We start from the raw sequence: 230,686 nt of genomic DNA, 5'->3' as shown, positions 1-230,686 counted from the left end.
CCACTGCTCAGCAAAGGCCGCTTCGTGCTCGCCAGGGATTTCGGGCTGCTCTGGCTGCTGGAAACACCGCTGAAACAGGATTACCGCATCAATGCCAGCGGCATTTCCCGCCGCGAAAGCGTAGGCGACATCAGCACCTGGAAGCCCGTACCAAACAAGAATGCCGGGGCCGAGCAGAACCGCTTGTTCCTTGCTGTATTGCAGGGCGACAGCAGCGGCCTGCAACGGGATTTCGACTTGCAGCTCAAAGGCGACGCGAACGCCTGGCAACTCACGCTCACGCCGCGCTCGATGCTGCTGCAACAAGTGTTCAAACAGATCAACATCGATGGCGGCGAACTGGTCCAGCGTATCGAGTTGCTGGAAACCCAGGGCGACAGTACCGTCCTGAAAATGATCGACAGCAGCAGTGCTTCCTCCCTGACCGATGCGCAGCGCAATGACTTCAACGACTGAGCGGCTATTGCCGCGACTGTTCCTGCTGATTCTGGCAAGCGTGCTGGCGCTGGCCGGCTGGCAGTGGCACGACCGCTCGCCGCTGTCGGCCAACCTCATGGAACTGGTGCCAGGCACTGACAACGACGAACTGGTGGTGAGCGCCGAAAAGCGCATGCAGGAACCGCTCAATCGCGAAATGCTTGTGCTGGTGGGTCACACCGACCGCCAGCAGGCTGTGGAACTGGCTCGCACGCTGGCGGAGCAATGGCAAGCGAGCGGCCTGTTCGAGAAGGTTCAGTGGTCGCTGCAAGCTGATCTGCCCGGGTTGCGCACCCAGTTGCTGCAAGGGCGAATCGCGATGTTGCCGGCAGCGGATCGCGCTCTGTTGATCGATGAGCCGAAGACTTTCATCGAGCAGCGCGTACAAACTCTCTTCGACCCGTTTGCCGGGTTCAGCCTGGTGCCGGGTCAGGATGACTGGCTGGGGCTGACCGGACGTATCCAGAACGGCTTGCCGAAACAGGGCTCGGTCGAGGCGGATCTGGCCAGCGGCGCGCTGATCGCCAGCGCCGAGGGCAAAAGCTGGGTACTGCTGCGTTCGCGAACCCGAACCGATGCTTTCGATCTGCACCTGCCCGGTCAGGTCGCCGACCTGCTGGCGAAAGCGCGGGGGCAGGCGCAGCAGGCCGGTGGGCAATTGCTCGCCGCCAGCGGCCTGCTGTACGCCGCCGACGGGCAGAAGCAGGCCAGCCGGGAAATCACTTGGGTCGGCGGGGGCGCCACGTTCGGTATTCTGTTGCTGCTGTTGCTGGCATTCCGACGCTGGAGCGTGCTGCTGGCGTTTGTACCGGTGGTAGTCGGCATGCTCTTCGGTGCAGTGGCTTGCGTGGCGCTGTTTGGCAGCATGCACGTCATGACGCTGGTGCTGGGTTCCAGCCTGATTGGTGTGGCGGTGGATTACCCACTGCATTACCTGTCCAAGAGCTGGAGCCTGAAACCCTGGCGCAGTTGGCCCGCCTTGCGCCTGACCCTGCCGGGCCTGACGCTGAGCCTGATCACCAGTTGTATCGGCTATCTCGCCCTGGCCTGGACGCCGTTCCCGGCACTGACACAAATTGCCGTGTTCTCCGCCGCGGGCCTGATCGGCGCTTACCTGACTGCGGTGTGTCTGCTGCCCGCGCTGCTTGCAAAGGTCGAGATCAACCCCGCGCAATGGCCGCTGAAACTGGCGCAACTGATGCTCGATTGCCGCGCTGCGCTGTTGCAGCGCATCAGCACGCCGATTCTGCTGGCGCTGCTGCTGGCCTTCTGCGGCGGCGGGATCTGGCACCTGACCACCAAGAACGATATTCGCCAATGGGTCTCGGCACCTCAGGCATTGACCGACGAAGCCCAGGCTATCGCGCGGATCACCGGTTATCAGCCCACCAGCCAGTTCTTCCTGGTGCGCGGCAAGGATCAACAGCAGTTGCTGGATCGGCAGTCGGCGCTGACTCAGCGGCTCGATCAACTGATCAGCATGGACAAGCTGCAGGGTTACATGGCCCTCAACCAGTTGCTGGATTCGCCTGCCGAGCAGCAACTGACCCGTGATGCGCTGGGCAAATTGTCGCAACACTGGGCACCACTGGTGCAGCTTGGCGTCCCGGCCAACGCGCTGAAGACCGAACTCTCTCAATTGCAGGCACTGCCAACGCAAGACATTGATCAGGCGCTTCAAGGCCCGCTCAGCGAACCGTGGCGCACGCTCTGGCTGGGTGCCAGCGAAGATGCCGAAGGCGACGCTCAGGTAGCCAGCATCGTCAGCCTGCGTGGCATGAACAGCATGGCGTTGCTGCGCGTGCAGGCCATCGGCCTGGAGGGCGTGCAACTGGTCGACCGCTTGGGGGAACTCAATGAGGTGTTCGCCCACACGCAGATCAGCGCAGCGGAATTGAAGCTGGCATCGTGCGTACTGATCGTCCTGCTGCTGATCGCTCCGTTTGGCTTCGGCGGTGCGTTGCGCATTGTCGCCCTGCCCCTGCTGGCGGCCCTGTGCAGCCTCGCCAGCCTGGGCTGGCTCGGTCAGCCGCTGACTCTGTTCAGCCTGTTCGGCCTGTTGCTGGTCACGGCGATCAGCGTCGATTACGCCATCCTGATGCGCGAGCAGATAGGCGGCGCGGCGGTCAGCCTGCTGGGCACACTGCTGGCAGCGGTCACCACTTGGCTGTCGTTCGGCCTGCTGGCCGTTTCCAGCACCCCGGCGATCAGCAACTTCGGCCTGTCGGTCAGCCTGGGGCTGGCCTTCAGCTTTCTTCTGGCACCGTGGGCCAGCCCGCGTAAAGGGCTTCATTCGCCAGCCAATGCTGAAGGGCCACACGCATGAGTCTTGCAGCGTTGTCGTCACTCCCTGCCATCGCCCAACCGGAAAGGAATACCTGTGCCCATCACTGATAGGGAAATTCGTCAGGTCGTCGTCATCGGTGCCGGCCCGGCCGGTTCCATTGCGGCAGCCCTGCTCAAACGCCAGGGCCACGACGTGCTGATTATCGAGCGTCAGCTGTTCCCGCGCTTCTCCATCGGCGAAAGTCTGCTGTGCCATTGCCTGGACTTCGTCGAAGAAGCCGGGATGCTCGATGCCGTGCAGGCCGCCGGTTTCCAGCTCAAGAACGGTGCTGCCTTTGCGCGCGGCGAGCAGTACAGCGATTTCGACTTCGGCGATACCTTCAGCAACGGCAAGCCGACCACCTTTCAGGTGCAACGCAGCGAGTTCGATAAATTGCTCGCTGATCAGGCCGAGCTGCAAGGCGTGGAAATCCGCTATCAGCAGGAAATCATCAGCGCCGACTTCGACAGCCTGCAGCCGGTATTGCGGGTAAAACGCGAGGATGGCAGCGAATACAGCGTACAGGCGACCTTCGTACTCGACGCCAGCGGCTATGGCCGCGTGTTGCCGCGCCTGCTGGATCTGGAAGCGCCGTCGGGCTTTCCGGTGCGTCAGGCGGTGTTTACCCATATCGAAGACCATATCGAAAGCCCGCCCTTCGACCGTCAGAAGATCCTGGTCAGCATCCATCCGCAGCACAGCGATGTGTGGTTCTGGTCGATCCCGTTCAGCGAAGGCCGCTGTTCGATAGGCGTCGTGGCCTCGGCCGAGCGCTTCAAAGACAAGCCCGATGACCTGGACGCCTGCCTGCGCGCCTTTATCGATGAAACACCGCAACTGGCCAGCGTGCTGAAAAATGCGGTCTGGGATACACCGGCAAGGACCATCGGCGGCTACTCGGCGAACGTCACAACCCTGCATGGAAAGGGCTTTGCGCTGCTGGGCAATGCGGCGGAATTCCTCGATCCGGTGTTTTCGTCAGGCGTGACCATCGCCATGCGTTCGGCGAGCATGGCCGCTGGCGTGCTGAATCGACAATTGCAGGGTGAGAGCGTGGACTGGGAAACCGAGTTCGCGGTGCCATTGAAACGTGGCGTCGACACCTTTCGTGCCTATGTCGAGGGCTGGTATGACGGTACGTTCCAGAGCGTGATTTTCTACCCCGGCAGCGCTCCGGACATCCGCCGCATGATCAGCTCGATTCTGGCCGGTTATGCCTGGGACGAACGCAATCCGTTTGTCAGCGAGCCCAAGCGCCGCCTGCGCACGCTCTCGGAAATCTGCGCGGACGGTGACTCATGAATCGACCGTTCCTGAGTGACAGCTATGTCGAGGAAACCCGCTTCGGCCTGTGGTTTCTGCGCGGCCACACCTGGCAGTACCGCGTATTGCGTGTGGCGATAGACGATTTGCGCAGCCTGTTCGATAGCGCGCTTCCGGCCGCACCGGTTTTGCTCGACGCCGGTTGCGGGCAGGGCAAGTCGTTTCAGCACCTGAGCAGGGTTTTTCAGCCTTCAAGGCTGATTGGTGTCGATGCCGACCTGCACAGCCTGGAGATGAGCCGTCAGGAGGCACGCGCCAGAGGCATAGAGGTCGAGCTGATCGGCAGCGACTGCGCAGCCCTGCCAGTACCCGACGCCAGCGTCGATCTGCTGTTCTGTCACCAGACCTTTCATCATCTGGTCGAGCAGGAACAGGCGCTTGCCGAGTTTTATCGCGTACTCAAGCCAGGCGGTTACCTGCTGTTCGCCGAGTCCACCGAGGCGTACATCGACACCTGGGTGATTCGCTGGCTGTTCCGCCACCCCATGCACGTTCAGAAAAGCGCGGCTCAGTATCTGCAGATGATCCGCGACCAGGGTTTCGAGTTCGGCGCACAGCATGTTTCGTACCCTTACCTGTGGTGGAGCCGCGCCAGGGATTTCGGCCTGCTCGAAGCCTTGAAACTGCAAAAACCCAGGCCGTTCGGGCAACGGGAAGAAACGCTGGTCAATGTCGTGGCCCGCAAACCGCTACAAGGTGGCGCATCATGATCCGGGTATTATTTCTGGCCTTTCTGCTGCTGGGCGGCTGCGCTGCACAGGCACCGCTGCCGACTACCGCACCGACGATGCAATTGCCGGTGCAGCTGCACATCGAACGCCGACAGGCTGATCAGCGGCAAGACTGGATGCTGGTCATCCAGCGCGAAAACGCCGGGTTGCGCTGGTCGATGATGGACCCGCTGGGTATCCCCCAGGCTCGCCAGTTGCTGATCAACGGACAATGGCAAGCCGACGGTCTGCTTCCCCCCAACCCCGAAGCACGCGAGCTGTTTGCGGCAATAATGTTCGCCATGACCTCGGATCTGGAAATGCATGGCCGCTACCCCACGGCGTACCGCCAGGGCATGCAGCGGCGTCTGGATGATCGCTGGCTGGTCGAATATCAGTCAGCCAACGCCTACACCATTCGTCTCAAGGACGGGTTGAGCTACAGGGTTACACCGCTGAACGACGAGAGCATGCCATGACTGCCTATCTCAATGCGCTGGGCCTGATCTGCTCGCTGGGCGACAGCCGTGAAGAGGTGTCGCGCAGACTGTTCGCAGGCGACAGCTCGGGCATGGTGTTCGAAAGCGGCTGGGTGCCGGAACGCGAATTGCCGGTCGGCGCGGTAAAATCCGCATTGCCGCCCATTCCGCCCGCCATGCAATCGCAGCGCAGCCGCAACAACCAGTTGCTGCTGGCCGCGGCCTTGCAGATCGAAGATGACATTCGTCAGGCTATCGCGCGCTACGGAGCCGGGCGGATTGGCGTGATCGTCGGCACCAGCACCTCGGGTATCGATGAAGCAAGCGAGAGCATGGCAAGCTGGCTGCGTGATAAGACCTTCCCCGACGATTACGATTATCGCCAACAGGAACTGGGCGCACCGGCGAACTTCCTGGCCAGCTGGCTGCAATTGAGCGGCCCGGCCTATGTGATTTCCACAGCCTGCACGTCCAGCGCGCGGGCGCTGCTCAGCGCACGACGGGCGCTGGACATAGGCCTGTGCGATGCGGTGCTGTGCGGCGGCGTCGACAGCCTGTGCAGGTTGACCCTCAATGGGTTCTCGGCGCTTGAAGCCATGTCGCCACAACTGTGCAATCCGTTTTCAAGTCACCGCAACGGGATAAACATCGGCGAGGCGGCAGCGCTGTTTCTGATGACCCGCGAAGCTGGCAACAGCCACTCGATTGCCCTGCTGGGCGCGGGTGCCAGTTGCGACGCCCACCACATCTCGGCCCCCGAACCTACCGGCCGGGGTGCTCAGGATGCCATGCTGCAAGCGTTAGGCAGTGCCCGACTCGATGCCGCACAGATCGGTTACCTGAACCTGCATGGCACCGCTACGCCGCATAACGATGCGATGGAAAGCCTGGCCGTGCAGGCGGTATTCCCGAACGGTGTGCCTTGCTCGTCGACAAAGCCGCTCAGCGGCCACACGCTGGGTGCCGCGGGAGCGCTGGAAGTCGCGTTTTGCTGGTTGAGCCTGGCACCGGACAACAGCGAACAGGCCCTGCCCCCGCACCTGTGGGACGGCGAAGCTGACCCGCTATTGCCTGCACTGCAATGGACACTGCCAGGTTCGCGCCTGGCACCTGCAAATGCTCGTTACATGATGAGCAATTCGTTTGCCTTCGGTGGCAACAACATCAGCCTGATTATCGGAGATGCCCCATGACCGAGTGGTCGCTCGCCGAACTCATACCCCATGCTGGCGACATGATTCTCATCGATCAGGTGCTGAGTTTTGACCAAGAGCAGATTCAAACCCGCCTGACCGTGCGCGCCGATGGTCTGTTCAACCAGCCGGACGGCAGCCTGCCCGCCTGGCTTGGCATAGAGCTGATGGCCCAGAGCGTCGCGGCCTATGCCGGTTGCCAGGCGCGCACCAAGGGTGAAGCGGTCAAGCTGGGGTTTCTGCTCGGCAGCCGCAAGTTCGAATGCAACGTAGCGCGCTTCCCGCTGGGCAGCGAACTGCATATCCATGCCGTGCGCTCCTTGCAGGACGACAGCGGCATGGGCGTGTTCGAATGCACCCTGACCGGACCGGATATCAAGGCTTTTGCCCGACTCAATGTATATTGCCCGCCCAACACTGCTGACTATCTGGCTGAAGGAGCCCCGGCATGACTGAATCGATACTGGTCACCGGCTCCAGCCGTGGCATCGGCCGCGCCATCGCTCTGCGTCTGGCCCAGGCCGGATACGACCTGATCCTGCATTGCCGCACCGGCCGCAGCGAAGCCGAAGCCGTGCAGGCCGAAGTCGTTGCGCTGGGCCGTCAGGCACGCGTTCTGCAATTCGATGTCTCGGACCGTGCCGCCTGCAAGGCAATTCTGGAAGCTGATGTGGAAACCCACGGCGCCTATTACGGCGTGGTACTCAACGCCGGGCTGACCCGCGACGGCGCGTTTCCGGCACTTAGCGATGATGACTGGGATCAGGTGCTGCGCACCAATCTGGACGGTTTTTATAACGTTCTGCACCCGCTGACCATGCCGATGATTCGTCGTCGTGCGGCGGGCCGTATTGTCTGCATCACCTCGGTTTCCGGCCTTATCGGCAACCGTGGCCAGGTCAATTACAGCGCCTCCAAGGCAGGCCTGATCGGTGCCGCCAAGGCCTTGGCCATCGAACTGGGCAAACGCAAAATCACTGTCAACTGCGTCGCGCCAGGTTTGATCGACACCGCAATGCTCGACGAGAACGTGCCAGTCGACGAACTGCTGAAAATGATCCCGGCGCAACGCATGGGCACGCCCGAGGAAGTGGCGGGTGCCGTGAATTTCCTGATGTCGGCCGAAGCAAGCTACATCACTCGTCAGGTGCTGGCCGTCAACGGAGGGCTGTGTTGATGAAGCGTGTGGTCGTCACCGGGATGTCCGGCATTACCTCGGTGGGCAGCGACTGGCCGACTATCGATGCGAGCTTCACCGCCAATCGCAGCGGCATTCGCCGAATGGACGAGTGGAACCGTTTCGCCGAACTGAATACCCGACTGGCTGGCCCCATCGACGATTTCGCCGTGCCCGCACACTGGACACGCAAGCAACTGCGCAGCATGGGCCGCGTATCGAGACTGGCAGTGGCTGCTGCGGAACAGGCGCTGATCGACGCCGGGCTGCTGAATGATCCGCTCATTCGCGATGGGCGCATGGGCACCGCCTGCGGCTCGTCAACCGGCAGCACCGACGAGATCAAGGCCTTCGGCAACATGCTGATCAACTCGGTGGCAGTAGGCCTGAACGCCAACTCCTACGTACGAATGATGCCGCACACCACCGCCGCCAACATCAGCATTTTCTTCGGCCTGACCGGACGCCTGATTCCGACTTCCAGCGCCTGTACCAGTGGCAGCCAAGGCATTGGCTACGCCTACGAGGCGATCAAGTTTGGCCGTCTGCCGCTGATGCTGGCGGGCGGGGCCGAAGAGCTGTGCCCGACCGAGGCGATGGTGTTCGACGCGCTGTACGCCACCAGCCTCAAGAATGACGCGCCACACACCACGCCACGCCCCTACGACAGCGGGCGAGACGGACTGGTGATCGGTGAAGGCGGCGGCATGCTGGTGCTCGAAGAACTTGAGCACGCTCAGGCACGTGGCGCACACATCTACGCCGAAATCGTCGGCTTCGGCAGCAATGCCGACGGCGCCCACAGCACTCGTCCCGAGCAGGCCACCATGCGTCGCGCCATGGAACTGGCCCTGGAAGATGCCAACCTGCCTCCCGAAGCCATCGGCTACGTCAATGGCCATGGCACCGCCACCGAACAGGGCGACATCGCCGAGACCCTGGCCACCAGCAGCCTGTTCGGCCCGCGCATGCCGCTCAGCTCGCAGAAAAGCTTCCTCGGCCACACGCTGGGAGCCTGCGGCGCACTGGAGTCCTGGTTCAGCATCGAAATGCTCAACAGCGACCGCTACATTCATACGCTGAATCTGGTCGACATCGACACCCAATGCGGCGAACTGGACTACATCGTCGGCGAACCCCGGCGTATGAGTAACGAATATGTGATGAACAACAACTTTGCCTTTGGCGGTGTCAATACGTCATTGATATTCAAGCGCTGGGGGTAAGGCCACGCACGTCTCAACTCTCGTACGTCGCTCCACGTCGCATGCCGTTCTGGACGTTCTGCGTCCGGTCTTGAGTCTGCGGCGCGGCGCAGATTTGTGACGCAGAGCGTCACGACAGGCATTCCCACGCGGAGCGTGCGGAACGATAACCTCAACTATCGTGCGACATTGCGCGTTAAAAGCTCGGTAAACGCCCTGGCCATCGGTGACTGTTCGTCCTTGCGCTGTACCAGCCACACCGCGCTTGTCGCGCCGGGGTCGAGGACATTGCGATAGACCACGCCGTCGATGCGCATTCGGCGGTAGGACGCTGGCAGCACGGTGACGCCCAGTCCAGCCGCCACCAAGCCAATGATGGTCATCACTTCACCCGCTTCCTGAGTGATCAGCGGGCTGAACCCCGCGGCGCGCGCCAGACTCAGAACCTGCGCATAAATGCCGCTGCCATAAGTGCGCGGGAAGAACACGAACGGCTCGGCGGCCAGTGCCGACATATAAATCCCGTCCTCGCTTTCTGCCGCCAGGGGATGGTCGGCACGCATGATCGCCACCAGTGGCTCGTTCAGCAGCTCAAACACCACCAACGAATCGGGTAACGCCAACGGGCGCATGATGCCGACCTGAATGGTCTTGTCCTCAAGCCCTGCTGCCACTTCCTGGCTGGTGATTTCGGTGAGGGTCAGGTGCACATCCGGATAAGCCTGACGGAAGGCAAAAATCGCCTGAGGAATGCTGGAAGTGAACGGTGCCGACGAAGTAAAGCCAATCTTCAGCTCGCCGATTTCACCCAGTTGCGCGCGCCGGGCAACATCAGTGGCTTTATCGACCTGCGCCAGCACCAGACGCGCCTCATCGAGAAACAACCTGCCGGATTCACTCAGCTCGACACGCCGGTTGGTGCGATCAAACAGACGCGTGCCCAGCTCCTGCTCCAGCGTCTGGATCTGCTGACTCAGCGGCGGTTGGGAGATACCCAGCGCCTGGGCTGCACGACCGAAATGCAACTCTTCGGCAACCGCGATGAAGTAACGCAGATGACGCAATTCCATGCGGCCTCCATTAAGTCGTTTTACCTATCAAACAGGTCGAACAATATATTGGATGGAATGTTTGTCGGGCTATATGATTTTTTCATTGCCTGCCCAATCGTGCTCCGAGGTCTCCCTTGAATCCTGCCGTCGCCCCGCCCACCACAGACTTGAATGCCTCCGCTAAACCGTCTGGCGACACTTACATCGAGAAAAACACGCCGCTTTTCAAACGCACCGCACTGGCGCTGTTCGCTGGCGGGTTCTCGACATTCACCCTGCTGTATTGCGTCCAGCCGATGATGCCAACGCTGTCCGGCGAGTTCTCCCTTTCGGCAGCCCAGAGCAGCCTGATTCTGTCCGTCGCCACGGCGATGCTCGCCATCGGCCTACTGATCACCGGACCGATATCCGACCGGCTGGGGCGCAAATCGGTGATGGTCATGGCGCTATTCTGTGCATCGCTGTTCACCATCGCCAGCGCGCTGATGCCCAGCTGGGAAGGCGTACTTATCACACGGGCAATGGTGGGCCTGTCGCTGAGCGGTCTGGCGGCAGTGGCGATGACTTACCTGAGCGAGGAAATCCACCCCACGCATCTGGGCCTGGCAATGGGGCTGTATATCGGCGGCAGCGCGGTTGGCGGGATGAGCGGGCGGCTGATCGTCGGGGTCATGATCGATTACGTAAGCTGGCACGCGGCGATGCTGGTGGTCGGCGGACTGGCCCTGATCGCAGCTGTGGTGTTCTGGAAGATCCTCCCGGAATCGCGCAACTTCCGCCCTCGCTCACTGCACCCTCGCAGCCTGCTGGACGGCTTTGTGGTGCAGTTCAAAGACGCCGGGTTGCCGCTGCTGTTTCTGGTCGGGTTTCTGCTGATGGGCGCATTCGTCACGCTGTTCAACTACATCGCCTACCGCTTTTTGAGCGCCCCCTACAACCTGAGCCAGGCCGTGGTCGGGGTGTTTTCCGTGGTGTATCTGTCGGGTATTTACAGCTCGGCAAAGATCGGCTCATTGGCCGACCGTCTTGGCCGCCGACGGGTGCTATGGGCCGTGATCGTGATGATGCTGGCCGGCCTGCTGCTGACCCTGTTCACACCGCTGCCACTGGTTATCGCAGGCGTGCTGATATTCACCTTCGGCTTCTTCGGTGCGCATTCGGTAGCCAGCAGCTGGGTGGGACGCAGAGCGACAACGGCCAGAGGTCAGGCTGCTTCGCTTTACCTGTTCTGCTATTACGCGGGCTCAAGCGTAGCCGGAACCGGTGGCGGAGTGTTCTGGCATTACGCGGGCTGGAACGGCATCGGGCTGTTTATCGGGGTGTTGCTGTTGATTGCCCTCGGGGTAGCGTTGCGGCTGGCGAGGTTGCAGCCGCTGGGGGCGAAGGTTTAGTCACAAGTCTCCACTCCAAAGAAATTTATTTTCATATATTTTTTTATATTTCATTTTCGTGTAATTTATTTTCATCACGAAAACAGAGATAAAAATAATGAATACCTGTTATCGCCTCGAAACCTGCTTCACTCCTTTTCCTGCGTCATCCCTGCCGAGTACTCCCGAGTCGCCTTCCGGCTGACGGCTTCAGCCGTCGGTATTGCGCCCTCGCCTACCCATTCTGCAAGGAACCGCCGCTATGTCGCCGTCACCCGGTATTTCGCTGTTGGTCTACGCCGCTGTCGCCATCATTGCCTTGATCGTGCTGATTGCGCGCTATCGCCTCAATCCGTTTATCGTCATTACGCTGGTGTCGGTCGGTATGGCGCTGGTTGCCGGGATGCCGGCCAGTGGCGTGGTCGCCTCTTACGAAGCGGGAGTGGGCAAAACGCTGGGGCATATCGCACTGGTCGTCGCGCTGGGCACCATGCTCGGCAAAATGATGGCCGAGTCCGGTGGTGCCGAGCAGGTGGCGCGCACGTTGATTGACCGCTTTGGCGAACGTAACGCGCACTGGGCCATGGTCTGCATTGCGTTTCTGGTGGGTTTGCCGCTGTTTTTCGAAGTGGGTTTCGTTCTGCTGGTGCCGATTGCCTTTACTGTCGCGCGGCGTGTCGGGGTGTCAATTCTGATGGTCGGCCTGCCGATGGTCGCCGGTCTGTCGGTGGTGCACGCGCTGGTGCCGCCACACCCTGCGGCAATGCTCGCCGTTCAGGCTTATCAGGCGTCTGTAGGGCAAACCCTGTTCTATGCCATTCTGATCGGCATACCCACGGCCATCATCGCCGGTCCGGTATATGCCAAATTCATCGTGCCGCGTATCCATCTACCGGCTGAAAACCCGTTGGCGAAACAGTTTCTCGACCGCGAACCAAGAGCAAAACTGCCCAGTTTCGGCCTGACCATGGCGACCATTCTGCTGCCGGTGGTGCTGATGTTGCTGGGTGGCTGGGCCAACCTGATCAGCACACCGGGCAGTGCGTTCAATGGCTTTTTGCTGTTCATCGGCAACTCGGTGATTGCCCTGCTGCTGGCCACCCTGCTGAGTTTCTGGACGCTGGGCATCGCTCAGGGTTTCAATCGCGACTCGATCCTGAAATTCACCAATGAGTGCCTGGCACCGACCGCCAGCATCACGTTGCTGGTCGGTGCCGGTGGCGGTTTGAACCGTATTCTGGTCGACAGCGGCGTCACCAACCAGATCGTTGGTCTGGCGCAGGACTTCCATCTCTCGCCTTTGCTGATGGGCTGGCTGTTCGCGGCGCTGATGCGTGTTGCGACAGGCTCGGCAACGGTGGCTATGACCACCGCATCGGGGATCGTTGCACCAGTGGCGATGGGCCTGGGTTACCCGCACCCCGAGTTGCTGGTGCTGGCGACAGGCGCAGGCTCGGTGATCTTTTCCCACGTCAACGACGGCGGTTTCTGGCTTATCAAGGAATATTTCAACATGACTGTAACGCAAACCTTCAAGACCTGGACGGTACTGGAGACACTGATTTCCATCGTCGCTTTCGCCTTGACGCTGGGCCTGGCGCAGGTGCTCTGAGTGGACATTCTGTACCAGATACGTGCCCGTCAGGATTCACTCAGCGCGGGAGAAGGCCGGATCGCTAGGCTGGTGCTCAGCGATATCGCCTTTGCCGCAAGTGCCAGTCTGGACGAGCTGGCCAGCCGCGCCGGGGTCAGCAGCGCGACGCTGTCACGCTTCGCTCGCAGCATCGGTTGTCGGAACCTGCGCGACTTGCGCCTGCAACTGGCTCAGGCGAGCGGCGTGGGCAGTCGTTTTCTCAACCCTGAGCCGGCCCCGGAGCAGTCGGCCTTTTTCACCCGGATTGTCGGTGACATAGAGGCCACTCTGCATCAGCACCTGGCCGGGTTTGATGAGTCGCGCTTTGCCGCAGCCGTAGCGTGCCTCAGCGATGCACGCATGATTCATGCGTTCGGCATGGGCGGTTGCTCCAGCCTGTGCAGCGAGGAGCTGCAAACCCGGTTGGTGCGTCTGGGCTACCCGGTGGCGGCCTGCCGCGACCCGGTGATGATGCGCATGATTGCGGCCACGCTTGGTCCGCAACACAGCCTGATTGTCTGCTCGCTCAGCGGGCGCACGCCGGAGCTGCTCGACGCAGTAACCCTGGCGCGTAGCTATGGCACGCGCGTGCTGGCCATTACCTTGCCTGACTCCCCTCTGGCGCAACTGGCCGAGGTGGTGTTGCCGTTGCAAATTGCTGAGACCAATTTCATTTATAAACCCACCGCCGCGCGCTACGGCATGCTGCTGACCATTGATGTTCTGGCCACTGAACTGGCACTGCTGAGCCCTGAAGACAATCAGGAACGGCTGCGTCGAATCAAGCTTGCACTGGATGAATACCGTGGTGGCGAAGACGGCCTGCCGTTGGGAGACTGAAGCATGATTTACGACCTGATCATCCGCGATGCGCTGGTCATCGATGGCAGCGATACGCCCGGAGTGCGCGCCGATGTAGCGATTAGCGACGGGCGCATCCAGCGCATCGGCAACCTGATCGATGCCACTGCGCAGGAAGAGGTCAACGCTGCCGGTCGTGTGCTGGCCCCCGGCTTTATCGACGTCCACACCCATGACGACACGGTAGTGATTCGCAAGCCCGACATGCTGCCCAAGATCAGCCAGGGCGTAACCACGGTTATCGTCGGCAATTGCGGGATCAGCGCATCACCGGTCTCGCTGCGCGGCAATCCGCCAGACCCCATGAACCTGCTGGGCGACGCGGCAGCGTTTGTCTATCCGCGCTTCGCCGACTACCGCGCAGCCGTGGATAACGCCCGGCCCGCCGTGAATGTGGCCGCTTTGATTGGCCATACGGCCCTGCGCAGCAACCACATGGACGACTTGTTTCGCAGCGCCAGCCCGGAAGAGATTGACGCGATGCGCGAGCAGTTGCGCGACAGCCTCGAAGCCGGCGCGCTGGGTTTGTCGACCGGCCTTGCTTACGCTTCGGCCTTCTCGGCCGAGACCAGCGAAGTCAAGCAGCTGGCTGAAGAGCTCAGCGCTTTTGGCGCGATCTACACCACCCACTTGCGCAGCGAATTCGAGCCGGTGCTGGAGGCGATGGCGGAGGCCTTCGACATAGGCCGCCATGCGCGCTCGCCAGTGGTGATTTCCCACATGAAATGCGCTGGCGCGGGTAACTGGGGCCGCAGCCCGCAACTGCTGGCGGCCCTGGAAAAAGCTGCGCAGGACCATCCGGTCGGTTGCGATTGTTACCCTTATGCAGCCAGTTCTTCGACGCTGGACCTGAAGCAGGTCACCGATGCATTCCGTATCACCATCACCTGGTCAACGCCGCACCCGGATCAGGGCGGCCGGGATCTACAGGACATTGCCGCCGACTGGGGGTTGTCATTGCTGGACGCCGCACGCAAGTTGCAGCCTGCGGGTGCGGTGTACTACGGCATGGATGAGGGCGACGTCGAGCGCATCATGTCTCACCCGCTGTCGATGATCGGCTCCGATGGCCTTCCGGAAGATCCGTTTCCGCATCCGCGCTTATGGGGCGCATTCCCCAGAGTGCTCGGCCATTTCAGCCGCGACAAAGGGCTGTTTGCATTGCACACCGCCGTACACAAAATGACCGGGCTGTCGGCAGCGCGCTTTGCCTTGCACGAGCGCGGCTTTATTCGCGAGGGCTATTGGGCAGACCTGGTGCTGTTCAATCCGCAAACCGTGCGCGATGTGGCGGATTTTAAAGACCCTCAGCGAGCGGCGCAGGGCATTGATGGTGTCTGGGTAAACGGCCGATTGAGCTATGCCGAAGGCAAGCCGCAAGGCGAGCGCCAGGGCAGGTTCCTGCCGCGCAGAGGTTCGCTGCTGGAGGGTTTTACAGATGGAAAAGCGCCGACGTAAGCGTCGGCGCTGAAAAGAGCCGATGCGCCCTGATGTATCGACGCATCGTCAGCCGGACAATTACTGGTGATACTGCGCCGACAACTCATGTACTGCGTTGATGAACGCACCAGCATTGGCCGGGTCGACTTCAGGGGTGATGCCGTGGCCGAGGTTGAAGACGTGGCCGGTGCCGCTGCCGTAGCTGGCGAGGATGCGTGCGACTTCCTGGCGGATGGCTTCCGGGCGGGCGTAAAGTACGGTCGGGTCCATGTTGCCCTGCAACGAAACCTTGCTGCCGACGCGCTGACGCGCTTCGCCGATGTCGCAGGTCCAGTCCAGGCCCAGAGTATCGGCGCCGATGTCGGCGATGCTTTCCAGCCAAAGCCCGCCGCCTTTGGTGAACACGATGACCGGCACCTTGCGCCCATCGTGCTCGCGAATCAGGCCGTTGACGATCTTGCGCATGTAAGCCAGCGAGAATTCCTGATACGCCGCCGAAGACAGGCTACCGCCCCAGCTGTCGAAGATCTGCACCGCCTGGGCGCCCGCGAGAATCTGGCCATTCAGGTAGGACGTGACTGACTGCGCCAGCTTGTCGAGCAGCAGGTGCATGGCTTGCGGGTTGTCGTAGAGCATGGCCTTGGATTTGCGGAAGTCCTTCGAGGAGCCGCCTTCGACCATATAGGTCGCCAGGGTCCAAGGGCTGCCGGCAAAGCCGATCAGCGGCACACGGCCGTTGAGTTCGCGACGGATGGTGCTGACCGCGTCCATCACATAGCTCAGGTCCTTCTGTGCATCCGGGATGGGCAGTGCTTCGATATCAGCCAGCGTGCTGACGGTTTTCTTGAAACGCGGACCTTCGCCGGTCTCGAAGTACAGGCCCAGACCCATCGCGTCGGGAATGGTCAGGATGTCGGAGAACAGAATCGCCGCATCCAGCGGGTAGCGATCCAGCGGCTGCAGCGTGACTTCACAGGCGAACTGCGGGTTCTTGCACAAGCTCATGAAGTCCCCGGCACTGGCGCGGCTGGCGCGGTATTCAGGCAGGTAACGGCCTGCCTGGCGCATCATCCATACCGGCGTGACGTCTACGGGTTGCTTAAGCAAAGCGCGAAGGAAACGGTCGTTCTTCAGGGCAGTCATGTCGGCATCCGCAATAAAAGTGCCGGCATTTTCTCAGAGCGCGACGCAAAAGGCACGGCAAGAGCCGTGCCTTTTGTCTATCGTGCCGATTTGCCGTGCTAATACAGCTCCGCGCCCGGCGTAAGACTGGGGCGGACCTGCGCTATTTGTGGGGATCTATGACGTCAAACGCCTTGATAACGCTTTTTTCAGCCCGGGCAAGTATCAGGCGCCAGGCACCTCTGCCGGTGCTCCTGCCAATACCGGGAAGGTCCAGCGAGAACTGGCTTTTACCATACTTGTGCAGACTGCCATTGCCATCCAGCACATATCTATCAACTGCTTTTTTGACAGCAGCTTCAAGGTCATCGTTAGGGAGGTCATTTTCCGCATGCCTGAAACGCCGACTTTCAAAAAAGCCATCGATGTCCACTTTGTATCTTTTTATCCGATTGCTATCCGAGGAATCGCCATCACTCCCCGAGCCGTTCGATGGTCTGCCTTTTAATCGTTTGTTGCCGCCGCGCAACCCCGCCGACGCATGTACCCAGACGCCTTGCCTATCAAGTTGAATCGGCAATTGATAATGCGCATCTGGCCGCCGGGGATCGATCACCCTCCATGCTGCGAAATCGGCATCGTATCTGACGGCATAGGTCTTACCTTGTTGCACAGCATAAAAGCGGCTTGGCGCACCTTCCTGGGTCTTTTCATAAACGCCGTTGTCGAGCTGTTTCAATCCACCGAGTGTTTTTGCCACTGCTGTTTTCGGATCAAGGACAGAACGGCCGATTGATGTGATCGACGATGTCTGAACCCTCCGTGCTCTGGGCAGCGTCAAACCATCAGCCAGCAGCAACGCCGCCTGGACAAAATACAAGGGGGCACCTTGCTCTTCACCGCCAGCTTTTGCGACGCCCTGCCAGATGGCATAAAAGCTGCGCAATGCTGCAATCGGCAGCCTTACCTTGAAAGGCGCGAAGGTGAGCACGATGTCGCCAACGACTTTGGTGATTTCCCAGGCACTTTCCCAATAGATTTCCCAGTTGTTTTTGGTCTGTTCATCGACAACAGAAATCACCCTCCCGACTTCAGAGTCATAGACTGCCTCAAGAAAACTTCCAGTGCAGGGCTGCAGTTCCATGAACAGCGTTTCACGGCGAACGGTCAGAATATGCCTGACATCGTCCTGGGAGGCCAAAGGCGCCCTGCCCACCAGATAGTCCAGTAAATCCGGTTCAAGCAGTATCCGCTGCTGAAACTCCTGCGGATCGCTCATTTCCCGGAAGCATATTCCGTCAGGAGCCTGCGGGGTAAAAACCACAAAAGCGGCGACGCTGGAGCGCGACTCTGCGCCGATCACCAGTACGCCGCTCAATGACACGTCATTGATGGATAACTGGCTGACCTGAATGCGATGCCCCTCCACCGTTGCACGGTCATCACTGTCAATTGGGTGATCAAGCACGGCAGCAACCCATTTGTAGCCCCTGCTCGCCAGCTCGGGAGGAAGTCCGCCATCGCCCAGAAAGTCACCCGCCATCTTCGCCTCTATCACATCGAGGCGCATTTGCGCGCGCATGACACGTGCATAACGTTCACGGTGCCATTGCCCTGCCGCCGACGTGGACAGTACTGTGCGGAGGTATCTTGAATAATCTTCGCCAATATTCAGATCACGAATCAGGCCGAACAGATAACCGGCGTTGAGGAAACTGACCAGTTGCCCCTGATCGTCAAACGCGCGGCTGGTGAGCAGAAAGTTGATATTGGTGAGTGCAATGTTTTCCAGCGACAGATCTGTAAGGCCGCGCTTATGCGTTTCATAATGCGGCTCCAGTTCCGAAGGGCCGATATATTCGTAATCGGTATCAATAATAATGCCTGGATCAATCTCGATGCTTACGGTATGCACGCTGATATGGTCAGGATCCACTGCAATACCGTGGTCGAGCAAAATCCGTTCCTGCAGCTTTTGCCGCGCATATTTGCGCAATTGGTCGGGCTGTCCGTAGCCGGAAGGATCCAGCAGGTCAGGTGCCTGAGCTTCGAGCAAGGCTTGGCTGTAGTCCTGCACCGCCATTTTCCAGCTTTGTTTTTCGGCAGCCGTCGCGTTCGCGAACCAATCAGGCAGAAACCCGCTTTCGATTTCGGTTGGTTTGCCGGGGTCGAACCAGCCGCGATTTTCCTCGATCGCGTGCTGGGTCAGAACATCGCGAAAGCCCTGTACGTCCTGCTCGAATTGCATACCCAGCGATGACCGCTCGTCAGCCTTCAATTGCGAACTGATTGCCAGATAGAAGCTGTCGGTGCCCTGTTTGAATGAAGTTATCTCACCGTTGCCGGTGTCCTTTGCGCTGTAATTTCCGTAGTTGTCATGCAGCAGAATAATACGGTTATCGTCAGTATCTGCCGGGGCGTAATTGCTCGCGCCAGCGTCGAAGATCAACACGTCCCGGCCCGATTCGGCCGCCAGTAATTTGCGGACGATACGATTCGCCCGGCATCACTGCTACTGCCCGGAAAGTTACCCCCCATTCCAACGCTGGAACCTGCCGGCAACTGACTGAACACCCAGCGCAGTAACGGCTCGTCATCGGCGACCTGAACATTGTCCGGGACGATGTAAGCGTCGACATTTTGCGTCAGGACAATGCTGTCCTGAACGACGCTTTCATCACTGCCTTTCAGAAAGACCGCGAGTACTTCATCGTTTTCGTTGTGAATCCTGATGGACAGGTCTGCTGGCCAGTCTGGCAACTGAACCAGCAAGGAGAACAGCGCGTCTTCACCGTCTTCAGGAAAAAAATCCTTTTCTGTAAAGCGCTCGACGAACTGGTCGATTATCCGGTCCGCGCGTTCTCGGGTCCGGTGTTCGCGCACGGCAACCGTGCTGGGCGTGAACCTGTCCGGCCCGAGAGATTTCTGCTCATTGGATCGAGCAAGTTTGCCCATGGGTGCTGCTTTCAACATGGCTATTTCCTTATAGCGACATGGATGGCGGGAGTATCTAAAGCGATGAACTCCCCAAAAGGATCAGGAGCCTAAACCTTTTTAAGGGCAGGTACTGAGCGTGGAAAACAGCTGTAAACAATCGCTTGTCGCAGACGCCGGAACAGGCCTTGATCGGGACCTGGACAAGAGGGTTGAAACCTTGATGCGCCGCCTCTGGCGGGGCGACGCAACTTAATGAAAGGCGGTTGTAATTCCGGGACCGGATTATTTCAAAACGTCACAAAACCGTTTTCCGACGCCCGTCCCTGACATCCAGGCCTGGCCTGCACCAGACAGGGATAGGGAATCAATCAGCCTGGCTGATACACGAATGAACCGAAGCTGCCGATGTTGCAAGCGCCTGTTCGAGTGCGTAGGCATAGCTCAGCAAAGCACCTTCATCCCAGGCAGTGGAAAGAAAATACAATCCTCTTGGCAGGCCATTCTCTTCGAGCCCGACAGGCACGGTTATTCCCGGATAACCTGCGATAGCGCCAACCGCTTTGAAAGAAACCTCTGACCAGTCAATGAGCACGTCGAGCGAGTGTTGCTGCAAGAGCCCATCGATCAATTGTCGATGAGCAGCACGCAAGCTGGTTGCAATCGACAGGTAATCCTCCTGATCTACAGACACGCTGGAGGAGTCAATCAATAAATCCTGATCATAAGCTTGCGCCCCAGGAAACGCGGTGTTGAATGCAATGATCTCATCCAGCGTGCTGACACCCAGCCCGGTGCGTGTGCTCAAGTAAGCGTTAAGCTCGCGCTTGAAATCATGCAGCAGCATTAAATACTCTGAAGTGCTATCAATCGACGGAACATCGACGGGAACCAGTATCGCCCCGGCAGCACTCAGACGACTCTTCACCTTTTGGAATTCAGGATCGTCGTCCATTGGCATGCCGTCATGGGTGTGGTTTGGATAGCCTAGGCGCTTGCCGCTCAAGGCGTCCGTTCTGAGGTGGTCGACATAGTTCACTACATCGGTGGAGGCTCGGGCGGTGGCTTCGTCGAGAGGGTCGTTGCCGCTCATCGCCGTCAGCAGGATCGCGGTATCCGTGACCGTTCGCGCCATTGGGCCGGGGGTGTCCTGACGACTGGAGAGCGGAATCATACCGGTACGACTAAGCAGACCCAGCGTAGGCCTAAGCCCTATGACACCACTCGTGGCGGCAGGTTGAATGATCGAACCATTGGTCTCGGTGCCTACCGCCAAAGGTGAAAATCCAGCTGCAAGACCCACTGCCGAACCTGAGCTGGAGCCAAGCGGATCAGCGCTCAAGTCATAGGGATGACGCGTCTGTCCGCCTCGGCTGCTCCAGCCGCTAGGTACCTCGTACCCACGGAAATGCGCCCATTCGCTGAGATTGGCCTTGCCGATAATGATCGCGCCGGCATCGCGAAGCCGCTGCACCACAAAAGCATCGCGTGGAGCAGGCAATCCGACCATTGAGAGAGCGCCCGCAGTGGTCTGCATCTGATCGCCCGTATCAAGATTGTCTTTTACCAGTATGGGAATGCCATGCAGCGGCCCACGTTTCTCCCCGCGAGAACGCTCCCCGTCCATTTGCGCGGCTATCTGCAGAGCGTCGGGGTTGATTTCAATGACAGCGTTGAGCGCCGGGCCATTTTTGTTCAGCACTTCGATGCGCTGAAGCAAGTCTGTCACCAGCCCGACAGAGGTCAGGCTGCCCGCGCTCATGCGTCGCTGAAGCTCGACACTGGATTCAAAATAAACGGCTTTGTTTTCGATGATCGAACCGAAAACGGGTCCATCGAAGTTGGCGGGTGTCTGGCTGGCAAATGCAAAGGGCGCTATCGAGAGCGCGAGGCAGAAACCAAACTGATTTTTCATGATGTCCTTCCCTGGTTGATAAAACGCTCGTCTTGAGCGAGTTACACCCAGCTTAGGAAGGAGGTGGCAGAGGGGATGTCAGAAAAGTCGGTAAATCACCCGTGATGGGTAGACGCCTGTTGTCAGAGCGCGCCTCAGTAACGGCACGCTCTGGCAACACAAGGCTCAGACGCCCAGATAATCCAGAATCCCTTCAGCCGCATTACGGCCTTCGAAGATAGCGGTCACCACCAGGTCAGAGCCGCGCACCATGTCGCCACCGGCGAAGATCTTCGGGTTGCTGGTCTGGTGCTTGTACTGTGCTTGTTCCGGGGCCACGACACGGCCCTGGCTGTCAGTACTGATCGTGAACTGCTCGAACCATGGCGCAGGGCTTGGGCGGAAGCCGAATGCGATGACCACGGCTTCTGCCGGGATGATCTCTTCGGAACCCGGAATCGGCTCCGGGCTGCGACGACCACGAGTATCGGGCTCGCCGAGACGCGTCTCGACCACCTTCACGCCTTCGACCTTGCCATCGCCCACGATGGCGATAGGCTGACGGTTGTAGAGAAACTTCACGCCTTCTTCCTTGGCGTTCTTCACTTCCTTGCGCGAGCCTGGCATGTTCTCTTCGTCGCGACGATAAGCGCACGTCACCGACTTGGCACCCTGACGGATCGAGGTGCGGTTGCAGTCCATCGCGGTGTCGCCACCGCCCAGAACCACAACACGCTTGCCTTTCATGTCGACAAAATCTTCCGGGGCCTTTTCAAAGCCCAGGTTGCGGTTGACGTTGGCGATCAGGAAGTCGAGCGCATCGTGCACGCCCGGCAGATCCTCACCGGGGAAGCCGCCTTTCATGTAGGTGTAGGTGCCCATGCCCATGAACACAGCATCGTATTCTTCGAGCAGTTGATCGATGGTGACGTCTTTGCCGACTTCGGTGTTGAGCCGAAACTCGATGCCCATGCCGGTGAACACTTCACGGCGATGGCTGAGTACGGATTTTTCCAGCTTGAACTCGGGGATGCCGAAGGTCAGCAAACCACCGATTTCCGGATTCTTGTCGAACACCACCGGCGTCACGCCGCCACGCACCAGCACGTCGGCACAGCCCAGGCCCGCAGGCCCTGCACCAATGATGGCGACGCGTTTTCCGGTTGGCACGACTCTGGACATGTCCGGACGCCAGCCCATGGCAAACGCGGTGTCGGTGATGTACTTCTCGACCGAGCCGATGGTGACCGCGCCGAAACCGTCGTTCAGCGTGCAGGCACCTTCACACAGGCGATCCTGCGGGCACACGCGGCCGCAGACTTCCGGCAGAGTGTTGGTCTGATGAGACAACTCCGCCGCCGCGAGAATATTGCCCTCGGCGACCAGCTTGAGCCAGTTGGGAATGAAGTTGTGCACCGGGCACTTCCACTCGCAATACGGGTTGCCGCAACCCAGGCAGCGATGCGCCTGATCGGCGGACTGCTGGGGCTTGAACGGTTCGTAGATTTCCACGAACTCCTTCTTGCGTTGACGCAGCAGTTTCTTCTTCGGGTCTTTACGTCCGACGTCGATGAACTGGAAGTCGTTACTGAGACGTTCAGCCATTCTCTGGAGCCTCTTTACGGCAGCTTCAGGTTACAAGCCTGAAGCTGCAAAAAATCGTGATCGCAGGCAATTAGCGCACTGCCGTTGGCTTGCGGTTTGAAGCTCACCGCTAGCAGCTGCTTTTATTGCGGATTCGCCCGAGTGCTGGAGAGCAGCGATTTCAGGTTGGCAGCCTTGGGCTTGACCAGCCAGAAACGACGCAGGTAGTCGTCCAGGTTTTCCGCAAGATTGCGGCCCCATTCGCTGTCGGTTTCAGCCACGTACTCGTTGAGAACGCTCTGCAAGTGTGTGCGATAGGCTTCCATCGACTCGCCGCTGATGCGCTGGATCTCGACCAGCTCATGGTTGACGAGGTCAACGAAGGTGTTGTCCTGGTCGAGCACGTAGGCGAAACCGCCAGTCATACCGGAACCGAAGTTGTAGCCGGTCTTGCCCAGTACGCAGACGAAACCACCGGTCATGTATTCGCAGCAGTGATCACCAGTGCCTTCCACAACGGTGTGGGCACCCGAGTTACGCACCGCGAAACGCTCGCCCGCCGTGCCCGCCGCAAACAGCTTGCCGCCGGTTGCGCCGTACAGGCAGGTGTTGCCGATGATCGCGCTCTCGTTGGTCTTGAACGGGCTGCCCTTGGGCGGCACGATCACCAGCTTGCCAGCGGTCATGCCCTTGCCGACGTAGTCGTTGGCATCGCCTTCCAGATACATGTTCAGGCCACCGGCGTTCCACACTCCGAAGCTCTGACCGGCAGTGCCTTTGAAGCGGAAAGTGATCGGTGCCTTGTTCATGCCCTGGTTGCCGTGCAATCGGGCGATTTCGCCGGAAATCCGTGCGCCAATGGAACGGTCGCAGTTGCAGATGTCCAGTTCATACTCGCCACCGCTGAGCGATTCAATGGCCGGCTTGGCCATCTCCACCATCTGCTCGGCCAACAGACCCTTGTCGAACGGCGGGTTGCGATCCACCAGGCTGAACTGAGGCTTGTCAGCCGGAATGTGGTCGCTGCCCAGCAACGGTGTCAGGTCCAGGTGCTGCTGCTTCTCGGTTTCGCCCGGCAGGATATCCAGCAGGTCGGTACGACCGATCAGCTCTTGCAGCGTGCGAACGCCAAGCTTGGCCAACCACTCACGGGTTTCTTCAGCCACGTAGGTGAAGAAGTTGATCACCATATCGACGGTGCCGATGTAGTGGTCCTTGCGCAGCTTTTCGTTCTGCGTCGCAACGCCGGTAGCGCAGTTGTTCAGGTGGCAGATACGCAGGTATTTGCAGCCCAGCGCGATCATCGGCGCGGTGCCGAAACCGAAGCTTTCAGCACCGAGAATGGCCGCCTTGATCACGTCCAGTCCGGTTTTCAGGCCACCGTCGGTCTGCACCCGGACCTTGCCGCGCAGGTCGTTGCCGCGCAGGGTCTGGTGAGTTTCGGCCAGACCCAGCTCCCACGGCGCGCCAGCGTACTTGATCGAGGTCAGCGGCGATGCACCGGTGCCGCCGTCGTAACCAGAAATGGTGATCAGGTCGGCATAGGCCTTGGCCACGCCAGCGGCAATGGTGCCAACGCCTGCTTCTGCAACCAGCTTGACCGAAACCAGCGCCGCCGGGTTGACCTGTTTCAGGTCAAAAATCAGCTGCGACAAGTCTTCGATGGAATAGATGTCGTGGTGCGGCGGCGGCGAAATCAGCGTCACGCCCGGTACGGCATAGCGCAGCTTGGCGATCAGGCCATTGACCTTGCCACCCGGCAGCTGCCCGCCCTCGCCTGGCTTGGCACCCTGCGCAACCTTGATTTGCAGCACATCGGCATTGACCAGGTATTCGGGCGTTACACCAAAGCGGCCCGTGGCGATCTGCTTGATCTTGGAGCTGCGGATGGTGCCGTAACGCGCCGGATCTTCGCCGCCTTCACCGGAGTTGGAACGCGCGCCCAGGCGGTTCATTGCCTCAGCCAGCGCTTCGTGAGCCTCCGGCGACAAGGCACCCAGAGAAATACCGGCCGAATCGAAGCGCTTGAGGATTTCGCTCAGCGGCTCGATTTCGTCGATGTTCAGCGGCTGCTCAAGCGTTTTGACCTGTAGCAGGTCGCGAATCATCGACACCGGACGCTGGTCTACCAGCGAGGTGTATTCCTTGAACTTGCTGTAGTCGCCCTGCTGCACGGCGGCTTGCAGGGTGCTGACCACGTCCGGGTTATAGGCATGGTATTCGCCACCAAACACGAACTTGAGCAGGCCGCCTTGCTGGATCGGCTTGCGCGTGCTCCAGGCTTCGGCTGCCAGCGCTTTCTGTTCGGCTTCGATATCGACGAAGCGCGCACCTTTCAGGCGGCTTGGCACACCGCGGAAACTGGTGTCGCAAACTTCCTCGGACAGACCGATGGCTTCAAACAACTGCGCGCCACGGTAGGACGCAACGGTCGAGATACCCATCTTCGACAGGATCTTGAGCAGGCCCTTGGTGATGCCTTTGCGGTAGTTCTTGAAGACTTCGTACAGATCGCCCAGCACTTCACCGGTACGGATCAGGTCGCCCAGCACTTCATAGGCCAGGAACGGATAGACCGCCGACGCGCCGAAGCCGATCAATACGGCGAAATGGTGCGGGTCACGCGCGGTTGCGGTTTCGACCAGGATGTTGCTGTCGCAGCGCAGGCCCTGTTCGGTCAGACGATGGTGAACCGCGCCGACCGCCAGCGAAGCATGCACCGGCAGTTTGCCCGGTGCGATGTGTCGGTCGCTCAGCACGATCAGGGTACGACCGGCACGCACGGCCTCTTCGGCCTGATCGGCAACGCTGCGCACAGCGGCTTCAAGACCCAGGCTTTCATCGTAGTTCAGGTCAATGATGTGGCGTTCGAAGCCCGGACGCTCCAGGTTCATCAGCGAACGCCATTTGGCTGGCGAAATGACTGGCGAACTGAGGATTACGCGTGAGGCGTGCTCTGGCGATTCCTGGAAGATATTGCGCTCGGCACCGAGGCAGATTTCCAGCGACATGACGATGGCTTCACGCAGCGGGTCGATCGGCGGGTTGGTGACCTGCGCGAACTGCTGGCGGAAGTAATCGTAGGGCGAACGCACACGACGCGACAACACCGCCATCGGTGTGTCGTCACCCATCGAGCCCACAGCTTCCTGGCCCTGTTCACCCAGCGGGCGCAGCACCTGATCGCGTTCTTCGAACGTGACCTGATACATCTTCATGTACTGCTTGAGCTGCTCGCTGTCGTAAAAAGCCGAGCCGTGGTCGTTGTCTTCCATAGTGGCCTGAATGCGCAGGGCATTCTTGCGCAGCCATTGCTTGTACGGATGACGCGACTTGAGACGGTTGTCGATGGCGTCGGTGTCGAGGATCTGACCGGTTTCAGTGTCCACGGCAAAGATCTGCCCAGGACCGACGCGGCCCTTGGCGATAACGTCTTCAGGCTTGTAGTCCCACACGCCGATTTCCGACGCCAGGGTGATGTAGCCGTTCTTGGTCGTGACCCAGCGCGCCGGGCGCAGGCCATTGCGGTCGAGCAGGCAGACGGCATGACGACCTTCGGTCATCACGATGCCGGCCGGGCCGTCCCACGGCTCCATGTGCATGGAGTTGTATTCATAGAAGGCGCGTAGATCCGGGTCCATGGTCTCGACGTTCTGCCACGCAGGCGGAATGATCATGCGCACGCCACGGAAAAGGTCGATGCCGCCGGTCACCATCAGCTCAAGCATGTTGTCCATGCTCGATGAGTCCGAACCCACGCGGTTGACCAGCGGGCCCAGCTCGTCCAGATCCATCAGGTCGTTGGTGAACTTGGTGCGACGCGCCTGTGCCCAGTTGCGGTTGCCGGTGATGGTGTTGATCTCGCCGTTGTGGGCAAGAAAGCGGAACGGCTGCGCCAGCGGCCATTTCGGCAGGGTATTGGTGGAAAAGCGCTGGTGGAACACGCAAATGGCAGTCTGCAGACGCTCGTCGCTCAGGTCCGGGAAAAAGGCCGTGAGATCGGCCGGCATCATCAGGCCTTTATAAATGATGGTCTTGTGCGAAAAGCTGCAGATGTAATGATCGGTATCTGCGGCGTTGGACACTGACGAACGGCGGCGCGCGCTGAACAGCTTGATGGCGAATTCCTGATCGCTCAGGCCTTCACCACCAATGTACACCTGCTCGATTTTCGGCAGGCGCTCCAGTGCCAGACTGCCCAGGACGCTGGTATCGATCGGCACCTGACGCCAGCCGACCAGTTCCAGGCCCTCGGCGAGGATCTCGCGGTTCATGTTTTCGCGTGCGGCGTCCGCCTTGGCGTCGTCCTGATTGAGGAACACCATGCCCACAGCATATTGGCGGGGCAGATCGGCACCGAAGTGCTCTTTAGCCATCGCACGCAAGAAGCCATCGGGCTTCTGAATCAACAGACCGCAACCGTCACCGGTCTTGCCGTCGGCGTTGATACCGCCACGGTGGGTCATGCAGGTCAGGGCCTGAACGGCCGTCTGCAACAGGTGATGACTGGGCTCGCCCTGCATATGAGCGATCAGGCCGAAGCCGCAGTTATCCTTGAATTCATCTGGTTGGTACAGACCTGCTTTCATAGACACTTTCTCACCAGGCTGCCTCTATGCGAGGCAAATTTCCTTTTAATTCAACCAATTACCTGTCACGCCGAACGTACGCCAGCTTCGGACAGGCAAAACGGAGGTCATTGTACACAGCGACACAAGGGCTAACAAATTTAACGACGACTGGTTGATAATCAATGTCGCAATTATGAAAGTTTTAAAACGGGTCGCTGTGCTAGTCAAAGTATTTCTTCAAGTATCTGACTGACGCGACGGGAGACTGTAAAGCGCTTGTAACGCAGACGCCGCAAGGCGCGCACCAATCAGGTGGCGCGCTTTGCGGGTTAAGTCAGGCTGGCTGGGTGAAGCGGCCCGGATAAGGCCGCTGCGACTTCAGCGACTGGCACCAAGCTCTTGTTGGACGCTGGCGACAGTACGGGGCCAAGGTTTACCAGCCTGAACCTTGGCTGGCAATACTTTGATGGCTGCCAGGGCGGCAGCACGGTCAGGAAAGTTGCCATACGTGATGACGTACAGCGGCTTGCCCTGCAGGGTTTTCTTGAAATAACGGTACTCGCCACCTTGCTCTGCGATGTAGGCCTGAGCGGTCGCTTCGGAGCTGGTGCCCAGAATCTGTACCACATAATGGCCTGGCGCCTGACTGCTGTACCAATTGCTACCGGCAGCCGGTTTGGCGGCTGCTGGCGCAGGTTTTTCCGCAGGCTTGGCAGCCGGGGCCGGAGCGGGCTTGGCTGTGGCGACCTGAGCAGGTGCAGGTGCTGGCGCTGGCTTGGCGGCTGGGGCAGGAATAGACGAGCGTGGCGTCTGGGCGGCAGCCTGACCGGCAGGCACGCCCGCAGGCGGCGCAGTGGTGGTCACGGTCGGCGGCTGGGCAGGCGAACCTGTCGGCACCGCGTCTTCGTCGGAATCACTCGACCCGGCTGCTTCAGCCAGCGGGCCGCGCATCACCGGTTGCGAGTTACCATTCATCGGCAGCGGCATCGGCTGGGAATTGCCCGCGAACTCGATGGCCGGGCTACCGTTGTTCGATTGCTGAGCAGTTGGCTTGCCCTCGCCCAGCGGCAATTGCGCCTGAGCAGAAGCAGGGGCATTGGCTGGCGTGCCCGTTTTGTCACCGCGACCCGGGATCAGCACTGCTGCTGCCACGGCCACTATGACGACGGCACCCAAGGCCAATACGTGTTTTTTCGGCATGTTGAACCCCACACTTGGACGCTTGACCGCGGAACGACTCGCGACCATCGCCTCGATCATTGAATCGCGGGCTACCTGGTTGATTGCCCCAGGCCAGCCATCGGACTGTTCATGAATATCGGTGATCTGGTCGGCAGTGAACAACGCGATTCCTTGCCCTGCACCCTCCAGACGCTGAGCCAGATACTCTCGGGTTTCCTCTTCCGTATAGGGTTGCAGCTCGATGACATGAAAGCGTTCGCCTTCGACATCGCCCTGCAGGTCGGCACACATCTGATCGAGACGATCGAGCAGCGATGGCTCTCCGAACAGGAATACATGCGGACGCCCTTCAGGCGTTCCCGCAGCAAGACCCAGCAACGCTTCGAGCGCCGAATCGCCCAGTTGTTCCGCGTCGTCAACCAGCAAGTAGACTTCCTGGCCGGTCAGCCCGAGCTGCACGACCTGCGACAGGATCGCCTGCATTTCAGCCTGGGCAACGCTCAGCGCCTGGGCAACCTGCTGCAGCACACCTGCCGCATCGCCAGCGCCGCGTGCAGAAACCACAACGCTTTGTACCGACTGCTTGTTGGTGCTTGCTACCAGCGCCTGACGCAGCAGGGTCTTGCCGCTGCCCTGCGGCCCGGTCACTGCCAGCAACAACTGGCTGTAACGCGCCAGATGATGAAGCTGACCCAGTACAGGCTTGCGCTGGGCAGGAAAGAATTTGAAGCCAGGTACCCGCGCTGCAAAGGGGTCATGACTCAACTGATAATGGCCGAGGAAGGCCTCGTCGGCATGCAAACTAGTCATGGGTTTTCCGTTAACCTCTAAGCTGATCCACCAGGGCGCGATAGTCCGCAACCAGAGTGGCCTGTAATACTTCTTTTGGATAATCGTCCGTGATAACCGCTTCACCCATCTGGCGCAACAGCACCAGACGCAAGCGACCGTCGATGACTTTCTTGTCGATCGCCATGTGTTCGAGGAAATTGTCTTCCGTCATGTCCTGTGGTGGCACCACAGGCAGCCCGGCGCGCTGAAACAGGCGAATACCGCGATCCCGATCCTGCGTGCTGATCCAGCCCAGACGCGAGGACATTTCCAGCGCCATGACCGTACCGGCAGCTACTGCCTCGCCATGCAGCCAGACACCATAGCCCATATGCGTCTCGATGGCGTGACCGAATGTGTGACCCAGGTTCAATGTGGCGCGGACACCGGACTCACGCTCGTCGGCGCCGACCACCAGCGCCTTGGCTGCACAGGAGCGTTCGATGGCCACGGTCAGCGCCGCCTGATCCAGCCCGCGCAGCGCATCGACGTGCTCTTCAAGCCAGGTCAGAAACGGCTCGTCGCAGATCAGGCCGTACTTGATGACCTCTGCCAGCCCGGCGGACAGCTCACGCTCGGGCAGGGTATTGAGCGAGGTGGTATCGATCAGCACGACGCTTGGCTGATAGAAGGCCCCCACCATGTTCTTGCCCAGCGGATGATTGATGCCGGTCTTGCCGCCCACCGAGGAGTCCACCTGGGACAGAAACGTGGTGGGGATCTGGATGAAATTCACGCCGCGCTGATAACAGGCGGCAGCAAACCCGGCCATGTCGCCAATCACACCGCCACCCAGAGCGATGACCGTGGTGCGGCGATCATGACGAGCGGTCAGCAGGCCATCGAAAATGGTCTGCAGGGTTTCCCAGTTCTTGAACGCCTCGCCATCGGGCAGAACAATCGGAAGAACGTTGTAACCGGCCAGGGTCTGCGTCAGACGCTCCAGATACAGCGGTGCCACTGTCGTGTTGGAAACGATAGCCACCTGACGCCCGACGATATGCGGGGTCAGGAGCTCTGGCTGATCCAGCAGGCCTTCGCCAATATGGATCGGGTAGCTACGCTCACCAAGCTCGACCTTAAGTGTCTGCATGTGTCCCCACATTGATTACCGGTTGGACGGTTTGTGCTTCAGCAGGTCATGACGCAAGGCCATGCACCGTCGCTGTTTTGCTGGTCGACGAGAATAGCGCATTTTCGCCTGCGCTTTAACGGGGAGGAAGCTCTGCAAGGCGCGCCAATATCTCGAGAACCACCATTCGGGGTGGCCGCTCATCGGTTTCAATCACCACGTCGGCGATTTCCCGATACAGCGGGTCGCGGATAGCCAGCAATTCACTGAGCACCCGGGCCGGATCAGCGGTACGCAACAAAGGGCGATTTCGGTCACGCGCGGTGCGCCCGACCTGCTGTTCTATGGAAGCATGCAGATACACCACGCGCCCACCGGCACGCAACGCCTGACGGTTTTCACCGCGCATGACCGCACCGCCACCGGTGGCCAGAACCAGGCCATCGGCTTCGCACAGCTCGGCAATCATGGCCTGCTCGCGCTCACGGAAACCCGGCTCGCCTTCCTTGTCGAAGATCCACGGGATATTGGCGCCCGTGCGCAACTCGATTTCCTTGTCGGAATCCTTGAACGGCAGTCGCAACTCTTTGGCAAGCAAACGGCCGATGGTGCTTTTGCCAGCACCCATCGGCCCCACAAGTATTAAATTTCGCACAAAATCAACGACTCACAGAAATCGCCTGGTTGTTCATGATACGCGGAGTCAAAAATACCAACAGCTCGGATTTGGACTCGGATACCACATCGCGCCTGAAAAGCCGGCCAAGATACGGTACATCGCCAAGAAATGGCACTTTATCGACAACTTTACTTTGCGTATTTGAGAACACACCACCAATGACGATGGTTTCGCCATCGGAAATCAGCACTTTGGCGTTGACCTCGTTTTTCTTGATCGGTGGTACACCAAGCACCGCATTCAGGTAGTCCGGCTCATCCTTGGTGACCTTGACCTCCATGATGATGCGGTTATCCGGCGTGATCTGTGGCGTTACCTCAAGCGACAGCGAGGCCTCCTTGAAGCTCACCGTGGTTGCACCGCTGGAGCTGGATTCCTGATACGGAATCTCGGTGCCCTTGAGGATCTTGGCGGTTTCCTTGTCGGAAGTGACTACCTTGGGCTGGGAGACGATTTCACCGTTACCGGTCTTCTCCATCGCGCTCAGCTCAAGGTCCAGTAACGTATTGTTGGTGACGAAGCCCAGGCCAATGCCGGAGGTTGCGCCAGATGCGCCCATATCGACAAACGGCACGTTGGAGGTCACGTTACTGCCAGTGTTACCTGCCTCATCGCCATTATTATCAAGGCCATAGGTTGTCCATTTTCCATTGCCGCTGGTGTTGGTCGAGCCGCCCCAGCGCACACCCAGTTGCTTGTTGTAATCGACGTTGGCCTCGACGATGCGCGCCTCGATCATCACCTGACGCACCGGAATGTCCAGTTGCGAGACGATGCGACGCAGTTCGTCGAGCCGGTCCTGGGTTTGGTAGGCAATGATGTTGTTGGTCCGGTCGTCCACAGTGATCGAGCCACGCTCGTCGGTCTTGGACTCGGCGCTGGTCACCGACTGGAACAGCTTGGCGATATCGGCAGCCTTGGCGTAATTGACCTGCAACAATTCACGACGCAGGGGCGCCAGCTCGGCGATCTGCTTGAGCGATTCAAGCTCCTGACGCTCGCGGGCAGCAATTTCATCGGCGGGCGCGACCAGCAGGACGCTGCCGACCTTGCGCTTGTCCAGGCCTTTGGTTTTCAGCACCAGGTCCAGCGCCTGATCCCATGGCACGTTCTGCAGACGCAGGGTAATACCGCCCTGAACCGTGTCGCTGGCCACCAGATTGAGGTTGGTGAAGTCGGCAATCAGTTGCAGCACCGAGCGTACGTCGATGTCCTGGAAGTTCAGCGACAGCTTTTCACCGGTGTACACCGGTTTGTCAGCGGCGCGGCGGTCCAGATCCTCATTGGTCAACGGCCGCACACTGATGGTCAGCTTGTTTTCGGTCTGAAACGCCGAGTAGTCGAAGGCACCCGACGGCTCGATCAGGATACTGGCCTTGTCACCCGTAGCCGACGCACTGACAAACTGCACCGGCGTGGCGAAGTCCTTGACGTCCAGCCGCACGCGCAGCGGTTCGGGCAGTTGGGTCTTGGCGAAGTCGACACGGATCTTGCCGCCCTGCTCCTGAATATCCGGGGCAATGCCGGGGTTGCTCAAGTCTATGATCACATTGCCTTCACCCAGCTCGCCGCGCTGGAAATCGACATTCCTGATGGCCTTGACGCCCGCAGGGATAAACGGTTTGGCAGATGCCGGAGTGGGTGGCGGCACCGCTACCCGTTGCGCGCCCATCGCGGTGGTTGGCTGGGAAGCCTGCGCAGCGGCTGCGCCCTGACCGATAACCACGTACAGGTTGTTGCCGTCGACGCGGGAGCTGTAGGGTGAAAGCGTGGTCAGGTTAATGATTACCCGCGTGCGGTCCTGAGCCTGTACAACGACCACGCTGCGTGCGTTACCGTTACCCAGTTCACGGCTTTTGGTCGCCAACTGACTGGTCACGCCCGGCAGGTCCAGCGCAATACGCGCAGGTTGCGCCGTGGTGTAACCGCGCGGCGCAGGCACCGGCGAGTCGAATGCCAGCTTGAGCTCGATGCGATCACCCGGCAGGGCGGCGACATCCAGGGTCTTGAGGTTGGCAGCCTGGAGAACCGGCGAAAGCATCGCGATGCATAACGACACGCCGATAATCGAGAGAATCCGGGTCATGATCAATTTCCGTTGAGCGCTACTGTGCATACTTGGCCTTGCCCACTTCATGAGCGTTCTTTGAGGGCGATAGTGCGCGGCCTTTCCAGCCAGGCCCCCTCTCCATCAGGAACAATTTCAATGACATCTACCTGCGCATCACCGATTGACACTACCCGGCCGTTGTTACGGCCCAGGTAATCTCCCACCTTGACGCGATGAACGCCTCCCGCACCGCGCAGCAGGGCAAATATCCCTGACTCGTTGCCAATCGTGCCGACCATCTCGAACGACTCGATATTGAACCCTTCCAGGAACTGCCTGACCCGGTGCTCGTCCGGTGCTACCAGCCGCGAGCCCTTCTGGCGGTTGAGCAGGTCGATCTTGACCGGAGGCTGAAAAGGACTGCGCAGCGTAGAGGCGTTGTAGGTGAACGCTTCATACGGACGAAACTTCGGCAGGGCCTCGATAGTGCCGCTCGGGCGCGCTCTGGCCTGATCCATGAACGCCGACAGGTCGGCAAAATCATTGTCATTACCGCAACCGGCCAACCCTGTCATAACCACACTGACGCACAGCAATCGCGCCGCCCTCATTTCTTCAGCCCTTCATCGTTGTAGCGGTAGGTCTTGGCCAGAATGCTCATGCGCAACTTGGTCGGCACCTTCGGGTCGACCGGTTTGATCTCGAAATCATGCAGCGTGACGATGCGCGGCAGGCTGGCGACACCGCTGACGAAGGTTGCCAGGTCGTGATAACCACCGACTACCGTGATCTGTATCGGCAGCTCGATGTAGAACTGCTGGACCGCCTCGGGCAGCAGTTTGATTTCCTCGAACTCAAGCCCGCTTCCCAGTCCGGTCCGGGTTATATCCTCAAGCAAGCCAGGCACTTCGGTGTCGCTGGGCAATTGCCGCAGCAGAGCGCCGAAGGTGTTTTCCATTTCTTCCATCTGCTTCTTGTAAGGCTCAAGGTTGGCAGCCTGGAAGGCCTTGTTGGAAAACTGCTCCTTGAGCGTCACTTCACTGCTCTGTGCGCTTTCCAGCTGGGTTTTCAGGTCCTGAATAAAGAAGAAGTAGCCCAGTGCGAAAATCAGTACCGCGATTAGCACGCCGGCAATGGCCTTGACCGCGGCTGGCCAGGAACCCAGGTTGTTCAGGTCCAGCTCGCTCAGGTCAACCCTGCGAAGCCCTTCCAGCCATTCAGACATATTCATGGCTTGGCTCCTGTAGCGGGCGTGGTTGCAGCGGGTGCAGCCGCGGCAACCGGCGGCTGGGTCTGACGCACTGTCAACTGAAAGACGTTGGCCTGATCCACAGCCCCTGCAGTCGTAGCCTTCACTTCAGTCAGGCTCGGCGCTTCCAGCCAGTCAGAGGCTTCAAGGTTGCGCATCAGGTCGGAAACCCGGTTATTCGATTCGGCAGCGCCACTGATGGCAATCAGCTTGTCGGTCATTTTGACCTGCGAGAAATAAACGCCATCCGGAAGAGTGCGCGCCAGTTGATCGAATACACGCCCCGTGATCGGGCGGTTGCCTTGCAGGTCCTGAATGATCTTCATGCGCTCAAGTAACTGTTTGCGACGCGCCTTCAGGTCGCTGATCTCCTTGATGCGTATATCGAGCTGAGCGATCTGCGTCTGCACAAACGCGTTGCGCGCCATCTGATGCTCAATGGCGTTGCTGACGTAACGATCAATCAGAAACAGAATACCGACTGACACCACCAACACGCCGACCAGTGCGGTCAGGAAGCGTTTTTTACGTTCTTCGCGAAGCTCTTCGCGCCACGGTAATAAGTTGATCCGCGCCATCAGTCGAAGCTCCTCAACGCCAGACCGCACGCGATCATCAACGCGGGAGCGTCACTGGCCAGCGCCCCGGCATTGACCTTGGAGCTCAGGGCCATGTCGGCAAACGGGTTAGCGACCATCGTCGGGGTGCCAATGCGTCGTTGAATCAAATGCTCCAGCCCTGAAATCGAAGCCGTGCCGCCTGCCAGCATGATGTGATCCACGGAGTTGTATTGACCGGCTGCAAAGAAGAACTGCAAAGAACGAGAGACCTGCTGCACCAACGCATCCTTGAAGGGGTCCAGCACCTCGCTGACATAGTCGTCGGGCAACCCGCCCTGCTTCTTGGCAAGCCCGGCCTCCTCCATGGAAAGCCCATAGCGGCGCTGGATTTCGTCAGTCAGCTGGCGGCCACCAAACAGCTGCTCGCGGGTATAGATGATCCGGCCATGATGCAGCACGCTGAGGGTGGTCATGGTGGCACCGATATCGACCACCGCCACGGTAAGCTCGTCATGACCGTTACCCAGTTGCGCAGCCAGCAGGCCGAACGAGCGCTCCAGGGCATAGGCCTCGACGTCCACCACCCGCGCGGTCAGCCCGGCCAGCGCCAGCGCCGCCTCACGCACTTCGACGTTCTCTTTGCGGCAGGCAGCCAGCAATACTTCGACGCGTTCGGGATTGCGCACCGAGTAGCCCTGCACTTCGAAATCGATGGCGACTTCTTCCAGCGGATAAGGGATGTACTGGTCAGCCTCAAGCTTGAGCTGGTTTTCCATGTCGTCGTCGGAAAGACCGGCGTCCATTTCAATCGTCTTGGTGATCACGGCGGAACCGGCTACGGCGACCGCCACGATCTTGACGCTGGTCTTGGCCTTGGCGAGCACGCGAGACAGCGCCTGACCAACCCCTTCGAGCTCGGCAATATTCTTTTCGACGACAGCGTTGGCCGGCAACGGCTCGACTGCGTAAGACTCGACCTTGTAACGAGTGCCGGAACGACTCAATTCCAGGAGTTTTACCGAGGTGGAGCTAATATCGATCCCTAGAAGGGTGTTGGCCTTCTTACTGAAGAGTTCGAACACAACCTGATTCCTATGAGTTTCCGCCACTTACGGAGTTATTTCGGGCCAACGTCACTGTCGACAGCCTTGACAGTAGCGCAAATCACGCTCGTGGACGAAAAATGCTTATAATGCCCAGCGATTTTTTCATTTAAGAAAGCTTCAAGGCGTGTTCATTTGTAAATGCCTGCGCTTAACCCATTATTTTTTCTGGAAATCCAAAAGCCTTGATACGCCTGCTGAAGTTTTTCTGGTGGTCCCTCGTCGCGGTATTCTGCTCGCTGTTGCTTGGCCTGAGTGGCGCGTTTCTCTACCTGAGCCCGACCCTGCCATCGGTTGAAGCGCTGCGAAGCATTCAACTGCAAATCCCCCTGCGCGTATTCAGCAGCGACGGCAAGCTGATTGCCGAGTTTGGCGAGATGCGCCGCACGCCGATTCGCTTCGCGGAAATTCCACCCAACTTCATCAACGCCCTGCTATCGGCCGAAGACGACAACTTCGCCAACCACTATGGCGTCGACCCGAGCAGCCTGATGCGCGCTGCCACACAACTGGTAAAAAGCGGCCATATTCAGTCAGGCGGCAGTACCATCACCATGCAGGTCGCGAAAAACTTCTTCCTGACCAGCGAAAGAAGCTTTTCACGCAAAACCACCGAGATTCTGTTGGCCTTGCAAATCGAGCGCCAACTTACCAAAGACGAGATTCTCGAGCTGTACGTCAACAAGATTTATCTGGGTAACCGCGCCTACGGAATCGAAGCCGCGGCGCAAGTCTACTATGGCAAATCGATTCGCGATGTAAGCCTTGCGCAAATGGCCATGATTGCCGGTCTGCCCAAGGCGCCGTCACGCTTCAACCCGCTGGCCAACCCGACCCGCGCCAAGGAACGCCGCGATTGGATCCTCGGCCGCATGTATCGCCTGGGCAAGATTGACCAGACCGCTTACCAGACTGCCTTGAACGAACCGCTCAACGCCAGCTATCACGTGCCGACGCCGGAAGTGAACGCGCCGTACATTGCTGAAATGGCACGCGCCGAAATGGTCGGCCGTTACGGCAGCGAGGCCTATACAGAGGGCTTCCGCGTCACTACCACGGTGCCGAGCGACCTTCAGGAACACGCCAACAAGTCCATCCAGCAGGGCCTGATCGATTACGACCAGCGCCACGGCTATCGCGGCCCGGAAAGCCGCTTCCCGGGCATGACGCGCGCCAACTGGGTACAGGAACTGACCAAACAACGCATGATCAATGGCCTCGAGCCCGGCATCGTGACGCAGGTCGACAAGACCGGTCTACGCGTTCTGACCCGCAACGGCGAGAAGGAAGAAACCGTCGACTGGGCCACCATGAAGTGGGCGCGTCCTTACCTGAATACCAACAGCCTGGGCGCGAATCCGAAGCAGCCAGGCGATGTTGCGAAGGTGGGCGACCTTGTTCGGCTGTTGCGCCAGGACGACGGTTCGCTGAAATTCAGTCAAATTCCCGTCGCGCAGAGCGCCCTGGTCTCGCTTGACCCGCAAAACGGCGCCATTCGTGCACTGGTCGGCGGCTTCGCTTTCGAGCAGAGCAACTACAACCGCGCCATGCAGGCCAAGCGTCAGCCGGGCTCCAGCTTCAAACCGTTCATCTACAGCGCTGCACTGGATAATGGCTACACCGCCTCCAGTCTGGTGAACGACGCACCTATCGTGTTTGTCGACGAGTATCTGGACAAGGTATGGCGTCCGAAAAATGACACCAACACCTTCCTTGGGCCGATCCGCCTGCGCGAGGCGCTGTACAAGTCTCGCAACCTGGTCTCGATCCGCCTGCTCCAGGCCCTCGGTATCGACAGCACCATCGACTACATCACCCGCTTTGGCTTCTCCAAGCAAGACTTGCCGCGCAACCTGTCGCTGGCACTGGGTACGGCTACATTGACCCCGATGGAAATCGCCACCGGCTGGGCCACCTTTGCCAATGGCGGTTACAAGGTCAGTCCTTATCTGATCCAGACCATCGAGAACCGTGACGGGCAGACCCTGTTTGTGGCCAATCCGCCAAGCGTTCCGGCCAACGACGTCAATACTGCGCCCAACACATCGACCTTTGCCGTGCATGACAGCCCGAGCGTGATCGCAGGCCCACCAGGGACACCGGCCCAGCCGCAAGCGCCCGCCGTTGCAGAGCGCGTTGTGGATGGCCGCACGACCTACATTCTGAACAGCATGCTGCAGGACGTAATCAAGCGCGGCACCGGGCGGCGCGCTCTGTCGATGAACAGGCCGGATATCGCCGGCAAGACCGGTACCACCAACGATTCCAAGGATGCGTGGTTCTCCGGTTACAACGCGGACTATGTGACAACTGTCTGGAGCGGCTTCGATCAGCCTGAAAGCCTTGGTCGTCATGAATTTGGCGGTACGGTCTCCCTGCCGATCTGGATGGACTACATGAGCGCTGCACTCAAGGACAAGCCGCCGCATCAGCAGGCAGAACCGCCGGGCATCCTCAGCCTGCGCGTAGACCCACTGAGCGGCCGCGCTGCCACACCTAGCACGCCGAACGAGTTCTTTGAGCTGTTCAAAAGCGAAGACACGCCGCCAAGCGTCAACGAACTGGGCGGCAGCAGCGCACCGGGCAGCCCGTTGCCAGCGGATGAGTCAGCACCGATCGATTTGTTCTGATAGCACTGCGCAGGTAGGTGACGCAGAGCGTCACATGGACCGTGAGGAACGATCATTTCAACTATGTGCGACGCTCTGCGTCGCATGCCGTTCTGGACGCTCCGCGTCCTCTTTTAATTCAGCGGTGCAGCGCAGATTTGTGACGCAGAGCGTCACCCAAGGCATTCCCACGCTGGAGCGTGAGTAACGATGATCCCAACTATCCCGTTAATCCCAACTATCGTGCGACGCTCTGCGTCGCATGCCGTTCTGGACGCTCAGCGTCCTCTTTTGATTCAGCGGCGCTGCGCAGATTTGTGACGCGGAGCGTCACCCAAGGCATTCCCACGCTGGAGCGTGAGGAACGATGATCCCAACTATCCCGTTAATCCCAACTATCGTGCGACGCTCCGCGTCGCATGCCGTTCTGGACGCTCCGCGTCCTCTTTTGATTCAGCGGTGCCGCGCAGATTTGTGACGCAGAGCGTCACCCAAGGCATTCCCACGCTGGAGCGTGAGGAACGATAATCCCAACTATCCTGTTAATCCCAACTATCGTGCGACGCTCCGCGTCGCATGCCGCTCTGGACGCTCCGCGTACTCTTTTGATTCAGCGGTGCCGCGCAGATTTGTGACGCAGAGCGTCACCCAAGGCATTCCCACGCGGGAGCGTGAGGAACGATGATCCCAACTATCCTGTTAATCCCAACTATCGTGCGACGCTCTGCGTCGCATGCCGCTCTGGACGCTCCGCGTACTCTTTTGATTCAGCGGTGCCGCGCAGATTTGTGACGCAGAGCGTCACCCAAGGCATTCCCACGCTGGAGCGTGAGGAACGATAATCCCAACTATCCTGTTAATCCCAACTATCGTGCGACGCTCCGCGTCGCATGCCGCTCTGGACGCTCCGCGTACTCTTTTGATTCAGCGGTGCCGCGAAGATTTGTGACGCAGAGCGTCACCCAAGGCATTCCCACGCGGGAGCGTGAGGAACGATGATCCCAACTATCCTGTTAATCCCAACTATCGTGCGACGCTCTGGACGCTCCGCGTACTCTTTTGATTCAGCGGTGCCGCGCAGATTTGTGACGCGGAGCGTCACCCAAGGCATTCCCACGCCGGCGCGTGAGGAACGATGATCCCAACTATCCTGTTAATCCCAACTATCGTGCGACGCTCTGCGTCGCATGCCGTTCTGGACGCTCCGCGTCCTCTTTTGATTCAGCGTCGCTGCGCAGATTTGTGACGCAGAGCGTCACCCAAGGCATTCCCACGCGGGAGCGTGAGGAACGATAATCCCAACTGCCCCGTTAATCACAACTATCGTGCGACGCTCTGCGTCGCATGCCGTTCTGGACGCTCCGCGTCCTCTTTTGATTCAGCGGCGCTGCGCAGATTTGTGACGCGGAGCGTCACCCAAGGCATTCCCACGCGGGAGCGTGAGGAACGATAATCTCAATTCCAGGCATAAAAAACCCCCTGCATCGCTGCAGGGGTTTTTTTATTGCATCAAGGATCAGCCCTTGAACACATCGTCCACGCTGGTCAGCGGGTAGTGCTTCGGATACGGCAGGGTGGCAACACCGCTCTCGATGGCTGCCTTGGCAACTGCATCGGCGATCAAGCCCAGCAGGCGGGTGTCCATTGGTTTCGGGATGATGTACTCACGACCGAATTCCAGTTTGATGCCGCCGTAGGCATCGCTGACTTCCTGAGGAACAGGCAGTTTGGCCAGTTCGCGCAGGGCGTTGGCTGCAGCGATCTTCATTTCTTCGTTGATACGCTTGGCGCGAACGTCCAGAGCACCGCGGAAGATGAACGGGAAGCCCAGAACGTTGTTGACCTGGTTCGGGTAATCCGAACGGCCGGTCGCCATGATCACATCGCTACGGGTGGCGTGAGCCAGCTCCGGGGAGATCTCCGGGTCCGGGTTCGAGCAGGCGAACACGATCGGGTCCTTGGCCATCAGCTTGAGGTTTTCAGCGCTCAGCAGATTAGGACCTGACAGGCCCACGAATACGTCAGCGCCATCCAGCGCATCGGTCAGCGAGCGTTTCTCGGTCGCGTGAGCGAACACAGCCTTGTACTGGTTCAGGTCGGTACGGCCGGAGTGAATGACGCCGGTACGGTCGACCATGAAGATGTTTTCGATCTTCGCGCCCATGCTCACCAGCAGCTTCATGCAGGAGATGGCTGCAGCGCCAGCGCCCAGGCAGACGATCTTCGCGGAATCGAGGGTTTTACCGACAATTTCCAGTGCGTTGATCATGCCGGCAGCAGTCACGATAGCGGTGCCGTGCTGGTCATCGTGGAAAACCGGGATGTCGCACTGTTCGATCAGTGCCTTCTCGATTTCAAAGCACTCAGGTGCCTTGATGTCTTCCAGATTGATACCACCGAAGGTGATGGAGATACGCTTTACGGTGTCGATGAATGCCTGCGGGCTTTCGGAATCGACTTCGATATCGAAAACGTCGATACCGGCGAAACGTTTGAACAGAACCCCTTTACCTTCCATGACCGGCTTGGAGGCCAATGGGCCCAGATCGCCGAGGCCGAGAATAGCGGTGCCATCGGAAATAACTGCTACCAGGTTGCCTTTGCCGGTGTACTTGTAAGCCAGCTCGGGGTCACGGGCAATTTCACGCACGGGTTCAGCAACGCCAGGGCTGTAGGCCAGAGCCAGGTCACGAGCGGTTGCAGTCGGCTTGGTGAGTTCGACGCTCAGCTTCCCCGGACGAGGATTGGCATGGTATTCGAGCGCGGCAGTTTTCAAATCTGACATGTATTGGATTCCGCTTTTTTTACTGTGGGACAGACGGACCGCCGAGGATACGCAAGATGCATAGTCCTAACAAGACTGACCAGTCACTGCTGTCAATAGGCACAGGATTAGACTTTACGCTTAGATGCCTGAAACGTGAACAACCGGCCACCCATCGCCAGACAACTGGCCAAAAAGCAGTATCTATCGACCTGACGGGCTCAGCATCGCGGGGTGGGTCAGTGGCAGCAGCCAGCGTGCCTGCCCTGATTTCAGAGCACCGCGCCGGGATCGATCGACCACCCAGCCGCGCGCCTCGACCTGCCGGCCCTTGAGGCGCGCCAGCATTGCCGTGTCGAATGAGTTCACGTTAGCCGGGGCAACACGCAGGACCAGCGAGCCTTGCAACTCGATCCAGATACCGCCGCGATTGCGCTGCACGCTCTTGACCTGACCGGACACAATCGCAAAGCCGCTTTTGCTCAGCCTGGTCGAGGGCTGAACCGGCGAGTCGCGCCACACACCCAATTGCGCCTGCCGCGCCGCACGTTCGGCAACTTGCTGGCAATCGACCAGCGCAACGTTGGGCGCAACGGCCACCAGATACCCCAGCCCTTCGCTGAGCAACTGCGCCTCAAGGTTTGCACCCTTGCGATCATAGACGTTGGCCAGAGTACGACCGTAATGGTCCTTGCCCTGCTGGCCGACACGCAAACCGACTTGACCGCCGCTTTCATCCACCAGTGCCTGCAAACGTCTTTTCGCAGCCTCGGCAAACGGCTCGGCAGACTGGCCTTTCTTGCCGGTCTCAGGCGTGTTGAGCCCAATCATCCGCACGCTGCGACCATCACTCAGACGCAGCGTGTCGCCATCGACCACGCGCTGCACCTGTGCAACCGGCAACGAAGCAGGCGCAGGACAGAAGGCCTGCGCGCCGGACACCCAAATCGCGGGCATAAAAAAGACGCCCACAAGGAGCGCCTTTTCAAGCAGTCTGGAGATGCCCATGGGGCAGCCAGTCTTACTTCGCTTTGGTAGCGCCGAACGCACCGAAACGGGATTTGAACTTGTCGACACGGCCGCCAACGTCAAGCGTCTTCTGCTTGCCGGTGTAGAACGGGTGGCACTCGTTGCACACGTCCAGGCTCAGCGGAGCGGCCAGGGTGGAACGGGTCTTAATGACATTGCCGCAGCTGCAGGTAGCGTCAATGGCTTCGTAAACTGGATGGATATCAGCTTTCATCGGTACTTCCTCGGTCTAACGCGCCGCCATCCAACACTATTGTTGAATACCGCACGGAAATAGGCTGCGGATAGTACCAGACAATTGCAACGACGCAAGCGAACCTTCACACCGGTCGTCTGCTAAGATCGCGCCTCCGTCATCACTCATCATCACAGGGAAACACCGCGTGCCCGACGCCATCCTGCGCCTTGCCCTGCCCTCGCCGCTTCGCCGACTGTTCGACTACCGCGCTCCTGCGGGCGTGTCGCGTAGCGCCTTGCAGCCTGGCATGCGTCTGCGGGTGCCATTCGGGCGACGGGAAATGATCGGCATTCTGGTGGAAGTGGTCGATCACAGCGAAGTGCCTGCCGACAAGCTCAAACCGGCCATCGCCCTGCTCGACAGCGAAGCGCCATTGCCGCCCGCGCTGTTCAAGCTGTGCCTGTGGACCTCGCAGTATTATCAGCACAGCCTAGGCGACACGCTGAGCTGGGCCTTGCCGGTGCTGTTGCGTCAGGGCGAACTGGCCGAAAGTCGCCAGGAACGCTTCTGGCACGTTGCACCGGGCGCCAGCGTCGGCGACCCGCGCATCGCGCGAGCGCCCAAGCAACGCGAAGCGCTGACCACCCTCGCCCAGCACCCGCATGGCGTGGCGCATCAGTTGCTGAGCAAGCTGATGCTTAATAAAGACAGCCTCAACCTGCTGCTGGCCAAGGAGCTGGTGTATGTCGAGGTTCGCAGCCACGCACCCAGCGCACGCCATGAACACTGGCTGGCCCAGCCTGAATTGCCGCTCAACACCGAGCAACGCGCTGCCTACGAAGCCATCCGTGCCGGGTTCGACAGCTTTCATGCGTTTTTGCTGGCTGGCGTCACTGGCAGTGGCAAGACTGAAGTCTATCTGCAACTGATCCGCGAAACGCTTGAGGCCGGCAAACAGGCGCTGGTGCTGATTCCGGAAATCAACCTGGGGCCACAAACCCTAGCGCGTTTCGAACAGCGCTTCAATGCCCGCATCGCGCTGCTGCATTCGGCAGTCAACGACCGCGAACGACTGGATGCCTGGCTGGCAGCCCGCGATGGCGAAGCCGACATTATTATCGGCACGCGCTCGGCGCTGTTCACGCCGATGAAGAACCCCGGCCTGATCATCATCGACGAAGAACACGATGGTTCCTATAAACAGCAGGAAGGTCTGCGCTATCACGCCCGTGATCTGGCCCTGGTGCGGGCGCGTCAGGAAAACATTCCAATTGTCCTGGGCTCGGCCACCCCGTCCCTGGAAAGCCTGCACAACGCCTACACCGGCCGCTACGGCCTGTTACGCCTGAACCAGCGTGCAGGCGGTGCGCAACAGCCGCGCTTCATGCGCCTGGACGTCAAGAGCAGGCCACTGGACAGCGGCATTTCCGGGCCGATGCAGCAAGCCATCGGCCAGACGCTTGCGGCAGGTCAGCAGGTGCTGGTCTTCCTCAACCGTCGCGGCTTCGCACCCACCTTGTTGTGCCACGACTGCGGCTGGATGTCTGGCTGCCAGCGCTGTGATGCGCGCATGACCGTGCACCAGCGCTCGGGCGAGCTGCGCTGCCATCACTGCGGGTATGTCGAACGTGTACCGCGCCAGTGCCCGTCCTGCGGCAAAGTGGATTTGCGCCCGGTAGGCGCGGGCACCGAGCGCGCCGAAGAGCGCCTGGCGATCCTGTTTCCGGACTTTCCCGTGCTGCGCGTGGATCGCGACAGCACGTCGCGCAAGGACGCTATGAATCAGTTATTCGCGACTATCCAGCGCGGCCAGCCCTGCATTCTGGTGGGTACGCAAATGCTCGCCAAAGGGCATCACTTCCCACGGGTAACGCTGGTGTCGATTCTGGATGCCGACGGCGGGCTGTTTTCCGGTGACTTCCGGGCCAGCGAGCGCATGGCGCAGTTGATCGTGCAGGTTGCAGGTCGTGCCGGCCGCGCGGAAGAGCCGGGCAAGGTGATCATCCAGACTCATCTGGCCGATCACCCACTGCTGATCCAACTGACCGAGCAGGGTTATTTCGCCTTCGCCGAGCAGGCCTTGAGCGAGCGTCGTTCGGCTGGCTTGCCACCGTTTTCACACCTCGCCCTGCTGCGCGCCGAAGCGCACAAGCCGGGGCAGGCCGAAGCCTTTCTCGATCAGGCTTGCAGTGACGCCGAGCAACTGGTTGCGCAAATGGGCCTGGGCGGCATCGAGCTGCTGGGGCCGGTTCCGGCACCTATGGAACGCCGCGCCGGGCGTTACCGGGCACAGCTGCTGATACAGTCCAGCGCACGCGCGCCACTGCACAAATTGCTTGCCACCTGGTTGCTCGCGCTGGAGCAAATGCCCAGCGGACGACAGGTCAGATGGTCGCTGGATGTGGACCCGGTGGATCTTTATTAAGTCACGCCGTTGGCAAGCAGGCTTGAGCAACGGATAATGCGGAGTTTTTCCACCCGCGCATCGAAGCGCCACCGCGCTTGCGGTCGAAGAGAGCACAATGAAAGACACCATTCGCCAGCTGATTCAACAAGCCCTGACCCGTCTCGTCACCGAGGGCGTCTTGCCAGAAGGGCTGACGCCGGCGATTCAGGTGGAAAACGCCCGCGACAAGACGCACGGCGACTTCGCCAGCAATATCGCGATGATGCTCGCCAAGCCTGCCGGCATGAAACCGCGCGATCTGGCTGAAAAGCTGATCGCCGCCCTGCCTGCCGACGAGCAGGTCAGCAAGGTCGAAATTGCCGGTCCGGGCTTTCTAAACTTCTTCCAGAACACTGCGGCGCTGGCCGCACGCCTCGACGCTGCACTGGCCGACGCGCACCTGTCAGTCCGCAAGGCGGGCGCTGTACAGCGCGTGGTCGTCGATCTGTCGGCACCGAATCTGGCCAAGGAAATGCACGTTGGCCATTTGCGCTCGACCATTATTGGCGACGGCGTGGCGAACGTTCTGACGTTTTTGGGCGACACAGTCACTCGCCAGAACCATGTGGGCGACTGGGGCACCCAGTTCGGCATGCTGCTGGCCTATCTGCAGGAAAAGCCAGCGACCAGCGACGAGCTGTCCGACCTGGAAAACTTCTACCGCGCCGCCAAGCAGCGCTTTGACGAATCCGAAGAGTTCGCCGAGCGGGCGCGAGGCCTGGTGGTCAAGTTGCAGGCAGGCGATGCCGAGTGTCTGGCCCTGTGGACACGCTTCAAGGACATCTCGCTGTCGCACTGCCAGGAAACCTACGAGCGCCTCAACGTCAAGCTGACCCCGGCAGACGTGATGGGTGAAAGTGCCTACAACGATGACCTGGCCAACGTGGTCAACGATCTGAAAGCCACTGGCCTGCTGGTCGAGAGCAACGGTGCGCAATGTGTGTTCCTCGAAGAATTCCGCACCGCCGATGACACGCCTCTGCCGGTGATCGTGCAGAAGGCCGGTGGCGGCTACCTGTACGCCACCACCGATCTGGCCGCCATCCGCTACCGCAGTAAGGTGCTCAAGGCCGACCGCGTGCTGTATTTCGTCGACCAGCGTCAGGCCCTGCACTTCCAGCAGGTGTTCGAAGTCGCTCGCCGCGCCGGTTTCGTCCACGACGGCATGCAGCTGGAACACATGGGTTTTGGCACCATGAACGGCGCCGATGGCCGCCCGTTCAAGACCCGCGACGGCGGCACGGTCAAACTCATCGACCTGCTCGATGAAGCCGAAGAACGTGCCTACACGCTGGTGAAGGAAAAGAACCCGGAAGTCGCCGAGGCCGAGCTGCGCAGCATTGCCAAAGCCGTGGGCATCAGCGCGGTGAAATACGCTGACCTGTCCAAGCACCGCGCCAGTGATTACAGCTTCAACTTCGATCAGATGCTGAGCTTCGAAGGCAATACCGCGCCTTATCTGCTGTACGCCTACACCCGTGTGGCCGGTGTATTCCGCAAGCTGGGCACGCCGTTCGACGCCAGCAAGGGGCAGATTGTCCTAGCAGCGCCGCAAGAGCAGGAACTGGCTGCACGTCTGGCGCAGTTCACTGAAACACTGAATAACGTCGCAGAAAAAGGCACACCACACGTACTTTGTGCTTACCTGTATGACCTTGCGGGTCTGTTTTCGAGCTTTTACGAAAACTGCCCGATCCTTGGTGCGGAAAATCCCGATCAGCAGCAAAGCCGTCTGCGTCTGGCTGCCCTGACCGGCCGCACCCTCAAGCAAGGCCTGGACCTGTTGGGTCTGGAAACTCTGGAGCGTATGTAAGTTGGCAGTTGCGAAGAAGAAACCGGCACCCAAGCGGGGCGCCAGCCGTTATCAGGCACCCGCGAAGAAGCCGATTCCAGGATGGTTGTGGCTGGCGATTGGCTTGACCGTGGGCGCGTTCGTGGTCTTTCTGATGAAGCTTGAACCGGGCGGCGAAGACGTCAAGCGGGTCAAGGCGGACGCCAAGGCCGCGAAGATCGCCGAGGCGAATAAAACACCACCGAGCCCGACGGCTCCGGTCAAGCCGAAGTACGACTTCTACACATTGCTGCCGGAATCGGAAGTGATCGTGCCGAACGAAGCCGTGCCGGAGAAGACCCCGCCGCCTGTGGCACCGACAGCACCGGTCTCGCCGGAGCAGGCAGCCAAGATCGACACGGCACGTGCCCAGGCAGCCCTCAGCGGCCTGACGCCTCCGCCAGCGCCACCGGTTGCCACGACCAAGCCGGCAGCAGTCACGACGTTCTTCCTGCAGGCGGGCTCGTTCCGCAAACAGGCTGACGCCGAGAAAGTCCGCGCGCAGATCATCCTGCTGGGCCAGACGTCTACCGTCGAGTCAGGCACTGTGAAAGATGAAACCTGGTACCGCGTACTGGTCGGCCCCTTCAGCAACCGCGAACAACTGACCACCGCCCAGAAACAACTGGCAAGCGGTGGATTTAGTAACCTGTTGTTGCAACAGCGTCAGAGCCGTTAGTCAAAGCACCTCTGTTTCCGTGCTCATCGCGATGTTTCGATGAGTACGAAGAACGGAGCTTCTGCCCGGTCGTCGTAGGAGCGGACTTATCCGCGATCTGCCGGGAACCGGCAGCAAAACCAGCCGCATCGGTTTATCAGGCCAGCCGAGGCAGCCTATTCTGGGGCCGCTTCGCAGCCCGTCGCGGGCAAGTCCGCTCCCATAAAAGCAGGGAGATCGCGGACAAACGAAGCGTCGTCCGGTCCGCTTAAAGGGTTGGGACAAGAATCGTACGATCATTTCCCCCCGATTTACCCCCAAGGTTGAAATACTCACCCACACCCCCATATGAGTTTGCATCAGGGCATTTTCGCCCCGCAGTGTGGAGACTCTCCCTTGACCACCATCGTTTCAGTGCGCCGCCACGGTAAAGTCGTCATGGCTGGCGACGGCCAGGTTTCTCTGGGCAACACCGTCATGAAAGGCAACGCCAAGAAGGTGCGCCGTCTTTATCACGGTGAAGTAATCGCCGGGTTCGCTGGCGCAACCGCCGATGCATTCACGCTGTTCGAACGCTTTGAAGCCCAGCTGGAAAAACACCAGGGGCATCTGGTTCGTGCAGCTGTCGAGCTGGCCAAGGACTGGCGTACCGATCGCTCGCTGAGCCGTCTTGAAGCAATGCTGGCCGTCGCCAACAAGGACGCCTCGCTGATCATCACCGGCAACGGCGATGTGGTCGAGCCCGAGGACGGCCTGATCGCCATGGGCTCCGGCGGCGCATTTGCTCAGGCCGCCGCACGCGCCCTGCTGCTCAAGACCGACCTGTCGGCACGCGAAATCGCCGAGACCTCGTTGCATATCGCTGGCGACATTTGCGTGTTCACCAACCACAACATCACCATTGAGGAGCAGGACCTCGTCGGCTAAGCCCTTGCCGGGCCGCACAGTCTGCGGCCCCTTCGGCTTGACCGTACCAGAGGACCGTGAATTACCATGTCCATGACTCCCCGCGAAATCGTCCACGAACTTAACCGCCATATCATCGGCCAGGACGATGCCAAGCGCGCCGTCGCCATTGCCCTGCGCAATCGCTGGCGCCGCATGCAGCTGCCTGAAGAGCTGCGCGTTGAAGTGACGCCCAAGAACATTCTGATGATCGGCCCGACCGGTGTCGGCAAGACCGAAATCGCCCGTCGCCTGGCCAAGCTTGCCAATGCGCCGTTCATCAAGGTTGAAGCGACCAAGTTCACCGAAGTGGGCTATGTAGGTCGTGATGTCGAGTCGATCATCCGCGACCTGGCCGATGCGGCTATCAAGCTTCTGCGTGAACAGGAGATCATCAAGGTTCGTCATCGCGCCGAAGACGCGGCCGAAGACCGTATTCTCGATGCCCTGTTGCCGCCTGCGCGTGTCGGTTTCAATGAAGACCCTGCGCAAAGCAATGATTCCAACACCCGTCAGCTGTTCCGCAAGCGTTTGCGCGAAGGCCAGCTGGACGACAAGGAAATCGAGATCGAGATCAACGAAGCCGTAGGTGTGGATATCTCCGCGCCACCCGGCATGGAAGAAATGACCAATCAGCTGCAGAGCCTGTTTGCCAACATGGGCAAAGGCAAGACCAAGAGCCGCAAACTCAAGGTCAAGGACGCGCTCAAGCTGGTACGCGAAGAAGAAGCGGGCCGTCTGGTCAATGACGAAGAGTTGAAGGCCAAGGCGCTGGAAGCGGTCGAGCAACACGGCATCGTGTTCATCGACGAGATCGACAAGGTTGCCAAGCGCGGTAATTCGGGCGGTGTCGATGTGTCCCGCGAAGGCGTACAGCGCGACCTGCTGCCACTGATCGAAGGCTGCACCGTGAATACCAAACTGGGCATGGTCAAGACTGACCACATCCTGTTCATTGCATCTGGCGCGTTCCATTTGAGCAAGCCAAGTGATCTGGTCCCCGAGCTGCAAGGTCGTCTGCCGATCCGCGTTGAACTCAAGGCTCTGTCGCCGCAGGACTTCGAACGCATTCTCAGCGAGCCACATGCGTCGTTGACCGAACAGTATCGCGAGCTGCTCAAGACCGAAGGCCTGAAGATCGAGTTCAAGCCTGAAGGCATCAAACGTCTTGCCGAGATTGCCTGGCAGGTCAACGAGAAAACCGAGAACATCGGTGCCCGTCGCCTGCACACGCTGCTTGAGCGTCTGCTTGAGGAAGTCTCGTTCAGCGCTGGCGATCTGGCTATCAGCCCTGACGCAGCACCGATTGAAATCGATGCAGAATACGTCAACAGCCACTTGGGCGATCTGGCCGAAAACGAAGACCTCTCGCGGTATATCCTTTAAAGCTGCAAGCGGTTGGCTACAAGCTGCAAGAGGTTCTCCTCTTGCAGCTTTTTTGCTTCTGCCTGTAGCTTGTAGCTGCTCTTCCTTGAGGCTGCTTTCAATGCTCCCCACCGCCATCCAGCTGCACAAAGCTTCCAAAACCCTGACGCTGAAGTACGCGCCGGATGAGGAATATCATCTGCCCGCCGAATTTCTGCGGGTGCATTCCCCTTCTGCCGAGGTCCAGGGCCATGGCAGGCCGATCCTGCAATTCGGCAAACTGGGCGTCGGTCTGAGCAAGGTCGAGCCGGCTGGGCAATATGCACTGAAATTGACCTTTGATGATGGCCACGACTCAGGACTGTTCACCTGGGAGTACCTGTACGAGCTGGCAAGACGCCAGGAGTCCCTGTGGGAGGACTACCTGCAAGAGCTGAAAAAAGCCGGCAAATCCCGCGATCCCTCCGAGCAAGTCATCAAGCTGATGCTCTGATCCCGCCCGCCCGCGCGATCCTCACAGAACATTCAAACCCGTGCAGCCTCACCGCTCGCCGTTTTAGGACGCGCTTTCTAATCGTTTTTGTTTCAATGTTCCGCGCAGCGGCCAATGAGTGGCTGACGCTGCTTGCGATTTTTTGAAATCTCGCGTAACCAATAACCTTGGCAAGTTCCCTGCATCGAAGTCGATGCGAGAAACAGCCTGCAAGGCATGAGTTACACGAGCAGTAGTGCTGGCTAACCGCCTGTGTCACTGGTTCACGGGCAAGGAATGTCAGTGTTCGCATCAAGACAATGGAGCGTCGTAGATGAGTAACGCGAAAGACGATGACCTGCAGCGCCAGGCTTCCGAGCACACCTTGGGCCTCAACCCGGTCGTTGGCCTGCGGCGCAAGGATTTACTGAGTACTGCCCGGATGGTTTTGCGTCAGGCTTTCAAACAACCGATCCACAGCATCAAGCACGTCGCACACCTGAGCGTCGAACTCGGCAACGTGATCTTCGGCAAATCTGCCTTGCAGCCAACACCGGATGACCGCCGCTTCGCTGATCCGGCCTGGAGCCAGAACCCGCTGTATCGCCGTTACTTGCAGACTTACCTCGCCTGGCGCAAGGAACTGCATGACTGGATCGGTGGCAGCGATCTCACCCCGCAAGACATCAGTCGCGCGCACTTTGTGATCAACCTCATGACCGAGGCCATGTCACCGACCAACTCTGCCGCTAACCCGGCCGCCGTGAAACGGTTCTTTGAAACCGGCGGTAAAAGCCTGCTCGATGGTCTGTCGCACTTGGCCAAGGACCTGGTGAACAACGGCGGAATGCCGAGCCAGGTCAACATGGACGCGTTTGAGGTTGGCAAAAACCTGGGCACCACCGAGGGGCCGTGGTGTTTCGCAATGACGTACTGGAACTGATCCAGTACAAGCCGATTACCGAGCAGGTTCACGAGCGACCGCTGCTGGTGATCCCGCCGCAGATCAACAAATTCTATGTCTTCGACCTGAGCCCGGAAAAAAGCCTGGCGCGCTTCTGCCTGCGCAGTAACGTGCAGACCTTCATCATCAGTTGGCGCAACCCGACCAAGGCGCAACGCGAATGGGGGCTGTCGACCTATATCGAGGCGCTCAAGGAAGCGGTCGATGTGGTGCTGGCGATCACCGGCAGCAAAGACCTCAACATGCTGGGTGCCTGCTCCGGCGGCATTACCTGCACGGCGCTGCTGGGCCACTACGCAGCCTTGGGCGAAAAGAAAGTCAACGCCATGACCCTGCTGGTCAGCGTGCTCGATACAACGCTGGATACCGAGGTCGCGCTGTTCGTCGACGAGCAGACTTTGGAAACCGCCAAGCGCCATTCCTATCAGGCGGGCGTGCTGGAAGGTCGTGACATGGCCAAGGTGTTTGCCTGGATGCGCCCTAACGACCTGATCTGGAATTACTGGGTCAACAATTACCTGCTGGGCAACGAGCCGCCCGTCTTCGACATTCTGTTCTGGAACAACGACACCACACGCCTGCCCGCCGCCTTTCACGGCGACCTGATCGAAATGTTCAAGAACAACCCGCTGACCCGCGCCAACGCGCTGGAAGTCTGCGGCACGCCGATCGACCTCAAGCAGGTAACGGCCGACGTGTTCTGCCTGGCTGGCACCAATGACCACATCACGCCGTGGGCCTCATGCTACAAATCAGCACGGCTGTTTGGTGGCAAGACCGAGTTTGTACTGTCCAGCAGCGGCCATATCCAGAGCATCCTCAACCCGCCGGGCAACCCGAAAGCCAACTATGTCGAGAACAGCAAGCTGAGCAGCGACCCGCGCGCCTGGTACTACGACGCGCAGCATCATGACGGCAGCTGGTGGCCGAACTGGCTGAAGTGGGTTCAGGAGCATTCCGGGGCCGAGCACGACACCAGGATGGAGTTGGGCAACGCTACTTATCCACCAATGGAGGCTGCGCCCGGGACTTATGTGCATGTGCGCTGAAACGCTGGATTGCGCCCTGCCCGATCAGACAAAGCCGGCCCTTTGACTCTTGAACAAGAAGACTGGATGAAAACCCGCGACCGTATCCTTGAATGTGCCTTGACGTTGTTCAACCAGCAGGGCGAGCCCAATGTTTCCACGCTGGAAATCGCCAATGAAATGGGTATCAGTCCCGGCAATCTGTATTACCACTTTCATGGCAAGGAGCCGTTGATTCTGAGTCTTTTCGAGCGGTTCCAGGCAGAGCTGGCACCCCTGCTCGATCCGCCTTCGGATGCCAGGCTTGAGGCCGAAGACTACTGGATGTTTCTGCACCTGATTGTCGAGCGGTTATCGCACTATCGTTTCCTGTTTCAAGACCTGTCCAACCTCGCCGGAAGGTTGCCAAAGCTGGCCCGCGGCATTCGCAACCTGCTCAACTCGATCAAGAAAACCCTCGCGTCACTGCTGGCCCGTTTGAAATCGCGGGGGCAACTGGTCAGCGAAACCCAGGCGCTGGGGCAGCTGGTGGAGCAGATCACCATGAACCTGCTGTTTTCGCTGGATTACCAACGCATTCTGGGCCGCGAGGGTGATGTGCGGGTGGTGGTCTACCAGATCATGATGCTCGTGACCCCACACCTGCTGCCCACCTCGAGGCAGGCTGCCGAACAGTTGGCGATGGAGTATCTGGGTAGGTAAACCTGGGCACGATAAGAAAACGCATCGGCAGGCTGAACGCACCCCTTGTGGGAGCGAGCTTGTTCGCGAAGTCGGTGGTTCAGGCGATCCATATTCGCGGAATGTGCAGGCCCCTTCGCGAACAAGTTCGCTCCCACGGCCTTCGGCCAGAAGCATTGGCACAGGCGGTGTTCGGGGATATCAAAAAAGCCCGGACTGCTTGGCAGGCCGGGCTTCGATGTTGCAGCTGTCTGTCAGGACTGGCTGGCGGGTGTTGCCGGTGCTGCGCTCGGGGCTGATGCAGCGGGTGCCGCACCGGTTGCCGGAGTCGCCGATGCAGCAGGCTTGGCAGCCGGTTTTCTGGCTGCTGGTTTCTTCGCCGCGGCCGGTTTGGCCTTGCTGGCGGTGGCAGTAGCGGCCTTGCTGGCTGCATCGACCGGTTTGGCCGCAGCTTTCTTGACTGCTGGTTTGGCCGCTGCGGTTTTCTGCGCCGTTTTATCCGCTGTTTTGGCGACGGTTTTAGCCGCAGCCTTGACCAAAGGTTTTGCCGCAGTTTTCGGTGCAGGTTTAGCCGCAGCAGCACGCGAAGCGACCGGTTTGGCTTTCTCACCCGTCAACAGCTCGATCTGCCGGGTCAGTTGGTCGACCTTGCTGTGCAGCGCCTGAACTTCATTGCGGCTCGGCACGCCCAAACGCGAAATGGCACTGTTCAGGCGCTTGTCGAAGGCCCCTTCCAGCTCATTCCATTTACCCACCGCGAGGTCTTTCACATCACCAACCCGCGATTTCGCGGTCTTGGCGGTGTCCTTGACCTCATCGAGCTGCTTCTGCGCCTCGACCTTGGTCTGCTTCTCGGCTTTCTCGCCGTCTTTGACCAGTGTCTCGAAAAGCTTGCTGCCGTCATTGCTTATCTTGGAATAAGCGCCCAGGCCCGCCAGCCAGATCTGGCGAGAGTATTTCTCGACCTCACCAATCCATGAGCTGCCGTCTTTGTCGGTTTTTTTCTTGCCAGCCATCCTGCTCTCCTTATTGTCCAGACTCTGAACGTTCGAATCGTTTCGACCCGGAGCGTTCAAGCTTTTTAGGCATGACACGTTCAAGCAATGCCGTCAGCTCGTCGAGCTTGGCAGAGAGCGTGTCAACATCATGTTTAGACGGGATTGCGATGCGGTTCAAGGCTTTTGCGACGCGACGGTCGAAAGCACTCTCGATTCTGCCGAGTTGCGCCTCGACACGACCTTTGGCGTAAGACACTTCGCCCTTGATCGAGTCGATTTCGCTGTTGGCCGCAAGACGCTTTTCATCGACCGTTTTGACGACTTCCTTTTCGGCCTGCTCGCCAGTCCTTATCAAGTCCCTGACGTACTGTGTGCCTTCCTCGTTGACCCTGGAATAGGCCCCCAGACCGGCCAGCCAGATCTTGCGGGCATACAGCCTGACGTCGGAAAGCGTGGAGGATTGCTGGTCTTCGATGTTTTTCTTCGTGTTCGCTCTGGCCATGGTGCACCTCATGCTCGAAAGTTGAAGGAACCGCCCAGCTATGGGCATAAGCACAACGTTACGGAGAAAAATTAGAATGCTCACCCTAGGGCGAATGCTCAGGCGGCCAGTGCTTTATCCAGGACGCGCTCGACTTCAGTCTTGATGGAGCCGCTCATGGCCGACAGGATGAAGTTCAGCTCGATGTTGATACGGATCAACGCGTCTTCGACTTCAACCTTGCCCTTGGCCCCCTTACCTTCCAGTTTTACGGTATCGCCTGCCCATTCGTGGGCCAGTCCGTATTTGTCGGAAAGCTTCTCGACCAGTTGCTCGGCCCTCTCGCGAGCCTTTTCCCGGCCCAGTGCGTGCGGGCGTTCAACGGTTATCTTGGCCATGCAGGCTTCCTTGATGATCAGATGAAATGCGGCGCAACTATATACAGCCGTCTGCATCCAAGAAAGCGTTGCCGGTGAGCCTTGTCAAGACAAAGCCGGCCCTGGCGATTAGAATGACCCGCACTCTATTCCGGTGAAGCGATATGAACGATCAGCGCAAAGGCAGCGATGCCGAACCTACGACTCACTTCGGTTACAAAAATGTACCGGAAAGCCAGAAGGCAGAAAAAGTCGCTGAGGTTTTCCATTCGGTTGCAGCCAAATACGACCTGATGAACGACCTGCTGTCCGGTGGCATGCATCGTCTGTGGAAGCGTTTTGCAATCGAGCTTTCGGGCGTCCGTACCGGCAATCGTGTGCTCGACATTGCGGGCGGCACGGGCGATCTGACTCGCAAGTTCTCTAATCTGGTCGGTCCGACCGGGCAGGTCGTGCTGGCAGACATCAACGCCTCCATGCTCAAGGTCGGCCGTGACCGCCTGCTGGACCTTGGCGTGTCGGGCAACGTCGAGTTTGTCCAGGCCGACGCCGAGAAACTGCCCTTCCCGGACAACCATTTCGACTGCGTGACCATCGCCTTCGGTCTGCGCAACGTGACGCACAAGGAAGACGCTCTGCGTTCCATGCTGCGCGTGCTCAAGCCCGGTGGACGCCTGCTGGTGCTGGAGTTTTCCAAGCCGACCAACAAGCTCATGTCCAAGGCCTATGACGCCTATTCGTTCGCGTTCATGCCGTTGATGGGCAAACTGGTCACCAATGACTCGGAAAGCTACCGCTATCTGGCCGAATCGATCCGCATGCACCCCAACCAGGAAACCCTCAAGTCGATGATGGTCGAAGCCGGTTTTGACCGTGTGACCTACCACAACATGACGGCAGGCGTCGTGGCCTTGCATCGCGGTATCAAACCCTGATGTTGCTTCGGGGGCTGCTCGCCAGTATCGAGCACGGCATCAATCGCGTGTTGCGCCTGGACAGCACCGCGCTACCGCGTATGGCGCGCCTGTCCGGGCATGTCATTGCCGTGGACTGTCGCGATCCGTCCCTGAAAATCTTCATCCTGCCCAGTGACGAAGGCCTGCTGCTGGCCGCAGACTGGGCTGCTGACGCCGACTGCACCTTGCGTGCGCCAGCCTCCAGCCTGCTGCGTCTGGCCCTGAGCAAGGACAAGACCGCTGTGCTGCACGGCCCCGACGTCGAGCTGGACGGTGACAGTGGCGTACTGCTGGAACTGGTCGGCATTCTTCAGGACCTGGAACTGGACTGGGAACACGAACTGTCCAACTGGGTCGGCCCGGTGGCCAGTCAGTTGTTCAGCAGCCGACTGCGCAACAGTGGACGCTGGACACGTGAAAGTTTCACCAGCCTCAGCCAGAACGTTGCCGACTACCTCAGCGAAGAATCGCGTACGCTGGTGGGTAAGCACGAAGCTGAAGCACGATTCGCCGAACTCGATCAGATCAAACTCGATCTGGACCGTCTCGAGGCGCGCTTTGCCCGCCTCGCCCACTCCCTCAATACCAGCGATAATGCATGAAGCTGCTTGCCGTCCGCCGTTTGTTTCGCATTCAACGTGTCGTTATCCGCTATCGCCTTGATGACCTGTTGTTCGCCCTGCCCCTGCCCTGGTGGATGCTCGCGGTGCGTTTCGTGCTGCCCTGGCGCTGGCTGCCACGGCGCAAATCCGAGCTGAGCCGTGGTGTACGCTTTCGGCTGGCATTGCAGGACCTGGGGCCGATTTTCATCAAGTTCGGGCAACTGCTGTCTACCCGGCGCGACCTGCTGCCCGAAGACATCGCCGACGAACTGATGCTGCTGCAGGACCGCGTGCCGCCGTTCGACCAGCAGGTGGCCATCAATCTCATCGAAGAACAACTGGGCGCACGTATCTGCGACGTCTTCAGTCGCTTTGACGAAACCCCGCTGGCATCTGCTTCGGTCGCCCAGGTGCATGCAGCCTGTTTGAAGACCGGCGAAGAAGTCGTGGTGAAAGTGGTACGCCCAGGCCTCAAGCCGATTATTGGCCAGGACCTCGCGTGGCTGTTCATCCTTGCCCGCATGGCCGAGCGCGTGTCAGCCGATGCACGCCTGCTGCACCCGGTGCAGGTGGTGATGGATTACGAAAAAACCATCTACGACGAGCTGGACCTGCTGCGTGAAGCCGCCAACTCCAGCCAGTTGCGTCGCAACTTCGAAGGCTCGGACCTGCTCTACGTGCCACAAGTCTACTGGGACTGGTGCCGCCCCAAAGTGCTGGTCATGGAGCGTATCTACGGCCTGCAGGTCACCGATATGGCCGGGCTGGCCGACCAGCGTACCGACATGAAACTGCTGGCCGAGCGCGGCGTGGAAATCTTCTTCACCCAGATATTTCGCGACAGTTTCTTCCACGCCGACATGCACCCCGGCAATATTTTCGTCAGCACGGTCAACCCGTGGAGCCCGAAATACATTGCCATCGACTGCGGCATCGTCGGCAGCCTGACGCCGGAAGATCAGGATTATCTGGCCCGTAACCTGTTTGCCTTCTTCAAGCGTGATTATCGTCGGGTTGCGCAGCTGCACATTGATTCGGGCTGGGTGCCGGCAGAAACCAAGCTCAATGAATTCGAAGCTGCAATCCGCACGGTCTGCGAGCCGATTTTCGAGAAGCCGCTCAAGGATATTTCCTTTGGTCAGGTGCTGATGCGCCTGTTTCAAACCGCGCGCCGCTTCAATATGGAAGTCCAGCCGCAATTGGTTCTGCTGCAAAAGACCCTGCTCAATATCGAGGGGCTGGGTCGTCAGTTGTACCCTGATCTGGACCTGTGGAGCACCGCGCAGCCTTATCTGGAGCGCTGGATGCGTGAGCGAGTCAGCCCGAAAACCCTTTTTGGCAATCTGCAGTCACAGGTCGAGCAACTGCCGCATATAGCGGGCATGACCCGCGATTTGCTGGAGCGCATGTCTCGCCCGCACGCTTCGGATCCGCCACGTCCCTGGCACGAGCGCAAGGACGAGCCGGTCCTGCGGCTTATCGGTGCAGCGTTGCTGGTAGGTGGCGCGATACAGGGCTGGGTGATGAGCGAGGCAGCTACGCAACTGCTGACGCTCACCGCCTGGCCAGCGGCGATCATGCTGATTGCCGGGCTGTATCTGATCGTTCGCCGATAGCCAGCAGCGTATGGCGCTGGCACACTGTTCAATCCGCCGGGCATGAAAGCCGGCTGCCGGAGTAGATATGAAAGACTGGCTGGACGAGATTCACTGGAACAGCGACGGTCTGGTGCCTGCAATCGCTCAGGATCACAAGACCGGTCGAGTATTGATGATGGCCTGGATGAACCGCGAAGCCCTGAGCCTGACGGCGTCGGAGAATCGTGCCATTTATTGGTCGCGTTCGCGTGGCAAACTCTGGCGTAAAGGTGAAGAATCAGGTCACGTGCAAAAGCTGCACGAACTGCGCCTGGACTGTGATGCCGATGTCATTATCCTGATAGTCGAGCAGATCGGCGGTATCGCGTGCCACACCGGCCGCGAAAGTTGCTTTTACCGAGTGTACGAAAACTCAGGCTGGAAGACCGTCGACCCGGTTTTGAAAGATCCTGACGCTATTTACTCAGCAGGCCACTGAACATGACTGATACGTTGTCCCGTCTGGCCGAGGTGCTGGAATCACGCAAGGACCCCGCTGCCGACAGTTCCTACGTCGCCAGCCTGTATCACAAGGGCCTGAACAAGATTCTGGAAAAGCTCGGTGAAGAATCGATCGAGACCATCATCGCTGCCAAGGACGCTGCAGTCAGCGGAGATTGCAGCGACGTGATCTATGAAACCGCTGACCTGTGGTTTCATAGCATGGTGATGCTCGCAGCGCTGGGTCAGCACCCACAAGCCGTGCTCGATGAACTGGACCGCCGATTCGGCCTGTCCGGCCACGCGGAAAAAGCCGCTCGCACGGCAGAATAACGCTCACCCCTTTCAAGCTTGAAATCTTTTACGAGGACTGTTTCATGGGTATTTTTGACTGGAAACACTGGATCGTCATCCTGATCGTCGTGGTACTGGTTTTCGGGACCAAGAAACTCAAGGGTCTAGGCAGCGACGTCGGCGAATCGATCAAGGGCTTTCGCAAGGCGATGAATGACGATGACAAGCCAGCAGAACAGCCTGCACCTCAGCCACAGCAGGCACAGGCTGCCCCTCAGGGTTCGCCATTGAATCAGCCGCATACCATCGACGCGCAGGCGCACAAAGTCGACGAGCCGATCCGCAAAGACCAGGTTTAAGCCCATGTTCGGTATCAGCTTCTCTGAACTGCTGCTTGTCGGCCTGGTTGCCTTGCTGGTACTGGGCCCAGAGCGCCTGCCGGGTGCGGCACGCACCGCAGGCTTATGGATCGGCCGGTTGAAGCGCAGCTTCAATGCCATCAAACAGGAAGTTGAACGTGAAATCGGGGCCGACGAAATTCGTCGGCAGCTGCACAACGAGCACATTATTTCGCTGGAAGACGAAGCGCGCAAAATGTTCGCGCAAAATCAGCACCCCGAGACCACTTACGAGCCGGTTAGCCCGCAGCCGGCCTCTGTGCAGCCCGACGCCGCCAACACCGGTCACAACACCCTCGGCCCAGCGGAGCCTGCGGCACCAAAACCCGCGCTATCGCTGGAGAAAACCGCGAAGCCAGTCGATGCCGATACACCGGTCCCGACGCCTCCCGTCCACGATTCGTCATTGCCACCGCGAGCCCCATGAGCGCTGATACCCCGGAAAACGATCAGCAAATGCCGCTGATCTCGCACCTCACCGAGTTGCGTACACGTCTGTTGCGTTGTGTCGCGGCAGTGTTCCTGATTTTTGCCGGTCTGTTTTACTTCACGCAGAAGATCTACACACTGGTCTCGGCGCCGCTGCGCGTCTATCTGCCTGAAGGCGCGACAATGATCGCCACCGACGTGGCCTCGCCGTTCATCACGCCGTTCAAGCTGACCATGATGGTCGCGCTGTTTCTGTCCATGCCGGTCATCCTGCACCAGATCTGGGGCTTTATCGCGCCGGGCTTGTATAAGCACGAGAAGCGCGTTGCAGTGCCACTGCTGGTGTCGAGCATCATCCTGTTCTACGCAGGCATGGCCTTCGCGTACTTTTTGGTCTTCCCGCTGATTTTCCACTTCTTCGCCAGCGTTACACCAGAAGGCGTGTCGATGATGACCGACATCGCCAGTTATCTGGACTTCGTGATGACGTTGTTCTTCGCCTTTGGCGTGGCCTTCGAAATCCCGGTGGCCGTTGTGCTGCTGGTGTGGATCGGTATTGTCGACGTCAAGTACCTGAAGAAGATCCGTCCTTACGTGATCATCGGCTGCTTCGTGGCCGGCATGATCCTGACGCCGCCGGACATCTTCTCGCAGACGCTGCTGGCAGTACCGATGTGGCTGCTGTTCGAGCTGGGCGTGCTGTGCAGTTCGATGATCAAGAAGCGTGGTGAACATCCGGACGATCAGGCCGAGGACGCTGACAAGCAGGATCAGCCGCCCGCGACCACACCGTGAACCTGCTGTTGCTTGAGGAAGCCGATTTCATTGCGGCTGACCGGGTGGTCCTGCGTGACCGCCGCCTGAAGCACATGCAGGAGGTGCATCGTGCAAAGGTCGGCGACAGTCTGCGCGTCGGCCGCATTAATGGCCTGCTGGGCAGCGCCGAACTGCTGCGCCTTGAACCTCATGAAGCAGAGCTGCGTGTTTCGCTGGATAGCGCCCCGCCGGCAAAACTGCCCATCACCCTGTTACTGGCACTGCCACGCCCCAAGATGCTCCGCCGGGTGTTCCAGACCATCGCGACCATGGGGGTGCCGAAAGTCATCCTGCTGAACAGCTACCGGGTAGAAAAAAGCTTCTGGCAGACGCCATTTCTGGAGCCCGAGGCCATTCGCGAGCAATTGATTCTGGGGCTGGAGCAAGCGCGCGATTCTGTGCTGCCGGAAGTCATCATCGAAAAGCGCTTCAAGCCGTTCGTTGAAGACCGTTTGCCGCACATGGCTGCAGGCACCCTGGGCCTGGTCGGCCACCCCGGTGACTTGCCTGCCTGCCCGCGCGCGGTTACCCAGCCTGTCACGCTGGCTATCGGCCCCGAAGGCGGCTGGATCCCTTATGAAGTCGACTTGTTGCGACAATCCGGCTTGCAGCCTGTGCAACTTGGCGAGCGCATTCTGCGCGTCGAAACCGCTGTAACTGCCCTTCTCGCTCGTCTGTTCTAGACTCTGTTACATCAACCAGGCCGCTTCAGTTAGTTGATGCGCTGCCGATGTAAGTGCATTCATAAAAGAACAGACAGCTAAGGAGTGGTCATGTCTCGTGGGGTATCTCAACGTCTCGCCAATGCGAGTGTCAGCCTGAAATTGGGAATAGGCTTTGGTCTGGTCATGCTAATGACCCTGATGATCTCGGCCACAGGCTGGTTCAGCAACCAGGCACTGATCGATCGTGGAGATCGTGTCACAGCGATTGCAAAAATCAACGAGCTGACGCTCCAGCTACGCATCGACCGCACCCGTTACGAAGACCTGTTCAACGCAGAAAGCGCGGCCGAAGTCAGAAAGACCCTGGATCAACTTGATGCCGCACTGGTGCACGCGCGAAATCTGCTGCGCTCGCCCGAAAAAATCCAGTCACTCGACGGTCAGATTCAGTCTGCTCGCGAATACCGCCAGTCTTTCGCTGACATGACCAAAGCTATCGATGCTCGCGAGATCAGCCGCAGCCAGATGGGCGACAATGCTGACAAGGCGGTGGATCAGGCAAACAAGGTTGAAGCCGAGCTGCTCAAGGCAGACAACATCCTCGCCTTTAACGGCATCGTCGGCGTCAGCAAGCTGATTCAGCAGGCGCGCTTCCAGGTTCGCGGTTACACCTATAGCGGCCGTCCTGATTTCGAAAAGAACGCCAACCAGGCCATTGATGAAGCCATTACCGGGATCAATACCCTGGCCGGTGACATTTCCTCCGAGTACCTGCCGTTGCTGCAGCAGGCCGTTGTCGGGCTCAACGGCTACCGCGCTGCAGTAGGCCAGTATCGGGACACGCAAGCCGCCAGCAAGGCCGCGCTGGAGAAAATGACGGCACTGGGCACCAAGATGCTGACCACCAGCGATGACATGATCGCCAGGCAGAACAAAAGCCGCGACGCAGACAGCGAAAAATCTGTTTTTATGATCACGGTGGCCACCGCTCTGGCCTTGGTGATCAGCATTCTGGCAGCCTGGGTAATCACTCGTCAGATTACAACGCCCCTCCAGGAAACCCTTGAAGTGGTGGAGCGGGTTGCTTCCGGCGACCTGAGTCGCAACCTGCGGGTCGACCGCAAGGACGAGTTGGGCAAGCTGCAAAGCACGATCCAGCGCATGACCGTCAGCCTGCGCGAGCTGGTGGGCGGAATTCGCGATGGCGTGACCCAGATCGCCAGCGCAGCGGAAGAACTCTCGGCAGTGACCGAACAGACCAGTGCCGGGGTCAACAGCCAGAAAGTCGAGACCGATCAGGTCGCCACCGCCATGCATGAAATGACTGCGACCGTTCAGGAAGTCGCGCGCAACGCCGAAGAAGCCTCTGAAGCAGCCGTCGCCGCCGACCAGCAGGCCCGTGATGGTGAGCGAGTGGTCAACGAAGCCATTGCGCAAATCGAGCGCCTGGCTTCTGCAGTGGGCAATTCCAGCGAAGCCATGGGCGCTCTGAAACAGGAAAGCGACAAGATCGGCAGCGTGCTGGACGTCATCAAGTCGGTCGCGGAACAGACCAACCTGCTGGCGCTGAACGCCGCCATCGAGGCCGCCCGCGCCGGTGAAGCGGGTCGGGGCTTTGCCGTGGTCGCCGATGAAGTGCGCAGCCTGGCGCAGCGCACGCAAAAGTCTACCGAAGAGATCGAAGCGCTGATCGCCCGTCTGCAAAGCGGCACACAGCAGGCCGCAACCGTCATGGACAGCAGCCGGGAACTGAGCACCAGTAGCGTTGAGCTGACACGTCGGGCTGGTGGCTCATTGGAAAACATCACCAAAACCGTCTCGGCTATCCAGGCAATGAACCAGCAGATTGCAGCGGCCGCCGAGGAACAGAGCGCGACCGCAGAAGAGATCAACCGCAGCATCATCAATGTCCGCGATGTGTCCGAACAGACGTCTGCGGCCAGCGAAGAGACCGCGGCGTCCAGTGTCGAACTGGCAAGACTTGGCAACCATCTTCAATTGCTGGTGAGTCGCTTTACTGTCTGACCTGGCAGCATCCAGCCCGCGCCAGCACTGAGCGCGGGCTTCTTCTCCCGTAAAAACGTGACACCCTTCACCCCTCCTTCGTGCTCGGAAATATCCTACGACCTTCTCAGGTCACGCAATGAATCACCACGCCGATGCGCTCACAACGCATGTTCTGACTCGCCCGGAACATGCTTTTGTTCGCTCATTGCAGGAGATTCCTATGTTCCGACTGATCAATCACGCGCTCGGCAAAATGAACGTCAGATTCAAACTGTCACTGGGTTTTGGCCTGGTGCTGTTATTGACGCTGATCATCACACTGACCGGCTGGCATGGTCTGTACACCATGATCGACCGCTCCGAGTCGCTCTCGGACATTGCCCAGCTCAACAGCCTCACCAAAGACCTGCGTGCCGAACGCATCACCGATCGCGTGGAAAAGACGCCAGAAAGCACGGCATTGGTGACAGACAAGCTCAACGAAATGAAAGCCCAGCTCACAGCGCTGCACCGACAGAGCCTTGAGGCGGAAACCATTACGCTGCTCAACGGACAGTTTGAGACGGTAAGCAGACTCGAGAAAACCTTCGCCGACGTCCGGGCCAACCGTCAGACTCGTAACCAGGTACGCACGCGCCTGGAGCAGACGTCAGAGCAGGCCTTGCAGGCCATCGCACTGGTTGAGAGCGAGGTACTCAAGAGCGTAAGCCAGGAACAGGACAGCACTGAGCGGATGGAGGAATTCACCAACATTTCCCAACTCAGGCAGCAGGTACAGATCGCTCGCTATCAGGTACAGGCCTACACCTTCACCACTCGCGATGCCGATGAAGCCGCAGCCATTGTCGCCATCGACGAAGCGCTCAAGGAAATCGGGCAGATCGGGCAGGACGAGGACAGTGAAAGCCTTCAGGGCCTGGGAGCCGCCACTACAGCCCTGCAAGGCTATCGGGAAAGGCTCAACGAGTTCAAACAGATACAAACCAAAGCCGAGGCGGACCAGGAACTTATGAGAAGTCTCGGCGACCAGTTGCTGGACTCCGTCGCCGCGTTGAACCGTCTGCAAACCGCTCAGCGCGACAGTGAAGCAGTCAATTCCAGCACCACCCTGAGCAGTGTTGCGGGCCTGGCGCTGCTGGTCGGGTTGCTGGCCGCCTGGGTCATGACCCGGCAGATCACCGTACCTTTACAGCAGACGCTGCTTGTCGCAGCACGCATCGCTCAGGGTGATCTGAGTCGGGACATGTCAGTGACGCGTCGTGACGAAATGGGTCAGTTACAAGGCAGTATGCAGACCATGACGGTCAGCCTGCGCGAGCTGGTCGGCGGTATCAGCGAGGGCGTATCGCAGATCGCCAGCGCGGCCGAGCAGTTGTCAGCGGTGACCAAGCAGACCTGCATCGGGGTCACCAGTCAGAAAGACGAGACCGACCAGGTGGCCACGGCCATGAATGAAATGGCCGCGACGGTGCAGGAAGTCGCGCGTAATGCTCAGGAGGCTTCCCAGGCCGCGGCTCAGGCGGATCAACAGGCCCGTAGCGGTGACGAGGTTGTCGGGCGGGCAATCAGTCAGATCGAGCAACTGGCTCGCGAGGTAGTGAACTCTACGCAGTCGATGAGCGAACTCAAGCTGGAAAGCAACAAGATCGTCGGCGTTCTCGACGTAATCAAGTCAGTTTCGCAGCAAACCAACCTGCTGGCCCTGAATGCGGCCATTGAAGCAGCTCGCGCAGGTGAAGCCGGGCGCGGCTTCGCGGTGGTCGCCGATGAGGTACGCGGCCTGGCGCAACGCACGCAAAAGTCCACAGAAGAGATCGAGGAATTGATCGCCGCACTGCAAAGTGGCACCCAGCAGGTCGCAACCACGCTGGACAACAGCCGCACCCTGACCGACAACACCGTTGAACTGAGCCGCCGCGCGGGAAGCGCGCTGGAGCAGATCACCCGTACGGTGGCGACCATCCAGCACATGAACGAACAGATCGCCACCGCCAGCGAAGAACAAAGCGTGGTTGCCGAACAGATCAACCGTAACGTCATCAGCGTACGCGATATCTCCGAACAGACCGCCGCCGCCAGCGAGCAAACCGCAGCCTCCAGCGTCGAACTCGCCAGACTGGGAACTCACTTGCAGACACTGGTGGGGAAATTCAGGGTGAGTTGAACCACCATTGCACCAGCAGGCGGTCCGGCTAACACTATCGTGCCCATGCTCCGCGTAGGCATACCGGTCCGGACGCTCCGCCTCCTCTGGCGACGCAGAGCGTCGTGAACTGCATTCCCACGCTGGAGCGTGAGGAACGAGCGTCGTCAGGGATAACACTATCGTGCCCATGCTCCGCGTAGGCATACCGGTCTGGACGCTCCGCGTCCTCTTGCGACGCATAGCGTCGTGAACTGCATTCCCACGCTGGAGCGTGAGGAACGAGCGTCGTCAGGGATAACACTATCGTGCCCATGCTCCGCGTGGGCATGCCGGCCTGGACGCTCCGCGTCCTCTTGCGACGCAGAGCGTCGTGAACTGCATTCCCACGCTGGAGCGTGAGGAACGAGCGTCGTCAGGGATAACACCATCGTGCCCATGCTCCGCGTAGGCATGCCGGTCTGGACACTCCGCGTCCTCTGGCGACGCAGAGCGTCATGAACTGCAATCCCACGCTGGGGCGTGAGGAACGAGCGTCGTCAGGGATAACACTATCGTGCCCATGCTCCGCGTGGGCATGCCGGTCTGGACGCTCCGCGTCCTCTTGCGACGCAGAGCGTCGTAAACTGCAATCCCACGCTGGAGCGTGAGGAACGAGCGTCGTCAGGGATAACACTATCGTGCCCATGCTCCGCGTAGGCATGCCGGTCTGGACGCTCCGCGTCCTCTGGCGACGCAGAGCGTCATGAACTGCATTCCCACGCTGGAGCGTGAGGAACGAGCGTCGTCAGGGATAACACTATCGTGCCCATGCTCCGCGTGGGCATGCCGGTCTGGACGCTCCGCGTCCTCTGACGACGCAGAGCGTCATGAACTGCATTCCCACGCTGGAGCGTGAGGAACGAGCGGTGTTCTGAAGAACCCGTCTTGACCATGTCCTGTGCATTTATGTGCCACAAAGCCCAATAAAAAAGCCCCCGACGCGCTAAGCGGCAGGGGCTTTTTTCGTAGCCGGGCGGTTTTAGACCGGGACCGGCTCCGATGCTTTACCTACTGGTTGCAAAGGCAGCAAGGGCGCATGTGGATCAGCTTCGATGGAAGCTCTCCAGGCGGCCAGCCACTCTTCGTGACCTTCGCTCCAGACGCGCTCGTGCAAGCGGCCAAGGGCGACCGGGTCGCTCAGCAGCATCAGACGTTCCTGATTGCCGAGTTTGGCCGGACCTACCTTCAGAGCCTGATCAACACGCTCCATACGCACCACTTCGATCGGCTGTGCCTGACGGTGACGCGACGTCGCCAGGGCGCAAGCCAAAGCGTTCTGACGCGGGTCGACCACAGCCCGAATGAAGCCCTGCTTCAGCGCATGCCAGCGGTTCTCGTAGGTGTACTGATCCGTCGAGATCAGCTCTTGCGGCGGCTCGAACTCTTCAGGAATCAGGAAGAACTTCTCGTCACGCGCCTTGACGCCCAGATTGGTACGGCTGGAAATCACCGACACCGGAATCGACAGCATCAACGAGACCACAATCGGCGCAAGCCACCACAGGAAGCTCGGGTTCAACCAGAACACCAGCAAGGCCCAGCATGCGCCCAGCAGTGTCTGTGGACCATGACGCTTAACGGCTTCGATCCACGGCGTGGAGTCGTCGTCGCGTTGCGGAGAGTTCCAGGTTGCGGCCCAGCCCAGGAAAGCGGCCAGTACGAAGCGGGTGTGGAACAGCATGCGCACCGGTGCCAGCAGCACCGAAAAGAGCATTTCCAGCAGCATCGAAACGGTGACCTTGAACTTGCCACCGAAGCCTTTCGCGCCCTTGGCCCAGATCAGAATGACGCTGAGCAGTTTAGGCAGGAACAGCAGGACGATGGTCGTCGAGAACAACGCAACAGCTTTTTCCGGGTGCCATTGTGGCCACAGCGGATACAGCTGACGCGGTTCAAGGAAGTAGGTCGGCTCCATCAGCGTGTTCACCGCCAGCAGGGCCGTGGACAGTACGAGGAAGAAGAACCACAACGGTGCCGACAGATACGACATCACACCGGTCAGGAACACCGCGCGGTGAACCGGGTGCATGCCCTTGACCAGGAACAGCCTGAAGTTCATCAGGTTGCCGTGGCACCAGCGACGGTCACGCTTGAGTTCGTCCAGCAGGTTGGGCGGCAATTCTTCATAACTGCCCGGCAGGTCGTAAGCAATCCACACCCCCCAGCCGGCACGGCGCATCAGCGCAGCTTCGACGAAGTCGTGAGACAGGATCGCACCGGCAAAGGCACCTTTACCCGGCAGCGGCGCCAGGGCGCAATGCTCGATAAACGGCTTCATGCGGATGATCGCATTGTGACCCCAATAGTGGGATTCACCCAACTGCCAGAAGTGCAGACCGGCGGTGAACAGCGGACCATAGACCCGGGTAGCGAACTGCTGCATGCGTGCATACAGCGTGTCCATACCCGACGCACGTGGCGCGGTCTGGATGATACCAGCGTCCGGCGTGGCTTCCATCAGGCGAACCAGACTGGTCAGACACTCTCCGCTCATGACGCTATCGGCATCGAGCACGACCATGTAGCGGTATTCACCACCCCAACGACGGCAGAAGTCGTCCAGGTTGCCGCTTTTGCGTTTTACGCGACGACGACGACGGCGATAGAAGATCTTGCCGAAACCTTTGGTCTCGCGGCATACGTCCAGCCAAGCCTGTTGCTCGGCAACGGCAATGTCGGTCTCGTTGGTGTCGCTGAGTACGAAGAAATCGAAACGATCCAGATCACCCGTAGCCGCGACCGACTCGAACGTAGCGCGCAGGCCGGCGAAAACCCGTGGCACGTCTTCGTTGCAGATCGGCATGACCAGCGCAGTACGTGCGCCCTTTTCGATCGGCTCGTTGCCAGCACTGGCCCCCGAGATACGGTATTTGTCGCGACCGGTGAGCAGCTCAAGGAAGCCCATCAGTGCGGTCCAGAAACCGGCCGACACCCAGCAGAAGAGAATCCCGAACAGCAACAGAATGCTGGTCTGCAAGGCATAAGGCATGACCTGCAAAGCAGTCTGCACAAAGGTCTGACGGGTGATTTCGTCGAGCGAAACCAGCGACCAGCCCTGATACGGCAGAATGCCCTTCATGTACCAGCCAGCCACGATCGTCTGGCCCAGCATGAGGATCAGCAGGATGTAGCGACGGATCGAACCGACGGTGCGCCAGCGCGCCTTCGGCAGATCCCGCGGCAGATCATCATGCGCGGGCTTGGGCGGGTTGGTCTTGCCGGTCAGGCGACGCCAGCCGCGTACCAGAATGTTGGTGCGCCATGGCTCTGGCACGACCTTGGTCCGGCGAATGGGCGGTGTGGCCTTGAGGCACAGGCGACCGCTGGCATCGACGCCGAGCATCTCGGCGTCCTCCAGCTGGTCTGCGGTGGTCAGCGTAAGGCGGCGACCCACCGAAGCCTGAGCGGCCTCGGCAGGGTCATTGACCGGCTGCGCAGAAAGACGCTCATGCAACTCGGCGAAGGTCTTGCAGCCGGCAAGTTCTGCCCGCTGCTCGTCGCTCATCGGTAAATGCGCCAGGTACTCGTTCAGAGACACTGGCACCGGTAGAGAATTACTCATCGCTCGGCAACTGATAGCTCCAGGTCTCGGTCATGACTTGCAACGTCTTGGCCGGTTCCGGATGGGTGGGTGCTGCCTCGGTTTCAGGCTGCTGAATCTCTTTACCGTCCTTGTCCTTGGCTACGTCAGCCTTGGCTACGTCAGCCTTGGCTGCGTCGGCTTTGGCTGCATCGGCTTTGGCAACTTCGCCTTTACCTTTCGCAGCGTCGGCCTTGCCAGCTTCAGGCTTGGCGGTCTCGGGTTTGGCGGCTTCAGGCTTCGGCGCATCGGCCTTGGCGATTTCTACCTGGTCGTTGGCAGATTCCTTGGCAACTGCCGGCTTGGCAGCTTCCTTGGCAGCAGCCTTCTTCTCTTCAGCTTTGTCTGCAACGAGCAGCGCAGGTTCCTTGCCCGGTTCGGCAGGGATCTCACGCAGCAGGTAAGCGCGCATTTCGGTTGGCTTGCCGGAATCCTTGACCTTCACACGCAGGGTCAGGCGGTAACCTTTGGTAACCGGGTTATAGCGCAGGTTGTTTTCCACCAGTTCGACGTTGTCGTCAGTGGTCACCTGGCTGCGAATGGTCTTGTCTTCCGGCAATGCGGCCAGTACCGGGCCCACGAAATCGACCAGGAAGGCAAGGCTGCCATCCGGCTGACGGATCAGGTTGGACTGACGCACATCACCGATGGAGCGTTGGGTCTGCTTGACCCAGCCCAGATCCGGCGAGTGGATCGAGTTTTCCTGCATGGTCCAGTGCAGACGGTAATCGAATGCCATTTCCTTGCCCGGCTCTGCGAGAGTCTCAGGCTTCCAGTAGGCCACGATGTTGTCGTTGGTCTCGTCGGCAGTCGGAATTTCGACCAGCTCGACGGTGCCCTTGCCCCAGTCGCCCTTCGGCTCGATCCAGGCGCTTGGACGTTTGTCATAGCGGTCATCCAAGTCTTCGTACTGGCTGAAGTCACGGCCACGTTGCAGCAGACCGAAACCACGCGGGTTTTCGACCGAGAAGCTGCTGATGGACAGATGTTTAGGGTTGTTCAGCGGACGCCACAACCACTCACCGTTGGCAGCCTGAATCGACAGACCGCTGGAGTCGTGCAGCTCGCGACGGTAGTTAGGTACACGCGAAGGCTGGTTGGCACCGAACAGGAACATGCTGGTCAATGGGGCAACACCGAGCTTGTTGACCTTGTCACGCAGGAACATGCGCGATTTGACGTCAACCAGAGTGTTTGTGCCAGGACGCAGGGTCAACTGATAAGCACCGGTAGCGCGCGGCGAGTCGAGCAGCGCGAAGATCACCAGATGATTGTCATCCGGGCCCGGCTTCTCGATCCAGAATTCCTTGAAGCGCGGGAACTCCTCACCAGACGGCGATGCAGTGTCGATTGCCATGCCGCGTGCGGACAGGCCATAGACCTGACCCTTGCCGATCACGCGGAAGTAGCTCGCGCCCAGCATGGTCATGATTTCGTCCTGCTTGTCATCCTTGTTGATCGGATACAGGACACGGAAACCGGCATAACCCAGTTTCTCGGTGGATTTGGGGTCGATCTTCAGATCGCCGAAATCGAAACGACTGGAGTCGTACTTGATTTCGTCGACGCTGGTGGCGGTCACTTCGTTGATCTTGACCGGCGTGTCGAAGTGCATGCCCTGGTGGTAGAAAGACACTTTGAACGGAGTCTTCTCGCCCGCCCATTCGGCCTTGTCATCGCGGAAGCGAATCTTCTGATAGTCGGCAAACTTCATATCGCGAAGCTCGTTCGGCAGATTGCTCCTTGGAGCCTCAAACTTCTGCCCGGCCAGTTCTTTGGCTTTTGCCGTTACATCATCAAGATTGAACGCCCACAGCTGACCTGCACTGAACAGGCATACAAGGGCCGAGCTTGCCAGAAGTGCACTACGCAACCGCTTGACAGGTGTCTTTGGAGCATCACAGGGACTAACAATCACGAGCAACCCTCGCCGAAAAACAGATGAAAAAACCAACGGCCAGCTATCAATGCCGGGTTGGCGAGCATTGTTCCGACTCCGAATGGGCTTAATGATTCCCCAACCCGGTGTCAGAACCGCTTTTGTCATACCAAATGGACCAACAGTGTCGATCCCCGTAACGCGCGATTATCCAGCAGCGCGCGCCACAACGCATCAGGTATGACAAAGAAATTTATTTCCCGTGCGACCGGAAAATTCAGGGGAGAAACGATGAAATCGTAGCTTATGTATCGAACAAAAATGTCACTGGGCCATCATTTATCAAATGCACTTGCATGTCCGCACCAAATTGGCCCGCAGCCACAGCGGTATGCGCGATTCTGGCCTGACTCAATAGATAGTCGAACAGCTCGGCGCCCAGCGCTGGAGCAGCGGCTTTCGAGAACCCCGCACGCAACCCGCTTTTGGTATCCGCGGCCAGCGTGAACTGCGAAACCAGCAACAACCCGCCACCTACCTCGCGCAAGGATAAATTCATCTTGCCGTCGGCATCGCTGAACACTCGATAATTAAGCAGCTTGTGCAGCAACTTATCGGCACTGGCGCGGGTGTCTTGAGGCTCTATGCCCACCAGCACCAATATGCCCTGATCGATAGCACCGACAACTTCGCCGCCCACCTCCACGCGTGCGTTTCGCACGCGCTGCAACAAACCTTTCATAAATGCCTTTCCAGACTCAAAACCAATACCAGGCTGCTGTCATGCTTCTTCGGGCGGGAGGTCGAGCAGGTTGCGCGCAATTTCTGCAGCGGCACGCACCAGCGCATCGGCGATACCGGATTCCGACGCCGAATGGCCAGCCTCACGAATGACCTGCAGTTCGCTGCCGGGCCAGTTCTGATGCAACTCCCAGGCATTATCCAGCGGGCAGATGACGTCGTAACGACCGTGAACGATGATTGCCGGCAGGTGCGCGATCTTTGGCATGTCGCGAATCAACTGGTTTTCCTCAAGGAACGCCTTGTTCATGAAGTAATGGCATTCGATGCGCGCAATGGACAGCGCACGGTGCGGTTCGGCGAAGCGATCGACCACTTGCGGGTTGGGGCGCAAGGTTGCACAACGCCCTTCCCAGGTCGACCAGGCTTTGGCAGCGTGCATCTGGGCGATCTGGTCCGGCCCCGTGAGACGCTTGTGGAAGGCAGCCAGTAGGTTGTCGCGCTCATCCAGCGGGATCGGCGCTACATAATCCTGCCAGTAATCAGGGAACAGACGGCTGGCACCCGCTTGATAGAACCAGTCGATTTCCTGCTGACGGGCCAGGAATATGCCTCGCAAAATCAGCGCGTGCACACGGTCGGGATGGGTCTGCGCGTAAGCCAGGGCCAGAGTCGAGCCCCACGAGCCGCCGAACAGCACCCATTTGTCGATTCCGAGGTGCTCGCGAATCCGCTCCAGGTCCTCCACCAGTTTCCAGGTGGTATTGTTCTCAAGGCTGGCATGCGGTGTGGAGCGACCGCAGCCACGCTGATCGAACGTTACGATACGGTACAGGTTAGGATCGAAATAGCAGCGACTGTGCGCATCGCATCCGGAACCAGGGCCGCCATGAATAAATACCACTGGCAACCCTTCTGGCGAGCCACTTTCATCGACGTAAAGCACATGCGGTTGTTCCACGGCCAGATCGTGCCGGGCGTAGGGTTTGATCTGCGGGTACAAAGTCTGCATAAGTGCTCCATAAGTCCAGTTCAGAGGCTTCTATTATTCTGCCGTTGGGCATCATAAACCCGAAACGAAGAATCAGCATGCTGCACGTTATTGATCGGGATGGAACGATCGATGCAAGCGTTTTGCCAATTTGGTCAGCGCGCGAACCAGAGCCGTTGCCCTGGGTCGAAGCGAGGGCGCTGCCTTCAATTATTTCTACTATTTTCAGGAAATAACTGACGACACGCCTACAGTCTAAGAATCCCGTTTTCCATTCGTCAGACTACTTGAGGTTGTACCGATGTCTCAGGAACCACTTGTTCGTGACGCTGATGTGGCTGCTTTCCGCGCCGCTGTGCTCGCCAAACTCACCTATTCGGTGGGCAAGGACCCCGACCATGCGTTTGAGCATGACTGGTTTGAAGCTGTTGCCCTTGCCGCCCGCGACCACATGGTCGAACACTGGATGGACCACACGCGGCAGATTTATCGCAAGGTCCAGAAGCGCGTTTACTACCTGTCTCTGGAATTCCTCATTGGCCGACTGCTCTACGACAGCCTGAGCAACCTCGGCCTGCTGGAAGTGGCTCGCGAAGCATTGACCGAGCTGGGTGTGGATATCGAACGTATCCGCTTGCTTGAACCGGATGCAGCGCTGGGCAACGGCGGCCTGGGTCGTCTGGCAGCGTGCTTCATGGAAAGCATGTCGACCCTGGGCATTGCCGGGCACGGTTATGGGATTCGTTACGAGCACGGGCTGTTTCGTCAGGGCATCGTCGACGGCTGGCAGCAGGAACAGACCGAAAACTGGCTGGACTTCGGCAACCCGTGGGAATTCGAGCGTCCTGAGGTGGTTTACTCCATCGGTTTCAGTGGCAGCGTCGACACTGTGGTGACCGAAGCGGGCGACTCGCGTCAGGTCTGGCGTCCGGGCGAAACCGTTCGGGCCATTGCTTACGACACCCCTGTGGTCGGCTGGCGCGGGAAAAGCGTCAACACCCTGCGTTTGTGGCGCGCCCGTGCGGTGGAAGACCTGCATCTGGAACGCTTCAACGCGGGCGACCACTTTGGCGCCGTCGCCGAAGTAGTGCGCGCCGAAAGTATTTCCCGCGTGCTGTACCCGAACGATGCAACCGAAGCGGGCCAGGAACTGCGCCTGCGCCAGGAATACTTCTTTGTTTCCGCATCGCTGCAGGATTTGCTGCGCCGCCATCTGAACCAGCACGCCACGCTGACCGATCTGCCAGACCATGCAGCGATTCAGATGAACGACACGCACCCGTCCATTGCAGTGGCCGAGCTGATGCGTCAGTTGATCGACAACCACAACATCCCGTGGGACACCGCCTGGAAAATCACCGTCGGCACCCTTGGCTACACCAACCATACGCTGCTGCCGGAAGCGCTGGAGACCTGGTCGGTCGGCCTGATGGAGCGGATGCTGCCGCGCCACATGCAGATCATCTACCTGATCAACGCACAACACATCGACACACTGCGCGCCAAAGGCGTCGACGACGTCAACGTGCTGCGTGCGGTATCGCTGATCGAAGAAGACAATGGTCGTCGGGTACGCATGGGCAACCTGGCGTTCCTCGGCTCGCACAGCGTCAACGGCGTTTCGGCGCTGCATACCCAACTGATGCGCAAGACCGTGTTCGCCGAGCTGCACAAGATCTATCCGGAGCGGATCAACAACAAGACCAACGGCATCACCTTCCGCCGCTGGCTGTTCCAGGCCAACCCGAAGCTGACCGAAATGCTCGTCGAAGCGCTGGGTGAGGACGTTCTGGATAATGCCGAGACTCGCCTCAAAGAGCTTGAGCCGTTCGCCGATAAGTCTTCGTTCCGCAAGCAGATGGCCGACCAACGCCTGCACAGCAAGCGCGCACTGGCAGCAATCATTCATGAACGCTTGGGTATTGCCGTCAATCCTGCAGCGATGTTCGACGTCCAGGTCAAACGGATTCACGAATACAAACGCCAGTTGCTGAACCTGTTCCACACCGTCGCGCTGTATCAGGCGATTCGTGCCGAGCCAGGCACAGACTGGGTTCCGCGAGTGAAGATCTTCGCCGGCAAGGCGGCGGCCAGTTATCACTCGGCCAAACTGATCATCAAGCTGACCAACGATATCGCCCGGACCGTGAACAACGACCCGACGGTGCGTGGCCTGCTGAAAGTGGTGTTCATGCCCAACTACAACGTCAGTCTGGCGGAGAGCATCATCCCGGCAGCCGACCTGTCCGAGCAGATTTCCACGGCAGGCCTGGAAGCTTCAGGGACCAGTAACATGAAGTTCGGCCTCAACGGTGCACTGACCATCGGCACGCTGGACGGTGCCAACGTGGAAATGAGCGAGCAGGTCGGGCTGGAGCACATGTTCATCTTCGGCATGTCCTCGCAACAGGTCGAAGCCCGCAAGCGCGCAGGCGAATTCAACGCACATGGAGACGTGGCGGCATCGGGGCGTTTGAACGATGTACTGCAAGCGATTCGTGGCGGCGTGTTCTCGCCAGATGATCCGAACCGTTACGTGGGACTGATCGATCAGTTGCTGGATTATGACCGCTTCCTGGTCTGTGCCGACTTCGATTCGTACTGGGCAGCACAGGCCAAAGTCGAGGAACGCTGGCACGATTCCAAGGAATGGTGGCGCTCGGCGGTGCTCAACACCGCACGCATGGGCTGGTTCTCTTCGGACCGGACTATTCGCGAGTACGCCGGCGACATCTGGAAGGCGCTGGACTAACGTCAAAACCTGAAAAAACTCACAACCCCAGTGGGAGCGAGCTTGCTCGCGAAGAGGCCATTAAGGTCTCCGCAAAGAAGGCGCTCGAAACGACGCCTTCGTGAGCAAGCTCACTCCCACAAGCGCCACAAGGATCTGTCTCAGTCCTGCAGAGACTCTGGTGCCCCCGGCATAAAACATTACAAACGATGTCCGCCCGCCCCTATATACTGCGCTCGATGAACCTTCACACATCGAAAAGGATGTCGTCGCGTGCTTTGGATTTGTCTGGTGGTGGGCGGTGCAGCGCTGGGCTACGCGCTGAGCTATGACGAGTGGGCAGGTGCGCTGATCGGCGCAGTCATGGGCTGGGCCGTCTGGGCAGGCATTCGCATGCGCCTGCTTGGCAGGCAATCTGCCGACCAACTGCAACAACTGCTCGCAACCCGCCAATCCCTCGACGCCGTTCAACAGCGCCTGAACGCGCTCGAGCGTCAGTCCGCACCCGGCGTGCCACCTGCGCAGGACGCCGCACCGCTCCCAGTGGATGCGGTCATTATCGAGACACCCACTGAAGGCCCAGAGCTGATCTGGGACTTGCCGGACGAAGAGCCGCAGGTAGCAAAGCCTGTCGAACCCGCTCCCGATATCCACCAGCCTTCAAAGGCCGCTCAGCCCAATCCGCTGGACAGCGCCATCAATCGCGCAAAAGACTGGCTGCTGGGCGGCAATACGGTACTGCGCGTGGGCGTAGTGGTGCTGTTTCTCGGGCTGGCCTTTCTGTTGCGCTACGCCACCGAAGGCATGGTCGTACCAATTGAAGCGCGCTACGCCGGTGTTGCAGCCAGTGCGCTGGCCCTGCTCGGTCTGGGTTGGTGGCTGCGTTTGCGCAACGGTCCTTACGCGCTGATGTTGCAAGGCGCAGGCGTAGGCGTGCTGTACCTGACCGTCTTTGCGGCGATGAAATTGCACACCCTGCTCGATCCGGCAGCGGGCTTTGTGCTGCTGGTAGCAATCACCGCTTTCTCGGCCATTCTGGCGCTGACACAGAATGCTCTGGCCCTGGCCTGCGCCGGTGCGCTGGGTGGATTCGCAGCACCACTGCTTGCTTCCACCGGGCAAGGCAACCATATCTCGCTGTTCAGTTACTTTGCCCTGCTCAACGCGGGCATCATTGCCATCGCCTGGTTCAAGGCCTGGCGCATTCTCAACCTGATCGGCTTCTTCGGCACGTTCGGCATCGGTTTCGCCTGGGGCATACGGGCTTACATCCCAGAGCTGTTCTGGAGCACCGAGCCCTTTCTGATTCTGTTCTTTGTGATGTACCTGGCCATCGGTCTGCTGTATGCGCGTCGCAAGCTGCTGGAACTCACTGACGCGCCACCAGGGGCCAGTCGCGAAGCCCTGCTGCGCTGGTCGGCACGTCAGGGTGATTACGTCGACGGCACACTGCTGTTTGGCACGCCAATCGTCGGGTTCGGCCTGCAATACGCGCTGGTCGAACACCTTGAGTTCGGTGCCGCGTTCAGCGCGCTCGCGCTGGGCCTGATCTACATGGGGCTCGCACGCTGGCTGGCGGCACGTGCGACCGGCCGAACCGTTTTGTTGATGGAAACCTGCCTGGCGCTGGGCGTGGTGTTTGCCACCTTGGCCATCCCGTTGGGCCTCGGTTCGCAATGGACGACATGCGCGTGGGCCGTGGAAGGCGCAGCGGTTTTCTGGCTGGGCCTGCGCCAACACCGCAAGCTGGAACAGGTTTTCGGCCTGGTGTTGCAGGTGTGTGCCAGCGCAATGCTGATCAGTGATTCAGACAATTCCAGCTGGGCTGGCGACTACTGGACACCGATGATTCTGGCCATCGCGGCCCTGATCAGCGCCTGGAGCGTGTTCCGCTTCAACACCCTGATGATCATCGATCAGAAAATCGCCAGAACGGTACTGACGATATGGGGCGCGATCTGGTGGGCGGCTTCATTGATCAGCGTCGTGCAACTGTACGTACCGAACAGCGTGCAGACGCCACTGCTGTTGATCGCGGCTGCGCTCAGCGTAGCTATCTGGGCAGTGCTGGCCCTGCGTTTGCACTGGCCAGACCTCGCCGTATTGTGCAGCGTACTCACCCCAGTCAGCGCCCTTCTGTTACTGGGCTCGCTGAGTGAGCATTACCACCCGGCCGCGAACTGGGGCTGGCTGGCCTGGGCAGCCGTGTTCGCCGTGCATCTGCTGACCTTGCACTATCTGGCAGACACGCTGCCGATCCTCGCGCAACGTATCGCTCACACCACAGGCTGCCTGTTGATCATCGCCGTACTGGCACTGGAATTGCGTTTCGGCCTGTTGCAGCTGTCCGAGTCTTACAACGCCTGGCGCTGGCTGGGCTGGGCGATTCTGCCCAGCCTGTTCCTGCTGGCGATGAGCTCAGAGCGTCAGTGGCCATGGCCGGTGAAGGCTTGCCCCGAGGCCTACCATGTCGGGGCCGCGGCACCACTGGCGGCATTGATGCTGGCGTGGTTCTGGCTGGCGAACACGTTCAGCGACGGTGCGGCGGAACCGCTGCCCTATATCCCGCTGCTCAACCCGCTGGAAATCGGCCTGCTGCTGGCTCTGGCCGGGGTATGCCTGTGGATACGCAAGTACCTCACACGCCCTCGCAATGTTGCCTTGCTGGTGGCAGGCGCTTCACTGTTTGCACTCGTCACGGCAATGGTCATGCGCACGGCCCATCATTGGGCTCAAGTGCCGTGGCACACCGAGGCGCTGCTTGAGTCGATGCGCGTTCAGGCCGGGTTATCGATAGTCTGGACGCTGATGGCACTGGCCCTGATGATCGGCGGTCATATGCGCAGCAACCGCGAGCTCTGGCTGGGCGGCGCAGCATTGATCGGCGTGGTGGTGATCAAGCTGTTCTTCGTCGAGCTGAGCAACCGTGGCGGCATGGAGCGAATCGTCTCGTTCATCGGTGTTGGCATTCTGCTACTGGTGGTGGGATATTTCGCACCATTGCCGCCGAAACACTCTGCCAGAGAGGTCGGCGAAGAACCCGGCCCAGGCCCGACCGCCGCGCCGGATACGCTATGAGGAAAACGTTCTTGAGTCATCCCGCCATGAAGATCGCCGTGCTTGGCCTGGCCTTGTGCACGGCGGTAACCGCCGTCGCCCAGGACAAACCGACGGACTTTGCCAGCCAGACCCCACTGAGCCTTAGCGGCGACGGGCCTTGGTATCGCATCGAGTTACCGCTTGCCGTCCAGTTGAATGCCCGGCAGGGCGACCTGGGTGATGTGCGCGTGTTCAATGCCGAAGGCCAGCCGCAGGCTTATTCGATCACGCCGCGACAGCCTGCACGCGAGCAGGAACCCACGCCAATCCCGGTCAAATGGTTTGCCCTTTACAGCACGCAGGAAGCAGGCGATGCCGCGCCGGTCATCCGTATCGAGCGCTCAAGCAACGGCAGCGTGATCGAGGTCCAGCCGCAAAGCGATATCGAGGCTGGCGAAGAAGTGCTGCGCGGCTGGTTGCTGGACACCAGCGCGATCAAGGCACCACTGGAGCAACTGGTGATCGACTGGAGCACCGAGCGTGAAGGTTTCCAGAACTTCAGCATCGAAGCCAGTGATGACCTGCAGCACTGGCGCAGCTGGGGCGAAGGGCAGGTTGCCCGGCTGTCATTTGCCGACGAAGTGATCGAGCAACGTGAAGTCGGCCTGCCCGGCCAGAGCGCCCGCTACCTGCGTCTGTTGTGGCGCGCCCCGCACAGCGCCCCCCTGTTGATCTCCGCCCACCTGCTCAGCGCCAGCACTGAAAGCCCGACCCCGCCGCTGACCTGGTCGCCACCGGTCAAGGGCGTCGTCGAAAGCCCCAACGAATATGTCTGGCAACTGCCGAGCGGCTTGCCGGTAGGGCGCGTCAAGGTCGATATTGCCCAGCCAAACAGCCTCGCACCGGCGACGCTTTACGGTCGGATGGACGCGAAACAGCCCTGGCAGCCGATCAGCAGTGGCCTGTTGTACCGGTTATCGCAGAACAACAGCGATGTCTTGCAGGACCAGCTGCAATTGTCCGGGCGCATCGTTCAACAGCTAAAACTGGTGGTGGATGATCGCGGCGGCGGGCTGGGCAGTGAAGCGCCGCAGTTGAGCGTGGCCGTGCCTGCCACGGAAATCGTATTCCTGGCACGCGGTGAAGGGCCCTTCACGCTGGCCATCGGCAACCCGAACGTCAAGGCGGCGAACCTGTCGCTGGCCACCCTGATCCCCGACTTGAGTCCGGAAAAACTGGCCTTGCTCGGGACAGCGGAACCCGCTACGGCATCTGTTGCCCACATGGCAGCTGCGCCGATAGCGGTGCCGCAGAGCATGGACTTCAAACGCCTCGGGCTTTGGGCCGTTCTGCTGCTCGGGGTACTGTTTCTGGGCTGGATGGCGTTCAGCACGCTGCGCGCATCAAAACGCTGAAACACACAGGCTGTCGGGTGCGCTTTGCCCGACATCTGAACTGAAACAGTCATAAGCCAGTCTGATAGCAGTATTACGTCGCCACTCGCGTTAAACTGCGCGGGTTTTCATACCCCCTATTTTCGGAGCTATCCATGTCCCGCGTTACACTAAGTCGTTACTTGATTGAGCAGACTCGCAGCAACAACACCCCTGCCGATCTGCGCTTCCTGATCGAAGTTGTGGCGCGCGCATGCAAGGAAATCAGCCACGCCGTTTCCAAAGGCGCGCTGGGCGGCGTACTTGGCAGCATGGGCACCGAAAACGTTCAGGGCGAAGTGCAGAAAAAGCTCGATGTGATCTCCAACGAGATCCTGCTCGAGGCCAACGAATGGGGCGGTCACCTGGCCGGCATGGCGTCCGAAGAAATGGACAACGCCTACCAGATCCCGGGCAAATACCCGAAGGGCGCGTACCTGCTGGTTTTCGACCCGCTGGACGGCTCGTCGAACATCGACATCAACGCTCCGGTCGGCACCATCTTTTCGGTACTGCGTTGCCCGAACGAATACCTCAGCCAGAACGAAGCGCTGAATGAAAAGGCCTTCCTGCAGCCAGGCACCGAACAGGTCGCCGCCGGTTACGCCATCTACGGTCCGCAAACCATGCTGGTCCTGACCCTGGGCGATGGCGTGAAAGGCTTCACCCTGGACCGTGAAATGGGCAGCTTCGTGCTCACTCACGAAGACATCAAAATCCCGGAGTCCACCCAGGAATTCGCGATCAACATGTCCAACCAGCGCCATTGGGAAGCCCCGGTACAGCGCTACGTGAACGAGTTGCTGGCCGGCGAAGAAGGCCCGTTGAAAAAGAACTACAACATGCGCTGGGTCGCCGCGATGGTGGCCGACGTGCACCGTATCCTCACCCGTGGCGGTCTGTTCATGTACCCGCGCGACAGCCGCGAGCCTTCCAAGCCGGGCAAACTGCGTCTGATGTATGAAGCCAACCCGATGTCCTTCCTGGTCGAGCAGGCTGGCGGCGCATCCACCGACGGTCATCAGCGCATTCTCGACATTCAGCCGGAAGGCCTGCACCAGCGCGTAGCGGTGTACCTGGGTTCGAAAGAAGAAGTCGAGCGCGCTACTGCGTATCACAAAGAGTAAGAAGGCTTGCTGTGCGCCAGTGGTGATTCGGCCCGTCTGAATCACCACCTGGCGACAGGCAAACGAACATTCAATGCTGCGTTCGGCACAGGCCTGCGGGCCAACCATCTGATCTACGGCATAAATCCTTGCGCCGTCCGGGAACCAGATTCCCTTTTTCTCTTCTAAGCTTGCGGTACTGCGCCAGCCTGCCTCCGCTTGCACTGCGACGCGACCCCCTTCCGTTCAGGAGCTACACCCATGTCATTGCGCACTGTCGCGTTACTCTCGTTCTGCGTATTTCTGGCTGCCTGCAGCAAGATCACCCAGGAAAACTACTCGAAAATTTCAGCTGGCATGCCCAAGGCACAGGTCGAATCCTTGCTGGGCAGCCCGACGGAATGCTCCGGCGCACTGGGCATGTCCAGTTGCACATGGGGTGACCAGAACACCTTTATCAGCGTGCAGTATGCGGCAGACAAGGTTGTGCTGTTCTCGGGTCAGGGTCTGAAATAAAACATGATCAAGGTACTGGTACGTTTCGGAATTTTTGTCATGGCCAGCTTTCTGGCCATCGGTTTTGCCCACTCGGCTGACAACCTCGAGCCAAGGACAGTCGACAGCGTCGACCTCAAGCAATATCAGGGCACCTGGTACGAGATCGCCCGCCTGCCAATGTTTTTCCAGCGCAAATGCGCCCAGTCCGAGGCGCTTTACGCGCTCAAGGACGACGGCAACATTGCTGTGACCAACCGCTGCCGCACTATCGAGGGCAAGTGGGAAGAAGCCAAAGGCACCGCTTCGCCGCAAGTGCCGGGCAAGACCGACAAGCTGTGGGTGGTGTTCGATAACTGGTTCTCACGCCTGCTGCCGGGCGTTGCCAAAGGTGACTACTGGATTCTGGACGTCAGCGAAGGCTACCGGACCGCCGTGGTCGGCAACCCGGACCGCAAATACCTGTGGCTGCTGTCGCGCACGCCGACAGTGTCTGCATCGGTCAAGGAAAACATGCTGAGCAAGGCTCGCCAGCAAGGCTACGACACCTCCCGCCTGATCTGGCGCGAAGATGATTCGAAGATCGGCAAGGGCGAGAAGTAAGCGGACTCCACTTATTATGCTCACGCTTGATCATCGTACGACGCTCTGCGTCGCATGCCTTTCTGGACGCTCTGCGTCCTATTTTCGATGGGCGGCGCGGCGCAGATTTGTGACGCGGAGCGTCACCCACTGCATTCCCACGCTGGAGCGTGAGGAACGATAAGCGTCGTGACTGGAAAGTGAGGAACGCCAAGCGTCCGCAAGAACACTATCGTGCCCATGCTCCGCGTGGGCATGCCGTTCTGGACGCTCTGCGTCCGATTTTCGATGGGCGGCGCGGCGCAGATTTGTGACGCCGAGCGTCACCCACAGCATTCCCACGCTGGAGCGTGAGGAACGATAAGCGTCGTGGCTGGAAAGTGAGGAACGCCAAGCGTCCGCAAGAACACTATCGTGCCCATGCTCTGAGTCGCATGCCTTTCTGGATGCTCCGCGTCCGATTTTCGATGGGCGGCGCGGCGCAGATTTGTGACGCCGAGCGTCACCCACAGCATTCCCACGCTGGAGCGCGAGGAACGATAAGCGTCGTGGCTGGAAAGTGAGGAACGCCAATCGTCCGCAAGAACACTATCGTGCCCATGCTCCGCGTGGGCATGCCGTTCTGGACGCTCCGCGTCCTCCCTCGCATCAGCCCAGCAATTCCCTCAGCACCTGTGCAAACGCTCGACTGCTTTGCTCTTCTGCGGCATGTCGCCCTTCGCGTATGACCCAGCGCCCATTCACGGCTACGTCGCGAATCTGTCGGTCGCTGCCGGCGAACAGCCAGCGGTTGAGGATGGCGTCGCCCGAAGCCGTGGCGATGTACGGGTCGTTGCCATCCAGCACCAGCCAGTCGGCGCGTTGCCCCACTTGCAGCGTACCAACCTGCTGCCCCAGCGCTTGCGCGCCACCCGCGAGCGCGGCGTCGTACAAAGTGCGGCCCACCATCGGCTGATCACTGCGATACAGCCGGTTACGACGCTGATCGCGTAGACGCTGGCCGTACTCCAGCCAGCGCAACTCCTCGACCACGCTGAGCGAAACGTGACTGTCCGAGCCAATTCCCCATCGGCCACCCTGGGCAATGTAGTCCACCGCCGGAAAGATACCGTCGCCCAGATTGGCCTCGGTGGTCAGGCATAACCCGGCTACCGCGCCACTTTGCGCCATCAGTTGCACCTCATCTGCCTCGGCGTGGGTCGCATGCACCAAGCACCAGCGGTTATCCACAGGGGCATTTTCATAAAGCCATTGCAGCGGACGCCGACCGCTCCAGTTCAGGCAGTCATCGACTTCCTTCTGCTGTTCCGCAATATGGATATGCACAGGGCACTGCTGGTCGCTGGCCGCCAGTACTTCACTGATCTGCTGTGGCGTCACCGCACGCAGCGAGTGGAAGCACAGACCCAACTGCTGCGTGGGCTGAGCCGCCAGAAGCGGGCGTAGACGAGCCTGCAAATCCAGATAGCTGTCAGTGCTGTGGATAAACCGCCGCTGCCCTTCGTTGGGTGCCTGCCCGCCAAACCCCGAGTGGCTGTAAAGCACCGGCAGCAGGGTCAGGCCGATGCCGACCGAACTTGCTGCCTGACTGATCTGCACGGCCAGTTCGGCAGGATCTGCATAGGGTTTGCCATCCAGGTCCTGATGCACGTAATGAAATTCGGCAACCGAGGTGTAACCGCCCTTGAGCATTTCGATGTACAGCTGGCGAGCGATAACGCCCAGTTGCTGCGGACTGATGCGCCCTACCAGGCGATACATGAGGTCGCGCCAGGTCCAGAAACTATCGTTGGGGTTGCCCGCCACTTCCGCCAGTCCGGCCATCGCCCGCTGAAACGCATGAGAGTGCAGGTTCGGCATGCCAGGCAGCAACGGGCCACTGACGATTTCGGCACCCTGCCGATCCGCATTGGCCTCGATGCGGGTCAAAACGCCTTCCTGGCTGACCTCCAGACGCACATTGTTGGCCCAGCCGTCGGGGAGTAACGCGCGCTCGGCAAAGAAGGCTGACATTGACTTCACACCTCATCACTGTAATTTGTATATACATATACAGACGTTTAAGCGACCGGTAAACCTTCGGCACGCTTGCCGAGCAGCAGGTTAATGGTTAGCGTGGCGCTCTCAGGCGTCTGAATCATCGTCAAAACGTCATTTTGAAAACAAGGACTCACACGTGTCGACTCCGCCCGCCTCTTCTTCCCTGGCAGCCCAGATGGGCGAAAGTCCCGCACCCTTGTACGCCCGCGTCAAACACATGATCGCCCTGCAGATCCAGAATGGCACCTGGCCGCCGCACCATCGCGTACCGTCGGAAAGCGAGCTGGTGACGCAACTGGGTTTCAGCCGCATGACCATCAACCGCGCCCTGCGTGAGCTGACCGTTGAAGGTTTGCTGGTGCGCATGCAGGGTGTTGGCACTTTTGTCGCCGAACCCAAAAGCCAGTCGGCGCTGTTCGAAGTGCATAACATTGCGGACGAGATCGCCGCGCGCGGCCATCGCCATACCTGCAAGGTCATGGTGCTAAAGGAAGAAGCCGCAGGCTCCGAGCGCGCGCTGGCGCTGGACATGCGCGAAGGCCAGCGGGTGTTCCATTCACTGATCGTGCACTACGAGAACGACATTCCGGTGCAGATCGAAGACCGCTTCGTGAACGCCCAGGTCGCCCCGGACTACCTCAGGCAGGACTTCACCCTACAGACGCCTTATGCCTATCTGTCGCAGGTTGCACCGCTCACCGAAGGCGAGCATGTGGTCGAGGCGATCCTCGCCGAAGCCGATGAATGCACGTTGTTGCAGATCGATGCCGGAGAGCCCTGCCTGCTGATTCGTCGCCGTACCTGGTCAGGCCGCCAGCCCGTCACCGCTGCGCGCCTGATCCACCCCGGCTCCCGCCATCGCCTGGAAGGACGCTTTACCAAATGAGCCAGACTCGCCTCCTGCGTGCCGTCGACTACCCGCGCATGCCGTGGAAAAACGGCGGTGGCAGCACTGAAGAAATCGCTCGCGATGCAGGCCAGGACCTCGACGGTTTCGGCTGGCGGCTGTCGATCGCCGATATTGAAACCTCGGGCGGCTTCTCGGTGTTCGCCGGTTATCAACGCATCATTACCGTCTTGCAGGGCGCGGGCATGACACTGGACGTGGACGGCGTTACCAGCCGCCCGTTGCTGCCATCGGACCCGTTTGCGTTCAGCGGCGACAGTGAAGTCAGTTGCACACTGCTGGACGGGCCGATTCGCGACTTCAATCTGATCTATGCTCCTCATCGTTACACGGCACGCCTGCACTGGATAGACGTGCGTCATCCGCAACGGCTGTTCAGTTCAGCCGGCATCTTTGTGCTGTTCAGCATGGCCGAGCAAGTAGCGATAAGCGTGAACGGCCAGCCGTGGGAAATTCTCGGTAAACTTGATTGCGCTCAAGTGGATAATTCTGGCGGTTTGCTGGAAATCGAACTGCAATCACCTCGCGCCAGTCGTTGCTGCCTGATCGAACTCACCGCCACGGGCCTGTAGACGCATTCCTGGCACCTCATAACAAAAATAGCCTTGCACTCAAGGATGACCATGACTCAAGTTTCCAACCGGGAAACGCCCAGAGGCGTTGCCGTCCTCACCCGTTTCCTCGCCTCCGAATCAGCAGGCGGCATCGTCTTGATGGCGGCGGCGCTGGCCGCCCTTATCGTCGCCAACTCTCCTCTCTCAGCGAGCTATTTCTCGATTCTGCACAGTGTCTGGCTGGGCCTGTCGGTGGAGCTGTGGATCAACGACGGGCTGATGGCCATCTTTTTTCTGATGGTCGGCCTGGAGATCAAACGCGAAGTGCTGGCCGGCGGCCTGGCAACCTGGGGACAACGCGCCCTGCCCGGCTTTGCAGCGGCGGGCGGCATGCTGGTGCCTGCGCTGATCTACATCGCGATTAACTGGGGCAACCCGCAAACCCTCAGCGGCTGGGCGATTCCAGCAGCCACCGACATCGCCTTCGCCCTCGGCGTGCTGTCGCTGCTGGGCAGTCGGGTGCCGACCTCGCTGAAAGTCTTTCTGGCCGCGCTGGCGATTCTCGACGACTTGGGTGCTGTGACCATCATCGCGTTTTTCTACAGCTCGGGGCTGAACCTGCCGATGCTGGCCGCCGCATTCGCAACCCTCGCCGTATTGATCGCGCTGAACCGCCTGAACGTCCGCCGCCTGCTGCCCTATTTGCTGCTCGGCGCGCTGCTATGGTTCTTCGTCCTGCAATCGGGCGTACACGCCACGCTGGCCGGCGTGGCGCTGGCGCTGTGCATCCCGATGGGCAAGCCCGAGGAGGAAGCACGCTCGCCGCTGCTGTTTCTTGAAGAAAAAATGCATTACTGGGTGGCGTTCGCTGTGGTGCCGATATTCGGCTTTGCCAATGCGGGTGTATCGCTTTCCGGCATCACCCTGGCAAACCTGATCGACCCGGTGCCTATGGGTGTCGCATTGGGCCTGTTCGTCGGCAAGCAGATCGGAGTGTTCCTTGCCGCAGTGCTGGCGATTCGTGCCGGGCTGGCGACATTGCCGGAAGGCAGCAACTGGGTGCAGTTGTACGGCGTCGCTATTTTGTGCGGCATCGGCTTTACCATGAGCCTGTTCATCGGCAACCTGGCGTTTCCTGGTTCGCAGCACCTGATCGATGAAGTAAAAGTCGGTGTGCTGATCGGCTCGGGCCTCGCGGCAATTGCCGGTATTTTGCTGCTGCGCAGCCGTTTCAGCCGGCACTGAAAAAATATTTTCAAATCACTGCATCCGGATGGGTTTCTCGCGGGTAGTACATTCAGCAGCCACTTCGAGTTGCTGAGCGCGGTTAAACAATCTGGAGATTTCTGCATGAACGCAAAACGCTTGCTCTGCCTTGCTGGTAGCACCCTGGCTTTCACTTGCCTGTCATCCATTGCCATGGCTCAGACTGACCTGCCCGAAAGCGTCCGGGTACCGGCCGGCAACAAAGTCAGCATGACCACCACCGGGGTCGGCGAGATCACTTACGAGTGCCGCGCCAAAGCCAACATGCCCAACGAGATGGAGTGGGCATTCGTCGGTCCCAAGGCCGTGCTCAATGACAAGAGCGGCAAACAGGTCGGCACCTACTACGGCCCACCGGCCACCTGGGAAGCCAAAGACGGCTCGAAACTGACCGGTACTCAGGTTGCTGTGGCCCCGTCGAGCGCAGGCAACCTGCCGTACCAACTGGTCAAGGCCAACCCGGGTGAAGGCAAGGGCGCAATGACGGGCGTCACTTACATTCAGCGCGTGGCCTTGAAAGGCGGCGTAGCCCCGGCCAAAGCCTGTGCAGAGAGCAACAAGGGCGCGAAGGAAGTGGTCAAGTATCAGGCCGATTACCTGTTCTGGACCGCCAGCTGATCAATGCGCTTAATCAGGTGACCGTGCAACAGTAGGCTATGCTGCTGCACGGGAGCCTCGTGATGTCAGCGAGGCAGTAGTCTTCCTTCGATGGCGGATCATCTTGTCCTCGCACGAATCTCTCTTTGATTACGAAGCAACGTTGCAGGCCTGCGCTCGCGGTGACAAGCAGGCCTTGCAGCGTCTTTATCAACAGGAAAGCGCGCGGCTGCTCGGCGTCGCTCAGCGGCTGGTGCGTGACCGGGCGCTGGCTGAAGACATCGTGCATGACGCATTCCTGAAAATCTGGAGCCACGCGGCCAGCTTCGACGCGACGCGCGGTTCGGCGCGTGGCTGGATATTCAGCGTGACCCGGCATCTTGCGCTGAACACGCTGCGCAACACGGCGCGCGAGGTACGTGTCGAGGATGACGGCAGCGACGATCATCACGAACAGGCAACCCTGGAGGGCTGGCAGGAAACCGGGGATGCTTTCGATTGGCGGGTCAATCCAGGACGGATGACTTCATGCATGGAGCAACTCGAGCCGGTACGCCGAAACTGTATCTTTCACGCTTACGTAGACGGCTATTCGCATCAGGAAATCGCGCAGAAGATCGGCGCGCCATTGGGTACGGTCAAAGCCTGGATCAAGCGCAGCCTGACGGCTTTGCGGGAGTGCATGGGATGAACCGGCCTTTAGACGACAACATTCATGACCTGGCGGGCGAGTATGTGCTCGGCACCCTGTCGGCACAGGAAAGGCTCGACGTAGAGCGTCGCCTGCCCCACGAGCCTGATCTGCAGGCGGCCATCGACGCTTGGGAGCAGCGCCTGCTGCCCCTGACAGAGTTGGCCGAACCGGTTACGCCATCGCCCGGCCTGTGGGATCGCATCGAACGTAACTTGCTGGAACTGGCAGCACCCGCCAAAGCGCTGCACAGACAGCGAGTGCGCTGGTGGGACAACCTGTCGGTCTGGCGGGGGCTGGCGGGTGCCGGATTAGCGGCGTCGCTGGTGCTGGGCATGACGTTGCTGACCCGCGCGCCGGCGCAACCGTCCTACCTCGTGGTATTGGTCGGGCCGCAGGACAAGGCTCCCGGCTGGGTTGTGCAAGCCAGCAACTCGCAGGAAATCCAGCTTATTCCGCTTGGCGTGTTCGAGGTTCCGAACGACAAGGCGCTGGAGTTCTGGACCAAGGGTGACGACTGGCAAGGCCCGGTCTCACTCGGGCTGGTCAAGCCGGGTCAGAGCCTGCATGTTCCGTTAGACAAACTGCCGCCACTGCAACCCAATCAGCTGTTCGAACTGACCCTGGAGAAATCCACCGGTTCGCCAATAGGCAAGCCTACCGGGCCGATCCAGTTCATCGGCCGGGCGGTGAAGGTGATCTGATAACGGAGCGATCTCACTTCTTGCTGCAATCATCCTGTTGCAGCAAATTGGCCTGGGTCAGGTTGCAGCCCGCCGGTACGCTGCGCGTCAGCCAGACATTGCCGCCGATGGTCGAACCCTTGCCAATGGTGATGCGCCCCAGAATAGTCGCACCCGCGTAGATCACCACGTCGTCTTCAACGATTGGGTGCCGTGCATGGCCTTTCTGCAACTGGCCGTCCTCGTCCGACGGGAAGCGCTTGGCGCCCAGGGGCACGGCCTGATAGATCCGCACCCGCTCGCCGATGATCGCGGTTTCGCCAATTACCACGCCTGTTCCATGGTCGATAAAGAAGCTCGGGCCGATCTGCGCGCCCGGATGAATATCGATACCGGTCGCCGAATGGGCGATCTCCGAGCTGATGCGCGCCAGCAATGGCAAACCGGCGCGATACAAATGGTGCGCCAGACGATGGTGGATCACCGCCAGAATGCCGGGGTAGCACAGCAGCACTTCATCGACGCTGCGTGCGGCCGGGTCGCCGTGGTAGGCGGCCAGCACGTCAGTGTCCAGTAACAGACGAATACCCGGCAGGGCAATGGCGAAACCCTGAATCAGCTCGAGCGCTCGCGCATCGATGCTCTTCAGGTCACCGCCCTGCTGATGGGCGACGTAGCGCAGCTCCAGGCGGGCCTGGGCCAGCAGCGCATTGAGTGCCACATCCAGCGTATGCCCCACGTAAAAATCTTCGCTTTCTTCACGCAGGTCCACCGGGCCAAGCCGCATCGGGAACAACGCCCCGCTCAGCGCTTCAAGAATTTCGCCCATGGCTGCACGCGAAGGCAGTTCGCGCCCGCCGTGCTCGCCGCTTACCCGACGGTTGCGCGCCCGCCAGTCTTCACGCGCGCCGCGCAACTGGCTGACGATCCGCTGCAACTGCCAGTGGCTGGAACTGCCGTCGGCGGATGCTTCTGGAATATCGCTCACGCTTGACTCTCCTTGATGTGAAGGGTGGCGACCGACAGTGCTGGCCGCTGCTGTTACCACTCTACGGCAAACATTCAGACGAAAAAAACAACAATTTCTGTAGGAATACGCCAACAGAGCAGTGAGCACAGATAAGTTGCCGTGCGGGAAACGTCTGCCTATAGTCCGGTGACTCTCTACACGGCTTACCGACCACCATGATCAAAAATCAGCTTGCCCGTTTCAATCGCCTGGACTTGATCAGCGCGCCGACGGCTCTGGAAAAGCTTGAGCGCCTGTCGATCTGGGCAGATCGCGATATCTACATCAAGCGTGATGACACCACCACCCTGGCGCTGGGCGGCAACAAGGTTCGCAAACTTGAATACCTCGCCGCAGACGCGCTGGCCCAAGGTGCCGACACGCTGATCACTGCGGGCGCTATCCAGTCCAACCATGTTCGCCAGACTGCTGCCCTGGCGGCGCGCCTGGGCCTTGGCTGCGTGGCGCTGCTGGAAAACCCCATCGGCACTGAAGACCCGAGTTACCTGAAAAACGGCAATCGCCTGCTGCTGGAGCTGTTCGATGCCAAGGTCGAGCTGGTCGAAAACCTCGACAACGCCGACGAACAACTGCACGCGCTGGCTGCGCGTCTGCGCTCCAGCGGCAAGAAGCCTTATCTGGTGCCCATCGGTGGCTCAAGCCCGGTCGGTGCGCTGGGTTATGTTCGCGCCGGGCTGGAACTGGCTGAGCAGATCAAGCAGACCGGCATCGACTTTGCGGCGGTTGTTCTGGCCTCCGGCAGCGCGGGCACCCACAGCGGCCTGGCGTTGGCACTGGCTCACGAGTTGCCGCAATTGCCGGTTATCGGCGTGACCGTTTCGCGCAGTGAAGAAGCACAACTGCCCAAAGTGCAGGGCTTGGCCGAGCGTACGGCAGAATTACTGGATATCGCCCTGCCGGAGCACTTCAAGGTTGAACTGTGGGACGAATATTTCGCTCCGCGTTATGGCGAACCGAACGCCGGTACGCTGGCAGCGATCAAGCTGGTGGCCAGCCATGAAGGGCTGTTGCTGGACCCGGTTTATACCGGCAAGGCCATGTCCGGCTTGCTGGATGGCATTGGCCGTCAACGCTTCAACGACGGCCCGCTGATCTTTCTGCACACTGGCGGTGCTCCGGCGCTGTTTGCCTACCCGGATGCGTTTGATCAGTAACTTTTCAGCCTGTGCAGCGTTTATGCCTTTTGGAAGGGAAAATAACTTTTTTTGTTATTTTTCCTCATAAGCAGATGGCTATATAGCCGCGCCCGGCAGACAACAACACTGACGGAACACCTGACGTAACTGCCTGAAAAAAGCTGAATAATCAGCACGAAGTTGCTTGAGTCGGGTCAGAAAAAGGCCAGACACTTCCATATCAACAAGGGGCTCGCATGAACATTTCCGCTATTCGTCGCACGTTTCTTTTCTCGGCACTGAGCTTGATGCTCGGTACCGGTATCGCCGGGCAAGCCATGGCTGGCGAGCAACTGCAGAAAATCAAGGATAGCGGCACGCTTAATGTGGGCCTTGAAGGCACTTACCCGCCGTTCAGCTTCGTCGATGAAAACGGCAAGCTCACCGGCTTCGAAGTCGAGTTTTCCGAAGCGCTGGCCAAGGAACTGGGTGTGAAAGCCAAGATCCAGCCATCGAAATGGGACGGCATTCTGGCCGCTCTGGATTCCAAGCGTCTGGATGTGGTGATCAATCAGGTGACCATCTCCGAGGAGCGCAAGAAGAAGTACGACTTCTCCGAGCCCTACACCGTGTCCGGCATTCAGGCGCTGGTTCTGAAGAAGAACGCAGACACCATCAAGACAGCCAAGGACCTGACCGGCAAGAAGGTTGGCGTGGGGCTGGGCACCAACTACGAACAATGGTTGAAGGAAAACGTCCCGGGCGCAATCGTCAAAACCTATGACGATGACCCGAGCAAAATCCAGGACCTGAGTGTAGGCCGTATCGACGCGATTCTCGTTGACCGTCTGGCAGCTCTGGAAATGGCTACCAAGACCAAAAACAAACTGGTGCCCGCAGGTGACGCGTTTTCACGTCAGGAGTCCGGCATTGCCCTGCGCAAAGGCGAACCCGAGTTGCAGGCAGCTATCGACAAGGCGATCGACAAACTGCGCGCGGACGGCACCCTGGAAAAACTGTCGAAGAAATACTTCAACGCTGACGTCACCAAATGATCGAAGAGAGCCTTCAGCTCGCGCTGGACTCCGCGCCCTTTCTGCTCAAGGGCGCGTATTACACTGTCTTCCTCAGCCTGGGCGGGATGTTTTTCGGGTTGCTGCTGGGCTTCGGCCTGGCATTGATGCGCCTGTCGCGCCTCAAACTGGTGAACTGGATTGCACGCATCTACGTGTCGTTCTTTCGCGGTACGCCCTTGCTGGTCCAGCTGTTCGTGATTTATTACGGCCTGCCGGAACTGGGTATCCAGCTTGAACCTCTGAGCGCGGCACTGATCGGCTTTTCGTTGAACATGGCCGCTTATGCTTGTGAAATTCTGCGTGCGGCCATTAGCTCCGTGGAACGCGGTCAGTGGGAGGCTGCCGCAAGCATCGGCATGACCCGCTGGCAGACCATGCGCCGGGCCATACTGCCGCAAGCAGCACGCACGGCCTTGCCGCCGCTGGGCAACAGCTTCATTTCGCTGGTCAAGGACACCGCGCTGGCCGCCACCATTCAGGTGCCGGAGCTGTTCCGCCAGGCGCAGTTGATCACCGCACGTACCTTTGAAATTTTCACCATGTACTTGGCCGCCGCACTGATCTACTGGATCCTTGCCACGGCGCTCTCGCACCTGCAAAACAAGCTGGAAGCCAGGGTCAACCGGCATGATCTGGAGACCTGACGCATGATAGTCGTTGAAAAACTCACCAAGAAATTCAAGGGCAATCAGGTGCTCAAGGGCATCGATCTGCGTATAGAAGCCGGGGAAGTCGTCGCCATCATCGGTCCCAGTGGCTCGGGCAAGACCACCCTGCTGCGCTGCCTGAACCTGCTGGAGACGCCGGATAGCGGCAGGATCAAGGTGGGTGACATCGAGATCGATGGCACACGCTCCATGAACCAGCAACAGGGGTTGATTCGCCAGTTGCGCCAGCAGGTAGGGTTCGTGTTTCAGAACTTCAATCTGTTTCCGCATCGCACAGCGCTGGAAAACGTCATTGAAGGCCCGGTAGTGGTCAAGAAGGTCGCGCGGGAAGCCGCCGAGGCGCTGGGCAGGAAACTGCTCGCCAAGGTCGGTCTGACCGGCAAGGAAGACGCCTACCCGCGTCGTCTCTCGGGCGGGCAGCAGCAGCGCGTGGCGATTGCACGGGCGCTGGCGATGGAGCCGCAAGTGATTCTGTTCGACGAGCCAACCTCGGCACTGGACCCGGAACTGGTTGGCGAGGTGCTGACCACTATTCGCGCCCTGGCCGAAGAAAAGCGCACGATGGTAATCGTCACCCACGAAATGAGCTTTGCACGGGAGGTCGCCAACCGGGTGATCTTCATCGACAAGGGGGTGATCGTGGAGCAAGGCGAAGCCAAAGCACTGTTCGCCGACCCTAAGGAAGAGCGCACACGGCAGTTTCTTGAGCGCACGCGTCACTGATCATGCCGGTAGGTCCCCAAAAAAGCAGCGTCCATCAACGGCGCTGCTTTTTTCTTACATTTCAGAAGGCGTTAATCGTTCAAGATCCTTGCTCAATTCCCGCGTAATTTTCCGAAAAATCATCGAAATAATAAAATCGGCCTACGTCAGCTCTCATACCTGATTCATAGTCGGCTGGCCTGAGACACACGCCCCTTGCCGAACACCCTCTTCTGAGCCCTCCTCCGTCGGTTACTGCCTGTTGCTATTGGTACTTTGTGGTAGGACGGTTGTTTATCGCGAAGTAAACAGTTCCAAATAAACCGTGTAGGAAGTCTCCGGTTTTCAAGTAAAACACTAGCAAACGCCACCCACATATTGACAAGTGCCTGCAAAGCCCATTAGCTCATACACATCACTCAGTTAGTGAGACACTAAAGTTTCAAGCCCTCTTTTCATACCATTTGTAATGTTTGCCATAAGTTGGATATTTAAGGTACTTATCCCACCGCCTTAAGCGCACCTATTATTACTTCAACATGACAATTTATGACGAATCGTTACTTGAACTATTGATTATCAGGAGCACCCGTACATGAGCCAAATCATTTGCAAACCGACCCCTATGGGCCTGTCAGCCCCTTCCATACCGCTGGCCAGCCGACATGGCATAGGCGTGAGAGGTGCCTCTCAACTGCTTGTTCATGTGGCCCCCTATGACAGCATGGACGAGGGAGACCTGATCGAACTGTTCTGGGACGGCTGTTACGTCGCGTCAAAAATATTGAAGGCATCCGACGTCGGCAAACCCGTTGTCCTACGCGTGCCGGAAAGCTTTCTACAGAACGGCAAAGCAAGAACTTACTACCGGGTCATGAAAATAGGCGGTTTGCCCGTAACCTCGCCCTGCCGCAAGCTGTGGGTGAAGCTGAACGCACCAGGCGGGCAATTGGTCAGCACCAATACGGAAGAAAACCAGGGGCTGGCACCGCTGTATGTTGTGCCATCGGTAATACGTCGAGGACTGTCGCGCAGGCACCTGGAAGGCGGTTTACCGATGACCATCGAGCCGTACCTGAACATGGCTGTTCACGACGAGATCACTGTGCGCTGGGGCGATTTGCGTATGGACCTGCCGCCGCTTGTTGCCGAAGACGTCGGTGAGCCTGTCGATCTGGTCGTGCCGCCCGCGCTGATACTGGAAGGCGGAGAGGAACAACAACTGGAAGTGACTTACTGTGTTATCGACCGAGTGGGTAACAACTCGCTCTGGGCTCCGCCACGGGTAATACGGGTTCAGCCACTGGGCCATTACACTGATTGAATACGACGAATCGAATAATCGAGGCTCCTGAAAAAATCACCTGCAAAATAGCCGGCACGGTGATAGCAGTCATCCATAAAATAAACATTGGCAACTTATGTCCGCTACTGTTTAAACCTATGCCGCGCATGCAATAAACGGCGAAATCGCGCAGGCGTCAGCGGTGTTCATTTCGCATTTGATTCTGCACCTCGGTCTGGCACCTCGGGTGACGTCGGTTGAGGCGCTGAACGGACGCAGACGACTGACAATTACTGTCTATGCTTATTCCAAAAAGCACGTTTTAAAAAATTTTATACACGCTTAGGGTATATATACCGGACCACCGGACATCGTGATGTTTTCCAGCCGCACTTGATGCGGTCTACTGCTACGAGGTTCCGATGGTCCCTTTCACAACTACCCCTGTGGATAAACCCAGGGCTGTACCTACTGACGGTGAGCGACGCGAGTCTGATCCGGCGGCGGTAGCAGCCCACCACGTCGAGGCTTCACAAGAGCCTGACGTAGCTCCCCGACTGCTTGCGGCCAAAGTGTTGCAAAACGACGCCGAGGCCATTGCAGCCGCTCATGAACTGGCAGCGGCAGCCAGGATCAATGCTGCAAACCGCGACCGGCAACGCGCTTTGCCGTGGGCTGAAATCGAACAATTCACCCGTAGCGGACTGGGCAGCATATCCATCCCGCGCGCGTACGGCGGGCCGCAAGTATCGTTCGTCACGGTGGCCGAGGTGTTCAGGATTATTTCTGCTGCCGACCCCGCATTGGGACAAATTCCGCAAAATCAGTTTGGCATCCTGCACCTGCTGCAGGGCAGCGCCACCGAACAGCAGAAAAAAACACTGTTTCAGAGCGTGCTGGACGGCTGGCGCATCGGCAACGCCGGGCCGGAGCGTGGCACCAAAAACACGCTGGAACTCAAGGCACGGATCACCGCCAATGGCGACCGCCTGACCATCACCGGACAAAAATTCTATTCCACCGGCGCGTTGTTTGCGCACTGGGTCGCGGTCAAGGCGCTGGATGATCAGGGCCGGCAGATCATGGCCTTCGTCAAACGCGGCACACCGGGGCTGCGCATCGTCGATGACTGGTCGGGCTTTGGCCAGCGCACCACCGCAAGCGGTACCGTGCTGCTCGACAATGTTGCGGTCGACGCCGGGCAGGTGGTCGACAACTGGCGTCTGGCCCTGACGCCCAATATTCAGGGTGCGGTATCGCAGTTGATCCAGGCCGCGATAGACGCGGGCATTGCTCGCGGTGCAATTGATGATGCGATTGCGTTCGTTCGCGAGAAATCCCGTCCGTGGATCGACGCCAATGTCGAGCGTGCCAGCGACGATCTCTACGTGATTGCCGACATCGGCAAGCTGAAACTTGAGCTACACGCCGCCGAAGCGTTACTGCGCAAGGCGGGTCAGGAACTCGACGAAATCAACGCTGCGCCCATAGACGAGCACTCGGCAGCGCGCGCTTCCATTGCCGTGGCGCGTGCCAAGGTGCTTACCACCGAAATCTCCTTGTTGGCCAGCGAAAAGCTGTTCGAACTGGCGGGCAGCCGCGCGACCCTGGCCGAGTTCAATCTCGACCGCCACTGGCGTAACGCACGCGTCCATACCCTCCACGACCCGGTGCGCTGGAAATACCACGCAGTCGGCACCTGGCATTTGAACGGCACCCTGCCTGCTCGCCATTCCTGGATCTGAACCAGACCACTGGAGAACACCTTTGATGAGTTCCAACCTTCAGGCGCGCGACAACGCAGCGCTGATTACCAGTGACGCTCAGGCCCTGCAAACAGCCCGCGAACTGGCCCTGCACTTCAAGACCGACAGCGCACAACGCGACCGCGAGCGTCGTTTGCCTCATGCCGAACTCGACCTGTTCAGTCAGTCCGGTCTGTGGGGCATCAGTGTCCCGAAGGCCTTTGGCGGCGCGGGTGTTTCAAACGTGACGCTGGCCAAGGTGATACAGCTGATTTCCGAAGCCGATGGCTCGCTGGGCCAGATTCCGCAAAACCATTTCTATGCCCTCGAGGTGTTGCGCGTGAACGGCAACCCGCAGCAACAGGCGCAACTGTATGCCGAGGCGCTGGCTGGCGTGCGGTTCGGCAACGCGCTGGCCGAACTGGGAACCAAAACGGCACATGACCGCACCACTCGCCTGACCCGTGACGGCGACGGTTATCGCATCAATGGCCGCAAGTTCTACGCGACCGGCGCGCTGTACGCGCAACGTATTCCCACCTCGGTGATCGACGACGAGGGTGTGCAGCAACTGGTTTTCGTCGCGCATGACAGCGAAGGCCTGACCGTCATCGACGACTGGAGCGGTTTCGGGCAGCGCACCACGGGCAGCGGCTCGGTGCTGTTCGACAACGTGTACGTCCGCGCCAACGACGTCGTGCCGTTCCAGAGCGCTTTCCAGCGCCCCACTACGGTCGGGCCGCTGGCGCAGATTCTTCATGCCGCGATCGACACCGGCATCGCCCGCGCAGCCTTTGAGGACGCCCTGACCTTCGTGCAGACGCGCACCCGGCCGTGGATCGACTCGGGTATCGAAAAGGCCGTGGACGACCCGCTGACGCTGCACAGCTTCGGCAAACTCGGTATTCGCCTGCACGCCGCCGAAGCACTGCTCGAGCGCGCCGGGGAGTTTCTCGACGTTGCCCAGGCAGACAGCAATGCCGAAACCGTGGCCGCCGCCTCGATAGCCGTTGCCGAAGCCCGCGCCATCAGCACGGAGATTTCCCTGGCGGCCGGCAGCACGTTGTTCGAACTGGCTGGCAGTCAATCGACACTGGCTGAACACGGCCTGGATCGCCACTGGCGCAATGCGCGCGTTCATACGCTGCACGATCCGGTGCGCTGGAAGTTTCACGCCATCGGCAATTACTACCTCAACGACACCAACCCTCCGTTGCGGGGGACGATCTGATGGCGCGTAAAAAGATCCTCCTCAACGCGTTCAACATGAACTGCATCGGCCATATCAATCATGGTCTGTGGACGCATCCGCGTGATACCTCAACGCAATTCAACAGCCTGGAATACTGGACCGAGCTGGCGAAACTGCTGGAACGTGGTCTGTTTGACGGTTTGTTCATCGCCGACATCGTGGGCGTGTACGACGTCTATCAAAACTCGGTGGACGTCACCCTCAAGGAAGCCATCCAGTTACCGGTCAACGACCCGCTGCTGCTGGTTTCGGCAATGGCTGGCGTGACCAGACACCTGGGCTTTGGCCTGACGGCCAACCTGACCTACGACGCGCCCTATCTGTTCGCCAGGCGCATGTCGACACTCGATCATCTGAGCCGTGGCCGGGTGGGCTGGAACATCGTGACCGGCTACCTCGACAGCGCGGCGCGAGCGATGGGTCTCACCGAGCAGAACGAGCACGACCGCCGTTACGATCAGGCCGATGAATACCTGGAGGTGCTCTACAAGCTCTGGGAAGGCAGCTGGGAAGACGATGCCGTCATCAATGACCGCGAGCAGCGCGTCTATGCCCAGCCGGGCAAGGTGCACAAGGTACGGCACCAGGGCGAGTTCTATCAGGTCGAGGGCTACCACCTGTGCGAGCCGTCACCGCAACGCACGCCAGTGCTGTTTCAGGCCGGCAGTTCGGAGCGCGGCCTGCAATTTGCCGGGCAAAACGCAGAATGCGTGTTCATCAGCGGCCAGAACAAGACCGCGACCCGCGAGCAGGTAGACAAGGTGCGCGCCAGCGCAGTGAAGGCCGGGCGCAACCCGGAGGACATCAAGGTGTTCATGGGCCTTAACGTCATTGTCGCCGCGACCGAGGCGCTGGCTCGGGAGAAACACGCCGAGTACCGCCACCATGCCAGCGCCGAAGCAGGCGTGGCGCACTTTGCGGCGTCGACCGGTATCGATTTTGCCGAATACGAACTGGACGAACCCATTCAATACGTGAAGAGCAACGCCATTCAGTCCGCGACCAGAAACCTGAAAAACAACGACTGGACCCGCCAGAAACTGCTCGATCAGCACGCGCTGGGCGGCCGTTACATCACCCTGGTCGGCTCGCCTGAACAGGTCGCTGATGAGCTGGAATCGTGGATTGCAGAAACCGGCTTGGACGGTTTCAACCTGACCCGCATCGTCACGCCAGAGAGCTACGAGGACTTCATCGATCTGGTGATCCCGGAGTTGCAACGCCGCGGGTCATACAAGACCGCTTACGAAGACGGCAGCCTGCGCAAAAAACTGTTTCCGGAAGGTACGGATCGATTGCCGGAACGGCACGCGGGAGCGGCACACCGGCGTATTTGATTATCAAACGGACGCAGAGCGTCCAGAACGGCATTACCACGCAGAATGCTCGGCGTTATACATAAGTCTGCTCTTGATTCTGGCCGAAGGCCGTGGGAGCGGACTTGTCCGCGAGAGGGCCGGTATATTCTTTGAAAATGCATCTACTGAGATACCGTCTTCGCGGACAAGTCCGCTCCCACAAAGCTCCATATTCAAGGAATCTCAGGACTTTGTGCAGAACGCAGGAGCAATAATTTCTTAAAGGACCGCACCATGAGCAAAACCCTCGCTGCACTGGCCCTCGGGCTGTTGACCCTGACCGCTTACGCTGACGACAAGCCCTTGAAAGTCGGCACCACGGCAGCCTTCGCCATACCGCTTGAAGCCGCTGTAGAAGAAGCTGGCAAGCAGGGCCTGAAAGTCGAGCTGGTCGAATTCACCGACTGGATCGCCCCCAACGTCACCCTCGCCGCAGGCGATATCGACGTGAACTACTTCCAGCACATCCCTTTCCTGACCAACGCCAATGAAGCCGCCGGTTTCGGCTTGGTGCCCTATGCGCCGGGGATCATCAACAACGTGGGTCTGTACTCGAAAAAGTACAAAAGCTTTGATGAGCTGCCGACCGGCGCCACCGTGGCCATTGCCAATGACCCGATCAACAGCGGACGCGGCCTGCAACTGCTGGCAAAGGCCGGGCTGATCACGCTCAAGCAAGGCGTCGGCTACAAGGCGACAGAGGAAGACATCACCGCCAACCCGAAAAAGCTCAAGATCATTCAGGTTGAAGCCGTGCAGCTGGTGCGCGCCTACGATGACGCCGATCTGGTGCAGGGCTACCCCGCCTATATCCGTCTGGCCAAAACCTTTCCCGCCGACTCGGCCATCCTGTTCGATGGCCTGGACCACCCGGAATACGTCATTCAGTTCGTGATCAAACCTGACCACAAGGACGACCCGCGTCTGGCGAAATTCGTCGATATCTATCAGCACTCGCCCGTCGTCCGCGCTTCGCTGGACAAGGTCAACGGCAAGCTTTACCAGGTAGGATGGAAAGAATGACCGCAACCGCGCAACGCCAACTGCCACTCGATACCCCGAGCGCAAGCACACTGGCGCAACAGGCCGAGCTGCACCCGGAGCTGAATCGCGCCCATGTGCGGTTCATCAACCTGGGCAAGACCTATCACGGCAAGCAAGGCCCCGTTGAAGCGCTGGGCAATATCGACCTGGCTGTCCAGCGCGGCGAGATCTTCGGCATTATCGGCCGCAGCGGCGCAGGCAAGTCCTCGCTGATCCGCACCATCAATCGCCTGGAACAACCCAGCAGCGGCCGGGTGCTGATTGATCAGGTGGACATCGGCGAGTTCGACGAAGACAAACTGGTGGAGCTGCGCCGACGCATCGGCATGATCTTCCAGCACTTCAACCTGATGTCGGCCAAGACCGTCTGGCAGAACGTCGAGCTGCCGCTCAAGGTCGCAGGCGTGCCCAGGGAGCAACGCGCGCGCAAGGTCGCGCAGTTGCTGGAACTGGTGGGGTTGCAGGACAAGCACAACGCATACCCCGCGCAACTGTCCGGCGGGCAGAAACAGCGCGTCGGCATTGCCCGCGCACTGGTGCATGATCCCGCAATCCTGTTGTGCGACGAGGCCACTTCAGCACTGGACCCGGAAACCACTCAGTCGATCTTGGGCCTGTTGCGCGAAATCAATCAGCGCCTGGGCCTGACCATCGTGCTGATCACCCATGAAATGGCGGTTATTCGTGATATCTGCCACCGCGTTGTGGTGCTGGAGCAAGGCCGGATAGTCGAGCAAGGGCCGGTCTGGCAAGTGTTTGGCGACCCGCAGCACGACGTCAGCAAAACCCTGCTGGCACCGCTGCAAACCGGGCTGCCGAAGGAGTGGGCCGAGCGTCTGAGCGATCAGCCGCAACGGCCTGATGCAGCCCTGTTACTGGATGTGCATTTTACCGGTGCCAGTGACCAGGGGCCTGATCTGGCCGCGCTGTTTGCCGCGCTGGGCGGCAAGGTGCAATTGCTGCAGGGCGGGGTCGAGCGCATTCAGGAGCGGGCCATCGGCCACTTGATTCTGTCGGTCGCCGGCTCACTGCATACACGTGACGAGTTGCTGGCACGCGCCCGTCAACTGGCGCCACGCGCGGAGGTATTGGGTTATGTGGGTTGATCGTTTGCTGCAAGGCACCCTCGACACGTTTCTGATGGTCGGTGTGTCGTCATTGATCGCACTGCTGCTGGGCATCCCGCTGGCGGTGATTCTGGTCACCAGTTCCAAAGGCGGCATCTATGAGGCACCGGGGATCAACCGCGTGCTGGGTGCCTTCGTGAACCTGTTTCGCTCTATTCCCTTCCTGATTCTGATGGTCGCGCTGATCCCGTTCACGCGGATGATCGTCGGCACCACGTATGGTGTCTGGGCAGCCGTTGTGCCACTGACCATTGCTGCCACGCCGTTCTTTGCACGGATCGCCGAAGTGAGCCTGCGCGAGGTCGATCACGGCCTGGTCGAAGCGGCGCAAGCGATGGGCTGTCGGCGCTGGCACATCATCTGGCACGTATTGCTGCCAGAAGCGCGCCCCGGCATCGTCGGCGGCTTTACCATCACGCTGGTGACGATGATCAACTCATCGGCCATGGCCGGTGCCATCGGCGCAGGCGGGCTGGGCGACATTGCCTATCGCTACGGCTATCAGCGCTTCGATACGCAGGTGATGCTGACCGTGATCGTCTTGCTGGTGGCGGTCGTAGCGCTGGTGCAACTAGGCGGTGACCGGCTGGCGCGCAGCTTCGACAGGCGCTGAGCAGCCGCAACGCAGCGAGGGTATATTGGCGGTCTTCCTTTACCGGACCGCCCCTGATGAAACTCGACCCTCAGACGCTTGCGCAGATTACCTCGACCACCGTCAGCCATTACAACAGCGTGGCCGACGAATTTCGCGAAGGCACACGCGACCACGACGTCAGCCAGAATATCGATGCCCTGTTGCGGCATATCGAAGGCCCGGCACCGTGGCAGATTCTCGACTTCGGCTGCGGGCCGGGGCGTGACTTGAAGACGTTCACAGCGATGGGCCATGTGGCGGTCGGGCTAGACGGCTCCGAACGTTTCGCCGAAATGGCACGCGCCGAGACCGGTTGCGAAGTGCTACAGCAGAACTTCCTCGAACTCGACCTGCCGCAAGGCCGCTTCGATGGCCTCTTCGCCAACGCAGTGCTGTTCCACATCCCCAGACAGGAACTGCCACGCGTGCTGCGCGAACTGTATGCCACGCTCAAACCGGGCGGCGTGCTGTTCAGCTCCAACCCGCGTGGTGAGAATCAGGAAGGCTGGAACGGCGAGCGTTACGGCGCGTACCACGACCTCGAAACATGGCGCGAACTGCTGACCGAAGCCGGGTTTAGCGAGCTGGAACACTACTACCGCCCCGCCGGGTTACCGAGAGAGCAGCAGCCTTGGTTGGCGAGTGTCTGGCGGCGTCAGTGATGTGCGGCGCTGTGCAGTTCGTGTGCTGGTACTTCTGACAGTATCGTTCAGCAACCTGTGCGTCTTAGGATAGATTCAGCCACTTAAACAGGCGGCTTGCATCCATCCGAATCGATCAAAGGAACTGATCATGGCGAACGAATATCTGGAAAATGGCGATTTCAGCGACAATCTTACTCACTGGACAGCCCCAGTGGGCTTTGAGCCAGACTTCAAGCCCAAAGGCGAAGGTCAAAGCATCAAGCTGAATACGGGAGTGACCGTAAGCCAGTCTATTATTGAACTGCCCGCCCAGCGTCTGCATCTCGAGTTCGACGTTCTTAACGCAGAGGATGTAGACGAGGTGTTCTTCGTCGTGGTCGTGGGTGGCTACAACGTCAAGGATGAGATTAATCTGACGCAGGTCGTAAACTTCGCAACTCAGGAATGGGTGCATTATTCTGGCGACTTCGATTTCCAGGTGCAGCTCAAGAAATGCTTCTTGAATATATCTGCCCCGGCGCAGACCTCCAGCTCTTCGCCTTCAGGCCTGACAAAGGCCTCGCCGTTCGGCCCGGTACGGTTCGCCAACCTTAGCCTGTCCACGATCGACGTCAAAGACGCAGGCGAGACCGACTGATTGCCGGGTCGGCAGCCCTGCCCCGCGTCACAGGCGGCAGGGCACGCCGACCTCAATGCGCTGGCTGCGCGTGCTCGCCGTCACCCTTGTCAGCCGCTTCGCGACGCTGTTCGTCGGTTGGTTCCTTGATGCGGTACCAAGCCACGTACAACGCAGGCAGGAATAGCAGGGTCAGCAACGTGGCGATGATGATGCCACCGATCATGGCGTAGGCCATCGGGCCCCAGAACACTTCCCGCGCAATGGGGATCATGCCCAGGCTCGCCGCGGCCGCGGTCAGCAAAATCGGACGACGGCGATGCTCGGTGGCTTCGACCACAGCGTCCCAAGGCAGATACCCACTGCGCTCATAGGCATCGATCTGGGTCACCAGAATCACCGAGTTGCGGATGATGATGCCGATCAGCGCCAGCACCCCGAGAATCGCCACGAACCCCAGTGGTGTCCCCGTCGGGATCAGCGCCAGCACCACACCGATTAGCCCCAGAGGCGCGACACTGGCCACCAGAAACATCTTCTGAATGCTGTGCAACTGAATCATCAGGAACGTCGCCATGAGGAACAGCATCAGGGGAGCAACGCTGGCAATCGGCCCCTGCGCCTTGCTGCTTTCTTCGACCGTACCGCCCGTTGCAACCTTGTAGCCGACCGGCAGACCAGCGGCGAACTTGTCGATTTCAGGTTGCAGCTGTTTGACCAGATCGGTTGGCTGAATCGCGTCCCGTACCGCGCCCTTGACGGTGATGGTCGGCATGCGATCGCGGCGCCAGACCAACGGCTGCTCCAGCTCGTAACCAACGGTGGCGAACGCCAGCAGCGGAATGGATGTTCCAGTCTGGGTCACGATTTGCAGGTTCTGCAGGGTTTCCGGCGTGCCGCGTTCTGCGTCTTCAGCACGTCCGATCACATTGATCAGATAGATATCATCACGCACCTGGGTCACGGTTGAACCGCTGACCACGCTGTTCATCAGCTTGGCGACGTCTTCCGACGACAGGCCCAACTGCCGGGCCTTGTCCTGATTGATATCGATGCGCAGCACCTTGCCCGGCTCATTCCAGTCGTAGATCACTTCGCCCACATGCGAGTTGTGATCGAGCAGTTTGGCCAGCTCGATGGCGTGCTGGCGCACCTTGTCGATGTTCTCGCCGCTGACGCGATACTGTAACGGACGACCCACCGGAGGGCCCATCTCCAGCGCCTGCACATACGAACCGATACCGACGAAGTCATCACGCAAGCGTTTTTGCAGACGGGCAGTCAACGCGCTCCGCTCCTCCAGGCCTTTGCTGACAATCACCAGCTGGGCGTAGAACGGATTTTCCAGCTGCTGATCGAGTGGCAGGTAGAAACGCAACGCGCCCTGGCCGATGTAGGTGCTCCAGCGCTCGATGTCCGGATCGTCCTTGAGGCTCGCTTCAAAACGATCCACCACCTTGCGCGTTTCGTTGATTGAGGCGTTCTGCGGCAGGTTCAGGTCGACCAGAATTTCCGGGCGGTCCGAAGACGGGAAGAACTGGTTCTGCACGAACTGCATGGAGAACAGCGACGCGGCGAACAACCCTACCGTGATGGCAATCGCCAGCCAGCGATGGCGCATGGCCCAGAGCATGCTGCCGTTGAATGCCCGGCCGATGCGGCCCGGCTCTTCGGATTTCGGTTTGATGTTGCCGCTCAGAATGTGCACGCCGATCACCGGTGCGAACAGAACGGCGACCAGCCACGACACCAGCATCGCCACGGCAATGACAGCAAACAGTGTGAATGTGTATTCCCCCGCAGAGCTGTTGTTCAGCCCGATCGGCACAAAGCCGGCCACGGTCACCAGCGTACCGGTGAGCATCGGGAACGCTGTCGAGGTATAGGCGTACGTCGCGGCCTGCTCCTTGGATTCCCCCATTTCCAAACGTGTGACCATCATTTCCACGGTAATCATGGCGTCGTCCACCAGCAGGCCGAGGGCGATGATCAGCGCGCCGAGGGAAATCCGTTGCATGGTGATGCCGCTGTATTCCATGAACACGAACACCATCGCCAACACCAGCGGAATCGAACACGCGACCACCAACCCTGCGCGAAACCCGAGGCTGACGAAGCTGACCAACAGCACGATAATCACTGCCTCGAACAACGCGCTGGTGAAGCCGCCCACAGCCTTGTTGACCACCTCGGCCTGATCCGACACCTTGTGCACGCCAATGCCGACTGGCAGCTCCGCTGTGGTAGCGTCCATAAGTTCGTGCAGCGCCTTGCCGAACGACTGGATATTGCCGCCCTTCTGCATCGCGATGGCCAGGCCTATCGCCGGTTTGCCATCGAAGCGGAACAGCGGCTTGGGCGGATCGGTGTAGCCACGGGTTATGTCAGCAATGTCGCTCAGACGATAAAAACGGTCATTGATGCGCAGATTGACTGCAGCCAGATCCTTCTCGGAAGCGAACTGGCCGGAGGTACGCACCGAGATCCGCTCCGGCCCGGCTTCTATCACCCCGGCAGGCGTCACCGCGTTCTGCGATTGCAGGCTTTGCACCACCTGGCTCTGGTCGATGCCCAATGCTGCGAGCTTGCGTGTCGAGAAGTTCAGGTACACCACTTCGTCCTGCTGACCGATCATCTCGACCTTGCCCAGCCCGGGCACGTCGCGGATGTCGGCGCGGACCTTCTCGACGTAGTCCCGCAACTGACGCATCGAGAAACCGTCTGCGGTAAACGCATAGATCGAGCCGTATACATCGCCGAACTCGTCGTTGAACGACGGGCCTTGCAGCCCCTGCGGGAACTGGCCACGGATGTCATCGACTTTCTTGCGCACCTGATACCAGATTTCCGGTATCGCCTTGGCACTGGTGGTGTCACGCAGGTACACGAAGACTGTGGACTCGCCCGGTCGTGTGTAGCTCTTCACGTAGTCCAGCGAGTCCAGTTCTTCGAGCTTCTTCTCGATGCGGTCGGTGACCTGCTTGAGGGTCTCATCCACCGTCGCGCCCGGCCAGCGGGTCTGGATAATCATGGTCTTGATGGTGAAGGACGGATCTTCCTCGCGCCCAAGCTTCATGTAGGAAAACACGCCCATCAGCAGCGCGACAAACATCAGGTACCAGACGAACGACTGATGCTTGATGGCCCACTCGGATAAATTGAAATTCCCTTTCATCGCGGGCTTTCCTCATCGACTTTGACTTTCTGGCCCGGCTTGAGGCTGTTGACGCCCGCGCTTACCACTTTTTCACCTGCCTTGACGCCATTGGCCAGCACGAAACTGTTGCTGTCACGGCTGATAATGTTCACAGCCCTCGGGTTGACCGTCTGGTTTTGCGGGTCGACGATCCATATCTGGCTTTTGCCATCGGCCTGCTGCAAGGCATTGATCGGCAAACGCATGCGCGGCGTGATGGTCGAGCTGAGCGTCACGCTGATGGCCGTGCCCAGCCGGAAGGCCGCTGGCGTTTGCGCCAGCGTCAGACGTGCACGGCGGGTACGTGTGGCACGGTCGGCCTGAGGTTCGATTTCACGAATGGTGGCGGTGGTGTTCACTTCCGGATTCAACTGACTGGCTACCGTGAATACCACGTCGGACGGCAGCTGGTCAGCCAGTGTGTCAGGGAGGTCGATCACCGCTTCCTTGATGTCCGGCCGCGCCAGGGTCACGACTTCCTGCCCGGCCGTAACAACCTGACCGGCCTCGACTTTCCATTCGGTGACCACAGCATCGTGATCACTGCGCAGCTCGCTGTAGCTCAATTGATCGCGGGCCTGTTGTGCAGCGGCTTTGGCCTGTTCCTGCGACGAGCTGGCGGTCTTCAGATCGGTCAGGGCGATGTCCAGTTGCGCCTGGGCACCCACACCGCGATCAAACAGTTCCTGCTGGCGGCGAGCATTGGCCTGAGCGTTGATCAACTGCGCCTGCACATTGGCCAGGTCGCCCTGCCGGGCACGCACTGTATTCTGCTGATCGGTCGGATCAAGGGTGGCGAGCAAATCGCCTTTCTTCACTTCAGCGCCTACGTCGACGTTGCGCCGGGCAATACGTCCCGCCACACGAAAACCCAACACGCTCTGATAACGCGCCTGAATATTGCCGGCAAAACGCCCGAAATCCTGATTTGACTCAGGCCTGGCTTCGACGAATACGACAGGACGCATCGGCTCCGGAGGGGCCTCGTCCTTGCCGCAGCCACTCAACAGAAAGCCACTGGACAGAAGGCCACCCAGCAACAGGCATGACGACAGACGCTTCATGGCTGCACCTGCGCGTTCTGCTGTTTGGGCTGTTCGGCAATCTCGACCTGCATGTCCGGGTGTAACAACTGTCCGCCTGCCACCACGACTTTCTCCCCACTTTTAAGCCCGTCGCCGATGATGACTTTGGCAGTCAGATAACGAGTAACGGTGACCCTGCGCAAATTGACTTTGCCCTGCTCGTCCACCACCCACACGGCAGGCTTGCCCAACTGCTCGCCAAGGTCCTTGGTCAGCGCCGCCCAAGGCAGCTCGACACTGGCATTGGCCGGTGCGCTCAGCGCCACGCTGACTACCGAGCCCAGGTCCATGCCTTCAGGCAGCGGATCGAGCGCGATCTTGACCTGTAAAGTGCCGGTTTGCGCCGAGACTGCCGGGGTCACTTCGCGTACTTTGCCGCTGACCTTGATGTCCGGGTTGTCGAGCAGCGTGACCTGCACAGGCTGATTGGTCGGCGGCTGAACGAACAGGGACTCGTAGACATTGAACACCGCATCCCGATCACCGTCGCGTGCCAGATCGAAAATCGGCATCGTGGCCTGCACCACCTGCCCGACTTCAGCCTGACGCGCGGTGATCACACCCAGCGCATCCGCGACCAGTGCGGTATACCCTAATTGTTCACGGGCATTGGCAAGTTGCGCTTGCGCAGCCTTCAACGAGCTTTCGCTGCCGCGCAAGGCGGCCTGGGCCGAGTCATATTCACTACGGCTGGTATAGCCTTTGGGCAACAGCTTTTGTTGCCGGACAAAAGCGGCGCGGGCCTGATTCACGCGGGCCTGCTCGGCGGCCACAGAGGCTGCGGCCGAATCGACATTGATCTGCAAATCCTTCGGATCAAGCCGGGCCAGCACCTGCCGGGCAGTGACCCGGTCGCCGACATCGACATTACGCTGAATGATCTTGCCATTGACCCGGAATGAAAGCCGGGTCTGCACCCGCGCCTGAACATCACCGGTCAGGGCGACACTGGCGGCGAAGTCGGCACTTTTTACCGTTTGCACATAAACCCTGGGCAGTTCGGGCGCCGCCGGTTTTTCCTCGCCACACCCCGTTAACATCGCCAAGGCAGCAGCGAGACCTAATGTAACCAGTCTAGAAGGAAGAACGGGCATGCAGACTCCTTGTGCGGCTGCCGGATGTGGGCGCGATAGGGCGAGAGAATAGCGTGACTATGCGACTGTGCGCGAGAGGGAGGGTTCATTAACTGGGCAGAGGTTGCGCGGGAGAGGCCCGCAGCAGCTTTCTTTTGAATGTGGTCAGTTCAAACTCCTGCAGAGACACTGTCTTGAATGTCTCTGCCGAACTTGAACATAGTGTATATATCAAACCACCGATTCATGCCCCCCACGGATTGAATGCGAGGGTTGTTCAGGTATAGTTGGCATCCTATCTACTTCATAAAAATACTTTTGAAAAACAGGCCTTCTTATATTTCGGTATTTAGGATAGCCCGTTCTGCGAATAGTAGCCGACCGTGCCGGCGCGACGCTTGATGGTAATAGCCGTGGTCGTGGTAATGCAAAGGATGCGGCCGGTAAATCAGCACTGGATTGCGGAGGGCGTTGATTTGGAAATATTAGCGAATTTCTGCCTGCCGGACGCTGGTTCTTTCTAGCAAGCCCGAAACTCTCCAGCCTGGAGGTTGAACGCCCCACTCCAGCAGCCTTCTTTACAATTGAATTCAGAGCAAAACCAACGCCCGCAACAGCTAACGCACTCCCCACCCCCATAAGCACCCCACTGAGCGTTGGATTCGATTCTTTTACGTGCGTAGACACATAAATTGACCCACCTCCAGTGAGCAATAACCCAGCCGCCAAAACCCCACTTAAGAAAGACGAAAAATGCCCGGTCGGGTCTATGTTGTAGTGGTCAACTGATCCCGGACACGACGTTAAGGTTTTTCTCGTACTGAGCGGGCGCCATTCCATCATTGAACTGGTGTGGCCGAATCCAGTTGTAACGATGCATCAGGTAATGACTGATATCCCGCTGAGCCTCTTGGACCGTCATGTAGCCCACGGTCGGTATCCACTCAGTTTTCAAGCTGCGGAACACACGCTCCATCGGCGAGTTGTCGTAGCAATTACCCCGGCGGCTCATGCTCTGGCGTATGCGGTATCGCCAAAGCCGCTGGCGAAACTGTCGGCTCCCGTATTGGACGCCCTGGTCGGAATGAAACAGCAGGCCCTGAGGCTTGCCGCGTTGCTCATAAGCCATGTCCAGCGCCTTGATCACCAAGTCCGTATCCGGTTTGTTCGAAAACGCCCAGCCCACCACCCGACGCGCGTAAAGATCCATAACCACCGCCAGGTAATGCCATTTTCCTTGCGCCCAGATGTAGGTGATGTCGCCACACCAGACCTGATTGGGCGCGGGTACATCGAACTCCCGATTCAAAATGTTCGGAATGTCAGGCCGCTCCACTGTTGCTTTTTTATAAGCATGCGAGCCTGGTTGCTTGCTGATTAATCCCAGCTCCCGCATCAAGCTACGCACCTTGAACCGACCGATTTGCTCGCCATCCGCCTGCATCATCGACACGATACTGCGGCTGCCGGCAGCGCCTCGACTTTGCCCGAACAGCTCATTGACTCGGCTAAGTAAACGAACCCGCTCGGCGTCTGGAGACCGACGCCGCAGGCAATGGTTGTAGTAGCACGAGCGAGGTACCTCGAACACTTCGCACAGCAATTCGATTGGCTCATGGACACTGAGCTGATCAATCAGCGCATGCGCTCGTGCTCTTCCGACATCAAGAGCGCGGTGGCCTTTTTTAAAATGGATTTCTCCCGCTCAAGACGGGCGATCCGGGCTTCGAGCTCCTGGATTTTTTGCTGCTCGGGCGTGAGGGCTTTGCTCTGTGGAGTGACACCGTTGCGCTCTTGTTGAAGCTGGTTGACCCAGCGACGCAGCGCAGATTCGACCACCCCAAGCGAGCAGGAGGCTTCGATATGGCTATAGCCTTGATCGAGCACGAGGCCTGCGGCCTCGCGTTTGAATTCAACGGAAAAGGTACGGCGTTGTTTGGTCATCAGACACCTCTATCTGGCGATATTCTCGCCTAAATGAGTGTCCGGAACCATTAGACCACTACATGTATTTGATCGGATTGTTTAGCGCATACGCATACGCATTCAACCCACCCTCACCAAACGGGCTAAAACTGTCCGGGCTGCTAAAGCGCATCAGCACCGGGTTGTAGGCGCGATAGCCATTGCCGAGCAGGTAATGGCCGGTTACCAGGTCAGGCTGCTCGCCGTTGAAACCGGGTAGTGCTGCGACTGTCTGCTCGGCTTGACGATGCCCGAACGGCGTATACGCGATATCAACCTGCCTCCCGTCTTCGCTCGCGTGCAGAACGCTGTTGTGCAGGTCACTGGCGACCATCGTCGTCACGACCTCTTCGCCCTCGCGACTCTGCTGCGCCAGTAACTGGCCGCCTGCGCGGATACAGGTTCGTTGCCTGTCGCCCAGTAACTCGGTCATCAGTTGTTCGCCGTCATAGAACCGACTGGAGAGGACCTGAGCCAGCGGGTTCAATGTGGAGACACGGTCCAGCGGGTCGTAGGTGTACGTGCAGAGGAGAGCCATGATCGATCCTTGATGATGGAGTAAGCGTTCAGGTGAATCAGGCTGGAGAAATCATGTACAGATAAACGTATCAGTACATCATGCGACTCAATTCGTCTGCCGGATCACCCCAAGGGCGTGTTTCTCGAATGGCGCTAGGGAAACTCTGAAAAAGACTTCCTAATTTGGCAAAATCTCCGGACACCAGTCGCCGAGCTTTTCGATGATGAAACAGATGACCTTCGCCGACGCCGAGTATGCCGGCAAGCGCAAGCAGACCCGTAAGGAATTGTTCCTGATCGAGATGGATCAGGTGGTGCCCTGGAAAGGTTTGATTGCCCTGATTGAGCCCTATTATCCAAAAGGAGAAGGTGGCCGGCCCGCCTACCCACTGATGGCGATGCTGCGTGTTCATCTGATGCAGAACTGGTTCGGCTACAGCGATCCGGCGATGGAAGAAGCGCTGTATGAGACGACCATCCTGCGTCAGTTTTCAGGCCTGAGCCTGGAGCGAATTCCAGACGAAACCACCATTCTCAACTTCCGTCGTCTGCTGGAAAAGCACGAGTTGGCGACCGGGATTCTCGGCGTAATTAATGGTTATCTGGGCGACCGTGGCTTGTCGTTGCGTCAAGGCACCATCGTCGATGCCACGCTGATTCACGCGCCCAGTTCGACCAAGAACAAGGATGGCAAACGCGATCCTGAGATGCATCAAACCAAGAAAGGTAACCAGTACTATTTCGGCGCCAAGGCTCACATCGGCGCCGACGACGAGTCAGGCCTGGTGCACAGCGTGGTAGTAACAGCGGCCAATGTGGCAGACGTCACGCAGGTTGCCAAACTGCTGCACGGCGAGGAAAACGTAGTCTGCGCCGACGCAGGTTACACCGGGGTCGAGAAGCGCGAAGAACACGCTGGGCGCAAGGTCATTTGGCAGATTGCCGCCCGCCGCAGCACTTACAAAAAGCACGGAAAACGCAGTATTTTGTACAAGGCGATCCGCAAAATCGAGAAGGCCAAGGCCCAGGTTCGCGCCAAGGTCGAGCATCCGTTTCGGGTCATCAAACGCCAGTTTGGCTATGAAAAAGTGCGCTTTCGGGGCTTGGCCAAGAACACCGCGCAGATGGTGACGTTGTTCGCCCTGTCAAACCTGTGGATGGCCCGTCGACATTTGTTGGCGAGCGCAGGAGAGGTGCGCGTGTAATGCAGGAAATGGTTACCGCAAAAGGCTTTGCAGCGGCCGAAAGAGCTAAAAAGCGAAGATAATTGAGCAAATTTCGACATGCATCGTTTTTTGAAAAGTGCTGAGGACTCGGTAGCCGGAAAACATCCGGCTACTTCAGACCTTCCCTAGCGGTATCAGCGAACTCACTTTTTAAACTTGAACGCCTATCATTGAGCAGTTTTATATCTGCCCCTGCATCCTCCCAACGCTTGATGCGCGGGTTGAATGTCCGAACGGCCAGCACTGGAATCACCATGCCTATTGCAGTCGCGAGCAAAACATCCTTGGCAGGGCCGTCAGGGTCGACCGCGTTGATTACACGGCTTACGGTAAACACGGTGCTCGCTGCGATCTGGCCGAGTGCCGAGGAAGCTGTCAGTTTCGTTGATAGCGGAGCATTGCCCTTGGCGACAGCCTTTATCGCAGGAACAGCCGCTTTTACACCCAGGTAAGCACCGAACAAACCGAGCCCTATCCACACAAATGAAAGTATCTGACTCTCATCTATCTTATGCCCGGTCGGATCAGACCGATTAACCGGATCACCCGCGCAGTACGCATAGGCATTCATACCGCCCTTGCCAAACGGGCTCAGGCTGTCCGGGCTGTTGAAGCGCATCAGAACGGGGTTGTAGGCGCGATAACCATTGCCCAACAGATAATGACCGGTCAATGGGTCGGGTCGCTCATCGTTGAAGCCTGGCAGCTGGTTCAACGCTTGCCTATGCCCATAGGGAGTGTAGGCGATAGGGTCAGACAAGCAGGCCGATACGGTGTGGAGCACGCTGTGCTGTTGATCCGAGCCGATCAACAGCGTGGCCAGCACTGACTGCGTGGCCATTAACTGACGGTCGCGATGCAGGAACCGAACGTGTTCTGCACCCTGAATCTCGCTGACCAGGGTGTCGGACTGATAAAACGAGCGGGCAATGGCACCTGCCATCGGCGTACGAGTCGCGAGCCGGTCAAGCGCGTCATAGCGGTAACGGCACAGGGTAGTTTGCTGGCGCATGGTGAGTAACCGGAGTGGTCTTGATCGGCGAGGCAGGCCTCTTCAGACACACAATGCATTGCAGGGACCGCAGCGGCTACCCGTAGAACTGCTAGGTTGCGTCAGGGGCTGTCAGTGGCTCTGAACACATTCCAGCGAGCGCTCCAGCTCGGCCTTGGCCATGTTGATCAGATGCACCACCGAGAACGCAAGATCACGTTTCAGGCCCTCGAGGTTGTCACCGGTTTCAGAAGCGGTGGCAGAGGCACAGCGCAGTATTTCGCTGACCTGTATCAGGGAATCTTCAAGAGAGTTGGGGAGCGGTGGAGACGGGGTCGAGTTGATCATCGCTTATTCCTTTAGCTGACAAGACCACCAGATGCCTGCTGCTAAACAAACAAGGGTGGCGACTTTGACGCGGGTTAGCAGACCGGTGTGGAACAAGCGCAAGCAACCGGCGCACCCGAAGGTGCCCCACGCAAAGCCGCCATAAACGGCACTTGCGCCACTTGTAATCCACAAACAGGCTGCTAAACCCGATCGCTGAAAAATCAGCGACCGACGCAGCCTAGTGCGCAGAGTTGGCAGGCACAAGGGCCCGGGATTTTCTAGGAAAGGTCATACGCAGGAAAGAGAAAAGACTGAAGGAAATGTCCCGCAGGACAGGTTTTTCGTGAGTGGAAGTAACCTGATTTGTTCAGAAGAGGACGCAGAGCGTCCAGAACGGCATTCCCACGCTGGAGCGTGAGGAACGATAGGCGCCCGGGAGATCTTCTATCGTTCCTCAAGCTCCGCGTGGGAATGCCCTTCATGACGCTCCGCGTCATCTTCAAAACGCGTCGATCAACTGCCCTCTGTGCCGTGCGCCTCTTCGAAGAAGTAGTCCTTCCAGCTCGCCGCCTTGTTTTTCAACACGCCCAGTTCATGCAGTTTTTCGGCGTAGATGAAGGTGCGCTGCGGGGTGACGGTGAAGTCGATTTCCGGGTCAGCGACGATTTTCTCTACCAGCGGCAACGGCAGTTTCGATTGCTCGACACGGATGTAGGTCTGCGCGGCAGCGGGCTTGTCGGCCTTGATGATCTTCTCGGCTTCGGCCAGCGCGTCGTAGAACGCCTTGTAGGTTTTGGGGTTTTCGTCGTGGAATTTCTCGGTGGTGTAGAGCACGTTGAACGTCGCCTGACCGCCCAGCACGTCATAGGAACTGAGCACTTTGTGGACGTTGGGGCTTTCCAGCGCCTGGTACTGGAACGGCGGGCTGGAGAAGTGCGAGTTGATTTCCGAGCCGCCCGCCAGCAGCGCTGCGGTGGCATCCGGGTGCGCCAGGCTCACCGAGATGTTGTCGAATTTCTTGTAGTTGTCGTTACCGAATACCTTGGCGGTCTCGATCTGCAAAGTACGCGACTGAAAGCCCACACCGGCAGCCGGTACAGCGATGCGGTCCTTGTCGGTGAAGTCCTTGATGGTTTTCACGTTGGGATTGTTGGTCAGCAGGTAGTTGGGCATGGAACCCAGCGAAGCAATGGCCTTGACGTTCTGCTTGCCCTTGGTGCGATCCCAGACGGTCAGCATCGGTGGCACACCTGCCGACACCACGTCCAGCGCACCGGCCAGCAGCGCTTCGTTCATCGCCGTGGCTCCGGAGATGCTGTTCCAGTCGACCTTGATGTCCAGCCCCTGTTCCTTGCCATGTTTCTCGATCAGTTTCTGATCGCGCACCACGTCGAGGATCAGGTAGCCGATACCGAATTGCTGAGCAATGCTGATCTTGCCTTCCGCCTGCACGCCGCTGCTGAGCAGGGCACCGAACAGGCCAAGTGTCGCCGCCAATACAGTCAGCGCCGGACGATGAAATGTTGTTGTCATGTGGTTCCCACCCTGATTATTCAAAAAAAGACGGTGCTTCAACGCTGCATGCCCCAGCGCTTGACGGTCAGGCGCTCGATATTGGCGAACAGCAGGTTCTCGACCAGCAGGCCGATGAGAATGACTGCCGCCAGACCTGCAAAAACCTTGTCGGTATACAGCTCGTTACGATTCTGGAAGATGTACCAGCCCAACCCGCCCTTGCCGGACGACGCACCAAACACCAGCTCGGCGGCGATCAGCGTGCGCCAGGCGAAAGCCCAGCCGATTTTCAAGCCGGCAAGGATCGACGGCAGCGCAGCGGGAATCAGGATGTGCCAGACAAAGCGCAAGCCTTTGAGGCCATAGTTGCGCCCGGCCATACGCTGGGTTTCCGAAACGCCGAGAAAACCTGCGTAGGTATTGAGCGCCAGCGCCCACAGTACCGAATGCACCAGCACGAAGATCAGGCTGTTCTGGCCCAGCCCGAACCACAGCAGCGCCAGCGGCAGCAGGGCAATAGCCGGTAGCGGGTTGAACATGGCGGTCAGCGTGCCGAGCAGGTCGCGGCCCAGTTGGGTGGACACTGCCAGGGTGGTCAGGGCGAACGCAAGCACGATGCCGATCAGGTAGCCCTGAATCAGTACGGTCAGGGAAATCCACACCTTGCCTGGAAGCTCGCCGGAGATCAGCCCGTCATAAAAGGCGGCCGCCGTTTGCAGAAAGCTCGGCAACAGCAGGTCGTTGTTCTGCAGACGTGCAGCCAGTTCCCAGATCACCGCCAGAGCGATCATGATGACGCATTTGCGCACCCAGCCCAGTTGCCAGATGCGCTGTGCCAGCGGTAGATCGCGGGCCAGGTCTTCCTGAGTGAAAGGCTCCAGCGTGATTTCATATTCTTCGCGAGCGGGAGGTGCGAGGCTCATGGTTCGGGTTTCCCGGTAATCGTGTAGATAGGACGCGGAGCGTCCTGAAAGGCATTACCACGCGGAGCGTGGGAACGATCAAGGCAGTCGTCTAGTAAGCAATCCGGATGTCCTGAAAATTCAGATCCTGCTCCACCGGCCCGGCATCGCCCTCATCGAACAACAGGCGATGAATACGCTGCGCGGTTTGCTGGAAACCAACGCCGCCGAGGCTTTTCAGGTCGTATTGATGGCTGTTGATTTCCGCTCGCACACGGCCCGGATGCGGTGACAACAGCAGGATGCGGTTGCCCACCACCAGCGCTTCTTCAATGGAATGGGTAACGAACAGCAGCGTGAAACGCACCTCGTCCCACAGCTCCAGCAGTTCTTCCTGCATCTTGCGCCGGGTCAGTGCGTCAAGCGCGGCGAACGGCTCGTCCATCAAGAGGATTTTCGGCTGCATGGCCAGGGCTCGGGCAATTGCCACGCGGGCTTTCATGCCACCGGACAAGGTATGCGGATAGGCATCGGCAAACGCGCTGAGGCCAACTTTTTCCAGGTAATAACGAGCGCGCTCCAGCGCCTCGGGACGCTTCAGGGTGCGTGACGCCAGCAGCGGAAACATGACGTTCTCGATCACGGTTTTCCACGGCGGTAACTGGTCGAATTCCTGAAACACCACGATGCGGTCCGGGCCAGGTTCGGTGACCTGATGACCTGCCAGACGAATCTCGCCCTCGCTGGGCCGGATGAACCCGGCTACGGCTTTGAGCAATGTGGACTTGCCGCAACCGGATGGGCCGAGCAGCACAAAACGATCGGCCGGGTCGACCTCGAAACTGACCTGATGCGTCGCCCGGACCACGCGCTCTGGCGTGCGGTATTCAAGGCTTACACCGCGAACTTGCAACAAGGCTTCAGTGGTGTGCTGAACAGTCGGTTGCGGTTGGGCGCTCGTGCTGGCCGTGTGGCCTTGCGCGACAGCATTCATGAACGGCTCTCCTGAATCAAAATGGCGCGGTGCCTTGAATGGTCGTGCGATGCAGTTTGCGTCGCAGATGGGCCGGGCAGCCGGCAGCCAGGTGAATCAGGGAACGGTTGTCCCAGAACACCATGTCGTTGGCTTGCCATTGGTGCCGGTAAATATGCTCGGGCTTCACGCTGTGGGCGTAGATCTCGTTGAGAATCTGGCGGCTCTCGTCTTCCGGCAGGTCAAGAATCCGGGTGGTGAAACCTTCGCTGACAAACAACGCCTTACGACCTGTTTCAGGATGCGTGCGAACAATCGGGTGGCTGACTTCGACCACTTGGGCCAGTTGCTCGGCGGTCAGGGTCGGACGCCAGTTGGCGGCGTTATGGCCCTCGGCGTAGCGCGCAGTGTAGCTGTGAACCGCCGAGCGCCCTTCGACGGCATCACGCAGGTGTTGCGGCAAGGTGTCCCACGCCTGATGCATGTCGGCGAACAGCGTGTCGCCACCTTCGCTCGGCAACTCTTGTGCGTAAAGCATCGAACCCAGGCTTGGCAGCTCTTTGTAAGACAGGTCCGAATGCCAGTATTTACCGGCATCGCCCAGCCCCACAGGCTTCTCGTTCTCGACAATGTTGGAGACGATCAGGATTTCCGGATGGTTAGCCAGCAGAAACTGCTTGAGTACATGGATCTGCAACACACCAAAACGACGGCTGAAATCGACCTGCTGCTGCGGCGTGATCTGCTGATCGCGGAACACCACGACGTGGTGATCCAGATGCGCCTGATGCACTCGCGCAAAATCTGCGTCATTCAACGGCCTGGACAGATCCAGCCCGACGATTTCCGCGCCCACCTTTCCGGTGAATGGACGCACGTCGAACGATTGCGAAGCAGATTGAGCGGACGATGAAGCGAGGGAGGCTGCTGGCATGAGAACTCCGACTCCAGAACAGTGTGACTGAAAGGCGGAACTGTATAGATATAAGAAAGAGAATTTAAATACCGTTGAGGAATATCGATAGTTCTGAATGCTTCCTGAAGATTTTTTGAGCGCACTCACCCACATAAATGTGTCACGGCAGATACATCCAAGTGTAAGAACGCCTTGCTAGGGTCGGCGCCTTATCCAGATTGAGTACAGGCGCTCGCCATGCGATGTAATAAACCGGTTGCCCACGTAATGATGTCGTCGTTGATACTTTCACTGCTTGCGGTATCGGTACAGGCAGCGAGCCGTGCAAATGACAACCGGATCAACGGGGTCGATCTGCTTTCCGGGTTCAACACGCTGTGGACGACCGGCGCGACCTGGGATACCGGCACACCGACTGCGCTGGGGCAGAGCCTGCTCCGACGCAACCTGCAAATTGTCGTCGACCGTGCCAACTCGCGCACGCTTGCCCAGGAAACCGCCGCTTACTTCGATGACCGTCGCGATCAGAGCTACAGCGCCATCAGCGGTCTGGGCTCATTGAGTGATGCCTATAAAGCAGGCGCGGGGGCCTTCACTACCATCACGCAATTTGACGACAGCAACAAAACCGTCAAGTACGACGACAAGGGCAATGGCGCAGGCAGTTCGTCTTCAGCGCTGGGCAAAGTGGTCGATCTGGTCGGCGCCGTGCGCAATGACGCCTCCACGACCCCGGCCAAGTCCCACTATCTGTATCCACGGCCATGGCGGCAGAGCCTGGACGGACAAAACCTGGCATTCGTCGTCGCGCCGCCTTTGCGCCCGGCCGAAAGCACCACGCCGGCCAGTGACTCGGGGTTCCCCAGCGGCCATACCAACGCCGCCTACCTGTCTGCCTACGCCTTGGCCTATGCAATCCCAGAGCGGTTCAGCGAGTTGATGCTGCGTGCCTCGGAGATCGGCGACAACCGCATCGAAGCGGGCATGCACTCGCCCTTCGACGTGATGGGCGGGCGAATCACCGCGACCTATTTCGCCATCGACAACCTGTCCAATTCCGCCAACACGCAATTGCGCGCCGATGCTCGCGCACAGGCGCTGGCCTACTTCACCGCTCAGTGCGGCGGCGACGTCAACAATTGCATGACGGTCATCGACCCGGCCACCGATCGCACTTCCCAGCATGCGCAGGACAAGGCGCTGTATACCGCGCGCATGACCTACGGCTTCGACCCGGTCGGCCCGACCAATCTCGCGCCGGTCGTGCCGACCAACGCTGAAGTGCTGCTGGAAACACGTTTCCCGTACCTGGACGCCAGCCAGCGCCGCGAGATTCTGGCGACCACTGAGCTGTCGTCGGGCTACGCAGTGATCGATCAGTCAGGTGGCTACGGTCGCTTGAACCTGTATGCCGCAGGCGATGGTTACGGCGCGTTCAATTCCAACGTCACCGTCAACATGAACGCCAGCCTCGGCGGCTATAACGCCATCGACGCCTGGCGCAACGACATCAGCGGCAGTGGCGCACTGATCAAAAACGGCACCGGCAACCTGATACTGACAGGCAACAATACCTACTCGGGCGGCACCGTGATCAACGGCGGCACCCTGACTGGCCATGCTCAGGCCTTCGGCAGCGGAACGATCACCGACAACGCAACGCTGGTGCTCGATCAGTCCACCAACGACACCCTCGCCAACACCCTGACCGGCAACGGCGCGTTGATCAAACGCGGCGTCGGTTCACTGAACCTGACCGGCAACAGCAGCCTGTCCGGCGCGACGACTGTGCAGGCTGGTCGCCTGGCAGTGAATGGCAACCTCGGCAACTCCATCGTCAGCGTGCAGCAAGGCGCGACGCTGGGTGGCAACGGCACCGTCGGCGGCATCAACGTCGCTCAGGGCGGTGTGGTTGCACCGGGTAATTCGGTGGGCCAGTTGAACGTCAACGGTGACGTCAATCTGGCTCAGGGCTCGGTTTACCAAGTGGAGTCGGACGCCAATGGCAATGCCGACCGCATCGTCGCCAGCGGCCGTGCGACCCTCAATAACAGCACACTGTCATTGGTTGAAGGCGGCAACTGGTTAGCGGCAAGCCGTTACTCGATTATCTCGGCAGCCGGTGGCGTCAGCGGTGCATTTGCCGCCGTGCAAACCAACTTCGCGTTCCTTACGCCGACGCTGAACTACACCGCGACAGACGTCGGTCTGACGCTGAATCGCAACGCACAGACCTTCGCCAGCCTGGCGACCACGCGCAATGCCAGTGCCGTTGCTCAGGGGCTCGACAGCGCGGGGGCAGGCAATGCACTGTGGCGACAGGTGGTGCAGGACGACGCAGCAACCGCACAGGCGACCTTCAAGGCGTTGTCCAACGAGCTGCACGCATCGACTCAATCTGCGCTGATCGAAGACAGCCGTCTGGTGCGCAACGCCATGAACGATCGCATGCAACAAGCGCAATCCGCACAGTCATTCGGCAGCACCACACAAACCCTCGCCGGCGATGCCTCGCGTGGCGTGGTGTGGACTCAAGCCATCGGCGCGACCGGCCAGACCGACAGCAGCCGCGACGCCTCGGGCCTGGAAACCCGCACCAGCGGCCTGTTGTTCGGCGCCGACGTACCGCTCGACGACACCTGGCGTGTGGGTGCATTGGCAGGCTTCAGCAACAGCAGCTTCGACCTGCGCCACGCGTCTGGCTCGACCGACAGCGACAACTACCACTTGGGCGTTTATGGCGGCGCGAAATGGGGCCAACTGGGCCTGCGTCTCGGCGCAGTGCACACCTGGCATGAACTGACCGCCAAGCGCACGCTGGACCTGCCGGGCTCGTCCGAGCACTTCAAGGAAGACTACAAGGCAGCGACCAATCAGGTCTTCGGTGAACTGGGCTACTCCATCGAAATGGGCAATGCGCTGCTCGAACCCTTCGCCAACCTCGCCCACGTGCGGCTGGACACAGACGCCTTCGACGAGAACAGCAACGCCATCAGCCTGCAGAACAAGTCCCAGGACAACCACATCACCTTCAGCACCCTGGGCCTGCGTGCAGCGACCCGCCTGAGCGCTGGCAGCGTCGTGATCAAACCCGATGCCACACTGGGCTGGCGTCGCGCCTACGGTGACGTCACCCCGGAAAGCCGCTCGGCCTTCAGCGGCGGCAGCACCTTCGAACTCTCCGGCGCACCGATCGCCCGCAGCGCCGCAGTGCTCGGCGCAGGTGTCGACCTGGGGTTGAGCGATACGCTGAGCGTGGGCCTGAGTTACGACGGTCAGGTGAGCAACGATGCTTCGGATCAGTCGCTGAATGCCCGGGTGACATTGGCGTTTTAAAGGCAGGTAATGGTGCTGCTCTCTGTAGGTTCAGAGGGCAACATGCGGGACTTTGCGCTCCAACGTGTAGGACCAATCAGAAAACCTCTGGCCACTTTGACTTCATTATCGGCCTTCTCTATGGTGCATCTACCAGCCGGGGCAGTCAGGGAGACACCGAATGCCGCTATGGAGCATTGTGCCGTCGTGGCTCGATATAGAACGACGCTTTAGCCGAAGCATGGGCTACCAGCCTGGAGCCAGCTTCCAGCGCAGCCTCAACAATGAGCCGGTTTCAACACTACAGCTCAACCTCAGACGCGTCGGCAATATCAGAAGCGCGTTCAACCGCGGCGAATTGGAAGCGGCCCGTCGGCTTGGGCGGCGTTTCGCAGATATCGACATCTCCAGCATCATCAACGACCTGATAGACGTGGTTAGCCAAATGGCTATGATCGTCGCGGGCAGTACGCTCGCCGGTGGCGCAATAGGTGCGGGAGTCGGCAGCTTTTTCTTTGGTGCAGGCGCGGTGCCCATGGGCATGGCGGGTGCCGCAATCGGCCTGGAACTCAGCATCTGGATCCTTGGCATTCTCGGCTTGGCATCCATTGCCGAATTCTTCGTCGACGGCCTTCCTCGTATTGTCGACAACTACACGCGTGGCATCGCCATCGCCTGGCAAGGCACCCGTGGCGAGCCTGGCCTCAACCCCTTCGGCGGCGACGATCCGCAGGTTGTAAGCCGTGCAGCGCACCGCATCGCCCAAGGCCATGAAGAAGTTGTGATACTCCTACTGGGCGCCATCGTCGCCTACCTGACGCGCGGCCGAGGCAACGCAAGCGTGCTTGCCAATGAAATGCAAGCCAGTAAAAAAGGTGCGAAGCTGGGCCAATGGCTGCTCCAGCACGAAGACGCCCTGACAAGACACCCCGACCTGCAAAACGCCGGCCCTCGTAAAAGTGCACTGGACAAACAGGAAACGCCACCGCCACCGCCCAATCGACGTGCGGACGAGCCCGATCCGAAAAGACCGTCGGGCATGCCTGAGCACAAGGTGCCATGCTTTAACGTGAGCGATAAGCACCTCGACCGAATCCCTGAGTTCGATCGTCAACTGGCGGGCCAGGAGAAGGGGTTGAATGATTTGACGGTGGATGAGTATTTAAAGGGGCGGGAGGCGTTTAAGAGCGGGGAAGCGTTGAGGGATCCGAAAGTGGCAGCGGATGCGCGTAAACTACTCGGTCGAAAAATGGAATTGAACATTTTCCGCGAGCTAAGATTAGGCGGTATGAGCCCAGAGGTAGCAGAGGCGACTGCCAAGAAAGAAGTATTAGAAAAAATGACGACACTAGCCGCGTTGCACAATCCTGACATTATCGCCGGAGGCAAAGATGTCATTAATGATCTTGGTGATCGACGTATTAACTCAAGTATAGGACCGCAATGGCCCAGTCGCATCGGGGAGCTAGATAGAGCAGCCAACTTAGTCCCTAACGAATTACGTAACGCCACAAAAATCAATGCTAAACTTGAAAGATGCAAATAGGAGGCTAGTAATGGATGAAGATTATGCTTTTTTCCTGAAAAAATTCGGACCAGCAATTGAACAGCAAGCAGTTCCACCGTCTAGCATTGAGCGATATAAAAAAAGGCTCCCTGAACAACTACTTAAATACTGGGAGGATTTTGGCTGGTGCGGATACGCTAAAGGCCTATTTTGGACTGTAAATCCGCAGGATTATGAGGATCTGCTCACCGATTGGCTTGTAGGTAAAGAAGCCTTCAAAAATGATAACTACCACGTTATTGCTCGTAGCGCGTTTGGAGAGCTGTATCTATGGGGCGAGAAAAGCGCAGACAGTTTATCGATAACCAGCTATATGTCACGTTACTCTACTAACAATTCGATATTTGCGGATGGAGAAAAGGATTTCGGCATCAGAGTATTTTTCTCGTCGATGCAGCTCGAGCACAACGACTTAGATAGTTTTTTTGAACCAGCACTAAAAAATCTCGGGCAGCTCCAATCGGACGAAATGTACGGTTTCGTACCTGCCCTCGCGCTCGGCGGTCCTGTGGAACTAAAAAATTTACAAAAGGTGAAAACCACCGAACACCTAACGTTTCTGTCTCAGCTCTCGCCACTACAGGACTGGGGATTTCCTGATGTCTAAATTCGGAAATCAGAAGCTTAATTTCTTTATGACGCTGTCAGTTCGGACTGCATGATGGACGAAGATTTTGCTTTCTTTCTAGAAAAATTCGGCCCTGCAATTGAACATCATGCAGTTCCAGAGGCAAGCATCGCAAAGTACAAAAACAAACTTCCGGAGCAACTGCTTCAATATTGGTCTTTATATGGCTGGTGCGGCTATGCTAGCGGACTTTTTTGGAGCGTAAACCCCCAAGACTATGACCAACTACTTAATCGTTGGCTAGCCACAACACCGCTGCATCAGCGAGATAACTATCGTGTAATAGCACGTAGTGCATTCGGCATCCTTTACGTTTGGGGAGAAAACAGCGGCTATTGCTTGACGCTGAATTCATATATATCGCGATACTCAGGTCGCACTTCAATATTTACTGGTGAAAAACTAAACTTCGGGGTTAGGGCATTCTTTTCATCAATGATTGCCGAGTACAACGATTTGGATGACTTGTTCAAACCAGCGTTGAAAAGTCTCGGACCGCTCAAATCCGACGAGATGTACGGCTTCGTCCCTGCCTTGGCACTCGGCGGACAGATGGAACTGAAAAACCTGCAAAAAGTAAAAACCATCGAGCACCTAACATTTCTGTCTCAGCTCTCCCCCCTTCAGGATTGGGGATTTCCCGATCTTTGACTACAGCAATGAAATCAATTCTTCACCGCGCTCTTGGCGTTGCATCGTGGACAAGCACAATGCTTTTGCTCAAAAGCCCTGACTCCATCCAGATTCAGCGAAACGGATTCAGCCCCATTTTCATTTCCCGGCCTCCCGATTCGCCTCAACAATCGAGGCAGAGAACGGGCCGCGCGCTTTTGCAAACCACCACATCGCACCTGCCCCGAGAAGGGAAGTCAGCACGGCCAGCATCAGGATGACCTGCCGGGTGCCCAAGGGTGCGGCCAGCAAAGCCACAAGCAAACCTGCCAAGGGCTGGGACATGTTATTAAGCAGCGTGATCACGCCCACCGTCTTGCCGAAGTCCTGGGGCGGTATCACCCGCTGCCGGAGGGTGCGCATGTAGACGTTGAACATCTTGTCGAAGCCGACGATCAACAGAAAACCCAGCGCATAGCCCATCAGGTTCGGGCTCAGGGCGCTGATAAATGCCCCGATCGCGATCATTGAATACCCGACACCGCACAGCACCCGCAAAGGCAGCACCACACGGGCCAGGAAGAACAGGATCACGATAGTGGTCACTGCCCCCGCCGCCTGCAGCCCTGCGTAGTTATCCTTGCCTGCGCTGTACTCGCCGATGACCATGGCTGCCGAGGTCGCCAGCGTGACACCGACGATCAGGTTGACCCCTACTGCCAGCGTGATGATCTTTTTCAACTCGGCCAGGCCACGGATATGCCCGAACGCAATCCGCAAGGGCTGCAGCCAGATGTCTTGATGCTGCTCGAACACTTCCAGCTTAAAACGGCCAAGACGTTGCCACGCCAACATGCAGAGGTCTGCCAGCAGGAATAGTCCGGCGATCCAGAGCACTACCCAGTGCCAGGCCCACACTTCAAGCATCAGTGCCGCCACCAGCGGCCCGAGGACCAGCCCTGACTGGTCGGCGATCTGGGAATAGGACAACGTTTTGGTGTAGCTGTAGTGCTGAAAGATATGCGGCATGAGCACTTCGCGCGCCATGATGCCTTGCGTGGTCAGCACCCCGCACAATGCCGACAGCACCACGAGCCACCCAATGCCACCAAAGAGAGCGTAGAGCACCATCGCCAGCACGCAGAGCAATGCCCGGTAGACCTGGCTGATATGCAGAATTCTGATAGGCGAATACTTGTCGCACAGCGCGCCGCATAACGGAAACGCTAGAAACCTCGGTAACGATTCGACGAAAAACGCCAGCCCGGCCCATGAAGCGCTGTTGGTGGTCTGGAACACCACCAGCGGCACTATGAACAACAGGATCTGATCCGCCAGCCTGGACAGGAAAAGCGAGATGAAGAAAGCGAGGTAATCCTTGCGCATGAAGAACTCCGTTCAGTACTGGCAGCGCGTGCGTCAGTTATCATCGCTCAGGTCATAATCGGCTTGATACATCGATGCTGATGCGCTCTCTCCTGTCAGCTTGTGGAGAAATACCGATGAACTCATCGCCAAGGTATTTGGCCGTTCTGGCCACCCTGTTGATGGTCCTGCTCGCAGCTTGCAGCGCAGTGCCAGGCTCTTCCATGAAAACCGTCGCCGCTGCCCAGTCAGACCCGGGCGAAGGTGGTGTCCCCGCATTTTACACATGGCCGGATAAAGTGCCGTCGACACCGGGCCAACTGCTGCGCTCGGAACCGCTGACGGCTACGCAGAGCCTTGAGAATGCCGGACAGAATGTTCGCATCCTGTACACCTCAACAGACGGGCTCAACAACCAGCCAGTCGCAGTGTCAGGAGCCTTGTTCATGCCCAAGGGCCCGCCGCCAAAGGGCGGATGGCCGCTGATGGCGTGGGCACATGGCACGGTCGGTATCGCGGACATCTGTGCGCCTTCCTTTGCCGGGCGCAGTGATCGCGACACGCGCTATCTGAATGAATGGCTAGGGCGGGGCTACGCGATTGTGGCTACTGATTACCAGGGTTTGGGCACGCCGGGGCTGCACCCGTTCGGGCTGAGCAGTCCGCTGGCGTATGGCGTTCTCGACAGCATTCGGGCGGTTCAGAAAGCGGACTTCAATCTGTCTTCGCGGGTCGTTGTGTTTGGCCAGTCGCAAGGTGGCCGTGCCGCTTTCGCAACGGCCGTCTACCAGAAGACTTATGCGCCCGAATTGAACATTGTCGGTGTAGTCGCGACCGGGACGCCGTATCCGATGGCTCAATCGCGTGAGAGACATGCCGGACCAGACACCTTCCGCGATCAGGTCACGCCGTCGCTGGCCTATAACCTGTTGCGACTGAGTACTGCCGCACTGATCGACCCGTCGCTGCATCCTGCCGACTACCTGAGCGACCGCGCGAAGCCCGCGTTCGAAACCAGCCAGCGTGAATGCCTGCAAGCCATCGAGCGCAAGGTGGTCGCGGATGGACTGACATTCAACAACAGTTTCAAACGCTCACCCGATAAGGCGCTTGATCAGGTCAATCGTCATTCGGACTACCCGACGCTAAAGTCGGACATTCCGGTTTTTATCGGTACGGGAGGCAAGGATGTCATTTCACCTGTTCGCAGCCAGATCGCGCTGGTGAAAGACGCGTGTAAGGCTGGCGACCGTATCGAGTGGCATTACTACCCGCAGCTGGATCACTCGGGAGCGGTGAATGGCTCGCTGCCGGACTCGACACGTTTTGTCGAGAAAGCGTTTTCGGGGGAGTTTATGGCGGGGAATTGTGAGGCGATGCGGAGCGACGCACGATAGACGAGATTATCGTTCGGTACGCTCCAGCGTCGGAGTGCCTTGCGTGACTGCGTCACAGATCTGTGCCGCGCCACATGCTCGAAAGAGGACGCAGAGCGTCCAGAACGGCATGCGACGCGGAGCGTCGCACGATAGTTGGATTACGCACGACACTCAGTGGGTCAGAACGCAGGCAGTACCGCGCCGTCGTACTTCTTGTTGATGAAGTCTTTGACTTCCTGGCTGGTCAACGCTTTCGATAGTTTTTCGATGGCGTCGGTGTGAGCGTTGTCTTCGCGGGTCACGAGGAAGTTCACGTACGGCGAATCCGAACCTTCGATTATCAGCGCGTCTTTCTTCGGATTGAGCTTGGCTTCCAGCGCGTAGTTGGTGTTGATCAGCGCGAGGTCAACCTGGCTCAAGGCGCGTGGCAGTACAGCCGACTCCAGTTCGCGGAACTTGAAATTCTTCGGGTTGCTGGCGATGTCTTTCGGCGTGGACAGTGCGTTTTTCGGATCCTTTAGGGTGATCAGGCCGTTCTTGTCCAGCAGGATCAACGCACGCCCGGCGTTGCTGCCTTCGTTTGGAATGGCAATGGTTGCGCCTTCAGGCAGATCTTTCACGCTCTTGTACTTTTTCGAGTAGCCGCCAAACGGTTCGACATGTACGCCCACGCCAGTCACAAGATTGGTGCCTTTACCCTTATTGAAGCCATCCAGATAAGGCTTGGTTTGAAAATAGTTGGCATCCAGGCGCTTTTCGCTCAATTGAACGTTTGGCTGCACGTAGTCAGTGAAGACCTTGATTTCCAGGTCCACGCCTTCTTTGGCCAGGGTCGGCTTGATCAGCTCAAGGATTTCCGCGTGCGGTACTGGCGTCGCGCCGACGACCAGCTTTTCACCTGCGTGAGCCAGGCCAATGGAGAACACAGCCGCCAGAGCGGTCAGCAAAAACGTCTTTTTCATGCAATGTCCTTAACGAAAATCCGAGAGCGTCATCCAGAAATGACACCTTATTATTCAATGGTTTGTCACAGCTATCCGAACCCTGCGACATCACGATGACATTACCGGTGTTTTATATTCCGATAAAATACTTTTTAATCGAGTGCTTATGCTTTTTTGCATCAGCATCTACTCTACCTCATCAGGACCGTGCTGGGGCGCGCTCAAGCAGGACGCCGCGCCAGCTCTGAGGTGACTGTTTCAAGCAGTTGCCTGAGCGCGGACAGCTGCCTGCGATCACCACCATCGAGCAATAGCTGCGTCTGGCGCTCGATCAGCGTGAACGGATCGGCGATGTTCGGCAGATTGATATCTTCAGCCCGAATTTCATCACCGCTGCTGACCAGCAAGGCAAAGTGAATGACGTTCTCCAGTTCACGGGTATTACCGGGCCAGCTGTGAGCCTCCAGCGTGCGCTGCGCATCCTCGCTGATCAGTTGCACCGGCAGATTCAGACGCTGGCTGTAGATCCCGACAAAATATTCGGCCAGCGGCAGGATGTTGCCCGGCTGCTCGCGCAACGCCGGCAGATCGAGGCGGCCCTCGCTGAGGTAGTGATAAAGCCGCTCGTGGAATTTGCCGGCAGCCACGGCCTGCGCCAGATCGATACTGGTGGCTGCGACCAGACGCACATCGACCGGGCTCGGCTGGTGCGCGCCCACTCGCGTGACTTCGTGGTTTTCCAGGGCGGCGAGCAACTTGACCTGAATCGGCAGCGGCAGGTCGCCGATTTCATCCAGATACAAAGTGCCGCCGTTGGCCGAGCCAAACCAGCCGGCCCGACTGCTGACCGAACCGCTGTGCGCTCCGGCGGCATAACCGAACAACTCCGCATCGGCGTAAGTCGGGCTGATGGCACCGCAGTTGACTGAAACGAACAAGCCCGAGCGATCACTGCCGCGATGAATATGCCGCGCCAGTAATTCCTTGCCGGTCCCGGACTCGCCACGGATCAAGACCGGCAGCGAACGAGGCGCCAGCTGCTCCATTTCTTCGCGTAAACGGCGCGAGCGCGGGTCGATGAATACCAGCGCCTTGGCGCGAATGCTCAGCGGGCTTTTTTCTGCATCGGGGAAAGTCAGCAGCGGCTGACCGAAATTTTCGTGAAGGCTCATGACACACTCCCGCCTGAGCCCTTGCGACGGCTCAAGCGTTTAAAAGACAGGACCCGTTGGGTCGATAAACAAGCTGCCGCTCATGCGCGACGACGCGCATGCTGCTCCAGACGGTTTTGCAGCCGGTACAGGTAGGCAAACCCCTGCTCCCAGCGCTGATGACCGGACTTGACGTTGATATGCCCGGCCTGACTCAAAAACCCGACTTCCGCCCCCCAGTGACGGGCCATTTCCATAGCGCGCTGAGAGCTGACCGCAGGGTCGTTGTCAGAACTGACAATTTGTGTCGGAAACGGCAACAGATCATTAGGGATCGGCGCGAAATTACGCAATGCAGGCGGGCAATTCGGACGTTCGACGTCGGCAGGTGCTACCAGCAACGCACCTTGCACCTGACGCAGAGTCTCCAGCGGTGCAAGTTGTGCCCAATGCGCGACTGTCACGCAACCCAGGCTGTGAGCGATCAGGATCACCGGCGTGCTGTGCGCTGCAATCGTGCGTTGCAACTCGCCCACCCAATCCTCACGGCGTGGTTTGAGCCAGTCGGCCTGTTCCACGCGCGTGCTGTTGGGCAGGCTGTTTTGCCAGTGGGTCTGCCAATGATCATCAGGAGACCCTTGCCAGCCTGGCACGATCAGATACCGGATCGACTCGTTATGCATGGATTCGCCTCCTGCATGTATGCGTTCATGAGACGAGTATAGGGATTGAAGTTATATTCGCCAAGGAATAAGAAGCTATTTATTAATTCCTAAAACGAATATCAGCTATCAGGCAAAAAAAGAAGCCGTCCCCTGCCTTCGAGGAACGGCCTCTAATAAAAAATCACTTTCAGAGCAGAGAATATCCGCACTTCGTTACAGGATTACGACGGCCTCACGTTGCGGGAACAGTTCGAGAACCCGATTCGTCAACGCTCAGCGCCACGGCCTCGTCGTTCTGCGGCACTTCGCGGGCGACGGTCCACACCACAATGGCGGCGACGATATCGAAAATCGCCAGCACCACGAACAGCGGGCTGTAGCCGATTTTGGTGACCAGCACGCCGAACACCATGGTGAACGCCGCCGCCCCGAAAAAGCCGAACATTCCGCCCATCCCGGTCGCTGTGGCCACCTCGTTTGTGCCGAACGAATCGGAGGTGATCGAGTACAGTGCGCCCGATAGAGTCTGGTGCGCGAAACCACCGATGCACAGCAATGCGATAGCGGTGTAAGGGCTTTCGACCAGCCCGATACAGGCCGGGCCGATCATGCATGAGCAGCCGAACAGCATGACCATCTTGCGAGATGTGAACAGCGACACCTTGCAGTATTTGTGAAACAGCGGGCTCAGATAGCCGCCCAGTACACAGCCGATGTCAGCCGCCAGAAACGGCAGCCAGGCGAACATCGCGACTTCCTTGATGTTCATGTGGCGTTCGGTCATCAGGTACAGCGGGATCCACGCGTTGAAGGTTTGCCAAGCAGGCTCGGACAGGATGCGCGCCGAAGCGATAGCGTAGAAATTGCGGTTCTTGAACAGGCGCTTCCAACTGCCTTTCTGGGCAGGTGCATCCTTGAGGCGCGATTCCTGGCCGCTGAGAATATAGTCACGCTCAGCATCGCCCAGACGCTTCTGGTCACGCGGGTGCTTGTACAACAGCAGCCATAGCCCGCTCCACACGATACCCAGACCACCGACAATCAGAAACGCCAGCTCCCAGCCACTTTGCAGGATGGCCCAGACCACCAGCGGGGGCGCAAGCAATGCGCCGAACGACGAGCCAATGTTGAACCAGCCGATGGCAACCGAACGCTCCTTGGCCGGAAACCATTCGGTCGTGGCCTTGACGCCTGCCGGCAGGCCCGCTGCTTCGGTCAGCCCGAGCATGCCACGGAAGATGGCCAGGCTCTGCCAGCCGGTTGCGAACGCTGCGGCAGCGCAGGCAGCCGACCAGGCAATGGCAAAAATCGCAAAACCCATTTTGGTGCCGATGGCGTCGATAATGTAGCCCGCCACCGGCTGCATGATGGCGTAGCACAGCTGCCAGGCGACGACGATGTGCGCGTACTGCTCGGTGGAAATACTCAGTTCGCTCATGAGCGTCGGCGCTGCGACGGACAGCGTGTTGCGTGCAAGGTAGTTGACGACCAGGCCAGCTGTTACCAGCCCCACCATCCACCACCGAATGCCTTTTATTTTCATCTCTTCACCCTGTTTATTTTTAGATTGGCGATGAGCGTCCCGCGGCCATGACCGTGAGGCGGCTGGTTTTATGTAACTTCAGATTACGGGCGTTTCAGGCAGGGTTATCGAGGTAATTCGCCGACAATCGTGCGAAAAAGTCGAAAAAACGGGGGATATAAACTTTTTTATTGCCTGAGAAATCAGACTGGTCATGGACTTGTTACTCTTTGAATTATTTTTGTGGTTGTAATTTTCTGCAAGTCTTAGGTTGTCGTACAACATGGCGCATTTATAGTCATTTGCCATGCCAGTGTCAAATGACATCAACGCTCGGCTTCCTCAGGAAAAGGGCCCGCGGAGGTTTACTGAAAAAGGCTCGGTTTTTTTGTTATACGACAACTGCTTGGTCGAAGCGTATTCATAGGCCGCTTTGACCTATTCAGCGCTGCCCGACGCCCCTGACACGTGACGATTGCCGCCCGATGGCAAGAAACGTGTCTAAAGACTTGTACAACTGTCACAAAAGCTTTCATTCTTGGTCACGGCGTCAGGCAACGGAAATGCCCCGCGAAACCATGTCGGCACAGCCCGACGCTGAATCACCTCATGTCAGGGAGAGGCGTCCACATGCCTGAGCCAAGCAGTCTCGCCAGCTGGACCCCTGCATTGCGCAAGCAGCTCGATGCCTTGGGCGTGGATAGCAACGCGTTGTGCCAGAGCGCTGGCATAGACCCGAGTATGCTGGGTGATCCCGGCGCACAGTTTCCCTCAGACATCACCGCCGACCTCTGGCAGCGAGCGGTACAGGCCTGCCTCGATCCAACCCTGGGTTTGCGTGTCTCGCGCTTTGTCAGCCCCACGTCGTTCCACGCGCTGGGCTATACGCTGGTGGCCAGCGGTTCACTGCGCGAGGTTTTCGAACGCATCGTACGTTACCGCTCAATGGCTGAGGACTCTCTGGAGCTGGACTTCAGAACGGTGGGCGAGCGCTATGAATTCCGCTTCGGCACGCCGAAATCGTGTCAGCTACCCGCTCATGAGTTGCTGGATGCATTCGCCGCCATTTATGTGCGCACCTGCCGCAACCGGTTAGGCAGGGGCTACGCGCCGCTGGCGGTGCATCTGCAACGTCCCGCACCTGATAATCCGCAGCCCTGGCAGGATCTGTTCCGCTCGCCGGTGATGTTCGCGGCGCAGGAGAACTTGCTGGAATTTGGCGGTGATCAGTTCGACAGCCACCTGGATGACGGCCCGGTACAGGTAAACGGGCAGGAATCCAGGGGCGATCCGTTACCTTCGCTGATCTGGGAGCAGCGCGTGCGCTCGGCCATCGAAACCCTTCTGCCGGATGGCGAACCCACCGTCAGAACCATCGCCGAAGCCCTGCACCTAAGCACGCGCAGTTTGCAACGTCATCTGGCCGACGAGGGCTGCTGTTACGACCTGCTGCTCAATCAATGCCGCCAGAACCTGGCATTGCTGCACATGAACGACCCGCAAAGCTCGCTGAGCGAAATCGCCTACCTGCTGGGCTTTACCGACACTACCAGCCTGAGCCGCGCCTTTAAACGCTGGACCGGACTGACACCAGGGCAGTATCGCAACGGATTGGTGCGCTGAGCATAAGGAACGATAATCTGACTATCGTGCGACGCTCCGCGTCGCATGCCGTTCTGGACGCTCTGCGTCCTCTCTTGATTAAGCGGCGCGGCGCACACGCAAGGCATTCCTACGCTGGAGCATGAGGAACGATCTTCAACTATCGTGCGACGCTCCGCGTCCGACCCTATAGAGTAGTGGCGGGCTCAAGCCGCGCCAGCTCAGGCAAATCTCCCGACAACCCCAACGCTTCGCGCACGAACAGTGCCTTGGCTTCGGGCATCCGGTTGACCATTTTCAAACCGGTATTACGCAACCAGCGCAGTGGCAATTGGTTGGCCTGAAACAGCCGTTCGAAGCCTTCCATTGCGGCCATCAATGCCAGGTTGTGCGGCATGCGACGACGCTCGTAGCGGCCCAGCACGCGCAGGTCAGACCAGCGTTCGCCACGCCCGACAGCGTGGGTCAGGACTTGCGCCAGCACGGCTGCGTCGAGAAAGCCCAGGTTCACGCCCTGCCCGGCCAGCGGGTGAATGGTATGTGCCGCATCGCCAATCAGCGCCAACCCCCTGGCAACGTAACGCTTGGCGTGACGCTGACGCAGTGGCACACAAACGCGCTCATCGGCAGACACTACCTGACCCAGACGCCCCTCGAATGCCTGTTCCAGTTCACGACAGAACAGGTCATCTTCCAGCACCATCAGGCGCTCGGCTTCAGCCGGTGTGACTGACCAGACAATAGAGCACCAGTGCTCGCCCTCGCGCTCCAGTGGCAGAAAAGCCAAGGGACCGTCGTCGGTAAAACGCTGCCAGGCAGTTTTCCTGTGGGAATCAGCGGTGCGCACACTGGTGACGATAGCGTGATGCAGGTAATCCCACTCACGGGTCGGCGTTTCGGTCAGGCGGCGCACCGCCGAATTGGCACCATCGGCGGCAACCACCAGCGGTGCGCGCAACTGGCGACCGTCGGCCAGGGTCAGCAGCCAGTCATCTCCGGAGTGGCGCATCTGCTCCAGCCGCGCATTGGCCAGCAAGCCGATGTCGCTTTCATGCAGGCGATCGAGCAACGCATCCTGCACCACGCGGTTCTCGACGATATGGCCCAGCACATCAGCGTGCACGCTGGAGGCAGAGAAGTGAATCTGCCCGGTGCCGCTGCCATCCCAGACCTGCATGTGCGCGTACGGGCTGATGCGACGGGCCGCGATGCCTTCCCATACGCCCAGCCGCTGAAGAATTCGCTGACTGGCTGTCGACAAGGCACTGACTCGTGGCTCGAAAGCCGAGTGTTGGTCAAAGGGTTTGACGCTCAGCGGCCCACCGTCGACCACCAGCACATCAAGACCGCTGCCCTGCAACGCCAGAGCAAGGGCACTGCCGACCATTCCGGCTCCGACAATCAGCACATCTGCGCGCGTTTCCATGGTCACACCGTTCTCGCTTGCGGCCGCAGCCGTGTGTTTAAAGTGTGTGATTCACACATCGGATCGAGTCCCCAGGCCCATCGCCTGACGGGCAAACCAGCGCTTGGCGGCTGGCAACAGATCGAGGCCAAGCAACCCGACGTTACGCCCGGTGGCAACCGCCGACCGGGAGCTGCCAAACAGGCGTGTCACCTTGTCGGAGAAGCCCACGGTCAATTGCTGATCATGACGCTGACGCTCACGGTAGAGCTGCAGAGTAGACAACTCACCGGGCGGCGCGGCGCTGTCCAGCAGCGTCTCGGCCAGTGCATCGGCGTCACGCAAGGACAGATTGAACCCCTGCCCGGCAACCGGATGCAGGCTGTGCGCCGCATTACCCAGAATCACCAGATGCGAACGCACCTGCTCTTCGGCCTCGATCAGCGCCAGGGGGTAGACATGCCGTGCACCGACCTGACGCAGCGTGCCCAGACGATAGCCAAACACGCCCTGCAGCTCTGCCAGAAAACTGCGGTCGTCCAGCTCGGCCAGGCGCTGGGTATCGTTGCCCGGACGCGTCCAGACCAGCGCACAGCGGTTTTCCGGCAATGGCAGCAGCGCCATCGGCCCGTCCTCGGTAAAACGTTCGAACGCCTGCCCGCAGTGAGCTTCGCTCGGCGTGATATTGGCAATCAGCGCATGCTGGTCGTAGGGCCGTTGCCGCACTCCAATACCCAGCTGCTCGCGCAGGCTGGAGCGACCGCCATCGGCCAGCACGGCCAGATCACAATCCAGTTCGGTTTCGTCACTGAGGCTCAGGCGATAACCATCGGCCAGCGGCTGCATGTGCCTGACCTCGGCCGGCACACGCCAACTGACAACATCCCGATCCAGCGCCGCCCACAGTGCCTGACCGAGCCAGGCATTCTCGACCACGTAGCCGAGCGCCGGAACACCCTCTTCGATCGCAGACAAACGGGTCGCGCCGAAACGGCCACGGTCCGAGACCTGAATTTGCAGAATCGGCTCGGCGCGGCGGGATATCTGCTGCCAGAGGCCAAGCCGCTCATAGATGCGTCGCGAGCCGAACGACAGCGCCGAAGAGCGCGCATCGTAGCTGGGCTGCCAGGCCTCACCCGGCGCAAAGGGTTCGATGAGCACGATCTTCCAGCCACGTGCCCCGGCACCGGCCTGCAGTGAAAGCGCGAGACTTGCACCCACCAATCCGCCGCCGACGATGGCGATATTAAAGCGGCTCATGCGACCTGTGCCTTTGCAGCCGCCATAAGCGCCTCGATCTCGGCGACGGTCTTGGGCACGCCACCGGACAGAATTTCACAGCCCTGCCTGGTTACAACCACGTCGTCTTCGATTCGCACACCAATACCTCGCCATTTCTTCGCGACGTCCAGATTGTCGGGGGATATGTAGATCCCGGGTTCAACAGTCAGCGTCATGCCGACCTCCAGTACACGCCACTCGCCGCCTACCTTGTATTCGCCGACGTCGTGTACATCCATGCCCAGCCAATGCCCGGCACGGTGCATGTAAAACATCTTGTAGGCCTCGCTCTCGATCAACTGATCGACGTCGCCTCGCAGCAAACCCAGCTCGACCAGCCCTGCGGTAATCACCTTGACCGTCGCTTCGTGCGCCTGGTTCCAGTGCTTGTCGGGGCCGATGGCCTCGAAAGCCGCATACTGAGACTTGAGCACCAGCTCGTAGATCGCTTTTTGCTCGGGAGAAAACTTGCCGCTCACCGGAAACGTCCGGGTGATGTCACTGGCATAGCAGTCGATTTCGCAGCCCGCATCGATCAGCACCAAATCGCCATCCTTGAGAACCGCATCGTTCTGCTGGTAATGCAGGATGCAACCGTTACGCCCCGAGGCGACGATTGAGCCGTAGGCCGGCATCTTCGAACCGCCCTTGCGAAATTCGTAATCCAGCTCGGCTTCCAGGCTGAACTCGTGCAGTCCTGCGCGACAGGCCTGCATTGCTCGCACATGGGCACGCGCAGAGATGTCCGCCGCGCTGCGCATGACTTTGATTTCCGCCGCCGATTTGTACAGGCGCATGTCGTGCAACAGATGATCCAGCGCGACAAATTCCTTGGGCGGCTGGGCACCGAGGTGCGCCTTGGAGCGGATCACGTTGATCCAGTCCATCAGATGCCGGTCGAATTCAGGGTTGCTGCCCATCGCCGAATACACCCGGTCACGGCCCTCGATGAGGCCCGGCAGAATTTCGTCGATGTCGTTGATCGGGAATGCATCGTCCGCACCGAAATCGCGGATCGCGCCTTCCTGTCCGGCGCGCAGACCTTCCCACAATTCGCGCTCGGGGTTGCGTTCACGGCAGAACAAAACGTACTCGCCATATTCGCGCCCGGGAATCAGCACCACCACCGCTTCCGGCTCGGGAAAGCCGCTCAGGTACTGAAAGTCACTGTCCTGCCGGTAGACATGCTCGACATCACGATTGCGAATGGCAACCGCCGCAGCAGGCAGGATGGCAATGCTGTCCGGCTCCATCTGAGCCATCAGAGCCTTGCGGCGGCGGGCGTATTCGGACTTCGGGATCTGAATCATGGGCAGCAGGAGTCCTGATGGAGTCTACCGGGCCGCACTGTCGTCAGCGCGGCGGTGTCGCAGTGACGGGCAATCAGTGCAGAGAAGGCTTGGGTTGCGGCGCAGCAGGCTCATTGAATTCGGTGAAGAGCAACAATGGCGCTACGCGCATGTATTCCATGACTTCCATATAGTCGGTCTCGCCGTCTTCGGACTCGTCCAGTGCATCCTGCACTTGGGCAATGGCCGCCAGATCCTCAAGAACATCCTTGGCTTCAGTGCCGAGCGTCTTGTCGCCAATGGCCAGACCGAAGCCTGCCAGAAACCCCTGACACCATTGACCCAGCGCGGCAGCACGCTCGGTCAGCGGCTCATCGTCGCCCGGCAGCAACAGCACGACGGTCATGTCGTCACCAGTGAGTTCGCCCTTGACCATCTCTTGCAAGCCGATAAGCGCCTGGCGGATATTGTCTTGCGGCTCGGTTTCCAGCAGGACCGACGCGTCCGCGAACCAGCCTTCGTTGTCGAAACCAGCACCCGCGCAACTACGCCCCAGCAGCAGGCCATGCAGCTCGGCAGGGGATACCTGGTGACCGCCACTGTTAAGCAGAGTGGCGAACGCTTTGTACGGAGAATTCTGAATGGGCATGGGTAGCTAGTCGCCAAACGGCGCAATGTCTAGAATGAAGGCCTTGTATCCTAGACTATCCGCGCGACAAGATCACCCGGACGGCGGTTCGAGCTTGAGCACAAGCATCGCCTCCCCTGCCATTCATCAGAAAGTATTCAGTGGAAAACAATGGAAGACACCGACCTGCAAGCGCTGATGAAACGTGTGGAGCTGCTCCTGAAGTATGCCGAGCAACTTAAAGGCCAAAATGCAATCCTATTAGCTCAGGAAAAGACCTGGCGCGAGGAACGCGCCCAACTCATTGAAAAAAACGAAATCGCCCGGCAGAAGGTCGAGTCAATGATTTCGCGCCTCAAAGCCCTGGAGCAAGACTCATGAGCAATGGCAACAGCGTTACCGTTCAGATCCTCGACAAGGAATACTCGATCATCTGCCCTCAGGAAGAGCGCACCAACCTGGTCAGTGCCGCCCGTTATCTGGACGGCAAGATGCGTGAAATCCGCAGCAGCGGCAAAGTCATCGGCGCCGATCGCATCGCCGTGATGGCCGCGCTCAACATTACTCACGACCTGCTGCATAAAGAACATTTGCCTGACGTACAGACCAGCGGTTCGACTCGCGAACAGGTCCGCGATCTGCTCGACAAGGTCGATCTGGTGCTGGCCACAGACACGCCCGGCACACCGGATTCAACTCGGGGCTGATTATTGCGAGGCATTTCTGTATACTCGCGCTGCTCCCTGGAGTGCTTGCCAGTCGGTCATGTCCCTGAGCCGATACGCACAACCACGGGGGTTGCACGTTGGGGTTGGTGTGCATGTCCGCTCGACGGAAAGCCTTAAAACCTCCTGCAATCTCCACCTTGAACTTTCGGGTTCAAGGGCTAAACCGACAGCGGTTCGTCGGGGAGTCCACATTCAGTTCGTTGCCAGCCCTGCTGTCTGGCAACGACGATCCTGCTCTGGTTTCAACTCCCTTCCCGGATCAGCCTGCATGACCTTCTGCTCATGATCAGCGCCCAATCGCTCACCCGTCCGCAACTGCGCCGCCAGCTACGCAAGGCACGCAGGGCGCTGACTCGCAGCCAGCAACGCGAAGCCGCCCGCGATGTTTACCGACAATTGGCGCAGCACCCTCTGTTTCGACGTGCCCGGCATGTTTCGCTGTACCTGCCGATGGATGGCGAGATCGACCCGCGGCTGCTGCTGCGTGAAGCACAACGACGCGGCAAGGCCACTTACCTGCCAGTGCTCAATGCATGGCCGCGCACGCGCATGGTTTTTCAGCGCGTGCGTCCAGGCGAGAAATTCATCCTCAATCGCTTCCGCATTCCCGAGCCTCTCATCAACCGTGCGAAACAACGCCATGTGTGGGCACTCGATCTGGTGCTTATGCCATTGGTAGGGTTCGATAACGAAGGCGGTCGCCTGGGCATGGGCGGAGGGTTTTATGACCGAAGCCTGGCGTATCTGGCGCGCAGGAAGGCCTGGCGCAAACCGGTTCTGCTCGGGCTGGCTCACGAATGTCAGAAAGTGGATCGACTGGCGCAGGCCAGTTGGGATGTACCGCTACAAGGCACGGTATCTGATAAAGGCTGGTATCTGACACAGATACTCTGATCGTTCAGCCAACAGGGCAATCAACGATCAGAGCAGAAGCAGGGCTTAATGCCTGCCGGGGACTTTTTGCTGTTGTTGAGTGATCTCGACTGGAGCGTCATCCTTGCTGGTCCACAAGCTTTGCGCATAACCGGTTGTCACGACACCCAAGCCAAACAGAATAACCAGAATCCAGAGTAAATCAGGCTTGCGTTTCATTGACTGCCCTCCTTAGGCAAATCAATACGATGTCAGCATCGGTTTTTGTATAGGCCGTGCAACAGCGTGGAGCTTTAAAGGGCGGCATTTTGCGGTAACGTGAACCAGTACGCAAATAGTGGCGCAAGCCGACTGTCGGTTTGTGATCAAACTGCCGGTAATACCGTGAACTTTTGTCTCTGGAGAGAGAGCAATGGCCTATTGGCTGATGAAGTCCGAGCCTGACGAATTGACCTGCAAAAACGGGGTAACGCTCGCTGGGACGGGGTGCGCAACTATCAGGCACGTAATTTCTTGAGAACCATGGCAGAGGGTGACGAATTCTTTTTCTACCACTCCAGTTGCCCGGAGCCGGGGATCGCCGGCATCGGCAAAATCGCCAAAGCCGCTTATCCGGACCCCACTGCGCTGGACCCCGACAGCCACTATCACGACGCCAAGGCCAGCGCGGATAAAAACCCGTGGAGTGCCATAGACGTCGAGTTTGTGGATATCTTCAAGAGCGTGCTGGGGCTCGGTTATCTGAAGCAACAAAGCCAGCTGGAGCAACTGCCTCTGGTGCAAAAAGGCAGTCGGCTTTCAGTGATGCCCGTCACCGCCGAACAGTGGGCGGCGATCCTGGCACTGCGCTGACAAGCGTTATTGAACGATGAAGTTATTGAACAGCAAGTCTTCGACAATCGGCTTGCCTTCTTCATCGTTCATGACGCGTTGCACCTGCTTGAGCGCTTCCTGACGAATGTTTTCCTTCGCTTCAGCACTGCTCATGGAATCAACCGTCTGCTGAGTGAACAGCGACACCAGTTGATTACGGATCAAGGCGTCATTGCGCTTCACCGCCGCCTCGGCATCGGCACCCGTTACACGCAACGCGATGTCAGCCTTGTAGACGCGCAGCTTGGGGCCGCCATCCAGCGCGTAGTTGCCCACGAACGGTGGCGTCAGCGAGACATAGGCCGCTTTGGGCGGGCCGCCTTCTTCCTTGGCTTCCTCTTGCGCCATGACAGGCAATGACAAGGCCAGCAATACCAGAATCCACGCTTTCACAGTCCACTCCTTAATACGGTTTGCCACGTAGCTTACAGCTTATGTGTGCTTATCAGGCCGGGCCATGCTTGTTGACCCGAGAACCCACTTAACTCACTTTATCGGCCATTACCGAAAAAGGAATAGCCTAATGAAAGCCCTGTTATGCAAAGCCTTCGGTTCGGCCAGTACGCTGGTGCTTGAAGACGTGCCAGGCCCCGAGATCAAAAAGAACGAAATCCTCCTCGACGTACACGCCGCCGGGGTCAACTTTCCCGACACGTTGATCATTGAGGGCAAATACCAGTTCAAGCCACCCTTCCCTTTCTCGCCGGGTGGCGAGGCCGCCGGCGTGATAGCGGCCGTCGGTGAAAAGGTGTCCCATCTCAAACCCGGCGACCGCGTGATGGCCCTCACCGGCTGGGGCAGTTTTGCCGAGCAGGTCGCTGTACCCGGTTACAACGTACTGCCGATACCGACGAGCATGGACTTCACCACCGCTGCGGCGTTCAGCATGACCTACGGCACCTCCATGCATGCGCTCAAACAACGCGCCAACCTGCGAGCGGGCGAAACCCTGCTGGTGCTCGGCGCATCCGGCGGCGTGGGCCTGGCCGCCGTGGAAATTGGTAAAGCCCTCGGCGCACGCGTCATCGCCGCCGCCAGCAGCGCGGAAAAACTTGAAGTCGCCAAAAACGCAGGCGCAGACGAACTGATCAACTACAGCGAAGCCAGCCTCAAGGACGAAGTAAAACGCCTCACCAACGGCAACGGTGCCGACGTCATCTACGACCCGGTCGGCGGCGACCTCTTTGACCAAGCCATCCGCGCCATCGCCTGGAACGGCCGCCTGCTGGTCGTCGGCTTCGCCAGCGGCCGCATCCCGGACCTGCCCGTCAACCTGACCCTGCTTAAGGGCGCATCGGTGGTCGGCGTGTTCTGGGGCTCGTTTGCGCAGCGGCAACCGCAGGACAATGCGGCGAACTTCAAGCAGCTGTTTGCGTGGTTTGAAGAGGGGAAGTTGAAGCCGCTGGTGTCGACGGTTTATCCGCTGGAAAAGGCTGGGGAGGCGATTGATTTGTTGGGTGAGCGCAGGGCTGTGGGGAAGGTGGTGGTTTTGGTTGGCAAGACTGCCTGAAACCGACCTCTTCGTGAGCAAGCTCCTACAAGTATGCGGCGCTCAAGATGTCCGTGACTGACGCTTTGTGCGCGCCAAGAAAAAATCCTCACACTGCTTGTATCGCCTTCTTTATCAGAAGGCAAGCAGGGCAAATATACAAACTACCAAGATAGCATCATCAAACAACCACAGCGACTTTATTTCAGACAGCAAAAATACGAACTTACCAAGCACTCTAACCCAATAAAACAACACATCATCCATATATAATTATGGACTGTTAGAAAAAAGCCTTTGTTAGCCTATCGCCATACAAACAAAAGGAAATTGTATGAGCGAGAATATGGATAACGATAACCCGCCTGAAAAGAACATACTCGTCACTGACGGCAACGATAAAAAAGATGGCAAAACAGGATCAGACGGAAATCGGGATGGATTTGGCCAAGGCTCCTGGAACGGCTCTGGTGGTGGCGGCAGCGGTGGTTTTGGTGGCTCAAAAAACAGAGGAGCCAGAAGGGCAGCGCTCGTTCGTGCCCGCGCAAAAAAGGAAGCCAAGGCTTTAGCTCGGCGGCAAGAAGCGGAACAAGCAGCCCACCAGCTAAGATTACAGGCTGAGGCACATGCCCAGGCAATGGCAGAAGCCGCCGAGCGAGAACGTATTGAAGCGCAAGTACGTGCACAGGCCGAAAAGGATCAGGCTCATCGACTGGCTCTTGAAGCGCTGACGAATGCCTACCCGTCGTTACAATCTGGATTTGCACAAAACTATTTACTGGCTTCTGCATCGCTGCCGAATACTCTTCAAAAAGAAATAGCGCCGGGTCATGACCTGAATGTTGATTACCCAGGCGACAAGCAGGCTCTTGAGCTGATACTTCAGAAAAAAACCAGCGTTAACTACTTACTCGCAACCAAACAGCCTTTACTGGAAGAGCGTCGCACTCAGGCTCTGAGTCTGACCGGTCAAGAACTTGACCATGCCACACAAAAAGATCACCTGAACTATCTGGTGCACTACAGCCAGGGCGATCCTCAACGTGTGCAGCAGGCCCATGAAGCGTGGGTAAACGCTTTATCTCAAACCTACCAAGCAAAGCTTCTTGCCGATTCGGTCACGCTACTCAATGAACAATCGGCAGCGCTGTCCATGCGTCATGCTGAATTGTCGCTAGCCAATAAAACGGCGAGTCAGGATGCAGATCGGACATCATCCCGACAGGCCGCTGGCATCGACAAGCTGTGGTCAGTTATTGCCCCCGCGTCAACCACCACCGCAGCACCGGGCATCAGGACCGTTGCGACCAACATCGCGAAAGACCAGCTCATCAGGATCGCGACCAGAACGCTTGGCAGCAATCTGGTTACCTTGCTGGCGATGTATCCACAACCGTTGGGCGACGCAGAACTGCCGCCTGCTGTGATCGCCACCCCTCTGTCGCAGCTCAACCTGCCACCGCATATCGATCTGCAATACCTTGCCAGCGTCAAAGGCACGCTGGATGTGCCTCATCGACTGACGTCCGATGGAGCTGACGCAAGCGGCGCTGCACGTTGGGTAGCTGCGGATGGTGTGAAAGTTGGTACCAAGGTTCGCGTAAGAACTTTCACCTATAACGCACTGAACAATTCCTACGAGTTTATCCGAGACGGGGAATCGACACCGGCACTGATATGGACGCCAATAGCACAACCGGCGGACAGTTCGACAAGCTCACCCGCAGGGCCACCCGCGTTGCCGAAAGATCCAGGCAACGTGGTGACACCTTTTGTACCCGAGCTTGAAGCTTACCCGGCGATTGATCGAGATGATCCTGATGATTACATTCTCATCTCGCCGATTGATTCCGGGCTGCCGAATAGCTACCTGCTGTTCAAGGACCCGAGGTCGATCCCGGGGGTTGCGAGTGGGTATGGTGAAGCGGTGACTGGAGTTTGGCTAGGAGACAGAACGCGTGCAGAAGGCGCATCGATTCCGACGCATATTGCAGATCAACTGCGCGGACGACGATTTGGTGATTTTGCTTCACTGAGGAAAGCAACCTGGATAGCCGTAGCCGATGATCCCGAGCTAGGGAAACAGTTTACTCAGAATAACCTTGAAATAATGCGAGGTGGTGGTGCGCCCCACCCTAGACTCAGCGACCAAGCCGGAGGCCGTACGAGATTTGAAATCCATCATAAAAATTATATTTCAAAAGGCGGCGCGGTTTATGACATCGACAACTTAGTTATTATGACACCAAGGCAACATATTGATCATCACAGGAGCCAAAAAAATGATCTTTAAAGAAAAGCTAGAAGATTATACCGAAGAAGAATTCCTGGAATTTTTGAGGGGACTCTCTTCTCAACACATTCAACTTCATGGTGATGAGTTTGTTAAGCACATGGATCGTTTAGTTAAGCACTTTGTAAAGGTGACAGAGCACCCAGCGCAAACAGACGTAATCTTTTATCCCGAGGAAGGTCAGGAGGACACCCCGGAGGGTATTTTAAAAACAATCAAAGAATGGCGAGCTAAAAATGGCAAGCCGGGATTCAAAACATAAAATCCGAAATCGATCACAGCAACAAAATTACAAATGGCGAATCGGAATCTGGGGCCTATGGCACCAGAACTACGTATGCAACATGATAAAAATTGACCACAATGATTATGAAAGAAAAATTTGAAGACTATACCGAAGCTGAGTTCATGGAAGTCCTGAACTAGCTTTTTAACGGCGTAAGCGCTACCAAAGAAAATGCCGAAGAATACGTTATTAGCCTTATCGACCACATTACAGAAGTGACTGAACATCCAGAAAAATCAGATTTATTGTGCTATCCACCCGAAGGCCGGGAGGATAGCGCTGCAGGGGTTATGAAAGAAATAAAAGAGTGGCGAGCAAAAAATGGTAAGCCGGGCTTCAAAGAGTAAGAACCCCATACACAAACAGCTCTAACACTATAAAAAAGGAAATCATCCATGGAAGAATTACATCATCACCTCCAGCAATTACCTGGCTTTCTGCAAGCCGAGCTTGCGGCTCACGTCGGCGACTGGAACGGAACACGTTACATCGATATAACCGATAAACACATACACGCTATCAATCATCTGGTTGCCAGCAAACGTGCGCCCTTGCGACAGGACCACATCGACAATTCGTATTTTTTGTGGGGCACTGACCCCTGGGATAAATCGTCTCTTGAGTTAAATGCACAGATGCGGGGTATGCCAAGCGGAGTGCCCACTGATTTTTACTATATGACGGGAGACGCCCGTTTTCATATGGAGAGCATCCGCTTTCTAAACGAACTCAAAGGCAATCTCGAATCGCTGCATGCTCGGCTAATAGAACAGGAACGCGAGTATAACGAGCGCATGGCCCAAGAAGCCGCACACCGCCAAGCCGAAGAAGCAGCGCGCGCAAGAGCCGAGGCTGAAGCGGCAGCTCGACGACTCGCGGAGGAACAAGCAGCGCAGCAGCGGGCCATAGAGGCCGCGTTACAACTTGCACAGCGTCAGGTCGAAGAAGCCAAGCACGCTTTGGCCTTGCGCAACGCCGAGGAAGCTCGCGCTAAAGAGGCCGAATCCCGCCATGCGGTCGAGGTGACATTTGGACCTGAAGCATCGCGAGAAATCGATAATGCAATCAAGGTACTGAGAGGCACTATCGAAATCGCGATCACAGACTTCTCGAACGCGATCAACGCTCACGGCGCGCTCGGACTGAGCCAGCTTGAAACAATTCAACATATGAACGCCACTCACTAATCTTTCGCGACAAGGCCGGGACCAAGGCGATGACGCTTTGGTCCCGGCACTGTGCATCAAGTGGAACTGACACAAGGCATCAAAACAGACCTGATCGCTACTCAAATCATGCTCGACCCTGACCTCCGCCTCCTTGAAATAACTGATAGCAACTTCGCCGTTAACACGATTAAAGCTGTGAGAAAATAGCCGCTTTCCCGACTCGGGCCTTGCTTGTTACGGACGACTTGATTTTGTCAGCATTAACGCCGCCGACCGAGCCTGACTTGGCTTACCAGGTAACGCAGACTGTTTTGGCCACGGCGGATATGCCGACAGCTTATGACTTTTCCACTCTAGACAAAGATTATTGCATCCCTCACCCGACCTCAGGAGAGTTGAGCTTCGGTTACATTTCTATGTACGAAAGCCGCAACCTGTAGTGGTCTAATGGTTCCGGACACTCATTTAGGCGAGAATATCGCCAGATAGAGGTGTCTGATGACCAAACAACGCCGTACCTTTTCCGTTGAATTCAAACGCGAGGCCGCAGGCCTCGTGCTCGATCAAGGCTATAGCCATATCGAAGCCTCCCGCTCGCTTGGGGTGGTCGAATCTGCGCTGCGTCGCTGGGTCAACCAGCTTCAACAAGAGCGCAACGGTGTCACTCCACAGAGCAAAGCCCTCACGCCCGAGCAGCAAAAAATCCAGGAGCTCGAAGCCCGGATCGCCCGTCTTGAGCGGGAGAAATCCATTTTAAAAAAGGCCACCGCGCTCTTGATGTCGGAAGAGCACGAGCGCATGCGCTGATTGATCAGCTCAGTGTCCATGAGCCAATCGAATTGCTGTGCGAAGTGTTCGAGGTACCTCGCTCGTGCTACTACAACCATTGCCTGCGGCGTCGGTCTCCAGACGCCGAGCGGGTTCGTTTACTTAGCCGAGTCAATGAGCTGTTCGGGCAAAGTCGAGGCGCTGCCGGCAGCCGCAGTATCGTGTCGATGATGCAGGCGGATGGCGAGCAAATCGGTCGGTTCAAGGTGCGTAGCTTGATGCGGGAGCTGGGATTAATCAGCAAGCAACCAGGCTCGCATGCTTATAAAAAAGCAACAGTGGAGCGGCCTGACATTCCGAACATTTTGAATCGGGAGTTCGATGTACCCGCGCCCAATCAGGTCTGGTGTGGCGACATCACCTACATCTGGGCGCAAGGAAAATGGCATTACCTGGCGGTGGTTATGGATCTTTACGCGCGTCGGGTGGTGGGCTGGGCGTTTTCGAACAAACCGGATACGGACTTGGTGATCAAGGCGCTGGACATGGCTTATGAGCAACGCGGCAAGCCTCAGGGCCTGCTGTTTCATTCCGACCAGGGCGTCCAATACGGGAGCCGACAGTTTCGCCAGCGGCTTTGGCGATACCGCATACGCCAGAGCATGAGCCGCCGGGGTAATTGCTACGACAACTCGCCGATGGAGCGTGTGTTCCGCAGCTTGAAAACTGAGTGGATACCGACCGTGGGCTACATGACGGTCCAAGAGGCTCAGCGGGATATCAGTCATTACCTGATGCATCGTTACAACTGGATTCGGCCACACCAGTTCAATGATGGAATGGCGCCCGCTCAGTACGAGAAAAACCTTAACGTCGTGTCCGGGATCAGTTGACCACTACAACCTGACCTTGCCAGGCGGAGAAATTTATTTGCGTGTAGGTAAGCATTTCGGCTTCAGTAGCGGTTTTGGAGTCAACCACATTTGGCAGGGGCACGGTCATGAACTGGCCAAGTCTGGCTGCAAAACCATTCAGGATGTATCTGCATTTGTTGCCGGAATTTTAAGTGCAGGTGCACAGATTTATTGCGAGGGTTATCAGACGCGTGATGGGCATCGACTTACGGTCATACGCAATGCCAGAGGGTGCGCAATTTTGTCGCCACAAGAAGAAGCTGAACGAGGATTTTTCTACTCGGTGGTCACCGCCTACAAAATACTTAGGAGGCGACCGGCGATCAAAGTAGGGACTCTGAAACCAAAAAAAGCGCCATAGGCGCCTTTTTCAGAGTACGAGAGGGCTGGTAGTCGCAGCGCTTGCTTAGCACGTCCAGACACGAGGCCTGAAAGGGGTCGAAAGCCAACCGTTGTCGCCAGTTGCCGCTACCGCACGAGTGACGCCTCGCACAATCCACACCTGCTCGCCGGTATCGTCATTGAATCGAGCAGGCCCTGCTCTTATTGAGCCCTCGCGAGCATTCTGATGAAACACAGGGTCGTCGTCAACCACAGGGCTGCATTCTGAAACTGCTTTGATACTGGCACTTCGCTGATGCCCCGCCCTTCCTACAACACCTTCCTCACATTCTCCGGTAAATAATCCACATACTTACGCATCGGATTCTTTTGACATTGGGCGATAATGCCCGGCGCCGCCTCCAGCAGTTCAACAATCAACGCCTGACGTTCGTCCAGGGTGAGAAATTGCTCTATGACCGGACCGCTCGACAGGTATAACTCTGTCCGCATTAGCGCATCCGGCTTGACGTCCTTGCGCCATTTGCGACCCTCGAACATTTCCCTGTTCAACTGCCAGCACAACTCCTGCTTCAGCTCGGCATTGGATGTCAGCGGCGGGTTGGTGTGTGGTCGCCCTGTGAAGGTAAACGTGACCGTAACTGCTTCGCCCTCGGGATGAGAGGCCGGTGGCTCCCAGGGTTCAAAGGTCCATAGCTCAACAGCACTTCGGGTCAGGCTGATGAACCTCGGATCAGTTGCCCCCCGCACTTCAAGAAAGCGCACGCCGCCATCGGCCTGAATGAAAATCCTGACGGTGACACTGTTTTTTACCAAGGCATAACGCATCGACGCCGGATAGTCCGGCTCCGGCATATACAACGGTACCGGATACGACGGCAACGCCTGTGCTGTCCCCGCCGAGAGTAACCCCGCCAACACGATCACACTCAGCACGCGGCTCATTCGCTGCCCTCCGCTTGCTCGGCCAACCCGACCATCAATACCTTGACCGGCGCAGGCAGGTAATCCCCATACAGATGATCCGGATTGCTTCTGCAGTTGCTCACTACCGCAGGTATCGACGTTCCGAGCAATTCAAGCAACGCCTTGCGTTGGGGCTCGCTGCGCTGGTGGGCAACATGACTGCCGAACAGCGCCTGCCCGGTGTACCAGAACACGTCGACTTTACTCAGCGGCTCTTTGGGATAGTTCTGGCGGGCGGATTTCACTTCGTGGTTGAGGTAACCGCAACGGATGTTGCCCAGGCCGACGCTGACTTCGGTATTGAAACGCCTGTAGCCATGGGAGCCGAAAATCACCGGCACGGTGATCGTGGTCATGGGCGGCGCGCCGACTGTTCCCACCCAAGGCTTGTAGCGCCATTGACGTAGCGCCTGCTCCACCGCTTCGGCGAGTTGCGGGTGGCCGCTCTCTACGGCCCTGACTTCGCGGACCTGACCGTCGGACTTTATCCACAGCTGTGCCCGGACCTTGCCTGCGTAGCGGGTCTTGACCAGTTCAGGAGGAAACACCGGTGCTGGCGTGTACACCGGCACCAGAAATGACTCCGTCGCGCCAACGTGCGGGGCCAGTGCGACGGCAATCATGAAGGCGGAAATTCTCATTGTTGTAAGGGCTCATCGTCGTGGTGCGCCGCTGCGGCGCAATGACGACGATGGTAAAAGCCTGCCGAAAGGCCAGTAAGCACGCGTCTTCCGATACGCCTGTAGGACCCATCCCAAACTTTTGAAACACATACAAACGCTCGCCAAATGTTCATAAAAGAACAGGAAAACGTCCGTATCTCCTACAAAAAATCAGTCCAAAGGCACTGCTTTTTTCTGTAATGAAAATGTAATATTCGCATTCGCAAAAAAACAATAATCAGGAGCTTCTCCATGTTTGGGTTTTTCCGCCCTGCCAGGCATCAGGCACCCCTTCCCGAAGAAAAGGTCGATAGCACTTATCGGCGTCTGCGCTGGCAGATCTTCGCAGGCATCTTTATCGGTTATGCCGGTTACTACCTGCTGCGCAAGAATTTCTCGCTGGCGATGCCGTATCTGATCGACGAAGGCTATACGCGTGGCCAGCTGGGCGTGGCGATGTCGGCCATCGCGATTGCCTACGGCTTGTCGAAATTCCTCATGGGGATCGTTTCGGACCGCTCCAACCCGCGGTACTTCCTGCCCTTCGGCCTGCTGGTATCTGCCGGGATCATGTTCATCTTCGGCTTCGCGCCGTGGGCGACGTCCAGTGTCACGATCATGTTCGTGCTGCTGTTCATCAATGGCTGGGCACAGGGCATGGGCTGGCCGCCAAGCGGGCGGACGATGGTCCACTGGTGGTCGCAGAAAGAGCGCGGCGGCGTGGTGTCGGTGTGGAACGTGGCGCACAACGTTGGCGGCGGCCTGATTGGCCCGCTGTTCCTGCTTGGCATGGGCTGGACCAACGACTGGCACGCAGCATTCTATGTGCCGGCGGCCGTTGCGCTGCTGGTGGCGGTCTTTGCTTTCGCCACCATGCGCGACACCCCGCAATCGGTGGGCCTGCCGCCTATCGAGCACTACAAGAACGATTACCCGGAAGGCTACGATGCCAGCCACGAAGAGGAATTCAGCGCCCGGGAAATCTTCGTCAAATACGTGCTGCGCAACAAGTTCCTGTGGTACATCGCGATGGCCAACGTGTTCGTTTATCTGCTGCGCTACGGCGTGCTGGACTGGGCCCCGACCTACCTGAAAGAAGCCAAGCACTTCACGGTCGACAAGACCTCATGGGCCTATTTTCTTTACGAGTGGGCAGGTATTCCGGGCACGCTGCTGTGCGGCTGGATGTCGGACAAGATTTTCAAGGGTAATCGCGGCCTGACCGGCATGGTGTTCATGTTCCTGGTGACCATTGCCACGCTGGTGTATTGGCTGAACCCTGAAGGCAACCCGACCGTCGACATGATCGCGCTGGTGTCTATCGGTTTCCTGATCTACGGCCCGGTCATGCTGATCGGCCTGCAGGCGCTGGAACTGGCACCGAAGAAGGCAGCGGGTACGGCAGCCGGCTTTACCGGGCTGTTCGGCTACCTGGGCGGGTCGGTCGCGGCGAGTGCTGCGATGGGCTACACGGTCGACCACTTCGGCTGGGACGGCGGCTTTGTGCTGCTGATCGGCGCGTGCATTCTGGCGATGGCATTCCTTGCGCCGACGCTGCGGCACAAACAGGTCGCCAGCACCTCGCGCGATACCAAGGACTGACCCAAAGGCCGGTCAGGCGGTCTCTGACTTGCAGCGCTTGAGCCGCGCCTCCAGATTCAGGTCTGGCATGGCGTGGCTACGCAGGGCCTTGGCCGTCTGTTCCACGTACTCGCGAGTGGTTCCATAGCGCCCGCTGGCGCTGGCCAGCACCTGGCTCAGCACGCTGTCGGGCAGGTTGCCAGCGTAGCTGGGCAAATGCCGTTCCAGCACGAAGCCCAGCGCCTGTACTTTCCTGCCGTCTTCAAGGCGGCAATTGAGCCAGTGCGGGCGATACGACGGATACGGCATCTCACGCTCCCACAAGGCCAGCAGCGATTTCTCCAGGCATTCATCCGGCAGGCGATAGGCAAAGCCGGTGCATGAACCACCGCGATCCAGCCCGAATACCAGGCCTGGCACCTCAGGCGTACCGCGATGTTCGTGCGACCACAGGTAAAGCCCACGGTGATAACCGTGCACTCGACCGCGCTGGCTCTCTACCGCAGTGCACTCGGGACGCCAGATTAGCGAGCCGTAGGCGAACAGCCAGACCGGGCCGCCCTTATGAAGACGCATGGTGGCGTCCATGGATGCGAGCAGTTGCTCGCGGGTAAGCTGCGGACCCAGATCGATAACGGGCGGGTACGTCAGCCCAAGGCCGTCATGCACTGCAGCGGCCAACTCGTTGATTGGATTCTCCATTTGCCCCCCTGACAGTCTGGCTGTCAGTTTTTACCGAGCCCCGCTGACTCGCTCGTGGGTGAGCGGCATCAGGGTGTCGTGGTTCGGTTGTTGCCACAGACCAAAGGCCTGCCTCTACAAAAAGTTGTCTGGCGGCGAATTGACATCGCCGTAAGCTATAAGCAGCTGAAGCAATTTACACTCCAGTTATACAGCCGTCAGTCCGGCGTTACGGACGCGGTGCGTAGGCGAATACGTCTGCGCGCATCTGGTGAGCGTCCATTCCGGCACTGACAAGAGCGTCCAGCGTTCCGTAAACCATGGCAGGCGAGCCGCTGGCGTAGACGTAAACCGCCGACAGGTCCTTGATGTCTTCGCAAACTGCCTCGTGCAGCAGACCACAGCGCCCTTCCCAGCCACACAGGTCACTGACGACCTTGTGCAGGAACAGGTTCGGCAGTGCCGTCCACTCATCCCAGTGGCTGACCTGGTAAAAATCCTCGGGCCGACGCACGCCCCAGTACAAATGCACCGGATGACTGAAGCCTGCTGAGCGACAGTGCTCAAGCAAACTGTTCATTTGCGCCATACCTGTACCGGCAGCGATCAGTACCAACGGCCCGTCCGGCAGCTCGGCAAGGTGGGTATCGCCAAACGGCAGCTCGACCCGCGCCATTTTGTTGCGTTGCAGTTGCTCGATCAGACTGCGCGCACTGTCTTCACGAGCCAGTACATGCAGCTCCAGATCACGGCCACTGTGCGGTGCCGATGCGATGGAGAATGCCGACTTCTCGCCATTCTCCCGCTCGATCATCAGGTACTGTCCGGCGTGATAACGCGGTGGTTTGCCTGCCGGGGCTCGCAAGCCTACCCGCCAGACATCGCCACCGATTTCGACACACTCGCTCACCTGACAGGCAAAGCTGCGCACCGGCAGTTCACCCTTGGCCAGCACGCCATCCCAGAGCACAACACAATCTTCAAGCGGCTCTGCTACACACGTATGAATCTCGCCGTGATCAAGCTCCTGACCCGACTGCATCACTCGCCCCTCGACCAGCAACGCCGAGCAGATATGACAGTTACCGTTACGACAGCTCTGCGGGCATTCATAGCCCAGACGCTGCGCAGCATCGAGAATCCGCTCGCCCGGCAGGGTGTCCAGCACCGCACCTGACGGCTGCAAGGTTACGCGCATCAGTCTATTCCCAACTGAGTCCAGATCTCGTCCACGCGGCGTGTGGTGGCTTCGTCCTTGACGATAGCCCTGCCCCATTCACGCGTGGTCTCGCCTGGCCATTTGTTAGTGGCGTCCAGGCCCATTTTCGATCCCAACCCGGACACCGGAGAGGCAAAATCGAGGTAATCGATAGGCGTGTTGTCGATCATGACCGTGTCGCGCTTGGGGTCCATGCGGGTGGTGATGGCCCAGATCACGTCATTCCAGTCACGAGCATTGATGTCGTCGTCGGTGACGATCACGAACTTGGTGTACATGAACTGGCGCAGGAACGACCAGACCCCCAGCATCACGCGCTTGGCATGACCGGGGTACTGTTTCTTGATGGTCACAACCGCCATGCGATACGAGCAACCTTCGGGCGGCAGGTAAAAATCGACGATCTCCGGAAACTGCTTTTGCAGAATCGGCACGAACACTTCGTTCAGCGCGACGCCCAGAATGGCGGGCTCATCCGGTGGACGGCCGGTGTAGGTGCTGTGGTAGATCGGCTTGATACGGTGCGTGATGCGCTCGACGGTCAACACCGGAAAGCTGTCGACTTCGTTGTAATAGCCGGTGTGGTCGCCATAAGGCCCTTCGTCGGCCATCTCGCCCGGATGAATTACGCCTTCAAGCACGATCTCGGCGCTGGCCGGGACTTGCAGATTGCTGCCACGGCACTTGATCAGCTCGGTGCGCGAGCCACGCAACAGCCCGGCGAAGGCATATTCGGACAGGCTGTCCGGTACTGGCGTCACGGCACCGAGAATGGTCGCCGGGTCAGCGCCCAGCGCGACGGCAACCGGATAAGGTTCGCCGGGATGCTTGGCGCACCAGTCGCGAAAATCCAGCGCGCCGCCACGATGGCTGAGCCAACGCATGATGATCTTGTTGCGGCCAATGACCTGCTGACGGTAAATGCCGAGGTTCTGCCGCTCTTTGTTCGGGCCCTTGGTGACCGTCAGGCCCCAGGTAATCAGCGGTGCGACGTCGCCCGGCCAGCAGGTTTGCACGGGCAGCATGCCGAGATCGACGTCATCGCCTTCGATGACAATCTCCTGGCAGGGTGCATCCTTGACCACCTTGGGGGCCATGGCGATGACTTTGCGGAAGATGGGCAGCTTGGACCAGGCATCTTTCAGGCCCTTGGGCGGCTCGGGTTCTTTCAGAAACGCCAGCAGCTTGCCGATTTCACGCAGCTCACTGACCGCTTCGGCGCCCATGCCCATGGCTACGCGCTCTGGCGTGCCGAACAGGTTGCCCAGCACCGGGATATCAAAACCGACCGGTTTTTCGAACAGCAGGGCCGGGCCCTTGGCACGCAAGGTACGGTCACAGATTTCAGTCATTTCCAGCACAGGCGAGATCGGCATCTGGATGCGTTTCAACTCTCCGCGCTGCTCAAGCTGCTGCACGAAATCCCTAAGATCTTTGAATTTCATTAACCCGGCCATTTATCCAAATAGACGCACATCGTACCTGCTCCAGCCCTTCAAGGCAGCTAATCGGCGGCGCGCGGGCAAAAAAAATGGTGCCCCGAAGGACACCATTCTTTGTTTCAGCCTGCCAGTTACTTGCGTTTCATGGACAGGAAGAACTCATCGTTGGTCTTGGTCTGCTTGAGCTTGTCGATCAGGAACTCGATAGCCGCGACTTCGTCCATCGGGTGCAGCAGCTTGCGCAGGATCCACATGCGCTGCAACTCGTCATCAGCGGTCAACAGCTCTTCACGGCGTGTGCCGGAGCGGTTGATGTTGATGGCCGGGAACACACGCTTCTCTGCGATCTTGCGATCCAGAGGCAGCTCCATGTTGCCAGTACCCTTGAACTCTTCGTAGATGACTTCATCCATCTTCGAACCGGTTTCAACCAGTGCGGTGGCGATGATAGTCAACGAGCCGCCTTCTTCGATGTTTCGCGCAGCACCGAAGAAACGCTTTGGCTTCTCGAGCGCATGAGCATCGACACCACCGGTCAGTACCTTGCCGGAGCTCGGGATGACGGTGTTGTAGGCGCGAGCCAGGCGGGTGATGGAGTCAAGCAGGATGACGACGTCTTTCTTGTGCTCGACCAGGCGCTTGGCCTTCTCGATCACCATTTCGGCAACCTGTACGTGACGGGTTGGCGGTTCGTCGAATGTCGAGGCAACCACTTCGCCGCGCACGGTGCGCTGCATTTCGGTTACTTCTTCCGGACGCTCATCGATCAGCAGAACGATCAGGTGCACTTCCGGGTTGTTACGCGTGATGTTCGACGCGATGTTCTGCAGCATGATGGTCTTGCCCGCTTTCGGCGGAGCAACGATCAGACCACGCTGACCTTTACCGATCGGTGCGCACAGATCGATCACACGACCGGTCAGGTCTTCGGTGGAACCGTTACCGGCTTCCATCTTCATGCGAATCGTCGGGAACAACGGCGTCAGGTTTTCGAACAGAATCTTGTTCTTGGCGTTTTCCGGACGGTCGTAGTTGATCGTGTCGACCTTGAGCAGAGCGAAATAACGCTCACCTTCCTTTGGTGGACGGATCTTGCCAACGATGGTGTCGCCGGTACGCAGGTTGAAGCGGCGGATCTGGCTAGGGGAGACATAGATGTCATCCGGGCCGGCCAGGTAGGAAGCGTCTGCAGAGCGCAGGAAACCGAAGCCGTCCTGGAGAATCTCCAGCACGCCATCACCGGATATTTCCTCGCCACTTTTGGCGTGCCGTTTGAGCAGGGAAAAAATGACGTCCTGCTTGCGCGAACGGGCCATATTTTCTATGCCAGCCTGTTCGGCCATTTCGAGCAATTCGGTAATCGGCTTTTGCTTGAGTTCAGTCAGGTTCATATGGGGAATGACGTAATCATGTATGGAGGGGGAAATTAAGCTTTTGGCTTAATGAGGCCGCGCCGCAGAAAAGGCGACAGGATCGCGTACTAAATCGAAAGGAGAGCGTCGGCGACGGCTAGCAGGGGGCAACGGAGAAGCCGTTGCGGGGCCGAATGTACCACCTGATTTTCCAGGCGTCTAGTACGACACCCGAAAAAAACCCCGCTATTTGCGGGGCTTTGAAGTGCTTCAGATGTTGGCGTCGAGAAACGCGGCCAACTGCGACTTCGACAGAGCGCCCACTTTGGTAGCTTCGACGTTGCCATTCTTGAACAGCATCAACGTCGGGATACCGCGCACGCCATGCTTGGCAGGGGTTTCCTGATTCTCGTCAATATTCAGCTTGGCAATTGTCAGCTTGCCGGCATAGGTGTCGGCGATTTCGTCCAGCACCGGGGCAATCATCTTGCACGGACCGCACCACTCAGCCCAGTAATCTACAAGCACAGCACCCTCAGCCTTGAGTACTTCGGCTTCGAAGTTAGCGTCGGTGACGTGTTTGATCTTTTCGTTGCTCATGGAAGTCTCCGAGGTCATAGGCGAAAAACGACGCTCATCATAGCGGGCCGCAAGTCATTCAGGAAGCGAAGGTTCATTGAGTCTGGCTATGGTGGTGCATGACTGGAGTTATGGCAGAGGCTCAGCTGGAAGGCGAAACGAACACAATGCCAGTACGAAGCGCTGCGCCACGGATGTGATCCTGCATGGCCTTTTGCGCGGGCCCCGACGCATGCCGGGCCAGCGCGCGAAGGATCTTGCGGTGCTCCTGCCAGGTTTCCATGACCCTTGCCGCACGTATGAACGGCATTTTCTGGCTCTCAAGGAAGATGTCGGCACCTGCGGTCACGATCCCCAGCATGGCCTGATTGCCACTGGCGACCAGAATATGCCGGTGAAACTCGAAATCCAGCCGGGCTGCGGCCTCGAAGTCGCCGGCACGCAATTCCAGACGCATGGCCTCGACATTGTCTTCAAGCACGTCTCGTTCATCAGCGGTCAGGGTGACGGCTGCCAGGCCCGCGGCGAAGCCTTCCAGCGCGTAGCGCAGTTGAAACGTGTCGGCCGGAGAAACCTGTGCCTCGAAAGGCCAGGAAAAACCACTCGTGCGCTGTTCTGGTTCAGAAATGGACTGCACAAACACGCCTTTACCCGGCTGAACGCTGACCACTCCCAATGCGCTGAGCGATGACAAGGCCTCACGCAATGAAGCACGACTGACTCCCAGCAAAACAGCCAGATCGCGCTGCGATGGCAGGCTTTCGCCGGGCTTGTAGCCTTGCTCGGCAATCAACTTGCGAATGGCCCGGAGGGCTGATTCGGGTACTGCGAGTGAGTTGTGGGGCATCACTGTTCAGGCCAGTCAGTCCAGTAAAAATCCCTTTTATCGCCATCCCGAAGATTCTGCAAGCGACGCCCAGTGCTGCGGCGGCAGCGCTTTTCAACGCGCCAAAGCAGGGCGAGCCACACCTTTACTGGTCAGACCAGTAAGACCATAAACACGCTCCAAAGCTTGAGTTATGGCACGTCATCGCCTGATGGCATGCGCTGTGCACTGGAGACGGACCAACATCCTACGTTTCGCCCGGAGATTTCTATGACCAAGCGTTACAGCGCCCTGCTTGCTGCACTGTTTGCCAGCCTGATGCTGAGCCAGACACCCGCCCACGCCAACGGCCTGGACGACGTTGTAGCGCGTGGCACCTTGAAGGTGGCCGTTCCACAGGACTTCCCGCCATTCGGTTCGGTCGGTCCGGACATGAAGCCTCGCGGCCTGGACATCGACACCGCGCAACTGCTGGCCGACCAATTGAAGGTCAAGCTGGAACTGACGCCGGTCAACAGCACCAACCGCATCCCGTTCCTGACCACCGGCAAGGTTGATCTGGTGATCTCCAGCCTGGGCAAGAACCCGGATCGCGAGAAAGTCATCGATTTCTCCCGCGCGTACGCGCCGTTCTACCTGGCGGTATTCGGCCCACCTGATTCTCCGGTCAAGGACATCGCTGACCTGAAAGGCAAGACCATCAGTGTTACCCGTGGCGCTATCGAAGACATCGAGCTGTCGAAAGTTGCACCGGAAGGCGCAACCATCAAGCGCTTTGAAGATAACAACTCGACCATCGCCGCCTACCTGGCTGGCCAGACCGACCTGATCGCCAGCGGCAACGTGGTGATGGTCGCTATCAGCGAGCGCAACCCCAAGCGCATTCCAGCGCTGAAAGTGAAACTCAAGGATTCGCCTGTTTATGTCGGCGTAAACAAAGGCCAGCCGGAACTGCTGGGCAAGGTCGACGAGATCCTCAACGCCGCCAAGGCTGACGGCGCGCTGGAAAAAGCGTCGCAGAAATGGCTGAAGCAACCGCTGCCTGCCGATCTCTGATCACTGCTTTCCGGTAACAGGATTCACCAATGGCTTATCATTTCGACTTTACACCGGTCCTGCAGAACATCGATGTGCTGTTGCGCGGGGCTTTGTTCACGCTGGAACTGACGGCCATTGGCACCCTGCTGGGCGTCAGCCTCGGCATTGTCGGTGCCGTCGTGAGGGCCTGGAAGATCCAGCCCTTTGCGACGATCTTTGCGATCTATGTCGAGCTGATCCGCAACACACCGTTTCTGGTCCAGCTGTTCTTCATTTTCTTCGGCCTGCCGTCGCTGGGCGTGCAGATCTCGGAATGGCAGGCAGCGGTGCTGGCGATGGTGATCAACCTGGGCGCCTACTCGACAGAAATCATTCGGGCAGGCATCCAGGCGATTCCCAAGGGACAGCTTGAAGCGTCGGCAGCGCTGGCGATGAATCGTTATGAAGCGTTTCGCTACGTGGTGCTGGTTCCGGCGCTGGGCAAGGTCTGGCCGGCACTGAGCAGCCAGATCATCATTGTGATGCTGGGCTCGGCGGTCTGCTCGCAGATTGCCACTGAAGAACTGAGCTTCTTTGCCAACTTCATTCAGTCGCGCAACTTCCGCTCGTTCGAAACCTACATTGTGACCACGCTGATTTACCTGGCCATGGCGCTGCTGATCCGGCAACTGCTGGCCTGGATCGGGCGTCGCTACATATCGAGGAACAGCTGATGGATTTCACCCTCTGGGACATCCTGCGCAATCTGCTGATCGGCCTGCAATGGACCGTTGCCCTGTCGCTGGTGGCCTTCATTGGCGGTGGCTTGATCGGCTTGCTGGTGATGGGCATGCGTACCTCGGAAAAAACCGGCCCGCGTGTGACCGCCAAGCTCTATATAGAATTGTTTCAAGGCACACCATTGCTGATGCAACTGTTTCTGGTGTTCTTCGGTGTTGCCCTGATGGGCATGAACATTTCGCCCTGGGCAGCGGCAGCGCTGGCCTTGACGCTGTTTACCAGCGCCTACCTCGCCGAGATCTGGCGCGGCTGCGTGGAGTCGATCTCCAAGGGCCAGTGGGAAGCGTCTGCCAGCCTGGCGATGACCCCGTTCGAGCAGATGCGCTACGTGATATTGCCTCAGGCGCTGCGTATCGCAGTTGCGCCAACGGTCGGCTTTTCCGTGCAGGTGGTCAAAGGCACTGCGGTGACGTCAATCATCGGCTTCACCGAATTGACCAAGACCGGCAGTATGCTGGCCAACGCTACGTTCGAACCTTTCATGGTCTATGGCTTCGTTGCTCTGGGCTACTTCATCCTGTGCTACCCCTTGTCGCTGTGCGCGCGCCATCTGGAAAGGAGACTGCATGCCTCTGCTTAGAATTTCCGCCCTGCATAAATACTATGGCGATCATCACGTACTCAAAGGCATCGATCTGTCGGTCGAAGAGGGCCAGGTCGTGGCAATCATTGGTCGCAGCGGCTCGGGCAAAAGCACCCTGTTGCGCACGCTCAACGGCCTGGAGTCGATCAACGATGGTGTGATCGAGGTCGATGGCGAATATCTGGACGCCGCACGCGCCGATCTGCGCACCCTGCGTCAGAAGGTCGGCATGGTGTTTCAGCAGTTCAACCTGTTCCCGCATCTGAGTGTGGGCGAGAACGTGATGCTCGCGCCGCAGGTCGTGCAGAAGGTGCCCAAGGCCGAAGCGGCAAAGCTGGCGAGAAAGATGCTGGAGCGTGTCGGGCTGGGCGAAAAGTTCGACGCCTTCCCGGATCGCCTGTCCGGTGGCCAGCAGCAACGCGTGGCGATTGCCCGCGCACTGGCGATGTCGCCCAAGGTGTTGCTGTGCGACGAAATCACCTCGGCGCTGGACCCGGAGCTGGTCAACGAAGTGCTCAGCGTGGTGCGCCAGCTGGCTGCCGACGGCATGACCCTGATCATGGTGACCCACGAAATGCGCTTCGCCCGCGAAGTTGGCGATAAACTGGTGTTCATGCACCAGGGCAAGGTGCATGAAGTGGGCGACCCGAAAGTACTCTTCGCCAACCCGAAAACCCCGGAACTGGCGAACTTCATCGGCACCGTAGAGCACGCCTGACAAGAGCGGACGCAGAGCGTCGCACGATAGGTGGGGTCATCGTTCCTCCAGTGTAGGAACGCAGTAGTGGACGCCCCTGTGGGAGCGAACTTGTTCGCGAAAGGGCCGGTACATCCGCCGAAGACGCGTCGCCTGGCACACCGTCTTCGCGAACAAGTTCGCTCCCACGGCCTTCGACCAGAAGCCTGTAAGCTCAATTGTCCGGACTGTGTATAACGCCGAGCACTCCAACGTGGGAACGCAAAGCATCGGCACGACAAGGACATAACTATCACATTGATTAGCTAGCCATCCGCCATCTCACAAGAGTAATACCGGGTATTTCCGCTGCCTGGACAGCTTCGCGTTGGCGGCAGGCATGGATCGTGGCACGATGGTCCGGTTATCGAACTGGATTTCCTGACCATGCCGCACTCAACACCCAAGAATTTTTCACTGATCGCCGCCATCGACCTGGGCTCCAACAGCTTTCATATGGTTGTGGCAAAAGCCAATCAGGGCGAAATTCGCATTCTTGAGCGCCTGGGCGAGAAGGTGCAGTTGGCCGCTGGCATCGACGAAGAACGCCAGTTGACTGAAGAATCCATGCAGCGCGGTCTCGACTGCCTGAAACGTTTTGCCCAGCTGATCAATGGCCTGCCGCCCGGTGCCGTACGCATCGTGGGGACCAACGCGCTGCGCGAAGCCCGCAACCGCAACGACTTCATTCATCGCGCCGAAGAGATTCTCGGCCATCCGGTGGAAGTGATCTCCGGCCGCGAAGAAGCGCGCCTCATTTATCTGGGCGTTTCGCACACGCTGGCCGACACCCCCGGCAAGCGACTGGTCGCCGACATCGGCGGCGGCAGTACCGAATTCATCATCGGCCAGCGCTTTGAGCCGCTGCTGCGTGAAAGCCTGCAGATGGGCTGCGTGAGTTTTACTCAGCGCTACTTCCGCGACGGCAAGGTGACACCCGCGCGTTACGCACAGGCCTACACCGCTGCCCGCCTGGAAATCATGAGCATCGAACATGCGCTGCATCGCCTGAAGTGGGATGAAGCCATCGGTTCGTCAGGCACCATTCGCGCTATCGGCCTTGCACTCAAAGCCAACGGTTACGGCGCTGGCGAGGTTAATGCCGAAGGGCTGGCCTGGCTCAAGCGCAAGCTGTTCAAGCTGGGTGACGTCGAAAAGATCGACTTCGACGGCATCAAGCCCGACCGCCGCGCGATTTTCCCCGCAGGCCTGGCGATTCTTGAAGCGATCTTCGATGCGCTTGAGCTCAAGCGCATGGATCACTGCGAAGGTGCCCTGCGTGAAGGCGTGCTGTACGACCTGATGGGCCGCCACCATCACGAAGACGTGCGTGAGCGCACGCTCAGCTCGCTGATGGAGCGCTACCATGTTGATCTGGAACAGGCCGCACGCGTCGAAGCCAAGGCGCTGCATGCGCTGGAGCAGGTTGCCGAAAGCTGGGAATTGCAACACGAGAGCTACGCCGAACTGCTGAGCTGGGCCGCCAAGGTGCATGAGATTGGCCTGGACATTGCTCACTATCACTACCACAAGCACGGCGCGTACCTGATCGAGCACTCTGACCTTGCCGGTTTCTCCCGCGAAGACCAGCAAATGCTCGCTCTGCTGGTGCGCGGTCATCGCCGTAATATTCCCAAGGACAAGTTCGCCGATTTCGGCGCAGAAGGCATCAAGCTGATTCGCCTGTGCGTGTTGTTGCGCTTTGCGATTCTGTTTCACCACATTCGTGGCACCCAGGAGATGCCGCGTGTGATCTTGCGTGCCGACGGCCCGAATCTGGACGCCGAGTTCCCCACAGGCTGGCTGGAAAACAACCAGCTGACTCAGGCCGACTTCGCGCTGGAAGCGGAGTGGCTGACCCGAGTCGGCATCGTCTTCAGCGTACGCTGAGAACCGGGTTGCTCAGGCGCTCCAGCAGGGTCGCCTGGGCGCTTCGGGCGTTCTGATTGCCGGTCGGCATGCTACGCACGTAACGCCCGTCTGGCTGCAACAGCCAGCTGTGGGTGTTGTCGGTCAGGTAGCTTTCCAGCTCCTTCTTCACACGCAGAATCAATTTCTTGCCTTCCACCGGGAAGCAGGTCTCGACACGCTTGTCGAGGTTGCGCTCCATCCAGTCGGCACTCGACAGGAACATTTGCTCGTCGCCGCCGTTGAGGAAGTAGAACACCCGCGTGTGCTCCAGGAATCGGCCGATGATCGAGCGCACATGGATGTTGTGCGAAACCCCGGCGATGCCCGGACGCAAACAGCACATGCCGCGCACCACCAGATCGATGCGCACACCGGACTGACTGGCCTTGTACAACGCGCGAATGATCTTCGGATCGGTCAGCGAGTTGAACTTGGCGATGATGTGCGCTGGCTTGCCGTCGAGCGCAAACTGCGTCTCACGGGCAATCATGTCGAGCATGCCTTTCTTGAGCGTGAACGGCGCATGCAGCAGTTTCTTCATGCGCAGCGTTTTGCCCATGCCGATCAGCTGACTGAACAGTTTGCCGACGTCTTCGCACAATGCGTCGTCAGAGGTCAGCAGGCTGTAGTCGGTGTAAAGACGCGCATTACCGGCGTGATAGTTACCGGTCCCGAGGTGGGCGTAACGCACGATCTCGCCGGCTTCGCGACGCAGGATCAGCATCATCTTGGCGTGGGTCTTGAAGCCGACCACACCGTAGATCACCACCGCACCGGCAGCCTGAAGACGGCTGGCCAGTTGCAGGTTGGACTCTTCGTCGAAGCGGGCACGCAATTCGATCACCGCGGTGACCTCTTTGCCGTTACGCGCCGCATCGACCAGCGCATCGACGATTTCCGAGTTCGCACCGCTGCGGTACAGCGTCTGGCGCACAGCCAGAACGTGTGGATCCTTTGCCGCCTGACGCAGCAGGTCGACAACCGGGGTGAACGACTCGAAAGGGTGCAGCAGCAGAATGTCCTGCTTGCTGATCACGCTGAAAATGTTTTCGCTGTTCTGCAGCAGTTTGGGGATCGCTGGCGTGAACGGCGGGTATTGCAATTCAGGGTGGCTGTCCAGGCCAGTAATACTGAACAGGCGCGTCAGGTTGACCGGCCCGTTGACCTGATACAGCTCGGACTCGTTCAGGTTGAACTGTTTGAGCAGGTAGTCCGACAGGTGTTTGGGGCAGGTATCCGCTACCTCCAGACGTACCGCATCGCCGTAGCGACGCGAGAACAGCTCGCCGCGCAGGGCACGTGCCAAGTCTTCCACATCTTCCGAGTCCAGCGCCAGATCGGCGTTTCGGGTCAGGCGGAACTGGTAGCAGCCCTTGACCTTCATGCCCTGAAACAGATCGTCGGCGTGAGCGTGGATCATCGACGACAGGAAAACGAAGTTGTCGCCAGGGCCACAGACCTCTTCCGGCACCTTGATGACACGCGGCAGCAAACGCGGTGCCGGAATGATCGCAAGGCCCGAGTCGCGACCGAAGGCGTCGATACCTTCAAGCTCGACAATGAAGTTCAGGCTCTTGTTGACCAGCAACGGGAACGGGTGGGTCGGGTCCAGACCGATCGGGGTGATGATCGGCGCGATCTCGTCACGGAAGTAGCGACGTACCCAGGCCTTGAGCTTGGCCGTCCAGTGACGACGACGAATGAAGCGGACCTGATGCTTTTCCAGCTCCGGGAGCAGAATGTCGTTGAGGATCGCGTACTGGCGATCAACATGACCATGCACCAGCTCGCTGATTCTGGCCAACGCCTGATGCGGCTGCAAACCGTCGGCCCCGGCCTGTTCACGGGCAAAGGTGATCTGTTTCTTCAGACCTGCGACACGAATCTCGAAGAACTCATCGAGGTTGCTGGAGAAGATCAGCAGGAACTTCAGCCGCTCCAGCAACGGGTAGGACTCATCGAGCGCCTGTTCCAGTACCCGGATGTTGAACTGCAATTGCGACAGTTCACGGTGGATATACAGGCTGCTGTCGTCCAGGTTCGGAGCGACGATAGCGGGCACTGTAGCGGCAGGTGCCTCAATGGCCGGGATTACTTCGATGTCAGGTTCAACCGCGGGCGTCGCCTGCGGAACATCGACTTCAACAGCGGCTTCGATGAGTGCTTCGGTATTCATGAATGATCCTGTGAGGCTATTGCCCCTTCAACAGTTGAGCGGCGCGAACAGCGAAGTAGGTAAGGATGCCGTCGGCACCGGCGCGTTTGAAGGCCGTGAGGGACTCGAGAATAACCCCTTCACTCAGCCAACCATTCTGGATTGCTGCCATGTGCATCGCGTATTCACCACTGACCTGATAGACAAAGGTCGGCACTTTGAACTCATCCTTGACCCTGTGCAGGATGTCCAGATAAGGCATGCCCGGCTTGACCATCACCATGTCGGCACCCTCAGCCAGGTCAGCTGCGACTTCGTGCAGTGCCTCGTTGCTGTTGGCCGGGTCCATCTGATAGGACGCCTTGTTGGCCTTGCCCAGATTCAGCGAAGAACCCACCGCATCACGGAACGGGCCGTAATAGGCACTGGCGTATTTGGCCGAGTAGGCCATGATCCGCACATTGACGTGCCCGGCCAGCTCCAGCGACTCACGGATGGCCTGGATGCGACCGTCCATCATGTCCGAAGGCGCGATCACCTGAGCGCCTGCATCGGCGTGCGACAAGGCCTGCTTCACCAGTGCATCGACAGTGATGTCGTTCTGCACATAGCCCTCTTCGTCGAGGATGCCGTCCTGACCATGGGTGGTAAACGGGTCCAGCGCCACATCAGTGATGACGCCCAGCTCCGGGAAACGGTCACGCAACGCGCGGGTGGCGCGTTGCGCAATGCCATCCGGGTTCCAGGCTTCAGCGCCGTCCAGAGATTTTTTCTCGGCCGGCGTTACCGGGAACAAGGCCAGCGCTGGAATGCCCAGTGCGACCCAGTGCTCGGCTTCCTCAAGCAACAGATCGACACTGAGACGCTCGACGCCAGGCATCGAGGCAATGGATTCACGACGGTTTTCACCATCGAGGACGAATACGGGGAGAATCAGATCATCAACGGTGACAACGTTTTCACGCACCAGCCTACGGGAAAAGTCGTCGCGGCGATTACGACGCAGACGAGTGAGAGGAAACAGGCGGTTTGCGGGGGTAAAGCTCACGGCGAGACTCCTGAGCCCGCTTACGCGGGCAAGCGCGACAGTTATAAGCCGCCATTATGACCAATGTGTGACAGTCATGGTTCGACCTGCGACTGCACGTCGCGGTCATGGCCCTTATGAGGATCCAACCATTGTGGTTGTAAGAATCTTTAACGTCGAGACACATATCGACACTTTCATCATTGTCTTGGGCGCGTTAGGCTGCGCGTTCATTTCGCCAGCATCCAGACAATGCTCCAGAATTTCTTGAACGAATTCGGCTACTTTGCCCTGTTCCTCGGCACCTTTTTTGAAGGCGAGACCATTCTGGTTCTCGCCGGCTTTCTGGCGTTTCGCGGATACATGGACCTCAATATCGTCATCCTCGTTGCCTTCTGCGGCAGCTATGCGGGTGACCAGTTGTGGTATTTCATGGGGCGCAAACACGGCCGCAAGCTCCTGGCGCGCAAGCCCCGCTGGCAACTCATGGGCGACAAGGCCCTGCGGCTGGTGCGCAAGCACCCGGATATATGGGTACTGAGCTTCCGCTTCGTGTATGGCCTGCGAACGGTCATGCCGGTGGCCATCGGCCTGTCAGGCTACCCACCGGGGCGTTACCTGCTGCTTAACGGTATCGGCGCGGCTGTCTGGGCGGCTGCACTGGGTTCGGCGGCCTACCATTTCGGCGCGGTTCTCGAGGGCTTGCTGGGCAACGTCAAGAAATACGAACTCTGGGTGCTGGGTGCGCTGATACTGCTCGGCCTTGGTCTGTGGCTGCGCCGACGCATCAAGAACGCGCGTATTGCCCGTGAAGAGCGTGAAGAAAAGAGCCGCTTCTGTGCATCTGCAGCGGCGTCCGATCTGGATACACCTGTCCCCGTGCCCGTCGACCTGACGAAAAAATCAGACGAGTAATTTCTCCGTTTCCTTCCCCGAGTGGAGGCTGACAGGCCTCACTCGGCGGCAGTGCGCCGCTGCTGCCTGACCTTGCGAACATCACCCTCCCCCACGCATTTTTGCGTAGTCTGTAACGCGTCAACTGAACACTCGGCCCATAAAGCGATCAATCAATGGACGAATTAAAAGAAGCCTTAGATTGCTCAAGTACAAGGAGCCGAATCGATGCAGAAAAAAGTGGCTGTAATCCTGTCCGGTTGTGGCGTCTATGACGGTGCCGAAATCCATGAAAGCGTCCTCACCCTGCTTCGTCTGGATCAACGTGGTGCGCAGGTCCAGTGCTTTGCGCCGAACATCGCCCAGCATCACGTCATCAACCACCTGACTGGCGAGGAAATGCCCGAGTCGCGCAATGTGCTGATCGAATCTGCGCGCATTGCACGGGGTGACGTGAAGGACATCCGCGATGCAAACGCAGAGGACTTTGACGCCCTGATCATCCCGGGCGGTTTCGGCTCGGCGAAGAACCTTTCCGACCTTGCCCTGCAAGGCCCTGCCTGCCAGGTGGAAGCCGGGCTGCTGGAACTCGCAGAGGCGTTCGCAGAAGCAGGCAAACCGGTCGGGCTGATCTGCATCACCCCGGCACTTGCAGCGAAGATCTATGGTCCCGGCGTTACCTGCACCATCGGCAACGACCCTGATACCGCTGCGGCCATTACCAAGATGGGCGGCAGCCACGCGCCATGCGCTGTCGATGACATCGTCGAAGACGAAGCACGAAAACTGGTCTGCACGCCCGCCTACATGGTTGCCAAAAGCATCAGTGAGGCTGCATCGGGCATTAACAAGCTGGTTGACCGCGTGCTGGAGCTGACGCACGAGGGCGATGCCTGACCTGCCGCGGGACAAATCCAATGCACCGCCCGTCAGACGAGCGGTGTTTTACAACCCAGCCATAGTGATAGATCACGGCCTTATGCTTTACTGTATGCATAAACAGTATTTGAGTATTGCCAGATGTCCAGCCCCTATCCGGTTCGTGGCCGCGGTACTGCCAGCAACCCGCATAATCGCTTCGCACCCAGCCAGTCCGTGGCCGAGGACGACGGCTGGTATCAGGAAGTGCCACTTACCCAAGGCACTCAGGTTACCAGCGAGACCGCCAAAAGCATCATTACCCGCAACAGCTCGCCGGATATTCCCTTTGATCGCTCGATCAACCCTTACCGGGGCTGCGAACATGGCTGCATCTATTGTTTCGCCAGGCCCAGCCATGCCTACTGGGACATGTCGCCGGGGCTTGATTTCGAAACAAAGCTGATCGCCAAGACCAACGCAGCGGCGCTGTTGGAGCAACAGCTCTCCAAACCAGGCTACCGCTGTGCGCCCATTACGTTAGGGGCCAATACCGACCCGTATCAGCCTATCGAACGTGAATACCGCATTACTCGCGCCACGCTTGAGGTGTTGTTGCGCTATCGGCACCCGGTCAGCATCATTACCAAGGGCTCGCTGATCCTGCGCGACCTGGACCTGCTCGCAGAGATGGCCAGACTTCGGCTGGTGTCAGTATTCATCAGCCTGACTACACTGGATGACGAGCTCAAATGCATCCTCGAACCCAGGGCGGCAGCGCCCAAGGCTCGCTTGCGGGCCATTCGGGTGTTGCGTCAGGCGGGCGTTCCCGTCGGGGTGCTGTGCGCGCCCATGATTCCGATGATCAATGACAGCGAACTGGAGGCGCTGCTGAGCGAGGCGAAAGCGGCAGGCGCGCTAAGCGCAAGTTACGTGATGCTGCGCCTGCCGCTGGAGGTCGCCCCGTTGTTCGACGAATGGCTGAAGACATATTACCCGCAACGCGCCGAACATGTGATGAGCCTGATTCGTCAAAGCCGCGGCGGAGCGCTGTACGACAGTCAGTTTGGCTCGCGAATGCGCGGCGAAGGACCGCTTGCTGATCTACTGGCTCAACGCTATGCCTTGGCAATCAAACGGCTTGGATTGAACAAACGTGGTGGCTTCACACTCGATTGCGATGCGTTTTGTCCGCCAGGAGGACAAATGTCACTGCTGTGACGAACTTGGTACTATCGTGCAAACCCGCGTCCCAGAGCCATCGCATTCAGTTTCGCTTAAGCTTGGGCGATTAGTCTGTAATTCGGAGTGTCACCAGCGATAGTGCTCAAGGGATTTGTTCGTGATACCACTTACAGGGATCACATCCGGCTCTGGTCAAACAGGCATGAAGAATCCACATCAATCCGTCAGAGAGGATGAAGACATGACAGACATCGGTAAACAGCATTCGGCTACGTCGTCCAGCACATCAAGCCATTCAGACAGCGCCGACGTAGCGTTGAAACATATTGTCGATGGCTTTGTACATTTTCGTAACGAGGTCTTCCCCCAGCAGGAAGAACTGTTCAAGAAGCTGGCGACCGCCCAGTCGCCACGGGCCATGTTCATCACCTGCGCCGACTCGCGCATCGTGCCTGAACTGATTACCCAAAGCTCGCCAGGCGACCTGTTCGTGACGCGTAACGTCGGTAACGTTGTGCCTCCGTATGGCCAGATGAACGGTGGTGTGTCCACAGCTCTGGAGTACGCAGTTGTCGCGCTGGGCGTGCAACACATCATTGTCTGCGGACATTCCGACTGCGGCGCCATGCGTGCAGTGCTCAACCCTGACAGCCTGGACAAGATGCCTACGGTAAAAGCCTGGTTGCGGCATGCCGAGGTCGCCCGCACAGTGGTCGAGCAGAACTGCAGTTGCAGCGGCGAGCTGGAAACCATGCAGGTCCTGACTCAGGAAAACGTGATTTCCCAGTTGCATCACCTGCGTACCCACCCTTCGGTCGCAGCGAAAATGGCCAGCGGCCAATTGTTCATTCATGGCTGGGTCTACAGCATCGAAACCAGCGAAATCCTGGCTTATGACGCCGAGCTCGATCGTTTCATACCGCTCGACGGTTCGGGACCGACGCCGATGGCTTCACCGAAAGCACGCTTTTCAGCCGACTGATCACCAGTCCGACTGACGGCAAGCCCTTCTATATCAGCTGATGGCGGCTGCGCAGGATGCGCGTCGCCCGTCTTGCCTCGTCTGAAGAATCCCGGAGAAGCGTCATGGGTATTACAGCATTGAAAACCGCTTTACCACGGGAGCTGCTCGCTTCCGTGGTCGTGTTTCTGGTCGCCCTGCCGCTGTGCATGGGGATCGCCATTGCATCCGGCATGCCTCCGGCCAAAGGTCTGATCACCGGCATCGTGGGCGGGCTGATAGTCGGCTGGATAGCCGGTTCGCCGTTGCAGGTCAGCGGTCCCGCAGCCGGTCTGGCAGTACTGGTTTTTGAAGTGGTACGCGAGCACGGTATGGCCATGCTGGGTCCTATTCTGGTACTCGCCGGGTTGCTTCAGCTGCTGGCAGGTCGATTCAAGCTTGGCTGCTGGTTCCGGGTCACGGCACCTGCGGTGGTCTATGGCATGCTCGCCGGTATCGGCGTGTTGATCGTACTGTCACAGGCACACGTGATGTTCGACAGCGGTCCCAAACCTTCCGGGCTGGACAATCTGATCGCCTTCCCTTCTACACTGATCCAGGCCTTCGGACCAGGCACCGGCATGCAGGCCGGTATGCTCGGTCTGGGCACCATGCTGATCATGTGGGGCTGGGAAAAACTTCGTCCGCAGTCTTTGCGCTTCGTACCCGGCGCGCTACTGGGCGTGGGTATCGCAACTGGCATCAGCCTGTTCATGGCCTTGCAGGTCAAGCGTGTCGAAGTGCCTGACAACCTGGCGGACGCCATCGACTGGCTGCGTCCGACCGACCTGATGAATCTGGCCGACCCGGCCATTCTGGTTGCCGCTATCGTCGTAGCATTCATTGCCAGTGCCGAAACCCTGCTGTCCGCCTCGGCGGTTGACCGCATGCACAGTGGCCAGCGTTCGGACTTCGACAAGGAACTCAGCGCTCAGGGCGTGGGCAATATGCTCTGCGGCGTGCTCGGTGCATTGCCGATGACCGGCGTTATTGTGCGCAGCTCGGCCAATGTCCAGGCCGGTGCCACCACGCGCTTCTCGACGATCTTCCACGGTCTGTGGCTGCTGGCGTTCGTTTTGCTGCTGTCAAGCGTACTGCAGAGCATTCCGGTCGCGAGTCTGGCTGGTGTGCTGGTCTACACCGGCCTGAAGCTGGTCGATCTGAAGGCATTTCGTGGTCTGGGCCGCTATGGCCGGATGCCGATGTTCACGTATGCGGCGACTGCCGTGGCGATCATCTTCACCGACCTGCTGACCGGTGTACTGGTCGGTTTCGGTCTGACCCTGGTGAAGCTGGCGTTCAAGGCTTCGCGCCTGAAGATCAACGTGGTCGAACTGGCGGGCGAGAAGGAATTCTAGCTGCGCCTGGTCGGTGCCGCGACGTTCCTCAAGGTGCCTGCGCTGACTCAGGCTCTGGGCACTATCCCGCAGGGCAGTACCGTGCATGTGCCGCTGGGCAATCTGTCCTACATAGACCACTCGTGCCTGGAACTGCTGGAAGAGTGGGGACGTTCCAATGCCGCTCATGGCACCCGACTGCTCATTGAGCCGCATGGGTTGAAGCGTCGTCTTGAAGGGCGGATCTACACAACAACGGGTATAGGCTCGGGCGCCGCCTGATAGTCAAAGCGTTGGGGCTGAAGCCTGGAATGACGATAGGAGCCGGATGGGTCTTCGCATAGCAGCGGAGCGATATCCGGCTCCTTCCATTGCGGGCGAAGACATTGATTCGGGCCTCTGAATCAGATGACGGAGCGCTCCAGCTCCAGGCCGATACCCAATTGTCGTGACAGGCTTGGCCAGCGCTTCCACGCTGCACCTGTATCAGGACTGGTCAGTTTTTCGCGGTAGGCCTCGACAGAGTCCAGCGCGAAACTTTCATCATCAAGCAGCTTGTCGACGGCATGGTGAACCGCCTCGTCCAGCTGGTTGGCAAATTGCTCGCCGATCAACTGGTGGGCAATCACGCTGGCAACCGTGGTATTTGACGGTATCAGCGGCTGACCAAAATGCTTGATGTACAGATCGTTCACCTCCTCGACCAGTCTGTGTGCCAGATAGGCCTCGTCCAGCAGGCTTTCCAGCCCTTCATGTCCGTCCATGATGGAAGGGGGTGCTGCGAAAAAATGCTCTGCGATTTTCAGTACCGGTTTAATCTGCCCTTCGATACCGGCTTCTACGGCGACCTCGTGAGCAGCGTCCAGCAGGTCGGGGACCAAGTCGATGTAAGCAGTGACGAAACGCGTCAACACGTCCTTCGCGTCGACATCCGGGAGGTGAATGGCGGGATGAAGATGTGGGAGCTTTTGTTCCAACTGTTGCAGCAAGTGGCCGGTCTCGGCTTCATGTTGATGGGCTAGTTGTATCTGCTCGCGCAATGCGGCGGTGTTCATGGCAGTGGGGACTCCTGAGGGCGTTAAACCCCGTGGTTCGGTTATGGAGAGTCATACGTTAGCTCGGTTAACTAAATGCCTAAGACATTTTTGCTATAACCGAAACGCATTTATATGCACTGGCTATATCAAAGCGCTTTTTGCTCAGTTTCTGACCATTTGCCTACATTGGCGCATAAATACGGCACCTTGCGCTGATGTAAGCAGGCTACTCTGAAGCCGCCCGCAGCCCTTTCGACACGCTGTCTGACATAAAAAGTGAGCCCGGCATGACTCAGCCTCTTTTATCCAAGCGGCTTGCTCTGCGTTTAATCTGTTTGCTGGTGATCATGTTCATCTGCGGATTTGCATTGCCGTCGCTCTATGCTTTGCTGACCGGGCATGACAGAAACCGCGACCAGGACGCTTCGCGGCAGATCGAGGTGCAGTTCACCGCGACAAACTCTGCCGGGATGGTCTGGGCGTTCTACCCGCGCGCCAGCCAGATGCAAATCAACCCTGGTGCGGTCAACGAGATGATTTTCGTGGCGCAGAACCCTACTGACAAACCGATGAAAGCCCAGGCTGTACCGGGCATTTCGCCGGGGAAGGCGGCAGAGTGGTTTCACAAGACCGAATGTTTCTGCTTCACCCAACAGACCTTACAGCCGGGTGAGCGTATCGAAATGCCCGTGCGCTTCATCGTTGATCGCGACCTGCCCGCAGAGGTGAAACGCCTGACCCTCGCCTATACGCTGTTCGATGTCACTGCGCCCTAGGCTCTGTACGTAAAGTGGCTGCGCTCGGTGATGCTGCGTTAAAAACAGGCTCGAGCGCGAGTCCGATCGGAATGCTCATTTACAACACGTAGAGTCGAACGCGACCCCGGCCGTTCCTCGCCTGTTTTTGCCTTGCCTGACCTTCGCTCGCCGACTTTTCGTACAGAACCTAGGCGCTCGAAGCCATATAGGCCATCATCCCCAGCCGCATGCCGATCACTACCCGCGTTGATGCCATGACCCGTATCCAGAAAACCGTTTTTATCGCTGCCGCCCTTGTTGCCCTCGTTCTGGGCCTGATCCTCAGCCAGTTGCTGCCGGGCAGCGGGTCTGAGGATCAGGCGGCACTTAACGATGCAGGTATTGTGCTGCTACCGAAAAGCCGCCCGTTGCCAGCCTTGAGCATGTCGGACCAGAACGGCGCAGCGGTGGCCCTTGATGACTTGAAAGGCAAATGGACGCTGATGTTTTTCGGCTACACCTTCTGCCCGGACATCTGCCCCACTACCCTGGCGCAGATAAAGCAGATCAGGACCGAGCTGCCTGAAAAGGTGGTCGAGCGCATGCGTGTGGTGCTGGTCAGCGTCGACCCTGACCGCGACACGCCGCAGCAGCTCAAGCAATATCTGGGTTATTTCGACAAGCAGTACATCGGCCTCACGGCACCTGTCGCTGATATCCAGAAGCTGGCCAACGCAGTGAGCATCCCGTTCATTCCCGCAGACACCAGCAAAGCGAACTACTTCGTCGATCACAGCGGTAATCTGGCTTTGATCGGCCCGGATGGTACGCAGCGAGGCTTTATCCGCGCACCGTTGAACAATCAGAAGCTGGTGAAGCAATTGCCGAGGCTGCTGGAAAGGGATTAGGGCCTGTGAGATTCCTGCGGGAGTAACCGGGGCGGCGATCCGCATTGCTCACGACGACTTGGTCCAAACGCTCTATTTTCTGAAGGCTTTACCGGCCTCTTCGCGAGCAAGCTCGCTCCCACGACGCGCCTGTATAACTATGAGCACAGAGCGTGGGAGCGATAAGGTGTTCCCGACGCTCTGCGTCACAAGGGACGCAGAGCACTGGCGCGAGAACCACAAGGTGCGATCAGATCAGAACGCCGGAACCACAGCGCCTTTGTATTTCTCGGCCAGGAAGGTTTTCACTTCAGGACTCTGCAGGGCCGCTACCAACTTTTTCATCGCGTCTGAATCCTTGTTGTCCGGGCGGGCAACCAGAATGTTCGCGTAGGGCGAATCGGCACCTTCGATGATCAGTGCGTCCTTGGTCGGCTCAAGCTTGGCGCTCAAGGCATAATTGGTATTGATCAGCGCCAGATCGACCTGAGTCAGTACGCGCGGCAACGTAGCTGCTTCCAGCTCACGGAACTTGAGGTCTTTCGGGTTATTCACGACATCCGAAGGCTTGGACAGGATATTGGTCGGATCCTTCAAGGTAATCAGACCTGCCTTGGCCAGCAGCAGCAAGGCACGGCCTTCATTGGTGGCGTCGTTTGGCAGGGCAACGTTGGCACCATTGGGCAGTTCTTCCAGCTTCTTGAACTTGTCCGAGTACGCACCGAACGGTTCTACGTGAACCTTGGCTACGGCCACCAGATCTGTGCCCTTGCCCTTGTTGAACTCATCCAGATACGGCTGGTGCTGGAAGAAGTTAGCGTCCATACGGTTCTGCGACACCTGTACGTTCGGCTGGATGTAGTCGTTGAACACCTTGATGTTCAAGTCCACGCCCTCTTTGGCCAGCGTCGGTTTGACGAACTCGAGAATCTCGGCGTGCGGCACGGCAGAGGCCGCGACGGTCAGGGTTTCGTTGGCCTGCGCGGACAAGGCAGTAACAGCGGCGAATATGGCCAATAGTTTTTTCATGCAACAACTCCTTTGGGCCCGCACAGGCGGGCCGATACCAACGGTTCGATCAACGATGTGTGAAATGCGCGACCAGTCTGTCGCCGATGGTTTGCAGAATCTGCACCAGCACCAGCAACAATACGACCGTCACGAACATCACATCGTTCTGGAAGCGTTGATAACCATATCGGATGGCCAGATCGCCCAGCCCGCCAGCACCCACGGCACCGGCCATGGCGGTGAACGACACCAGCGCAATGGCGGTAACAGTGATTGCAGCCAGAATGCCGGGGCGCGCTTCAGGCAGCAGCGCCTTGACGATGATCTGCCGAGTCGTCGCGCCCATGGCCTGCGTGGCTTCGATGATGCCGCGATCCACTTCGCGCAATGCTGTCTCTACCAGACGCGCAAAGAACGGCGTGGCGCCAGCGATCAGCGGCGGCAACGTGCCGAGAATGCCCAGTGACGTGCCGGTAATGATTTCGGTGAGCGGCATCATCACGATCAGCAGGATGATGAACGGCAACGCACGCAGCATGTTCACAATCAACCCGACCGTGGCGTACAGCTGCTTGTGTTCCAGCAACTGCCGCGGCGAAGTGAGGAACATCAGCACACCCAGCGGCAGGCCAAGCAGGATGGTGAAGCCCAGCGAAACACCGAGCATGATCAACGTGTCGCCGGTGGCGACCCAGATCTCGTACCAGTCGACATTGGAAAACAGGTTCAGAAAAGCGTCCATCAGCGCAGCACCTCCATATGAACGTCGGCGGCGGTGAAGCGCGCAAAAGCAGCGTCCATATCGCCGCCGGTGATGGCCAGCGTCAACTGCCCATAAGGGGTGTCCTTGATGCGGTCGATGCGTCCGGCAAGGATGCTGTAGTCGACGCCGGTTTCGCGGGCCACGGTGCCCAGCAGAGGCGCATACGTCGCATCGCCCTGAAAGGTCAGGCGCACGATACGCCCTTGAACATGAGCGAAATCGTCACGCTGTTCATTTTCATCGATCTGGTCATCTTCCTGCACAAAACGCTTGGTCGTCGGGTGCTGCGGGTGCAGAAACACATCGGCGACCTTGCCTTGCTCGACAATCACGCCAGCATCCATGACCGCCACCTGGTCACAGACGCGACGAATCACGTCCATTTCATGGGTGATGAGCACGATGGTCAGCTTCAGTTCGCGATTGATCTCGGCCAACAATTGCAAAACCGACGCAGTGGTCTGCGGGTCCAGCGCGCTGGTGGCTTCATCGCACAGCAGGATTTTCGGCTTGGTGGCCAGGGCGCGGGCGATGCCGACGCGCTGCTTTTGGCCGCCGGACAATTGCGCCGGGTATTTTTTCGCATGATCGGACAATCCAACCCGCTCCAACAGCTCAGCCACGCGCTGGTCGATCTGCTTGCGGGGCATGTCACCCGCCAGCGTCAGCGGCATCGCAACATTGTCGGCCACGGTTTTGGAGGCCAGCAGATTGAAGTGCTGGAAGATCATCCCGACTTGTTGGCGGAAGCGGCGCAGGCCATTGGCATCAAGCGCCGTGACGTCTTCACCGTCAACCACGATCTGTCCACCGCTCGGGGTCTCCAGACGGTTGATCAGGCGCAGCAAGGTACTTTTGCCAGCGCCGGAATGGCCGATGATGCCGAACACCTGGCCGCCGTCGACGCGCAGGCTGGTAGGGTGCAGGGCCGGTATTTCCTTGCCTGCCACCCGATAGGTTTTGTGGACGTTATGAAACTCGATCACGGAGCGAACCTTGTGGGGCGCGTTAAAAAATCAGCGCAGTGGCAGGACGCCACCTGCTTCGTTACCTCGGCCGGGTAAAGCCGGGCGCGCATTTTAGCCTGTCCGGCCCGCTGTGCTTAGCATTTATTTGCAGGCCGCCCTGCGCAACGGGCATAACGCGACCGTTGGTAAAGATGTGCGACAAATAAAGGGAACGGCTGTTTTAGGTCTCGGTCACTTCTTGGATACCGTGATTTCCCGCTTACGCCAGGGAAGTCGTATTCAGCGAACCCAACTCAATGATTGGGGCGAGATAAGGAGTCTCTGATGGCTAGCAAGAACGCACCACCTGTAACCGCAACGCCCAAGAGCGAAATGGCAGGTACTGACACTCTGGACCGTGGTAACACCAACGACAAGCTGGACAGCCTTGAGCAGTTCCGCTCGGACGCCACCAGCCAGGCATTGCGCACCAATCACGGCGTCAAGATTTCCGATAACCAGAACACTCTGAAAGTCGGCAGCCGTGGCCCGTCGCTGCTCGAAGACTTCATCATGCGTGAAAAGATCACGCACTTTGACCATGAGCGCATCCCGGAGCGTATCGTTCACGCCCGCGGCACCGCGGCACATGGTTATTTCCAGACCTATGAAGACCATGGCGCGCTGAGTAAAGCGGGCTTCCTGCGTGATCCGGGCAAGAAGACCCCGGTGTTCGTGCGCTTCTCTACCGTTCAGGGCCCGCGCGGCTCGGGCGATACCGTGCGCGACGTGCGTGGCTTTGCGGTCAAGCTCTACACCGAAGAAGGCAACTTCGATCTGGTCGGCAACAACATGCCGATCTTTTTCATTCAGGACGCCATCAAGTTTCCTGACTTCGTGCACGCGGTAAAACCAGAGCCGCATAACGAAATCCCGACCGGGGGCTCGGCTCACGACACCTTCTGGGACTTCGTTTCGCTGGTGCCGGAATCTGCACACATGGTGCTGTGGACCATGTCCGACCGTGCCATTCCGAAAAGCCTGCGCACCATGCAGGGCTTTGGTATCCACACCTTCCGCTTTATCAACACCGAAGGTAAGTCGAGCTTCGTGAAGTTTCACTGGAAGCCCAAGTTCGGCGTGTGCTCGCTGGTCTGGGACGAAGCGCAGAAGCTGGCTGGCAAGGACACCGATTTCCACCGCCGCGACCTGTGGGAATCCATCGAGATGGGCGACTACCCGGAATGGGAACTGGGCGTACAGATCGTTGCCGAGGAAGACGAGCACAAGTTCGACTTCGACCTGCTCGATCCGACCAAGATCATTCCCGAAGAACTGGTACCGGTCACTCCGCTGGGCAAGATGGTCTTGAACCGTAACCCGGACAACTATTTCGCCGAGACCGAGCAGGTTGCCTTCTGTCCGGGCCACATCGTGCCAGGTATCGACTTCTCCAATGACCCGCTGCTGCAAGGTCGCCTGTTCTCCTACACCGACACGCAGATCAGCCGTCTGGGTGGGCCGAACTTCCACGAGATCCCGATCAACCGTCCGATTGCGCCTAACCATAACGGTCAGCGCGATGCGCAGCACCGCACCACCATCGACAAGGGCCGCGCTTCTTACGAGCCGAACTCGATCGATGGCGGCTGGCCGAAAGAAACCCCTGCCGGCCCTGTAGATGGCGGCTTCGAGACCTACCCTGAGCGCGTTGAAGCGCACAAGGTTCGTGAGCGCAGCGAATCGTTTGGCGACCACTTCTCGCAGGCCACCCTGTTCTTCCAAAGCATGAGCCATCACGAGAAAGAGCACATCATCGCGGCCTATAGCTTCGAATTGGGCAAGGTCGAGCGCGAGTACATTCGTGCCCGTCAGGTCAACGAGATTCTGGCCAATATCGACCTGGAACTGGCCAGCCGCGTAGCCGCCAATCTGGGCTTGCCAGCACCGACTGCCGGGACCGTGCCAGTGCGTCAGACTTCGGTAAAAGAGTCGCCGGCGCTGAGCCAGGTCAACCTGCTTTCTGGCGATATCGTTTCACGCAAGGTTGCCATTCTTGTGGCAGACGGCGTGGACGGCAAAGCGGTCGAAGCCATGAAAGCTGCACTGACTGCCGAAGGCGCACACGCCAAGGTATTGGGCCCGACCTCCGCACCGGTCAAGACCGCTGACGGCCAGAGCCTGCCAGTGGACGCATCGGCTGAAGGCCTGCCTTCGGTAGCGTTCGACGCAGTCTTCGTGCCGGGTGGCAAGGCTTCGATCGAAGCGCTGAAAGGCGACGGCGTGGCACTGCACTTCATCCTGGAAGCCTACAAGCACCTCAAGGCCATCTCCTTTGCCGGGGAGGTCAAGGAGCTGTTGAGCCTGCTACGCCTGGAAGAAGATGCGGGCCTGCTGGAGGTATCCGATAGCAAATCGTTCAAAGCGTTCTTCAACGCGATTGCTCAGCACCGCGTATGGGATCGTGAAGTGAAAGCCAAGGCTGTTCCGGCTTGATCTGACGTGCTAGATCGCTCCCACGCTCCGGCGTGGGAGCGCCTTTCTGAACCTTCTCGCCCCCCACATAGACTCCCCAACACTTCTCGTTCCTCACGTTCCGCGTGGGAATGCAGTTCTGGACGCTCTGCGTCCGCTTTGAAGGATCGACTCAGGACTTCGCTGGCGTCAGGATGATCTGCGCTTTTTCATTGCGCTCGATCTGGCGACGCAATTGCAACTCGAAATCCGGATTGGCCTTGACCACCCGCTTGGTCAGCAACGTGGCCAGCCACGGATAGTCTTCGGTGCGCGGCACCACCATCAGCACTTCACAGTTGAACGCTACGGTATCCGCTGCGATATCGTCCAGTTGACGACGCAATGCACGCATATCGCCGATCTTGAGTTCAATTGTCGTGCTTTCTGCCGACGGATCGATGAGCTTGGCAACCCTTCTGGCTTCGGCCGCCTTCAAATCCGCTTCGGCTTTTTCCAGCTCGGCCTTGCGCGCATGGGCAATGGCGCCATTGACGCCACTGGTCAGTGCCGGCGCCTTGGGCATCAGCGCGCGCGCACGAGTGAGTGCGTTGGCCGCCGCATTCATATCACCCTTTTGCAGGCTGATCTGGCTGCGACTCAGATAGGCTTCGGCCAGACGACGCTGAAAAGGCTCGAGGCGGATATCGGCAGGATTGGCGGCCTGCAACGCGGCCAGTTGATCCTCGGCCGTCGCCAGCTCATTGCTGACGATGTTCTGCTCAAGCTGAGCGAACGCGTCAGGCTGAACGTCGGAGGCAGGCGTCTCGGCAGTGGGCGCACTCTGGCAGGCACCCAGCAGGATGGAAAATGCGACAAGCAGCAGATAGCGTGGGGCGAACGGCTTCATTCCTGCGATTCTCTAGTTTGCGCAAAAAACGAGCAAGTCTACACCGCTCGCCTGGGTAGAACAAAGCTGAGCAAAAACAACGCTGCAGCGGATACCACTATAGACGGTCCTGCCGGGGTGTCCTTGAACCATGACAATGATAGCCCGACACACACGGCTATCACGCCTAACAGGCTTGCACCCAGCGCCATTTGCTCCGGCGAGCGGGCGTGACGCTGCGCCGCAGCGGCGGGAATGATCAGCAGCGACGTGATCAGCAGAACGCCGACGATCTTCATCGCCACAGCGATCACCACGGCGATCAGCAGCATCAGCGCCATGCGCAATGCCGCGACGGGCAGGCCTTCGACCCGCGCCAGCTCTTCATGCACGGTGATTGCCAGCAGCGGGCGCCACAGCGCAACAATCAATACCAGCACCAGCGCGCTGCCGCCCAGGATCCAGGTCAGATCAGCCGGGCTGATGGCAAGCAGGTCGCCAAACAGATAAGCCATCAGGTCGATACGCACTTCATGCATGAAGCTGAGCACCACCAGGCCGAGCGACAGCGTGCTCGGTGCGAGGATCCCCAGCAGTGTGTCCGAGGCCAGCGGCTGGCGCTGTTGCAGCGTGACCAGCAGCACCGCCAGCAGCAGGCAGCCGACCGTCACCGCAATGGTCGGGCTGATATCCAGCAGGAAGCCAAGCGCCACACCGAGCAATGCTGCGTGGGAAAGCGTATCACCGAAGTACGCCATGCGCCGCCAGACCACGAACGACCCCAGCGGGCCTGCGACGACAGCCAGAGCAACGCCTGCGAGCAAGGCATACAGTAAAAAATCAGCCATGCTTGCAGTGGTCTCCGTGAACATGAGTGTGAGTATGTGAGGAAGTCGCCGGTGCATCATTCACCACAGCGCCATGCAGATCGTGGGCGTGGTCGTGATGGTGGTGATAGATCGCCAGGCTTTGCGCATTTTTGCCGAACAGCTCGACAAACGCCGGATCATGGCTGACCTGCTCGGGATGCCCGGAGCAGCAAACATGGCGGTTCAGACAGACCACCTGATCGGTCGTGCTCATGACCAGATGCAAATCATGAGACACCATCAGCACTCCGCACTGGTGGCGGTCGCGCAACCGGGTAATAAGGCCGTACAGCTCGGCCTGACCTGCCACGTCGACACCCTGCACCGGCTCATCGAGCACCAGCAATTCAGGCTTGCGCAACAAGGCTCGGGCCAGCAGAACGCGCTGCATCTCGCCACCGGAAATACCTTGAATCGGGCTATCGATGACCTTCTCGGCCCCGACTTCTTCCAGGGCAGACTCTGCAGCCATGCGGTCCACACCGGGCACCAGACGCAAAAAGCGCAGCACCGACAGCGGCAGCGTCTGATCCACATGCAGTTTTTGCGGCATGTAACCGACACGCAGCTTCGGCTTGCGCCAGACGGTTCCGGAGTCGGGCTTGAGCAGCCCCAGCACTGCACGCACCAGCGTGGTCTTGCCAGCGCCGTTAGGGCCGATCAGCGTAACGATTTCGCCCGGCTTTACGCTCAACTGGATGTTGTCCAGAACGCTTTGCCCGGACAGCGTTACAGCGACCTGTTCCAGACGTATCAATGCATCCGTCATCAAGCCGCCTTGCAGCCGGCGCATACACCCACGATCTCGACCGTCTGGCCTTCGACCGCGAAGCCAACGCCTGCAGCGGCATCGATGACGGCATTGCTGATGGCCGGGTGCTGCAGCTCGATCGCCGCGTGACACAGGCGGCAAATCAGAAACTGCCCCTGATGCGCATGAGTGGGGTGATTGCAGCCGGTGAACGCGTTGAGTGAGGCAATGCGGTGCACCAGACCGTTTTCCAGCAGGAAATCCAGTGCACGATAAACGGTTGGCGGCGCAGCGCGGCGACCGTCTTCATCACTCAGCACTGCAAGGATGTCGTAGGCACCCAGCGGCTTGTGGCTTTGCCAGACCAGTTCCAGCACGCGACGGCGCAAGGTGGTCAGGCGCAGCCCCTGTTTGGCGCACAGCGCATCGGCTTCGGCGAGGGCCGAATGCACGCAGTGAGAGTGGTCATGGGGGCGACTGGCCAGGGGAGTATTGGGCATGAGCAGCGACGATATTGGCTAGAGACGTTATTATGTTACCTGTTCCTGGCTTATATGAGTGATTCGAGTGCGCCGTCTTTTAAATCTTGTTGCTGTTTTGTGGGTCAGTCTGCTGGTCATTTCCCCTGTTCAGGCCGAGGTCCGGGTGCTGACCAGTATCAAGCCATTGCAGCTGATTGCAGCGGCTGTGCAGGATGGCGTTGGTACACCGGAAGTGCTTCTGCCACCGGGTGCCTCACCGCATAACTATGCGCTGCGTCCATCCGACGTACGGCGCGTGCAGGAAGTAGAGTTGCTCTACTGGATCGGCCCGGACATGGAAGCTTTCCTGCCACGCGTCATTCAGGGCCGCAAACTGCCTGCAGTTGCCGTGCAGACGCTGCCGGGCATGCACTTGCGCCACTTCGGCCAGGACAATGCCTCGCATGATGACCACGAACATGATCACGACAACGATTCAGACGAACATGATCATGATCACCGGCCCGGCAGCCTGGATTCACACCTGTGGCTGTCGACCGTCAATGCTCGGGTGATTGCCGCGAAAATGGCCACAGACCTGAGCGCTGCCGACCCTGCCAATGCAGCTCGTTACGCGAGTAACGCTGCCGCATTCAGCAAACGCCTTGACGCGCTGGATGCTCGTATCAAGGATCGGGTCAGTGCAGTGGCAGGCAAGCCTTACTTCGTCTTCCACGAGGCTTTCGATTATTTCGAAGAGGCCTATGGGCTCAAACACGCCGGGGTATTCTCCATCGCCGCCGAGATCCAGCCCGGCGCGCAGCATGTCGCCGCCATGCGTGAACGCCTGAAGGCTGCGGGCAAAACCTGTGTATTCAGTGAACCACCACTGCGCCCGCGCCTGGCTGAAACCTTGAGCGCAGGCCTGCCGGTCAAGCTGGCGGAGCTGGATGGACTGGGCGGCTACACCCCGGCCACCGCGCAGGGTTACGAGCAGGTATTGCAGAAGCTGGCTGATGACCTGGCAGGTTGCCTGAGCAGTCTCTGACTGCCACCGCCCACATCGCAGCACTGCTGTGTGACGCTGAGCGTCACGAACTGCATTCCCACGCGGAGCATGGGAACGAGAGTCAACCGTCCGACTGGCTCAGACGCGCGGAGGCAGGTCTGGTCTCAGAGCGCAAACGGCAAGGCTATGTGCGCTTCCTGGCGCTCAGCCAGGCGGCGCTCGAACTCCGCGGGATCATGAATCAGCACGTCCTGACCGGCGAAGGTTTCGGCGGCGATCAGGCGAGACAGCCAGAAGCGCACGCAGGCGATGCGCAACATGGTCGTCCAGAGCTTCGACTCCGCCGCAGTGAATGGTCGCAAACCTGCATAAGCCCCCAGCAGCGCACGAGCGCGGACGGCATCGAGCTGGCCGTTTTCACGTGAGCACCAGTCATTGAGGGCAATCGCCAGGTCGTAGAGCATCGGCCCGGAACAGGCGTTATAGAAGTCGATCAGCCCGGTCAGGTGCGTGCCTTCAAACAACACGTTGTCACGAAACAGGTCCGCGTGCAGGTTGGCGCGCGGCAACGCCATGATCTGTGGCTTGAAGTCTTCGATCTCTTGAAGGCTTTTTTCCAGCAAGGCTCGCTGGGTTTCGCCCAGATGCGACAGAAAATTGCGCCCCTCACTCAGCATCCAGTCCAGACCTCGATCGGTCTTGCGCTCCAGCACCTGCTCACGGGTCGCCAGATGCAGGTTGGCCAACAGCTCGCCAATCTGCACGCAGTGCTGGGTATTGGGCTCGCTAATGTGCTTGCCTGGCAAACGTGGCTGCAGAAGCGCCGGTTTGCCCGCCAATTGCCGCAGGGCCTCACCGTCGGTGGTGCGCAATGCGTACGGCACCGGCAAATCGGCATCGTGCAGCACGTCGAGCAGTTCGATGAAGAACGGCATCTCCTGCACCGGGCCGCGTTCGACCAGCGTCAGAACGAATTCGCCCTGCTCCAGACTGATGAAGTAGTTGGTGTTTTCGCTACCGGCGGCAATGCCCTGATAGTCAAGCAAACGGCCGAGCCCGTAAGGGGCGAGAAATGCTTCCAGCTCGGGCCGGGCCAACGGGGTAAAAACGGACATGTCAGAACTGCCAGCAATTAAAGTGAATGTAGGTGGCTACCATTCGAATATTTTCCACTCCGGGATCAGCATGTCCGGTTGGTCCGAACGGATAAAATTGGGACTTGTACCATCGGATCGCACCAGAAAATAGGGCTTGCCGTGCTTGGGGGTAATCTTTACAGCATACAGAAAACCGTTCTGGCGGTATTCCTGAATGGTTTTGTCCCCGTCGGTGCGGATAGTAACGTCCGGTGCAGCCGAAGGTGGGTCCTCTGCTGAAACTGCGAGCAAAGGACAAAATGCCAACAGGCCGGTCAATATCAGTCGATTTACCTTGCACATGATAACCTTGTCCCTTTGTCGTCAATGGTCCGCGCATTCTAGCGCCGGCCCCGCCGAAAAGGTTGATTCTGCTCATGACCCAAGCGCCGCTCGTCCTGATAGACGGTTCCTCTTACCTCTATCGCGCCTTCCACGCACTGCCACCACTGACCACGTCCAAAGGATTGCCGACGGGCGCCGTCAAAGGCGTGCTCAACATGCTCAAAAGCCTGCGTCGCCAGTACCCGGACAGCCCGTTTGCGGTGGTCTTCGATGCCAAGGGCGGGACTTTCCGCGACGCGCTGTATACCGATTACAAAGCCAATCGGCCCAGCATGCCGGATGACCTGCGCGTGCAGGTCGATCTGCTGCATGCCTGCGTCAAGGGCATGGGTTATCCGCTGCTGTGCGTGGAAGGCGTTGAGGCAGACGACGTGATCGGCACCCTGGCGCGCAGCAGCGCAGCAGCGGACCGTCCGGTGATCATCTCCACCGGTGACAAGGACATGGCGCAACTGGTCGACGGACACATCACCCTGGTCAACACCATGACCGGCAGCGTGCTGGACGTGGCTGGCGTGAAAGAGAAGTTCGGCGTCGGTCCGGAGCACATCATCGACTACCTCGCACTGATGGGCGACAAGGTCGACAACATACCTGGCGTCCCCGGCGTCGGCGAAAAGACTGCCGTCGGCTTGCTGGTTGGCGTGGGCGGCGGAATCAAGAAGCTTTACGAACGCCTCGAAACGGTCGCGACCCTGCCTATTCGTGGGGCCAAGACCCTGGCGGCCAAGCTTGAAGAGCATCGTGCGATGGCCTTCCTGTCCTATGAACTGGCAACTATCAAGATCGACGTGCCACTGGACATCGAACTGGACCAGCTGCATTGCGGCGAGCCGGACCGCGACAAATTGATGGAGCTGTACGCCGAGCTGGAATTCAAAAGCTGGATCGAAGACCTGCAACGTGATGCCAAACGCGCCGGGCAGGAGCTGGCCGTCGAAGAGCCAACCGTCGAGGCAAAAGAAGCCGCCTATGAAGTCATTCTCGAGCAGAGCCAGTTCGACGCGTGGCTGAAGAAGCTCAACGCCGCGCCGCTGTTCGCCTTTGTGACCCAGAGCAACGGCACCGACGCCCAGCGCGCGCAACTGGTAGGTTTGTCTTTTGCCATTCAAACCCATGAAGCCGCCTACATTCCGCTGACCCACTCCTACATGGGGGTGCCGCAGCAACTGGACCGCGACACAGTACTCAAGGCGCTCAAGCCGCTGCTTGAAGACCCGGATAAAACCAAGGTCGGTCAACACGCCAAGTTCGCTATCAACCTGCTTGCCAACTGCGCGCTCGACGGCGATCAGACCCAAGGCATCGACCTGCAGGGCGTCAGGTTCGACACCATTCTGGAATCCTACGTTCTGGATTCCACTGCCACCCGCCACGACCGTGACAGCCTGGTGGCCAAGTACCTGACGCACACGCCGATCAACTTCCAGGAGATCGCCGGCAAAGGTGCCAAGCAGCTGACCTTCGACCAGATCGCCATCGAGCAGGCTGGTAATTATGCTGCCGAAGAAGCCGACCTGACCCTGCGCCTGCATGAAGTCTTCGAAGCGCGTCTGGCCGCAATTCCAACCTTGCAGCCGGTCTTGCACGACATCGAGATGCCGCTGGTGCCCGTCCTTGCAGGCATCGAACGCCAGGGCGCACTGGTCGATGCCAACCTGCTGGGCATCCAGAGCGTCGAACTGGGCGACAAGATGACCGCGCTGGAGCGCGAAGCCTTTGCTATTGCCGGTGAAGAGTTCAACCTGGGCTCGCCCAAACAGCTCGGCGTGATTCTCTACGAAAAGCTCGGTATGCCGATCCTCAGCAAGACCGCCACCGGCCAGGCATCGACTGCCGAGGCCGTGCTGGCCGAACTCGCCGAGCAGGACTTCCCGCTGCCCAAGGTACTGATGCAATACCGCTCGATGAGCAAGCTCAAGAGCACTTACACCGACCGCCTGCCGGAGCAGATCAACCCGCGCACCGGACGCATTCACACCTCCTATCACCAGGCAGTGGCGGTGACCGGGCGCTTGTCATCCAGCGATCCGAACCTGCAGAACATCCCGATCCGTACTGCTGAAGGCCGACGCATCCGTCAGGCGTTCGTGGCCCCCAAGGGCTACAAGCTGCTGGCGGCAGACTATTCGCAGATCGAACTGCGCATCATGGCGCATCTGGCACAGGACGAAGGCTTGCTGCATGCCTTCCGCAACGACCTGGACGTTCACCGCGCGACGGCAGCGGAAGTCTTCGGCGTCGAGCTGGAAAACGTCACCACGGACATGCGCCGCAGCGCCAAGGCGATCAACTTCGGCCTGATCTACGGCATGAGCGCGTTTGGCCTGGCCAAACAGATTGGCGTGGACCGCAAGCAATCACAGGCTTATGTCGACCGTTACTTCGCCCGCTACCCCGGCGTGCTGGATTACATGGAGCGCACACGTGCGCAGGCCGCCGAGCAGGGTTTTGTCGAGACCATTTTCGGCCGTCGCCTGTACTTGCCGGACATCAACGCCAAGAACCAGTCCCTGCGCAAAGGTGCGGAACGCATGGCGATCAACGCGCCGATGCAAGGCACTGCGGCGGACATCATCAAGAAAGCCATGGTGGCCGTGAATGGCTGGCTGGAAGAATCCGGTCTGGATGCGCGGGTCATTCTGCAGGTGCATGACGAACTGGTGCTGGAGGTGCGCGAAGACCTGGTCGATCAGATCAGTGAACAGATCCGCCCACACATGAGTGGCGCAGCAGAATTGGCAGTGCCGCTGCTGGTGGAAGTCGGGGTCGGCAACAACTGGGACGAGGCGCACTGACACTGAAAGGGCGAACCTGTCAGCAGGTTCGTCAAACATTGTAGGAAATGTGAACTTTTATTCATTGCTGGAACTTAACCGTTTGGACAGGAGTCAGAGGTCTCGATTGGTTGAAAAATCGATCGTGCTCCTAGTTGTGTTAAGTGTTGGCAGTTATCCAGATCCCACCCTAAGGTCTGGACCTTAAGCCCCGGAACTTCCCCCTCCCCATGCGAAGTCCGGGGTCTTTTTTGCCTGCGATTTACTCCGCAGGCGCCTTGTCTTCGAGTTCCATCCAGTCGGCCAGCACGGTGTAAGCCTCTTCCAGCCCCATGCGCTTGGGAGCCGAGAACAGCTGGATGCTCACTGCATCGCCCCAGCCTTTGCGAATTTCGGCCTGAACCTTGAGCAGCGTGTTCTTCGCAGCGCCATAGGTCAGCTTGTCGGCCTTGGTCAGCAGAATGTGCATCGGCATGTTGCTGGCGATGGCCCAGTCCAGCATCAACAGGTCGAAATCGGTCATTGGATGACGGATATCCATCATCAGGATCAGACCCTTCAGGCTTTCGCGGCTGCCCAGATAGGCTTCCAGGTGGCGCTGCCAGTGCAGTTTGAGCGGGATAGGCACTTTGGCGTAGCCGTAGCCCGGCAAGTCGACCAGACGTCGATCTTCATCCAGCCCGAAGAAGTTCAGCAGTTGAGTGCGCCCCGGTGTCTTGGAGGTGCGCGCCAGGCTGGAATGGGTCAGCGTGTTCAGCGCGCTCGATTTGCCTGCATTGGAACGACCGGCAAAAGCGACTTCAAACCCTTCGTCGTCGGGGCATTGGTCGACCTTGGCGGCGCTGAGCATGAACGTGGCCTGTTGGCACAGACCGAGGATGGGGTTTTTGAGTTGCATGTGATTTCCGGTGAAGGCCCTGCCTGCAAAGGGAGCGGCAAGAGGTGTCGGTTTCGTTTGGATGCGTAGGCATATAATGACACACCTGCCCCCCGGCCCACACTGGCACTGTATAGGGCCGCTCTGGCTGGCGGCTGGAACATTCAGACATGACCTGCTTCACTCCTTATGCAAAAAGGCCGTCCGTGGTCGCCCATTTTTACAACCTCAGCGTTACACTAACGAACTCAGGCTTTCGCGTTCGGTCGAAACCACCGTCGCTTGAAGGCGATTCAATCTGCTCAGGAGTAAAGCATGCGTAATCTGATCATCAGCGCCGCTCTGGTTGCCGCCAGTCTGTTCGGTATGTCCGCCCAGGCTGCCACGCCCATCGAGGCAGGCAAGCAATACGTCGAGCTGGCGAGCGCTGTGCCTGTTGCCGAGCCAGGCAAGATCGAAGTCGTCGAGCTGTTCTGGTATGGCTGCCCGCACTGCTACGCGTTCGAGCCAACGATCAATCCGTGGATTGAAAAACTGCCGTCCGACGTCAAGTTCGTACGCATCCCTGCCATGTTCGGCGGCCCGTGGGATGCACACGGCCAGCTGTTCATCACCCTCGACACCATGGGCGTCGAGCACAAGGTTCACGCGGCCGTATTCGAAGCCATCCAGAAAGGCGGCAAGCGTCTGACCGACAAGAATGACATGGCTGACTTCGTCGCCACACAGGGCGTGAACAAGGAAGACTTCCTGAAAACGTTCGACTCTTTCGCAGTCAAGGGCAAGATCGCCCAGTACAAGGAACTGGCCAAGAAGTATGAGGTGACTGGCGTTCCGACCATGATCGTCAATGGCAAGTACCGCTTTGACCTGGGTTCTGCCGGCGGTCCGGAAAAGACCTTGGAAGTTGCCGACCAATTGATTGCCAAAGAGCGAGCGGCTGCTACAGCCGCCAAGTAAGCGCCCGCCATGCGCCGCTGGGGCAAGGGCAGCACCCGTATCGTTGGCCTGCATGATCCGCAGGTCAACGAACATCATCTGACGCAAAACGGCCTGCCGGAAGACGGCAGGCTGCGTTTGCTCAGTTTCAATATCCAGGTGGGTATCAGTACCCAACGCTACCACCACTACCTGACGCGCAGCTGGCAGCATCTGCTGCCACATGGCGGCAGGGCAGGCAACCTGCAGAAAATCGGCGATCTGATCAACGATTTCGATCTGGTGGCGTTGCAGGAAGTCGATGGCGGCAGCATGCGCTCCGGCTTCGTCAATCAGGTCGAGCACCTTGCTCAACTGGGTGGCTTTCCGTACTGGTATCAACAGCTCAATCGTAATCTCGGTCGCCTCGCCCAGCACAGCAATGGTGTGCTGAGTCGCTTGCGCCCGACCAAGATCGAGGATCATCCGCTGCCGGGTCCGGCCGGGCGCGGGGCAATTCTTGTCCGCTTCGGCGAAGGCGAAGATGCGCTTGTGGTGGTCATGATGCACCTGGCTCTGGGCACTCGTACCAGAACCCGACAACTGGCTTACATTCGCGACCTGATCGGCGGTTATCGCCATCAGGTGCTGATGGGCGACATGAATACCCACGCCAATGACCTGCTGGAGCACTCGCCGCTACGCGATCTGGGCCTTTTGGCACCGCAAATCGAAGCGACCTTTCCAAGCTGGCGACCACAACGCTGCCTTGACCACATTCTGCTCAGCCCGACCCTCACGCTTGAACGCGTACAGGTACTGGCGCAGCCCATTTCCGATCACCTGCCGGTTGCTGTCGAGATTCGCCTGCCAGACTCACTGCGTGGGGACTCACTGCCTGTGCCCTCCGGTGGAAGCCTTGCATGAGCGACGACGCGGAGCGTTGGAAAGAGAAGTACCTCAAGGGAATCGAGCAACAGGATAAGCTTGAAAAGCGCTGGGATGCGCGGCTCGACTTGCTGCGCCGCGGTCTGGTGCGCAGCAGCCTGGCAGCAGAAGGCTCTGACCGCGCCGTCGATGAATGCATGAAGGAAATGCGCGAAATTGTCCGCAAGGACGATATGGACGCCGGTCTGGCAGCCTTGATTCCGCGCCTCGAAAAAGCCGTACTGGACTCCGAGCATCGCCGTGAAGTACGGGTCGGGCAAATTGGCTCGGCACTGACCGCACTGGTTGCACAACTGCAAGCGCTACCGTTGCCACGAGAGGTACGCAAGCCACTCAAGCGCTTTGCCAAGGACCTTGAAGAACGTGCATCGCAGGCGCGCGAGCTGCCTTTGCTGCTCAGCGAGTTGAGTGGTTTGCAGGGCCAGGCCCTGACCCTGCTCGAAAAGCACGAAGAGGGCCCACGCCAAGGGCTTCTGCAGCGTTTGTTCGGTTCGCGGGACGAACATGGCAATGAGCGCCCTCCCGAGGCTGCCCACCCCGAAAACGCCCCTTCTGCTCAGGAAACGCATGAGACGCATGAGACGCATGTGGAGCCTGAGTCCGAGAGCGCTCAAGCGCCGATAGACGTTACCGCAGCGGAAGTAGAAGCTGCCATTGCCCCCGACATCGTCAACCAGAAGACAAAGGACGCACACACACTGCCGCCACAGGTTTCAGAAGCCGAAACCGCTACCGTTACGGCACCTGAAACACCTGTGCCATCGCCAGCCGCAGCAGCCCTTGCTCCAGCCCTGGCCGAAACAGTCACCGAACCTGCGGTTATCCCTGTCGAGCCTATCGATTTCACTGACCTGCTGGGCCCCGTTCCTTCAGTTCCCTACCAGCAACGGCCTGTGCCAATCATCCAGGCATTGGAAGAACCGCAAGAAGATGCCGAATCAGAAACCGAGACGGTGGAAGGCGAAGAGGGTTATTCGCTGCCCTCCTCGCCAGAACCCAGCTACAGCTCGGTGGCGGCACACATTGAGGAAACCCTGCTGGGCCTGCTCGATGACCTGACCTTGTCGGAGCACTTCCGCCCGCAGGTCGAGGACATGCAGTTACGCTTGAAACATGGACTCAACTGGTACGAACTGCTACCGATCCTCGACGATCTGGCAGTTCTGATGCTGGCAATCAACAACGGCGGCCAACAGGAATTCAGCACCTACCTCAAACAACTCAACGAGCGGCTCGAATCGTTTCAGAGCCATTTGCAGGCTGCCAGTGAAGATCATGCCGAGGATCAGTCCACAGCCCGCGACCTGAACGAGCAGTTGCGCGAACAGGTAGGCGGCCTGCAAATCAGCGTTCAGGACGCTTCCGACCTGACCAGTCTCAAGCAGGTGCTCGACAACCGCTTTGAAGGCTTGCTCAGCACCATGGACCACTACCAGCTCAAGCGTGACGCACGCGAGCGGGAAGTTGCCTCGCGGCTGCAAGGCCTTTCGGCCCGCGTTGCGAGCATGGAGCAGGAAGCGCTGGGTTTCAGGACTCACCTGGAAGAACAGCGCCAAAAGGCTTTGATCGACCCGCTCACCGGCCTGCCCAATCGCGCAGCCTGGGGCGAGCGCCTCGAACAGGAGATGAGCAAGTGGCAACACGAGAAAAACAGCCTGCTGGTGTGCATTCTGGACCTGGACTACTTCAAGCGCATCAATGACGGATATGGCCACCTGGCAGGCGATAAAGTGCTGAAGATCGTCGCCAACGTTTTCAGGAAACGCCTGCGCAGCGACGATTTCCTCGCCCGGTTTGGCGGTGAGGAATTTGTCATGCTGTTGCCTGCTACACCTCCCGGCACCGGTCTGACACAGCTCGACGAACTGCGCACGGCGGTGGAGTCATGTCCGTTTCACTTCAAGGGCGAACGCGTGACGATTACCGTGTCCATTGGAGTGACGGCTTTTCGAACTGCTGAACGCAGTGACACTGCGATCAAGCGCGCCGATCAGGCGCTGTACAAGGCCAAGGAAAATGGCCGAAACAGGGTCGAACAAGGCTGACTGAAACATTTTGACCTGAACGAGCACGTCAATGCCGAAGCTATTTGCACGCATGTTGTTATGATATTGCATTTCCCGCTGACGCTGCCGATCCCATGAAACTGTATTTCTCTGCCTTTCTGCTGCTCATCCTCACTGCCTGCGCCAGCGGCCCCAGGCTGGACACCAGCCATCCATCGGTGAATTTCGATGGCCGGGTTCAGTACGTGGTCATGCATTACACCTCGACCTCGATGGAAAAATCCCTCCAGCTTCTGACCCATGGAGAGGTCAGCAGCCACTATCTGATTGGCGATGACAGCAAGGCCACTATCTACAAGCTGGTCGATGAAAGCGCCCGCGCCTGGCATGCTGGCGAAAGCGAATGGGAAGGCCGTACCTGGCTTAATTCCAGCTCGATCGGCATCGAGATCGTCAACCCCGGCTTCAAGGACACACCGGCAGGCCGGTTGTGGTATCCCTACACCGAAGCACAGATCCAGTCGATCACAGTACTGCTCAAAGACATTGTCAAACGCAACAAAATCGATCCAAAACACATCATCGGCCACAGCGACATAGCGCCGACGCGCAAACAGGACCCTGGCCCGCTGTTCCCCTGGAAGCGCCTTGCTGCCGAAGGGCTCGGCATCTGGCCTGACGAACGTCTCGTTGCCCAGCATCAGGCATTGCTGGCAACCAACCTGCCAAGTATTAGCTGGTTCCAGCAACAACTGGCACGTCTGGGTTACAGCACCCCGCAGACCGGAGAGCTCGACACCGCCACGCGTCAGGTGCTGGCGGCATTCCAGATGCACTACCGCCCCGCGCGCTTCGACGGCGAACCCGATGCACAGAGCGCAGCCATCCTGCAGGTGCTTAACCGCGTCAATTAATCAGGGCACAACCTGATATTTGATGCTCTTATGAAGGGCATACAGGCAGCGCTTTCAAGGCCGTGCCGTCAAAGCGGCAACGCCATATAGAACTGCGTGCCCTGCCCCGGCCTTGAGTAGACCCCCATGCGCCCGCCGTGCAGCTGGACGATCTCCTTGCACAGCGCCAGCCCGAGTCCGGCACCGCCTTTTTTGCGACCGACCTGCACGAAGGGTTCGAAGATTCGTCCCTGCTGCCCGTAGGCAATGCCCTCACCGTTGTCTTCAACGCTGATGATCGCCCGCTCGCCATGACGCCTGGCCTGCAGGCGAATCAGACCGTTCTGTGGCGTGTGCCGCAGCGCATTGTCCAGCAGGTTGTCCAGCACCCGCTCCAGCTGGGACTGATCGGCATGCAGGCGCGGCATGGGTTCCTGCATATCCAGCATCAGTACGATGTCCTGTTCAAGGGCCTTGTCCTCGAATCGCGCTCTGGCTTCTTCGAGCAAGGTTTCGATGGAGCACGGTGCCAGTTTGAGTTTCTGCAGACCGTTCTGGTAACGCGAGAAATTCAGCAGGTCATTGATGAGCTGCATAAGGCGCTGCATTTCTTCGGTGACCGTATTGAGCAGATCGGCCTCACGGGTTTCGGGGGCGAAATGCAGGCGCTCCTGGAGAAGACCGAATGCCATGTGCATACCCGTGACAGGCGTACGCAGCTCATGCGACGCGCGCAGGACGAACTCACTGCGCACCCTCTCGAAAGCACGCTGTTCGGTGACGTCATGCAGCACCATCACCGCGCCCAGGATATGCCCTTTGGTATGACTGACCGGCGTCATGCTGTAGGTCAGCAGGCGCGATTCACCGTCGATTTCGATGGCCAGGTCTTCCGGAGCACGCTCCAGCGTCCCGCCACGCAGTACCAGATGCAATTGCTCATCCAGCTCAGGTCGGCCCAACGCATCTCCAAGGCTCTGCCCGAGGCGACTCTCGTCCCAGCCGAGCTGACGCTGAGCCACAGGGTTCAAGTGCTCCAGATGCCCTTGGCGGTCAATCATCAGCAGGCCATCGTCGATACTGTCGAGAACCGCTTGCAGACGCTGCTGGCCAGCCAGTAATTCATCAATATTGGTCGCCTGATGCTGACGCAGGGCTTCGGCCATGATGCCGAATCGCCGGGTCAACAGGTTCATCTCGGCGGCCGACGAAATGGGCAGCGTGACTTCGTAGTCCCCTTCTCCGATGCGATCGGCAGCCTTGGCCAGCGCCTCGATCGGCGCACCGAAACGCCGGGCGATACCGTGCGCAGTCACAAAGCCGATACATAGCACCGCCAGCCCGACCAGCCCCAGCAAGCCCGCGATCCATAGTGCACGATCACGGGAGTTGATTTCGGCACTGCTGATGTTCTCCAGCGCCTTGCGATGTACAGCCAGCAGGCCATTACGCAGGTTGTCGAAGCTGTCACTCAGCTGCGGTACGCCGCGTATGCCTCGCGCATCGTTGCCGTATTGCTTCCAGGTATCGATGAATTGCCGGTAATCGCCCTTGGTCTTTTCGAAACCATTGCGTACGTTTTGCTGGGTATCCTGTACCGAGCCCTCCTCCAGCAGCTCTTCAAACTGACTCTGGATTCTTTCCAGCTCAGCCTGATCGCGGTTGGCACCCGTCATCAACACCAGTTGATCGCCCAGGTTCTGGCGCAGCTTCAAACCCAGATCCAGAATGGCGAAGTTATGCTGGATCAGTGATTCCTGAGTCCGGGCCATTTGCATGACGCTGACGAGCCCCAGCAGCAGTCCGAGCAAAGCAACGGTGATCAGTGCCGAGATACTCAGAAAGAGGCGGGTGCGCAGTTTCATGGCCAGCTTCATTTGAGGCCTTTCACAGGTTGTACTGTTTACGTTTGCGGTAAAGCGTCGACGCATCGATACCCAGCGTCTTGGCGGCCTGGTCAAGTGTTTCGCTGGTCGCCAGCACGGCTCCGATGTGTGCTTTTTCAAGCTCGTCCAGGCTCAAGGCGGCGCCGACACGCGGCGCATTGTTCGCCGGTTGCTCGGCCATACCCAAGTGGCTGATCTCCACACGCTCCTGCGGACAAATGATGCTGGCACGCTCGATGACGTTGCGCAGTTCACGAATGTTGCCAGGCCAGCGGTAGTTGAGCAGCGCTGCACGGGCCTCTTCACTGAACCCTCGAGCCGGGCGAGCGTACTCCTTGACGAAGCGCGCCAGAAACCGGTCCGCCAGGGTCAGGATGTCTTCGCTGCGCTCACGCAGGGCTGGCAGATGCAGAGTGATCACGTTCAGACGGTACAGCAAATCCTCACGGAAGCGCCCGCTGCGCACCATGTCTTCCAGATTCAGGTTGGTGGCGGCCAGGATACGTACATCGGCACGTCGGGTAACCGGGTCACCCACACGCTCGTATTCCTTGTCCTGAATGAAGCGCAGCAGCTTGGGTTGCAGCGTCAGCGGGAAATCGCCGATCTCGTCGAGGAACAGTGTGCCGCCGTCCGCCTGATTCACACGGCCCAGCGTGCTCTCACTGGCACCCGTGAAGGCCCCGCGACTGTGGCCGAACAGTTCGCTTTCCATCAGTTCTGCGGTGAGCGATGGGCAGTTGATCGTGACGCAGGACTTCTTTGCCCGCTTGCTCCAGCCGTGAATCGCCCGTGCCAGCTCGCCTTTACCGGTCCCCGATTCACCCAGAATCAGGATGTTGGCATCGGTCACGGCAACCTGGCGGGCAGTTTCCAGAATGGCCATCATCGAAGGACTGTGGGAATCCAGTCCGTCTTTGGGCTTGCGAACCTCGCCTTCCAGTGCCTCAAGGCGAGCAGACAGTTGGCGCACTTCAAGCTGTTTGGCGGTAGCAAGACGCAGCTGATCGGGGCTGCACGGCTTTACCAGATAGTCGGCTGCGCCCGCCTGAATGGCATCAACAGCCGTATCGACCGCAGAGTGTGCAGTCACGATGACCACACGCATCCACGGTGCCTGAATACGCATCTGCGCCAGTACATCCAGGCCGTTATCTTCACCCAGACGCAAATCGAGAAAGCACAGGTCGAAAACCTGGCGCTGCATGAGCGTGTCAGCCTGGGCTGCGCTGTTGGCAGTGGCGACACTGTAACCTTCGTCTTCCAGACAGTACCGGAAAGTGCGGAGGATGGCGGACTCATCGTCCACAAGCAGAATACGGCCCTGATTCTCAGTGGCTGCTTCCATTTTTCCTACGCTCCTTAATGAATTGTCTCAGTTAGTCTCGGAATCATCGGGCAAGTTGCATGGTCAATTCTGATTGATTCTTCGGCATGCATGGTAGCTTTCTGAACGCCCAATGGCGAACAGCCTGATTAATCCGCGTTTATGTCGTTAAAGCCGTCCACTCGGAGACGAAATCCCATCTCAAAAGGAACGCTCATATGTTTTCACTGAAAAAGATTGCTCTGATCACCGCCGCCGCTGCGCTGCTTGGCAGCGGCCCGGTACTCGCCCAACCTGATTTGCCCACCCAACTCGCCGAGGCGCGTCAGGAAGGTTCGATCTGGACAGCTTTCGCGCTGAACAAACATCTGAGCCCGTTCAAGATCGATGTAAACGTCGACCAGGGCACTGCGACTCTGAAGGGCAAGGTTGAAAACGAGGTTGATCGTGAGCTGGCCGAACGCATTGCGCTGGATACCAAAGGCATCGAAAAGGTCGACAACCAGCTGGAGGTAGACCCTGCCGTTGCCAGCGAGCCTGGTACGCGAACCAACATGGCCCAGCGTTTCGAAGATGCCACGCTGGTCGCGACGGTGAAATCCAAATTGTTGTGGAGCAGCGTGACTGAAGCGCTGACCATCGATGTTGATAGCAAAGATGGCGTGATCACCCTCAAAGGCCGCGCGCAAAGCCCTGAGGCCAAAGAGCTGGCGGGCAGCCTGGCAAGCAATACTGACGGGGTGATCAGCGTCAACAACCTGATCAGCCTGAGCGCAGCCGACTCGATCGCTGCCAAGACCCAGCCCCAGACATTGACCCCAACCGAGGAAATGAGCGACGCCTGGATTACCAGCAAGGTGAAGGCGAGCCTGATTTACAGCCGGACGCTGGACGGACTCAACATCAAAGTGGATACCAAAGCCGGTGTGGTAAGCCTGAACGGCGTGGTTGCCAACTTTGCAGAGAAGGAACTGGCTGTGGAAATCGCGCGCAACATTCGTGGCGTCAAGGGAGTGAATGGCGACGCTCTGAAGGTCATGGCGCGTAGCGCAGGCTGATCGCCCAGGCGCACAACGCTGAACGCTTCGTGCAGAACGCACGATTACAAAGGTGTAATCGTGCAGCTTGCTGGTAGGACGTCTCTGCAAAACTCATCAAGCCATTGATTTTAAAGTATTTAAATTACACCAACAAACTGGCATGCAGTCTGCAATAACCCATTCAACAAGGTCGATATACAACGACCCATCAGATTGAATGCCCACTCAGGCCAGGGGAGTTTGCAGATGAACAGCCAGCGTATTGCACAATTGCGTATCTCCCCCCTGCACATTCAGCAAGGTCTTTTTCTACTCCTTGCACTGCTTGTCACTCTGATCGCCATTCAGCAGTTCCAGCGTTGGAATCAAGCCAACGAAGCAACTCAAGCCAGACAGCAATTCATCCAGACCAGCAGCATTTCTTATCGCGGCGTAAGCGCCCCAGCGGTCAAGGATGCGTCTTCGAGCCTTCGTCCTGTCGATGGCCTGGTGTCTGTAGATGAAGTCGCACCGCAGCAAAAATGGGTTTTCTGACCCGACCTGAAAAATCGCAGTATTCACATTAAAACGGCACCAAAAAGGAGTTTCACCATGTTGAGTTGGGCAATCACGTTTCTGATCATCGCCATTGTCGCTGCAGTACTGGGCTTCGGTGGTATCGCGGGCACGGCTACCGGTATCGCCAAGATCCTGTTCGTCGTCTTCCTGGTGATGTTCGTTGTGTCGTTCTTCTTCGGTCGTCGCGGTCGAGGCTGATAATGCACACGTCATTTCGCACACTGGCCGCCGCCCTGTTGATGGGCGGCAGCGCCATGGTCATGGCAGCCAATGATGGACAGTCTCGGGTCAACGAGCTTTTAAGCTCCGCTCCCGAGTACCGCACAACCTGGGCGAAGGTCGTCAAGAAGGAAGAGCGGTTGCCGGATTGGGTGATTAACCTGTCCGGGGCTTCCGAGCAGCAGATGACAGCGGCCACCGAAGACGGTGACAAGTATCTTGTCGGGCCGCTTTGCGAAACTGCCGATACGTGCAAAAGCAAACGCCTGATCGTGGCTTTCAGCCTCGACATGGAAGATGCTTACGCCATGTTGGTTGAAGTACCTGCGGGCTTGCCTGCAGATAAATCACCAACTCGTCACGCGACTTACCGCTACCTGGGTAAGCCTGACGAGGGCATGCAAAAGCTCTTGAATGAAGAGCTGCGCAAAGACCCGAACTGGTATTGATTCAGAAGAAGGTATCGGCTTCAGAAGCCGATACCTCTCTTGTTTGTGCGGCCTGAGGAAGGTGCGCGCATGACCAAGGGGCCGGGATGCGTTGATCGAATGGATCGGCGTGACCTAGGGGTACAGGGAGTACCTCCGCCAAGGGCCGGGTCAGGCAAGCTGCCGTGCAAGTCCTCAAGAATGCGTCGACCTGTCGAACATCCTCCATGACCCGCACGGCGCTTTATGACCTTTACTATTCTTTCTAGATAGCATCCCTCGGCAGCATCAGCCCTAAAGGCAAACGTACTCGCGCCTCCAGGCCTCCCCCCGAACGATTTCTCAACTCGACGTTGCCGCCGTGCATGGCAGCGATGCGCTTGACGATAGCCAGCCCCAGGCCGGTCCCCTTGCCACTGCGGGCGCGATCACCGCGAATGAACGGGTTGAAGATGGTATCAAGCTCGGACGGATCGATGCCTGCGCCCCTGTCCAGTACGCTCAACACTACGTACGGCGCATTTCTGTCACCGGATACATAGGCAGCCACTTCGATACCGTTACCGGCATGATGCCTGGCGTTGCCGATAAGGTTGGTCAGCAGACGCTTCATCGATACGCGCCTTAGCGGGAAGGGCGGGATCGGTTCCAGACACAGACGGATGCTGTCTTCATCGTTATTGAAGGGTGCAACCACGTCGCGCACCAGATGCCCCAGATCGACTTCTTCAATCTCTTCGTCACGCCCATCGCGAATGAACGCCAGGAACTGGTCAAGAATGGCATCCATGTCCTCGATATCCCGCACCATGCCTTCGGAGAACTCATTGTCGTTCATCAGCTCCAGAGACAGGCGCAGACGCGTCAGTGGTGTACGCAAGTCATGGGAGACGCCAGCCAGCATCAGTTCGCGCTCCTGCCCTGCCTGCTCGACGTCTTCGGCCATCTGATTGAAGGCCCGATAGACTTCGGTCATCTCACTGGGTGTGTCACTGACCGGCAAGCGTACGCTGCGCCCCTGCCCCAGCTGTCGAGCCGCAAAGACCAGACGCTTGAGCGGCTGATTCAATTGACGCACAAAAATCCAAGCCGACGCTGTGGAGAGCAACCCGATGGCCAGGAACCAGCCCAGCACACTCCAGATTTTCTGGCCGCGTAACGGGTGCGGATAAAGCGGTACTTTCAGCCAGCCATCCCCAAGGCTCGGCGCCCTGACCCAGAGCGCGGGCGGTGCGTGCACACGCAGACGCACTTCCGTATCGGCACCCAGCTCGGCCTGCATCTGCCGCTGGTAGATCTCACTGTATGGCCAGTGCTGCTCACCTTCCGGCACGCCACCGCCCACGACTCGAATCAGACCGGCCGCTTCGGCAATCGCCTCACGATCATTTTCATCGGCTGCCCAATACGCGCGCAGCGTCAGCGCAACGCCGTGGCTGTATTGCCTGTCGACCAGCACGTCTTCGTTCATCAGCAGATAAACCAGCGTCAGGGCCTTGGAAAACAGCACGACGATGAGCACCAGCCAGAGCGTGCGAGAGAAAAAGCTTTGCGGAAACCAGAGCGGAGTCTTCATAACTGCAGCCATACACTTTGCAAGGCGAGCGAGGCTCGCAGGTTTGCCGAACGCGGGCCGGACCCGATGGACGAACGCAAAAAACCAGTACGCCGATAACCTTGAAAGAGATTATCGACGTAACTGGCGGGAATGACGGACTTCTGTGCTGACAACCGGGTTATCAGCGATTACCGGCACCATCCGGAACGAATACATAGCCTACGCCCCAGACGGTCTGGATATAGCGGGGCTTGGAAGGATCCGGCTCGATCAGGCGACGCAGACGGGAGATCTGTACGTCGATGGATCGCTCCAGCGCATCCCACTCCCGGCCGCGGGCCAGGTTCATCAGTTTGTCACGGGTCAGCGGCTCGCGAGCGTGCATGACCAGAGCCTTGAGTACCGCGAATTCACCCGTGGTCAGCATGTGCACCACGTCGCCACGCTTGAGTTCGCGGGTTGCCAGGGACAGCTCGTAGTCGCCGAAACTGACCGACTCGTCTTCACTGCCGGGCGCGCCGGGTACAGGCGCAGCCTGACGACGCAGAACAGCCTTGACCCGCGCCATCAACTCGTCCGGGTTGAACGGCTTGGCCAGGTAATCGTCAGCACCCAGTTCGAGCCCCTTGATGCGGCTCAGCTCATCGCCCTTGGCGGTCAGCATGATGATCGGCACCTGATTGTTCGCGGCTCGCAGACGACGGCAGGCTGAAAGGCCGTCTTCTCCGGGCAGCATCAAGTCCAGCACCACAAGGTTGAACACCTCGCGGGCCAATAGTCGGTCCATTTGCTCCACGTTTGCCACGGCCCGGGCCCGGTAGCCCTTGCTGGTGAAAAAACGCTCCAGGAGACTGCTCAGCCCCGGATCGTCATCGACAATAAGGATTTTTTCGCCTTCAGCATTTTGTGCGGTGCTGCTCATCGGATGCTCCTCTGATCTCGGGGCGCATTATGGCGTAGCTGCGGTGATGCGCACCTTGTGCATTGTTAGCAGATTTTACTGAAGGCGGCACTTGTGCAGGCTTTTTCGCCGAAAAAAGACCACATTTGTCGGCCGATCCCCTAATCCGCCTTCGCCGGGTATAATGCGCCGCCCTCAAAGTCAGGCAACGCTGGCCTTGTGGCGGTTCGCCAGCGTTGAAAATAAATGCTGGCGGACGATATTCAGGCAAGGCAATTCGTACATAGCCCAGTTTTTTGCTCACAACTCCAGGTGGTTTTATGGACAGCATCAACAGCCGCATCGCCGAAGAACTCGGCGTACGCCCACAACAGGTCGCAGCGGCCGTAGCACTACTGGATGAAGGCTCGACCGTGCCCTTCATTTCCCGCTACCGCAAGGAAGTGACCGGCAGTCTTGATGACACGCAATTGCGCCATCTGGAAGAACGCCTGCGCTATCTGCGTGAGCTGGATGACCGGCGTGTCAGCATTCTTGCCAGCATTGAAGAGCAAGGCAAGCTGACCCCGGAGCTGGCTCGCGACATCAAGCTGGCCGACACCAAGACCCGCCTTGAAGATTTGTACCTGCCTTATAAGCAGAAACGTCGCACCAAGGGCCAGATCGCCCTTGAAGCCGGTCTGGGCGAGCTGGCTGACGGCCTGTTCAACGACCCGAGCCTTGCTCCTGAAACCGAAGCATCCCGTTTTGTCGACGCCGAGAAAGGCGTGGCCGATGTCAAGGGTGCGCTGGAAGGCGCCAAGTACATCCTGATGGAGCGCTTCGCCGAAGACGCATCGTTGCTCGACAAGTTGCGCAGCTTCCTCAAACAGGAAGCAGTGATCAGCGCACGCGTGGTGCCGGGCAAGGAAGAGGAAGGTGCCAAGTTCCGCGATTATTTCGAACACGACGAGCCGCTCAAGAGCATGCCTTCGCACCGTGCACTGGCGATTTTCCGCGGCCGCAACGAAGGTTTTCTCAGCTCCGCACTGAAAGTCGGTGAAGAACTGCCGGGTGCCATGCACCCTTGCGAACTGATGATCGGTGAACGCTTCGGCATCCAGAACCAGAACCGCCCCGCAGACAAATGGCTGGCAGAGGTGGTGCGCTGGACCTGGAAGGTCAAGTTGTACAGCCACCTGGAAACCGACCTGCTGGGCGAGCTGCGCGACGGCGCGGAGACCGAAGCCATCAACGTTTTCGCCCATAACCTGCACGACCTGCTGCTCGCCGCCCCGGCTGGCCAGCGCGCCACACTGGGTCTGGACCCGGGCCTGCGCACCGGCTGCAAGGTCGCTGTGGTGGACGCAACCGGCAAGCTGCTCGACTACGCGACCGTTTACCCGCATGTGCCGAAGAACCAGTGGGATCAGACCATTGCTGTGCTGGCTGCCCTGTGCGCCAAGCACTCGGTCGACCTGATCGCTATCGGCAACGGCACCGCCAGCCGCGAAACCGACAAGCTGGCCGCCGACCTGATCAAAAAATACCCAGGTCTGAAAATGACCAAGGTCATGGTTTCCGAAGCAGGCGCATCGGTTTATTCCGCGTCGGAACTGGCCGCCAAGGAATTCCCGGACCTCGACGTATCGATCCGTGGCGCGGTTTCCATCGCCCGTCGCTTGCAGGACCCGCTCGCCGAGCTGGTGAAAATCGATCCCAAGTCCATCGGTGTCGGTCAGTATCAGCATGACGTCTCGCAGCTCAAACTGGCGCGCGGCCTGGACGCGGTGGTTGAAGACTGCGTGAACGCTGTTGGCGTGGACGTGAACACTGCTTCGGTGGCGTTGCTGGCGCGGATTTCCGGCCTTAACACCACACTGGCGCAGAACATCGTTGCGCATCGCGATGAAAACGGCGCGTTCAAGACGCGTGCAGCGCTGAAGAAAGTCAGCCGTCTGGGCGAAAAGACCTTTGAACAGGCCGCAGGCTTCCTGCGCGTGATGACCGGTGACAACCCGCTGGACTCTTCTGCCGTTCACCCGGAAGCCTATCCACTGGTGCAGCGTATTGCGGCAGAAACCGACCGCGATATTCGCTCGTTGATTGGCGATGCGAGCTTTCTCAAACGCCTGGACCCGAAGAAATTCACCGACGAGACCTTTGGTCTGCCGACCGTGACCGACATTCTGCAGGAACTCGAAAAACCGGGTCGCGACCCGCGTCCGGAGTTCAAGACGGCAGAGTTTCAGGACGGTGTCGAAGAACTCAAGGACCTGCAACCGGGCATGATTCTCGAAGGCGTGGTCACCAACGTCACCAATTTCGGTGCGTTCGTCGATATCGGCGTGCATCAGGACGGTCTGGTGCACATCTCGGCATTGTCCGAGAAGTTCATCAAGGACCCGCGTGAGGCGGTCAAGGCCGGTGATGTAGTGAAAGTGAAGGTCATGGAAGTCGACATTCCGCGCAAACGCGTCGGCCTGTCGATGCGCATGAGTGACACGCCTGGCGAGAAGGTCGACGGCGCACGTGGTGCACGCCCAGGCTCCTCGCCTCGCCAGCAGAACAGCGCTCCACGCAAGGAAACCACGGCACCCGCGCCCATCAACAACGCAATGGCTTCGCTGTTCGCCAATGCCAAGCAGTTGAAGAAGCGCTGATGGATATTCCTGAAGATCTGACCCAAAGTGCCTACTTCAAGATGCTTGGCTGCGAACTGCGGCGTCTGGACGAGGGCGTGGCGGAGGTTGCGTTGCCGCTGGAGGCGCATCTGCGCAATCGCGGCAACGTGATGCACGGCGGGGCAATCTTCAGTCTGGTCGATATCGCCATGGGGCTGGCCTGCTCCAGCTCCCACGGTTTCGACCAGCGCAGTGTCACCATCGAGTGCAAGATCAACTATGTGCGCGGCGTCTCCGATGGCGAAGTGTTATGCATCGCCAAGGTGCTGCACGCGGGCCGCAGGACGCTGGTCGTCGAGGCGGAAGTCGTTCAGGGCGATAAACTCGTCGCCAAAGCCCAGGGCACATTCGCAGTCATCTAGACTGCAATAAAGGCTGATGAAAGCAATCACTGTGAACAGAACCTAGCCGTATCGACATCATTTAGGTTAATTTCGGCACCATTAGCGTGGTGCCGAGTCCATTTGGGTGGTACGACATAGAGCAGTGATTGTGAACAGGCGCTACAGACCAACCAGGCGACTACGCCAGTTCCTTTCTTCACCCTTGTAGACCGTCAAGTCCACCCCCATATCGGGGCGACCGATGCGTGAAGGATTACACCTTGAGCGAACTTTTAAACCGTCGTCTTGCATTGCTCGGCGAGCGCAACAACCTCTCTCTGCTGGAGCAGTGCCTGCACGGTATCGAGCGCGAGTGCCTGCGCGTTACCGCAACCGCAGAACTGGCACAGACGCCTCACCCGCAAGCTCTGGGTGCTGCACTGACCAACGGTCAGGTCACGACCGACTATTCCGAATCGCTGCTGGAGTTCATCACGCCTGCGCTGAAGAACCCGGCCGAGACCATCGATAGCCTGGACAAGATCCATCGCTTCGCCTACAGCAAGCTGGGCGACGAGTTGCTCTGGAGCCCGTCGATGCCATGCCCGCTGCCCGATGAAGAGCACATACCGATTGCCTATTACGGCACGTCGAACATCGGCAAGCTCAAATACGTGTACCGCAAGGGCCTGGCGCTGCGTTACGGCAAGACCATGCAGTGCATCGCTGGCATTCATTACAATTTCTCGTTGCCGGAGGACGCCTGGGCGCTGCTCAAGCAGACCGAAGACTTCGCTGGCGACGCGCGCGACTACCAGTCGCATTCCTACATCGCGCTGATCCGCAACTTCCGCCGCTACAGCTGGCTGCTGATGTACCTGTTCGGTGCTTCACCAGCGCTGGATGCAGGCTTCCTGCGCGGCCGCAAACATCAGTTGGAACAACATTTCGACGCCGACACCCTGTATCTGCCGTACGCCACCAGCCTGCGTATGAGCGATCTGGGCTATCAAAGCGACGCCCAGGCCGACCTGACCCCTTGCTACAACGACTTGGTCAGCTACACCGACAGCCTGCGCAAGGCCGTGGCCACGCCTTATAAGCCTTACGTCGATGTCGGCACTCATGACCAGAACGGCGAGTGGGTTCAGCTGAACACCAACGTGTTGCAGATCGAGAACGAGTACTACTCCAACATTCGCCCCAAGCGTGTGACCTATAGCGGCGAGCGCCCTATTCAGGCGCTTGTGGCCCGTGGTGTGCAGTACGTTGAAGTGCGCTGCCTGGACATCAACCCGTTCCTGCCTACCGGCATCAGCCTGGAGCAATCACGCTTCATCGATGCGTTCGTGCTGTACTGCGCGCTTGAGGAAAGCCAGCAACTGGCAAGCCATGAGTGTTCCAATGCAAGCTCGAACTTCCTGGCAGTGGTCAAGGAAGGTCGCCGTCCGGGCCTGAGCCTGCAGCGCAACAACAGCCCTGTTGATCTCAAGACCTGGGCAACCGAGCTGCTGGAAAAAATCACACCGATTGCCCGACTGCTGGATCAGGCCCAGGGCATCGATGAGCATATCAAGTCGATTGCCGTGCAACAGGCAAAGATCGACGATGCGTCGCTTACACCTTCCGCCCAGGTGCTGGCCAGCATGAAAGCGCATAACGAGGGCTTTACCGCTTTCTCTTTGCGCCAGAGTCAGGCACACGCCGAATACTTCCGCACTCACCCGCTGAGCGCTCAGGAACAGGCAGACTTCGAAGCCCAGGCCAAAACCTCGATCGAAGAACAGGCCGAGCTGGAAGCGACCGAGGAAGTGGTGGATTTCGACACATTCGTGGGGTCGTATCAGGCGAGCATTCTGTCGATCAGCAATTGATACGCGCAATTACTGTGGGAGTGAGCAAGCTCACTCCCACAAAATACTTATCGTGCGACGCTCCGCGTCGCATGCCGTTCTGGATGCTCTGCGTCCACCCCCAGGCTTAAATCGCCTTTTCGAAGATCTTCGAATTACGCTGGTAGTTGTACAGCGACGCGCGGGCGCTTGGCAGGCGGTCGACGCTGCTGGGCTCGAAGCCACGCTCACGGAACCAGTGCGCGGTACGGGTGGTAAGGACGAACAGGGTCTTGATACCCAGCGCTCTGGCGCGGTTTTCAATACGCTCCAGCAACTCGTCCCCGCGCCCACCGTGGCGATATTCCGGATTGACGGCCAGACATGCCAGTTCGCCTGACTCCGAGTCCGCAATCGGGTACAGCGCCGCGCAGGCAATGATCAGCCCTTCCCGCTCGACCACGCTGAACTGAGTGATCTCGCGCTCCAGCACTTCGCGGGAACGACGTACCAGAATGCCCTGCTCTTCCAGCGGCGTGATCAGGTCCATCAAGCCGCCGACATCCTCAATGGCCGCTTCGCGCACCAGCTCGAACTGCTCCTGCGCAACCAGCGTACCGCCACCGTCGCGGGTGAACAGCTCGGTCAGCAGTGCGCCATTCTCGGCATAGCTGACGATATGGCTGCGCGCCACACCACCGCGGCAGGCCTCGGCCGCTGCATCGAGCAATTCGGCCTGATAGTTGGCACCCAGACGCTGCAAGTGCGCAGGTACCTGTTGCGGACGCAGCTCGCGCACCAGTCGGCCCTGCTCGTCCAGCAACCCGGTTTCGGCACCGAACAGCAGCAGTTTGTCGGCAGCCAGATCAATGGCCGCACGCGTGGCGACGTCTTCACAGGCCAGATTGAAAATCTCGCCGGTCGGTGAGTAACCCAGCGGCGACAGCAGCACGATATGACGCTCATCCAGCAGGCGATTGATGCCCTTGCGGTCAACCCGACGCACTTCGCCGGTGTGCTGATAATCGACACCTTCCAGCACGCCGATAGGCCGCGCAGTTACCACGTTGCCACTGGTCACCCGCAGCCGCGAGCCCTGCATCGGTGAAGCAGCCATGTCCATCGACAGGCGCGCCTCGATCGAGATGCGTAGCTGACCCACAGCATCGATCACGCACTCCAGCGTCTCGGTATCGGTGATGCGCATGTCGCGATGGTAACGCGGCGTAATGCCGCGCTGGGCCAGGCGGCTTTCGATCTGTGGACGCGAGCCGTGCACCAGCACCAGACGCACGCCCAGGCTGTGCAGCAGCACCAGGTCGTGGACGATATTGCCGAAGTTAGGGTGCGCAACGCCGTCGCCGGGCAGCATGACGACGAAGGTGCAATCACGGTGAGCATTGATGTACGGAGACGCGTGGCGAAGCCAGTTGACGTATTCGGGCATGACAACAAGAGCCTGTAGAGAAAATGGACGAAGAGAAAAAGCACGCACAACGGTGTGGTGGTTATCGTCGGAACAGGCTTGGCAACACGCGCAATCTCCTTTTATTCAACGTTGGTAGTACCGGGCTCACTGGGGAGTCAGGCAGTAATGTTCGATCAATTGACGTAACAGACGCACTGTAGGGTCCAGACGTGACATTTCGAGGTATTCCCCCGGCTGATGCGCGCAGGCGATATCGCCCGGGCCGAGCACCAGCGTTTCACAGCCAAGGCGCTGAAGATAAGGCGCTTCGGTGCCGAATGCTACTGCTGCAGCCGTATGACCGGTCAGTCGTTCAGCAACGCGCACAAGCTCAGCGTCAGCAGCCTGCTCGAAGGGCGCACACTCGGGGAACAGCGGAGCATAGTCGATCTTTACCTGGTGCAGCTCGGCCAGCGGCTCAAGCTTGTGGCGAATGGCTGCCCGCAGCACCTCAGGGTCCATACCCGGCAATGGGCGCAGGTCAAATTCCAGCGAGCACTGGCCACAAATCCGGTTCGGGTTGTCGCCACCATGAATGCAGCCCAGATTCAGGGTCGGTTGCGGCACAGTGAACTGCGGGTTGCGGTATTGCGCCTGCCATTGCGCACGCAGGCCCTTGAGTTCGCTGATCGCGTCGTGCATGGCCTCCAGCGCGCTGTGGCCAAGGCTGGGGTCTGAAGAATGGCCGCTACGCCCGAGGATGTGGATGCGTTCCATCATTACGCCTTTGTGCAGGCGAATCGGCTTGAGCCCGGTCGGCTCTCCGATAACTGCTGCGCGGCCCAGCGGACGTCCGGCCTCTGCCAGTGCGCGAGCCCCGGCCATCGAGCTTTCTTCATCGCAGGTGGCGAGGATCAGCAGCGGCTGTTTGAACGGTTGATCAATAAGCCCACGCACCGCCTCGATGATCAGCGCAAAGAAGCCCTTCATGTCGCAGCTGCCCAGCCCGACCCAGCGGCCATCGACTTCGGTGAGCTTCAACGGGTCGGTTTTCCACAGCGCCTCGTCGAAAGGTACGGTGTCGCTGTGGCCCGCCAGCACCAGGCCGCCCGGGCCTGTGCCATAAGTTGCCAGCAGATTGAACTTGCCGGGGGAAACCTGCTGGATGTCGCAGGCAAAATCCAGCTCCCCGAGCCATCCGGCGAGCAGATCAATGACAGGCCGGTTGGTCTGGTCCAGAGAAGGCTGCGTGCAGCTCACCGATGGCGCAGCGATCAAGGCGGCGAACTGGTCTTTCATGGACGGCAACGGCATGGGCGCTTCCTGTAATCAAGACGAAACACGGCCCATCATAGGGCCATAGCAACCCAGGAATAAACCGTTTCGGGCCATGTCCTGTACACTGACGGCCTTAGCAGCCGTTCAGTCATGGGCTGCGCTCCCGTTTATCAGTATCAGCGTTTGGATTCCCCCGGCCATGCAAAAAGAAACAGAAATCAAACTCCGCGTCAGCCGCGAGACCCTCGCTGCACTGCGCGAACACCCGTTGCTCAAGAAGCGCAACAAGAGTGGCTGGGAGCGCCTTGAACTGTCGAACCAGTATTTCGATACCCCAGAGGGCGAGCTGGCACAGGCCAAAGTCGCCCTGCGCATCCGTCGCGATGGCGATCAGATCATCCAGACCATGAAGACGCGCGGGCAAAGTGTTGCCGGCCTGTCCGAGCGCAATGAATACAACTGGGACCTGAGCAAAGCCAAGCTCGACCTGAAAAAGCTCGAAGGCGATTGCTGGCCCGAGCAACTGGCCGGGCTGGACAAGAAAACCATCAAGCCGTTGTTCACCACCGATTTCATCCGTGAAAAGGCCGAAATTGCCTGGGGTCGTGGCAAGACCAAAGTGGTGATCGAAGCCGCGCTGGACCTGGGCCAGGTGGTTGCAGGCAAGCAAAAGGAAGAAATCTGCGAGCTGGAGCTTGAGCTGCGCGAAGGAGAACCTGCCGCGCTGCTGGAACTGGCCGCCGAGCTGGCTGCAACGCTGCCGTTGATGCCGTGCGATATCAGCAAGGCAGAGCGCGGTTATCGCCTGCTTGATGCCAGCAGCTACTCGCTGAGCCTGCCAGCACCCGCACTGAATGCAGAAACGCCGCTGGACGACGCTTATTCCGCGCTGGCCTGGCACCTGCTGGGCAGCAGCCAGCGTCTGGCCGAGCAATACCGTTTCAACGGTCACTGGCGTCTGTTGCAGGACTGGGTCGAGATGCTCGCCGAGTTGCGTGCCCTGACCAGCAGCCTTGGCCAGGCCGCCCCACGGGCCTCGACCGCGCAACTGCGTACCTCGCTGGACGCCTTGCTGGAAGACTGGCGCCCGCTGGTTCAGGCCGGGCAGGAAGATGCGGATGTACGCGGTGCCGCCCACGAGCAGTTTCTGGAAGAGTTGCAGGACACCCGCTGGGGCGAGTTCTCGCTGAGCACTTCGCGTTGGTTGCTGGCGCGCAGCTGGACCACAGAGCGCAACACCCGTGGCAATCGTCAGGGCGCTGCGCTGTTGAGCAGCTGGCTGCCACGCCTGCTGGGTGAAGAAGCGACGTCGCTGCAACTGAGCCGCTATCAGCAGCAACCGGAAGACCTGGCCGAACAACTACCGCGCATCGAGCGCATCCAGGCCTGGCTGCACTGGGCACGCGGCGCACTGGACCTGCCGGAGCTGGACCGCCTGTACGGCGAACTACGCAAGCTAGAAGAGCTGGCCAATCTGGATATCAGCGATGAAGTCCTTGATGCACGCGTGCAACAGGCAATCACCGTATTCCAGAGCCGCGCGTGGAAAACCCTATTGCGTTTGTAACGGCTGGATTTCGTGGCGTTGATTATCGTCCCCACGCTCCGCGTCCGATCTTGAACATGTGGTGCGGCGCAAATTTGTGACGCAGAGCGTCACGAACTGCATGCCAACGCGGAGCATTGGCACGATAGTCATCTTGATACGTCAGTTAACTATCGTTCCACGCTCCAGCGTGGGAATGCCGTTCTGGACGCTCCGCGTCCGATCTTGAGTATTCGGTGCGGCGCAAATTTGTGACGCAGAGCTTCACGAACTGCATGCCAACGCGGAGCATTGGCACGATAGTCATCTTGATACGTCAGTTAACTATCGTTCCACGCTCCAGCGTAGGAATGCCGTTCTGGACGCTCTGCGTCCGATCTTGAGCATGCGGTGCGGCGCAAACTTGTGACGAAGAGCGTCACGAACTGCATGCCAACGCGGAGCATTGGCACGATAGTCATCTTGATGCGTAGGTTAACTATCGTTCCCACGCTCCGCGTGGAGACGCCGTTCTGGACGCTCCGCGTCCGATCTTGAGTATTCGGTGCGGCGCAAATTTGTGACGCAGAGCGTCACGAACTGCATGCCAACGCGGAGCATTGGCACGATAGTCATCTTGATGCTTAGGTTAACTATCGTTCCCACGCTCCGCGTGAGGACGCCGTTCTGGACGCTCCGCGTCCGATCTTGAACATGTGGTGCGGCGCAAACTTGTGACGCAGAGCGTCACGGACTGCATGCCAACGCGGAGCATTGGCACGATAGTCATCTTGATGCGTAGGTTAACTATCGTTCCCACGCTCCGCGTGGGGACGCCGTTCTGGACGCTCTGCGTCCGATCTTGAGTATTCGGTGCGGCGCAAACTTGTGACGCAGAGCGTCACGAACTGCATGCCAACGCGGAGCATTGGCACGATAGTCATCTTGATGCTTAGGTTAACTATCGTTCCCACGCTCCGCGTGGGGACGCCGTTCTGGACGCTCCGCGTCCGATCTTGAGCATGCGGGATGGTCAAAAGCGCACGTTCAGCCACCCTGGCGCAGCAGCGGCAGGCTGGTGGTGGATTTGATCTCGGACAGCGCCACTGTCGAGTTCACTTCCTGAATGCCGGGCACCAGCGACAGTTTTTCGAAGAAGAACCGCTCGTATGCCTCGATATCCGGCGTCACGATACGCAGCAGAAAATCCACTGCCCCCATCAGCACATAGCACTCCAGCACTTCCGGGAAGCCACGAATCGAGTCGGTGAACTCGGTGAAGTTGGAGCGCCCGTGGGCGTTGAGTTTCACCTCGGCGAAAATCTGTGTGTTCAGGCCGATTTTCTTGCGATCCAGCAACGCAACCTGACGACGAATGACCCCTTCATCCTTGAGCCGCTGAATGCGCCGCCAACAAGGCGATTGCGAGAGGCCGACCTGCTCGGCAATCTGCGCGCTGGAGAGCGACGCGTCCTCTTGTAGCAGCGCCAGAATCTTGCGGTCGTAAACGTCCAGCTCGGTTTGCATAATTAATTTTCCGCATTGGCTTTTTACGCATTAACAAGTCCAATCAAGCCTAATCCAGATGATGACGGACCAGAAATTTCTTTTTTGGCATGTAAAGATTCTCCCACTGTTCTGGAGTATCCACATGCCTGACCTTGAAGCCGTTACCGCCCCTTTGCAGCGTCCCGACAACTGGTCATCCAGTAAGGCGGCATGCTGTGCGCGCTACCAAATTGTTGCCGCAGCCGAGCCGGCGCTGCTTTGTCAGGTGCTGAACCTGTTTGCAATGCAGTACCTGATTCCCGACCAGCTCAGTGTGGCGCGACAAGAGCAGACGCTGCTCATCGGCCTGCAAGTTGCCAGCCTGAGCTGGCACAGAGCGCAGGTGATCGGCGAAAAAATGCGTAACCTGATCGATGTATGCTCCGTGGAAGTCGAACAGATCGACGCGCAGAACAGCCCACAAACGCACGTGGCCCTGGCGACCGGCTGAATCAATTTAGCCGCTCCGGTAATTCCCGGTCGCATAGAACGAGTAACGCTGTCACGCTTGGCGTCTACTCTTGTTCATCGCCCAATGACGAATTGCCTCAAGGAGCGCACATGGCAGCCCTGGCCCCCTCTTCACAGGATCGCTGGCTTGACCTGAATGATGTGCTGCGAGATCTGGTTGCCGAAGGCTATCTCGGCCAGGACGACGCAGAAACGGCACTCACCCAGCGTCGCAGTGCGGTGAACATCCAGCTGCATCCTCTCGAATTTCTCGCTTCACTTCAGTTTGACGACTTGAAGCGGCCTGGCAAGAAGCTGGACCTGGAAACCCTGACCGCTTGGCTGGCCAAAGCCTGTGGCCAGCCCTACATGCGCATCGACCCGCTGAAAATCAACGTGGCAGCCGTCACGCCATTGATGTCCTACGCCTTTGCCCAGCGCCACAAGATTCTGGCTGTGGCGGTTGACCGCGAGTCGGTGACCATCGCCAGCGCCCAACCCTACGTGCGCTCCTGGGAAGGCGATCTTGCGCATGTGCTCAAGCTGCAGATCAAGCGTGTGGTCGCCAACCCGACAGACATTCAGCGCATGGCGATGGAGTTTTTCAGGCTGGCCAAGTCGGTCAGCGGTGCCAGCGCCTCTGAGCAAAAAATGAGCAACATGGGCAATTTCGAACAGTTGCTCAAGCTAGGCGCCAGTGATCAGGAGCCGGACGCCAACGACGCGCACATCGTCAATATCGTCGACTGGCTGTTCCAGTACGCATTTCAGCAGCGCGCCAGCGATATTCATATCGAGCCGCGCCGCGAACAGGGCACCGTGCGGTTTCGCATCGACGGCGTGCTGCATAACGTTTACCAGTTTCCGGCGCAGGTGATCATGGCGATTGTCAGCCGCCTGAAAAGCCTTGGCCGGATGAACGTCGCCGAAAAACGCAAACCACAGGACGGGCGGGTCAAAACCACCACACCCGAGAATCGCGAAGTGGAGTTGCGCCTGTCGACGCTGCCGACGGCGTTCGGCGAAAAAATGGTGATGCGGATCTTCGACCCCGAGGTGCTGCTCAAGGACTTCGACCAGCTGGGTTTTTCCAGTGATGACCTGCGTCGCTGGCAGGAAATGACCCGCCAGCCCAACGGCATCATTCTGGTCACCGGCCCGACCGGTTCGGGTAAAACCACCACGCTGTACACCACCCTCAAGAAACTGGCGACCTCCGAGGTCAACCTGTGCACCATCGAAGACCCCATCGAGATGGTCGAGCCGGCCTTCAACCAGATGCAGGTGCAGCACAACATCGAACTGAGCTTTGCCGCCGGCGTGCGCGCGCTGATGCGACAGGACCCGGATATCATCATGATCGGCGAGATTCGCGACCTGGAGACCGCTGAAATGGCCATTCAGGCGGCACTCACCGGGCATTTGGTGCTGTCGACGCTGCACACCAACGACGCACCCAGCGCCATCAGCCGTATGCTCGAGCTGGGTGTGCCGCATTACCTGCTCAAGGCGACCATCCTTGGCGTCATGGCCCAACGTCTGGTGCGGACCCTGTGTCCGCACTGCAAGGCACCGATCAATCTGAACGAAACCGACTGGCAAACCCTGACCCGCCCGTGGCAGGCACCCGTACCGCCCGGTGCGCATCAGGCGGTCGGTTGTGTGGAATGTCGCGATACCGGCTATCGGGGACGGGCCGGGGTTTACGAGATCATGGTCATGTCCGACAACATCAAGGCATTGATTTCTGCGGACCTAGACCTGACCGCCATGCGTCGCCAGGCCTTCAAGGAAGGGACGCGCAGTTTGCGTCTGTCCGGTGCCCAGAAAGTCTCGGCAGGGCTGACTACACTTGAGGAAGTGCTGCGAGTGACACCGCAGAGCGAGCAACGCTGATCAGGGCTGAAAGCGTTGTTCCAGACGGCTGTGCATCGTGGTGAACCAGCTAAAGTGAACTACTTGGTACACCTTGATTGAACTAGTTCGTGGCTTTGGCTATCCAACCCCTCAGAACAACCACAGTTGGAGTAACTCATCATGCGTCTCAAGTTTGCTGTCGCCACCGTAGCCTTGCTTTCCATCCCAATGGGTTCAGCGATGGCTGACACCTTCTGGCGTAATGTGCTGTCTTCCGGTGCAACCACCGGCTCGACTTACCTGACCTTCAAGGATCACAAGCTGATCGTTGCCGCCCAAGACGACGCAGGCAGCTTCGTCGCCAGCGACGGTGGCATTCGCGGTCCGTTTCTGGAAGCGGCCATCGAGCAGGTGCGCAAAGACAATCCAGGCCTGAAAGCCACCGACATGGAACTGGCCAACGCGATCCTGGATAAGAATCTGGTCGCTGAAAACCAGTAAGTCTTGCCGATTAGCTTCGCGCATAAAAAATGCCGCCCATGAGCGGCATTTTTGTGAGCGGCAATCGGTTATTCGCCGATAGCGCTCTTGTAACCGGCTGCATCCAGCAGCTTGGCCAGATCACCGCTGGCGTCGCTTGGCTTGAGCTTGAAGATCCATGCACTACCGTACGGATCCCTGTTGAGCGACTCGGGCAAATCGCCCAGCGCTGCGTTGACTTCGATCACCTCGCCAGCAACCGGCGAGTAGATATCCGAAGCAGCCTTTACCGACTCGACGACACCGGCGGTGTCACGGGCAGCGAACACTTTGCCGATTTCCGGCAGCTCGACGAAGACCACATCGCCCAGTGCTTCCTGTGCATGGTCCGAGATGCCGACGGTCACGGTGCCATCTGCTTCAAGACGTGCCCATTCATGACTTTCGGCGAAGCGCAGCTCGGCGGGAATATTGCTCATTTAGTCATCCTCAACATCGGGTCAGCGGAAAACCCGCCATAGGTTAAATCAGGGTCTTGCCGTGGCGCACAAACGCTGGCTGCACCACCCGCACCGGATACCACTTGCCGCGGATTTCCACCTCGGCCCGGTCAGCGGTTGCCATCGGAACGCGCGCCAGAGCAATGGATTTGCTCAGCGTAGGAGAGAAACTACCACTGGTGATCTCTCCTTCGCCAATTTCTGCGACACGTACCACCTGATGCGCCCGTAAAACGCCGCGCTCTTCGAGCACCAATCCCACGAGTTTGAAGGCGGTTCCTTCAGCCCGTTCGCTCTCCAGCGCCTCGCGACCGATAAAATCACGGTCGGCAGGTTCCCAGGCAATGCTCCAGGCCATATTCGACGCCAGCGGTGAAACATGCTCGCCGATGTCCTGACCATACAGGTTCATGCCTGCCTCCAGACGCAACGTATCGCGAGCGCCCAGACCGATCGGGGAGATACCCGCGCCGACCAGTTCATTGAAAAAACGCTGGGCCTCTTCGGCAGGCAGCATGATTTCCAGGCCGTCTTCACCGGTATAACCGGTGCGCGCGATGAACCAGTCGCCATCATCAAGACCTTCAAACGGCTTGAGCTGGTGGATCAGTTCGGCGCGGGCGCTTGAAACCAGCTCGGCGATACGGGTTCTGGCCTTTGGCCCTTGAATCGCGAGCATCGCCATTTCGCTGCGCGCGATCAGTTGTACATCGAAGTCGCCCAGCTGCGACTGCATCCAGGCTAGATCCTTGACCCCGGTCGCGGCATTGACCACCAGCCGATAACCTTCGGGCGTGAGGTAGACGATCATGTCATCGATGACCCCGCCTCTTTCGTCCAGCATGGCGCTGTACAAGGCTCGACCCGGGGTCTTCAGTTTTTCCACATCGTTGGCCAGCAGGTAACGCAGCCAGGTTCTGGCTTGACGGCCAACCACATCAATCACGTTCATGTGTGAGACATCGAAGACCCCACAGTCGCGACGCACCTGATGGTGTTCCTCGACCTGCGATCCGTAATGCAACGGCATGTCCCAGCCACCAAAATCGACCATTTTCGCGCCAAGGGCGAGGTGCAGGTCGAACAGGGGGGTACGCTGTCCCATGGGTTTCTCCTTCCGGGCGTGGCGAAGGTGCGGGCAGAAAAGATCGGCAAGCCCCCAATAAACCGGAGTTTGCAGCACTTACAGCTGGCCGAATTTTCTGACAGACCGCACCAATTGCGGCGCATTGTAGCGGCAAGGTGAAGGGCCCGCACCTAGCCAATCTGACGGGCAGAGCGACGAATCAACCCGATGACGGGTAATAATCCTACAAGCACCAGCGACAAAGCTGGCAATGCCGCTCGTGCCCACTCACCCTCGCTGGTCATTTCAAACACGCGTACCGCCAGCGTATCCCAGCCAAACGGGCGCATCAGCAGGGTCGCAGGCATCTCTTTGAGTACATCGACGAACACCAGCAACGCAGCACTCAAGGCTCCCGGAACCAAAAGCGGTAGATACACGTTGAGAAACAACTTTGGTCCGCTGACACCCAGACTGCGTGCGGCTTCAGGCAATGAGGGACGGATACGCGACAGGCTGTGCTCCAGCGGGCCGAAGGCGACCGCGATGAAACGTACAAGGTAAGCCAGCAGCAGCGCCGAAAGGCTGCCCAGCAACAACGGCTTGCCTGCACCGCCCAGCCAGCCGGAAAGCGGAACGACCAGCTCACGGTCCAGATAACTGAACGCCAGCATGATTGAAACGGCCAGTACCGAACCCGGCAGCGCGTAACCGAGGTTGGCGAGGCTGACGCCAGAGCGGATCGCAGGTGTAGGCGCCATACGCCGGGCAAAGGCCAGAATCAGCGCCACGCTGACAGTGATCAACGCCGCCATACCGCCCAGATAAAGCGTATGCAGAATCAGGCCGGTATAGCGCTCGTCGAGGTCGAATCGGCCGCGCTGCCAGACCCAGACAATCAATTGCAGCACCGGCACGACGAAGGCACAGAGAAACACCAGCCCGCACCATAAACTGGCTCCCCAAGCCTTGATACCGCTAAGCGGATAAAGCGCAGCGCCACGCGGCCGTTCATTGGTCGGTCGGCTTGCACCGCGGGCACGACGTTCGCCATACAGCAGCACCAGGACTGCCAACAGCAGCAGGCTGGCCAGTTGCGCGGCGCTGGACAGACTGAAGAAGCCGTACCAGGTCTTGTAGATGGCGGTGGTGAACGTGTCGAAATTGAACACCGATACCGCACCGAAATCGGCCAGGGTCTCCATCAGCGCCAAAGCTACGCCCGCACCGATGGCTGGACGCGCCATTGGCAGCGCCACACGCCAGAACGCCTGCAAGGGCGTGTTGCCCAACACTCGTGCAGCTTCCATCAGCCCCTTGCCCTGCGCCAGAAACGCCGTGCGCGCCAACAGGTAGACATAGGGATAGAAGACCAGCACCAGGACGATGATCACCCCACCGGTGGAGCGCACCCGAGGCAGGCGCAGGCCGGAGCCGAACCATTCACGCATCAGGGTTTGCACCGGGCCGGAAAAATCCAGCAGCCCGACAAATACAAACGCCAGTACGTAGGCAGGGATTGCGAACGGCAGCATCAACGCCCAGTCCAGCCAGCGCCGCCCGGGAAATTCACACAGGCTGGTCAGCCACGCCAGACTCACCCCCAGCAGCGTCACACCCACACCGACACCCAGCACCAGAATCAACGTATTGCCCAGCAGGCGGTACATCTGGGTTTCCAGCAGATGTGACCATATCTGTTGGTCAATGGTCTCCCACGACAGCAGCAGCACGCTCAGCGGCAATAACACCAGCGCAGCGATGGCGAAGACCAATGGGTACCAGCGGCGTTGGACAGGATGGGCCAAGGAGGTTCTCGAAATGAGGGGGGTTCAAGAGGGTAAGCAGAGCGTGCGCACAGGTCTGCTTCTGATTCTGGCTGAAAGCCGTAGGAGCGGACTTGTCCGCGAAAAGGCCGGTACATTCTCAGAAAATGCACTATCTGAACTGACGGCTTCGCGGACAAGTCCGCTCCTACGCCCTGCGGGCAGAAGCCTGAAAGCCACGCTTTTCGGGCTATTCAAGATTTGTGTAATGAGCGCGAAGCGTATCAACGAGAGTCAGGCACTGGGTATTAAATCAATTCCAGCCCGCGCGATCCATCATGCGGATCGCTTCTGCCTGGCGCTTGCCTGCCACTTCGACCGGAATGGTGTCGGCCTTGAACCGGCCCCAGCTCGCCACTTCTTCTGACGGCGCCACGTTCGGGTTGGCCGGGAACTCCTGATTGACGCTTGAGAAAATCTTCTGTGCATCGGGACCGGTCATCCACTCGACCAGCGCCTTGGCAGCCTCAGGGTGCGGGGAATATTTGGTCAGGCCGATACCCGACAGATTTACATGTACACCCCGGTCCGCCTGATTCGGCCAGAACAGCTTCACCGCCAGGTCAGGTTTTTCCTTGTGCAGGCGACCGTAATAGTAGGAATTGACGATGCCCACATCGCACTGCCCGGCGTTGATCGCCTCAAGCACTGCGATGTCGTCGGAAAAAACATCGGTGGACAGGTTGTTCACCCAGCCCTTGAGGATTTTCTCGGACGCTTCGGCGCCATGGGTTTCGATCAATGTGGCGGTCAGCGACTGGTTGTAGACCTTCTTCGCGGTGCGCAGGCACAGGCGCCCTTCCCAGTTCTTGTCGGCCAGCGCTTCATACGTGGTCAGCTCGACAGGTTTCACCCGGTCAGTGGAGTAGGCGATGGTTCGTGCGCGAAGGCTCAGGCCGGTCCAGCCGTGAGTGGATGAGCGGTATTGCGGCGGAATGTTGGCTTCTATCACCGGTGAGGTAAATGGCTGCAGAATGCCCATCTGTTCGGCTTGCCAGAGGTTACCGGCATCGACCGTCAGCAACAGGTCGGCAGTGGCATTCTCGCCCTCGGCCTTGATGCGCTGCATCAATGGCGCTTCCTTGTCGGTGATGAACTTTATCTTCACCCCGGTCTTGGCCGTATATGCATCGAACACCGGCTTTATCAACTCGTCGATCCGGGACGAATACACCACCACTTCATCGGCAGCCTGAGCGGTACTGCCCAGTAAAGTCAGTGTCAGAGCAGCCAGAAGACGCTTGCTTGCCTGCATCGGGGTATCTCGCGTTCGCAAATGAGGCGAAATGGTAGTGAATCCCATTTGCTATCTCAATCGAAGAGGCAGCGGAGCCGTTACCGGATGTTTCTGGCTGACAGCCTGATCAACAAACGGTCCTGGCTTTGGAAAAGTTCGCAACCCTGCGCAGCTTGTCCACATCGAACACTTCCAGCTGCCCTTCTCCCAGGCGCACGATCTTGCGTTCATGCAGATCCTGAAGCACTTCCAGCAAGGCCGGCGGGGATAGCGCGAGGCACTCCACGGCCTGAATGTCCTCCAGCACAATCAGGCGGCGTGCATGGCTCAACGGGCCATAACCCTCACTGAGCATCAACAGACGCCATGCGACCCTCGCTCTGGGAGGCAGTCGGCGCATTTTCTCGGGGTTCTGCAGCGGCAAACCGATTTTCTGGCTGAGTAACGCGGCAAACCAGCGCCAATATTCCGGGTGCCTGTCGAGCAACTCGAGCAGAAATTGCTGAGGGACATGCAGAAAGATACTTTGCTCCAGTGAGCAGACCTCGAAACGGCGCGGCAACCCGTCGAACAGCGAGACTTCGCCAAACCACATAGGCGCACGCATCGGCTCCACACCCGAAAGCCGCTGCTCATGGGCAGCGCCGATACGCACACAGCCCTCCAGCAACACATAAAGACCGCAGGGCAGATCGCCTTTCTCGAACAGCGTCCTGCCAGGCGTCCTGCGCTGCTGGCGAGCAGCGTCCAGCAGGCTATCCTGCAAACCGGCAGGTAAATGAGAAAACCAGTAATCGGATAGCAGTCGTGACCGCCACGACACTCCATTTGTCATTTTTGCTCCCTTTTATTTCAGGCATGCGTGTTGTACAACAATCCTGGCTCAAGCCGATCATCGTCTCAGGCAGGAATAATAATGAAAACCCTTGTCGATCATCTCAGCCAATACGCTGCGTATCACCGTGATTCACGCAATATCGTGACGCACTTCGTGGGCATTCCATTGATTGTACTGGCCGTGGCGGTACTTCTGTCGCGTCCGGGCTGGACTGTAAGCGGCGTGTGGGTTTCGCCTGCGGCCCTGCTAACCTTGGGTTCGACGATTTTCTATCTGCGTCTGGACCGTCCGCTGGGCGTGGTCATGGCAGTGCTACTGGCACTGTGCATCTGGGCCGGGGCCAACCTTGCGCAACAGGCGACCATGGTCTGGCTGAGCGCGGGCGTCGGGCTCTTTGTGATCGGCTGGATCATCCAGTTCATCGGCCATTACTACGAAGGGCGCAAACCGGCGTTTATCGATGACGTGACCGGCCTGATCATCGGCCCGCTGTTCGTGATTGCGGAGCTGGCGTTCCTGATGGGCTTGCGCAAACCGCTGCAACACGCCATCGAAGAACGCTCCGGCCCAGTGGGGCGCAATACCCGTAAGGCTGCGATGTAGCGACCGTTAACGATCAGTCTCCGTGCTCTGGCCCGCCAGTCCGCTGGTCCCGCTGGTGTGGTGCAGCCCGGCCAGCAGCAGTCGCTGATACAACTCTTCGCGCAAGCCCTGAGGCTGGTCGAGTTGCATTCGTTGCAAGTGCTCCGGGAAGGCTTCGGGGTCGGGAGCGTCCAGAGTGGCCTTGCCCAATTCCAGAATTTCGGTGAGTTTGAGCTTGCTCTTCAGCCAGTTCAACGCACGCATCAGGTCGCGCTCTTCACCTGTAAAATCGCATCCCAGCGGGTATTCAGTAAACAGCGACGGGTAGCGCGATGCCGTGTCTTTGAGGCGTTCCGGGGTGTTTTCTGTGAAGCGTGGATCAAGGCGGAATTCCCTGGGCAGCTTTCCGGCCTTTTGCGCCTGCTCGATCAAGCCGGGCTGAAAGCGCGAGTCAGTGATGTTGAGGATGCGCTCGATCACCGTGGCGTCGGTCTGACCGCGCAGATCGGCAATGCCGTATTCGGTCACGACAATATCGCGCAGGTGCCGGGGGATCGTGGTGTGGCCGTACTGCCAGACGATATTGGAGCTGACCTCGCCACCTGACTCACGCCAGCTGCGCAGCATCAGGATCGAACGAGCGCCCTCCAGGGCGTGAGCCTGCGCCACAAAGTTGTATTGGCCACCCACACCGCTGAGCACTCGGCCATCTTCCAGTTGATCGGCCACGGCTGCGCCCATCAGGGTGACGGTGAACGCACTGTTGATGAAGCGCGCATCGCGGCGTTGCAGACGTTTGAGTTCTTCCTGACCGTAAAGCTCGTTGATATAGCTGATGGCAGTCATGTTGAACTGCGCCAGTCGCTCGGCGGGCAGCTCGCGCAATCGCTCGTAGAAACTGCTCGGACCGAGGAAAAAACCGCCGTGCACCACCACGCCATCAGGATGGGCGTCTTCATCCAGAGTGCCCAGGTTGGCCAGCCGTTGCAGCTCTGCGTCGGCATACACCTTGCGTCGCACGATCCCGGCATCGGCCAGTACCAAAAGACCGTTGACGAACATTTCGCTGCAACCGTAAAGGCCGCTGGCGAACGGCTGAACGCCGCCTTCGCGGTCGATCAGGGTCTGCCAGTTACTCATGTTCAACTCAGCCAGCAGACTGCGCCAGGTTTCATTGTCGGCTTGCCTGGCCAGCAGTGCGCCGGTCAGCGCATCGCCCATCGAGCCGATGCCGATCTGTAGCGTGCCGCCGTCGCGCACCAGCGTACTGGCATGCAGACCAATCAAATGGTCTTGATAACCCACCGGCATGTTCGGGGTGGAAAACAGCGTGCTGCGCTCATCTTCGTTGATCAGCAGGTCAAACGCTTCGACATCCAGCTCCGAGTCGCCCGGCATGTAAGGCAGGTCGGCGTGGACCTGACCCAGCATGAGGATGGTTTCTCCGGCGGCGCGGCGTTTGGCGATCATGGGCAGCAGGTCGAGGGTCACATCCGGGTTGCAACTCAGGCTCAGCTTGCCCGGGTGCTGATCGTCACGGGCCACCAGTTGCGCGACCAGATTCAGGCCGTTGGCATTGATATCGCGGGCGGCATGACTGTAATTGCTGCTGACGTAGTCTTGCTGGGCTGACTCGCTATTCAGCAGGCTGCCCGGCTGCATGAAGAATTGCTGCACGCGAATGTTGTGTGGAAGTTTGTCGCGACGCAGCGCAGCTAGAAACTCCAGCTCCGGATAGTCACCGAAGACCCGCTCCAGAAACGGTTCCAGAAACCGCGCCTGCAAACCCTCTCCCGGCGTTGGCCGCCCGAGTGTCAGCGCGGTGTAGATCGTCAGCCGTCGCTCGGGCAACTGGCTGATGCGCTGGTACAGCGCATTGACGAACCGATTGGGCTTACCCAGCCCGAGCGGCATGCCGAGGTGAATATGCTCGGGCAACTGCGCCAGAACGTGATCGACAGCGTGCTCGATGGAACAGGAATACGGCATCCCAGCTCTCCTGAATTGTTATTGGTGCAGCTTGGACCGGTGGCAATCTGAAATTGCTGCATGCTCGCTGCGCAACTATCGCTCCCACGCTCCAGCGTGAGAACGGAGTGCACCTCACTTCAGCCCGGACATGCTCTGAATGGCGCTCTTCAGTTCGTCGTCAGTGCAATCGCCGCAGGTGCCTTTCGGCGGCATGATGCCAATGCCTTTGATGGTGCTGGCCAGCAGGCCGTCAAGGCCGCCTTTTTGTCTGGCCCGCTCTTCCCAGGCGGCCGTGTCACCGGTTTTCGGCGCGTTGAGCAGGCCGACGCTGTGACAGGCGACGCAATGGGCGGCGATGATGTCGTCAGGGGCTCGGGCGGTATCGGCGGCTTGCACATTGAACACCCACAACGTCAGAACGCCTGCGGTGCTCAGAATCTTCCGGGTCAGCTTCACGCGTCACTCACTGCAAGGGGCGGGTCAGAAATTGGCTGGCGTTGCCGCACTAATCAATCGTGCCGGGACGTCGAACGGGTTGCGGAAGCGGTGCGGCCGGGTGCTTTCAAAATAATAGCTGTCCCCGGCTTCCAGTACGTAGGTGTCGAGACCCACCACCAGCTCCAGTCGCCCCTCGACGAGGATTCCGGTTTCTTCACCGTCGTGGACGAGCATTTCTTCACCGGTATCGGCACCCGGCGGGTAGGTTTCGGTAAGAAAGGCGATGGCACGGCCCTGGTGCGACTTGCCGACCAGCTTCATGGTCACGGCACCGTCCGAGATATCAATCAACTCGCTGGCCTTGTACACCACCTGCGCTGCGTTTTCCGGAACGGTTTCTTCCGAGAAAAACTCGACCATGGACATGGGAATGCCGCCGAGCACCTTGCGCAGCGAGCTGATCGAAGGGCTTACGCTGTTTTTCTCGATCATGGAGATGGTGCTGTTGGTCACGCCTGCGCGCTTGGCGAGTTCACGCTGGGACAGGCCCTTGAGCTTGCGGATCGATTGCAGTCGTTCACCCACGTCCAATGCGATATTCCCCCAGGTTTTGTCAGGTCTAGTCGAGATGAACGCCATCATGGCAACAGCGTTCAATATTTACAACACTTCGACAGACACCAGGCATACAGCGGCCTGACGGACAAGGGCTCGATCAGTCTTGGGAATAGATACGCGGAACGCGACGCAGATTGCAGAAGATTTCGTAGGGAATCGTTTCTGCCCGTGTGGCCACTTCACTGGCGAGCACGTGCTTGCCCCATAACTCGACCCGGCTGCCAAGCCCGGCCTGCGGTACGCCGGTCAAGTCTACGCAAAGCATGTCCATGGACACTCGCCCGAGCAGCCGGGAGGGCTGACCGTCGATCTGCACAGGCGTGCCGGTTGGCGCATGACGCGGATAGCCGTCGGCGTACCCCATCGCCACCACGCCAATACGTAATGGCCGATCACAGACAAACGTCGCGCCATAGCCCACGGCTTCACCGGCAGGCAGTTCACGCACGCTGATGATCTTCGATTCCAGGGTCATGACCGGTTGCAGGCGGTCAGCCAGCGGGTGCGGCTGACCAAACGGCGTGGCACCGTAGAGCATGATGCCGGGGCGCGACCAGTCGCTTGGAATATGCGGCCAGCCCAGAACGGCCGGGGAGTTTTTCAGGCTGATTTCTGCGGCCAGGCCTTTGCGAAAGCTCTCGAATACAGCGAACTGTTCATCACTGCATCCACTGTTCAGTTCATCGGCTCGGGCGAAGTGGCTCATCAGGACGATTCTGGCCACTTTGCCGGTTACCAGCAGGCGTTGATAGGCGGCCTGATATTCATGCGGGTACAGGCCGACGCGGTGCATGCCCGTGTCAATCTTGAGCCAGACCGTTAAAGGTTTGGCGAGCTGCGCCTGCTCGATGGCCTCCAGCTGCCAGGTCGAATGCACGACCGTCCAGAAGTTGTGCTCGACAATCAGCGCCAGTTCATCGGCTTCGAAAAAACCTTCAAGCAGCAGAACAGGTGCGCGGATGCCTGCCGCGCGTAGCTCGAGCGCTTCTTCGATGCAGGCCACTGCGAAACCGTCGGCCTGGGCTTCCAGTGCCTGAGCGACGCGTACCGCACCGTGACCATAGGCATCGGCCTTGATCACCGCGAGCGCTTTGCCGCCGCTGTGTTCACGAGCCAGTTGGTAGTTGTGACGCAGTGCCTGAAGATCAATAAAGGCGCGGGCTGGACGCATGATGACGTTTCTTGCCTGAAGGGTGAAAAGGGTCAGAAAAACCCCGACGCAGAGATGCGTCGGGCACAACGGTATGAAGACAGCAGACTCAAGGCAGCGCGGCGACAACCGACAGTTCGACGAGGATTTCCGGCTCGCACAGCTTGGCCTCGACGGTTGCACGCGCAGGCGCGACACCCTTGGGCAGCCATTTGTCCCAGACGCTGTTCATGCCGGCAAAATGAGCATCGATGTCTTTCAGATAGATCGTGACCGACAGAATGCGAGTCTTGTCAGTGCCGGCCAGGTCGAGCAGGCGCTCGATACTGTTCAGAACCTCGCGGGTCTGTTGCTCGACACCTGCAGTCATGTCATCGCCGACCTGGCCCGACAGATAGACGGTGCCGTTGTGGACAACGACCTGACTCATGCGCTCATTGGTGAGCTGGCGCTGGATTGACATGCTGTGCATTCTCCTGAGTGTTGCCGTAACGAGAGATATCGAGGCCTTCGGCACTGATACGGGGTGTCTTGCGGGCAATGAGGTCTGCCAGCAAGCGACCGGAACCACACGCCATCGTCCAGCCCAATGTGCCATGGCCGGTATTGAGGAACAGGTTACGGAACGGTGTTGCACCCACAATCGGTGTGCCATCGGGAGTGGTCGGACGCAACCCGGTCCAGAAACTGGCCTGGGTCAGATCGCCACCCTGAGGATAGAGGTCACCGACGATCATCTCCAGTGTTTCGCGTCGACGAGGATTGAGCGACAGGTCGAAACCGGCGATTTCCGCCATGCCGCCGACCCGGATGCGGTTGTCGAAGCGGGTGATGGCGACCTTGTAGGTTTCATCGAGAATGGTCGAGGTCGGAGCCATGGCCGGGTCAGTGATCGGCACCGTCAGCGAATAACCCTTCAGCGGGTAAACCGGAGCCTTGATACCCAGCGGTTTGAGCAGTTGCGGAGAATAGCTGCCCAGCGCCAGCACATAGCGGTCGGCTGTTTCCAGCTTACCGTCGATCCACACACCATTGATGCGGTCGCCAGCGTGGTCGAGGCGCTCGATGTTCTGTCCGTAGCGGAACTCGACACCCAGCTCTACGGCCATTTCTGCAAGGCGCGTGGTGAACAACTGGCAATCGCCGGTCTGGTCATTCGGCAAGCGCAGTGCACCGCTGAGAATGCCGGTCACACCGGCTAGCGCGGGCTCGACACGGGCGATGCCTTCGCGATCCAGCAGTTCGTAAGGAACACCGGACTGCTCGAGCACGGCAATATCCTTGGCAGCGTTGTCCAGTTGCGCCTGAGTGCGGAACAGCTGAGTAGTACCCAGGCTGCGCCCTTCGTAGGCAATACCTGTTTCCAGGCGCAGTTCATCCAGGCAATCACGGCTGTATTCGGACAGGCGCACCATGCGCTCTTTATTCACGGCATAGCGGCTGGCGGTGCAGTTGCGCAGCATTTGCGCCATCCACAGGTATTGATCGATATCTGCCGTGGCCTTGATTGCCAATGGCGCGTGGCGCTGCAGCAACCACTTGATCGCCTTCAGGGGAACACCCGGCGCGGCCCATGGCGAGGCATAGCCTGGCGAGACCTGGCCGGCATTGGCAAAGCTGGTCTCCATGGCGGCGGCTGGCTGGCGGTCTACCACGGTCACCTGAAAACCGGCACGCGCCAGATAATAAGCACTGGTTGTACCGATTACACCACTTCCAAGGACCAGAACGCGCATGTAGATGACCTCATCGCGGATATCCGCTGACGTTTTGAAGTTTTAAGCAAGAATGTGCGCAGTATATTGAGCAAAGGGCAGTGCTTCTCACTGTATAAACATCTATATTTGGCGTTTATTCCCGGCGATAAACGCTTTGGTAGAGGGGAAATAACCCATGCGCACTCAACACCAGTCAAATCGTGAACTGGACAAGATCGACCGCAATATCCTGCGCATCCTCCAGGCAGATGGGCGTATCTCGTTTACCGAACTGGGCGAGCGCGTCGGCCTCTCGACCACTCCGTGTACCGAGCGGGTTCGCAGGCTGGAACGCGAGGGCATCATCATGGGCTACAACGCCCGCCTGAACCCGCAAAGCCTGAAGGCCAGCCTGCTGGTGTTTGTGGAAATCAGTCTGGACTACAAGTCTGGCGACACCTTCGAGGAGTTCCGCCGTGCCGTGTTGAAGCTTCCGCATGTGCTGGAGTGCCACTTGGTATCAGGCGACTTTGACTATCTGGTCAAGGCGCGCATTTCCGAGATGGCGTCCTACCGCAAACTGCTGGGCGATATCCTGCTCAAGCTGCCGCACGTGCGTGAGTCCAAGAGCTATATCGTGATGGAAGAAGTGAAAGAGAGCCTGAACCTGCCGATTGCCGACTGATTGCGCTAGGTTCTGTACGAAAAGTCGGCGAGCGAGGGTCAGGCAAGGCAAAAACAGGCGAGGAAGCGGAGTCTACGTGTTGTAAATGAGCATTCCGAGCCTGTTTTTAACGCAGCATCACCGAGCGCAGCCACTTTACGTACAGAGCCTAGACCAGCACTTGTCGGGTGGAAGCCATATATTCGTGTATCTGCTTCTCTACCCGCGGGTGAATCAGTTCGACCGGGCGACGGCCATTCGGGCATGGCAGGCTTTCGGTGGTGCCAAACAGACGGCAGATCAACGGGCGTTCGTCATACACGGTGCAGCCCTGCGGGCCAAGGTGCACGCAATTGAGCTCATCGAGCGCGGCTTCCTGTTCGGCGGCAGTCTTGCGCGGCAGGCGCGACATTTCTTCGGGCGACGTGGTAACCGGGCCGCAGCAGTCGTGGCAGCCAGGCACACACTCGAACGAGGGAATCTGGCGGCGCAGATCACTTATTTTCTGACGGTTGCAGCTCATTGAATCAACCATTCCTACACAATGCGCTGAGTTTGCCCCAGTTGGCAGGCTCATGACAGCGGCTTATCCTCCCCACACGCAAACCGCCACCGACAGGACCCGCTCATGAACGCCCGCGTTCAGCACCCGACTCTTCACGACGACCAGCATGTTGCCTCCTACTACGCCGCCAGCAGCCATCCGCAACCGGATCACCCTGCGCTGCAAGGCGAGGTGAAGGTTGATGTGTGCGTGGTGGGCGGCGGATTTTCCGGCCTCAACACTGCCATCGAGCTGGCCGAGCGCGGGCTGAGTGTCGCGTTGCTTGAGGCACACAGGATTGGCTGGGGTGCCAGCGGACGCAATGGCGGCCAGCTGATTCGCGGGGTCGGCCACGGTGTCGAGCAGTTCGCCAATGTCATCGGCAGCGAGGGTGTGCGGCAGCTCAAGCTGCTGGGCATTGAGGCGGTCGATATCGTGCGTCAGCGCATCGAGCGGCACGCTATCGATTGCGACCTGAAATGGGGTTATTGCGACCTGGCCAACAAGCCGCGCGACCTGCACAGCCTTGCCGAAGATGCCGATGAACTGCGCAGCCTGGGCTACCGCCATGAGCTGAAATTGCTGCAAGCCGATCAGATGCGCAGTGTCGTGGGCTCCGACCGGTATGTCGGCGGTTTGATCGACATGGGTTCCGGGCATCTGCACCCGTTGAATCTGGCTTTGGGAGAAGCTGCCGTAGCGCAGTCACTGGGCGTTCGGCTGTTCGAACATTCTGCGGTGACGAGAATCGACTACGGCCCGCAGGTCAAAGTGCATACGGCTCAGGGGGCGGTGCTGGCGAAAACGCTGGTGCTGGGCTGCAATGCCTACCTCAACGATCTGAATCCGGAAATAAGCGGCAAGGTATTGCCCGCGGGCAGTTACATCATCGCGACCGAACCCTTGAGCGAGGCTCAGGCCCAGGAAGTGTTGCCGCAGGACATGGCGGTCTGTGATCAGCGCGTGACTGTAGATTACTACCGGCTGTCAGCGGATCGCCGTTTGCTGTTCGGGGGCGCCTGTCACTATTCGGGCCGCGACCCACGGGACATCGCCGCTTACATGCGGCCGAAGATGCTCGATGTGTTTGCGCAACTGGCTTCAGTGAAGATCGATTACCAGTGGGGTGGGATGATCGGCATCGGTGCCAATCGCCTGCCGCAAATTGGCCAGCTCAAGCAGCACCCCAACGTTTTTTATGCGCAGGCTTATTCGGGGCATGGTCTGAACGCGACACACCTTGCAGGTCGCTTGCTGGCCGAAGCCATCGCCGGGCAACACAGCGATGGCTTCGAGTTATTCGCCAAAGTGCCACACATGACCTTTCCGGGCGGTAAACACTTGCGCTCGCCGTTACTGGCATTGGGCATGCTCTGGCACCGGCTCAAAGAGCTGCGCTGAAAGGCTCAGGGCCTCCAGAACGGTTTCATCGCTTCGACCCGCGCCTGCTGGAAATCCAGCCCGATGTCGCGCAACTGATCGTCCGTCAGCTCCAGCAAGGTGCGGCGAGAGGCCCAGCGGTGACGATACAGCGCCCAGCGACCCATGCCCGCCAACAGATCGGCCTTGTTTGAGCGGACCGTTCTGACCGCAGTTGGCCGATAGTCATTCAATTCCTGGCTGTGAAGCGCAAGGCGTACATCGCTGAACCCGTTCATTTCCGTTTCCCTCATCCTGGGTGGGTGTGGGTCTATGATGAAACGAACGGCCAAACCATTACAGATTCAAAAACAGGTTATATTTTCCATACAGATGAGACAAAAACAGCACTGAATGCTATATTTTTGCCCAATCTGTATTGCTATACCATGCTCACCATCCTGAGAGTACGTCATGACGCTTTACGTCAACCTCGCCGAACTGCTCGGCTCGCGGATCGAAAACGGCTTCTACCGCCCTGGCGACCGCCTGCCATCGGTGCGTGCGTTAAGTGTCGAACATGGCGTCAGCCTGAGCACCGTGCAGCAAGCGTATCGGGTGCTGGAGGACAACGGCCTGGCAGCGCCGAAACCTAAATCCGGCTATTTCGTATCGGCCAGTCGAGCGGCACCTGCGTTGCCTGCTGTCGGGCGACCCGTCCAGCGGCCTGTGGATATCTCTCAATGGGATCAGGTGCTGGACCTGATTCGGGTGGCACCTCTCGAAGCGGTCACGCAACTGGGGCGCGGCATGCCCGATGTCACCAGCCCTACCCTGAAACCGTTGATGCGTGCGTTGAGTCAGTTGAGTCGCCACCAAGACATGCCGGGGCTGTATTACGACAACATCTACGGCGTGCGCAGGCTGCGTGAGCAAATCGCCCGACTGATGCTCGACTCGGGCTGCAACCTGACCGCCAATGACCTGATCGTCACCAATGGCTGTCATGAAGCGCTGTCAGCGAGCGTCCGTGCCATTTGCTCGCCGGGTGACATCGTTGCGGTGGACTCGCCCAGTTTCTTCGGCGCCATGCAGACGCTCAAGGGTGTGGGCATGAAGGCCCTCGAAATCCCCACCGACCCATTGACCGGCATTAGCCTCGAGGCGCTGGAACTGGCCCTTGAGCAATGGCCGATCAAGGTCATTCAGCTGACGCCCAATTGCAACAACCCGCTGGGTTACGTCATGCCCGAAGCCCGCAAACGTGCGTTGCTGACGCTGGCGCAACGTTTCGATGTGGCGATCATCGAAGACGATGTGTATGGCGATCTTGCTTACAACTACCCTCGCCCGCGCACCATCAAATCCTTCGATGAAGACGGTCGTGTCCTGCTGTGCAGCTCGTTTTCCAAGACCCTGGCACCCGGCCTGCGGATTGGCTGGGTAGCGCCGGGGCGGTATCTGGAGCAGGTGCTGCACATGAAATACATCGGCACCGGCTCGACTGCACCGCAGCCACAGTTGGCCATCGCCGACTTCATCGAAGGCGGCCATTACGAGCCGCATGTACGGCGCATGAGAACCCAATACCAGCGCAGTCGCGACCAGATGATCGACTGGGTGATGCGCTACTTTCCCGAAGGCACCCGCGCCAGCCGCCCGCAAGGCGGTTTCATGCTGTGGGTGGAACTGGCCGAAGGCTTCGACACGCTGCGCCTGAACCGCGCGCTGCTGGGCAAGGGTGTACAGATCGCGGTGGGCAGTATTTTTTCCGCCTCGGGCAAGTACCGTAACTGCATGCGCATGAACTTCGCGGCCAAACCGAGCCGCGAAATCGAGAACGCTGTGCGTATCGTGGGCGAGACAATTGCACTACTGAATGCGCAAACTGACTGACGCTGGCAAATCTTTCCCGGTTTTTCGGGTCATAACGCCAAGTCGAGCCATGTACAGACGCGGAAGATCAATTTGAATAACTCATGGGCCTTGCCCTTTTGCCTGCTGGTTGCACTGTGCGTCAGCGGTTGCGCACATCAGCAACTTGCCAGCGAGCCAAGCCAGGCCATGCCGCCCTCGAGTTCTGCTTTCGGCCGCTCTATTCAAGCCATGGCGATGCCCCACGACGGGCGTTCCGGCTTTCGCCTGCTGCCCGACAGCAGCGATGCATTCAAGGCGCGCGCCGAGCTGATCCGTAACGCCAAAAGCAGCCTCGACCTGCAGTATTACATCGTCCATGACGGCCTGAGCACGCGCGCCCTGATCGACGAACTGCTCAAAGCGGCAGACCGTGGCGTGCGGGTGCGCATCCTGCTGGACGACACCACCAGCGACGGGCTGGATCAGGCCATCGCCACCCTCGCCGCGCACCCGAACATTCAGATTCGCCTGTTCAACCCGCAAAATCTGGGGCGCGAGACCGGCATCACGCGCAGCTTGGGGCGTTTGATGAACCTGTCGCGTCAGCACCGGCGCATGCACAACAAACTTTGGCTGGCCGACAGCAGTGTGGCCATCGTTGGCGGGCGCAATCTGGGCGATGAATACTTCGACGCCGAACCGAACCTGAACTTCACCGATATCGACATGCTAAGCGTGGGACCGGTCGCCGAACAGCTCGGCCAGAGCTTCGATCAATACTGGAACAGCACGCTCAGCAAGCCCATCGATGCGTTCATGTACTTCCTGCCCGACGGTGAGGATCTGGCCCAGGCCCGGCAGCGGCTGGACGATTCGCTGGAGCAGGCGCATCAGCAACACAAGGCTCTGTATGAGCGATTGATGGCCTACAAGACTCAGCCACGCATGAAGACCTGGCTCAACGAGCTGGTCTGGGCGCACAACCAGGCATTGTGGGACGCGCCGACCAAGGTACTGGCGCAGGGAGATCCGGATCCGCACCTGCTACTGACCACGCAACTGGCCCCCGAGCTGCTGAACACTCGCAAGGAACTGATGCTGATTTCGGCTTACTTTGTGCCGGGTCAGGAAGGTTTGCTGTACCTGACCGGCCGTGCCGATGCCGGCGTCAACGTCAGCCTGCTGACCAATTCACTGGAAGCCACCGACGTTCCTGCCGTGCATGGCGGCTACGCGCCTTACCGCAAGGCGCTGCTGGAGCATGGCGTGAAGCTGTTCGAACTGCGCCGCCAGCCTGGCGATACCGAAACCATGCGCGGCAGCGGCCCGCATTTGTTCAAGAAAAGCAGCTCGTTGGCCAGTTCGGAATCAAGCCTGCACAGCAAGGCGATGATCTTCGATCGGCAGAAAGTCTTTGTCGGCTCATTCAATTTTGACCCGCGTTCTGTGCTATGGAACACCGAAGTCGGCGTGCTGGTCGACAGTCCGCAACTGGCCGAAGAGCTGCGCGAACTGACGCTGCAAGGCATGGCTCCCTCGCTCACTTACCAAGCGAAGCTGGAGGATGGCAAAGTGGTGTGGGTGACCGAAGACAATGGCCAGATCCACACGCTGCATACCGAACCCGGTGACTGGTGGCGGCGTTTCAACGCGTGGATGAGCCGTGCCATCGGCCTGGAAAGAATGCTTTAGGCGGGCGCAGCCTGGGCAACCCCGAACGCTCCACGTCGCCTGATCAGAATCAGCAGGCCAAAGGCACCTGCCGCCATCAGCAACGGCAAGGCCTCACCGCTGACCCACTGACTGCC

Annotated in this window: 196 protein-coding genes, 1 other RNA gene and 8 pseudogenes (2 of these 205 cut by a window edge); 115 read left to right on the top strand and 90 right to left on the bottom strand. The window is 58.9% G+C overall.

The genetic code is table 11. The features are described 5' to 3' along the window. The 9 genes in view from LJU29_RS01820 to LJU29_RS01780 are tightly spaced (at most 54 nt apart) and all read left to right on the top strand, a layout consistent with a single transcriptional unit that may run on beyond the window. On the top strand, positions 1-456 hold the 3' portion of the coding sequence (locus tag LJU29_RS01820; RefSeq protein WP_005743093.1) for an outer membrane lipoprotein carrier protein LolA. The gene continues 159 nt to the left of window position 1, outside the view; 456 of the gene's 615 nt are visible here — the last part of the coding sequence; its start codon lies off the left edge, out of view; it ends in the stop codon at positions 454-456. Continuing rightward, a complete protein-coding gene (locus LJU29_RS01815) occupies positions 440-2,803 on the top strand; it encodes an MMPL family transporter (protein ID WP_257111570.1) in 2,364 nt (787 codons plus the stop codon). Before LJU29_RS01820 ends, LJU29_RS01815 begins: the two co-directional genes overlap by 17 nt. A gap of 54 nt (positions 2,804-2,857) precedes the next feature. Then, positions 2,858-4,105: an NAD(P)/FAD-dependent oxidoreductase gene (locus LJU29_RS01810; protein WP_257111569.1), complete on the top strand. Its 1,248-nt coding sequence runs from the start codon at positions 2,858-2,860 to the stop codon at positions 4,103-4,105. Beyond that, the gene (locus LJU29_RS01805) at positions 4,102-4,836 is read left to right on the top strand and encodes a class I SAM-dependent methyltransferase (RefSeq protein ID WP_257111568.1); all 735 of its coding nucleotides are present in this window, start codon (positions 4,102-4,104) and stop codon (positions 4,834-4,836) included. The genes LJU29_RS01810 and LJU29_RS01805 overlap by 4 nt, the downstream gene beginning before the upstream one ends. Continuing rightward, positions 4,833-5,315, top strand: a complete 483-nt coding sequence (locus LJU29_RS01800) for a hypothetical protein (RefSeq protein WP_057424268.1) — start codon at positions 4,833-4,835, stop codon at positions 5,313-5,315. Before LJU29_RS01805 ends, LJU29_RS01800 begins: the two co-directional genes overlap by 4 nt. Beyond that, positions 5,312-6,508 carry a beta-ketoacyl-[acyl-carrier-protein] synthase family protein gene (locus tag LJU29_RS01795; RefSeq protein ID WP_057424269.1) on the top strand — a complete coding sequence of 399 codons (1,197 nt, stop codon included), beginning with the start codon at positions 5,312-5,314 and terminating at the stop codon, positions 6,506-6,508. Before LJU29_RS01800 ends, LJU29_RS01795 begins: the two co-directional genes overlap by 4 nt. Further along, a complete protein-coding gene (locus tag LJU29_RS01790; protein ID WP_002551673.1) occupies positions 6,505-6,960 on the top strand; it encodes a hotdog family protein in 456 nt (151 codons plus the stop codon). The genes LJU29_RS01795 and LJU29_RS01790 overlap by 4 nt, the downstream gene beginning before the upstream one ends. Continuing rightward, positions 6,957-7,685 carry a 3-oxoacyl-ACP reductase FabG gene (gene fabG / locus LJU29_RS01785; RefSeq protein WP_057424270.1) on the top strand — a complete coding sequence of 243 codons (729 nt, stop codon included), beginning with the start codon at positions 6,957-6,959 and terminating at the stop codon, positions 7,683-7,685. The genes LJU29_RS01790 and fabG overlap by 4 nt, the downstream gene beginning before the upstream one ends. Further along, positions 7,685-8,911, top strand: a complete 1,227-nt coding sequence (locus tag LJU29_RS01780) for a beta-ketoacyl-ACP synthase (protein ID WP_117140325.1) — start codon at positions 7,685-7,687, stop codon at positions 8,909-8,911. Before fabG ends, LJU29_RS01780 begins: the two co-directional genes overlap by 1 nt. 155 nt (positions 8,912-9,066) lie before the next feature. Here the strand turns inward: LJU29_RS01780 and LJU29_RS01775 are convergent, their stop codons facing one another. Beyond that, complete coding sequence (locus LJU29_RS01775; RefSeq protein ID WP_057423632.1) at positions 9,067-9,960, bottom strand: LysR family transcriptional regulator; 894 nt, start codon at positions 9,958-9,960, stop codon at positions 9,067-9,069. A 116-nt stretch (positions 9,961-10,076) separates the two neighbouring features. Here LJU29_RS01775 and LJU29_RS01770 point away from each other — a divergent pair, with 116 nt between their 5' ends. The 4 genes from LJU29_RS01770 (at position 10,077) to LJU29_RS01755 (ending at position 15,264) form a co-directional block, all read left to right on the top strand. Next, positions 10,077-11,333 (top strand): MFS transporter, encoded by a 1,257-nt coding sequence (locus LJU29_RS01770; RefSeq protein WP_005778703.1) that lies wholly within the window; start codon positions 10,077-10,079, stop codon positions 11,331-11,333. A gap of 241 nt (positions 11,334-11,574) precedes the next feature. Then, entirely contained in the window at positions 11,575-12,924 is a 1,350-nt protein-coding gene (locus tag LJU29_RS01765; protein ID WP_257111567.1) for a GntP family permease, read from the top strand. Then, positions 12,925-13,785: a MurR/RpiR family transcriptional regulator gene (locus LJU29_RS01760; RefSeq protein WP_257111566.1), complete on the top strand. Its 861-nt coding sequence runs from the start codon at positions 12,925-12,927 to the stop codon at positions 13,783-13,785. 3 nt (positions 13,786-13,788) lie between these two features. Then, entirely contained in the window at positions 13,789-15,264 is a 1,476-nt protein-coding gene (locus LJU29_RS01755) for an N-acyl-D-amino-acid deacylase family protein (protein ID WP_122359045.1), read from the top strand. A gap of 60 nt (positions 15,265-15,324) precedes the next feature. Here LJU29_RS01755 and hemE read toward each other — a convergent pair whose 3' ends face one another. The 13 genes and pseudogenes from hemE to LJU29_RS01690 all read right to left on the bottom strand — a co-directional run bounded on the left by hemE (position 15,325) and on the right by LJU29_RS01690 (position 36,056). Further along, entirely contained in the window at positions 15,325-16,389 is a 1,065-nt protein-coding gene (gene hemE, locus LJU29_RS01750; protein ID WP_257111565.1) for a uroporphyrinogen decarboxylase, read from the bottom strand. Positions 16,390-16,531: 142 nt separating this feature from the next. Beyond that, positions 16,532-19,341 (bottom strand): annotated as a pseudogene (locus LJU29_RS01745) (dermonecrotic toxin domain-containing protein). Between the two features lie 328 nt (positions 19,342-19,669). After that, complete coding sequence (locus LJU29_RS01740; RefSeq protein ID WP_057454762.1) at positions 19,670-21,217, bottom strand: amidase family protein; 1,548 nt, start codon at positions 21,215-21,217, stop codon at positions 19,670-19,672. A 165-nt stretch (positions 21,218-21,382) separates the two neighbouring features. Next, on the bottom strand, positions 21,383-22,801 hold the full coding sequence (locus LJU29_RS01735; RefSeq protein WP_057423635.1) for a glutamate synthase small subunit GltD family protein: 1,419 nt from the start codon (positions 22,799-22,801) through the stop codon (positions 21,383-21,385). Between the two features lie 122 nt (positions 22,802-22,923). Then, positions 22,924-27,369 carry a glutamate synthase large subunit gene (gene gltB / locus LJU29_RS01730; protein WP_257111564.1) on the bottom strand — a complete coding sequence of 1,482 codons (4,446 nt, stop codon included), beginning with the start codon at positions 27,367-27,369 and terminating at the stop codon, positions 22,924-22,926. Between the two features lie 360 nt (positions 27,370-27,729). Continuing rightward, positions 27,730-29,343: an SPOR domain-containing protein gene (locus LJU29_RS01725; RefSeq protein WP_257111563.1), complete on the bottom strand. Its 1,614-nt coding sequence runs from the start codon at positions 29,341-29,343 to the stop codon at positions 27,730-27,732. A 10-nt stretch (positions 29,344-29,353) separates the two neighbouring features. Next, positions 29,354-30,457, bottom strand: a complete 1,104-nt coding sequence (aroB, locus tag LJU29_RS01720; protein WP_257111562.1) for a 3-dehydroquinate synthase — start codon at positions 30,455-30,457, stop codon at positions 29,354-29,356. A 115-nt stretch (positions 30,458-30,572) separates the two neighbouring features. Continuing rightward, positions 30,573-31,091 carry a shikimate kinase AroK gene (gene aroK, locus LJU29_RS01715; protein WP_002551657.1) on the bottom strand — a complete coding sequence of 173 codons (519 nt, stop codon included), beginning with the start codon at positions 31,089-31,091 and terminating at the stop codon, positions 30,573-30,575. A gap of 4 nt (positions 31,092-31,095) precedes the next feature. Then, positions 31,096-33,201, bottom strand: a complete 2,106-nt coding sequence (locus LJU29_RS01710) for a type IV pilus secretin PilQ (protein WP_057422078.1) — start codon at positions 33,199-33,201, stop codon at positions 31,096-31,098. A gap of 47 nt (positions 33,202-33,248) precedes the next feature. Beyond that, positions 33,249-33,776 carry a pilus assembly protein PilP gene (locus LJU29_RS01705; protein WP_005752535.1) on the bottom strand — a complete coding sequence of 176 codons (528 nt, stop codon included), beginning with the start codon at positions 33,774-33,776 and terminating at the stop codon, positions 33,249-33,251. Beyond that, the gene (gene pilO, locus LJU29_RS01700) at positions 33,773-34,396 is read right to left on the bottom strand and encodes a type 4a pilus biogenesis protein PilO (RefSeq protein ID WP_257111561.1); all 624 of its coding nucleotides are present in this window, start codon (positions 34,394-34,396) and stop codon (positions 33,773-33,775) included. The genes LJU29_RS01705 and pilO overlap by 4 nt, the downstream gene beginning before the upstream one ends. Beyond that, on the bottom strand, positions 34,393-34,992 hold the full coding sequence (locus tag LJU29_RS01695; protein ID WP_004654254.1) for a PilN domain-containing protein: 600 nt from the start codon (positions 34,990-34,992) through the stop codon (positions 34,393-34,395). Before LJU29_RS01695 ends, pilO begins: the two co-directional genes overlap by 4 nt. After that, positions 34,992-36,056 carry a pilus assembly protein PilM gene (locus tag LJU29_RS01690; protein WP_002551652.1) on the bottom strand — a complete coding sequence of 355 codons (1,065 nt, stop codon included), beginning with the start codon at positions 36,054-36,056 and terminating at the stop codon, positions 34,992-34,994. The genes LJU29_RS01695 and LJU29_RS01690 overlap by 1 nt, the downstream gene beginning before the upstream one ends. A 209-nt stretch (positions 36,057-36,265) precedes the next feature. Between LJU29_RS01690 and LJU29_RS01685 the strand changes: the two genes are divergently transcribed. Further along, positions 36,266-38,707, top strand: a complete 2,442-nt coding sequence (locus tag LJU29_RS01685; RefSeq protein ID WP_371321906.1) for a penicillin-binding protein 1A — start codon at positions 36,266-36,268, stop codon at positions 38,705-38,707. A 1,495-nt stretch (positions 38,708-40,202) separates the two neighbouring features. On the opposite strand, the gene LJU29_RS01680 is transcribed toward LJU29_RS01685, so the two are convergent. The 3 genes from LJU29_RS01680 to rpmE all read right to left on the bottom strand — a co-directional run bounded on the left by LJU29_RS01680 (position 40,203) and on the right by rpmE (position 42,693). Beyond that, complete coding sequence (locus LJU29_RS01680; RefSeq protein ID WP_002551650.1) at positions 40,203-41,471, bottom strand: malic enzyme-like NAD(P)-binding protein; 1,269 nt, start codon at positions 41,469-41,471, stop codon at positions 40,203-40,205. A 183-nt stretch (positions 41,472-41,654) separates the two neighbouring features. Further along, positions 41,655-42,458: a thermonuclease family protein gene (locus tag LJU29_RS01675; protein ID WP_005752529.1), complete on the bottom strand. Its 804-nt coding sequence runs from the start codon at positions 42,456-42,458 to the stop codon at positions 41,655-41,657. Positions 42,459-42,471: 13 nt separating this feature from the next. Next, complete coding sequence (gene rpmE, locus LJU29_RS01670) at positions 42,472-42,693, bottom strand: 50S ribosomal protein L31 (protein WP_002551648.1); 222 nt, start codon at positions 42,691-42,693, stop codon at positions 42,472-42,474. 169 nt (positions 42,694-42,862) lie between these two features. On the opposite strand from rpmE, the gene LJU29_RS01665 reads away from it, so the two are divergent. The 8 genes and pseudogenes from LJU29_RS01665 to LJU29_RS01630 all read left to right on the top strand — a co-directional run bounded on the left by LJU29_RS01665 (position 42,863) and on the right by LJU29_RS01630 (position 53,068). Further along, positions 42,863-45,082 (top strand): primosomal protein N', encoded by a 2,220-nt coding sequence (locus tag LJU29_RS01665; RefSeq protein ID WP_005752528.1) that lies wholly within the window; start codon positions 42,863-42,865, stop codon positions 45,080-45,082. 97 nt (positions 45,083-45,179) lie between these two features. Then, positions 45,180-46,916 carry an arginine--tRNA ligase gene (gene argS / locus LJU29_RS01660; RefSeq protein WP_257111559.1) on the top strand — a complete coding sequence of 579 codons (1,737 nt, stop codon included), beginning with the start codon at positions 45,180-45,182 and terminating at the stop codon, positions 46,914-46,916. Position 46,917: 1 nt separating this feature from the next. Further along, complete coding sequence (locus LJU29_RS01655) at positions 46,918-47,613, top strand: SPOR domain-containing protein (protein WP_002551645.1); 696 nt, start codon at positions 46,918-46,920, stop codon at positions 47,611-47,613. A 375-nt stretch (positions 47,614-47,988) separates the two neighbouring features. Next, on the top strand, positions 47,989-48,519 hold the full coding sequence (gene hslV / locus LJU29_RS01650; protein ID WP_002551644.1) for an ATP-dependent protease subunit HslV: 531 nt from the start codon (positions 47,989-47,991) through the stop codon (positions 48,517-48,519). A gap of 66 nt (positions 48,520-48,585) precedes the next feature. Beyond that, on the top strand, positions 48,586-49,923 hold the full coding sequence (gene hslU, locus LJU29_RS01645) for an ATP-dependent protease ATPase subunit HslU (RefSeq protein WP_002551643.1): 1,338 nt from the start codon (positions 48,586-48,588) through the stop codon (positions 49,921-49,923). Between the two features lie 100 nt (positions 49,924-50,023). Continuing rightward, positions 50,024-50,395 carry a gamma-butyrobetaine hydroxylase family protein gene (locus LJU29_RS01640; protein ID WP_002551642.1) on the top strand — a complete coding sequence of 124 codons (372 nt, stop codon included), beginning with the start codon at positions 50,024-50,026 and terminating at the stop codon, positions 50,393-50,395. 313 nt (positions 50,396-50,708) lie between these two features. Beyond that, a pseudogene (gene phaC / locus LJU29_RS01635) lies at positions 50,709-52,387 on the top strand (class II poly(R)-hydroxyalkanoic acid synthase). 66 nt (positions 52,388-52,453) lie between these two features. Further along, positions 52,454-53,068: a TetR/AcrR family transcriptional regulator gene (locus LJU29_RS01630; RefSeq protein WP_002551639.1), complete on the top strand. Its 615-nt coding sequence runs from the start codon at positions 52,454-52,456 to the stop codon at positions 53,066-53,068. A gap of 233 nt (positions 53,069-53,301) precedes the next feature. On the opposite strand, the gene LJU29_RS01625 is transcribed toward LJU29_RS01630, so the two are convergent. From LJU29_RS01625 to LJU29_RS01615, 3 genes are all read right to left on the bottom strand, one after another. Continuing rightward, complete coding sequence (locus tag LJU29_RS01625; protein ID WP_060407067.1) at positions 53,302-54,063, bottom strand: phasin family protein; 762 nt, start codon at positions 54,061-54,063, stop codon at positions 53,302-53,304. 10 nt (positions 54,064-54,073) lie between these two features. Then, on the bottom strand, positions 54,074-54,547 hold the full coding sequence (locus LJU29_RS01620) for a phasin family protein (RefSeq protein WP_005752502.1): 474 nt from the start codon (positions 54,545-54,547) through the stop codon (positions 54,074-54,076). 98 nt (positions 54,548-54,645) lie between these two features. After that, positions 54,646-54,924, bottom strand: a complete 279-nt coding sequence (locus tag LJU29_RS01615) for a polyhydroxyalkanoic acid system family protein (protein WP_002551636.1) — start codon at positions 54,922-54,924, stop codon at positions 54,646-54,648. Positions 54,925-55,067: 143 nt separating this feature from the next. Between LJU29_RS01615 and ubiE the strand changes: the two genes are divergently transcribed. From ubiE to LJU29_RS29500, 13 genes and pseudogenes are all read left to right on the top strand, one after another. Beyond that, positions 55,068-55,838, top strand: a complete 771-nt coding sequence (gene ubiE / locus LJU29_RS01610; RefSeq protein ID WP_002551635.1) for a bifunctional demethylmenaquinone methyltransferase/2-methoxy-6-polyprenyl-1,4-benzoquinol methylase UbiE — start codon at positions 55,068-55,070, stop codon at positions 55,836-55,838. Next, entirely contained in the window at positions 55,838-56,461 is a 624-nt protein-coding gene (locus LJU29_RS01605) for a ubiquinone biosynthesis accessory factor UbiJ (RefSeq protein ID WP_004654219.1), read from the top strand. The genes ubiE and LJU29_RS01605 overlap by 1 nt, the downstream gene beginning before the upstream one ends. After that, the gene (gene ubiB / locus LJU29_RS01600) at positions 56,458-58,077 is read left to right on the top strand and encodes a ubiquinone biosynthesis regulatory protein kinase UbiB (protein ID WP_054995052.1); all 1,620 of its coding nucleotides are present in this window, start codon (positions 56,458-56,460) and stop codon (positions 58,075-58,077) included. Before LJU29_RS01605 ends, ubiB begins: the two co-directional genes overlap by 4 nt. A 67-nt stretch (positions 58,078-58,144) precedes the next feature. Continuing rightward, positions 58,145-58,537, top strand: coding sequence for a phosphoribosyl-AMP cyclohydrolase (gene hisI / locus LJU29_RS01595; RefSeq protein ID WP_054077035.1), 393 nt, complete (start codon positions 58,145-58,147; stop codon positions 58,535-58,537). A gap of 2 nt (positions 58,538-58,539) precedes the next feature. Beyond that, the gene (locus tag LJU29_RS01590; RefSeq protein WP_257111558.1) at positions 58,540-58,872 is read left to right on the top strand and encodes a phosphoribosyl-ATP diphosphatase; all 333 of its coding nucleotides are present in this window, start codon (positions 58,540-58,542) and stop codon (positions 58,870-58,872) included. Between the two features lie 44 nt (positions 58,873-58,916). Next, the gene (locus tag LJU29_RS01585) at positions 58,917-59,192 is read left to right on the top strand and encodes a twin-arginine translocase TatA/TatE family subunit (RefSeq protein ID WP_002551630.1); all 276 of its coding nucleotides are present in this window, start codon (positions 58,917-58,919) and stop codon (positions 59,190-59,192) included. 4 nt (positions 59,193-59,196) lie between these two features. Then, a complete protein-coding gene (tatB, locus tag LJU29_RS01580) occupies positions 59,197-59,658 on the top strand; it encodes a Sec-independent protein translocase protein TatB (RefSeq protein WP_002551629.1) in 462 nt (153 codons plus the stop codon). Then, a complete protein-coding gene (tatC, locus tag LJU29_RS01575; RefSeq protein ID WP_257111557.1) occupies positions 59,655-60,455 on the top strand; it encodes a twin-arginine translocase subunit TatC in 801 nt (266 codons plus the stop codon). Before tatB ends, tatC begins: the two co-directional genes overlap by 4 nt. Beyond that, the gene (locus LJU29_RS01570) at positions 60,452-61,159 is read left to right on the top strand and encodes a 16S rRNA (uracil(1498)-N(3))-methyltransferase (RefSeq protein ID WP_005752487.1); all 708 of its coding nucleotides are present in this window, start codon (positions 60,452-60,454) and stop codon (positions 61,157-61,159) included. Before tatC ends, LJU29_RS01570 begins: the two co-directional genes overlap by 4 nt. A gap of 90 nt (positions 61,160-61,249) precedes the next feature. Then, a pseudogene (locus tag LJU29_RS29985) lies at positions 61,250-62,263 on the top strand (methyl-accepting chemotaxis protein); the annotation flags it as partial. Positions 62,264-62,302: 39 nt separating this feature from the next. Continuing rightward, complete coding sequence (locus tag LJU29_RS29980) at positions 62,303-63,166, top strand: methyl-accepting chemotaxis protein (protein ID WP_445940057.1); 864 nt, start codon at positions 62,303-62,305, stop codon at positions 63,164-63,166. Between the two features lie 118 nt (positions 63,167-63,284). Continuing rightward, a pseudogene (locus LJU29_RS29505) lies at positions 63,285-64,454 on the top strand (methyl-accepting chemotaxis protein); the annotation flags it as partial. After that, a complete protein-coding gene (locus LJU29_RS29500) occupies positions 64,437-65,312 on the top strand; it encodes a methyl-accepting chemotaxis protein (RefSeq protein ID WP_371321904.1) in 876 nt (291 codons plus the stop codon). The pseudogene LJU29_RS29505 and the gene LJU29_RS29500, both read left to right, overlap by 18 nt. Before the next feature lie 1,000 nt (positions 65,313-66,312). On the opposite strand, the gene mdoH is transcribed toward LJU29_RS29500, so the two are convergent. From mdoH to pip, 4 genes are all read right to left on the bottom strand, one after another. Next, positions 66,313-68,895 carry a glucans biosynthesis glucosyltransferase MdoH gene (gene mdoH / locus LJU29_RS01555; RefSeq protein WP_057404668.1) on the bottom strand — a complete coding sequence of 861 codons (2,583 nt, stop codon included), beginning with the start codon at positions 68,893-68,895 and terminating at the stop codon, positions 66,313-66,315. Continuing rightward, positions 68,888-70,831: a glucan biosynthesis protein G gene (locus tag LJU29_RS01550; protein ID WP_257111554.1), complete on the bottom strand. Its 1,944-nt coding sequence runs from the start codon at positions 70,829-70,831 to the stop codon at positions 68,888-68,890. Before LJU29_RS01550 ends, mdoH begins: the two co-directional genes overlap by 8 nt. A gap of 265 nt (positions 70,832-71,096) precedes the next feature. After that, positions 71,097-71,534, bottom strand: a complete 438-nt coding sequence (dtd, locus tag LJU29_RS01545; RefSeq protein ID WP_004654194.1) for a D-aminoacyl-tRNA deacylase — start codon at positions 71,532-71,534, stop codon at positions 71,097-71,099. A 39-nt stretch (positions 71,535-71,573) separates the two neighbouring features. Then, positions 71,574-72,545 (bottom strand): prolyl aminopeptidase, encoded by a 972-nt coding sequence (gene pip, locus LJU29_RS01540; RefSeq protein ID WP_005730969.1) that lies wholly within the window; start codon positions 72,543-72,545, stop codon positions 71,574-71,576. 280 nt (positions 72,546-72,825) lie between these two features. Between pip and LJU29_RS01535 the strand changes: the two genes are divergently transcribed. The 6 genes from LJU29_RS01535 to LJU29_RS01510 all read left to right on the top strand — a co-directional run bounded on the left by LJU29_RS01535 (position 72,826) and on the right by LJU29_RS01510 (position 81,931). Next, positions 72,826-75,276 (top strand): glycogen/starch/alpha-glucan phosphorylase, encoded by a 2,451-nt coding sequence (locus LJU29_RS01535; RefSeq protein WP_002551620.1) that lies wholly within the window; start codon positions 72,826-72,828, stop codon positions 75,274-75,276. Between the two features lie 252 nt (positions 75,277-75,528). Next, the gene (locus tag LJU29_RS01530) at positions 75,529-78,333 is read left to right on the top strand and encodes a DUF2339 domain-containing protein (protein WP_257111553.1); all 2,805 of its coding nucleotides are present in this window, start codon (positions 75,529-75,531) and stop codon (positions 78,331-78,333) included. A 26-nt stretch (positions 78,334-78,359) separates the two neighbouring features. Further along, entirely contained in the window at positions 78,360-79,709 is a 1,350-nt protein-coding gene (locus LJU29_RS01525; RefSeq protein ID WP_005752466.1) for a DUF3999 domain-containing protein, read from the top strand. 134 nt (positions 79,710-79,843) lie between these two features. Further along, positions 79,844-80,854, top strand: a complete 1,011-nt coding sequence (locus LJU29_RS01520; protein ID WP_004666507.1) for a class 1 fructose-bisphosphatase — start codon at positions 79,844-79,846, stop codon at positions 80,852-80,854. A gap of 240 nt (positions 80,855-81,094) precedes the next feature. Further along, on the top strand, positions 81,095-81,349 hold the full coding sequence (gene bamE / locus LJU29_RS01515) for an outer membrane protein assembly factor BamE domain-containing protein (protein WP_002551616.1): 255 nt from the start codon (positions 81,095-81,097) through the stop codon (positions 81,347-81,349). Positions 81,350-81,352: 3 nt separating this feature from the next. Then, entirely contained in the window at positions 81,353-81,931 is a 579-nt protein-coding gene (locus tag LJU29_RS01510; RefSeq protein WP_002551615.1) for a lipocalin family protein, read from the top strand. Between the two features lie 627 nt (positions 81,932-82,558). Here LJU29_RS01510 and LJU29_RS01505 read toward each other — a convergent pair. Beyond that, positions 82,559-83,923, bottom strand: coding sequence for a formimidoylglutamate deiminase (locus LJU29_RS01505; RefSeq protein ID WP_057454310.1), 1,365 nt, complete (start codon positions 83,921-83,923; stop codon positions 82,559-82,561). 202 nt (positions 83,924-84,125) lie between these two features. Between LJU29_RS01505 and hutC the strand changes: the two genes are divergently transcribed. From hutC to LJU29_RS01475, 6 genes are all read left to right on the top strand, one after another. Then, positions 84,126-84,836 (top strand): histidine utilization transcriptional repressor HutC, encoded by a 711-nt coding sequence (hutC, locus tag LJU29_RS01500; protein ID WP_161796169.1) that lies wholly within the window; start codon positions 84,126-84,128, stop codon positions 84,834-84,836. Then, a complete protein-coding gene (locus tag LJU29_RS01495; protein ID WP_005743140.1) occupies positions 84,833-85,429 on the top strand; it encodes a HutD/Ves family protein in 597 nt (198 codons plus the stop codon). Before hutC ends, LJU29_RS01495 begins: the two co-directional genes overlap by 4 nt. Positions 85,430-85,480: 51 nt before the next feature. Then, positions 85,481-86,656, top strand: a complete 1,176-nt coding sequence (gene nhaA / locus LJU29_RS01490; protein WP_122322997.1) for a Na+/H+ antiporter NhaA — start codon at positions 85,481-85,483, stop codon at positions 86,654-86,656. Between the two features lie 105 nt (positions 86,657-86,761). Then, positions 86,762-87,295, top strand: a complete 534-nt coding sequence (locus LJU29_RS01485) for a DUF3455 domain-containing protein (protein ID WP_257111552.1) — start codon at positions 86,762-86,764, stop codon at positions 87,293-87,295. Between the two features lie 103 nt (positions 87,296-87,398). Then, on the top strand, positions 87,399-87,965 hold the full coding sequence (locus LJU29_RS01480) for a sigma-70 family RNA polymerase sigma factor (RefSeq protein ID WP_005752451.1): 567 nt from the start codon (positions 87,399-87,401) through the stop codon (positions 87,963-87,965). Next, a complete protein-coding gene (locus LJU29_RS01475; protein ID WP_005743144.1) occupies positions 87,962-88,669 on the top strand; it encodes an anti-sigma factor in 708 nt (235 codons plus the stop codon). The genes LJU29_RS01480 and LJU29_RS01475 overlap by 4 nt, the downstream gene beginning before the upstream one ends. Before the next feature lie 13 nt (positions 88,670-88,682). Here LJU29_RS01475 and epsC read toward each other — a convergent pair whose 3' ends face one another. Then, the gene (gene epsC / locus LJU29_RS01470; protein WP_257111551.1) at positions 88,683-89,636 is read right to left on the bottom strand and encodes a serine O-acetyltransferase EpsC; all 954 of its coding nucleotides are present in this window, start codon (positions 89,634-89,636) and stop codon (positions 88,683-88,685) included. A 197-nt stretch (positions 89,637-89,833) separates the two neighbouring features. Here epsC and LJU29_RS01465 point away from each other — a divergent pair, with 197 nt between their 5' ends. The 13 genes from LJU29_RS01465 to LJU29_RS01405 all read left to right on the top strand — a co-directional run bounded on the left by LJU29_RS01465 (position 89,834) and on the right by LJU29_RS01405 (position 102,965). Next, positions 89,834-90,832 (top strand): D-cysteine desulfhydrase, encoded by a 999-nt coding sequence (locus LJU29_RS01465; RefSeq protein WP_002551606.1) that lies wholly within the window; start codon positions 89,834-89,836, stop codon positions 90,830-90,832. A gap of 218 nt (positions 90,833-91,050) precedes the next feature. Beyond that, a complete protein-coding gene (gene tcyJ, locus LJU29_RS01460; RefSeq protein ID WP_002551605.1) occupies positions 91,051-91,848 on the top strand; it encodes a cystine ABC transporter substrate-binding protein in 798 nt (265 codons plus the stop codon). Continuing rightward, complete coding sequence (gene tcyL, locus LJU29_RS01455) at positions 91,845-92,513, top strand: cystine ABC transporter permease (protein ID WP_002551604.1); 669 nt, start codon at positions 91,845-91,847, stop codon at positions 92,511-92,513. The genes tcyJ and tcyL overlap by 4 nt, the downstream gene beginning before the upstream one ends. A 3-nt stretch (positions 92,514-92,516) precedes the next feature. Continuing rightward, positions 92,517-93,260 (top strand): L-cystine ABC transporter ATP-binding protein TcyN, encoded by a 744-nt coding sequence (gene tcyN / locus LJU29_RS01450; RefSeq protein WP_005743147.1) that lies wholly within the window; start codon positions 92,517-92,519, stop codon positions 93,258-93,260. A gap of 574 nt (positions 93,261-93,834) precedes the next feature. Beyond that, positions 93,835-94,563 carry a hypothetical protein gene (locus LJU29_RS01445; RefSeq protein WP_005743148.1) on the top strand — a complete coding sequence of 243 codons (729 nt, stop codon included), beginning with the start codon at positions 93,835-93,837 and terminating at the stop codon, positions 94,561-94,563. A gap of 533 nt (positions 94,564-95,096) precedes the next feature. Next, complete coding sequence (locus LJU29_RS01440) at positions 95,097-96,269, top strand: SfnB family sulfur acquisition oxidoreductase (RefSeq protein WP_004654156.1); 1,173 nt, start codon at positions 95,097-95,099, stop codon at positions 96,267-96,269. Between the two features lie 25 nt (positions 96,270-96,294). Continuing rightward, complete coding sequence (locus LJU29_RS01435) at positions 96,295-97,500, top strand: SfnB family sulfur acquisition oxidoreductase (protein ID WP_005743150.1); 1,206 nt, start codon at positions 96,295-96,297, stop codon at positions 97,498-97,500. After that, a complete protein-coding gene (locus LJU29_RS01430) occupies positions 97,500-98,858 on the top strand; it encodes an LLM class flavin-dependent oxidoreductase (protein ID WP_005752440.1) in 1,359 nt (452 codons plus the stop codon). The genes LJU29_RS01435 and LJU29_RS01430 overlap by 1 nt, the downstream gene beginning before the upstream one ends. 255 nt (positions 98,859-99,113) lie before the next feature. After that, the gene (locus tag LJU29_RS01425) at positions 99,114-99,902 is read left to right on the top strand and encodes a MetQ/NlpA family ABC transporter substrate-binding protein (protein ID WP_005730953.1); all 789 of its coding nucleotides are present in this window, start codon (positions 99,114-99,116) and stop codon (positions 99,900-99,902) included. After that, the gene (locus tag LJU29_RS01420; protein WP_057423783.1) at positions 99,899-101,029 is read left to right on the top strand and encodes a methionine ABC transporter ATP-binding protein; all 1,131 of its coding nucleotides are present in this window, start codon (positions 99,899-99,901) and stop codon (positions 101,027-101,029) included. Before LJU29_RS01425 ends, LJU29_RS01420 begins: the two co-directional genes overlap by 4 nt. Beyond that, a complete protein-coding gene (locus LJU29_RS01415) occupies positions 101,019-101,663 on the top strand; it encodes a methionine ABC transporter permease (protein WP_002551596.1) in 645 nt (214 codons plus the stop codon). The genes LJU29_RS01420 and LJU29_RS01415 overlap by 11 nt, the downstream gene beginning before the upstream one ends. 56 nt (positions 101,664-101,719) lie before the next feature. Further along, the gene (locus tag LJU29_RS01410; RefSeq protein ID WP_005743155.1) at positions 101,720-102,346 is read left to right on the top strand and encodes a class I SAM-dependent methyltransferase; all 627 of its coding nucleotides are present in this window, start codon (positions 101,720-101,722) and stop codon (positions 102,344-102,346) included. Positions 102,347-102,476: 130 nt separating this feature from the next. Continuing rightward, the gene (locus LJU29_RS01405; RefSeq protein WP_005752435.1) at positions 102,477-102,965 is read left to right on the top strand and encodes a hypothetical protein; all 489 of its coding nucleotides are present in this window, start codon (positions 102,477-102,479) and stop codon (positions 102,963-102,965) included. Positions 102,966-103,017: 52 nt separating this feature from the next. On the opposite strand, the gene LJU29_RS01400 is transcribed toward LJU29_RS01405, so the two are convergent. The 5 genes and pseudogenes from LJU29_RS01400 to LJU29_RS01380 all read right to left on the bottom strand — a co-directional run. Continuing rightward, entirely contained in the window at positions 103,018-106,119 is a 3,102-nt protein-coding gene (locus LJU29_RS01400) for an efflux RND transporter permease subunit (RefSeq protein WP_257111550.1), read from the bottom strand. After that, positions 106,116-107,204 carry an efflux RND transporter periplasmic adaptor subunit gene (locus LJU29_RS01395; protein ID WP_057453258.1) on the bottom strand — a complete coding sequence of 363 codons (1,089 nt, stop codon included), beginning with the start codon at positions 107,202-107,204 and terminating at the stop codon, positions 106,116-106,118. The genes LJU29_RS01400 and LJU29_RS01395 overlap by 4 nt, the downstream gene beginning before the upstream one ends. Further along, entirely contained in the window at positions 107,201-108,319 is a 1,119-nt protein-coding gene (locus LJU29_RS01390; RefSeq protein ID WP_257111549.1) for an efflux RND transporter periplasmic adaptor subunit, read from the bottom strand. The genes LJU29_RS01395 and LJU29_RS01390 overlap by 4 nt, the downstream gene beginning before the upstream one ends. Positions 108,320-109,079: 760 nt before the next feature. After that, positions 109,080-110,242, bottom strand: a protein-coding gene (locus tag LJU29_RS01385) for an IS3 family transposase (protein WP_257111548.1) whose coding sequence is annotated in 2 segments (ribosomal slippage) — positions 109,080-109,987 and positions 109,987-110,242 — 1,164 coding nt in all. Because the reading frame shifts where the segments join, the coding sequence is not laid out codon by codon here. Positions 110,243-110,303: 61 nt separating this feature from the next. Beyond that, positions 110,304-110,801, bottom strand: a pseudogene (locus LJU29_RS01380) (RHS repeat-associated core domain-containing protein); the annotation flags it as partial. 205 nt (positions 110,802-111,006) lie between these two features. On the opposite strand from LJU29_RS01380, the gene LJU29_RS01375 reads away from it, so the two are divergent. Next, the gene (locus LJU29_RS01375; protein WP_054078085.1) at positions 111,007-111,987 is read left to right on the top strand and encodes an IS5-like element ISPsy2 family transposase; all 981 of its coding nucleotides are present in this window, start codon (positions 111,007-111,009) and stop codon (positions 111,985-111,987) included. Between the two features lie 130 nt (positions 111,988-112,117). On the opposite strand, the gene LJU29_RS01370 is transcribed toward LJU29_RS01375, so the two are convergent. The 6 genes from LJU29_RS01370 to LJU29_RS01345 all read right to left on the bottom strand — a co-directional run bounded on the left by LJU29_RS01370 (position 112,118) and on the right by LJU29_RS01345 (position 117,653). Further along, the gene (locus tag LJU29_RS01370; RefSeq protein ID WP_257111547.1) at positions 112,118-113,020 is read right to left on the bottom strand and encodes an RHS repeat-associated core domain-containing protein; all 903 of its coding nucleotides are present in this window, start codon (positions 113,018-113,020) and stop codon (positions 112,118-112,120) included. Between the two features lie 111 nt (positions 113,021-113,131). Next, positions 113,132-113,347: a DUF6124 family protein gene (locus LJU29_RS01365; RefSeq protein WP_005747748.1), complete on the bottom strand. Its 216-nt coding sequence runs from the start codon at positions 113,345-113,347 to the stop codon at positions 113,132-113,134. Between the two features lie 495 nt (positions 113,348-113,842). Continuing rightward, complete coding sequence (locus tag LJU29_RS01360) at positions 113,843-114,862, bottom strand: ABC transporter substrate-binding protein (RefSeq protein WP_057423790.1); 1,020 nt, start codon at positions 114,860-114,862, stop codon at positions 113,843-113,845. Positions 114,863-114,900: 38 nt separating this feature from the next. Next, entirely contained in the window at positions 114,901-115,767 is an 867-nt protein-coding gene (locus tag LJU29_RS01355; RefSeq protein ID WP_005744777.1) for an ABC transporter permease, read from the bottom strand. Positions 115,768-115,858: 91 nt separating this feature from the next. Continuing rightward, positions 115,859-116,740, bottom strand: a complete 882-nt coding sequence (locus LJU29_RS01350; RefSeq protein WP_004654120.1) for an ABC transporter ATP-binding protein — start codon at positions 116,738-116,740, stop codon at positions 115,859-115,861. A gap of 16 nt (positions 116,741-116,756) precedes the next feature. Continuing rightward, positions 116,757-117,653 (bottom strand): TauD/TfdA dioxygenase family protein, encoded by an 897-nt coding sequence (locus LJU29_RS01345; RefSeq protein ID WP_005730943.1) that lies wholly within the window; start codon positions 117,651-117,653, stop codon positions 116,757-116,759. Positions 117,654-117,872: 219 nt separating this feature from the next. On the opposite strand from LJU29_RS01345, the gene LJU29_RS01340 reads away from it, so the two are divergent. The 4 genes from LJU29_RS01340 (at position 117,873) to LJU29_RS01325 (ending at position 123,796) form a co-directional block, all read left to right on the top strand. Further along, a complete protein-coding gene (locus LJU29_RS01340) occupies positions 117,873-120,971 on the top strand; it encodes an autotransporter domain-containing protein (RefSeq protein ID WP_257111546.1) in 3,099 nt (1,032 codons plus the stop codon). Positions 120,972-121,131: 160 nt separating this feature from the next. Continuing rightward, positions 121,132-122,496 carry a DUF6861 domain-containing protein gene (locus tag LJU29_RS01335; RefSeq protein WP_257111545.1) on the top strand — a complete coding sequence of 455 codons (1,365 nt, stop codon included), beginning with the start codon at positions 121,132-121,134 and terminating at the stop codon, positions 122,494-122,496. A 10-nt stretch (positions 122,497-122,506) separates the two neighbouring features. Then, a complete protein-coding gene (locus LJU29_RS01330; RefSeq protein WP_005752421.1) occupies positions 122,507-123,124 on the top strand; it encodes a GAD-like domain-containing protein in 618 nt (205 codons plus the stop codon). A 54-nt stretch (positions 123,125-123,178) separates the two neighbouring features. Beyond that, positions 123,179-123,796: a GAD-like domain-containing protein gene (locus LJU29_RS01325; protein ID WP_004666522.1), complete on the top strand. Its 618-nt coding sequence runs from the start codon at positions 123,179-123,181 to the stop codon at positions 123,794-123,796. A 120-nt stretch (positions 123,797-123,916) separates the two neighbouring features. Here LJU29_RS01325 and LJU29_RS01320 read toward each other — a convergent pair whose 3' ends face one another. Continuing rightward, positions 123,917-125,143, bottom strand: a complete 1,227-nt coding sequence (locus LJU29_RS01320) for an MFS transporter (RefSeq protein ID WP_005752417.1) — start codon at positions 125,141-125,143, stop codon at positions 123,917-123,919. A gap of 116 nt (positions 125,144-125,259) precedes the next feature. On the opposite strand from LJU29_RS01320, the gene LJU29_RS01315 reads away from it, so the two are divergent. Beyond that, complete coding sequence (locus LJU29_RS01315; protein ID WP_257111544.1) at positions 125,260-126,519, top strand: lipase family protein; 1,260 nt, start codon at positions 125,260-125,262, stop codon at positions 126,517-126,519. Positions 126,520-126,680: 161 nt separating this feature from the next. On the opposite strand, the gene LJU29_RS01310 is transcribed toward LJU29_RS01315, so the two are convergent. From LJU29_RS01310 to LJU29_RS01295, 4 genes are all read right to left on the bottom strand, one after another. Continuing rightward, positions 126,681-127,463, bottom strand: a complete 783-nt coding sequence (locus LJU29_RS01310; protein ID WP_044310685.1) for a MetQ/NlpA family ABC transporter substrate-binding protein — start codon at positions 127,461-127,463, stop codon at positions 126,681-126,683. A gap of 203 nt (positions 127,464-127,666) precedes the next feature. Beyond that, the gene (locus tag LJU29_RS01305; RefSeq protein WP_005752412.1) at positions 127,667-128,617 is read right to left on the bottom strand and encodes a sigma 54-interacting transcriptional regulator; all 951 of its coding nucleotides are present in this window, start codon (positions 128,615-128,617) and stop codon (positions 127,667-127,669) included. An 80-nt stretch (positions 128,618-128,697) separates the two neighbouring features. Further along, positions 128,698-129,279, bottom strand: coding sequence for an alpha/beta hydrolase (locus LJU29_RS01300; RefSeq protein ID WP_005734806.1), 582 nt, complete (start codon positions 129,277-129,279; stop codon positions 128,698-128,700). A gap of 214 nt (positions 129,280-129,493) precedes the next feature. Then, a complete protein-coding gene (locus LJU29_RS01295; protein WP_495629057.1) occupies positions 129,494-130,804 on the bottom strand; it encodes an MFS transporter in 1,311 nt (436 codons plus the stop codon). A 609-nt stretch (positions 130,805-131,413) separates the two neighbouring features. Between LJU29_RS01295 and LJU29_RS01290 the strand changes: the two genes are divergently transcribed. Next, positions 131,414-132,406 carry an AraC family transcriptional regulator gene (locus LJU29_RS01290; protein WP_005734808.1) on the top strand — a complete coding sequence of 331 codons (993 nt, stop codon included), beginning with the start codon at positions 131,414-131,416 and terminating at the stop codon, positions 132,404-132,406. Positions 132,407-132,572: 166 nt separating this feature from the next. Here the strand turns inward: LJU29_RS01290 and LJU29_RS01285 are convergent, their stop codons facing one another. The 4 genes from LJU29_RS01285 to LJU29_RS01270 all read right to left on the bottom strand — a co-directional run bounded on the left by LJU29_RS01285 (position 132,573) and on the right by LJU29_RS01270 (position 137,009). Further along, on the bottom strand, positions 132,573-133,811 hold the full coding sequence (locus tag LJU29_RS01285) for a 2-octaprenyl-3-methyl-6-methoxy-1,4-benzoquinol hydroxylase (protein ID WP_057452831.1): 1,239 nt from the start codon (positions 133,809-133,811) through the stop codon (positions 132,573-132,575). Positions 133,812-133,862: 51 nt separating this feature from the next. Then, positions 133,863-135,050 (bottom strand): 2-octaprenyl-6-methoxyphenyl hydroxylase, encoded by a 1,188-nt coding sequence (gene ubiH / locus LJU29_RS01280; protein WP_057423796.1) that lies wholly within the window; start codon positions 135,048-135,050, stop codon positions 133,863-133,865. Continuing rightward, positions 135,047-136,381: a Xaa-Pro aminopeptidase gene (gene pepP / locus LJU29_RS01275; RefSeq protein WP_004655140.1), complete on the bottom strand. Its 1,335-nt coding sequence runs from the start codon at positions 136,379-136,381 to the stop codon at positions 135,047-135,049. The genes ubiH and pepP overlap by 4 nt, the downstream gene beginning before the upstream one ends. A 73-nt stretch (positions 136,382-136,454) precedes the next feature. Beyond that, positions 136,455-137,009 carry a YecA/YgfB family protein gene (locus LJU29_RS01270; protein ID WP_004655142.1) on the bottom strand — a complete coding sequence of 185 codons (555 nt, stop codon included), beginning with the start codon at positions 137,007-137,009 and terminating at the stop codon, positions 136,455-136,457. A gap of 150 nt (positions 137,010-137,159) precedes the next feature. On the opposite strand from LJU29_RS01270, the gene LJU29_RS01265 reads away from it, so the two are divergent. From LJU29_RS01265 to LJU29_RS01250, 4 genes are all read left to right on the top strand, one after another. After that, positions 137,160-137,369, top strand: a complete 210-nt coding sequence (locus tag LJU29_RS01265; protein ID WP_004655143.1) for a TIGR02449 family protein — start codon at positions 137,160-137,162, stop codon at positions 137,367-137,369. Further along, positions 137,366-137,695 (top strand): cell division protein ZapA, encoded by a 330-nt coding sequence (locus LJU29_RS01260; RefSeq protein WP_003317331.1) that lies wholly within the window; start codon positions 137,366-137,368, stop codon positions 137,693-137,695. Before LJU29_RS01265 ends, LJU29_RS01260 begins: the two co-directional genes overlap by 4 nt. A 30-nt stretch (positions 137,696-137,725) precedes the next feature. Then, positions 137,726-137,904: non-coding RNA, 6S RNA (gene ssrS / locus LJU29_RS01255), on the top strand. Positions 137,905-137,998: 94 nt separating this feature from the next. Beyond that, the gene (locus LJU29_RS01250; protein ID WP_257111543.1) at positions 137,999-138,610 is read left to right on the top strand and encodes a 5-formyltetrahydrofolate cyclo-ligase; all 612 of its coding nucleotides are present in this window, start codon (positions 137,999-138,001) and stop codon (positions 138,608-138,610) included. Between the two features lie 45 nt (positions 138,611-138,655). Here the strand turns inward: LJU29_RS01250 and LJU29_RS01245 are convergent, their stop codons facing one another. Continuing rightward, on the bottom strand, positions 138,656-138,808 hold the full coding sequence (locus tag LJU29_RS01245; RefSeq protein ID WP_004655149.1) for a hypothetical protein: 153 nt from the start codon (positions 138,806-138,808) through the stop codon (positions 138,656-138,658). Between the two features lie 193 nt (positions 138,809-139,001). On the opposite strand from LJU29_RS01245, the pseudogene LJU29_RS01240 reads away from it, so the two are divergent. Next, positions 139,002-139,441, top strand: a pseudogene (locus tag LJU29_RS01240) (EVE domain-containing protein). Positions 139,442-139,447: 6 nt separating this feature from the next. Here LJU29_RS01240 and LJU29_RS01235 read toward each other — a convergent pair. Further along, positions 139,448-139,855 carry a flagellar basal body-associated protein FliL gene (locus tag LJU29_RS01235; protein ID WP_002551568.1) on the bottom strand — a complete coding sequence of 136 codons (408 nt, stop codon included), beginning with the start codon at positions 139,853-139,855 and terminating at the stop codon, positions 139,448-139,450. A 130-nt stretch (positions 139,856-139,985) separates the two neighbouring features. Between LJU29_RS01235 and LJU29_RS01230 the strand changes: the two genes are divergently transcribed. From LJU29_RS01230 to LJU29_RS01200, 7 genes and pseudogenes are all read left to right on the top strand, one after another. Next, the gene (locus tag LJU29_RS01230; protein ID WP_057423797.1) at positions 139,986-140,972 is read left to right on the top strand and encodes an NADPH:quinone oxidoreductase family protein; all 987 of its coding nucleotides are present in this window, start codon (positions 139,986-139,988) and stop codon (positions 140,970-140,972) included. A gap of 616 nt (positions 140,973-141,588) precedes the next feature. Next, positions 141,589-143,244 carry an S-type pyocin domain-containing protein gene (locus tag LJU29_RS01225; RefSeq protein ID WP_057422879.1) on the top strand — a complete coding sequence of 552 codons (1,656 nt, stop codon included), beginning with the start codon at positions 141,589-141,591 and terminating at the stop codon, positions 143,242-143,244. Next, positions 143,234-143,506: a bacteriocin immunity protein gene (locus LJU29_RS01220; RefSeq protein WP_057422881.1), complete on the top strand. Its 273-nt coding sequence runs from the start codon at positions 143,234-143,236 to the stop codon at positions 143,504-143,506. The genes LJU29_RS01225 and LJU29_RS01220 overlap by 11 nt, the downstream gene beginning before the upstream one ends. Positions 143,507-143,588: 82 nt before the next feature. Further along, positions 143,589-143,877: pseudogene (locus tag LJU29_RS01215) on the top strand (bacteriocin immunity protein). Positions 143,878-143,925: 48 nt separating this feature from the next. Further along, positions 143,926-144,717 carry a hypothetical protein gene (locus LJU29_RS01210; RefSeq protein WP_057422883.1) on the top strand — a complete coding sequence of 264 codons (792 nt, stop codon included), beginning with the start codon at positions 143,926-143,928 and terminating at the stop codon, positions 144,715-144,717. Between the two features lie 480 nt (positions 144,718-145,197). Next, a protein-coding gene (locus tag LJU29_RS01205; RefSeq protein ID WP_122320854.1) for an IS3 family transposase occupies positions 145,198-146,360 on the top strand; the annotation gives its coding sequence in 2 pieces (ribosomal slippage) (positions 145,198-145,453 and positions 145,453-146,360; 1,164 coding nt in all). A 37-nt stretch (positions 146,361-146,397) separates the two neighbouring features. Continuing rightward, positions 146,398-146,742, top strand: a complete 345-nt coding sequence (locus LJU29_RS01200; RefSeq protein ID WP_257111542.1) for a hypothetical protein — start codon at positions 146,398-146,400, stop codon at positions 146,740-146,742. Positions 146,743-147,032: 290 nt separating this feature from the next. On the opposite strand, the gene LJU29_RS01195 is transcribed toward LJU29_RS01200, so the two are convergent. Together LJU29_RS01195 and LJU29_RS01190 are read right to left on the bottom strand one after the other, a co-directional pair. After that, entirely contained in the window at positions 147,033-147,668 is a 636-nt protein-coding gene (locus LJU29_RS01195) for a hypothetical protein (RefSeq protein WP_005752398.1), read from the bottom strand. Then, on the bottom strand, positions 147,665-148,330 hold the full coding sequence (locus LJU29_RS01190) for an energy transducer TonB (RefSeq protein WP_122322134.1): 666 nt from the start codon (positions 148,328-148,330) through the stop codon (positions 147,665-147,667). The genes LJU29_RS01195 and LJU29_RS01190 overlap by 4 nt, the downstream gene beginning before the upstream one ends. Before the next feature lie 273 nt (positions 148,331-148,603). Here LJU29_RS01190 and glpT point away from each other — a divergent pair, with 273 nt between their 5' ends. Further along, positions 148,604-149,953, top strand: coding sequence for a glycerol-3-phosphate transporter (glpT, locus tag LJU29_RS01185; RefSeq protein WP_005744792.1), 1,350 nt, complete (start codon positions 148,604-148,606; stop codon positions 149,951-149,953). Positions 149,954-149,965: 12 nt separating this feature from the next. Here glpT and LJU29_RS01180 read toward each other — a convergent pair whose 3' ends face one another. The 6 genes from LJU29_RS01180 to LJU29_RS01155 all read right to left on the bottom strand — a co-directional run bounded on the left by LJU29_RS01180 (position 149,966) and on the right by LJU29_RS01155 (position 156,052). Continuing rightward, positions 149,966-150,634 (bottom strand): gamma-glutamylcyclotransferase, encoded by a 669-nt coding sequence (locus LJU29_RS01180; RefSeq protein WP_002551563.1) that lies wholly within the window; start codon positions 150,632-150,634, stop codon positions 149,966-149,968. Positions 150,635-150,842: 208 nt separating this feature from the next. Next, a complete protein-coding gene (locus LJU29_RS01175; protein ID WP_005752394.1) occupies positions 150,843-151,811 on the bottom strand; it encodes a CDP-6-deoxy-delta-3,4-glucoseen reductase in 969 nt (322 codons plus the stop codon). Continuing rightward, on the bottom strand, positions 151,811-153,277 hold the full coding sequence (gene ubiD, locus LJU29_RS01170) for a 4-hydroxy-3-polyprenylbenzoate decarboxylase (protein ID WP_002551561.1): 1,467 nt from the start codon (positions 153,275-153,277) through the stop codon (positions 151,811-151,813). The genes LJU29_RS01175 and ubiD overlap by 1 nt, the downstream gene beginning before the upstream one ends. A gap of 128 nt (positions 153,278-153,405) precedes the next feature. Next, positions 153,406-154,665 (bottom strand): transcription termination factor Rho, encoded by a 1,260-nt coding sequence (rho, locus tag LJU29_RS01165; RefSeq protein WP_002551560.1) that lies wholly within the window; start codon positions 154,663-154,665, stop codon positions 153,406-153,408. A gap of 231 nt (positions 154,666-154,896) precedes the next feature. Next, positions 154,897-155,226, bottom strand: a complete 330-nt coding sequence (gene trxA, locus LJU29_RS01160) for a thioredoxin TrxA (protein WP_004655183.1) — start codon at positions 155,224-155,226, stop codon at positions 154,897-154,899. Between the two features lie 121 nt (positions 155,227-155,347). Continuing rightward, complete coding sequence (locus LJU29_RS01155; protein WP_054995568.1) at positions 155,348-156,052, bottom strand: FadR/GntR family transcriptional regulator; 705 nt, start codon at positions 156,050-156,052, stop codon at positions 155,348-155,350. A 249-nt stretch (positions 156,053-156,301) separates the two neighbouring features. On the opposite strand from LJU29_RS01155, the gene LJU29_RS01150 reads away from it, so the two are divergent. From LJU29_RS01150 to ppx, 5 genes are all read left to right on the top strand, one after another. Then, the gene (locus tag LJU29_RS01150) at positions 156,302-157,087 is read left to right on the top strand and encodes a transporter substrate-binding domain-containing protein (RefSeq protein WP_002551557.1); all 786 of its coding nucleotides are present in this window, start codon (positions 156,302-156,304) and stop codon (positions 157,085-157,087) included. Positions 157,088-157,116: 29 nt separating this feature from the next. Next, positions 157,117-157,782 carry an amino acid ABC transporter permease gene (locus LJU29_RS01145; protein ID WP_004666535.1) on the top strand — a complete coding sequence of 222 codons (666 nt, stop codon included), beginning with the start codon at positions 157,117-157,119 and terminating at the stop codon, positions 157,780-157,782. Further along, positions 157,779-158,429 carry an amino acid ABC transporter permease gene (locus tag LJU29_RS01140; RefSeq protein WP_032074436.1) on the top strand — a complete coding sequence of 217 codons (651 nt, stop codon included), beginning with the start codon at positions 157,779-157,781 and terminating at the stop codon, positions 158,427-158,429. Before LJU29_RS01145 ends, LJU29_RS01140 begins: the two co-directional genes overlap by 4 nt. Beyond that, positions 158,416-159,150, top strand: a complete 735-nt coding sequence (locus tag LJU29_RS01135) for an amino acid ABC transporter ATP-binding protein (protein ID WP_003317352.1) — start codon at positions 158,416-158,418, stop codon at positions 159,148-159,150. The genes LJU29_RS01140 and LJU29_RS01135 overlap by 14 nt, the downstream gene beginning before the upstream one ends. 405 nt (positions 159,151-159,555) lie before the next feature. Next, positions 159,556-161,058: an exopolyphosphatase gene (ppx, locus tag LJU29_RS01130; protein WP_005731673.1), complete on the top strand. Its 1,503-nt coding sequence runs from the start codon at positions 159,556-159,558 to the stop codon at positions 161,056-161,058. Here the strand turns inward: ppx and ppk1 are convergent. After that, the gene (gene ppk1, locus LJU29_RS01125) at positions 161,045-163,255 is read right to left on the bottom strand and encodes a polyphosphate kinase 1 (protein WP_004655199.1); all 2,211 of its coding nucleotides are present in this window, start codon (positions 163,253-163,255) and stop codon (positions 161,045-161,047) included. The genes ppx and ppk1 overlap by 14 nt on opposite strands. Before the next feature lie 16 nt (positions 163,256-163,271). Further along, complete coding sequence (hemB, locus tag LJU29_RS01120; RefSeq protein ID WP_004655202.1) at positions 163,272-164,282, bottom strand: porphobilinogen synthase; 1,011 nt, start codon at positions 164,280-164,282, stop codon at positions 163,272-163,274. 231 nt (positions 164,283-164,513) lie between these two features. Between hemB and LJU29_RS01115 the strand changes: the two genes are divergently transcribed. From LJU29_RS01115 to LJU29_RS01095, 5 genes and pseudogenes are all read left to right on the top strand, one after another. Beyond that, a complete protein-coding gene (locus tag LJU29_RS01115) occupies positions 164,514-165,176 on the top strand; it encodes a DedA family protein (RefSeq protein WP_004655204.1) in 663 nt (220 codons plus the stop codon). A gap of 207 nt (positions 165,177-165,383) precedes the next feature. Beyond that, complete coding sequence (gene elbB / locus LJU29_RS01110) at positions 165,384-166,052, top strand: isoprenoid biosynthesis glyoxalase ElbB (RefSeq protein WP_004655205.1); 669 nt, start codon at positions 165,384-165,386, stop codon at positions 166,050-166,052. 123 nt (positions 166,053-166,175) lie between these two features. Then, positions 166,176-167,234: a PA0069 family radical SAM protein gene (locus LJU29_RS01105; RefSeq protein WP_257111541.1), complete on the top strand. Its 1,059-nt coding sequence runs from the start codon at positions 166,176-166,178 to the stop codon at positions 167,232-167,234. Between the two features lie 205 nt (positions 167,235-167,439). Beyond that, entirely contained in the window at positions 167,440-168,180 is a 741-nt protein-coding gene (locus tag LJU29_RS01100; RefSeq protein WP_004655211.1) for a carbonic anhydrase, read from the top strand. Positions 168,181-168,284: 104 nt separating this feature from the next. Beyond that, positions 168,285-169,817: pseudogene (locus LJU29_RS01095) on the top strand (SulP family inorganic anion transporter). Between the two features lie 122 nt (positions 169,818-169,939). Here LJU29_RS01095 and LJU29_RS01090 read toward each other — a convergent pair. Further along, the gene (locus LJU29_RS01090; RefSeq protein ID WP_002551545.1) at positions 169,940-170,590 is read right to left on the bottom strand and encodes a hypothetical protein; all 651 of its coding nucleotides are present in this window, start codon (positions 170,588-170,590) and stop codon (positions 169,940-169,942) included. Between the two features lie 269 nt (positions 170,591-170,859). Between LJU29_RS01090 and LJU29_RS01085 the strand changes: the two genes are divergently transcribed. Continuing rightward, a complete protein-coding gene (locus tag LJU29_RS01085) occupies positions 170,860-171,348 on the top strand; it encodes a cytochrome c oxidase assembly protein (protein ID WP_002551544.1) in 489 nt (162 codons plus the stop codon). Positions 171,349-171,584: 236 nt separating this feature from the next. Continuing rightward, on the top strand, positions 171,585-172,217 hold the full coding sequence (locus LJU29_RS01080; protein WP_054996551.1) for an SCO family protein: 633 nt from the start codon (positions 171,585-171,587) through the stop codon (positions 172,215-172,217). 234 nt (positions 172,218-172,451) lie between these two features. Here LJU29_RS01080 and LJU29_RS01075 read toward each other — a convergent pair whose 3' ends face one another. From LJU29_RS01075 to LJU29_RS01065, 3 genes are read right to left on the bottom strand one after another with little or no spacing between them, the layout of a single operon-like run. Beyond that, positions 172,452-173,225 (bottom strand): MetQ/NlpA family ABC transporter substrate-binding protein, encoded by a 774-nt coding sequence (locus LJU29_RS01075; protein ID WP_002551542.1) that lies wholly within the window; start codon positions 173,223-173,225, stop codon positions 172,452-172,454. A gap of 49 nt (positions 173,226-173,274) precedes the next feature. Further along, complete coding sequence (locus LJU29_RS01070; RefSeq protein WP_004666537.1) at positions 173,275-173,949, bottom strand: methionine ABC transporter permease; 675 nt, start codon at positions 173,947-173,949, stop codon at positions 173,275-173,277. Continuing rightward, on the bottom strand, positions 173,949-174,956 hold the full coding sequence (locus LJU29_RS01065) for a methionine ABC transporter ATP-binding protein (RefSeq protein WP_002551540.1): 1,008 nt from the start codon (positions 174,954-174,956) through the stop codon (positions 173,949-173,951). The genes LJU29_RS01070 and LJU29_RS01065 overlap by 1 nt, the downstream gene beginning before the upstream one ends. A 306-nt stretch (positions 174,957-175,262) precedes the next feature. On the opposite strand from LJU29_RS01065, the gene katE reads away from it, so the two are divergent. Beyond that, entirely contained in the window at positions 175,263-177,413 is a 2,151-nt protein-coding gene (katE, locus tag LJU29_RS01060; protein WP_257111540.1) for a catalase HPII, read from the top strand. Between the two features lie 151 nt (positions 177,414-177,564). Here katE and LJU29_RS01055 read toward each other — a convergent pair whose 3' ends face one another. From LJU29_RS01055 to LJU29_RS01040, 4 genes are read right to left on the bottom strand one after another with little or no spacing between them, the layout of a single operon-like run. Next, entirely contained in the window at positions 177,565-178,281 is a 717-nt protein-coding gene (locus tag LJU29_RS01055) for a PA5502 family lipoprotein (protein ID WP_005731663.1), read from the bottom strand. 38 nt (positions 178,282-178,319) lie between these two features. Then, positions 178,320-179,108, bottom strand: coding sequence for a zinc ABC transporter permease subunit ZnuB (znuB, locus tag LJU29_RS01050; protein WP_005731662.1), 789 nt, complete (start codon positions 179,106-179,108; stop codon positions 178,320-178,322). Beyond that, positions 179,101-179,898 carry a zinc ABC transporter ATP-binding protein ZnuC gene (znuC, locus tag LJU29_RS01045; protein ID WP_005757620.1) on the bottom strand — a complete coding sequence of 266 codons (798 nt, stop codon included), beginning with the start codon at positions 179,896-179,898 and terminating at the stop codon, positions 179,101-179,103. Before znuC ends, znuB begins: the two co-directional genes overlap by 8 nt. Continuing rightward, on the bottom strand, positions 179,898-180,380 hold the full coding sequence (locus LJU29_RS01040) for a Fur family transcriptional regulator (RefSeq protein WP_002551451.1): 483 nt from the start codon (positions 180,378-180,380) through the stop codon (positions 179,898-179,900). The genes znuC and LJU29_RS01040 overlap by 1 nt, the downstream gene beginning before the upstream one ends. Positions 180,381-180,447: 67 nt before the next feature. Here LJU29_RS01040 and znuA point away from each other — a divergent pair, with 67 nt between their 5' ends. Further along, positions 180,448-181,389 carry a zinc ABC transporter substrate-binding protein ZnuA gene (gene znuA / locus LJU29_RS01035; protein WP_057423459.1) on the top strand — a complete coding sequence of 314 codons (942 nt, stop codon included), beginning with the start codon at positions 180,448-180,450 and terminating at the stop codon, positions 181,387-181,389. A gap of 125 nt (positions 181,390-181,514) precedes the next feature. Here the strand turns inward: znuA and LJU29_RS01030 are convergent, their stop codons facing one another. Continuing rightward, positions 181,515-182,465: a homoserine kinase gene (locus tag LJU29_RS01030; protein WP_005757616.1), complete on the bottom strand. Its 951-nt coding sequence runs from the start codon at positions 182,463-182,465 to the stop codon at positions 181,515-181,517. A 36-nt stretch (positions 182,466-182,501) separates the two neighbouring features. Next, positions 182,502-182,789 carry a DUF2782 domain-containing protein gene (locus tag LJU29_RS01025; protein ID WP_004655238.1) on the bottom strand — a complete coding sequence of 96 codons (288 nt, stop codon included), beginning with the start codon at positions 182,787-182,789 and terminating at the stop codon, positions 182,502-182,504. A gap of 74 nt (positions 182,790-182,863) precedes the next feature. Here LJU29_RS01025 and polA point away from each other — a divergent pair, with 74 nt between their 5' ends. Then, the gene (polA, locus tag LJU29_RS01020) at positions 182,864-185,629 is read left to right on the top strand and encodes a DNA polymerase I (protein WP_057422594.1); all 2,766 of its coding nucleotides are present in this window, start codon (positions 182,864-182,866) and stop codon (positions 185,627-185,629) included. A gap of 241 nt (positions 185,630-185,870) precedes the next feature. Here the strand turns inward: polA and yihA are convergent, their stop codons facing one another. After that, complete coding sequence (yihA, locus tag LJU29_RS01015) at positions 185,871-186,506, bottom strand: ribosome biogenesis GTP-binding protein YihA/YsxC (protein ID WP_257111539.1); 636 nt, start codon at positions 186,504-186,506, stop codon at positions 185,871-185,873. A 294-nt stretch (positions 186,507-186,800) separates the two neighbouring features. Between yihA and LJU29_RS01010 the strand changes: the two genes are divergently transcribed. From LJU29_RS01010 to LJU29_RS00995, 4 genes are all read left to right on the top strand, one after another. Next, a complete protein-coding gene (locus LJU29_RS01010) occupies positions 186,801-187,445 on the top strand; it encodes a thiol:disulfide interchange protein DsbA/DsbL (RefSeq protein ID WP_002555687.1) in 645 nt (214 codons plus the stop codon). Positions 187,446-187,454: 9 nt separating this feature from the next. Beyond that, on the top strand, positions 187,455-188,330 hold the full coding sequence (locus LJU29_RS01005) for an endonuclease/exonuclease/phosphatase family protein (RefSeq protein WP_002555686.1): 876 nt from the start codon (positions 187,455-187,457) through the stop codon (positions 188,328-188,330). After that, a complete protein-coding gene (locus LJU29_RS01000; RefSeq protein ID WP_257111538.1) occupies positions 188,327-190,396 on the top strand; it encodes a GGDEF domain-containing protein in 2,070 nt (689 codons plus the stop codon). Before LJU29_RS01005 ends, LJU29_RS01000 begins: the two co-directional genes overlap by 4 nt. Positions 190,397-190,491: 95 nt before the next feature. After that, complete coding sequence (locus LJU29_RS00995; protein ID WP_005757610.1) at positions 190,492-191,271, top strand: N-acetylmuramoyl-L-alanine amidase; 780 nt, start codon at positions 190,492-190,494, stop codon at positions 191,269-191,271. Positions 191,272-191,339: 68 nt separating this feature from the next. Here the strand turns inward: LJU29_RS00995 and LJU29_RS00990 are convergent, their stop codons facing one another. After that, on the bottom strand, positions 191,340-193,127 hold the full coding sequence (locus LJU29_RS00990; RefSeq protein WP_016982505.1) for a KinB sensor domain-containing domain: 1,788 nt from the start codon (positions 193,125-193,127) through the stop codon (positions 191,340-191,342). A 10-nt stretch (positions 193,128-193,137) separates the two neighbouring features. Further along, on the bottom strand, positions 193,138-194,484 hold the full coding sequence (gene algB, locus LJU29_RS00985) for a sigma-54-dependent response regulator transcription factor AlgB (protein ID WP_005744816.1): 1,347 nt from the start codon (positions 194,482-194,484) through the stop codon (positions 193,138-193,140). 197 nt (positions 194,485-194,681) lie between these two features. On the opposite strand from algB, the gene LJU29_RS00980 reads away from it, so the two are divergent. From LJU29_RS00980 to LJU29_RS00965, 4 genes are all read left to right on the top strand, one after another. Next, complete coding sequence (locus LJU29_RS00980; protein WP_054996590.1) at positions 194,682-195,521, top strand: BON domain-containing protein; 840 nt, start codon at positions 194,682-194,684, stop codon at positions 195,519-195,521. Between the two features lie 228 nt (positions 195,522-195,749). Beyond that, complete coding sequence (locus LJU29_RS00975; RefSeq protein WP_002555680.1) at positions 195,750-196,037, top strand: hypothetical protein; 288 nt, start codon at positions 195,750-195,752, stop codon at positions 196,035-196,037. 57 nt (positions 196,038-196,094) lie between these two features. Further along, entirely contained in the window at positions 196,095-196,259 is a 165-nt protein-coding gene (locus LJU29_RS00970; protein WP_002555679.1) for a DUF1328 domain-containing protein, read from the top strand. Positions 196,260-196,261: 2 nt separating this feature from the next. After that, on the top strand, positions 196,262-196,729 hold the full coding sequence (locus tag LJU29_RS00965) for an inhibitor of vertebrate lysozyme family protein (protein WP_005744818.1): 468 nt from the start codon (positions 196,262-196,264) through the stop codon (positions 196,727-196,729). Positions 196,730-196,973: 244 nt separating this feature from the next. Here the strand turns inward: LJU29_RS00965 and LJU29_RS00960 are convergent, their stop codons facing one another. Both LJU29_RS00960 and ompR read right to left on the bottom strand, forming a co-directional pair. Continuing rightward, the gene (locus LJU29_RS00960; RefSeq protein ID WP_004655259.1) at positions 196,974-198,284 is read right to left on the bottom strand and encodes an ATP-binding protein; all 1,311 of its coding nucleotides are present in this window, start codon (positions 198,282-198,284) and stop codon (positions 196,974-196,976) included. 163 nt (positions 198,285-198,447) lie between these two features. Beyond that, positions 198,448-199,188: an osmolarity response regulator transcription factor OmpR gene (gene ompR / locus LJU29_RS00955; RefSeq protein ID WP_002555676.1), complete on the bottom strand. Its 741-nt coding sequence runs from the start codon at positions 199,186-199,188 to the stop codon at positions 198,448-198,450. Between the two features lie 299 nt (positions 199,189-199,487). On the opposite strand from ompR, the gene LJU29_RS00950 reads away from it, so the two are divergent. From LJU29_RS00950 to gshA, 3 genes are all read left to right on the top strand, one after another. Further along, positions 199,488-201,809 (top strand): Tex family protein, encoded by a 2,322-nt coding sequence (locus LJU29_RS00950; RefSeq protein WP_257111537.1) that lies wholly within the window; start codon positions 199,488-199,490, stop codon positions 201,807-201,809. Continuing rightward, positions 201,809-202,192 carry a PaaI family thioesterase gene (locus LJU29_RS00945; protein ID WP_004655264.1) on the top strand — a complete coding sequence of 128 codons (384 nt, stop codon included), beginning with the start codon at positions 201,809-201,811 and terminating at the stop codon, positions 202,190-202,192. Before LJU29_RS00950 ends, LJU29_RS00945 begins: the two co-directional genes overlap by 1 nt. Positions 202,193-202,434: 242 nt before the next feature. Beyond that, the gene (gshA, locus tag LJU29_RS00940) at positions 202,435-204,027 is read left to right on the top strand and encodes a glutamate--cysteine ligase (protein WP_044323848.1); all 1,593 of its coding nucleotides are present in this window, start codon (positions 202,435-202,437) and stop codon (positions 204,025-204,027) included. 106 nt (positions 204,028-204,133) lie between these two features. On the opposite strand, the gene argA is transcribed toward gshA, so the two are convergent. Both argA and argE read right to left on the bottom strand, forming a co-directional pair. Next, entirely contained in the window at positions 204,134-205,432 is a 1,299-nt protein-coding gene (gene argA / locus LJU29_RS00935; RefSeq protein WP_002555672.1) for an amino-acid N-acetyltransferase, read from the bottom strand. A gap of 126 nt (positions 205,433-205,558) precedes the next feature. Beyond that, entirely contained in the window at positions 205,559-206,707 is a 1,149-nt protein-coding gene (gene argE / locus LJU29_RS00930) for an acetylornithine deacetylase (RefSeq protein WP_054995131.1), read from the bottom strand. 163 nt (positions 206,708-206,870) lie between these two features. Between argE and LJU29_RS00925 the strand changes: the two genes are divergently transcribed. Next, complete coding sequence (locus LJU29_RS00925) at positions 206,871-208,238, top strand: CYTH domain-containing protein (protein ID WP_054995142.1); 1,368 nt, start codon at positions 206,871-206,873, stop codon at positions 208,236-208,238. A 1,005-nt stretch (positions 208,239-209,243) separates the two neighbouring features. Here the strand turns inward: LJU29_RS00925 and LJU29_RS00920 are convergent. Beyond that, a complete protein-coding gene (locus LJU29_RS00920) occupies positions 209,244-209,723 on the bottom strand; it encodes an Lrp/AsnC family transcriptional regulator (protein WP_005757592.1) in 480 nt (159 codons plus the stop codon). Between the two features lie 124 nt (positions 209,724-209,847). Here LJU29_RS00920 and LJU29_RS00915 point away from each other — a divergent pair, with 124 nt between their 5' ends. The 3 genes from LJU29_RS00915 to LJU29_RS00905 all read left to right on the top strand — a co-directional run bounded on the left by LJU29_RS00915 (position 209,848) and on the right by LJU29_RS00905 (position 212,552). Then, complete coding sequence (locus tag LJU29_RS00915) at positions 209,848-210,195, top strand: ACT-like domain-containing protein (RefSeq protein WP_005757591.1); 348 nt, start codon at positions 209,848-209,850, stop codon at positions 210,193-210,195. 110 nt (positions 210,196-210,305) lie between these two features. After that, positions 210,306-212,090: a type IV pilus assembly ATPase TfpB gene (gene tfpB / locus LJU29_RS00910; RefSeq protein ID WP_004666547.1), complete on the top strand. Its 1,785-nt coding sequence runs from the start codon at positions 210,306-210,308 to the stop codon at positions 212,088-212,090. A gap of 141 nt (positions 212,091-212,231) precedes the next feature. Beyond that, complete coding sequence (locus LJU29_RS00905) at positions 212,232-212,552, top strand: DUF2388 domain-containing protein (protein ID WP_002551535.1); 321 nt, start codon at positions 212,232-212,234, stop codon at positions 212,550-212,552. 68 nt (positions 212,553-212,620) lie between these two features. Here the strand turns inward: LJU29_RS00905 and gcvH are convergent, their stop codons facing one another. The 5 genes from gcvH to LJU29_RS00880 form a co-directional block, all read right to left on the bottom strand. After that, complete coding sequence (gene gcvH, locus LJU29_RS00900) at positions 212,621-213,010, bottom strand: glycine cleavage system protein GcvH (protein ID WP_057423835.1); 390 nt, start codon at positions 213,008-213,010, stop codon at positions 212,621-212,623. Positions 213,011-213,053: 43 nt separating this feature from the next. Then, complete coding sequence (gcvT, locus tag LJU29_RS00895; protein WP_004655293.1) at positions 213,054-214,136, bottom strand: glycine cleavage system aminomethyltransferase GcvT; 1,083 nt, start codon at positions 214,134-214,136, stop codon at positions 213,054-213,056. Positions 214,137-214,288: 152 nt separating this feature from the next. Beyond that, on the bottom strand, positions 214,289-215,905 hold the full coding sequence (locus tag LJU29_RS00890; protein WP_057454539.1) for an ABC transporter permease: 1,617 nt from the start codon (positions 215,903-215,905) through the stop codon (positions 214,289-214,291). Between the two features lie 271 nt (positions 215,906-216,176). Then, a complete protein-coding gene (locus tag LJU29_RS00885; RefSeq protein ID WP_044323844.1) occupies positions 216,177-217,178 on the bottom strand; it encodes an extracellular solute-binding protein in 1,002 nt (333 codons plus the stop codon). 109 nt (positions 217,179-217,287) lie between these two features. Next, the gene (locus LJU29_RS00880) at positions 217,288-217,995 is read right to left on the bottom strand and encodes a Crp/Fnr family transcriptional regulator (RefSeq protein ID WP_002551530.1); all 708 of its coding nucleotides are present in this window, start codon (positions 217,993-217,995) and stop codon (positions 217,288-217,290) included. 81 nt (positions 217,996-218,076) lie between these two features. Between LJU29_RS00880 and LJU29_RS00875 the strand changes: the two genes are divergently transcribed. Then, a complete protein-coding gene (locus tag LJU29_RS00875; RefSeq protein ID WP_057454537.1) occupies positions 218,077-218,601 on the top strand; it encodes an Mpo1 family 2-hydroxy fatty acid dioxygenase in 525 nt (174 codons plus the stop codon). Positions 218,602-218,607: 6 nt separating this feature from the next. On the opposite strand, the gene LJU29_RS00870 is transcribed toward LJU29_RS00875, so the two are convergent. The 6 genes from LJU29_RS00870 to dadA form a co-directional block, all read right to left on the bottom strand. Continuing rightward, a complete protein-coding gene (locus LJU29_RS00870) occupies positions 218,608-220,569 on the bottom strand; it encodes an acetyl-CoA hydrolase/transferase C-terminal domain-containing protein (protein WP_057454536.1) in 1,962 nt (653 codons plus the stop codon). 114 nt (positions 220,570-220,683) lie between these two features. Further along, complete coding sequence (locus LJU29_RS00865; RefSeq protein ID WP_004655313.1) at positions 220,684-221,007, bottom strand: c-type cytochrome; 324 nt, start codon at positions 221,005-221,007, stop codon at positions 220,684-220,686. A gap of 24 nt (positions 221,008-221,031) precedes the next feature. Then, a complete protein-coding gene (locus LJU29_RS00860) occupies positions 221,032-221,580 on the bottom strand; it encodes a cupin domain-containing protein (protein WP_004655316.1) in 549 nt (182 codons plus the stop codon). Between the two features lie 124 nt (positions 221,581-221,704). After that, a complete protein-coding gene (gene alr / locus LJU29_RS00855) occupies positions 221,705-222,778 on the bottom strand; it encodes an alanine racemase (protein WP_054995136.1) in 1,074 nt (357 codons plus the stop codon). An 88-nt stretch (positions 222,779-222,866) separates the two neighbouring features. After that, positions 222,867-223,220, bottom strand: coding sequence for a RidA family protein (locus LJU29_RS00850; protein ID WP_002551525.1), 354 nt, complete (start codon positions 223,218-223,220; stop codon positions 222,867-222,869). Further along, complete coding sequence (dadA, locus tag LJU29_RS00845) at positions 223,192-224,493, bottom strand: D-amino acid dehydrogenase (RefSeq protein WP_057423830.1); 1,302 nt, start codon at positions 224,491-224,493, stop codon at positions 223,192-223,194. The genes LJU29_RS00850 and dadA overlap by 29 nt, the downstream gene beginning before the upstream one ends. A 157-nt stretch (positions 224,494-224,650) precedes the next feature. Between dadA and LJU29_RS00840 the strand changes: the two genes are divergently transcribed. Then, positions 224,651-225,139 (top strand): Lrp/AsnC ligand binding domain-containing protein, encoded by a 489-nt coding sequence (locus LJU29_RS00840; protein ID WP_004655323.1) that lies wholly within the window; start codon positions 224,651-224,653, stop codon positions 225,137-225,139. A 148-nt stretch (positions 225,140-225,287) separates the two neighbouring features. Here LJU29_RS00840 and LJU29_RS00835 read toward each other — a convergent pair whose 3' ends face one another. After that, on the bottom strand, positions 225,288-225,641 hold the full coding sequence (locus LJU29_RS00835; protein WP_057454534.1) for a YkgJ family cysteine cluster protein: 354 nt from the start codon (positions 225,639-225,641) through the stop codon (positions 225,288-225,290). A gap of 105 nt (positions 225,642-225,746) precedes the next feature. Between LJU29_RS00835 and LJU29_RS00830 the strand changes: the two genes are divergently transcribed. Continuing rightward, entirely contained in the window at positions 225,747-227,063 is a 1,317-nt protein-coding gene (locus tag LJU29_RS00830; RefSeq protein WP_057454533.1) for an NAD(P)/FAD-dependent oxidoreductase, read from the top strand. Positions 227,064-227,068: 5 nt separating this feature from the next. Here LJU29_RS00830 and LJU29_RS00825 read toward each other — a convergent pair whose 3' ends face one another. After that, the gene (locus LJU29_RS00825; protein ID WP_004655331.1) at positions 227,069-227,320 is read right to left on the bottom strand and encodes a DUF1127 domain-containing protein; all 252 of its coding nucleotides are present in this window, start codon (positions 227,318-227,320) and stop codon (positions 227,069-227,071) included. Between the two features lie 175 nt (positions 227,321-227,495). Between LJU29_RS00825 and LJU29_RS00820 the strand changes: the two genes are divergently transcribed. Next, positions 227,496-228,917 (top strand): aminotransferase-like domain-containing protein, encoded by a 1,422-nt coding sequence (locus tag LJU29_RS00820; RefSeq protein ID WP_060407004.1) that lies wholly within the window; start codon positions 227,496-227,498, stop codon positions 228,915-228,917. Between the two features lie 72 nt (positions 228,918-228,989). Next, positions 228,990-230,570, top strand: a complete 1,581-nt coding sequence (locus LJU29_RS00815) for a phospholipase D family protein (protein ID WP_044320693.1) — start codon at positions 228,990-228,992, stop codon at positions 230,568-230,570. Here LJU29_RS00815 and LJU29_RS00810 read toward each other — a convergent pair. After that, a protein-coding gene (locus LJU29_RS00810) for an MFS transporter (RefSeq protein WP_257111536.1) crosses the window boundary here: on the bottom strand, positions 230,567-230,686 show its end. It continues 1,029 nt past the right edge of the window; only the last 120 of its 1,149 coding nucleotides appear in the window; its start codon lies off the right edge, out of view; the stop codon is at positions 230,567-230,569. The two genes, LJU29_RS00815 and LJU29_RS00810, sit on opposite strands and share 4 nt — an antisense overlap.

The sequence above is a fragment of the Pseudomonas ficuserectae genome (genome assembly GCF_024584585.1).
GTDB lineage: Bacteria > Pseudomonadota > Gammaproteobacteria > Pseudomonadales > Pseudomonadaceae > Aquipseudomonas > Aquipseudomonas amygdali.
The sequence above is the reverse complement of the archived record's forward strand: the minus strand, read 5'-3'. Positions and strand labels throughout refer to the sequence as shown.

Coding starts and splice junctions, on each gene's coding strand:
- LJU29_RS01815 (WP_257111570.1), top strand. CDS start 440: ATGACTTCAACGACTGAGCGGCTATTGCCGCGACTGTTCCTGCTGATT.
- LJU29_RS01805 (WP_257111568.1), top strand. CDS start 4,102: ATGAATCGACCGTTCCTGAGTGACAGCTATGTCGAGGAAACCCGCTTC.
- LJU29_RS01800 (WP_057424268.1), top strand. CDS start 4,833: ATGATCCGGGTATTATTTCTGGCCTTTCTGCTGCTGGGCGGCTGCGCT.
- LJU29_RS01795 (WP_057424269.1), top strand. CDS start 5,312: ATGACTGCCTATCTCAATGCGCTGGGCCTGATCTGCTCGCTGGGCGAC.
- LJU29_RS01790 (WP_002551673.1), top strand. CDS start 6,505: ATGACCGAGTGGTCGCTCGCCGAACTCATACCCCATGCTGGCGACATG.
- fabG (WP_057424270.1), top strand. CDS start 6,957: ATGACTGAATCGATACTGGTCACCGGCTCCAGCCGTGGCATCGGCCGC.
- LJU29_RS01780 (WP_117140325.1), top strand. CDS start 7,685: ATGAAGCGTGTGGTCGTCACCGGGATGTCCGGCATTACCTCGGTGGGC.
- LJU29_RS01775 (WP_057423632.1), bottom strand. CDS start 9,960: ATGGAATTGCGTCATCTGCGTTACTTCATCGCGGTTGCCGAAGAGTTG.
- LJU29_RS01765 (WP_257111567.1), top strand. CDS start 11,575: ATGTCGCCGTCACCCGGTATTTCGCTGTTGGTCTACGCCGCTGTCGCC.
- LJU29_RS01755 (WP_122359045.1), top strand. CDS start 13,789: ATGATTTACGACCTGATCATCCGCGATGCGCTGGTCATCGATGGCAGC.
- hemE (WP_257111565.1), bottom strand. CDS start 16,389: ATGACTGCCCTGAAGAACGACCGTTTCCTTCGCGCTTTGCTTAAGCAA.
- LJU29_RS01740 (WP_057454762.1), bottom strand. CDS start 21,217: ATGAAAAATCAGTTTGGTTTCTGCCTCGCGCTCTCGATAGCGCCCTTT.
- LJU29_RS01735 (WP_057423635.1), bottom strand. CDS start 22,801: ATGGCTGAACGTCTCAGTAACGACTTCCAGTTCATCGACGTCGGACGT.
- gltB (WP_257111564.1), bottom strand. CDS start 27,369: ATGAAAGCAGGTCTGTACCAACCAGATGAATTCAAGGATAACTGCGGC.
- LJU29_RS01725 (WP_257111563.1), bottom strand. CDS start 29,343: ATGACTAGTTTGCATGCCGACGAGGCCTTCCTCGGCCATTATCAGTTG.
- aroB (WP_257111562.1), bottom strand. CDS start 30,457: ATGCAGACACTTAAGGTCGAGCTTGGTGAGCGTAGCTACCCGATCCAT.
- LJU29_RS01710 (WP_057422078.1), bottom strand. CDS start 33,201: ATGACCCGGATTCTCTCGATTATCGGCGTGTCGTTATGCATCGCGATG.
- LJU29_RS01705 (WP_005752535.1), bottom strand. CDS start 33,776: ATGAGGGCGGCGCGATTGCTGTGCGTCAGTGTGGTTATGACAGGGTTG.
- pilO (WP_257111561.1), bottom strand. CDS start 34,396: ATGAATATGTCTGAATGGCTGGAAGGGCTTCGCAGGGTTGACCTGAGC.
- LJU29_RS01695 (WP_004654254.1), bottom strand. CDS start 34,992: ATGGCGCGGATCAACTTATTACCGTGGCGCGAAGAGCTTCGCGAAGAA.
- LJU29_RS01680 (WP_002551650.1), bottom strand. CDS start 41,471: ATGTCAGATTTGAAAACTGCCGCGCTCGAATACCATGCCAATCCTCGT.
- LJU29_RS01675 (WP_005752529.1), bottom strand. CDS start 42,458: ATGGGCATCTCCAGACTGCTTGAAAAGGCGCTCCTTGTGGGCGTCTTT.
- rpmE (WP_002551648.1), bottom strand. CDS start 42,693: ATGAAAGCTGATATCCATCCAGTTTACGAAGCCATTGACGCTACCTGC.
- argS (WP_257111559.1), top strand. CDS start 45,180: ATGAAAGACACCATTCGCCAGCTGATTCAACAAGCCCTGACCCGTCTC.
- hslU (WP_002551643.1), top strand. CDS start 48,586: ATGTCCATGACTCCCCGCGAAATCGTCCACGAACTTAACCGCCATATC.
- LJU29_RS01640 (WP_002551642.1), top strand. CDS start 50,024: ATGCTCCCCACCGCCATCCAGCTGCACAAAGCTTCCAAAACCCTGACG.
- LJU29_RS01630 (WP_002551639.1), top strand. CDS start 52,454: ATGAAAACCCGCGACCGTATCCTTGAATGTGCCTTGACGTTGTTCAAC.
- LJU29_RS01625 (WP_060407067.1), bottom strand. CDS start 54,063: ATGGCTGGCAAGAAAAAAACCGACAAAGACGGCAGCTCATGGATTGGT.
- LJU29_RS01620 (WP_005752502.1), bottom strand. CDS start 54,547: ATGGCCAGAGCGAACACGAAGAAAAACATCGAAGACCAGCAATCCTCC.
- LJU29_RS01615 (WP_002551636.1), bottom strand. CDS start 54,924: ATGGCCAAGATAACCGTTGAACGCCCGCACGCACTGGGCCGGGAAAAG.
- ubiE (WP_002551635.1), top strand. CDS start 55,068: ATGAACGATCAGCGCAAAGGCAGCGATGCCGAACCTACGACTCACTTC.
- LJU29_RS01605 (WP_004654219.1), top strand. CDS start 55,838: ATGTTGCTTCGGGGGCTGCTCGCCAGTATCGAGCACGGCATCAATCGC.
- ubiB (WP_054995052.1), top strand. CDS start 56,458: ATGAAGCTGCTTGCCGTCCGCCGTTTGTTTCGCATTCAACGTGTCGTT.
- hisI (WP_054077035.1), top strand. CDS start 58,145: ATGAAAGACTGGCTGGACGAGATTCACTGGAACAGCGACGGTCTGGTG.
- LJU29_RS01590 (WP_257111558.1), top strand. CDS start 58,540: ATGACTGATACGTTGTCCCGTCTGGCCGAGGTGCTGGAATCACGCAAG.
- LJU29_RS01585 (WP_002551630.1), top strand. CDS start 58,917: ATGGGTATTTTTGACTGGAAACACTGGATCGTCATCCTGATCGTCGTG.
- tatB (WP_002551629.1), top strand. CDS start 59,197: ATGTTCGGTATCAGCTTCTCTGAACTGCTGCTTGTCGGCCTGGTTGCC.
- tatC (WP_257111557.1), top strand. CDS start 59,655: ATGAGCGCTGATACCCCGGAAAACGATCAGCAAATGCCGCTGATCTCG.
- LJU29_RS29980 (WP_445940057.1), top strand. CDS start 62,303: ATGACCGTCAGCCTGCGCGAGCTGGTGGGCGGAATTCGCGATGGCGTG.
- LJU29_RS29500 (WP_371321904.1), top strand. CDS start 64,437: ATGCAGACCATGACGGTCAGCCTGCGCGAGCTGGTCGGCGGTATCAGC.
- mdoH (WP_057404668.1), bottom strand. CDS start 68,895: ATGAGTAATTCTCTACCGGTGCCAGTGTCTCTGAACGAGTACCTGGCG.
- dtd (WP_004654194.1), bottom strand. CDS start 71,534: ATGAAAGGTTTGTTGCAGCGCGTGCGAAACGCACGCGTGGAGGTGGGC.
- pip (WP_005730969.1), bottom strand. CDS start 72,545: ATGCAGACTTTGTACCCGCAGATCAAACCCTACGCCCGGCACGATCTG.
- LJU29_RS01535 (WP_002551620.1), top strand. CDS start 72,826: ATGTCTCAGGAACCACTTGTTCGTGACGCTGATGTGGCTGCTTTCCGC.
- LJU29_RS01525 (WP_005752466.1), top strand. CDS start 78,360: ATGAAGATCGCCGTGCTTGGCCTGGCCTTGTGCACGGCGGTAACCGCC.
- LJU29_RS01520 (WP_004666507.1), top strand. CDS start 79,844: ATGTCCCGCGTTACACTAAGTCGTTACTTGATTGAGCAGACTCGCAGC.
- bamE (WP_002551616.1), top strand. CDS start 81,095: ATGTCATTGCGCACTGTCGCGTTACTCTCGTTCTGCGTATTTCTGGCT.
- LJU29_RS01510 (WP_002551615.1), top strand. CDS start 81,353: ATGATCAAGGTACTGGTACGTTTCGGAATTTTTGTCATGGCCAGCTTT.
- LJU29_RS01505 (WP_057454310.1), bottom strand. CDS start 83,923: ATGTCAGCCTTCTTTGCCGAGCGCGCGTTACTCCCCGACGGCTGGGCC.
- hutC (WP_161796169.1), top strand. CDS start 84,126: ATGGGCGAAAGTCCCGCACCCTTGTACGCCCGCGTCAAACACATGATC.
- LJU29_RS01495 (WP_005743140.1), top strand. CDS start 84,833: ATGAGCCAGACTCGCCTCCTGCGTGCCGTCGACTACCCGCGCATGCCG.
- nhaA (WP_122322997.1), top strand. CDS start 85,481: ATGACTCAAGTTTCCAACCGGGAAACGCCCAGAGGCGTTGCCGTCCTC.
- LJU29_RS01485 (WP_257111552.1), top strand. CDS start 86,762: ATGAACGCAAAACGCTTGCTCTGCCTTGCTGGTAGCACCCTGGCTTTC.
- LJU29_RS01475 (WP_005743144.1), top strand. CDS start 87,962: ATGAACCGGCCTTTAGACGACAACATTCATGACCTGGCGGGCGAGTAT.
- LJU29_RS01465 (WP_002551606.1), top strand. CDS start 89,834: ATGATCAAAAATCAGCTTGCCCGTTTCAATCGCCTGGACTTGATCAGC.
- tcyJ (WP_002551605.1), top strand. CDS start 91,051: ATGAACATTTCCGCTATTCGTCGCACGTTTCTTTTCTCGGCACTGAGC.
- tcyL (WP_002551604.1), top strand. CDS start 91,845: ATGATCGAAGAGAGCCTTCAGCTCGCGCTGGACTCCGCGCCCTTTCTG.
- tcyN (WP_005743147.1), top strand. CDS start 92,517: ATGATAGTCGTTGAAAAACTCACCAAGAAATTCAAGGGCAATCAGGTG.
- LJU29_RS01445 (WP_005743148.1), top strand. CDS start 93,835: ATGAGCCAAATCATTTGCAAACCGACCCCTATGGGCCTGTCAGCCCCT.
- LJU29_RS01435 (WP_005743150.1), top strand. CDS start 96,295: ATGAGTTCCAACCTTCAGGCGCGCGACAACGCAGCGCTGATTACCAGT.
- LJU29_RS01430 (WP_005752440.1), top strand. CDS start 97,500: ATGGCGCGTAAAAAGATCCTCCTCAACGCGTTCAACATGAACTGCATC.
- LJU29_RS01425 (WP_005730953.1), top strand. CDS start 99,114: ATGAGCAAAACCCTCGCTGCACTGGCCCTCGGGCTGTTGACCCTGACC.
- LJU29_RS01420 (WP_057423783.1), top strand. CDS start 99,899: ATGACCGCAACCGCGCAACGCCAACTGCCACTCGATACCCCGAGCGCA.
- LJU29_RS01415 (WP_002551596.1), top strand. CDS start 101,019: ATGTGGGTTGATCGTTTGCTGCAAGGCACCCTCGACACGTTTCTGATG.
- LJU29_RS01410 (WP_005743155.1), top strand. CDS start 101,720: ATGAAACTCGACCCTCAGACGCTTGCGCAGATTACCTCGACCACCGTC.
- LJU29_RS01405 (WP_005752435.1), top strand. CDS start 102,477: ATGGCGAACGAATATCTGGAAAATGGCGATTTCAGCGACAATCTTACT.
- LJU29_RS01400 (WP_257111550.1), bottom strand. CDS start 106,119: ATGAAAGGGAATTTCAATTTATCCGAGTGGGCCATCAAGCATCAGTCG.
- LJU29_RS01395 (WP_057453258.1), bottom strand. CDS start 107,204: ATGAAGCGTCTGTCGTCATGCCTGTTGCTGGGTGGCCTTCTGTCCAGT.
- LJU29_RS01390 (WP_257111549.1), bottom strand. CDS start 108,319: ATGCCCGTTCTTCCTTCTAGACTGGTTACATTAGGTCTCGCTGCTGCC.
- LJU29_RS01375 (WP_054078085.1), top strand. CDS start 111,007: ATGAAACAGATGACCTTCGCCGACGCCGAGTATGCCGGCAAGCGCAAG.
- LJU29_RS01370 (WP_257111547.1), bottom strand. CDS start 113,020: ATGCGCCAGCAAACTACCCTGTGCCGTTACCGCTATGACGCGCTTGAC.
- LJU29_RS01365 (WP_005747748.1), bottom strand. CDS start 113,347: ATGATCAACTCGACCCCGTCTCCACCGCTCCCCAACTCTCTTGAAGAT.
- LJU29_RS01360 (WP_057423790.1), bottom strand. CDS start 114,862: ATGACAACAACATTTCATCGTCCGGCGCTGACTGTATTGGCGGCGACA.
- LJU29_RS01355 (WP_005744777.1), bottom strand. CDS start 115,767: ATGAGCCTCGCACCTCCCGCTCGCGAAGAATATGAAATCACGCTGGAG.
- LJU29_RS01350 (WP_004654120.1), bottom strand. CDS start 116,740: ATGAATGCTGTCGCGCAAGGCCACACGGCCAGCACGAGCGCCCAACCG.
- LJU29_RS01345 (WP_005730943.1), bottom strand. CDS start 117,653: ATGCCAGCAGCCTCCCTCGCTTCATCGTCCGCTCAATCTGCTTCGCAA.
- LJU29_RS01340 (WP_257111546.1), top strand. CDS start 117,873: ATGCGATGTAATAAACCGGTTGCCCACGTAATGATGTCGTCGTTGATA.
- LJU29_RS01335 (WP_257111545.1), top strand. CDS start 121,132: ATGCCGCTATGGAGCATTGTGCCGTCGTGGCTCGATATAGAACGACGC.
- LJU29_RS01330 (WP_005752421.1), top strand. CDS start 122,507: ATGGATGAAGATTATGCTTTTTTCCTGAAAAAATTCGGACCAGCAATT.
- LJU29_RS01325 (WP_004666522.1), top strand. CDS start 123,179: ATGGACGAAGATTTTGCTTTCTTTCTAGAAAAATTCGGCCCTGCAATT.
- LJU29_RS01320 (WP_005752417.1), bottom strand. CDS start 125,143: ATGCGCAAGGATTACCTCGCTTTCTTCATCTCGCTTTTCCTGTCCAGG.
- LJU29_RS01315 (WP_257111544.1), top strand. CDS start 125,260: ATGAACTCATCGCCAAGGTATTTGGCCGTTCTGGCCACCCTGTTGATG.
- LJU29_RS01310 (WP_044310685.1), bottom strand. CDS start 127,463: ATGAAAAAGACGTTTTTGCTGACCGCTCTGGCGGCTGTGTTCTCCATT.
- LJU29_RS01305 (WP_005752412.1), bottom strand. CDS start 128,617: ATGAGCCTTCACGAAAATTTCGGTCAGCCGCTGCTGACTTTCCCCGAT.
- LJU29_RS01300 (WP_005734806.1), bottom strand. CDS start 129,279: ATGCATAACGAGTCGATCCGGTATCTGATCGTGCCAGGCTGGCAAGGG.
- LJU29_RS01295 (WP_495629057.1), bottom strand. CDS start 130,804: ATGAAAATAAAAGGCATTCGGTGGTGGATGGTGGGGCTGGTAACAGCT.
- LJU29_RS01290 (WP_005734808.1), top strand. CDS start 131,414: ATGCCTGAGCCAAGCAGTCTCGCCAGCTGGACCCCTGCATTGCGCAAG.
- LJU29_RS01285 (WP_057452831.1), bottom strand. CDS start 133,811: ATGGAAACGCGCGCAGATGTGCTGATTGTCGGAGCCGGAATGGTCGGC.
- ubiH (WP_057423796.1), bottom strand. CDS start 135,050: ATGAGCCGCTTTAATATCGCCATCGTCGGCGGCGGATTGGTGGGTGCA.
- pepP (WP_004655140.1), bottom strand. CDS start 136,381: ATGATTCAGATCCCGAAGTCCGAATACGCCCGCCGCCGCAAGGCTCTG.
- LJU29_RS01270 (WP_004655142.1), bottom strand. CDS start 137,009: ATGCCCATTCAGAATTCTCCGTACAAAGCGTTCGCCACTCTGCTTAAC.
- LJU29_RS01265 (WP_004655143.1), top strand. CDS start 137,160: ATGGAAGACACCGACCTGCAAGCGCTGATGAAACGTGTGGAGCTGCTC.
- LJU29_RS01260 (WP_003317331.1), top strand. CDS start 137,366: ATGAGCAATGGCAACAGCGTTACCGTTCAGATCCTCGACAAGGAATAC.
- LJU29_RS01250 (WP_257111543.1), top strand. CDS start 137,999: ATGATCAGCGCCCAATCGCTCACCCGTCCGCAACTGCGCCGCCAGCTA.
- LJU29_RS01245 (WP_004655149.1), bottom strand. CDS start 138,808: ATGAAACGCAAGCCTGATTTACTCTGGATTCTGGTTATTCTGTTTGGC.
- LJU29_RS01230 (WP_057423797.1), top strand. CDS start 139,986: ATGAAAGCCCTGTTATGCAAAGCCTTCGGTTCGGCCAGTACGCTGGTG.
- LJU29_RS01225 (WP_057422879.1), top strand. CDS start 141,589: ATGGCAGAAGCCGCCGAGCGAGAACGTATTGAAGCGCAAGTACGTGCA.
- LJU29_RS01220 (WP_057422881.1), top strand. CDS start 143,234: ATGATCTTTAAAGAAAAGCTAGAAGATTATACCGAAGAAGAATTCCTG.
- LJU29_RS01210 (WP_057422883.1), top strand. CDS start 143,926: ATGGAAGAATTACATCATCACCTCCAGCAATTACCTGGCTTTCTGCAA.
- LJU29_RS01195 (WP_005752398.1), bottom strand. CDS start 147,668: ATGAGCCGCGTGCTGAGTGTGATCGTGTTGGCGGGGTTACTCTCGGCG.
- LJU29_RS01190 (WP_122322134.1), bottom strand. CDS start 148,330: ATGAGAATTTCCGCCTTCATGATTGCCGTCGCACTGGCCCCGCACGTT.
- glpT (WP_005744792.1), top strand. CDS start 148,604: ATGTTTGGGTTTTTCCGCCCTGCCAGGCATCAGGCACCCCTTCCCGAA.
- LJU29_RS01180 (WP_002551563.1), bottom strand. CDS start 150,634: ATGGAGAATCCAATCAACGAGTTGGCCGCTGCAGTGCATGACGGCCTT.
- LJU29_RS01175 (WP_005752394.1), bottom strand. CDS start 151,811: ATGCGCGTAACCTTGCAGCCGTCAGGTGCGGTGCTGGACACCCTGCCG.
- ubiD (WP_002551561.1), bottom strand. CDS start 153,277: ATGAAATTCAAAGATCTTAGGGATTTCGTGCAGCAGCTTGAGCAGCGC.
- rho (WP_002551560.1), bottom strand. CDS start 154,665: ATGAACCTGACTGAACTCAAGCAAAAGCCGATTACCGAATTGCTCGAA.
- trxA (WP_004655183.1), bottom strand. CDS start 155,226: ATGAGCAACGAAAAGATCAAACACGTCACCGACGCTAACTTCGAAGCC.
- LJU29_RS01155 (WP_054995568.1), bottom strand. CDS start 156,052: ATGCCCCACAACTCACTCGCAGTACCCGAATCAGCCCTCCGGGCCATT.
- LJU29_RS01150 (WP_002551557.1), top strand. CDS start 156,302: ATGACCAAGCGTTACAGCGCCCTGCTTGCTGCACTGTTTGCCAGCCTG.
- LJU29_RS01145 (WP_004666535.1), top strand. CDS start 157,117: ATGGCTTATCATTTCGACTTTACACCGGTCCTGCAGAACATCGATGTG.
- LJU29_RS01135 (WP_003317352.1), top strand. CDS start 158,416: ATGCCTCTGCTTAGAATTTCCGCCCTGCATAAATACTATGGCGATCAT.
- ppx (WP_005731673.1), top strand. CDS start 159,556: ATGCCGCACTCAACACCCAAGAATTTTTCACTGATCGCCGCCATCGAC.
- ppk1 (WP_004655199.1), bottom strand. CDS start 163,255: ATGAATACCGAAGCACTCATCGAAGCCGCTGTTGAAGTCGATGTTCCG.
- LJU29_RS01115 (WP_004655204.1), top strand. CDS start 164,514: ATGCTCCAGAATTTCTTGAACGAATTCGGCTACTTTGCCCTGTTCCTC.
- elbB (WP_004655205.1), top strand. CDS start 165,384: ATGCAGAAAAAAGTGGCTGTAATCCTGTCCGGTTGTGGCGTCTATGAC.
- LJU29_RS01105 (WP_257111541.1), top strand. CDS start 166,176: ATGTCCAGCCCCTATCCGGTTCGTGGCCGCGGTACTGCCAGCAACCCG.
- LJU29_RS01100 (WP_004655211.1), top strand. CDS start 167,440: ATGACAGACATCGGTAAACAGCATTCGGCTACGTCGTCCAGCACATCA.
- LJU29_RS01090 (WP_002551545.1), bottom strand. CDS start 170,590: ATGAACACCGCCGCATTGCGCGAGCAGATACAACTAGCCCATCAACAT.
- LJU29_RS01085 (WP_002551544.1), top strand. CDS start 170,860: ATGACTCAGCCTCTTTTATCCAAGCGGCTTGCTCTGCGTTTAATCTGT.
- LJU29_RS01080 (WP_054996551.1), top strand. CDS start 171,585: ATGACCCGTATCCAGAAAACCGTTTTTATCGCTGCCGCCCTTGTTGCC.
- LJU29_RS01075 (WP_002551542.1), bottom strand. CDS start 173,225: ATGAAAAAACTATTGGCCATATTCGCCGCTGTTACTGCCTTGTCCGCG.
- LJU29_RS01070 (WP_004666537.1), bottom strand. CDS start 173,949: ATGGACGCTTTTCTGAACCTGTTTTCCAATGTCGACTGGTACGAGATC.
- katE (WP_257111540.1), top strand. CDS start 175,263: ATGGCTAGCAAGAACGCACCACCTGTAACCGCAACGCCCAAGAGCGAA.
- LJU29_RS01055 (WP_005731663.1), bottom strand. CDS start 178,281: ATGAAGCCGTTCGCCCCACGCTATCTGCTGCTTGTCGCATTTTCCATC.
- znuB (WP_005731662.1), bottom strand. CDS start 179,108: ATGGCTGATTTTTTACTGTATGCCTTGCTCGCAGGCGTTGCTCTGGCT.
- znuC (WP_005757620.1), bottom strand. CDS start 179,898: ATGACGGATGCATTGATACGTCTGGAACAGGTCGCTGTAACGCTGTCC.
- LJU29_RS01040 (WP_002551451.1), bottom strand. CDS start 180,380: ATGCCCAATACTCCCCTGGCCAGTCGCCCCCATGACCACTCTCACTGC.
- LJU29_RS01030 (WP_005757616.1), bottom strand. CDS start 182,465: ATGTCCGTTTTTACCCCGTTGGCCCGGCCCGAGCTGGAAGCATTTCTC.
- LJU29_RS01025 (WP_004655238.1), bottom strand. CDS start 182,789: ATGTGCAAGGTAAATCGACTGATATTGACCGGCCTGTTGGCATTTTGT.
- polA (WP_057422594.1), top strand. CDS start 182,864: ATGACCCAAGCGCCGCTCGTCCTGATAGACGGTTCCTCTTACCTCTAT.
- yihA (WP_257111539.1), bottom strand. CDS start 186,506: ATGCAACTCAAAAACCCCATCCTCGGTCTGTGCCAACAGGCCACGTTC.
- LJU29_RS01010 (WP_002555687.1), top strand. CDS start 186,801: ATGCGTAATCTGATCATCAGCGCCGCTCTGGTTGCCGCCAGTCTGTTC.
- LJU29_RS01005 (WP_002555686.1), top strand. CDS start 187,455: ATGCGCCGCTGGGGCAAGGGCAGCACCCGTATCGTTGGCCTGCATGAT.
- LJU29_RS01000 (WP_257111538.1), top strand. CDS start 188,327: ATGAGCGACGACGCGGAGCGTTGGAAAGAGAAGTACCTCAAGGGAATC.
- LJU29_RS00995 (WP_005757610.1), top strand. CDS start 190,492: ATGAAACTGTATTTCTCTGCCTTTCTGCTGCTCATCCTCACTGCCTGC.
- LJU29_RS00990 (WP_016982505.1), bottom strand. CDS start 193,127: ATGAAGCTGGCCATGAAACTGCGCACCCGCCTCTTTCTGAGTATCTCG.
- algB (WP_005744816.1), bottom strand. CDS start 194,484: ATGGAAGCAGCCACTGAGAATCAGGGCCGTATTCTGCTTGTGGACGAT.
- LJU29_RS00980 (WP_054996590.1), top strand. CDS start 194,682: ATGTTTTCACTGAAAAAGATTGCTCTGATCACCGCCGCCGCTGCGCTG.
- LJU29_RS00975 (WP_002555680.1), top strand. CDS start 195,750: ATGAACAGCCAGCGTATTGCACAATTGCGTATCTCCCCCCTGCACATT.
- LJU29_RS00970 (WP_002555679.1), top strand. CDS start 196,095: ATGTTGAGTTGGGCAATCACGTTTCTGATCATCGCCATTGTCGCTGCA.
- LJU29_RS00965 (WP_005744818.1), top strand. CDS start 196,262: ATGCACACGTCATTTCGCACACTGGCCGCCGCCCTGTTGATGGGCGGC.
- LJU29_RS00960 (WP_004655259.1), bottom strand. CDS start 198,284: ATGAAGACTCCGCTCTGGTTTCCGCAAAGCTTTTTCTCTCGCACGCTC.
- ompR (WP_002555676.1), bottom strand. CDS start 199,188: ATGAGCAGCACCGCACAAAATGCTGAAGGCGAAAAAATCCTTATTGTC.
- LJU29_RS00950 (WP_257111537.1), top strand. CDS start 199,488: ATGGACAGCATCAACAGCCGCATCGCCGAAGAACTCGGCGTACGCCCA.
- LJU29_RS00945 (WP_004655264.1), top strand. CDS start 201,809: ATGGATATTCCTGAAGATCTGACCCAAAGTGCCTACTTCAAGATGCTT.
- argA (WP_002555672.1), bottom strand. CDS start 205,432: ATGCCCGAATACGTCAACTGGCTTCGCCACGCGTCTCCGTACATCAAT.
- argE (WP_054995131.1), bottom strand. CDS start 206,707: ATGCCGTTGCCGTCCATGAAAGACCAGTTCGCCGCCTTGATCGCTGCG.
- LJU29_RS00925 (WP_054995142.1), top strand. CDS start 206,871: ATGCAAAAAGAAACAGAAATCAAACTCCGCGTCAGCCGCGAGACCCTC.
- LJU29_RS00920 (WP_005757592.1), bottom strand. CDS start 209,723: ATGCAAACCGAGCTGGACGTTTACGACCGCAAGATTCTGGCGCTGCTA.
- LJU29_RS00915 (WP_005757591.1), top strand. CDS start 209,848: ATGCCTGACCTTGAAGCCGTTACCGCCCCTTTGCAGCGTCCCGACAAC.
- tfpB (WP_004666547.1), top strand. CDS start 210,306: ATGGCAGCCCTGGCCCCCTCTTCACAGGATCGCTGGCTTGACCTGAAT.
- LJU29_RS00905 (WP_002551535.1), top strand. CDS start 212,232: ATGCGTCTCAAGTTTGCTGTCGCCACCGTAGCCTTGCTTTCCATCCCA.
- gcvH (WP_057423835.1), bottom strand. CDS start 213,010: ATGAGCAATATTCCCGCCGAGCTGCGCTTCGCCGAAAGTCATGAATGG.
- gcvT (WP_004655293.1), bottom strand. CDS start 214,136: ATGGGACAGCGTACCCCCCTGTTCGACCTGCACCTCGCCCTTGGCGCG.
- LJU29_RS00885 (WP_044323844.1), bottom strand. CDS start 217,178: ATGCAGGCAAGCAAGCGTCTTCTGGCTGCTCTGACACTGACTTTACTG.
- LJU29_RS00880 (WP_002551530.1), bottom strand. CDS start 217,995: ATGACAAATGGAGTGTCGTGGCGGTCACGACTGCTATCCGATTACTGG.
- LJU29_RS00875 (WP_057454537.1), top strand. CDS start 218,077: ATGAAAACCCTTGTCGATCATCTCAGCCAATACGCTGCGTATCACCGT.
- LJU29_RS00870 (WP_057454536.1), bottom strand. CDS start 220,569: ATGCCGTATTCCTGTTCCATCGAGCACGCTGTCGATCACGTTCTGGCG.
- alr (WP_054995136.1), bottom strand. CDS start 222,778: ATGCGTCCAGCCCGCGCCTTTATTGATCTTCAGGCACTGCGTCACAAC.
- LJU29_RS00850 (WP_002551525.1), bottom strand. CDS start 223,220: ATGTCAATCCAGCGCCAGCTCACCAATGAGCGCATGAGTCAGGTCGTT.
- dadA (WP_057423830.1), bottom strand. CDS start 224,493: ATGCGCGTTCTGGTCCTTGGAAGTGGTGTAATCGGTACAACCAGTGCT.
- LJU29_RS00840 (WP_004655323.1), top strand. CDS start 224,651: ATGCGCACTCAACACCAGTCAAATCGTGAACTGGACAAGATCGACCGC.
- LJU29_RS00835 (WP_057454534.1), bottom strand. CDS start 225,641: ATGAGCTGCAACCGTCAGAAAATAAGTGATCTGCGCCGCCAGATTCCC.
- LJU29_RS00830 (WP_057454533.1), top strand. CDS start 225,747: ATGAACGCCCGCGTTCAGCACCCGACTCTTCACGACGACCAGCATGTT.
- LJU29_RS00825 (WP_004655331.1), bottom strand. CDS start 227,320: ATGAACGGGTTCAGCGATGTACGCCTTGCGCTTCACAGCCAGGAATTG.
- LJU29_RS00820 (WP_060407004.1), top strand. CDS start 227,496: ATGACGCTTTACGTCAACCTCGCCGAACTGCTCGGCTCGCGGATCGAA.